The 230,686-nt window shown below is 74.6% G+C and carries 191 protein-coding genes, 1 tRNA gene and 5 pseudogenes (2 of these 197 cut by a window edge); 128 read left to right on the top strand and 69 right to left on the bottom strand.

All coding sequences use genetic code 11. The annotated features are described in order from the left end of the window. Both FKM96_RS06090 and FKM96_RS06085 read left to right on the top strand, forming a co-directional pair. A protein-coding gene (locus FKM96_RS06090) for a LytTR family DNA-binding domain-containing protein (RefSeq protein WP_210417376.1) crosses the window boundary here: on the top strand, nucleotides 1–105 show its 3' portion. It extends 609 nt beyond the left edge of the window; only the last 105 of its 714 coding nucleotides appear in the window; its start codon lies off the left edge, out of view; its stop codon occupies nucleotides 103–105. 2 nt (nucleotides 106–107) lie between these two features. Continuing rightward, nucleotides 108–1,442: an ATP-binding protein gene (locus FKM96_RS06085; protein WP_147794477.1), complete on the top strand. Its 1,335-nt coding sequence runs from the start codon at nucleotides 108–110 to the stop codon at nucleotides 1,440–1,442. Between the two features lie 22 nt (nucleotides 1,443–1,464). Here FKM96_RS06085 and FKM96_RS06080 read toward each other — a convergent pair whose 3' ends face one another. Continuing rightward, entirely contained in the window at nucleotides 1,465–2,649 is a 1,185-nt protein-coding gene (locus tag FKM96_RS06080; protein WP_147794476.1) for a UDP-galactopyranose mutase, read from the bottom strand. Between the two features lie 478 nt (nucleotides 2,650–3,127). On the opposite strand from FKM96_RS06080, the gene FKM96_RS06075 reads away from it, so the two are divergent. The 6 genes from FKM96_RS06075 to FKM96_RS06050 all read left to right on the top strand — a co-directional run bounded on the left by FKM96_RS06075 (nucleotide 3,128) and on the right by FKM96_RS06050 (nucleotide 13,424). Next, nucleotides 3,128–5,524: a glycoside hydrolase family 3 N-terminal domain-containing protein gene (locus FKM96_RS06075; protein ID WP_147794475.1), complete on the top strand. Its 2,397-nt coding sequence runs from the start codon at nucleotides 3,128–3,130 to the stop codon at nucleotides 5,522–5,524. A gap of 121 nt (nucleotides 5,525–5,645) precedes the next feature. Further along, complete coding sequence (locus FKM96_RS06070) at nucleotides 5,646–6,071, top strand: hypothetical protein (protein ID WP_147794474.1); 426 nt, start codon at nucleotides 5,646–5,648, stop codon at nucleotides 6,069–6,071. A 164-nt stretch (nucleotides 6,072–6,235) separates the two neighbouring features. Further along, nucleotides 6,236–9,229, top strand: coding sequence for a glycoside hydrolase family 3 C-terminal domain-containing protein (locus FKM96_RS06065; protein WP_246855227.1), 2,994 nt, complete (start codon nucleotides 6,236–6,238; stop codon nucleotides 9,227–9,229). Nucleotides 9,230–9,341: 112 nt separating this feature from the next. Then, on the top strand, nucleotides 9,342–11,744 hold the full coding sequence (locus FKM96_RS06060) for a glycoside hydrolase family 3 C-terminal domain-containing protein (RefSeq protein ID WP_147794473.1): 2,403 nt from the start codon (nucleotides 9,342–9,344) through the stop codon (nucleotides 11,742–11,744). A gap of 25 nt (nucleotides 11,745–11,769) precedes the next feature. Further along, entirely contained in the window at nucleotides 11,770–12,408 is a 639-nt protein-coding gene (locus FKM96_RS06055) for a hypothetical protein (RefSeq protein ID WP_147794472.1), read from the top strand. Further along, the gene (locus tag FKM96_RS06050; RefSeq protein ID WP_147794471.1) at nucleotides 12,405–13,424 is read left to right on the top strand and encodes a glycosyltransferase family 2 protein; all 1,020 of its coding nucleotides are present in this window, start codon (nucleotides 12,405–12,407) and stop codon (nucleotides 13,422–13,424) included. The genes FKM96_RS06055 and FKM96_RS06050 overlap by 4 nt, the downstream gene beginning before the upstream one ends. A gap of 7 nt (nucleotides 13,425–13,431) precedes the next feature. Here the strand turns inward: FKM96_RS06050 and FKM96_RS06045 are convergent, their stop codons facing one another. Then, entirely contained in the window at nucleotides 13,432–14,196 is a 765-nt protein-coding gene (locus FKM96_RS06045) for a phosphoribosyltransferase (protein WP_147794470.1), read from the bottom strand. Between the two features lie 154 nt (nucleotides 14,197–14,350). Beyond that, entirely contained in the window at nucleotides 14,351–15,127 is a 777-nt protein-coding gene (locus FKM96_RS06040; RefSeq protein ID WP_147794469.1) for an SDR family NAD(P)-dependent oxidoreductase, read from the bottom strand. Between the two features lie 156 nt (nucleotides 15,128–15,283). Between FKM96_RS06040 and FKM96_RS06035 the strand changes: the two genes are divergently transcribed. Next, entirely contained in the window at nucleotides 15,284–16,390 is a 1,107-nt protein-coding gene (locus FKM96_RS06035; RefSeq protein WP_168216890.1) for a GntR family transcriptional regulator, read from the top strand. Nucleotides 16,391–16,413: 23 nt separating this feature from the next. Here FKM96_RS06035 and FKM96_RS06030 read toward each other — a convergent pair whose 3' ends face one another. The 10 genes from FKM96_RS06030 to FKM96_RS05985 form a co-directional block, all read right to left on the bottom strand. Next, a complete protein-coding gene (locus tag FKM96_RS06030; protein ID WP_246855226.1) occupies nucleotides 16,414–17,337 on the bottom strand; it encodes a glycoside hydrolase family 76 protein in 924 nt (307 codons plus the stop codon). Further along, a complete protein-coding gene (locus tag FKM96_RS06025; RefSeq protein ID WP_147794466.1) occupies nucleotides 17,312–17,512 on the bottom strand; it encodes a hypothetical protein in 201 nt (66 codons plus the stop codon). Before FKM96_RS06025 ends, FKM96_RS06030 begins: the two co-directional genes overlap by 26 nt. A gap of 93 nt (nucleotides 17,513–17,605) precedes the next feature. Next, nucleotides 17,606–18,862 (bottom strand): ABC transporter substrate-binding protein, encoded by a 1,257-nt coding sequence (locus FKM96_RS06020; protein WP_147794465.1) that lies wholly within the window; start codon nucleotides 18,860–18,862, stop codon nucleotides 17,606–17,608. A 62-nt stretch (nucleotides 18,863–18,924) separates the two neighbouring features. Beyond that, nucleotides 18,925–19,860, bottom strand: coding sequence for a carbohydrate ABC transporter permease (locus FKM96_RS06015; RefSeq protein WP_147794464.1), 936 nt, complete (start codon nucleotides 19,858–19,860; stop codon nucleotides 18,925–18,927). Further along, nucleotides 19,857–20,786, bottom strand: coding sequence for a carbohydrate ABC transporter permease (locus FKM96_RS06010; protein ID WP_246855225.1), 930 nt, complete (start codon nucleotides 20,784–20,786; stop codon nucleotides 19,857–19,859). The genes FKM96_RS06015 and FKM96_RS06010 overlap by 4 nt, the downstream gene beginning before the upstream one ends. A 59-nt stretch (nucleotides 20,787–20,845) precedes the next feature. Further along, on the bottom strand, nucleotides 20,846–22,189 hold the full coding sequence (locus tag FKM96_RS06005) for a glycoside hydrolase family 125 protein (protein WP_147794463.1): 1,344 nt from the start codon (nucleotides 22,187–22,189) through the stop codon (nucleotides 20,846–20,848). A 393-nt stretch (nucleotides 22,190–22,582) separates the two neighbouring features. Continuing rightward, entirely contained in the window at nucleotides 22,583–22,912 is a 330-nt protein-coding gene (locus tag FKM96_RS06000) for a hypothetical protein (protein ID WP_147794462.1), read from the bottom strand. Continuing rightward, nucleotides 22,893–23,534, bottom strand: coding sequence for a signal peptidase I (locus tag FKM96_RS05995; protein WP_147794461.1), 642 nt, complete (start codon nucleotides 23,532–23,534; stop codon nucleotides 22,893–22,895). Before FKM96_RS05995 ends, FKM96_RS06000 begins: the two co-directional genes overlap by 20 nt. Nucleotides 23,535–23,651: 117 nt before the next feature. Continuing rightward, complete coding sequence (locus FKM96_RS05990; protein WP_147794460.1) at nucleotides 23,652–24,275, bottom strand: hypothetical protein; 624 nt, start codon at nucleotides 24,273–24,275, stop codon at nucleotides 23,652–23,654. Between the two features lie 101 nt (nucleotides 24,276–24,376). Then, nucleotides 24,377–26,389, bottom strand: a complete 2,013-nt coding sequence (locus FKM96_RS05985) for a bifunctional diguanylate cyclase/phosphodiesterase (RefSeq protein WP_246855224.1) — start codon at nucleotides 26,387–26,389, stop codon at nucleotides 24,377–24,379. A 226-nt stretch (nucleotides 26,390–26,615) separates the two neighbouring features. Here FKM96_RS05985 and FKM96_RS05980 point away from each other — a divergent pair, with 226 nt between their 5' ends. The 4 genes from FKM96_RS05980 to FKM96_RS05965 all read left to right on the top strand — a co-directional run bounded on the left by FKM96_RS05980 (nucleotide 26,616) and on the right by FKM96_RS05965 (nucleotide 30,610). After that, entirely contained in the window at nucleotides 26,616–27,290 is a 675-nt protein-coding gene (locus tag FKM96_RS05980; RefSeq protein WP_147794459.1) for a PilZ domain-containing protein, read from the top strand. Between the two features lie 77 nt (nucleotides 27,291–27,367). Continuing rightward, a complete protein-coding gene (locus FKM96_RS05975) occupies nucleotides 27,368–29,065 on the top strand; it encodes a DEAD/DEAH box helicase (RefSeq protein WP_147794458.1) in 1,698 nt (565 codons plus the stop codon). Between the two features lie 170 nt (nucleotides 29,066–29,235). Further along, complete coding sequence (gene msrB / locus FKM96_RS05970) at nucleotides 29,236–29,643, top strand: peptide-methionine (R)-S-oxide reductase MsrB (protein WP_147794457.1); 408 nt, start codon at nucleotides 29,236–29,238, stop codon at nucleotides 29,641–29,643. Between the two features lie 70 nt (nucleotides 29,644–29,713). Further along, nucleotides 29,714–30,610, top strand: coding sequence for an NERD domain-containing protein (locus FKM96_RS05965; protein WP_147794456.1), 897 nt, complete (start codon nucleotides 29,714–29,716; stop codon nucleotides 30,608–30,610). 29 nt (nucleotides 30,611–30,639) lie between these two features. Here FKM96_RS05965 and FKM96_RS05960 read toward each other — a convergent pair whose 3' ends face one another. From FKM96_RS05960 to FKM96_RS05945, 4 genes are all read right to left on the bottom strand, one after another. Beyond that, nucleotides 30,640–31,107 (bottom strand): MarR family winged helix-turn-helix transcriptional regulator, encoded by a 468-nt coding sequence (locus FKM96_RS05960; protein WP_210417375.1) that lies wholly within the window; start codon nucleotides 31,105–31,107, stop codon nucleotides 30,640–30,642. A 38-nt stretch (nucleotides 31,108–31,145) separates the two neighbouring features. Further along, entirely contained in the window at nucleotides 31,146–32,837 is a 1,692-nt protein-coding gene (locus FKM96_RS05955) for an MFS transporter (protein ID WP_147794455.1), read from the bottom strand. Nucleotides 32,838–32,968: 131 nt separating this feature from the next. Beyond that, nucleotides 32,969–33,496, bottom strand: a complete 528-nt coding sequence (locus tag FKM96_RS05950; RefSeq protein WP_147794454.1) for a MarR family winged helix-turn-helix transcriptional regulator — start codon at nucleotides 33,494–33,496, stop codon at nucleotides 32,969–32,971. A gap of 228 nt (nucleotides 33,497–33,724) precedes the next feature. Further along, entirely contained in the window at nucleotides 33,725–35,566 is a 1,842-nt protein-coding gene (locus FKM96_RS05945) for a gamma-glutamyltransferase family protein (protein ID WP_210417428.1), read from the bottom strand. A gap of 224 nt (nucleotides 35,567–35,790) precedes the next feature. Here FKM96_RS05945 and FKM96_RS05940 point away from each other — a divergent pair, with 224 nt between their 5' ends. Then, complete coding sequence (locus tag FKM96_RS05940) at nucleotides 35,791–36,630, top strand: LLM class flavin-dependent oxidoreductase (protein ID WP_147794452.1); 840 nt, start codon at nucleotides 35,791–35,793, stop codon at nucleotides 36,628–36,630. An 11-nt stretch (nucleotides 36,631–36,641) separates the two neighbouring features. Here the strand turns inward: FKM96_RS05940 and FKM96_RS05935 are convergent, their stop codons facing one another. The 3 genes from FKM96_RS05935 to FKM96_RS05925 all read right to left on the bottom strand — a co-directional run bounded on the left by FKM96_RS05935 (nucleotide 36,642) and on the right by FKM96_RS05925 (nucleotide 39,343). Continuing rightward, nucleotides 36,642–37,220 (bottom strand): YdeI family protein, encoded by a 579-nt coding sequence (locus FKM96_RS05935; protein WP_147794451.1) that lies wholly within the window; start codon nucleotides 37,218–37,220, stop codon nucleotides 36,642–36,644. A gap of 32 nt (nucleotides 37,221–37,252) precedes the next feature. Next, the gene (locus FKM96_RS05930) at nucleotides 37,253–38,776 is read right to left on the bottom strand and encodes an APC family permease (RefSeq protein WP_246855223.1); all 1,524 of its coding nucleotides are present in this window, start codon (nucleotides 38,774–38,776) and stop codon (nucleotides 37,253–37,255) included. A gap of 102 nt (nucleotides 38,777–38,878) precedes the next feature. Then, entirely contained in the window at nucleotides 38,879–39,343 is a 465-nt protein-coding gene (locus FKM96_RS05925) for a tRNA (cytidine(34)-2'-O)-methyltransferase (protein ID WP_147794450.1), read from the bottom strand. 126 nt (nucleotides 39,344–39,469) lie between these two features. Between FKM96_RS05925 and mgrA the strand changes: the two genes are divergently transcribed. Together mgrA and FKM96_RS05915 are read left to right on the top strand one after the other, a co-directional pair. After that, nucleotides 39,470–40,510: an L-glyceraldehyde 3-phosphate reductase gene (gene mgrA, locus FKM96_RS05920; protein ID WP_147794449.1), complete on the top strand. Its 1,041-nt coding sequence runs from the start codon at nucleotides 39,470–39,472 to the stop codon at nucleotides 40,508–40,510. Then, a complete protein-coding gene (locus FKM96_RS05915; RefSeq protein ID WP_147794448.1) occupies nucleotides 40,507–41,373 on the top strand; it encodes an alpha/beta fold hydrolase in 867 nt (288 codons plus the stop codon). The genes mgrA and FKM96_RS05915 overlap by 4 nt, the downstream gene beginning before the upstream one ends. Before the next feature lie 243 nt (nucleotides 41,374–41,616). Here FKM96_RS05915 and FKM96_RS05910 read toward each other — a convergent pair whose 3' ends face one another. Continuing rightward, nucleotides 41,617–42,573, bottom strand: coding sequence for an AEC family transporter (locus FKM96_RS05910; protein WP_147794447.1), 957 nt, complete (start codon nucleotides 42,571–42,573; stop codon nucleotides 41,617–41,619). 110 nt (nucleotides 42,574–42,683) lie between these two features. After that, nucleotides 42,684–44,752 (bottom strand): annotated as a pseudogene (gene recQ / locus FKM96_RS05905) (DNA helicase RecQ); the annotation flags it as partial. Nucleotides 44,753–45,454: 702 nt separating this feature from the next. On the opposite strand from recQ, the gene mgtE reads away from it, so the two are divergent. The 4 genes and pseudogenes from mgtE to FKM96_RS05885 all read left to right on the top strand — a co-directional run bounded on the left by mgtE (nucleotide 45,455) and on the right by FKM96_RS05885 (nucleotide 49,786). Next, nucleotides 45,455–46,861: a magnesium transporter gene (gene mgtE, locus FKM96_RS05900; protein WP_147794446.1), complete on the top strand. Its 1,407-nt coding sequence runs from the start codon at nucleotides 45,455–45,457 to the stop codon at nucleotides 46,859–46,861. 60 nt (nucleotides 46,862–46,921) lie between these two features. Continuing rightward, entirely contained in the window at nucleotides 46,922–47,731 is an 810-nt protein-coding gene (locus FKM96_RS05895; RefSeq protein ID WP_147794445.1) for an IclR family transcriptional regulator, read from the top strand. Nucleotides 47,732–47,991: 260 nt separating this feature from the next. Further along, complete coding sequence (gene eda / locus FKM96_RS05890) at nucleotides 47,992–48,630, top strand: bifunctional 4-hydroxy-2-oxoglutarate aldolase/2-dehydro-3-deoxy-phosphogluconate aldolase (protein WP_147794444.1); 639 nt, start codon at nucleotides 47,992–47,994, stop codon at nucleotides 48,628–48,630. A 54-nt stretch (nucleotides 48,631–48,684) separates the two neighbouring features. Further along, nucleotides 48,685–49,786: pseudogene (locus FKM96_RS05885) on the top strand (sugar kinase). A gap of 123 nt (nucleotides 49,787–49,909) precedes the next feature. Here the strand turns inward: FKM96_RS05885 and glpK are convergent. From glpK to FKM96_RS05870, 3 genes are all read right to left on the bottom strand, one after another. Continuing rightward, nucleotides 49,910–51,430, bottom strand: a complete 1,521-nt coding sequence (gene glpK / locus FKM96_RS05880; protein ID WP_147794443.1) for a glycerol kinase GlpK — start codon at nucleotides 51,428–51,430, stop codon at nucleotides 49,910–49,912. Between the two features lie 179 nt (nucleotides 51,431–51,609). Then, the gene (locus FKM96_RS05875; RefSeq protein WP_246855342.1) at nucleotides 51,610–52,329 is read right to left on the bottom strand and encodes an MIP/aquaporin family protein; all 720 of its coding nucleotides are present in this window, start codon (nucleotides 52,327–52,329) and stop codon (nucleotides 51,610–51,612) included. Nucleotides 52,330–52,457: 128 nt separating this feature from the next. Further along, nucleotides 52,458–54,275 carry a glycerol-3-phosphate dehydrogenase/oxidase gene (locus FKM96_RS05870; protein WP_147794442.1) on the bottom strand — a complete coding sequence of 606 codons (1,818 nt, stop codon included), beginning with the start codon at nucleotides 54,273–54,275 and terminating at the stop codon, nucleotides 52,458–52,460. A 190-nt stretch (nucleotides 54,276–54,465) separates the two neighbouring features. On the opposite strand from FKM96_RS05870, the gene FKM96_RS05865 reads away from it, so the two are divergent. The 3 genes from FKM96_RS05865 to FKM96_RS05855 all read left to right on the top strand — a co-directional run bounded on the left by FKM96_RS05865 (nucleotide 54,466) and on the right by FKM96_RS05855 (nucleotide 56,867). Then, a complete protein-coding gene (locus FKM96_RS05865) occupies nucleotides 54,466–55,494 on the top strand; it encodes a sugar-binding transcriptional regulator (protein WP_147794441.1) in 1,029 nt (342 codons plus the stop codon). A 25-nt stretch (nucleotides 55,495–55,519) separates the two neighbouring features. Beyond that, entirely contained in the window at nucleotides 55,520–56,236 is a 717-nt protein-coding gene (locus FKM96_RS05860; protein WP_147794440.1) for a TetR/AcrR family transcriptional regulator, read from the top strand. A gap of 82 nt (nucleotides 56,237–56,318) precedes the next feature. Next, nucleotides 56,319–56,867: an amino-acid N-acetyltransferase gene (locus tag FKM96_RS05855; RefSeq protein ID WP_147794439.1), complete on the top strand. Its 549-nt coding sequence runs from the start codon at nucleotides 56,319–56,321 to the stop codon at nucleotides 56,865–56,867. Here FKM96_RS05855 and FKM96_RS05850 read toward each other — a convergent pair. After that, on the bottom strand, nucleotides 56,864–57,826 hold the full coding sequence (locus tag FKM96_RS05850; protein WP_147794438.1) for an A/G-specific adenine glycosylase: 963 nt from the start codon (nucleotides 57,824–57,826) through the stop codon (nucleotides 56,864–56,866). The genes FKM96_RS05855 and FKM96_RS05850 overlap by 4 nt on opposite strands. Nucleotides 57,827–58,042: 216 nt before the next feature. Between FKM96_RS05850 and FKM96_RS05845 the strand changes: the two genes are divergently transcribed. Further along, nucleotides 58,043–58,636 (top strand): hypothetical protein, encoded by a 594-nt coding sequence (locus tag FKM96_RS05845; protein WP_147794437.1) that lies wholly within the window; start codon nucleotides 58,043–58,045, stop codon nucleotides 58,634–58,636. A gap of 36 nt (nucleotides 58,637–58,672) precedes the next feature. On the opposite strand, the gene disA is transcribed toward FKM96_RS05845, so the two are convergent. Continuing rightward, nucleotides 58,673–59,749 (bottom strand): DNA integrity scanning diadenylate cyclase DisA, encoded by a 1,077-nt coding sequence (disA, locus tag FKM96_RS05840; protein ID WP_147794436.1) that lies wholly within the window; start codon nucleotides 59,747–59,749, stop codon nucleotides 58,673–58,675. Nucleotides 59,750–59,867: 118 nt separating this feature from the next. On the opposite strand from disA, the gene radA reads away from it, so the two are divergent. The 6 genes and pseudogenes from radA (at nucleotide 59,868) to FKM96_RS05810 (ending at nucleotide 67,180) form a co-directional block, all read left to right on the top strand. Next, nucleotides 59,868–61,283 carry a DNA repair protein RadA gene (radA, locus tag FKM96_RS05835; protein ID WP_246855222.1) on the top strand — a complete coding sequence of 472 codons (1,416 nt, stop codon included), beginning with the start codon at nucleotides 59,868–59,870 and terminating at the stop codon, nucleotides 61,281–61,283. A 60-nt stretch (nucleotides 61,284–61,343) separates the two neighbouring features. Then, nucleotides 61,344–62,003 (top strand): TetR/AcrR family transcriptional regulator, encoded by a 660-nt coding sequence (locus FKM96_RS05830; RefSeq protein ID WP_168216889.1) that lies wholly within the window; start codon nucleotides 61,344–61,346, stop codon nucleotides 62,001–62,003. Continuing rightward, nucleotides 62,000–62,930, top strand: a pseudogene (locus FKM96_RS05825) (ATP-binding cassette domain-containing protein). Before FKM96_RS05830 ends, FKM96_RS05825 begins: the two are co-directional and overlap by 4 nt. 291 nt (nucleotides 62,931–63,221) lie before the next feature. After that, the gene (locus FKM96_RS05820) at nucleotides 63,222–64,577 is read left to right on the top strand and encodes an ABC transporter permease (protein WP_246855221.1); all 1,356 of its coding nucleotides are present in this window, start codon (nucleotides 63,222–63,224) and stop codon (nucleotides 64,575–64,577) included. 124 nt (nucleotides 64,578–64,701) lie between these two features. Continuing rightward, nucleotides 64,702–65,886 (top strand): hypothetical protein, encoded by a 1,185-nt coding sequence (locus FKM96_RS05815; RefSeq protein ID WP_147794433.1) that lies wholly within the window; start codon nucleotides 64,702–64,704, stop codon nucleotides 65,884–65,886. A gap of 358 nt (nucleotides 65,887–66,244) precedes the next feature. Then, complete coding sequence (locus tag FKM96_RS05810; RefSeq protein WP_147794432.1) at nucleotides 66,245–67,180, top strand: aldo/keto reductase; 936 nt, start codon at nucleotides 66,245–66,247, stop codon at nucleotides 67,178–67,180. 120 nt (nucleotides 67,181–67,300) lie between these two features. Here the strand turns inward: FKM96_RS05810 and FKM96_RS05805 are convergent, their stop codons facing one another. The 3 genes from FKM96_RS05805 to FKM96_RS05795 form a co-directional block, all read right to left on the bottom strand. Next, a complete protein-coding gene (locus tag FKM96_RS05805) occupies nucleotides 67,301–68,986 on the bottom strand; it encodes a cell wall metabolism sensor histidine kinase WalK (protein ID WP_210417374.1) in 1,686 nt (561 codons plus the stop codon). After that, the gene (locus FKM96_RS05800; protein ID WP_147794431.1) at nucleotides 68,983–69,717 is read right to left on the bottom strand and encodes a response regulator transcription factor; all 735 of its coding nucleotides are present in this window, start codon (nucleotides 69,715–69,717) and stop codon (nucleotides 68,983–68,985) included. Before FKM96_RS05800 ends, FKM96_RS05805 begins: the two co-directional genes overlap by 4 nt. 89 nt (nucleotides 69,718–69,806) lie before the next feature. Next, nucleotides 69,807–70,184, bottom strand: a complete 378-nt coding sequence (locus FKM96_RS05795) for a VOC family protein (RefSeq protein WP_147794430.1) — start codon at nucleotides 70,182–70,184, stop codon at nucleotides 69,807–69,809. Between the two features lie 202 nt (nucleotides 70,185–70,386). Between FKM96_RS05795 and FKM96_RS05790 the strand changes: the two genes are divergently transcribed. Beyond that, nucleotides 70,387–71,412: a phosphatase PAP2 family protein gene (locus FKM96_RS05790; RefSeq protein ID WP_147794429.1), complete on the top strand. Its 1,026-nt coding sequence runs from the start codon at nucleotides 70,387–70,389 to the stop codon at nucleotides 71,410–71,412. An 84-nt stretch (nucleotides 71,413–71,496) separates the two neighbouring features. Next, the gene (topA, locus tag FKM96_RS05785; RefSeq protein ID WP_147794428.1) at nucleotides 71,497–74,286 is read left to right on the top strand and encodes a type I DNA topoisomerase; all 2,790 of its coding nucleotides are present in this window, start codon (nucleotides 71,497–71,499) and stop codon (nucleotides 74,284–74,286) included. Nucleotides 74,287–74,292: 6 nt separating this feature from the next. On the opposite strand, the gene FKM96_RS05780 is transcribed toward topA, so the two are convergent. Beyond that, on the bottom strand, nucleotides 74,293–75,642 hold the full coding sequence (locus tag FKM96_RS05780) for an alpha-amylase family protein (RefSeq protein ID WP_147794427.1): 1,350 nt from the start codon (nucleotides 75,640–75,642) through the stop codon (nucleotides 74,293–74,295). Between the two features lie 102 nt (nucleotides 75,643–75,744). Beyond that, nucleotides 75,745–76,455, bottom strand: a complete 711-nt coding sequence (locus FKM96_RS05775; RefSeq protein WP_147794426.1) for a response regulator — start codon at nucleotides 76,453–76,455, stop codon at nucleotides 75,745–75,747. Nucleotides 76,456–76,686: 231 nt separating this feature from the next. On the opposite strand from FKM96_RS05775, the gene FKM96_RS05770 reads away from it, so the two are divergent. From FKM96_RS05770 to frdD, 6 genes are all read left to right on the top strand, one after another. Continuing rightward, on the top strand, nucleotides 76,687–78,210 hold the full coding sequence (locus tag FKM96_RS05770) for an anion permease (protein WP_147794425.1): 1,524 nt from the start codon (nucleotides 76,687–76,689) through the stop codon (nucleotides 78,208–78,210). A gap of 76 nt (nucleotides 78,211–78,286) precedes the next feature. Continuing rightward, nucleotides 78,287–79,705, top strand: a complete 1,419-nt coding sequence (locus FKM96_RS05765; protein ID WP_147794424.1) for an aspartate ammonia-lyase — start codon at nucleotides 78,287–78,289, stop codon at nucleotides 79,703–79,705. After that, nucleotides 79,705–81,483, top strand: a complete 1,779-nt coding sequence (gene frdA, locus FKM96_RS05760) for a fumarate reductase (quinol) flavoprotein subunit (RefSeq protein ID WP_147794423.1) — start codon at nucleotides 79,705–79,707, stop codon at nucleotides 81,481–81,483. The genes FKM96_RS05765 and frdA overlap by 1 nt, the downstream gene beginning before the upstream one ends. Then, nucleotides 81,480–82,241 (top strand): succinate dehydrogenase iron-sulfur subunit, encoded by a 762-nt coding sequence (gene sdhB / locus FKM96_RS05755; protein WP_371300498.1) that lies wholly within the window; start codon nucleotides 81,480–81,482, stop codon nucleotides 82,239–82,241. Before frdA ends, sdhB begins: the two co-directional genes overlap by 4 nt. Continuing rightward, nucleotides 82,238–82,678 carry a hypothetical protein gene (locus FKM96_RS05750; protein WP_168216888.1) on the top strand — a complete coding sequence of 147 codons (441 nt, stop codon included), beginning with the start codon at nucleotides 82,238–82,240 and terminating at the stop codon, nucleotides 82,676–82,678. Before sdhB ends, FKM96_RS05750 begins: the two co-directional genes overlap by 4 nt. Further along, nucleotides 82,678–83,037: a fumarate reductase subunit FrdD gene (gene frdD, locus FKM96_RS05745; RefSeq protein ID WP_147794421.1), complete on the top strand. Its 360-nt coding sequence runs from the start codon at nucleotides 82,678–82,680 to the stop codon at nucleotides 83,035–83,037. Before FKM96_RS05750 ends, frdD begins: the two co-directional genes overlap by 1 nt. A gap of 42 nt (nucleotides 83,038–83,079) precedes the next feature. On the opposite strand, the gene FKM96_RS05740 is transcribed toward frdD, so the two are convergent. Next, on the bottom strand, nucleotides 83,080–84,237 hold the full coding sequence (locus FKM96_RS05740) for a glycerol dehydrogenase (protein WP_246855220.1): 1,158 nt from the start codon (nucleotides 84,235–84,237) through the stop codon (nucleotides 83,080–83,082). Nucleotides 84,238–84,380: 143 nt separating this feature from the next. Between FKM96_RS05740 and FKM96_RS05735 the strand changes: the two genes are divergently transcribed. The 6 genes from FKM96_RS05735 (at nucleotide 84,381) to FKM96_RS05710 (ending at nucleotide 89,680) form a co-directional block, all read left to right on the top strand. After that, complete coding sequence (locus tag FKM96_RS05735) at nucleotides 84,381–85,385, top strand: Gfo/Idh/MocA family protein (RefSeq protein ID WP_147794419.1); 1,005 nt, start codon at nucleotides 84,381–84,383, stop codon at nucleotides 85,383–85,385. A gap of 46 nt (nucleotides 85,386–85,431) precedes the next feature. Further along, a complete protein-coding gene (tmk, locus tag FKM96_RS05730; protein ID WP_246855219.1) occupies nucleotides 85,432–86,115 on the top strand; it encodes a dTMP kinase in 684 nt (227 codons plus the stop codon). After that, nucleotides 86,112–87,248, top strand: a complete 1,137-nt coding sequence (locus FKM96_RS05725) for a DNA polymerase III subunit delta' (RefSeq protein WP_147794418.1) — start codon at nucleotides 86,112–86,114, stop codon at nucleotides 87,246–87,248. Before tmk ends, FKM96_RS05725 begins: the two co-directional genes overlap by 4 nt. Before the next feature lie 35 nt (nucleotides 87,249–87,283). Next, nucleotides 87,284–88,837, top strand: a complete 1,554-nt coding sequence (locus tag FKM96_RS05720; RefSeq protein ID WP_246855218.1) for an alpha/beta hydrolase — start codon at nucleotides 87,284–87,286, stop codon at nucleotides 88,835–88,837. 114 nt (nucleotides 88,838–88,951) lie between these two features. Beyond that, nucleotides 88,952–89,024: transfer RNA gene (locus FKM96_RS05715), tRNA-Thr, on the top strand. A 452-nt stretch (nucleotides 89,025–89,476) separates the two neighbouring features. Beyond that, complete coding sequence (locus FKM96_RS05710; protein WP_147796946.1) at nucleotides 89,477–89,680, top strand: cold-shock protein; 204 nt, start codon at nucleotides 89,477–89,479, stop codon at nucleotides 89,678–89,680. Nucleotides 89,681–89,743: 63 nt separating this feature from the next. Here FKM96_RS05710 and FKM96_RS05705 read toward each other — a convergent pair whose 3' ends face one another. Then, nucleotides 89,744–90,835 carry an acyl-CoA desaturase gene (locus FKM96_RS05705; RefSeq protein ID WP_147794417.1) on the bottom strand — a complete coding sequence of 364 codons (1,092 nt, stop codon included), beginning with the start codon at nucleotides 90,833–90,835 and terminating at the stop codon, nucleotides 89,744–89,746. Nucleotides 90,836–91,001: 166 nt separating this feature from the next. On the opposite strand from FKM96_RS05705, the gene FKM96_RS05700 reads away from it, so the two are divergent. The 3 genes from FKM96_RS05700 (at nucleotide 91,002) to FKM96_RS05690 (ending at nucleotide 94,088) form a co-directional block, all read left to right on the top strand. After that, complete coding sequence (locus tag FKM96_RS05700; RefSeq protein WP_147794416.1) at nucleotides 91,002–91,391, top strand: VOC family protein; 390 nt, start codon at nucleotides 91,002–91,004, stop codon at nucleotides 91,389–91,391. Between the two features lie 55 nt (nucleotides 91,392–91,446). After that, complete coding sequence (locus FKM96_RS05695) at nucleotides 91,447–91,746, top strand: hypothetical protein (RefSeq protein WP_147794415.1); 300 nt, start codon at nucleotides 91,447–91,449, stop codon at nucleotides 91,744–91,746. A 227-nt stretch (nucleotides 91,747–91,973) separates the two neighbouring features. Continuing rightward, nucleotides 91,974–94,088: a hypothetical protein gene (locus FKM96_RS05690; protein WP_147794414.1), complete on the top strand. Its 2,115-nt coding sequence runs from the start codon at nucleotides 91,974–91,976 to the stop codon at nucleotides 94,086–94,088. 29 nt (nucleotides 94,089–94,117) lie between these two features. Here FKM96_RS05690 and FKM96_RS05685 read toward each other — a convergent pair whose 3' ends face one another. From FKM96_RS05685 to FKM96_RS05630, 12 genes are all read right to left on the bottom strand, one after another. Further along, nucleotides 94,118–95,077 carry a hypothetical protein gene (locus tag FKM96_RS05685; protein WP_147794413.1) on the bottom strand — a complete coding sequence of 320 codons (960 nt, stop codon included), beginning with the start codon at nucleotides 95,075–95,077 and terminating at the stop codon, nucleotides 94,118–94,120. Further along, nucleotides 95,074–95,769: a DUF4190 domain-containing protein gene (locus tag FKM96_RS05680; protein WP_147794412.1), complete on the bottom strand. Its 696-nt coding sequence runs from the start codon at nucleotides 95,767–95,769 to the stop codon at nucleotides 95,074–95,076. Before FKM96_RS05680 ends, FKM96_RS05685 begins: the two co-directional genes overlap by 4 nt. Nucleotides 95,770–96,101: 332 nt before the next feature. Continuing rightward, a complete protein-coding gene (locus FKM96_RS05675) occupies nucleotides 96,102–96,881 on the bottom strand; it encodes a hypothetical protein (RefSeq protein WP_147794411.1) in 780 nt (259 codons plus the stop codon). 101 nt (nucleotides 96,882–96,982) lie between these two features. After that, complete coding sequence (locus FKM96_RS05670; RefSeq protein ID WP_147794410.1) at nucleotides 96,983–97,681, bottom strand: hypothetical protein; 699 nt, start codon at nucleotides 97,679–97,681, stop codon at nucleotides 96,983–96,985. After that, nucleotides 97,678–98,373 (bottom strand): hypothetical protein, encoded by a 696-nt coding sequence (locus tag FKM96_RS05665; RefSeq protein ID WP_147794409.1) that lies wholly within the window; start codon nucleotides 98,371–98,373, stop codon nucleotides 97,678–97,680. The genes FKM96_RS05670 and FKM96_RS05665 overlap by 4 nt, the downstream gene beginning before the upstream one ends. Further along, a complete protein-coding gene (locus tag FKM96_RS05660) occupies nucleotides 98,336–99,193 on the bottom strand; it encodes a hypothetical protein (RefSeq protein ID WP_147794408.1) in 858 nt (285 codons plus the stop codon). Before FKM96_RS05660 ends, FKM96_RS05665 begins: the two co-directional genes overlap by 38 nt. Before the next feature lie 21 nt (nucleotides 99,194–99,214). Further along, nucleotides 99,215–101,326, bottom strand: a complete 2,112-nt coding sequence (locus tag FKM96_RS20550; RefSeq protein WP_168216887.1) for a hypothetical protein — start codon at nucleotides 101,324–101,326, stop codon at nucleotides 99,215–99,217. A gap of 296 nt (nucleotides 101,327–101,622) precedes the next feature. After that, complete coding sequence (locus tag FKM96_RS05650; protein ID WP_147794407.1) at nucleotides 101,623–102,333, bottom strand: hypothetical protein; 711 nt, start codon at nucleotides 102,331–102,333, stop codon at nucleotides 101,623–101,625. A gap of 40 nt (nucleotides 102,334–102,373) precedes the next feature. Further along, nucleotides 102,374–104,560 carry a hypothetical protein gene (locus FKM96_RS05645; protein WP_147794406.1) on the bottom strand — a complete coding sequence of 729 codons (2,187 nt, stop codon included), beginning with the start codon at nucleotides 104,558–104,560 and terminating at the stop codon, nucleotides 102,374–102,376. Between the two features lie 5 nt (nucleotides 104,561–104,565). Beyond that, complete coding sequence (locus tag FKM96_RS05640) at nucleotides 104,566–104,838, bottom strand: hypothetical protein (RefSeq protein ID WP_147794405.1); 273 nt, start codon at nucleotides 104,836–104,838, stop codon at nucleotides 104,566–104,568. 45 nt (nucleotides 104,839–104,883) lie between these two features. Next, on the bottom strand, nucleotides 104,884–109,260 hold the full coding sequence (locus FKM96_RS05635) for an FtsK/SpoIIIE domain-containing protein (RefSeq protein WP_147794404.1): 4,377 nt from the start codon (nucleotides 109,258–109,260) through the stop codon (nucleotides 104,884–104,886). A gap of 111 nt (nucleotides 109,261–109,371) precedes the next feature. Continuing rightward, nucleotides 109,372–109,668 carry a WXG100 family type VII secretion target gene (locus tag FKM96_RS05630; protein WP_147794403.1) on the bottom strand — a complete coding sequence of 99 codons (297 nt, stop codon included), beginning with the start codon at nucleotides 109,666–109,668 and terminating at the stop codon, nucleotides 109,372–109,374. A gap of 1,640 nt (nucleotides 109,669–111,308) precedes the next feature. On the opposite strand from FKM96_RS05630, the gene FKM96_RS05625 reads away from it, so the two are divergent. The 3 genes from FKM96_RS05625 to FKM96_RS05620 are packed head-to-tail and all read left to right on the top strand — an operon-like array spanning nucleotide 111,309 to nucleotide 116,478. Then, on the top strand, nucleotides 111,309–113,123 hold the full coding sequence (locus FKM96_RS05625) for a hypothetical protein (RefSeq protein ID WP_147794402.1): 1,815 nt from the start codon (nucleotides 111,309–111,311) through the stop codon (nucleotides 113,121–113,123). Continuing rightward, entirely contained in the window at nucleotides 113,120–114,412 is a 1,293-nt protein-coding gene (locus FKM96_RS20545) for an ABC transporter substrate-binding protein (protein ID WP_168216886.1), read from the top strand. Before FKM96_RS05625 ends, FKM96_RS20545 begins: the two co-directional genes overlap by 4 nt. Continuing rightward, nucleotides 114,409–116,478, top strand: a complete 2,070-nt coding sequence (locus FKM96_RS05620; protein ID WP_168216885.1) for a serine/threonine-protein kinase — start codon at nucleotides 114,409–114,411, stop codon at nucleotides 116,476–116,478. Before FKM96_RS20545 ends, FKM96_RS05620 begins: the two co-directional genes overlap by 4 nt. A gap of 12 nt (nucleotides 116,479–116,490) precedes the next feature. Here the strand turns inward: FKM96_RS05620 and FKM96_RS05615 are convergent, their stop codons facing one another. From FKM96_RS05615 to FKM96_RS05605, 3 genes are read right to left on the bottom strand one after another with little or no spacing between them, the layout of a single operon-like run. Then, nucleotides 116,491–117,483, bottom strand: coding sequence for an NAD(P)-dependent oxidoreductase (locus FKM96_RS05615; protein ID WP_147794400.1), 993 nt, complete (start codon nucleotides 117,481–117,483; stop codon nucleotides 116,491–116,493). Beyond that, nucleotides 117,480–120,173, bottom strand: coding sequence for an alpha/beta fold hydrolase (locus FKM96_RS05610; protein ID WP_147794399.1), 2,694 nt, complete (start codon nucleotides 120,171–120,173; stop codon nucleotides 117,480–117,482). Before FKM96_RS05610 ends, FKM96_RS05615 begins: the two co-directional genes overlap by 4 nt. Then, nucleotides 120,170–121,192 (bottom strand): 3-oxoacyl-ACP synthase III, encoded by a 1,023-nt coding sequence (locus tag FKM96_RS05605; RefSeq protein ID WP_210417373.1) that lies wholly within the window; start codon nucleotides 121,190–121,192, stop codon nucleotides 120,170–120,172. Before FKM96_RS05605 ends, FKM96_RS05610 begins: the two co-directional genes overlap by 4 nt. A 275-nt stretch (nucleotides 121,193–121,467) precedes the next feature. Between FKM96_RS05605 and FKM96_RS05600 the strand changes: the two genes are divergently transcribed. Further along, on the top strand, nucleotides 121,468–122,301 hold the full coding sequence (locus FKM96_RS05600) for a sulfurtransferase (RefSeq protein ID WP_147794397.1): 834 nt from the start codon (nucleotides 121,468–121,470) through the stop codon (nucleotides 122,299–122,301). 13 nt (nucleotides 122,302–122,314) lie between these two features. Here the strand turns inward: FKM96_RS05600 and FKM96_RS05595 are convergent, their stop codons facing one another. From FKM96_RS05595 to tkt, 4 genes are all read right to left on the bottom strand, one after another. Continuing rightward, nucleotides 122,315–123,031 (bottom strand): DUF5701 family protein, encoded by a 717-nt coding sequence (locus FKM96_RS05595; protein WP_210417372.1) that lies wholly within the window; start codon nucleotides 123,029–123,031, stop codon nucleotides 122,315–122,317. Nucleotides 123,032–123,105: 74 nt separating this feature from the next. Next, nucleotides 123,106–124,215: a non-homologous end-joining DNA ligase gene (gene ligD / locus FKM96_RS05590; protein WP_147794396.1), complete on the bottom strand. Its 1,110-nt coding sequence runs from the start codon at nucleotides 124,213–124,215 to the stop codon at nucleotides 123,106–123,108. Between the two features lie 70 nt (nucleotides 124,216–124,285). Next, nucleotides 124,286–124,720: a class Ib ribonucleoside-diphosphate reductase assembly flavoprotein NrdI gene (gene nrdI, locus FKM96_RS05585; RefSeq protein ID WP_147796945.1), complete on the bottom strand. Its 435-nt coding sequence runs from the start codon at nucleotides 124,718–124,720 to the stop codon at nucleotides 124,286–124,288. Nucleotides 124,721–124,964: 244 nt separating this feature from the next. After that, nucleotides 124,965–127,130, bottom strand: a complete 2,166-nt coding sequence (gene tkt / locus FKM96_RS05580; RefSeq protein WP_147794395.1) for a transketolase — start codon at nucleotides 127,128–127,130, stop codon at nucleotides 124,965–124,967. A 294-nt stretch (nucleotides 127,131–127,424) separates the two neighbouring features. Between tkt and FKM96_RS05575 the strand changes: the two genes are divergently transcribed. Further along, nucleotides 127,425–130,016, top strand: coding sequence for a phosphoenolpyruvate carboxylase (locus FKM96_RS05575; RefSeq protein ID WP_147796944.1), 2,592 nt, complete (start codon nucleotides 127,425–127,427; stop codon nucleotides 130,014–130,016). A gap of 72 nt (nucleotides 130,017–130,088) precedes the next feature. Here the strand turns inward: FKM96_RS05575 and FKM96_RS05570 are convergent, their stop codons facing one another. The 4 genes from FKM96_RS05570 to FKM96_RS05555 form a co-directional block, all read right to left on the bottom strand. Continuing rightward, on the bottom strand, nucleotides 130,089–131,297 hold the full coding sequence (locus tag FKM96_RS05570) for a cobalamin-independent methionine synthase II family protein (protein ID WP_147794394.1): 1,209 nt from the start codon (nucleotides 131,295–131,297) through the stop codon (nucleotides 130,089–130,091). 124 nt (nucleotides 131,298–131,421) lie between these two features. After that, nucleotides 131,422–133,110, bottom strand: coding sequence for a long-chain-fatty-acid--CoA ligase (locus FKM96_RS05565; protein ID WP_147794393.1), 1,689 nt, complete (start codon nucleotides 133,108–133,110; stop codon nucleotides 131,422–131,424). An 18-nt stretch (nucleotides 133,111–133,128) separates the two neighbouring features. Continuing rightward, nucleotides 133,129–133,815 carry an alpha/beta fold hydrolase gene (locus FKM96_RS05560; RefSeq protein WP_217614462.1) on the bottom strand — a complete coding sequence of 229 codons (687 nt, stop codon included), beginning with the start codon at nucleotides 133,813–133,815 and terminating at the stop codon, nucleotides 133,129–133,131. A 172-nt stretch (nucleotides 133,816–133,987) separates the two neighbouring features. Continuing rightward, nucleotides 133,988–136,981, bottom strand: a complete 2,994-nt coding sequence (locus tag FKM96_RS05555; protein WP_371300497.1) for an AAA family ATPase — start codon at nucleotides 136,979–136,981, stop codon at nucleotides 133,988–133,990. Nucleotides 136,982–137,365: 384 nt separating this feature from the next. Between FKM96_RS05555 and FKM96_RS05550 the strand changes: the two genes are divergently transcribed. Together FKM96_RS05550 and FKM96_RS05545 are read left to right on the top strand one after the other, a co-directional pair. Further along, nucleotides 137,366–138,085, top strand: coding sequence for an HAD family phosphatase (locus FKM96_RS05550; RefSeq protein ID WP_147794392.1), 720 nt, complete (start codon nucleotides 137,366–137,368; stop codon nucleotides 138,083–138,085). Nucleotides 138,086–138,242: 157 nt separating this feature from the next. Beyond that, nucleotides 138,243–138,671, top strand: a complete 429-nt coding sequence (locus FKM96_RS05545) for a PspC domain-containing protein (RefSeq protein ID WP_147794391.1) — start codon at nucleotides 138,243–138,245, stop codon at nucleotides 138,669–138,671. A gap of 10 nt (nucleotides 138,672–138,681) precedes the next feature. Here FKM96_RS05545 and FKM96_RS05540 read toward each other — a convergent pair whose 3' ends face one another. Further along, nucleotides 138,682–139,503, bottom strand: coding sequence for an amino acid deaminase (locus FKM96_RS05540; RefSeq protein WP_147794390.1), 822 nt, complete (start codon nucleotides 139,501–139,503; stop codon nucleotides 138,682–138,684). Between the two features lie 689 nt (nucleotides 139,504–140,192). Here FKM96_RS05540 and FKM96_RS21005 point away from each other — a divergent pair. The 6 genes from FKM96_RS21005 to FKM96_RS05505 all read left to right on the top strand — a co-directional run bounded on the left by FKM96_RS21005 (nucleotide 140,193) and on the right by FKM96_RS05505 (nucleotide 144,893). Further along, a complete protein-coding gene (locus tag FKM96_RS21005; RefSeq protein ID WP_210417371.1) occupies nucleotides 140,193–140,513 on the top strand; it encodes a hypothetical protein in 321 nt (106 codons plus the stop codon). Nucleotides 140,514–140,515: 2 nt separating this feature from the next. Continuing rightward, entirely contained in the window at nucleotides 140,516–141,490 is a 975-nt protein-coding gene (gene phnD, locus FKM96_RS05530; protein WP_371300496.1) for a phosphate/phosphite/phosphonate ABC transporter substrate-binding protein, read from the top strand. 80 nt (nucleotides 141,491–141,570) lie between these two features. Further along, entirely contained in the window at nucleotides 141,571–142,326 is a 756-nt protein-coding gene (gene phnC, locus FKM96_RS05525) for a phosphonate ABC transporter ATP-binding protein (protein WP_147796941.1), read from the top strand. Next, nucleotides 142,323–143,162 carry a phosphonate ABC transporter, permease protein PhnE gene (gene phnE, locus FKM96_RS05515; protein WP_371300495.1) on the top strand — a complete coding sequence of 280 codons (840 nt, stop codon included), beginning with the start codon at nucleotides 142,323–142,325 and terminating at the stop codon, nucleotides 143,160–143,162. Before phnC ends, phnE (FKM96_RS05515) begins: the two co-directional genes overlap by 4 nt. After that, nucleotides 143,159–144,049 (top strand): phosphonate ABC transporter, permease protein PhnE, encoded by an 891-nt coding sequence (phnE, locus tag FKM96_RS05510; RefSeq protein ID WP_210417370.1) that lies wholly within the window; start codon nucleotides 143,159–143,161, stop codon nucleotides 144,047–144,049. Before phnE (FKM96_RS05515) ends, phnE (FKM96_RS05510) begins: the two co-directional genes overlap by 4 nt. Then, nucleotides 144,033–144,893, top strand: coding sequence for a MurR/RpiR family transcriptional regulator (locus FKM96_RS05505; protein ID WP_246855217.1), 861 nt, complete (start codon nucleotides 144,033–144,035; stop codon nucleotides 144,891–144,893). The genes phnE (FKM96_RS05510) and FKM96_RS05505 overlap by 17 nt, the downstream gene beginning before the upstream one ends. Nucleotides 144,894–144,989: 96 nt before the next feature. On the opposite strand, the gene FKM96_RS05500 is transcribed toward FKM96_RS05505, so the two are convergent. The 5 genes and pseudogenes from FKM96_RS05500 to FKM96_RS21315 form a co-directional block, all read right to left on the bottom strand. After that, on the bottom strand, nucleotides 144,990–145,235 hold the full coding sequence (locus FKM96_RS05500; RefSeq protein WP_147794388.1) for a hypothetical protein: 246 nt from the start codon (nucleotides 145,233–145,235) through the stop codon (nucleotides 144,990–144,992). 99 nt (nucleotides 145,236–145,334) lie between these two features. Then, nucleotides 145,335–146,651, bottom strand: coding sequence for an HNH endonuclease signature motif containing protein (locus tag FKM96_RS05495; RefSeq protein ID WP_246855339.1), 1,317 nt, complete (start codon nucleotides 146,649–146,651; stop codon nucleotides 145,335–145,337). Nucleotides 146,652–147,450: 799 nt separating this feature from the next. After that, a complete protein-coding gene (locus tag FKM96_RS21320; protein WP_246855216.1) occupies nucleotides 147,451–148,317 on the bottom strand; it encodes an MFS transporter in 867 nt (288 codons plus the stop codon). A 193-nt stretch (nucleotides 148,318–148,510) separates the two neighbouring features. After that, nucleotides 148,511–148,669, bottom strand: a pseudogene (locus FKM96_RS21810) (MFS transporter); the annotation flags it as partial. Continuing rightward, entirely contained in the window at nucleotides 148,600–149,064 is a 465-nt protein-coding gene (locus FKM96_RS21315; protein WP_256375952.1) for an MFS transporter, read from the bottom strand. The gene FKM96_RS21315 and the pseudogene FKM96_RS21810, both read right to left, overlap by 70 nt. 180 nt (nucleotides 149,065–149,244) lie before the next feature. Between FKM96_RS21315 and FKM96_RS05480 the strand changes: the two genes are divergently transcribed. Then, on the top strand, nucleotides 149,245–149,691 hold the full coding sequence (locus FKM96_RS05480; RefSeq protein ID WP_246855215.1) for an ATP-binding protein: 447 nt from the start codon (nucleotides 149,245–149,247) through the stop codon (nucleotides 149,689–149,691). Nucleotides 149,692–149,754: 63 nt separating this feature from the next. On the opposite strand, the gene FKM96_RS05475 is transcribed toward FKM96_RS05480, so the two are convergent. Continuing rightward, complete coding sequence (locus FKM96_RS05475; RefSeq protein WP_147794385.1) at nucleotides 149,755–150,534, bottom strand: endonuclease/exonuclease/phosphatase family protein; 780 nt, start codon at nucleotides 150,532–150,534, stop codon at nucleotides 149,755–149,757. Nucleotides 150,535–150,593: 59 nt separating this feature from the next. Between FKM96_RS05475 and FKM96_RS05470 the strand changes: the two genes are divergently transcribed. The 4 genes from FKM96_RS05470 (at nucleotide 150,594) to FKM96_RS05455 (ending at nucleotide 154,228) form a co-directional block, all read left to right on the top strand. Further along, a complete protein-coding gene (locus tag FKM96_RS05470; RefSeq protein ID WP_147794384.1) occupies nucleotides 150,594–151,223 on the top strand; it encodes a nucleotidyltransferase family protein in 630 nt (209 codons plus the stop codon). 108 nt (nucleotides 151,224–151,331) lie between these two features. Further along, on the top strand, nucleotides 151,332–151,928 hold the full coding sequence (locus FKM96_RS05465) for a sigma-70 family RNA polymerase sigma factor (RefSeq protein WP_147794383.1): 597 nt from the start codon (nucleotides 151,332–151,334) through the stop codon (nucleotides 151,926–151,928). 124 nt (nucleotides 151,929–152,052) lie between these two features. After that, nucleotides 152,053–153,519, top strand: coding sequence for a hypothetical protein (locus tag FKM96_RS05460; RefSeq protein ID WP_147794382.1), 1,467 nt, complete (start codon nucleotides 152,053–152,055; stop codon nucleotides 153,517–153,519). A 169-nt stretch (nucleotides 153,520–153,688) separates the two neighbouring features. Then, entirely contained in the window at nucleotides 153,689–154,228 is a 540-nt protein-coding gene (locus tag FKM96_RS05455) for a hypothetical protein (RefSeq protein ID WP_147794381.1), read from the top strand. Nucleotides 154,229–154,305: 77 nt separating this feature from the next. Here FKM96_RS05455 and FKM96_RS05450 read toward each other — a convergent pair whose 3' ends face one another. Further along, on the bottom strand, nucleotides 154,306–155,205 hold the full coding sequence (locus tag FKM96_RS05450) for a glycosyltransferase family A protein (protein ID WP_147794380.1): 900 nt from the start codon (nucleotides 155,203–155,205) through the stop codon (nucleotides 154,306–154,308). Between the two features lie 186 nt (nucleotides 155,206–155,391). Between FKM96_RS05450 and FKM96_RS05445 the strand changes: the two genes are divergently transcribed. From FKM96_RS05445 to FKM96_RS05420, 6 genes are all read left to right on the top strand, one after another. Continuing rightward, on the top strand, nucleotides 155,392–157,410 hold the full coding sequence (locus tag FKM96_RS05445) for a beta-galactosidase (RefSeq protein ID WP_147794379.1): 2,019 nt from the start codon (nucleotides 155,392–155,394) through the stop codon (nucleotides 157,408–157,410). A 160-nt stretch (nucleotides 157,411–157,570) separates the two neighbouring features. Further along, nucleotides 157,571–158,815 (top strand): maltose ABC transporter substrate-binding protein, encoded by a 1,245-nt coding sequence (locus FKM96_RS05440; RefSeq protein WP_147794378.1) that lies wholly within the window; start codon nucleotides 157,571–157,573, stop codon nucleotides 158,813–158,815. A 113-nt stretch (nucleotides 158,816–158,928) separates the two neighbouring features. Continuing rightward, nucleotides 158,929–160,572, top strand: a complete 1,644-nt coding sequence (locus tag FKM96_RS05435; RefSeq protein WP_147794377.1) for an ABC transporter permease subunit — start codon at nucleotides 158,929–158,931, stop codon at nucleotides 160,570–160,572. Between the two features lies 1 nt (nucleotide 160,573). Further along, the gene (locus FKM96_RS05430; protein WP_147794376.1) at nucleotides 160,574–161,482 is read left to right on the top strand and encodes a sugar ABC transporter permease; all 909 of its coding nucleotides are present in this window, start codon (nucleotides 160,574–160,576) and stop codon (nucleotides 161,480–161,482) included. A 22-nt stretch (nucleotides 161,483–161,504) separates the two neighbouring features. Then, nucleotides 161,505–162,518 carry a LacI family DNA-binding transcriptional regulator gene (locus FKM96_RS05425; protein ID WP_147794375.1) on the top strand — a complete coding sequence of 338 codons (1,014 nt, stop codon included), beginning with the start codon at nucleotides 161,505–161,507 and terminating at the stop codon, nucleotides 162,516–162,518. Between the two features lie 27 nt (nucleotides 162,519–162,545). After that, nucleotides 162,546–163,550: a 5'-3' exonuclease gene (locus tag FKM96_RS05420; RefSeq protein WP_246855214.1), complete on the top strand. Its 1,005-nt coding sequence runs from the start codon at nucleotides 162,546–162,548 to the stop codon at nucleotides 163,548–163,550. 357 nt (nucleotides 163,551–163,907) lie between these two features. On the opposite strand, the gene FKM96_RS05415 is transcribed toward FKM96_RS05420, so the two are convergent. Beyond that, nucleotides 163,908–168,104, bottom strand: coding sequence for a S8 family serine peptidase (locus tag FKM96_RS05415; protein ID WP_147794374.1), 4,197 nt, complete (start codon nucleotides 168,102–168,104; stop codon nucleotides 163,908–163,910). 574 nt (nucleotides 168,105–168,678) lie between these two features. Between FKM96_RS05415 and FKM96_RS05410 the strand changes: the two genes are divergently transcribed. The 48 genes and pseudogenes from FKM96_RS05410 (at nucleotide 168,679) to FKM96_RS05175 (ending at nucleotide 219,639) form a co-directional block, all read left to right on the top strand. Beyond that, on the top strand, nucleotides 168,679–170,343 hold the full coding sequence (locus FKM96_RS05410) for a D-alanyl-D-alanine carboxypeptidase family protein (RefSeq protein WP_147794373.1): 1,665 nt from the start codon (nucleotides 168,679–168,681) through the stop codon (nucleotides 170,341–170,343). Nucleotides 170,344–170,441: 98 nt separating this feature from the next. Beyond that, on the top strand, nucleotides 170,442–170,882 hold the full coding sequence (locus tag FKM96_RS05405; RefSeq protein WP_147794372.1) for an OsmC family protein: 441 nt from the start codon (nucleotides 170,442–170,444) through the stop codon (nucleotides 170,880–170,882). Nucleotides 170,883–171,011: 129 nt separating this feature from the next. After that, nucleotides 171,012–173,966: an FAD-binding and (Fe-S)-binding domain-containing protein gene (locus FKM96_RS05400; protein WP_147794371.1), complete on the top strand. Its 2,955-nt coding sequence runs from the start codon at nucleotides 171,012–171,014 to the stop codon at nucleotides 173,964–173,966. 276 nt (nucleotides 173,967–174,242) lie between these two features. Then, the gene (gene rplJ / locus FKM96_RS05395) at nucleotides 174,243–174,773 is read left to right on the top strand and encodes a 50S ribosomal protein L10 (RefSeq protein WP_147794370.1); all 531 of its coding nucleotides are present in this window, start codon (nucleotides 174,243–174,245) and stop codon (nucleotides 174,771–174,773) included. A gap of 81 nt (nucleotides 174,774–174,854) precedes the next feature. Then, nucleotides 174,855–175,247 (top strand): 50S ribosomal protein L7/L12, encoded by a 393-nt coding sequence (rplL, locus tag FKM96_RS05390; RefSeq protein WP_147794369.1) that lies wholly within the window; start codon nucleotides 174,855–174,857, stop codon nucleotides 175,245–175,247. Nucleotides 175,248–175,753: 506 nt separating this feature from the next. Next, nucleotides 175,754–179,260 (top strand): DNA-directed RNA polymerase subunit beta, encoded by a 3,507-nt coding sequence (gene rpoB, locus FKM96_RS05385; RefSeq protein ID WP_147794368.1) that lies wholly within the window; start codon nucleotides 175,754–175,756, stop codon nucleotides 179,258–179,260. A gap of 121 nt (nucleotides 179,261–179,381) precedes the next feature. Then, nucleotides 179,382–183,251 carry a DNA-directed RNA polymerase subunit beta' gene (locus FKM96_RS05380; RefSeq protein WP_147794367.1) on the top strand — a complete coding sequence of 1,290 codons (3,870 nt, stop codon included), beginning with the start codon at nucleotides 179,382–179,384 and terminating at the stop codon, nucleotides 183,249–183,251. A 442-nt stretch (nucleotides 183,252–183,693) separates the two neighbouring features. Continuing rightward, entirely contained in the window at nucleotides 183,694–184,062 is a 369-nt protein-coding gene (rpsL, locus tag FKM96_RS05375; RefSeq protein WP_147794366.1) for a 30S ribosomal protein S12, read from the top strand. Nucleotides 184,063–184,066: 4 nt separating this feature from the next. After that, the gene (gene rpsG / locus FKM96_RS05370) at nucleotides 184,067–184,537 is read left to right on the top strand and encodes a 30S ribosomal protein S7 (RefSeq protein WP_122147699.1); all 471 of its coding nucleotides are present in this window, start codon (nucleotides 184,067–184,069) and stop codon (nucleotides 184,535–184,537) included. Nucleotides 184,538–184,579: 42 nt separating this feature from the next. Beyond that, nucleotides 184,580–186,697 carry an elongation factor G gene (gene fusA, locus FKM96_RS05365; protein ID WP_147794365.1) on the top strand — a complete coding sequence of 706 codons (2,118 nt, stop codon included), beginning with the start codon at nucleotides 184,580–184,582 and terminating at the stop codon, nucleotides 186,695–186,697. Between the two features lie 122 nt (nucleotides 186,698–186,819). Continuing rightward, a complete protein-coding gene (gene tuf, locus FKM96_RS05360) occupies nucleotides 186,820–188,010 on the top strand; it encodes an elongation factor Tu (protein ID WP_147794364.1) in 1,191 nt (396 codons plus the stop codon). Between the two features lie 186 nt (nucleotides 188,011–188,196). Then, the gene (locus tag FKM96_RS05355) at nucleotides 188,197–189,822 is read left to right on the top strand and encodes a methyl-accepting chemotaxis protein (protein WP_210417369.1); all 1,626 of its coding nucleotides are present in this window, start codon (nucleotides 188,197–188,199) and stop codon (nucleotides 189,820–189,822) included. A gap of 222 nt (nucleotides 189,823–190,044) precedes the next feature. Next, complete coding sequence (locus FKM96_RS20540) at nucleotides 190,045–190,998, top strand: hypothetical protein (RefSeq protein ID WP_168216884.1); 954 nt, start codon at nucleotides 190,045–190,047, stop codon at nucleotides 190,996–190,998. A gap of 553 nt (nucleotides 190,999–191,551) precedes the next feature. Further along, complete coding sequence (gene rpsJ, locus FKM96_RS05340) at nucleotides 191,552–191,860, top strand: 30S ribosomal protein S10 (RefSeq protein ID WP_122147693.1); 309 nt, start codon at nucleotides 191,552–191,554, stop codon at nucleotides 191,858–191,860. 21 nt (nucleotides 191,861–191,881) lie between these two features. Continuing rightward, nucleotides 191,882–192,541 carry a 50S ribosomal protein L3 gene (rplC, locus tag FKM96_RS05335; protein ID WP_147794361.1) on the top strand — a complete coding sequence of 220 codons (660 nt, stop codon included), beginning with the start codon at nucleotides 191,882–191,884 and terminating at the stop codon, nucleotides 192,539–192,541. 5 nt (nucleotides 192,542–192,546) lie between these two features. Beyond that, nucleotides 192,547–193,239 carry a 50S ribosomal protein L4 gene (gene rplD, locus FKM96_RS05330; RefSeq protein WP_147796935.1) on the top strand — a complete coding sequence of 231 codons (693 nt, stop codon included), beginning with the start codon at nucleotides 192,547–192,549 and terminating at the stop codon, nucleotides 193,237–193,239. Continuing rightward, entirely contained in the window at nucleotides 193,236–193,538 is a 303-nt protein-coding gene (gene rplW / locus FKM96_RS05325; RefSeq protein ID WP_147794360.1) for a 50S ribosomal protein L23, read from the top strand. Before rplD ends, rplW begins: the two co-directional genes overlap by 4 nt. A 33-nt stretch (nucleotides 193,539–193,571) precedes the next feature. Beyond that, nucleotides 193,572–194,408 carry a 50S ribosomal protein L2 gene (gene rplB / locus FKM96_RS05320; protein WP_147794359.1) on the top strand — a complete coding sequence of 279 codons (837 nt, stop codon included), beginning with the start codon at nucleotides 193,572–193,574 and terminating at the stop codon, nucleotides 194,406–194,408. Nucleotides 194,409–194,424: 16 nt separating this feature from the next. Next, complete coding sequence (rpsS, locus tag FKM96_RS05315; RefSeq protein WP_147794358.1) at nucleotides 194,425–194,706, top strand: 30S ribosomal protein S19; 282 nt, start codon at nucleotides 194,425–194,427, stop codon at nucleotides 194,704–194,706. Between the two features lie 55 nt (nucleotides 194,707–194,761). Further along, nucleotides 194,762–195,127: a 50S ribosomal protein L22 gene (gene rplV / locus FKM96_RS05310; RefSeq protein ID WP_147794357.1), complete on the top strand. Its 366-nt coding sequence runs from the start codon at nucleotides 194,762–194,764 to the stop codon at nucleotides 195,125–195,127. Nucleotides 195,128–195,129: 2 nt separating this feature from the next. Then, nucleotides 195,130–195,969, top strand: coding sequence for a 30S ribosomal protein S3 (rpsC, locus tag FKM96_RS05305; RefSeq protein WP_147794356.1), 840 nt, complete (start codon nucleotides 195,130–195,132; stop codon nucleotides 195,967–195,969). Between the two features lie 3 nt (nucleotides 195,970–195,972). Then, on the top strand, nucleotides 195,973–196,389 hold the full coding sequence (gene rplP / locus FKM96_RS05300; protein ID WP_122147685.1) for a 50S ribosomal protein L16: 417 nt from the start codon (nucleotides 195,973–195,975) through the stop codon (nucleotides 196,387–196,389). After that, complete coding sequence (gene rpmC, locus FKM96_RS05295) at nucleotides 196,389–196,628, top strand: 50S ribosomal protein L29 (RefSeq protein ID WP_109130752.1); 240 nt, start codon at nucleotides 196,389–196,391, stop codon at nucleotides 196,626–196,628. The genes rplP and rpmC overlap by 1 nt, the downstream gene beginning before the upstream one ends. A 7-nt stretch (nucleotides 196,629–196,635) precedes the next feature. Next, on the top strand, nucleotides 196,636–196,929 hold the full coding sequence (rpsQ, locus tag FKM96_RS05290) for a 30S ribosomal protein S17 (RefSeq protein ID WP_147794355.1): 294 nt from the start codon (nucleotides 196,636–196,638) through the stop codon (nucleotides 196,927–196,929). A 79-nt stretch (nucleotides 196,930–197,008) separates the two neighbouring features. After that, nucleotides 197,009–197,377 (top strand): 50S ribosomal protein L14, encoded by a 369-nt coding sequence (gene rplN / locus FKM96_RS05285; RefSeq protein ID WP_146838605.1) that lies wholly within the window; start codon nucleotides 197,009–197,011, stop codon nucleotides 197,375–197,377. A gap of 1 nt (nucleotide 197,378) precedes the next feature. Then, the gene (rplX, locus tag FKM96_RS05280; protein WP_147794354.1) at nucleotides 197,379–197,726 is read left to right on the top strand and encodes a 50S ribosomal protein L24; all 348 of its coding nucleotides are present in this window, start codon (nucleotides 197,379–197,381) and stop codon (nucleotides 197,724–197,726) included. Further along, nucleotides 197,726–198,307, top strand: coding sequence for a 50S ribosomal protein L5 (gene rplE / locus FKM96_RS05275; protein ID WP_147794353.1), 582 nt, complete (start codon nucleotides 197,726–197,728; stop codon nucleotides 198,305–198,307). The genes rplX and rplE overlap by 1 nt, the downstream gene beginning before the upstream one ends. A gap of 1 nt (nucleotide 198,308) precedes the next feature. After that, entirely contained in the window at nucleotides 198,309–198,494 is a 186-nt protein-coding gene (locus FKM96_RS05270) for a type Z 30S ribosomal protein S14 (protein ID WP_122147680.1), read from the top strand. An 82-nt stretch (nucleotides 198,495–198,576) separates the two neighbouring features. After that, on the top strand, nucleotides 198,577–198,975 hold the full coding sequence (gene rpsH, locus FKM96_RS05265; protein ID WP_147794352.1) for a 30S ribosomal protein S8: 399 nt from the start codon (nucleotides 198,577–198,579) through the stop codon (nucleotides 198,973–198,975). A 25-nt stretch (nucleotides 198,976–199,000) separates the two neighbouring features. Next, nucleotides 199,001–199,540, top strand: a complete 540-nt coding sequence (rplF, locus tag FKM96_RS05260) for a 50S ribosomal protein L6 (RefSeq protein WP_147794351.1) — start codon at nucleotides 199,001–199,003, stop codon at nucleotides 199,538–199,540. Nucleotides 199,541–199,543: 3 nt separating this feature from the next. Continuing rightward, on the top strand, nucleotides 199,544–199,915 hold the full coding sequence (rplR, locus tag FKM96_RS05255; RefSeq protein ID WP_147794350.1) for a 50S ribosomal protein L18: 372 nt from the start codon (nucleotides 199,544–199,546) through the stop codon (nucleotides 199,913–199,915). Nucleotides 199,916–199,952: 37 nt separating this feature from the next. Then, nucleotides 199,953–200,597 (top strand): 30S ribosomal protein S5, encoded by a 645-nt coding sequence (gene rpsE / locus FKM96_RS05250; RefSeq protein WP_147794349.1) that lies wholly within the window; start codon nucleotides 199,953–199,955, stop codon nucleotides 200,595–200,597. Then, nucleotides 200,597–200,779, top strand: coding sequence for a 50S ribosomal protein L30 (gene rpmD / locus FKM96_RS05245; protein ID WP_146838591.1), 183 nt, complete (start codon nucleotides 200,597–200,599; stop codon nucleotides 200,777–200,779). Before rpsE ends, rpmD begins: the two co-directional genes overlap by 1 nt. A gap of 2 nt (nucleotides 200,780–200,781) precedes the next feature. Next, a complete protein-coding gene (gene rplO, locus FKM96_RS05240) occupies nucleotides 200,782–201,477 on the top strand; it encodes a 50S ribosomal protein L15 (protein WP_147794348.1) in 696 nt (231 codons plus the stop codon). A gap of 261 nt (nucleotides 201,478–201,738) precedes the next feature. Further along, complete coding sequence (gene secY / locus FKM96_RS05235) at nucleotides 201,739–203,034, top strand: preprotein translocase subunit SecY (protein WP_147794347.1); 1,296 nt, start codon at nucleotides 201,739–201,741, stop codon at nucleotides 203,032–203,034. Beyond that, a complete protein-coding gene (locus tag FKM96_RS05230) occupies nucleotides 203,031–203,627 on the top strand; it encodes an adenylate kinase (protein WP_147794346.1) in 597 nt (198 codons plus the stop codon). Before secY ends, FKM96_RS05230 begins: the two co-directional genes overlap by 4 nt. A 14-nt stretch (nucleotides 203,628–203,641) precedes the next feature. Beyond that, nucleotides 203,642–204,496 (top strand): type I methionyl aminopeptidase, encoded by an 855-nt coding sequence (map, locus tag FKM96_RS05225; protein WP_147794345.1) that lies wholly within the window; start codon nucleotides 203,642–203,644, stop codon nucleotides 204,494–204,496. Between the two features lie 283 nt (nucleotides 204,497–204,779). Then, a complete protein-coding gene (locus tag FKM96_RS21890; RefSeq protein ID WP_147794344.1) occupies nucleotides 204,780–210,893 on the top strand; it encodes a hypothetical protein in 6,114 nt (2,037 codons plus the stop codon). Continuing rightward, nucleotides 210,821–210,973, top strand: a pseudogene (locus FKM96_RS22140) (hypothetical protein); the annotation flags it as partial. The gene FKM96_RS21890 and the pseudogene FKM96_RS22140, both read left to right, overlap by 73 nt. Nucleotides 210,974–211,097: 124 nt before the next feature. Beyond that, nucleotides 211,098–213,440, top strand: a complete 2,343-nt coding sequence (locus FKM96_RS05215; RefSeq protein ID WP_147794343.1) for an SdrD B-like domain-containing protein — start codon at nucleotides 211,098–211,100, stop codon at nucleotides 213,438–213,440. A 366-nt stretch (nucleotides 213,441–213,806) separates the two neighbouring features. Further along, on the top strand, nucleotides 213,807–214,028 hold the full coding sequence (infA, locus tag FKM96_RS05210; protein ID WP_146838576.1) for a translation initiation factor IF-1: 222 nt from the start codon (nucleotides 213,807–213,809) through the stop codon (nucleotides 214,026–214,028). Between the two features lie 74 nt (nucleotides 214,029–214,102). Then, nucleotides 214,103–214,216 (top strand): 50S ribosomal protein L36, encoded by a 114-nt coding sequence (rpmJ, locus tag FKM96_RS05205; RefSeq protein ID WP_013117849.1) that lies wholly within the window; start codon nucleotides 214,103–214,105, stop codon nucleotides 214,214–214,216. Nucleotides 214,217–214,417: 201 nt separating this feature from the next. Further along, nucleotides 214,418–214,798, top strand: coding sequence for a 30S ribosomal protein S13 (rpsM, locus tag FKM96_RS05200; RefSeq protein WP_147794342.1), 381 nt, complete (start codon nucleotides 214,418–214,420; stop codon nucleotides 214,796–214,798). A gap of 93 nt (nucleotides 214,799–214,891) precedes the next feature. Further along, nucleotides 214,892–215,293 carry a 30S ribosomal protein S11 gene (gene rpsK / locus FKM96_RS05195; RefSeq protein WP_147794341.1) on the top strand — a complete coding sequence of 134 codons (402 nt, stop codon included), beginning with the start codon at nucleotides 214,892–214,894 and terminating at the stop codon, nucleotides 215,291–215,293. A gap of 145 nt (nucleotides 215,294–215,438) precedes the next feature. Beyond that, complete coding sequence (locus FKM96_RS05190; RefSeq protein WP_147794340.1) at nucleotides 215,439–216,449, top strand: DNA-directed RNA polymerase subunit alpha; 1,011 nt, start codon at nucleotides 215,439–215,441, stop codon at nucleotides 216,447–216,449. Between the two features lie 68 nt (nucleotides 216,450–216,517). After that, nucleotides 216,518–217,054, top strand: coding sequence for a 50S ribosomal protein L17 (gene rplQ, locus FKM96_RS05185; protein ID WP_147794339.1), 537 nt, complete (start codon nucleotides 216,518–216,520; stop codon nucleotides 217,052–217,054). A gap of 134 nt (nucleotides 217,055–217,188) precedes the next feature. Then, on the top strand, nucleotides 217,189–217,929 hold the full coding sequence (locus FKM96_RS05180; protein WP_147794338.1) for an alpha/beta fold hydrolase: 741 nt from the start codon (nucleotides 217,189–217,191) through the stop codon (nucleotides 217,927–217,929). 72 nt (nucleotides 217,930–218,001) lie between these two features. Further along, nucleotides 218,002–219,639, top strand: coding sequence for an HNH endonuclease signature motif containing protein (locus FKM96_RS05175; RefSeq protein ID WP_147794337.1), 1,638 nt, complete (start codon nucleotides 218,002–218,004; stop codon nucleotides 219,637–219,639). Nucleotides 219,640–219,762: 123 nt separating this feature from the next. Here FKM96_RS05175 and FKM96_RS05170 read toward each other — a convergent pair whose 3' ends face one another. Next, nucleotides 219,763–220,779 (bottom strand): YafY family protein, encoded by a 1,017-nt coding sequence (locus tag FKM96_RS05170; protein ID WP_147794336.1) that lies wholly within the window; start codon nucleotides 220,777–220,779, stop codon nucleotides 219,763–219,765. Between the two features lie 107 nt (nucleotides 220,780–220,886). Between FKM96_RS05170 and FKM96_RS05165 the strand changes: the two genes are divergently transcribed. Next, a complete protein-coding gene (locus FKM96_RS05165) occupies nucleotides 220,887–221,318 on the top strand; it encodes a VOC family protein (RefSeq protein ID WP_147794335.1) in 432 nt (143 codons plus the stop codon). 25 nt (nucleotides 221,319–221,343) lie between these two features. Here the strand turns inward: FKM96_RS05165 and FKM96_RS05160 are convergent, their stop codons facing one another. Then, nucleotides 221,344–222,117: an ROK family protein gene (locus FKM96_RS05160; RefSeq protein WP_147794334.1), complete on the bottom strand. Its 774-nt coding sequence runs from the start codon at nucleotides 222,115–222,117 to the stop codon at nucleotides 221,344–221,346. A gap of 43 nt (nucleotides 222,118–222,160) precedes the next feature. Here FKM96_RS05160 and FKM96_RS05155 point away from each other — a divergent pair, with 43 nt between their 5' ends. Continuing rightward, on the top strand, nucleotides 222,161–223,534 hold the full coding sequence (locus FKM96_RS05155) for an ADP-ribosylglycohydrolase family protein (protein ID WP_246855213.1): 1,374 nt from the start codon (nucleotides 222,161–222,163) through the stop codon (nucleotides 223,532–223,534). Continuing rightward, nucleotides 223,531–224,514, top strand: coding sequence for a tRNA pseudouridine(38-40) synthase TruA (gene truA, locus FKM96_RS05150; protein WP_147794333.1), 984 nt, complete (start codon nucleotides 223,531–223,533; stop codon nucleotides 224,512–224,514). The genes FKM96_RS05155 and truA overlap by 4 nt, the downstream gene beginning before the upstream one ends. A 74-nt stretch (nucleotides 224,515–224,588) precedes the next feature. Here truA and FKM96_RS05145 read toward each other — a convergent pair whose 3' ends face one another. Continuing rightward, nucleotides 224,589–225,008 (bottom strand): DUF5709 domain-containing protein, encoded by a 420-nt coding sequence (locus tag FKM96_RS05145; RefSeq protein ID WP_147794332.1) that lies wholly within the window; start codon nucleotides 225,006–225,008, stop codon nucleotides 224,589–224,591. An 88-nt stretch (nucleotides 225,009–225,096) separates the two neighbouring features. Here FKM96_RS05145 and FKM96_RS05140 point away from each other — a divergent pair, with 88 nt between their 5' ends. The 6 genes from FKM96_RS05140 to FKM96_RS05115 form a co-directional block, all read left to right on the top strand. Next, entirely contained in the window at nucleotides 225,097–226,791 is a 1,695-nt protein-coding gene (locus tag FKM96_RS05140) for an ABC-F family ATP-binding cassette domain-containing protein (protein ID WP_147794331.1), read from the top strand. Between the two features lie 231 nt (nucleotides 226,792–227,022). Next, entirely contained in the window at nucleotides 227,023–227,469 is a 447-nt protein-coding gene (gene rplM / locus FKM96_RS05135) for a 50S ribosomal protein L13 (RefSeq protein WP_147794330.1), read from the top strand. 35 nt (nucleotides 227,470–227,504) lie between these two features. Then, on the top strand, nucleotides 227,505–227,993 hold the full coding sequence (gene rpsI / locus FKM96_RS05130; protein ID WP_147794329.1) for a 30S ribosomal protein S9: 489 nt from the start codon (nucleotides 227,505–227,507) through the stop codon (nucleotides 227,991–227,993). 149 nt (nucleotides 227,994–228,142) lie between these two features. Then, a complete protein-coding gene (gene glmM / locus FKM96_RS05125; protein ID WP_147794328.1) occupies nucleotides 228,143–229,492 on the top strand; it encodes a phosphoglucosamine mutase in 1,350 nt (449 codons plus the stop codon). An 8-nt stretch (nucleotides 229,493–229,500) separates the two neighbouring features. Then, entirely contained in the window at nucleotides 229,501–230,208 is a 708-nt protein-coding gene (locus FKM96_RS05120; RefSeq protein WP_147794327.1) for a peptide deformylase, read from the top strand. A gap of 366 nt (nucleotides 230,209–230,574) precedes the next feature. After that, a protein-coding gene (locus FKM96_RS05115) for a DedA family protein (protein WP_246855212.1) crosses the window boundary here: on the top strand, nucleotides 230,575–230,686 show its 5' portion. 782 nt of this gene lie beyond the right edge of the window; only the first 112 of its 894 coding nucleotides appear in the window; its start codon is at nucleotides 230,575–230,577; its stop codon lies off the right edge, out of view.

Below are 230,686 nucleotides of genomic sequence, written 5' to 3'. Positions count from 1 at the left end.
AGCAGCGCGCTGATGGTCGGCGGGCACGACCTCCTGATCAGCCGCCCGCGGAAGAAGGCGTTCCTCGCGGCGCTCACCGACTACCTCGGGGCGCGGCACGCGTGATCATGGAGACGCTCCCGGACATCCCGCGGGTCCTCACGGGCATCGCGGAGTGGGCGGCGTGCCTGCTGTACGTCCTGCTGCGCCGCCAGCGGCTCCCGGTCCGCCGCCTCGTGCTCGTCGCCGCGGCCGCGCTCGGGGTGCTGGTCGCGGTCCAGGAGCTCGCGGACCGGCTGCCGCTCGCGCTGTGGTCGCTCGGCATGGCCGCCGCGGTGGCGGCGATGTACACGTTCATCGTCACGGCCGCGCGGGTGTCGGCGCGGGACGCGGGGTACTTCGCCGCCCGCGCGCTGGTGCTCGCCGAGCTGGTCGCGGCGCTGCACTGGCAGATGCACTGCTTCTTCTTCCTGCCCGAGGGCCGGCCCGGGGTCGCCTGGCAGGTGGCGTTCGGCGTGGTCATGTACGTCGCGTCGTTCGTGCTGGTGTACCTGATCGAGACCCGGCACTTCCGCCCCGCCCAGCCGCTCGAGGTGTCGTTCGGCGAGCTGGCGTCGGCGGTGGCGATCGCGCTGGTGACGTTCTTCATGAGCAACATCAGCTTCCTCAACGCGAACACGCCGTTCAGCGGCCGGCTGGGGCTGGAGATCTTCTACATCCGCACGCTGGTGGACCTGTGCGGGTTCGTCGCGCTGTACGCGCAGCAGGGCCAGCGGCTCCAGCTCCGGGCCCGCGCCGACGTCAAGGCCGTCGACGAGATGCTCCGCCGGCAGCACGAGCAGTACCTGCAGTCGAAGCGCAGCATCGAGGTCGTCGACCGGAAGTACCACGACCTCAAGCACCAGATCGCGGTCCTCCGCGCGGAGAGCGACGAGGGCAAGCGGGCGTCCTACCTGGACGACCTGGAGGCCAGCGTGTCCGGGTACGCCGCGCAGGCGCGCACCGGCAACGGGGTGCTCGACGTCATCCTCACGTCCAAGAGCCTGGAGTGCGCCGAGAAGGGCGTCGACCTCACGTACGTCGCGGACGGCGCGACGATCGACTTCATGTCGGCGATGGACGTCTCCGCGGTGTTCGGCAACGCCCTGGACAACGCGATCGACGCGGTGATGGCGGTGCCGGAGCCGGAGAAGCGGCTGATCAAGGTCGCGCTGTACGCCACGGGCGGCTTCGTGCTGGCGACGTTCGAGAACTACTTCTCGGGGACGCTGCGGACCGAGGACGGCGCCATCGTGACCCGGCGGGCCGACCGCGACCGGCACGGGTACGGGCTGAAGTCGATCCGGCACACGGCGGAGAAGTACGGCGGCTCGATGACCGTGAGCGCGGACGACAGCTGGTTCGCGCTGCGGATCCTGCTGCCGGTCCCGGCGAGCAGCCGCCCGGACGCGCTCGCGCGCTGACGCGCCGAGGGGGCCGCCGGGCTCAGCCCAGCGCCACCCGCGCCGCCAGCGCCGGCGCCGACCGCTCCAGCACGGCCCCGCTCGTCCACAGCGACAGCGCCGACGCGATCGCCATGTGCATGTCCAGGTACAGGTACGACCCGAGCCGACCGCCGAAGTGCACGTCGGGCTCGTCCTCCGCGAGCGCGCGGTAGGCGCGCAGCCGCTCCCGGTCCTGCGGGGTGGCGACGGGGTAGTACGGCTCGTCGCCGGGCAGGGCGAACCGGGACCGCTCGCGCATGATCACGGTGCGGTCCTGCGCGTGCCGGTCCTCGCGCTCCGGGTGGTAGTGCCGGAACTCGTGCACCCGGGTGTGCGGGACGTCGAGGTCGGCGTAGTTCATGACGCTGGTGCCCTGGAAGTCGCGGACGGGCAGCACCTCGGTCTCCAGGTCGAGCGTGCGCCAGCCGAGCGGTCCGGCGTGCTCGTCGAAGTACCGGTCGACCGGGCCGGTGTAGACCACGGGCACCTGACCGCGGACGGCGGCCCGGCTGAACGGCTGCGCCGCGTCGAAGAAGTCGGTGCCGAGCCGGACGTCGATCCGCGGGTGCGCGGCCATCGCCTCGAACCACGGGCCGTAGCCGCGGGCGGGCAGCCCCTCGTGGGTGTCGGCGAAGTACCGGTTCTCGTAGGTGTACCGGACGGGGAGCCGCGCGATCACCGACGCCGGCAGCTCCCGCGGGTCGGTCTGCCACTGCTTCGCGGTGTAGTCCCGGATGAACGCCTCGTACAGCGGCCGTCCGATCAGGGAGATCGCCTTGTCCTCGAGGTTCGTGGGCTCGCCGCCCCGCAGGCCCTCCGCCGCCTGCTCGGCGACCAGCGCCCGCGCCGCCTCGGGGCCCATCGCCGTGCCGAAGAACTGGTTGAGCGTGCCGAGGTTGATGGGCAGCGGGTACACCGTGCCGGCGTGCGTCGAGTAGACCCGGTGCCGGTAGCCGGTGAACGCGGTGAACCGCCGGACGTAGTCCCAGACCCGCTCGTTCGACGTGTGGAAGATGTGCGACCCGTACCGGTGCACCTCGATGCCGGTCTCCGCGTCGACGCTGCTCCAGGCGTTCCCGCCCAGGTGGTCGCGCCGGTCGATGACGGTGACCGACAGGCCGGCCTCGGCCGCGCGCTCGGCGACCGTCAGGCCGAACAGCCCGGCGCCGACGACGAGCAGGTCCATGCGGGTTCCTCGGGAGGACGGGGCCGCCGGGGCGGCCGGGTGGCGGGGCGAGCGCCCCGAGTGTATGGCGCCCGCGACGGCCCCGTGGCGACGGCCGACGAGCCGTGCAGGTTGTGCGCCCAGAACGACAGTTCGTGCACGTGACGGGGTCGTGGCGATCCCGCCCGGGCCGCCCCGGCACCCGGCCGACGCCCGCCCGCCGCCCCGGATGCACCCCGTCCCGAGACCGCTCCGTGATCCCCCTGTGACCTTGCCGACCGTTTGTGCTCCCGAACCGACAGTCTTTCGACGCCCCGGTCCCCGGGCCCCGCCGCGCTGGTCGACTGGGGCCCGCGACCGCAGGACGAGGACGTCGAGTCACGGGTCGCGATCGGTTCTCCAGGTGCGCTGTGGCGCGCACACGGGACGCCGGCACCGCCCGACGAGGGCGCGGCGCCGGCGGCGCGCGAGCAGAGCCGCGAGATGACAAGGAAGGTCGATGAAGACAACCATCACGGTGCGACGGCGCAACGGCGGGTACGTCAAGGGTGCGGCGGCGGTGGCGGGTCTCGCCCTGTTCGCCCTCACGGCGTGCTCCCCCTCCTCGTCGGACGAGGACACCCAGGCGGGCGACTCCTTCACCACCCGGGAGGTGACCGACGGCAAGACCGAGTTCGTCGTCGTCACGAACCCGGGCGACGGACCCGTGCTGTCCTACGGCAAGGACAGCGGCGTCGAGCTCCTCACCGAGGAGATCGACGGCAAGGAGTACGCCTTCAAGGACATGAACGGCAACGGCGAGCTCGACGTCTGGGAGGACTGGCGCGAGGCGTCGGAGGACCGCGCGGCGGACCTGGCGCAGCACCTGTCCAAGGAGCAGATCGCCGGTCTCATGCTGTTCAGCTCGCACGAGCGCTCCCCCGCGGACGGCCTGACCGACGCCCAGAAGGAGTACATGTCGGAGTCGCGGCTCCGGAACGTGCTCAACGCGGGCCCGAACGACGTCGAGGCCAACGTCACCTGGTCGAACCAGCTCCAGGAGTACGCCGAGGAGCTGGCCACCGAGGACGAGCCGTACGTGCCCGTGAACTTCTCCTCCGACCCGCGCTCGACGGCGGAGTCCGGCGGCAACTACAACGCGTCCGGCGACATCTCGCGCTGGCCGTCCCACCTGGGCCTGGCCGCGACGTTCGACACCGAGACGATGACGACCTTCGCCGAGGCGGTCTCCGCGGAGTACCGCGCGCTGGGCATCGGCACCGCGCTCAGCCCGCAGATCGACCTGGCGACCGACCCGCGCTGGCTGCGCGTCGACGGCACGTTCGGCGAGAACGTCGAGCTGGCGTCCGCCATGGCGACGGCCTACGTCGACGGCTTCCAGACGACGCCGGGCGAGGACGGCTGGGGCGACGAGTCGGTCAACGCGATGATCAAGCACTGGGCCGGCGACGGCCCGGGCGAGGGCGGCCGCGAGTCGCACACCGAGGCCGGCAAGTACGGCGTCTACCCGGGCGACAACTTCGACGCGCACGCCGAGGTGTTCCTGGGCGCGATGGACGCGGCCGCGGTGATGACCGCGTACTCCATCGCCCTGGACGGCGAGGGCCAGCCGCTCGGCGGCGGTGACCGCATGGGCAGCGCGTACGACTCGTACCGCACCGGCCTGCTGCGGGAGAACTTCACCGGCGTGGTCGTGACCGACTGGGCCGTGACCGCGGGCGGCAGCACCGACCCCGACGCGATGATCGGCACCTCCTGGGGCGCCGACGACATGACCGTCGAGGACCGGCACTACGCGATCCTGAAGAACGGCGTCGACATGTTCGGCGGCAACAACGCGGTCGAGCCCGTGCTCGCGGCGTACGACATGTGGCAGGCGGACTTCGAGGCCGGCGAGAACGACGTCGACGCGCAGACCCGCTTCGAGGAGTCGGGCACCCGGATCCTGAACATGCTGTTCCAGCCGGGCCTGTACGAGAGCGCCTACCTGGACCTGGACGAGTCGACGGAGGTCGTCGCGAGCCAGGACAAGATGGACGCCGGCTACCAGGCGCAGCTCGACTCGGTCGTGATGCTGAAGAACGACGCCGACACCATCGCCGCCGCCGAGGCGGGCGACTGGGCCGACAAGACCGTGTACATCCCGCGCAACTTCGACACCGGCCAGGCCGGCCTGTTCGGCCCGGGCGAGTACTCCGAGGGCCCCGGCCTGACGGTCGAGATCGCGGAGGACTACTTCGCGAAGGTCGTCACGGACGAGGCCGTCGAGGACGCGGACGGCAAGGTCACGAGCTACACCGCCCCCGACCTGTCCGACGTGGACCTCGTGCTGGTCGGCATGGACAGCCCGAGCTCGGGCGCCGTGTTCGCCAACTCCGGCCACGACGAGACCACCGGTGAGTGGTACCCGCTCTCGCTGCAGTACCGCCCGTACACCGCGGACGGCGAGAACGTCCGGAAGGTCTCGATCTCCGGCGACCTCCTGGCCGACGGCACGCAGGAGAACCGGTCCTACTTCGGCAACACCTCGCGCACGTCGAACGAGTCGGACCTCGACGCGTTCGAGCGCGCCGTGGCCGCCGTCGAGGCGTCCGGCAAGGACATCCCGGTCATCACCGTCCTCAAGGCGAAGAACCCGACCGTCCCGGCCGAGTTCGAGGCGAAGTCCGACGCGATCCTCGTCGGCTTCGGGGTCAGCGACCAGGCGCTCATCGAGACCGCGATCGGCCTCAACGAGCCCCAGGGCCGCCTGCCGATCGGCTTCCCGGCCTCCATGGACGCGGTCGAGAAGCAGCTGGAGGACGTCCAGGAGGACACCGAGCCGTACGTCGACGCGGCCGGCAACTCCTACCTGTTCGGCTTCGGCCTGAACTACGCGGGCCCGATCGAGGGCTGACGCACCCACCGCCTGCGCGGGCGGCCGGCAGCACGCCGGCCGCCCGCGCAGGCGGCCCCGCCGTCAGGCGGACCCGGTCGCGGGGTGGGCCCGCGGCCAGCACCCACCAAGGAGCACAGAAGTGAAGCGCAACAAGGCCCTGACCTCCGCCCTCGGCGTCGTGGTCGCCCTCACCGGCGTCTTCGGCCTCACCGCCTGCGGCAGCGACGACGGCGGCAGCAGCAGCAGCAACGACTCGTCCTCGGGCGAGCAGGCGGCGTCCGAGTCGGACATCGCGGAGGACCTGGAGAACGCCCGCACCGCCGTCGCCGACGCGCTGGCCGAGGACGACTCCTGGGCCCAGATCATGCTCGCGAGCGACGTCTCGGCGCCGACCGTCAAGTACGGCCTGCTCGTGGTGCCCTACACCTTCTCGGAGGCGGCGTCCCGCATCCAGGGGACCGTCAACATCGACGACGGCAAGTACACGATCGACGGGGACTCGGCCGAGACCGGCCAGACCTGGCAGATCGACCAGGACGGCACCATCACCGAGGTGACGGAGTAGCCGTCCGACCGCCCGCCCGGCCGGCCCCGTCGCGGGGCCGGCCGGGCGGGGCACGCGGCGCGTGACAGTCCGTGCCGCGAAACCGACTGATCGTGCTGCCGCGCCGGACGGCCCCGATCGGCACACCTAGCCTGATCGCCGGTCAGCACTCGAGGAGGAATGCAGTGAACGCCAGGGCGAAGAACGCCGATCGCGCGAAGAGGCCGATGTCGAACAAGAAGTACCTGTGGATCTGGGTGCCGGTGCTCTCGCTGGTCACCGTGATCGCGGTGGTCGCGAACGTCGCGCTCGTCGTCGCCGGCGGCTGGGTCGCCTCCCAGTTCGGCTCGGGCACGTACGAGTTCACGAACGCCGAGGAGTCGGCCGACTGGGACACCGAGTACTACAGCGCGGACTTCGACAGCATCGACGAGGTCGACGCCGCCGCGAAGGAGCTCGTCGAGGAGATCTCCGGCGCGGGCATCGTCCTGGCGAAGAACGAGGGCGCCGCGCTGCCCCTGGCGGCCGGGTCCAGCGTGACCATGCTCGGCCGCGCGGCCGCGGACCCCGTGTTCGGCGGCTCCGGCTCCGGCTCGGTGGACACCAACTCGGCCGTGAACGCGCGCCAGGGCCTGGAGAACGCCGGCTTCACCGTGAACGACGCCGTGTACGGCGCGATCGAGGCGTACGCCGCCGAGAACCCGCGCGGCTTCATCGAGATGGACCGCCCGGACATCTCGACCTACTCCATCGGCGAGATGCCGGTCGACGGCTACGAGGCGCAGTCCTCGTCCTTCGCCGAGTACTCCGACGCCGCGGTCGTCTACATCGGCCGCCCCGGCGGCGAGGGCGGCGACCTGACCCGCGACATGTCCGACTGGGACGACAACGCGGAGCCGGGCCAGCACCAGCTCGAGCTCAACAAGGACGAGAAGGACCTCATCGAGCTCGCCAAGGCGAGCTTCGACACGGTCGTGGTCGTCGTGAACTCCTCGACCACCATCGAGATGGGCGACCTGCAGGCGGACACCGGGGTCGACGCGATCCTGCTCGCCGGCTCCCCGGGCGCCACCGGCCTGAACGCCGTCGGCAGCATCCTGTCGGGCGACGTCAACCCGTCCGGGCGCACCTCGGACCTGTGGGCCGCGGACTTCACCGCCGACCCGACCTTCGTGAACTTCGGCGGGTTCCTCTACGACAACCTGTCGGTGTCGTACCCCGTCTCCGCGGTCGAGACCGCCACGTCGAACGCGACGGTCACCGACGAGGCGCCGTTCGTGAACTACGCCGAGGGCATCTACTTCGGCTACCGGTACTACGAGACCGCCGCGGCCGAGGGCTTCCTCGACTACGACGAGGCCGTCGTCTACCCGTTCGGCTACGGCCTGTCGTACACCGACTTCGCCTGGACCGTCACCGGCACCCAGGCCGGCGAGGTGGACGGCACCATCGCCGTGACCGTCGACGTCACCAACACCGGGACCGTCGCGGGCAAGGACGTCGTCGAGCTCTACTACACCGCCCCGTACACCCCGGGCGGCATCGAGAAGTCCGAGGTCGTCCTCGGCGACTTCGCCAAGACCGGCGTCATCGAGCCCGGCGCGAGCGAGTCCGTGACCCTGGAGCTCCCGGTCGAGGACATGGCGTCCTACGACTACGCGGACGCCGCCGCCTACGTGCTCGAGGCCGGGGACTACGCGATCTCGGTCCGCACCGACTCGCACACCGTCGCCGCCGGCACCGAGCCGATCACCTACACCGTCGACTCCGACGTCGTGTACTCCGGCGAGAACCACCGCTCCACCGACCTCGCCGAGGTCACCAACCAGTTCGACGACGTCTCGGCGCAGTTCAGCACCGAGCCCGAGGACGGCAAGATCCTGGCGATGTCCCGCGCGGACTTCGCCGGCACCTTCCCGACCGCGCCGACCGGTGACCAGCTGGTCGCGAGCGACGCCGTCGCCGAGGGCTTCGCCGCCTGGGACACCGAGGGCGAGGCGGACGCCTTCGACGGCGACATGCCCACGACCGGCGCGAGCACCGACCTGTCGCTCATCGACATGCGCGGTCTGGCGAAGGACGACCCGCAGTGGGACGAGCTCCTCGACTCGCTGAGCGTCGGCGACATGACCGACATGCTGCTCAACGGCGCGTACCAGACCGCCGCCATCGGCTCGATCGGCAAGCCGCAGACCACCGAGCCCGACGGCCCGGCCGGCTTCTCCTCCTTCATCAACTCGTCGATCAACGGCGTGGCCTACCCGTCCGAGTTCCTCATCGCGCAGACGTGGGACGTGGACCTGGGCCGCGCGATGGGCGAGATGCTCGGCAACGAGGCGATGTTCAAGGACATCAACGGCTGGTACGCCCCGGCGGCCAACCTGCACCGCTCGCCGTTCGCGGGCCGCAACTTCGAGTACTACTCGGAGGACCCGTTCCTGTCCGGCCTGATGATGACCTCGGTCGCCAACGGCGCGGCGGAGAAGGGCGTCTACACCACGCTCAAGCACTTCGCGCTGAACGACCAGGAGACCAACCGGGTCAACAACGGCATCGCCACCTGGGCGACCGAGCAGACGATCCGCGAGATCTACCTCAAGCCGTTCGAGATGGCCGTCAAGAACATCTCGATGGAGGTCCCGTACCTGGCCGACGACGAGGGCACGATCGAGACGACCACGGTCGGCTCCACCGCGATCATGAGCTCGTTCAACCGCATCGGCGCCACCTGGGCCGGCGGCTCCGAGGCGCTCATGACGGACGTCCTGCGCGGGGAGTGGGGCTTCGAGGGCTTCGCCATCTCGGACTTCAACCTCTACCCGTACATGAACCCGAACCAGAGCATCAGCGCCGGCACCGACCTGACGCTCACCTTCCAGCCGTCGAAGTCGTTCGGGGACACCTCCTCGGCCAAGGCGGTCACGGACATCCGCGAGGCGACCCACAACATCCTGTTCACGGTCGCGAACTCCAACGCGGTGAACGGGCTGGCGCCGGGGGCCACGGTCTCCTACACCCCGCCCACCTGGGTCTACATCCAGATCGGCGCGTCGATCCTGGTCGGCCTGCTCGTCGTGGCCGGGGCCCTGATGGTGACCCGGCGCGTCGTCCGGCACCGGAAGGCGACCGAGCCGGCGGCGCCCCAGGGCGACGCCGAGCCGGTCTCCGCGGGGCACTGACCCGCTGAGCCGCCCCGCCGGGCCGGCAGTGCCCACCACTGCCGGCCCGGCGGCCGGGGCCCTCGCCCCGGCCCCTGAACCACCGCCACCGCGCACGACAGCCGAGGACGTCATGATCGAGAACCTGACCCTGCTGGAGAAGGCCGCCCTGCTGACCGGCAAGACGGTCTGGGAGACCCACGACCTGCCGCGGCACGGGGTGCGCTCGATCTGGCTGGCGGACGGCCCGCACGGCGTGCGCAAGCAGACCGGCGCCGCGGATCACCTCGGCATCGCGGAGTCGCAGCCGGCGACCTGCTTCCCGACGGCCGCGGCGGTGGCGAACACCTGGGACCCCGAGCTGGCCGAGGAGGTCGGCCGGGCGCTGGGTGCGGAGGCCGCCGCCCAGGACGTCGACGTGCTGCTCGGCCCGGGCCTGAACATCAAGCGGTCCCCGCTGGGCGGGCGGAACTTCGAGTACTTCTCCGAGGACCCGCTGCTGGCCGGGCGGATGGCCGCCGGGTACGTGCGCGGCATCCAGTCCGCCGGGGTGGCGGCCTGTCCCAAGCACTACGCGGCGAACTCCCAGGAGCTGCGCCGGATGGCGTCGGACTCCGTGGTCGACGAGCGGACGCTGCGGGAGATCTACCTGACCGCGTTCGGCATCGTCGTCGAGACCGCGCAGCCGCGGACGATCATGTCGTCCTACAACCTCGTGAACGGCACCTACGCCCACGAGGATCCGTTCCTGCTGCAGACGGTGCTGCGGGACGAGTGGCGCTTCGACGGGGCGGTGATCTCCGACTGGGGCGGGTCGAACGACGTCGTCGCCGCGGCCGCCGCGGGCGGCACGCTCGAGATGCCGGCGGCCGGGCTGGACTCCGCGCGGCAGCTCGTCGCCGCGGTGCGCGACGGCCGGCTCGCCGAGGCCGACCTGGACGCGCGGGCCGCCGAGGTGCTGCGCCTGGTGGCCGAGGCCCGCGAGCCGGGGACGGCCGCGCCGGTCGACGAGGTCGCGCACCACGCGCTGGCCCGCCGGGTGGCGGCGCGGGCTGCGGTGCTGCTGAAGAACGAGGACGCGATCCTGCCGCTCGCCGCCGGGACCCGGGTCGCCGTGATCGGCGACTTCGCCCGCACCCCGCGCTACCAGGGCGCCGGCTCCTCGGCCGTGAACCCGACCCGCCTGGACTCGGTCCTCGACGTGATCGGCGACTCGGGGCTGGAGATGACGTCGTTCGCGGCCGGGTTCCGGCGCAACGGCACCCCCGACGCCGCGCTGCGCGCCGAGGCCGTCGAGGCGGCCCGGGGCGCCGACGTCGCCCTGCTGTTCCTCGGCCTGGACGAGATCGCCGAGTCCGAGGGCCTGGACCGGTCGACCCTCATGCTGCACGCGGCGCAGACCGAGCTGCTCGAGGCCGTGCACGCCGCGAACCCGCGCACCGTCGTGGTGCTGGCCGCCGGTGGCGTCGTCGAGATGCCGTGGCTCGGCTCCGCGCAGGCGCTGGTGCACGGCTACCTGTCCGGCCAGGCCGGCGCGGGCGCGCTGCTCGACGTGCTGACCGGCGCCGCGAACCCGGCCGGGCGGCTCGCCGAGACCGTGCCGGTGCGGCTGTCGGACACCCCGACCGCGGACACGTTCCCGGGGCAGCAGCGGACCGCGGAGTACCGCGAGGGCCTGTTCGTCGGCTACCGGTACTACACGACCGCCGGGGTGCCGGTGACGTTCCCGTTCGGGTTCGGGCTGTCGTACACCTCGTTCGCGTACTCCGGTCTGACCGCGACGGCCGACGCGGCCACCGTGACCGTGACCAACACGGGCGCCGTCGCCGGCTCGGACGTGGTCCAGGTCTACGTGCGGCGCGAGACGCCGGGCGTGCACCGGCCGGACCGCACGCTCGCCGGGTTCGCCCGGGTCGAGCTCGCCCCGGGGGAGTCGACCACCGTGACCGTCCCCCTGGGGGACGCGGCGTTCCGGCACTTCGACGTCGGGACCGGGTCCTGGCAGGTCGAGCGCGGCACCTGGACCGTGCTCGCCGGCGCGAACGTCGCCGACCTGTCCGAGAAGGCCACCGTCGAGGTGGCAGGCACCGTGCCGCCGGTGGCGGAGGACGCGGTCCCGGTCCGGTACCGCACCGGGGACGTCCGGCACGTGCCCGACGCCGACTTCGCGGCGCTGCTCGGCCGCCCGATCCCGGCGGCCGCCTGGTCCGGGCCGCTCGGCGTGAACGACGCGCTCGGCCGGATGCAGACCGCGCGCAGCCCGCTCGCGCGCCTGGCGTACCGCGTGCTCGCGCTGCTCCGCGACCGTGCCGACCGCAAGGGCAAGCCGGACCTGAACATCCTGTTCCTGCTCAACATGCCGTTCCGGGCCATCGGGAAGATGACCAACGGCATGGTCAGCGCCGAGATGGTGGACGGGATCGTCCGCATCGTCAACGGCCACTTCTTCGCCGGCGCCGGCGCCACGATCCGCGGGTTCCTCCGCAACCGCCGCGCCAACCGCGAGACCGCGCGCCAGCTGCGCGGCGACGCCTGACCTCCTGGAAGAGAGACCCGCTCGTATGTTCACCCGTCTCAAGGACGCCTGGGGCCGGTTCGCCACCAAGCGGCCGGGCGTCGCCCAGTTCGTCGTGTTCTTCGTGCTGAGCAACGGCATCACCGTGCTGCAGCTCGCGCTCATGCCGCTCATCAAGTGGCTGTTCGGCATGACGTCGCTGGTCGACACCTCGTTCCAGGTCTGGCCGATCGGCTCCAACCCGGACGGCTCGCAGTACTTCGTCTTCGACTACGCCGAGGGTGCGCTCCCGGGCGGCGGTGGCGGCCTGGCATACTTCCTGGCCGTGCAGATCACCCTGCTGATCGCCCAGGTCATCAACTTCTTCGCCCAGCGCAGCATCACGTTCAAGTCCAACTCGTCGGTCGCCAAGGCCGCGACCTGGTACGCCATCGCGTACGTGATCATCACGATCGCCGCGGCCGCGCTGCAGGGCCTGTACAAGGCGCCGATCTACGACCTGTTCATCGACACCTGGGGCCTCGGCGGCACCGGCGAGACGCTGGCCGACTTCGTCACGATGATCATCAACGCGGCGATCTCGTTCTGGGTGTTCTTCCCGATCTTCAAGGTCATCTTCAAGCAGGTCCCCGAGGACGCGGCCCCGGCCGCCGCCGCGGACGCCACGGAGGTGCGCTCGGCGTGAGCACCCCCGTCCTGACCGTCGTCGTCCCCGCGTACAACGCGGAGCCGTACCTGGCGCGCGCCCTCGACTCCCTCGTGGGGGCCGACGGCGTCGAGGTGCTGGTCGTCGACGACGGCTCGACGGACGGGACCGCGGCGCTCGCCCGCACCTACGAGGCCGCGCACCCCGGCACCGTGCGGCTGATCTCGAAGCCGAACGGCGGCCACGGGTCCGCGATCAACGCCGGCCTGGCCGAGGCGCGCGGCGCGTACCTCAAGGTCGTGGACGCGGACGACTGGGTGGACGGCCCGGCGCTCGCCTCGGTGCTGGCCACCCTGCGCGGGTTCCTCGACGCCGGCCGGCCGGTCGACCTGCTGGTGTCGAACTTCGTGTACGAGAAGGTCGGCAAGCGCACCAAGACCGTCGTGCGCTACCAGGGCGCGCTGCCCGCGGGGCGGGTGCTGCACTGGGGGCAGACCCGGCGGTTCGCCAAGCGGCAGTACCTGATGATGCACGCGCTGACCTACCGGACCGCCGTGCTGCGCGAGGCGGGCCTGGTGCTGCCCGAGCACACCTTCTACGTCGACAACCTGTACGCCCTGGTGCCTCTCGCGCACGTCTCGACGCTGTACTACCTGGACGTCGACCTGTACCGGTACTTCATCGGGCGCTCGGACCAGTCGGTGCAGGAGGCGGTGATGATCCGGCGCATCGACCAGCAGCTGCGGGTCAACCGGCTCATGCTCGAGCACCTGTCGCGGGTGCGGGTCGCCGACCGGCGGCTGCGGGCCTACCGGCTGCACTACGTCGAGATCATCTGCGCCGTGTCGTCCATCCTGCTGATCCGCGCCGGGACCCGCGGGCACCTCGCGGAGAAGGACCGGCTGTGGGCCGAGCTGCGTGCGCAGGACCCGTGGCTGTACCGCAAGGTGCGCTGGTCGGTGCTCGGGCAGATCTCCAACCTGCCCGGTCCCGCGGGGCGCCGGGTGTCGGTGCTCGCGTACCGGGTGGCGCAACGGGCCATCGGGTTCAGCTGACTCCCACCTAGGCCGGCCGCGCCGCGCGGGCCGCCCGCAGCAGGCCCGCCACCTCGTCGTCGCGCGGCGGTGCGAAGTCCGCGTACTCCAGCCCCACCGCCTGGAACCGCGCGGGCGACCGGAGGCACACCAGCTCGTCGGCCTCGGCGGCCAGCACGGCGGCCGTGTCGGGCGGGCACACCGGCAGCGCCACGACGACCCGCCCCGCGCCGCCCCGGCGCAGCGCGGCCACCGCCGCGCGGACCGTCGACCCGGTCGCCGCCCCGTCGTCGACCACGACCACCGCCCGCCCCGCGACGGGCAGCGCGAGCAGGTCGCGTCGGAAGGCCGCCTCGCGCCGCCGCAGCTCGACGAGCTCCGCCGCGCGCACCGCGTCGAGCACCGCCGCCGGCACCCGGGCCGCGCGCAGCACCGGCTCGTGCCGCACCTCCACCACCTCGCCGCCCAGCCCGGCGAGCGCGCCCATCGCGAGCTCCGGCTGCCGCGGCAGGCCGAGCTTGCGCACCACCAGCACGTCGAGCGGCGCGCCGAGCGCCTCGGCGACCGGGACGGCGACGGGCACGCCGCCGCGGGGGACCGCGAGCACGACGACGCCCGGCCGGGCGGGCGCGGACGCGGCGGAGGTGGACGCGGGAGGAGCGGAGGCGGACACGGGCGGTCGCGGCGTCGACGCGCGGGACTCGGTGTCGGACGGGGGCCTCGCGGAGGCCGCGAGCCGCCCCGCGAGCGCGGCGCCCGCCTGCGCCCGGTCCGCGAACGGTTCCCGACCCATGGTGCCCCCGACGCTACGCGCCCCGGGGTCCCGGTGCGCCTGCGGCCCCGCGCCCCGGCGCCTCGACCGGTGAGGTCGTCACATCCTGGTGAGGTCGTCACTCATGAGTGACGACCTCACGAGCTCGTGACGACCTCATGCGCTCGTGACGACCTCAGCGCTGCATGACCGAGCCGCACGTCAGGTCGAGGATCGCGCCGGTGACGGCCCCCGCACGGTCCGACGCCGCGAACGCCGCCGCGTCCGCCACCTGCTGCAGCGTCGGCATCCGGTCGAGCGCGGTGCCCTCGGTCATGAACCGCTCGGCCTCGCGGACCGCCGGGGTCCGCTCGCCCCACGTCTCCGGCAGGGCGTCGGGCCGCAGGCACACCACCCGGACCCCGTGCCGGCCGACCTCGCCGGCGAGCGAGCGGGTCAGCTCCTCGACCGCCGCACACGCCACCCCGAACCCGCCGGTCGCGTGGAACCGCCGGTCCCGGCCCGCCAGCGCCGCCGCCGAGGTGGACAACGTGAGGATCACCCCCGAGCCCGCCTCCGTCATCCGGCGCGCCGCGGCGGTGGCGGTGCAGAACTGCGAGCGCAGGCCGGTCATCGCGGGCAGCAGGAAGTCGTCGACCGGCATCTCGCGCAGCGGCGTCCCCTGGAGGTCGCCGCGCAGGCTGGTCGCGTTCAGGCTGACGTCCAGCCGGCCGTGCTCGGCGACCACGGCGCCGACGTGCGCGTCCACCGCCTCGGGGTCGGCCGCGTCCACGACGGCGACCTCGACGTGCCCGCCGGCGCGCCGCACGTCGTCGGCGACCGCGTCCAGCGGGTCGCGCCGGCGGCCCACGAGCACCACGTGCGCGCCCTCCCGTGCGAACGTCCGGGCGGCCGCGCCGCCGACCGCGCCGGCCGCCCCGTAGACGACCGCGATCCTGTCCTCGAGCAGCATGCCCACCCCCGGTCCGTCGGGCGGGGCCGCTCCGTCGCGTCCCCGCTGCGTGCCAGTCTCCCGCGCCCGCACCACGCCGCGCGGCGCGTTGGGGCACGCGCGGCGGCACGCGCCGATAGATTGAATATGATCGAACGACATCGACGGAGGTCACGCGTGGTGCTCTACCGGCAGGTCTACGACGCCTTGCGCGACCGCATCGCGGACGGCACCTACGCCGTCGGCGACCGGCTCCCCTCCGAGGCCGAGCTGTCCCAGGAGTACTCGGTCAGCGCGATCACGGTGAAGCGGGCCCTGGACCTGCTGCGCGCGGACGGCCTGATCGTGCGGCGCCCGCGGCTCGGGACGTTCGTGACCAGCGCGGAGCCGCAGACCTCGCGGGCGCCGGGCTCCGCGCCCGCCCGGCCGTTGATCGGCTGCGTGGTCACGAACTTCGACGACACGTTCGGCAGCCGCGTGCTCGAGGGCCTGCTGGCGGGCGCCGGGACCGACGACCACCTCGTGCTCAAGCGGTCGTCCGGCGACGTCGAGCGGGAGGACGCGAGCATCCGGTCGCTGCTCGACGCGGGTGTCTCGGGCCTCGTGCTGCAGCCGTCGTCGTCCGAGTACATCCCCCCCGCCGCGCTCGAGCTGGTGACCCGCCGGTTCCCCCTGGTGATCCTCGACCGCGTGTACGACGGCATCCCGGTGTCGTCGGTGCGGTCGGACAACCTCGCGGGAGCGATCGCGGCGACGGCGCACCTGTTCGAGCTCGGGCACACGAGCGTGGGGTTCGTCAGCGCCGCCAGCCACGTCTCCACGAGCGAGGAGCGCCGCAACGGCTGGGTGCACGCGCACGCGGCGTTCCACCGGACGCTCGACGACACCGCGGAGCTGCGGGCCATCGGCTCGACCGTGCCCGGCAGCACGGTGACCAAGGAGGAGGACGTCGAGCGGCTGGTCGACTTCGTCCGTGCCCACCCGCACGTCACTGGCTACCTCGCGGCGGAGTACAACATCGCGCTGCTGCTCCGGGAGGCGTGCCGCCGGCTCGGCCTGCGCGTGCCGGAGGACGTGTCGGTGGTGTGCTTCGACCACCCGGACGCGGCGTTCGACGACGGACTGTTCCGGTTCACCCACGTCCGGCAGCAGCAGGCCGCGCTGGGCGACCGGGCGATCGACGGGGTGCGCCGGCAGCGGGCCGACCGGAGCGCCGTGGAGAAGGTGCTGCTCCCGACGGAGCTGGTCGTCGGGTCGTCGACCGCGCCCCCGCCCGCGGGCTGACCCGTCGGGCGGGGGCACGGCGCTCACCCCTCGGCCGCGGCGACCCGCTCCCGGGCCGGGTACCCCGCCTCGATCCGGCAGCGCTGCTCCACGGCCATGATCGCGCTGAGCAGGGTCGAGTACGGGATCGGGCCGCTGGTCGGCCGGCTCCAGTCGTTGCCCGGTCGCAGCCGGCCGTCGTGCAGCCCGTGCGCCACGAGTGCGTCGGTGCCGGCGCGGACGAACGCCTCGAGCGCCGACCGGTCGTCCCCCGGGGGCAGCACGGCCAGCAGGGTGCCGAGGTACCGGTAGAACACGCCCTTGAACAGCCCCTCGTCCCCGCCGTCACCCTCGTCCCGGAACACGGTGCCGTCGCTGAGCTCGGTGATCGCTGTGCGCGCGGTCCGCACGGCCCGCGCGAGCGCCGACGGGTCGCCGGTCGTGCGCCCCTGCTCGACCAGGGCGCCGATGTAGAGCCCCTGGTTGTAGGTGAAGCGCCACTGGACGTCGACCCGCCCGTCGCCCTCGCGGTTGACGCCGTCCTCGACGAACCCGTCGGGCCCGACCAGCGTCCGCTCCAGCCAGCCGAGCGCGCGCTCCGCGTAGGAGCGGAACGCGCGCGACCCGGGGTCGTCGACCGCGCGCTCCAGGCGCAGGGACAGGATGACGAGCGGGCCGTTCGCCGGGGTGTTCTTGTACGCGAGCTGCTGCTTGCGCCACGCGAGGCTCGGGCCCTGCTCGTCGTTCCAGCCGTGCTCGACGACGTGGTCCCAGATCGCGACGGCGTCGGCGAGCGGGCGCGGGTCGCCGTCGGCCTCGTGCAGCCGCAGCAGCGCGAGCGCGAACCACAGCATGTCGTCGAAGTAGTCGTTGAACAGCGAGCCGCCGTTGCGCTCGACGATGTTGTCGACGGTCTCCCGCGCGCGGTCGAGCCAGCGCGGGTCACCGGTGCGCTCCCAGGCGTCCACCCGCACGTCGACGACGTGGGCGAGCCACCAGTAGTTGAAGGTCGCCGGCTGGCCGGTGCCCGGCGGGGTGGCTGTTGTGCAGGTGCTGCGGCCAGGGCGCGCCGAAGAAGTGGTCCAGGCTGTCCTGGGCCAGGTCGGCGACCCGACCCCAGTCGCGGTCGTCGGTGGTGGTCATCGGTGGTTCCCCGTTCTCCGAGTGGTGCGGTGCGGTGCCCGGCCCGCGCCGCCGAGGAGGCGACGCGGGCCGGGTGCGGATGCGGCTGGCGGCTCAGCGCGCCGCGGCGAGCAGCGCGTCGCCCTGCTCCTGGGCCTGCTGCAGCGCCTGCTCGGCGGACAGCTCGCCGGCCATGAACTGCTCGAGGGCGGGCACCAGCGCCTTGCCCTCGACGTCCGAGAAGCCCTCGACGTTCGGCCGGACCTGGGCGTAGTCCATGGTGCGGATGTACGCCGCGTATCTCGGGTCCTCGGTGAAGTAGGGGTCGTTCGCGGCCTCGACGTTCGCCGGGATCCAGCCCGAGATCTCGCCGAACGCGACGCCGTTCTCCGGCTGGGTCGTCCACCAGCGCATGAACTCCCAGGCGCCCTCGGGGTTCTTCGCGCCCTCCGGGATCACCAGCCCGAAGCCGCCCATGTACGCGCCGGGGCCGGCGGGGCCCGTCGGCGGCTCGACGACCGAGTAGGAGAGGCCGTCGACCTGGTCCAGCGTGGCGAGCGCCCAGGGGCCGTCGAGCTTCATCGCGACGGTGCTCTCGGCGAACGGGTCGGTGCCGTCGCCGAACCCGAGCTCGTACACGCCCTCGTCCATCAGGTCCTGCCAGAGGGCGAGCACCTCCAGCCCCTCGGGGCTGTTGAACGCCGTCTCGGTCTCGTCCTCGTTCAGCAACGAGCCGCCGGCCTGGGTGAGGAACATGTTGAACAGGCCGGGGTCGCTGAGGTCGAAGCCGGCGCGCTCGAGCGTGCCGCCGTCCCGCTGGGTCAGCGCCACCGCGGCCGTGCGCAGCTCGTCCCAGGTGGTCGGCGCGGTGACGCCGGCCTCGTCGAGCGCCGTCTGGTTGACCAGCAGCGACCGGTTGTCGACCAGCAGCGGCAGGCCGTACAGCGCGCCGTCGACCTCCATCTCGCCCAGCGCGGGTGCGTAGAACGCGTCCAGGTCGACGTCGTCCGCGGCGACCATGTCGTCGATCGGCGCCAGGGCGCCCTTCGGGGCGTACAGCGACGTCTGGTACCGGTCCCAGAGCACGACGTCCGGCACGGCGCCGCCGGCGAGGGCGGTCAGCAGCTTCTCCTCGACGAGGCCCTGGGACACGTACTCGACCTCGTAGTCGTCCTGCGAGGCGTTGAACGCGGCGGCCTGCTCCTCGAGCTGGGCGACCTGGTCGCCGGACCAGGAACCCCAGAACACGACGGGCTCGGGGCCGTCGCCGGAGCCGGTCCCGCCGCCGTCGCCGCCGCCGCTGCCGCAGGCGGTGACGGTGAGCAGGGACGCGAGCGCCAGGGCGACGCCGGTGGTGGTAGATCTCCTCATCGAGCTCTCCTCAGGGATGGGTCGGGGCGTGCGGGGGTCAGGGAGGTGGGAGGGGGAGGGTGTCACTTGCTGCCGACGTGGGCGACGCCCTCGATGATCCAGCGCTGCGCGACGAGGAAGACCAGGAGCACGGGCAGGCTGGCGACGACCGTCCCGGCCATCAGCGGGCCGAACGCGGTCTCGTAGTCGTTGACGAACGACGACAGCCCGACCTGGACGGTCATCATCGACGGGTCGTTCAGCACGATCAGCGGCCACAGGAAGTTGTTCCAGCCGGCCTGGAACGACAGGATCCCCAGCACGGCCAGACCGGCGCGGGCCAGCGGGAAGTACACCTGCACGAAGATGCGGAACTCGCTCGCGCCGTCGATGCGCGCGGCCTCGCCGAGCTCGTCCGGCAGCGTCTCGAAGAACTGCTTCATGAAGAACACCGCGAACGCCCCGGCCGCGCCGGGCACGATCACCGCGGCGTAGGTGTTGAGCAGGCCGAGCCCGCCCTGGCCGAGCAGGTCGTTGCCGCCCGCCAGCGGGAAGTGCCGCAGGATCAGGAACGTCGGGATCATCGTCACGATGCCCGGGATCATCAGCGACGACAGGAACAGCGCGAAGACCCCGGCGCGGCCCCGGAACCGGAGCTTGGCGAGCGCGTAGCCGCCGAGCCCGCCGAAGAACACGTTCGTGACGGCCCCGCCGATCCCGAGGACCAGGGAGTTGACGAAGTACCGGCCGAACGGCACGTCCTGGAACACCCGCGCGAAGTTGGCGAGCGTCGGGTTGTCGGGGATCAGCGACAGCGCGCCGGACAGGATCTCGGTGGCCGGCTTGAACGCCGTGGCCAGGGTCCAGACCAGCGGCGCGACCATGACGACCGCCAGGACCGTGACGGCGACGTACCAGACCGCGGCCCCGAGGCGCCGACGGCGGGAGCGCGGCCGCGGGCGGGTGGACGGCGGGGTCGGCGCGGCGGCGGGGGCCGGGCGCTCGGCGACGGCGGTCATCGGGCGGCCACCGTGCTCGGCACCGCGGCGGGCACGCGCCGTCTGCGGACGCGGCCGCTGTCGCCCGGCCGGTTCAGCCGCGCGTTGACCAGCGAGAACACCAGGATGATGAGGAACAGCACGAACGACAGCGCCGAGGCGTAGCCCATCTCCAGCGAGCCGAAGCCCTTGTTGTAGATGTAGTAGACCATCGTCACCGTCGAGTTCCCGGGCCCGCCCTTCGTGAGGACGTAGGCCTGGTCGAACACCTGGAACGCCCCGATGATCAGCAGCGTCGAGACGAGGAACGTGGTGCGCGTGAGCGACGGCAGCGTCACGTACCGGAACTGCTGCCACAGGTTCGCGCCGTCCAGGCGGGCCGCCTCGTAGAGGTCGCCGGGCACCCCCTGCAGGCCGCCCAGGAAGATGATCATGTTCGTGCCGAACCCGGCCCACACGCTCATCAGGACGATCGCGGTCATCGCCCACTGGGAGTCGTAGAGCCAGCGCGGGCCGTCGATGCCGAACCAGCCGAGAGCGACGTTGAGCAGACCCTTCTGCGGGTTGAGCAGCCAGTACCAGATGGTCGCGGTGGCGACCGTGGACGAGACCACCGGGATGTAGAACAGGGTCCGGAACAGCCGGACGGCCCGGTACGAGCGGTTCAGCAGCAGCGCGGTCCCCAGGGCGACGACGAGCCCGAGCGGCACGTACATCAGCGTGTACCGGGCGGTGTTCCGCAGCGCCGTCCAGAAGAACGCGTCGTCCCAGATGCGCGCGTAGTTCTCCCAGCCGACCCAGGTGGTGTCGCCGATGATCGCGTAGTCGGTGAGGCTGATGACCGCCGCCATGCCCATCGGCAGCAGCATGAAGACCACGAACAGCGCCAGTGGCACGGCGAGGAACCACCAGCCGGCGCGGCGCATCTGCCGCGCCGTGGCGCTCACCGGCCGCTGCGCGGGTGCGCGGCGCGGCGCCCGGGCCGGCGCCGTGGCCACCGCCCCGGTCACGACGCGCTCCCGGCCACGGCGCGCGGGGCGGGCGTGGGGCGGGCGGCGGTGCGCAGCCCGGCGACCTCCAGCACGAGCTCGCAGAACATCGCGTCGGCCCAGGAGAACCACTCGCGCGTGAACCGGGTCGGGTCGTCCTTGTGGAACGACTCGTGCGTCGACCCGGTGCCGGCGTCCGTGGCCAGCAGCGTGTCCAGCAGCCGCGCGCGCTCGGCGTCGTCGGTGCTGGTGAGGCCCTCGAGCGCGAGCGCGATCGGCCAGATGTGGTCCGGCGGGGTGTGCGGGCTGCCGAGCCCGCGCGCCGCGGTCCCCACGAGATACGTGGGGTTGTCCGGGCTGAGCACGAACGCCCGGGTGGCCAGGTACAGCGGGTCCTCCGGGGAGCACCACCCGAGGTAGGGCAGCGACAGCAGGCTGGGGACGTTCGCGTCGTCCATCAGCAGCGCGCCGCCCAGCCCGTCGACCTCGTACGCGTAGATCGCGCCGTGTCCCGCGACCTCGACGACGCCGTGCTCGGCGATGCCGCGCTCCAGCTCGGCGCGCAGCACGCGGGCCTCGGCGGCGAGGTCGTGGTCGCCGAGGACGTGGTCGGCCGCGTCGGCGACGTCCGCCAGCACGACGGACGCGAACGCGTTCCCCGGGACGAGGTACCCGTACCGGCAGGCGTCGTCGCTCGGGCGGAACCCGGACCAGGACATCCCGGTGACCGCGGTCGGCGTCCCTCGCCCGTCGCGGACCAGGGTGTCCGACGGCGGGCAGTCGTCCCGCTCGAACCGGTAGGGCGAGCGGGCCTCGTGGTCCTGCTCGGTGCGCCACAGCGCGATCGTCGCCCGGGCGGCGGCGCGGTACCGCTCGTCGAGGTGGTCGGTGCGGCCGGTCACCCGCCGGATGTCCGCGGCGAGGTGCAGCGGCGCGCAGAGCGAGTCGATCTCGTACTTGCGCTCCCACACCCACGGCGACTGCTGCGTGCGGTCGCCCGCGTGCCCGGCGCCGGTCGGGCCGGCGTTGAACGCGTTCGCGTACGGGTCCCGGGCGACCTGGTCCAGCTGCCGCCGGTTCACCGCGACCAGCAGGTCGGCGACCTCGGCGTGATCGCCCGCGACGTGCAGGTAGGGCGCGAGCTGGGCGCTCGAGTCCCGCAGCCACATCGCCGGGATGTCCCCGGTGACCACGAACGCCGTGCCGTCGGGCTGGGGCTGCACCGTGCGGCGCAGCGTGTCGCCGTAGGCGGCCTCGAACCGCTGCGCCGTGGTCGCGTCGGTGCGCTCCCGGACGGCGGTGCCGACCTCGCGGACGAGGTCCTCGATCCATCGAGCCACGTGCTCCTCCGTCTTCGTCATCGAAACCGCCGCACCGTCGCGACGGGAGTGAGCATGTTGAATATAAGTGACGGGGACCCAGCGGCGCAACGGTGCTTCCGCGCGTGGTGGTGGGCGCCGGTCGCGTCCTGTGGTGCGCCCGTGGGCGACGTGGAGGGTCGATTCTGCCTTGACCGGATGCGACAATGCATTCAATATATGTAAGACGTCGGGACGAGCACGCGCGTCACAGGACCGCCGTCGACCAGAAGCGACGGCACCGACCTGGGCCTCGACCGCCGGGTGGTGCCGCTCGAGCCCGAGTCGCCGCCGCGTCCGTGCCCATGCACGGTCGCCGAGATGCCAACTCTCGGCTGCGTGGTGCGTTCCGCGCTCAGCCGAGAGTTGCCATCTCGGCGACGGTGCGCACGCGCATCAGGGGAGCGGGGTCGGCTCGTCCAGGGTGGCGGTCGGGGCGTCCGTCGGGGCCGGCGTCGCGCCGTCCGTCGGGGTGATCGTGATCGTGATGGTCACCGTGGCGGTCGAGCCGAACTGCGCCGACGCAAAACCCGCCGCCGGGCCGATGAGCGCGGCGCCGACCAGGAGCGTCGCGAGGACCAGCCGGCCCCAGCGGCCGAGCAGCGGCGCCTCGCCCGCGTCCGGCGTCGAGCCCGCAGCGCCCGCAGTGCCCGCCGCGCCCGCCGCGCCACCGGTCGCCTCCTGCGCCCCCGCCGCGGGGCGCCGGTCAGCCGAGGAGGAGCGCATCGTCGTGCCGCTCGCGCGCGGACGGTCGGCGTTCGCCGGCGGCGCGCCGCGCGCGCCGGTCGTCGAGCAGGGACAGCACCTCGAGCGTGGCCAGCGCCGCGAGCGGCGGCACCAGCATCACGGCCCGCCCCTGCGCCGAGCCCGCCCAGTCGAGCACCCAGCCCCAGCGCGGGTAGACGTCGAGGATGATGCCGCGGACCTGGCTCAGCGGGGTGGCGTTGGGGTCGGGCTCGGCGTTGGCGTCGCCCTTCGTGTAGATGTACGGCCGGGTCAGGGCGTCGCCGGTCTCGGGGTCGTAGGCCTGGACCATGCGGCCGCTGGCCGCGTCCTGCTGGAGGACGGGCAGGTTGCGCAGGGCGACGATCCGGTGCGTCACGAGCTGGTCGCCGCCGGCGGGCCAGAACGTCGCGACCTGGCCGACGCGCAGCTGCGACGGGTCGTCGATCCGGCGCATGACCACGGCGTCGCCGGCGTCGAACGACCCCTGCTCGGGGCCGGACATCGAGCCGGACGTGACGATGAGCAGGCGCTGGCCGTTGGCCTGGAACCACAGCGGGACCGCGAGCGAGGTGGCGTAGGCGAGGCCGCAGACGGCGATGACGGTCCACAGGGCCGTGCGCACCGCGCGGCGGCCCCTCGTCCGGGGGGTGGCGTGCCGCGGTCGCTCCGGGTGGGGTGCCCGGCGCTCGACCGCGGGGGCCGGCCTCCTGCTCATCTGCGTCTCAGCGCCTCCGGCGGGTCAGGACGTGCGGTGCGGGTCGTCGGCCTGCTCGGCGAGGAAGGTCAGCGTGAGATCGGCACGCTTCTCCTGGAACTCGTTCCCGAGGTCCAGCGGGATCGAGACGCGGATGCACAGGTCCTCCGCCTGTGCAGAGATCAGCGGACGCTCCGTCACGACGAGGTCGGTCGCGGAGCCCGACAGGCCGTCGGCGGGCTCGCTGATCGGGGCGACGCCGGCGACGCCGTCCGCGTCGCACGACGGCACGCCGGCGAACACGGCGAGGGAGAGGGCGCCCGCGAGCCCGCTCTCGTCGCTCGTCGCGGCGTACTGCACGCGGTAGTCCAGCGCGAGAGAGCCCGCGTTGGTGACGGTCACCGGGCTGAAGATCTCGTCACCGGGCGCCAGGTTGCCGGGCGGCAGCGTGAACGCGGCGTCCTCGCCGGCCTCGATGTCGACGGAACCGGTGATGATGCCGGAGCGCCCGGCGTCGTCGTTGTCCGTGAAGATCGCGGAGGTCACCAGGGAGGTCATGCCGAGCGCGGCCATGCCGAGGATCCCGACGGTCGCGACCAGGCGGCGGCGCCGCGCCGGGTCCCGCCGCGGCGGCGGGGGCGTGATCATCTCGCGGAGCAGCTCGTCCATCCGGGTGGTCATCCTCACGGGTGATCGGAACGGGTGTTACCAGGGCCTATCGGACGAATGGTGACGCACCTTGAGGCGTTCTGCCCGTTTCTGGAGTGAAGTCACGTGACGGCGTGTCGCGCGGCGGGGTCACGCGGCAGGTCCTCGGGCCGCAGCCGGTCCGGCGCGACCGCGGGGGAGTAGAGGTAGCCCTGGGCCTGGTCGACCGTCAGCCGGCGCAGCAGCTCGGCGGTGGTGGTGTCCTCGACGCCCTCGGCGACCACCTGGAGCCCGAACGAGTGCGCCAGGTCGACCATCGCCTTGACGATGACCTCGGAGCCCTCGCCGCCGCGGGTGGTGAGGTCGGCGACGAACAGCCGGTCGATCTTCAGGCCGTGGACGGGCAGGTCGCGCAGCTGGGAGATCGACGTGTTGCCGATGCCGAAGTCGTCGATCGAGACCCGGACGCCGGTGTCGCCCAGCCGCTGCAGCACGGGGACGACGCGCGACGGGTCGCTGACCAGGGCGGTCTCGGTGATCTCGGCCTCGAGCAGCTCCGGCGGGACGTCGTGCCGGGCGAGCAGGTCCTCGATGACCTCGACGACCGCGTGCGAGGTGACGTCGTGCGCGGACAGGTTCACGGCGACCGGCACGGGGTCCCCCTGGGTGCGCCAGGCGGCGAGCTGGGCGACCGCGACGCGCAGGGCGTACCGGGTGAGGTCGTGGATGAGGCCGGACTGCTCGGCGAGCGGCACGAACAGGTCGGGCGGCAGCATCCCGCGGGTGGGGTGCCGCCAGCGCATGAGCGCCTCCAGCCCGACCGTGCGGCCGGTGCGCAGGTCGATCTTCGGCTGGTAGTGCAGCTCCAGCTCGTCGTCGACGCCGAGCGCGCGGTGCAGGTCGCCGAGCAGGACCAGGCGGGCGGGGGAGGAGTCGTCCTCCTCCGGCGAGTACACGGACACCCCGAGCCGGTGCGTCTTGGCGGTGTACATGGCGACGTCGGCCATCCGCATGAGCGACGAGGCGTCGTCGGCGTGGTCGGGCAGGCAGGCCACGCCGATCGAGGTGTCGACGTGCAGGGCGAGGTCGCCGAGCATGAACGGCGGCACGAACAGCTGGCGCACCCGGCGGGCGGCGGCGTCCGCGTCGGCGACCGAGCGGACGTCGGTGAGCACGATGGCGAACTCGTCCCCGCCGAGCCGCGCCACCATGTCGTGCTCGCGCAGCGCGCCCCGCAGCCGCTGGGCGACCTGCTCGAGCAGCTCGTCGCCGCGGTCGTGGCCGAGCGAGTCGTTGATGTCCTTGAACCGGTCGACGTCGAGCAGCGCCAGCCCGACCGTCGTCCCGGCGGCCTCGGCGTCGGCGATCGACCGCTCGAGCTTGTCGCCCAGCATCCGGCGGTTCGGCAGCCCGGTGAGCGAGTCGATCAGCGCCAGCCGGGCGTTCTCCAGGGCGGAGGACTGCAGCCGGCGCGACGCGTTCCACACGGTGCGGAACAGCAGCACCCACAGCAGCGCCAGCCCGCCGACGACGACGAGGGTCACGGTGCGGGTCGCGCTGGTGACCGCGTCGGTCGTGCCCTGGTAGTCGAGCATCACCTCGGCCGCGCCGACCACGACGCCGTCGTGCCGCACGGGGACGTACACGTCGAGCAGCGTCGACTCCGAGCCGCCGAACTCCTCGCCCCGGACCTCGGTGACGACCCGCGCGTCGGGCTCGCGCTGCCGGACCGCGGCGTCGAGCCGCTCGCCGTCGGGGAACCCGGTGGCGTCGGCCTGCGAGTCGTACAGCAGCGTCGAGTCCACGGTCCACAGCCGCAGCCGGCGCAGCTCGCGGAAGCCGGCGACCTGCTCCGAGACGGCGGTGGCCTGCTCGGGCGCGAGCACGCCGACGGTGAACGCCTCCTCGGGCACGGACGACGAGGCGTACGACTCGATGCTGCGGGCCAGGGCGATCCCGTCACGCTGGGCCTGCTCGCGCATGACGTTGCCGGTGACCCACACGAGCGCGGCGCCGAGCGCGAGCATGGCGACGACACTGACGACGGCGAAGTACCGGGTCAGGGGCCAGCGCCGGGTCGGGGTAGCCAGCTCAGCCTCGAATGCTCGGAGGGTCGGGCCGGCGCGGGTCCGCACCGGTCTCGGGCCGAGGGTAAGGGCCCGTTGCCGGAAATGGCGAGAAGATCCTCGTTGTGGCGGTACGTCGGATTTGCCCGAGGGTGCCGGGCGGGTGCGCCCGCAGCGGGTGAGAAGCTGTCGCGACACGGATCCCCACCCGTTCGGAGCACGTGCGCGCGTCCTGCCTCGGGGTAACGTCGCCCCGCCCACGCCCTGATCACCCCCCTCGGACGGATCTGCCTGCATGCACGAGCTCGCGCTCTGCTCGGTCGAGCACGACGGCCACGCCGTCCTCAGCGGCTACGTCCGCACCTTCGAGGACGGCGTGCTCTGGGCGGGCTTCGAGGGGATCGTGCGCGGGGTCGCCGAGGGCGACGTCTACCTGCTCCGGGTGCTCGACGACGCGCGCGGCGAGTGCGTGTACCAGGGCGAGGTCGCGCGCATCACGGCGGACACGGTCGCGTTCGTCGGGGTCGAGCTGCTGTCGACGCTGCAGAAGCGCGCGGTCGCGCGGGTGGCGGTGCACGTCGAGGTGCAGGGCTTCGCGCGGCTCGCGGCGGTGCGGGAGGAGCACGAGCACGGCCACGAGCACGGGGCGGGCCCCGCGGCGGAGGCCGTGGAGGTCGACGGCGAGGCGGAAGAGGTCCCGTTCGTCTTCACCGTCCTCGACGTCTCCGCGCACGGGATGCGTATGATGAGCCAGACCGAGCTGCCCCTGGGCAGCGAGGTGAGGTTCGTCTTCCCCGAGCTGTCCGCCGCGTTCTGGCTGCAGGCGGTCGTCGTCCGTGCCCAGCCCTCGCGCTCCGGGACGCACTACGGCTGCCGGTTCGTGGAGACCTCCGACCGGGAGACGGACGAGCTGTTCTCCTACGTCCTGCGCACGCAGGGCGCCCTGCGCCGCCAGCAGAAGCTCGCCTGACCGAGCCGCCGGCGCCGGTCGCCGCCCCGCGCGCAGCGGCCGCGGACCCCCGACCACCGCCGGAAAGGCGCCCCTTCATGCCTCGCTTCACCGACCTCGGTGTGCCCGCCGCTCTCGCGCAGTCCCTCGCGCAGCGCGGGATCACCGAGCCGTTCCCCATCCAGACCGCCACGCTGCCCGACACGCTCGCCGGGCGCGACGTGCTCGGCCGCGGCCGCACCGGCTCCGGCAAGACGATCGCGTTCTCGCTGCCGGTCGTGACGCGCCTCGCGGACTCGAAGTCCCAGCGCGCCAAGGCCCGCCCGCGCGCGCTGATCCTCGCGCCGACCCGCGAGCTCGCCACCCAGATCCACGCCACCATCGAGCCGCTCGCGGCCACGGCCCGCCTGTCGTCGACCACCGTGTTCGGCGGCGTCGCGCAGAGCCGCCAGGTCAGCGCGCTGAACGGCGGCATCGACATCCTCGTCGCCTGCCCCGGCCGGCTCGAGGACCTCATCAAGCAGGGCCTGTGCTCGCTCGACGCGGTGGAGATCACCGTGCTCGACGAGGCGGACCACATGGCCGACCTCGGGTTCCTGCCGGTCGTGAAGCGGCTGCTCGACAAGACCCCGCGCGGCGGTCAGCGTTTGCTGTTCTCGGCGACGCTCGACAACGGGGTCGACACCCTCGTCAAGCGGTACCTCGACAAGCCGACGACGCACTCGGTCGACCCCGAGGTCGCGCCGGTGTCGACCATGACGCACCACGTGCTCGCGGTCGCGGACGCCGACGCGAAGAAGGAGGTCGTCCGCGAGCTCGCCTCCGGCACCGGCCGCCGCGTGCTGTTCACGCGCACCAAGCACCAGGCCAAGAAGCTCGCGAAGCAGCTCACCCAGGACGGCATCCCCGCGGTCGACCTCCAGGGCAACCTCGGTCAGGGCGCCCGCGAGCGGAACCTCGCGGCGTTCACCTCGGGCGAGGTCAAGGTCCTGGTCGCGACGGACATCGCGGCGCGCGGCATCCACGTCGACGACGTCGAGCTCGTCGTGCACGTCGACCCGCCGGCCGAGCACAAGGCGTATCTGCACCGCTCCGGCCGCACCGCCCGCGCGGGCTCCGGCGGCGACGTCGTCACCGTGATGCTGCCCGAGCAGGCCGGCGACGTCCGCGACCTCACCCGCAAGGCGAAGATCACCGCGACCCCGCAGCGCGTCGCGCCGGGGTCGCCCGTGGTCGCGGCGCTCGTCGGCGAGGTGGCGGCGCACGTCGCGCCGGCGCCGGTCGCGGCGCCCGCGCAGCCGTCCCGGTCGCGGGGCGGCTCGGGTGGCCGGGGGACGTCGGGCGCCGCGGCGTCCGGCGGTGCCGGCGCGTCGGGCGGCCGCGGTCGTCGCGGCGGCGGCGCGGGCTCGCGCCCGGCCGCCGCGGGCTCGCGCCCGGCCGAGGGCGGGCAGCGCTCCGGCCGCGGTGCGGGCGCCCCGGCCGGCGGTGCGCGCCCGGCGCGCCAGGGCGGGGGCTCCTCCGCGCCGGCGTCCGGCGGCCGCGGCCGGTCCGACCGCGGGCGCAGCGTCCCGGTGCTCGGCGGCTCGATGGTCGCGTGGACCTCGGGCGGCGACGCGCCGTCCACCGGCTCGTACGGCGGCCGGGGCGGTGCCCCCGCGGGCGCGCGCTCGGGCGGCGCGGGCCGGTCGCGCGGCGCCGGCCAGGCCGGCGGCGCGGGTGCGGGTGCGGAGGGTCAGGGCGGCGCCCGTCGCCGCCGCGGCGGCCGCGGCCGCTCGGGCGGCGGCGCGCAGCAGTAGCCGCCGCCGCGACCTACGGCACCTCCGCCCGCGACCGGCCTCCGGTCGCGGGCGGTCGCGCGTCCGGGCACCGTGGTGGAACACCGCGCCCCGCATCCGTGTTCTGCTGCCGGCGGACCAGCCCCGGCCGCACCGGGCGGGGCGTCCGCGCCGGCGAGAGGAGCACCGCGATGGCGGACAAGACCTACGAGGTCACCAAGGACGAGTCGCAGTGGCGGGTCGAGCTGGACCCCGCCGAGTTCCAGGTGCTGCGCCTGGCCGGGACCGAGCGCCCGTGGACCGGCAAGCTGCTCGACGAGGAGCGCGAGGGCGTGTACCGCTGTCGCGCCTGCGGCAACGAGCTGTTCCGGTCCGAGACCAAGTTCGACTCCCACTGCGGGTGGCCGAGCTTCTTCTCCCCGCTGGCGGGCGACAAGGTCGACCTGATCGAGGACCGCAGCCTGGGCATGGTGCGCACGGAGGTGCGCTGCGCGAAGTGCGGGTCGCACCTCGGGCACGTGTTCGACGACGCGCCGCAGACGCCGACGGGTGACCGCTACTGCATGAACTCGGTGAGTCTGACCTTCGACCCGAAGTAGGCTGCCCCCCGTGTGGGGGAGGGGAGCGCCGATGCTTCAGGGAAAGCGGTCTGCTGCCGATATCCCGGAGGTGGAACAGGCCCTGATCGTCCGCCGGTGGCGCCGCTACGGCGCCGACCGGCTGTACGTCACGGCCGAGACCGGCGCGCCCCTCGGCAGCGTCGACCTCGCCACCGGCCAGGTGGCCGTGGAGGCCGACGCTGCCGCCCTCGAGGGCGAGGGCCTGGAGCAGGCCGTGCGCGGCGCCGCGCAGGCCTACCTGCGCGCCGACGTGCCCGAGCTGGTCGTCCCGACCGCCGACGTGCTCCCGGAGGACGAGCCGCAGCCGGAGCCGGAGCCGCGTCCCCGGGGCCGGCGCGCCCGCCGGGACGCGTGCGAGGAGGCCCCGGCCGACGACACCGCGGACGCCCCGGCGCGCCGCGGCCGGCACCGCGCCGACGACCTCGTGAGCCCGCGCCCCGACGCCGAGCCGCGGGGCGCCCGCGAGAGCCTCTGCGACCGCCTGGACCGGCTGATGCTGGACGGGTGGCACGTGCTGCACGACGTCCCCGTCGGCCGGCAGGGCTCGGTGGTCGCCCACCTGCTGATCGGCCCGCCCGGGGCGTTCGCCGTCGCCGAGCGGCCCGCCGCCGCGTCCGGGCCGGAGCGGCTGGTGCTGGACTCCCGGCACCTGTCCGCGGACGGTCGCGGCGTCGCCGACCTGCGCGACGTGCGGCTGACGGCCGCCCGCGCGGGCTCGCTGCTGCGTGCCGCCGTCGGGTCGCCGGTCGCCGTGCGGGGCGTGCTGGTCGTGCACGGCACCGTCGAGGTGCTGGCCCCGTCGCCCTACGACGCGCTGGTGCTGCCGGACGCGGACGTGCCGGACGTGTTCGCCGCGATGCCGGTGCGCTGGTCGCCGGGGCGGGTGGACGCGGTCGCGGCGATCGCCCGGCGCCGGAGCACCTGGGCGCTCAGCCGCGCGGTCTGAGGCCTCCGCGCCGTCGCGGGGGCGCGCCGTCAGGACCTCGGCTGCTCCCGCGGCGGCGTCGCCGCCAGCGACTCGTTCAGCCGGTGGAGCTGGTCCGCCAGCAGCCCCTGGTCCTCGGCCGCCCACGTCCCCAGCGCGGCGGACAGGTAGGCCCGCCGCGCGACCCGCGCCGCGTCCACCCGGCGCGCGCCCTCGGCCGTCACGCGGATGAGCTGCCCGCGCGAGTCGTCGGGGTCGGGCCGGCGCTCGATGAGCCCGAGCTGCTCCAGTCGCCCGAGCTGCCGCGACATCGTGCCGCGGCCGACGCCGATGTGCTCGGCGAGCTCGCTGGCCCGGACGTCGGGTTCCCGCTCGATGCGCACCAGCAGCGGGTACGCCGAGGGCTCGAGGTCGGGGTGCACCTCGCGGGCGAGGCGCTCGGCCGAGGCGCGCGCACGGCGGAGCAGCAGCCCGAGCTCGGACTCGATGCGCGCGACGGGGTCGGTCGGGGTGTCCACCGACCCATTGTGGACGACGCGAGGCGGACCCGCGGTGGTCAGGCCCGGTGGGCCGGGGTGCCCTGCTGGGCGTCCGTCAGCTCGGCCTCGGCCTGCAGGCCGACCGCCTGCTGGGCGCCGGGGGTGCCGGCCTCGGCCAGGACGGCCTCGCCGGTCTGCTCCTGGTCGAGCAGCTGCTCGACGCCGGACCGGCGGCCGAGCGGCACCTCCTTGAGGAACAGCACGGCGATCAGGGCGACGACGCCCAGCGGGACCGCGATGAGGAACAGGTCCGCGATGCCGTGGCCGTAGGACGACTCGACGATCGTCTTGACCGGCTCCGGCAGCGTGGAGACGTCCGGCACCGAGGTGGTGCCGCCGCCGAGCGCGGCGGGGTCGATGCCCGCGGACACCAGGCCGTCGGTGAGGTAGCCGGTGATCCGGTTGCCGAGCACCGCGCCGAGGGCCGAGACGCCGATCGCGCCGCCGAGGGTGCGGAAGAACGCCACGGTCGCCGTGCCGGAGCCGGTCTCGGAGACGTCCAGGATGTTCTGCACCGCGAGGACCAGGTTCTGCATCAGCATGCCGACGCCGGCGCCCATGATGAACATGAACAGGCCGACCAGGACGAAGCTGGTGTCGTACCGGATGGTGCCCATCAGGGCCAGGCCGCCGGTCAGCAGCACGCCGCCCGCGATCATGAAGCCCTTGTAGCGGCCGTACTTGGTGATGAACCGACCGGCGATCGTCGACGACAGGAACAGGCCGAGGATCATCGGGATCGTCAGCAGGCCGGACTGCGTCGGGGTCTTGCCGCGCGCCACCTGCATGTACTGGCTGAGGAACACCGAGGTGCCGAACATCGCCACGCCGACCGCGACCGAGGCGATGACGGACAGGACGACGGTGCGGTTCTTGAACAGGTGCATCGGGATGATCGGGTCCGCGACCTTGTTCTCGACCAGGACGGCGATCGCCAGCACCGCGAGGGCGCCGATCACCATGACGCCGGTCTGCCACGACAGCCAGTCGAACTTGTCGCCGGCGAAGGTGACCCAGAGCAGCAGCGAGGCGATGCCCACGGAGATGAGCGCGGCGCCCCAGTAGTCGATCCGCACGACCTTGCGGGCCATCTGCGGCAGGTGCAGCGTGCGCTGCAGCACGATGATCGCGGCGACCGCGAACGGCAGCCCGACGAAGAAGTTCCAGTGCCAGGACAGGCTGTCGGTGATGACGCCGCCGAGCAGCGGGCCGCCGACCATGCCGATGCCCATGATGCCGCCCATGAGGCCCATGTACCGGCCGCGCTCGCGGGGGCTGAGGATGTCGGCCATCAGGACCGTGGCGAGGGCGGTGAGGCCGCCGGCGCCGATGCCCTGCAGGGCGCGCATGCTGATGAGGAAGCCGACGGTCTGCGAGAAGCCGGCCGCCGCGGACGACAGCACGGAGATGACCAGCGCGATCTGGATGAGGAGCTTGCGGTTCACCAGGTCGGCGAGCTTGCCCCAGATCGGGGTGGTGATCGTGGTGGTGAGGAGGGTCGCGGTGACGACCCAGGTGTAGGACGACTGCGACCCCTTGAGGTCGCTGACGATCTTCGGCAGGGAGCTCGACACGACGCTCGTGGCCAGGATGGACACGAACATGCCGAGCAGGATGCCGGAGAGGGCCTCCATCACCTGCCGGTGGTTCATCGCGGGCGCGGGCCCGCGGTCGACGGTCGGGCTCTCGGCCCGGGTGGTGCTGCTCATGCGTGAACTCTGCTTTCGCCCTGGGATGCGGTGCCCGGCGCCGTCGGCGGACGTGGTGGTGGTGCGGCGCGGCCGGTGCGGTCGCGTGCTGCGGGGGCCGGTGCGCGCGGCTGCGCACCGACCGGGGTGGGTCAGGTCGCCGCGGCGGCGAGCGCCGGCGCGCGGGGGTCGTCGGCCGGGGTGCCCGTCGGGGCCGGGTCTGCGGCGGGGCGCGTGCCGAACTCGGCCATCGTGTCCGCGATCCGCTCGAGGACCGCGGACGCCTCGGCCAGCTCGGCGGGCGTCCAGGCGCTGAACGCCTCGGCGGCCCGCGCGTCCATCGCGACCTTGGTGTCGGCCGTGAACGCCCTGCCGCGCTCGGTGAGCCGGACCGTGCGGACGCGGCGGTCGGTGCCCGGCGCGTCCGGGGTGCTGCGCTCGGCGTAGCCCGACTCGACCAGCTGGCTGGCCTGCCGGCTCGCGACCGAGATGTCGACGTGCAGGTGCTGCGCCACGTCGCCGATGCCCAGCTCGCCGACCTTGTCCAGCAGCCAGAGCAGGCTGAGGGCGGCGCGAGGGCAGTCGAGGTCGCGCGCCAGCTCGGTGCCGACCTCGCGCTGCACGCGCTGCAGACGCGCGATCGCGTCGATGAGCACGCGGTAGGCGGGGGTGCTGGGCACGGCGGGGACCTCTTTCATTGGTTGCAGCAGGCAAACTATCACAACGGTTGCGCTGGGCAACTTGTTCCCCGGGTGATGTGAGGGTGATCACCGGCGTCGCCGGCACGTCCTCCCGGCGGCCCCGACAGTGGAACGTCGTGACCGACACGCCGACGGCGTGTCCGTCACGACGTTCCACTGTCGGCGGCAGCGGCGTGGCGTCCGGGATGGAACGGCGGGTGAGAGAGGTCAGCGGCCCGCGGCGTAGCCCTGCATGCCGCGCGGGTTGGCGCCGGCGTGCAGCAGGCCGTCCGGCCGGACGCCCGCCGCGCTGACGCGGCCGAGGCTCCACGGCCCCGCGTCCCGCACCACGTGCCCGCGACGGCCCAGCTCCGCGAGCACGTCGGCCCCGAGCCGCGACTCCGCCTCGACGCCCCGCCGCGTGCTCGTGCGCGGGTGGAACGACGACGGCACGTGCGTGGAGTGCCACCCCGGGGCGTCGATCGCCGCCTGCAGGTCCAGCCCGCCGATCAGGTGGTGCAGCAGGAACGGGATCGTCCACTGGTCCTGCTGGTCGCCGCCGGGGGTGCCGAACGCGAACCCGCCGCCGTCGCGGAGCACGAGGCCCGGGCTCAGCGTCGTCCGCGGCCGGCGGCCCGGCGCGAGCGAGGACGGCAGCCCGGGCTCGAGCCAGAACATCTGCGCGCGGGTCGGCAGCCCGAACCCGAGGCCGGGCACGACCGGCGAGCTCTGCAGCCAGCCGCCCGACGGGGTCGCCGACACCATGTTCCCCCAGCGGTCGACGACGTCAACGTGGCAGGTGTCGCCCCGGGTCTCCCCGGACGGGCGGACGTCGAGCGCGGGCCCGTCGACGGCGGCCGCGTCCACCGGCGCCTCCGCCGGACCCCGCGTCGGCTCGCCGGTCCCCAGCGCCGGCCCGCCCGCGGAATCCTCGTACCGCCCGGGCCACACCGGGGCGCCGTCCGCGCCGGTGGACGGCGCCCCGAACAGCGCGGCCAGCCGAGGCGCGCGGCCGGCCGGCGACCCGGGCCGCACCCCGTCCGACGCCGCCGGCCCGACCAGCCGCGCCCGCTCCGCCGCGTACGACCGCGACAGCAGCGCGTCGATCGGCACGTCGCCGTCCGCCGGGTCGCCGTACCAGGCCTCCCGGTCCGCGAACGCCAGGTGCGTCACCTCGAGCGCGGTGTGCACCAGCTCCGCCGACCCGAGGTCCGCGTCGGCGACGCCGAGCTCCTCGAGCATCCGCAGCTGCTGCAGCAGGACCGGTCCCTGACCCCAGGCCGCGGTCTTGTGCACCTGCACGCCCGCGAAGTCGACGGCGACGGTCGGCTCCTCGGTGGCCCGCCAGGCCGCGAGGTCGTCGGCCGTCAGGAGCCCCGCGTGCGCCGAGCCGGAGGAGTCGAGGACCGGCTCCCGCACGAACGCGGCCATCGCCTCCGCCACGAACCCCTCGTAGAACGCCCGCCGCGCCGCCTCGATCTGCGCCAGCCGGTCCCCGCCCGCGGCGCGCGCCTCGGCGAGCACCCGCTCGTAGGTGTCCGCGAGCGCCGGGTTCCGGAACCGGGCGCCCGCCTCGGGCGCGGCGCCGCCGGGCAGGTACACCTCGGCGGACGTCGGCCAGTGCTCGGCGAACAGCCGCTCGACGGTCCGGATCGTGCGCACCGCCGCGGGCACGAGCGGGTAGCCGTCGCGGGCGTAGCCGATCGCGGGGGAGAGGACGTCGGCGAGCGGCAGGGTGCCGTACCGCGCCAGCAGGTCGAGCCACGCGCCGAACGCGCCCGGGACGACCGCCGCGAGGTGCCCGGTGCCCGGGACGACGTCGAGCCCCTCGTCGGTGTACGCCTCGATCGTCGCCGCCGCGGGCGCCGTGCCCTGGCCGCAGACGACGAACGTGTGCCCGTCCCCGGCCCGGTGCCCGATGATCGGCGCGTCGCCGCCCGGGCCGTTCAGGTGCGGCTCGACCACCTGCAGCGTGAAACCGGCCGCCGCGGCCGCGTCGAACGCGTTGCCGCCCCGCTCGAGGACGGACTGCCCGACGGCGCTGGCGAGCCAGTGCGTCGAGGCGACCATGCCGTGCGTGCCGACGAGCTCGGGGCGGGTGGTGAACACGGGCGGCTCCAGGTGGCGCGGGCGGGCGGGGCACCGTCACGGTACGTCGGCCCCGCGCCGACGCGCCGCCGGGCCGGGAGGAGGCCGTGTCGGAGGTCGTCGGTACCGTGGCGCACGCAGCACCACGGTCGGCGGACGGGTGGGCACGTGGGGGCACGTGCGGGCACGGCGGCGAGGAGGACGCGATGAGGTTCGGCATCGTCGAGACGTTCGGCACGGTCGACCAGCTGGTCGGCCTGGCGGCCGAGGCGGAGGGCGCGGGCTGGGACGGCTACTTCACGTGGGACGGGGTCGACATCGGGGTCGACGGCGACGTGTGGGACCCGTGGGCGGTGCTCGCGGCCGCCGCCGTCCGCACCGAGCGGATCACGCTGGGCGCGCTGGTGTTCGCGCTGCCGCGGCGCCGGCCGTGGGTCGTCGCGCGGCAGGCGCTGACCGTCGACCACCTCTCGGGCGGCCGCCTCGTGATCCCCGCGGGCCTGGGCGTGCCAATCGACCGCGCGTTCGCGGGCGTCGAGGGCGAGCTCACGAGCACGCGCGAGCGCGCCGAGCTGCTCGACGACCACCTCGCGATCCTCGACCTGGCGTTCCGCGGGGAGACGTTCTCCTACCAGGGCACGCACCACCGGGTCACCGACCTGCGGTTCCGGCCGCGGCCGGTGCAGCGCCCCCGCGTGCCGATCTGGGTCGTCGGCGCCTACCCCAGCGAGCGGTCCATGGGGCGGGCGGTGCGGTACGACGGCCTGGTCCCGCAGCTGCGCGGCGACCGCGCGATGGACGAGCTCGGCCCGGCGGAGGTCGCCGAGATCGCCGCGTGGGTGCGCGAGCACCGGGCCCCCGACGCCGGCCCCTACGAGATCGTCCTGCAGGGCGTCCTGCCCGAGGACCCGGCCGAGGCGCAGGACCGGGCCGCGGCGCTCGCCGAGGCGGGTGCGACCTGGTTCGTCGAGTCGCGCTGGGAGGGGCCCGGCTCGACGTACGAGGCGCTCGCGGAGCGCGTGCGCCAGGGCGTCCCGCGAGGGTGACCCGGGCGGCGTCACCGCCTCGCCGGCACGCCCTCCGCCGCCCGCGCCGCCACCTCGGCCACCCGCGCCGCCCGCGTCTCGGGGCGCCGGGCGTCGACCAGCCACCGCAGCATCACCTTGCGGGTGCTCGCCGGGAACCCGTCCCAGTGCGGCCGCGCCCCCGGCAGAGCCTCGAGCGCGGCCGCGAGGTCCGGCGGGACGACCAGGTCCTCGACGTCGTCGAGCAGCGTCCACGAGCCGTCGGCACGCGCGGCGGCGACCACGGCCGCGCCGGCCGGCCCCATCCGCCCGGCCGCCTCCAGCCGCGCCACCCGCTCCTTGCTCAGCCGGGACCAGCCGCTCCCGCGTCGCCGGGGCGCGAACCACTGCCGGGTGCTGTCCGCGTCGGGCGCCCAGGCCTGGCCGTCGATCCAGCCGACCGCCAGCGCCTCCGCGACCATCTCCTCGTAGCCGAAGGTCGGCCGCCCGGACGCCGGCTTCCAGCGGACCAGCCACACGCCGTCCGAGGTGGCGTGGTGCTCCGCGAGCCACGCCCGCCAGTCCTCGACGGACTCGGCGTGGAACCGCGGCCGGTCGGCGAGCGACGCCATCGTGCCGGTCCTCGCGTCCGCGCGTGCCGGGGTCAGTGCCCGCCGGCGGGGGCGGGCAGGTCGTCGGCGGGGTCGGGCGCCTCGCCCCTGCCGACCCGCGAGTGCCGGTACGAGTACACGGCGTAGATCGCGAGGCCGACGGCCAGCCAGGCCGCGAACCGGACCCAGGTGAGCACCGTCAGGTTGGTCATCAGCCACAGGCAGGCGACGCCGGCCAGGATCGGCAGCACCGGCGACCACGGCACGCGGAACCCGCGCTCCAGGTCGGGGCGGGTGCGGCGCAGGATCGGGATGCCGAAGCTCACCAGCACGAACGCCGACAGGGTGCCGATGTTGATCATCTCCTCGAGGCGCTCGACCTCGGAGAGGCCGGCGATGAGGGCGACGATGATGCCGACGCCGACCTGCAGCCGGATCGGGGTCTTGTACTTGTGCGAGGTGCGCGAGATGCCGCGGGGGAGCAGGCCGTCGCGGCTCATCGCGAACACGATCCGCGTGAGGCCGAGCAGCAGCACCATGATCACGGACGTCAACCCGATGAGGATGCCGATCGAGATCACCTTGCCCGCCCAGTCCGCGCCGACCAGGACGAACGCGGTGGTCAGCGAGGGCGAGTCGGACGCGGCGAGCTCGGTGTACGACACCATGCCGGTGACCACGACGGTGACCAGGATGTAGAGCACGGTGACGATGGCCAGACCGCCGAGGACGCCGCGGGGCACGGCGCGCTGCGGGTTCTTGGTCTCCTCGGCCGTGGTCGCCACGACGTCGAAGCCGATGAACGCGAAGAACACCAGCGCCGCGCCGGACAGGATGCCCATGACGCCGTACTGCGACGGGTCGAAGCCGGACAGGAAGCCGAACAGCGGCTGCTCCAGGCCGGACGCCGACTCCGCGGGCTGCGACGGCGGGATGAACGGCGAGTAGTTCTCGGCGCGCACGTAGAAGAATCCGGCGACGATGACGAACAGCGTGATCGCGACCTTGATGATCGTGAAGATGCTGTTCACGCGGGTGCTGAGCTTGGTGCCGACGGCGAGCAGCGCGGTGAACACCGCGACGACCAGCACGGGGCCCCAGTCGAGGTCGACCGGGCCCAGCTCCAGCGTCGTCAGCACGTCGATGCCGAACAGCCCGAACGCGTCCGAGAGGTACACGCCCCAGAACTTCGCGATCACGGCGGCGGCCAGCAGCATCTCGAGGATGAGGTCCCAGCCGATGATCCACGCGACGAGCTCGCCCGCGGTGGCGTAGGAGAACGTGTACGCCGACCCGGCGACGGGCAGCGTCGACGCGAACTCGGCGTAGCACATGATCGCCAGCGCGCAGACGACCGAGGCGATGAGGAACGAGATGATCACGCCGGGCCCGGCGTAGTTCGCCGCGGCGGTCGCGCCGACGGAGAAGATGCCCGCGCCGACGGCGACGGCGACGCCGAGGACCGCGAGGTCCCAGGCCGTGAGCGAGCGCTTGAGGGACCGTTCCGGGTCCTCGACCGACGCCAGCGAGTCCTCCACGGACTTCCGGCGCAGCACGCTGCGGTTGCTGATGGCCACGGGGACTCCCTCGGACGACGGCACGACGACGCGCGAGCATGCCGAAGCCTGTGCCTCCTCGCACGGCGGGGTCCGGTGGGTGAGACCGGATCGGGCGACCCGTCAGATCCCGCCCGGGAAGCCTAGTTGCCGCCAGGCCTCGTAGACAGCCGTGGATGCGGCGTTCGTGAGGTTGAGGGACCGGCGGCCGGGCTGCATCGGGATGCGCAGCAGGTCGGTGACCGCCGGGTGCTCCAGCGCCTCGGGCGGCAGGCCGGTCGGCTCGGGGCCGAACATCAGCACGTCCCCGTCCCGGTACGCGACGTCGGTGTACCGGCGCTCGGTGTGCGTGGTGAACGCGAACACGCGGGACCCGGCGAGGGCGGCCGTGCAGGCGTCCAGGTCGGGGTGCACGACGACGTGCGCGAGGTCGTGGTAGTCCAGCCCGGCGCGCTTCAGCCGGGGCTCGTCCATGACGAAGCCGAGCGGCTCCACCAGGTGCAGCGTCGCCCCGGTGGCGGCGGCCAGCCGGATGGCGTTGCCGGTGTTGCCGGGGATGCGGGGCTCGAAGAACACGACGTGCAGCACGCCGGTGATCCTCTCACCGGCCGGGCGGGGGTTCGACGCCCGGCGCCCCGACCTGCGTGGACGTCGGCGGCGGGGGCTAGCGTGGGGCTGGTGGGGCGAGCGCCCCGCTCCCCCGAGAGGACGACGATGCCGACGATGCCTGTCTACCGTGCCGCCGACGACCGGTACGACGCGATGCCCTACCGCCGCACCGGGCGCAGCGGGCTCGACCTGCCCGCCCTGTCGCTGGGCCTGTGGCACAACTTCGGCGACGTCAACCCGCTGGAGACGCAGCGCGCGGTCCTCCGCCGGGCGTTCGACCTCGGCATCACGCACTTCGACCTCGCGAACAACTACGGCCCGCCGTACGGCTCGGCGGAGGAGAACTTCGGCCGGCACCTGGTGCAGGACCTCGGCCCGTACCGTGACGAGCTCGTCATCTCGTCCAAGGCCGGCTACGACATGTGGCCCGGCCCGTACGGCGACGGCGGCTCCCGCAAGTACCTGCTGTCCTCGCTCGACCAGTCGCTGCGCCGGCTCGGCCTGGACTACGTCGACGTCTTCTACTCGCACCGGCCGGACCCGTCCGTCCCGCTCGAGGAGACGATGGGCGCGCTGCACACGGCGGTGACCAGCGGCAAGGCGCTGTACGCGGGAATCTCGAACTACTCCCCGTCGGCCACCCGCGAGGCCGCGCGGATCCTCGGCGACCTCGGCACCCCGCTGCTCATCCACCAGCCGTCGTACTCGATGTTCAACCGGCACGTCGAGCAGGTCGCCGAGGGGGAGACGGAGTCGCTGCTGGACGCGGTCGGCGACCTCGGCATCGGGATGATCGTGTTCTCGCCGCTCGCGCAGGGGCTGCTCACCGGCCGGTACCTGTCGGGCGACGTGCCGGCGGACTCGCGCGCCGCGACCAGCCGGTTCCTGTCGCCCGAGCAGATCGGCGACACCTACCTGGCGCGCGCGCGGGCGCTGAACGCGATCGCCGAGGCGCGGGGGCAGTCGCTCGCGCAGCTCGCGCTGTCCTGGGTGCTGCGCGACCAGAGGGTCACGTCGGCGCTCATCGGGGCGTCGTCGGTGGCCCAGCTCGAGGACAACGTCGCCGCCCTCCGGGCCGAGCCGCTGACGGCCGAGGAGATCGCGGCGATCGAGCCGCACGCCGTCGACGGGACCGCCCGCCGGTGAGCGCACGGCCGGTGCCGGTCGTGCTGCTGCACGGGCTCACCGACGCGTCGACGTGCTGGCCGACCGTCCTGCCGCGGTACGCGGGCGACGGCCGGGCGGTCGTCGCGCTGGACGCCCGCGGCCACGGCGGCACGCCGCTGCCGGACGAGCCGTTCACGGTCGCCGCGCTCGCGGCCGACGCCGCCGAGGCGCTGCGGGCGCTCGACCTCGGGCCGGCGCTCGTCGTCGGGCACTCGATGGGCGGGGTGACGGCGGAGGAGCTGGCGCTCGCTGCGCCCGAGCTCGTGGCGGGCCTGGTGCTCGAGGACCCGGCGTGGCGGACCGCGGAGGCCGACGGCGTGGACGCGCCCGGAGCGGACGGGTCGGTGGTCGGGGTCGCCGGTGCCGCGGGCGACGCCGCCGGGCCAGATGGAGCGCAGGACGCGGCGCGCGACGGCGGTGCGGCGGGCGGCGTCCCGGACTGGCTCGCCCCGGCGATCGCCGCCGTCCAGGGCCGCTCCGTCGAGCAGATCGCCGCGCGCGGCCGGCTCGACAACCCGCGGTGGTCCGAGGAGGAGGTCCTCGGCTGGGCCGAGGCGAAGGCGCGGGTCGACCCGCGGCTCGCCGAGGTCCCGCACGACTGGCTCGGCCGGGACTGGGTCGAGGCGCTCGCGGACGTCCGGGTGCCGGTCACGCTGCTGACCGCGGGTCCGGGGCTGGGGGTCGTCACGGACCGTCAGGCGGCGCGGGCGGCGGAGCTGCTCGGCGACCGGCTGACCCACGTCGCGTTCCCGGACGCGGGGCACAACATCCGCCGCGAGGCCCCGGACGGGTACCTGGCGGCCCTGGACGCCGCGGTCGCCCGCGCCGACGCCGCTCGCTGACCCGCGCTGGCCCGGGGCCGCCGCGTCGGCCGCGGGACCGCCCGAGCCGACGCGGCGGCCCCGGGCCGTCCCGCGCCGCCCGAACCGCTCCCGCGCTCCCGCGGTCCTATCTGGGAGCAGCGCTGGCGCCGAGGTCGGTGGTTCGGGCCGAGATCGGTGGTTGCAGCCACCGATCTCGCGCGGAACCACCGACCTCGCGACGACCCGCCGGTCCTCAGTGAGTCGCGGGCACCAGCCGCGCGGTCAGCCCAGGACCGCCGCGATCACCAGGAGCGACGGCACCGCCAGGACCGTCGTCACCAGGCCCGCGTCCCGGGCGAGCGAGGTGCCCTGCCGGTACTGGATCGCGTACACCAGCACGTTCTGCGCCGTCGGGAGCGCCGACACCACCGCCACCGCCAGCAGCGCGTCGCCGCGCAGGCCCAGCAGCGTCCCCAGCCCGATCGCGAGCGCCGGGTGCACGACGGCCCGCAGCACGGCGACCAGCGCGACGTCGCCCCGGGGCGCCTGCTCGCCGCCGACCCGCGGGACCGCGAGCGACATCCCGAACGTCAGCAGCGCGAGCGGCGGGGCCGCCGCGCCCAGCAGCTCGAGCGGCTGGAACACCACGGCCGGCAGCGAGAACGGCAGCGCGGCCAGCGCGATGCCGGTGAGCGTGCCGATGATCACCGGGTTCCGCAGCGTGCGCCGGAGCACGGAGCGCAGCGTCCCCAGCGCCCCGGCGGGCGCGGTCCCGGCGACCACCCCGTCGCGGGCCCGGCGCCGGGCGTCGAGCACCACCATCGCGATGGGCCCGAGCACGAGCTGCTGGTAGAGCGTCGGCGGCACCACGGACACCACGCTGCCGAGCAGGTACGCGGTCAGCGGGATGCCGATGTTCCCGGCGTTGACGTAGGACGAGGCCAGCACGCCGACGACCACGTCCCCGGACGACCGCCGCCGGACCAGCCCGAGCACCGCCGCCGCGACCAGCGCCACGACCGTCGTCGTCGCGAACGTGACCAGCGCCGACCGCGACAGGAGCAGCCCGAGGTCCGCCCGGCCGATCGTCTCGATCAGCAGCGCGGGCGTGGCGACCGTGAACGCGGTGGCGGCGAGGACCCGCTGGGCGTTCTCGCCGAGCACTCCGGTGCGGCCGACGAACCAGCCCGCTGCGACGACGACCGCGATCGTGCCCAGCGCCGAGAGGACGGCCAGCATCAGGCGTCGGCGCCTCCGCCCGGCCCGCCCGTGGCCCGGTCGTCGTCGTCCGCGAACAGCCCGACGGACGCCGCGTCGCGCGCGACCTCCTCCGCCGTCGGGGGCTCACGGCCCTCCAGCGTCGCGATGACGCCGGGTCCGTACCTCTCGAGCTTGGCCGCGCCGACGCCGCCGATCCGGGACAGCGCGTCCAGGTCCGCGGGCCGGGCGGTCGCGATCTCGCGCAGGGTCGCGTCGTGGAACACGACGTACGCGGGCACGCCCTGCTCCTTCGCCGCCGTGGCCCGCCGCCAGGTGCGCAGCCGCTGGAACACCGCCGCCGCGTCGTCGCCGAGCTCGGCGGCCGCCTGCGCCGCCGCGGCCGCGCGCCCGCGCCCGACCCCGCGCCGGAGCCCGACCGGGACCGCGACCGCGTCGTGCGCGTCTCCTCCCGGAGCGGCACCGGGCGGTCGCCGCGCAGCACCTCGGCGCTCGCCGGGGTCAGCCGGAGCGTCCCGTAGCCGTCCGCGTCGACCGCGAGCAGGCCCTGCGCGAGGAGCTGCCGCACGACGCCGCGCCACTGCGCGTCGGACAGGTCGGCGCCGAGGCCGAAGGTCGACAGCTCGGTGTGGCCGAGCTGCTCGATCCGCGAGGTGCGCTTGCCGAGCAGGATGTCGACGAGGTGCCCGGCGCCGTAGTGCTGGTTCCGCTCGCGCTCCAGCCGCACGACGGTCGACAGCAGCTTCTGCGCGGGGACGGTGCCGTCCCAGGTGGTCGGGGGCGACAGGCAGGTGTCGCAGTTGCCGCACGGCTCCGCGTCCTGGCCGAAGTACGCGAGCAGCTGCACCCGGCGGCAGGTGACCGTCTCGCACAGCGCGAGCATCGCGTCCAGGTGCGCGGACAGCCGCCGGCGGTGCTGGGCGTCGCCCTCGGAGGTGTCGATCATCCGCCGCTGCTGCACGACGTCCTGCAGGCCGTAGGCGAGCCACGCGGTCGACGGCAGGCCGTCGCGGCCGGCGCGGCCCGTCTCCTGGTAGTAGCCCTCGACGGACTTCGGCAGGTCGAGGTGTGCGACGAACCGCACGTCCGGCTTGTCGATGCCCATGCCGAACGCGATGGTCGCGACCATGACGAGGCCGTCCTCGCGCAGGAACCGGGACTGGTTCCGGGCGCGGACCTGGCGGTCGAGGCCCGCGTGGTACGGCAGCGCGGGCACGCCCTGGGACGACAGGAACTCGGCGGTCTGCTCGACGGAGTTCCGCGACAGGCAGTAGACGATCCCGGAGTCGCCGGCGTGCTCGGACCGGATGAGGTCGAGCAGCTGCTGGCGCGGGCTCGCCTTGGGCGCGATGCGGTACTGGATGTTCGGGCGGTCGAACGACGCGACGAACTGCCGGGCGTCGGTCAGCTCGAGCCGCTCGGCGATCTCGGTGCGGGTGGCGGCCGTGGCGGTCGCGGTCAGGGCGATCCGGGGGACGCCGGGCCAGCGCTCGTGCAGCACCGACAGGCCCAGGTAGTCCGGGCGGAAGTCGTGGCCCCACTGGGACACGCAGTGCGCCTCGTCGATCGCGAACAGGCTGATCGCCGCCCGGTCGAGCAGCGCCATGGTCTCGGGCACCCGGAGCCGCTCGGGCGCCAGGTAGAGCAGGTCGAGCTCGCCCTCCAGCAGCGCGCGCTCCACGTCCCGGCGCTGGCCCAGGTCCTGCGTCGAGTTGAGGAAGCCGGCCCGCACGCCGAGCGCGGACAGGGCGTCGACCTGGTCCTGCATGAGCGCGATCAGCGGGGACACCACCACGCCGGTCCCGGCCCGGACGAGGGCCGGCACCTGGTAGCAGAGCGACTTGCCGCCGCCGGTCGGCATGAGCACGAGGGCGTCGCCGCCGCCGACCACGGTGTCGATGATGTCCGCCTGCTCGCCGCGGAACGCGTCGTAGCCCCAGACCTCCTGCAGCACCTCGAGCGGCGCGCGGCCGGTGGTCGCGTCGTGCGCGGGGTGCGCGACCGGGCGGGCCGCGGCGGGGTCGCCGTGCGCGGCGGCCGAGCGGTCGTCGGGGCGCGGAGCGGTGCCTCCGGAGCGGGCCGGTCCCCCGGCGGGCGCGGACCCGCGCGCGGCGTGCCCGGGGTCGTACGGCGGCTCCTCGGCCGGGTCGTACGGCGGCTCGTCCGGCAGCGGCCACTCGTCGTCCCATGCCTGCGTCACGCCGTCCACCCTAGCGGCGGGCACCGACCCTCCCCGCCCGTCGTCCACAGCCCCGGGGAGCACGCCGGGACCACCTCCCGGCCGTCCTCGCGGCCCACCGGGCGACCTCGGTCACACGGGGTTGGCACCGCACCGGACCGGGTCTAGGGTGCCTGCGGGGCCGACCGGCCCGACCCGCACGACGGCGAGGAGGTGGACGCGATGGACGACACCGCGAGTAGTCGGCATCCGTCGACGCCCGTCGTGCTGCGCACGCAGGCCTGAGCCGCCCCCCGGGGGTCGGCAGGGGTCCGCGTTCGGAGGCCCGGCCCGGCGTCGGCGGAGCACCGGCGCCGCCCACCGCGGCGCCCCCCGCGCCGCCGACCGCGGCGCACCGAACCCGTCACCGCCCCGCGCCGTGACGTCCCGCCCGCCCGACGTCCGACCGCCCGGCCGCTCCCCGCGCCGGACCGGCCCCACGTCGGCAGGCACCCGCCGACCGCGCCCGCCGTGGTCGCGACCGACCGTGCCGTGCCGCCCCCGGCGCGCGCCGCCTCGCCCCGAGGCGACCCGCGCCGCCGACGGTGCCGCACCCCGGCCTCGCGACCGCCCGGTCCCGCCCGGTCCGTGCGCCGCCCGGCGTGCGTCCCGGCCGGGCGTGCGCGGCCGCGCCCGGGTGCCACCGGGACGCCCCGCCGCGGCCGCCCCACGAAGGAGCGCGCCATGACCCGCCACGCCCCCGTCCTCGCCCGCCGCCCCGACGGCCGCGAGCAGACGCCGCTCGACCTGCACGACGTCGTCGCCGTCGGCACCCGCCGCGCCGTCGAGGTCTGGCTGGAGCAGACCCCCGACCCCCGGCACCGCGCCGACCAGCTCGCCGACCTGTCCGACGCGCAGGTCCGCGCGCTCGTCGGCCTGCTCGACCCCGCGACCGCCGACGACCTGCTCGGCACCCTCGACCCGCACGCCGCGGCCGAGGTGCTGCACGTGGTCCCGGCCCAGGTGGCCGCCGGGCTGGTCGACAGCCTCGACCCCGACGAGGCCGCCGAGCTGCTCCGCGCCCTGCCCGACGGCGAGCGCGCCGCGGTGCTCGGCGCGATGCGCGTCGTGCGGTCCGCCGTCGTGCGCGGGCTGCTGGCCTGGCCCGACGACTCGGCCGCCGCCCGGATGAACCCCGAGGTCGCGACGGTCCGCCCGACGATGACGGTCCGCGAGGCCGTCGACGCGCTGCGCGCCCAGCCCGAGGCCACCGCCGACAGCGCCGAGGTCTGGGTGACCAGCGACCCCGCGGCCGTGGCCGGCCCCGCGCTGCTCGGCGTGGTGTCGTTCCGGGACCTGGTGCTGGCCGCGCCGGAGCTGCTGATCGCCGACCTCATGCGCGAGGACGTCGTGACCGTCGAGCCGACCGCCGACCAGGAGCGCGCCGCGCGGCTGCTCCAGGACCACCACCTCGCGGTGCTCCCGGTGGTCGCCGACGGGCAGCTGCTCGGCGTGCTCACCGGTGACGACGTCGCGGACATCGTCGAGGAGGAGGCGACCGAGGACGCCGTGCGCCAGGGCGGTGCCGCGCCGATGGACGTGCCGTACCTGCGGGCGTCGCCGCTGCTGCTCTGGCGCAAGCGGATCGTCTGGCTGCTGGTGCTGTTCGTGACCGCGACGATCACCAGCAGCGTCCTGCAGCACTACGAGGACGAGCTCGAGACCGTCATCGCGCTGACGCTGTTCGTGCCGCTGCTGATCGGCGCCGGCGGCAACGCGGGCACCCAGATCACCGCCACCGTCATCCGGGCGATGGCCACGGGCAGCGTGCGGCTGCGGGACGCGGGCCGGGTGGTCCGCAAGGAGGTGACCGCCGGGTTCCTGGCGGCCGCCACGATCGCGGTGGTCGGCTGGGTGCGGGCCTGGACCCTCGGGGTCGGCGGTGAGGTCGCGCTGACCGTCGCCGTCGCCGCCGGGGCGATCATCCTGTGGGCCTCGATGATCGCGTCGCTGCTGCCCCTGCTGCTGCGCAAGGTCGGGCTGGACCCGGCCGTCGGCTCGGGGCCGCTGATCACGACGCTGGTCGACGGCACCGGGCTGGTCATCTACTTCACGGTGGCGCGGTGGTTCATCACGGCGCTCGGGGGGTGACCCGGCCCGGGCCCGGCCGGGCGGCGCGGGTCCGCCCGCGCCGCCCGTAGGGTGGGCGCCGTGGCGGAGGAGACGACGAGCGGCGCGGGCGCGCAGGGCACCGCGGCAGCCGCCGCGTCGCCGGTCGAGAGCGTCGACCGCGCCCTCCGGACGCTCGAGGCCGTCGCCGCCGCGGGCCCGGCCGGTGCGAGCCTCGCGGACCTGTCCGCGGCCCTGGGCGTGCACAAGACGACCGTGCACCGCTCGCTCGCCGCGCTCCGGCACCGCGACTACGTCGCGCAGGACCCGGCGAGCGGGCGGTACGGCCTCGGGCCGGCGGCGCTCGGGCTCGCCGACCGGTACTTCGCGGAGGACGACCTGCCCGCCCGGCTGCACGGGGCCCTGGTCGCGCTCTGCGCCGCCACGGACGAGCTCGTGCACCTGGGCGTCCTGAGCGGGGCCCAGGTGGTCTACCTCGACAAGGTCGAGCCCGAGCGGCCCGTGCGGGTGTGGTCCGCCGTCGGCCGGCGGAACTGGGCGGCGACGACCGCGCTCGGCCGGGCGATGCTGGCGTTCGGCGACACCCCGGCGGCGGCGCTCGACGGGTACGTCGGGGCCGTGCAGCCCGCGGGCCGGGTCGACGTCGCACACGTCGCCGAGGAGCTGGCGGCCGCCCGTCGCCGCGGCTACGCCGTCGAGGTCGAGGAGAACGAGCCCGGCATCGCCTGCCTGGGCGTGCCGCTGCTGCGCGGGTCCCGGCCGGTCGCGGCCCTGAGCGTCACGGCCCCGGCGGACCGGATGACCGCCGATCGCCGGGCCGAGGTGCACGCGCGCGTCCGCGCGGTCGTGCCGCCGCTGCTCCCGCCGGGCCTGGCGCTGCCCCCGGCCTGAGCGCCCGCCGCCGGCGGTCGCTGCCGGCCGCTCGCCGCGACGGGGTTCGGTGGGTCCAGCCGAGTTCGGCGCCTCGGGCCACCGAATTGGGCGGAGACCACCGAACGCGGCAGAGCCACCGGCCTCGGCGGGCACCGCTCTCGCCCGCCTGCCCTCCGCGCCACCCGGCGTTGCCGCCGCGCGGCCGCGTGTGCCACGATCGGTGCGCACAGCGCAGCGCGCGTTGCGCCCAGCGGAACGCGAGAACGAAGGAGTTCGACATGGCGGACGTGCTCGACCGGCTCGCGGCGCACCGGCTGGTGCCCGTGGTGGTCCTCGACGAGGCCCGCGACGCCGGCCCGCTCGCGGACGCGCTCGTCGCCGGCGGCCTCCCGGTCGCCGAGGTCACGTTCCGCACCGCCGCCGCGTCGGACGCCATCCGCGCCATCGCCGACCGGGGCGGGGACGTGCTGGTCGGCGCGGGCACGGTCGTGACGCCCGCACAGGTCGACGACGCCGTGGCCGCGGGGGCGCAGTACCTCGTCTCGCCGGGCACCTCCCGCGCGGTCGTCGAGCGCGCCCAGGAGCACGGCGTCCCGGTGCTGCCCGGCGCGGTGACCGCCACGGAGGTGCAGGCCGCGCTCGAGCTCGGCCTCGGCACCGTGAAGTTCTTCCCGGCCGGCACCTCGGGCGGCAGCGCGGCGATCGCGGCGCTCGCAGCCCCGTTCGGCGGCGTGCGGTTCGTGCCGACGGGCGGTGTCGGCCCCGGCAATCTCGACCAGTACCTGGCGCTGCCGTGCGTCGCCGCGGTCGGCGGCTCCTGGATGGTGCCGCGCGACCGGGTGCGCGCCGGCGACCTCGCCGGGGTGCGGACGCTCGTCGCCGACGCCGTCGCGCTCGCCACCCGCCTGCGCCCCTGACCGCCCGGCCCCCGCCCGCTCGCCCCCGCCCTCTCGCCCCGAAGGAGCGCACCCATGCCCCTGCCGATCCGCCCCGCCGCCGAGTGCCGCTACGACGCCGTCTCCCTCGGCGAGGTGATGCTCCGCCTCGACCCGGGCGAGGGCCGCATCCGCACGGCCCGGCAGTTCCGCGCGTGGGAGGGCGGCGGCGAGTACAACGTCGCCCGCGGCCTGCGGCGGGCGTTCGGCCTGCGCACCGCGGTCGTGACCGCGCTCGCGGACAACGAGGTCGGCCGCCTGGTCGAGGACCTGATCCTGCAGGGCGGGGTCGACACGTCGTTCCTGCGCTGGCTGCCGTACGACGGCATCGGCCGCGACGTCCGCAACGGCCTGAACTTCACCGAGCGGGGGTTCGGGGTGCGCGGCGCCGTGGGCGTCAGCGACCGCGGGCACACGGCCGCGTCGCAGCTCGCGCCGGACGACGTCGACTGGGACCACCTGTTCGGGCACCTCGGGGTCCGGTGGCTGCACACCGGGCGGCATCTACGCCGCGCTGTCCGAGACCGCCGCCGAGACCGTGGTCGCCGCCGTCACCGCCGCGCAGCGGTACGGGACCGTCGTGTCCTACGACCTCAACTACCGCCCCAGCCTGTGGCGCGCGACGGGCGGGACGGCCCGGGCGCAGGAGGTCAACCGCGAGATCGCCCGGCACGTCGACGTGATGATCGGGAACGAGGAGGACTTCACGGCGGCCCTCGGCTTCGAGGTCGAGGGGGTCGACGAGCAGATCTCCGAGATCGAGGTCGACTCGTTCGCCGCGATGATCGACCGGGTCGCCGCGGAGTTCGGCAACTTCCGGGTCATCGCCACCACGCTCCGCACGGTCCGCAGCGCCACGGTCAACGACTGGGGCGCCATCGCCTGGTCGCGGGACGAGGGCCTGGTGCGGGCCACGCACCGACCGGGTCTGGAGATCCTCGACCGGGTGGGCGGCGGGGACTCGTTCGCGTCGGGGCTCGCCGCGGGCCTGCTCGACGGGCAGCCGCTCGCCACCGCTGTCGAGTGGGGCGCCGCGCACGGCGCGCTCGCGATGACCACCCCGGGCGACACGACGATGGCCTCGAAGGCCGAGGTGCTCAAGCTCGCCGGCGGCGGCTCGGCCCGCGTCGACCGCTGACCCGCCGCGGGCAGCCCGCGCACGGGAACGGCCCCGTCCCCCTCGTCGCGAGGGGGACGGGGCCGTCCCGGTCCGTGCGGTCCCGCGGCTGCCGGTGCCGGCAGCCGCGGGGGAGGCGCGGCGTCAGCGCACGTCGTCGTCGACCCAGTCGAGGGTCTTCTGCACGGCCTTCTTCCACAGCCGGTACTGCCGGTCGCGCTCGTCCGACTCCAGGTCGGGGGTCCAGCGCGCACCCTCGGCCCAGTTGTCGCGCACGTCCTGCTCGCCGTTCCAGAACCCGACGGCGATGCCCGCGGCGTACGCGGCGCCGAGCGCGGTCGTCTCGGCGACCTTCGGCCGGATGACCGGCACGTCGAGGATGTCGGCCTGGAACTGCATGAGCAGGTTGTTGGCGGTCATGCCGCCGTCCACCTTGAGCTCGGTCAGGTCGACGCCGGAGTCCGCGTTCATCGCGTCGAGCACCTCGCGGGTCTGGAAGGCGGTGGCCTCCAGCGCCGCGCGGGCGATGTGGTTGCGGTTGACGTACCGGGTGAGGCCGACGAGGGCGCCGCGCGCGTCCGAGCGCCAGTACGGGGCGAACAGGCCGGAGAACGCCGGCACGAAGTACGCGCCGCCGTTGTCGTCGACCTTGCTGGCCAGGTACTCGATGTCCGGGGCGTCGGTGAACATGCCCAGGTTGTCGCGCAGCCACTGCACCAGGGAGCCGGTGACCGCGATCGAGCCCTCGAGCGCGTAGACCTGCGGGGCGTCGCCGATCTTGTAGGCGACGGTGGTGAGCAGGCCGTTCTTCGACTGGACGGGCTCGGTGCCGGTGTTCAGCAGCATGAAGTTGCCGGTGCCGTAGGTGTTCTTGGCCGTGCCGACCTCGAAGCACGCCTGGCCGAAGGTCGCCGCCTGCTGGTCGCCGAGGATGCCGGCGATCGGCACGCCCGGGACGAAGCCGCCCTTGCGGCCGTGGCCGTAGACCTCGGAGGAGGACCGGATCTCCGGGAGCATGGAGAGCGGCACGCCCATCTCCGCCGCGATCTCCTCGTTCCAGGTGAGCGAGTCGACGTTCATCAGCATCGTGCGGGACGCGTTGGTGACGTCCGTGACGTGCACGCCGCCGTCGACGCCGCCCGTCATGTTCCACAGCACCCAGGAGTCGGTGTTGCCGAACGCGAGCTCGCCGCGCTCCGCCTTCTCGCGGGCGCCCTCGACGTTGTCGAGGATCCAGCGGATCTTCGGGCCGGAGAAGTACGTGGCGAGCGGCAGGCCGACGCGCTCCTTGTAGCGCTCGGCGCCGCCGCCGAGGGCCGCGAGGTCGTCGCAGATCTTCTGGGTGCGGGTGTCCTGCCAGACGATCGCGTTGTAGACGGGCTGCCCGGTGGTCCGGTCCCAGACCACCGCGGTCTCGCGCTGGTTGGTGATGCCGACGGCGACGATGTCGGAGTAGGTCTTGTTCGCCCGGGAGAGGGCGACGCTGACGACCTCGCGGGTGTTGGTCCAGATCTCGTTGGGGTCGTGCTCGACCCAGCCGGCCTTGGGGAAGATCTGCTGGTGCTCGGTCTGGCCGACGGACACGATCTGGCCGCCGTGGTCGAAGATGATCGCCCGCGTCGAGGTGGTGCCCTGGTCGATCGCCATCACGTACTGCTCGGACATGGTGCTTCCTTCGCGTCGGTCTGACCCCGCCCGGGGGCGGGTGGCGGCACCGCGGGGGCGGCGCTGCCGGGGAACGGTGCGGCCTCCGGGCCGCGACGAGCGGGGCCGCGACGAGGGGCGTCGCGGCGGAGGGGACGCCCGCCCGCGCGGCGGGCGGGCGTCCGCTCAGGGCGGGACGGTCAGGCGACCCAGCCGATGGACATGGCCAGGAGGCCGCCGAGGATGCCGCCGACCGCGGGGCCGAGCACCGGCACCCAGGCGTACGACCAGTCGGACGAGCCCTTGCCGCGGATCGGGAGCAGGGCGTGCGCGATGCGCGGGCCGAGGTCACGGGCCGGGTTGATGGCGTACCCCGTGGGGCCACCGAGGCTGGCGCCGATCGCGACCACGACGAGCGCGACGCCGAGCGGGCCGATCTGGGCGGGGGTGTTGCCGCTGATGACCACCCAGAACACCAGGACGAACGTGGCGACGACCTCGGTGAGGAAGTTCCAGCCGTAGGAGCGCAGCTCCGGGCCGGTCGAGAACACCGCGAGCTTGATGCCGGGGTCGGCGTCCTGGTCGAAGTGCTTCTTGTAGGTGAGGTAGGCCAGGGCCGCACCGACGGCGGCGCCGGCGAACTGCGCCGCGATGTACAGGAAGCCGTTGGCGGCGTTCACCTCGATGCCCGGGGCGAACTCGTCCTTGCCGGCCGCCCAGATGCCCAGCGTCACCGCGGGGTTGAGGTGCGCGCCGGACTTGAAGGCCACGTAGACGGCGGTGAACACGCCGAGGCCCCACCCGAAGTTGATCAGCAGCCAGCCGCCGCCGAAACCCTTCGTCTTCGGGAGGATCACGTTGGCGACGACACCCGCACCCAGGAGGAGCAGGGTGGCGGTGCCGAGGAACTCGGAGAGCATCGCTTCTCCGATCGAGATGGACTCCACGGTCGACCTCTTTCTTGACGGACGTCGTTGTCTCGCAGGGTCCCGCCCGGTCGAGGACCGACCGGGCGGGGCGCGGCCGGGGGACCGCTAGGTGGTACTGATCATGTCCCTGCCGGACCGGCAGTGGCAGGGGTGTGGGGCGACGAACCCGGCTTGGTGCCGGGCCGGACCGGGTCGGCGTCGAGCGGCAGGAGCGGCGCGAGGTCCTCCGCGGCGTCGCGCGCGGCCTGCGCGGCGGCGTCGTCCGTCTTCTCCGCGGCGGCCTGCTCGGCGGCGGCGCGCTGCCGGTAGGCGTCGATCTCCCGGGCCCGGGTGGCGTCGTCCCAGCCGAGCCGCGGCGCGATGATGTCCGCGATCGCGTCCAGCGCGCTCACGCCCTTGTCCGCCACCTCGTAGTTGAGGCGCGTGCGGTGCATGAGCACGTCGTCGAGGTGCAGGGCGCCCTCGTGCGTGACGGCGTAGGCGATCTCCGCACCGATGTACGCGGCCGCGCCGGGGACCGGCTGCCCGAGGGACGGGTCCTCGTCCACCATCTCGAGCAGCTCGCCGAGCAGGGAGCCGTAGCGGTGCAGCAGGTGGTCCATGCGGCCCCGGTCCCAGCCGTACCGGCTGCCGATGTCACGGGCCTGGCGCTGCAGGACCTCGAGGCCCTCGGCGCCGACCAGCGGGATCTTGTGCGTGATCGACGGCAGCGTGGTGGCGCGGGAGCCGATCGCGAAGTCGACCGCGTCCTTGGCCATCACGCGGTAGGTGGTGAGCTTGCCGCCCGCGATGACCGTCAGGCCCGGGGTCGGCGAGGCCACGGTGTGCTCGCGGGACACCTTGGCGGACGAGGTGCCCTCCTTGGTGCCCGGCTGCAGCAGCGGGCGCAGGCCGGCCCAGGTGCCGATGACGTCCTCGCGGGTGATCGGCCGGGACAGCACCGCGTTGGCGTGGTCGATGACGTAGTCGATGTCCTCGCTGGTGGCGACGGGGTGCACGAGGTCCTGCTCGTACGGGGTGTCGGTGGTGCCGATCACCCAGTAGCGGGACCACGGGATCACGAACAGCACCGACTTCTCGGTCTGCAGGATGAGGCCGACGTTGCCGGCGATGCGGTCGCGCGGCACGACGATGTGGATGCCCTTGGAGGCGAGGACCCGCAGGCCGCCCTCGGTGCCCGCGAGCGACTCGGTCTGCTCGGTCCACACGCCCGTGGCGTTGATGACGTGCCGCGCGCGGACGGTCAGGCGCTCGCCGGTCTCGAGGTCGACGAGCTCGGCGCCGGTGACCGCGCCGCCCGAGGTGGTCGTGAGGCCCACGACCTGGGTGCGGGACGCCGCGTGCGCGCCGTAGGACGCGGCGGTGCGGATCAGGGTCGAGACCAGGCGGGCGTCGTCGACGTTCGCGTCCCAGTACTGGATGGCGCCGACCGCGGCGTCGTGGCGCAGGTCCGGGAACTTGCGCTCGAGGCCCTTGCGGGTGACGTGCTGGTGCAGCGGCATCGCGCGCTTGCGGCCGTTGACGCTGGCCAGCGTGTCGTACAGGGCGATGCCGGCGCCGACGTACGCGCGCTCCCAGACCCGGTTCTCCAGCGGGTAGAGGAACGGCACGGGCTTGACCAGGTGCGGGGCCAGGTCGCTGATGAGCAGGTCGCGCTCGGTGAGGGCCTCGCGCACGAGGTGGAAGTCGAGCATCTGCAGGTAGCGCAGGCCGCCGTGCACGAGCTTGCTCGACCGGCTGGAGGTGCCGGACGCCCAGTCCTGGGCGTCGATCACGGCGGTCGACAGGCCGCGGGTGACGGCGTCGAGCGCGATGCCCGCACCCGTGACGCCGCCGCCGATCACGAGGACGTCGAGCTCGGGCCCGCCCTCCGTGGTGGCCTTCAGTGCGGCCAGCGCGTCGTCACGCAGGCGGGGGGTCAGTGCTGCGGTCCTCATGTCAGCTCCATCGCGGTCTTGCCTCCCGGCCGTCGGTGCCCTGGCCGCGGGCGCTCGTGGCCCCGCAGACTGGGACCTCGGTCCTGTCTGTTCGCTATCGTCGTCACGTCGCGAACAGACGCGCAACCGCAGTGCACGAATGTGCAGGGACCGAGGTCCCAGCACGCACCCGACGAGGAGGTCGCGGACGATGACCGACCGGGAGCAGGACGTGCTGCGCGCCGCGTCCATGTACTACCTGCAGGACGTCAAGATGGACGTCATCGCGCGGCACCTGCACACCTCGCGGTCGACCGTCTCCCGGCTCCTGAAGCGGGCGCGGGAGACGGGCCTCGTCGAGATCACCCTCCGGCCGTCCAGCACCCGGGCGCCGAGCCTCGGCCGGTCCATCTCCGCCGCCTTCGGCATCGACACCTACGTCGTGCCCGTCCCCGACTCCGGGGAGCCCGCCGACACCCTCGACCAGGTGGCCCGCGCGACCGCGCGCCTGCTGGCCTCGTGGTTCGACTCCGACATGATCCTCGGCGTCGCCTGGGGGACCACGCTGGCGGCCGTGTCGCGGCGGCTGCCGCCCAAGGCGACGCACGGCAGCGTCGTGGTCCAGCTGAACGGCGCGGCCAACACCCGGACGTCCGGCATCGAGTACGCCAGCGACCTGATCGCGTCGTTCGGCAGCGCGTTCGGCGCGACCGTGCACCACTTCCCGGTGCCGGCGTTCTTCGACTACCCGGAGACCAAGCAGGCGATGTGGCGCGAGCGGTCCGTGCGCCGCGTGCTGGACGAGCAGGCCCGGGCCGACATCGCGCTGTTCTCGGTCGGCTCGGTCACCGGGTCGGTGCCGAGCCACGTGTACTCCGCCGGGTACCTGGACGACGACGACGTCGAGCTGCTGCACGAGCAGTCGGTCGTCGGCGACGTGTGCACGGTGTTCCTGCGGGCGGACGGGTCGTGGCAGGACGTGCCGCTGAACGCGCGCGCCACCGGGCCGTCGCCCGAGCAGCTCCGGCGCATCCCGAGGCGGCTGTGCGCGGTGGCGGGGGACAACAAGGCGGTGCCGCTGCTCGCCGCGCTGCGGGCGGGCACGATGACCGACCTGGTGGTCGACGAGCGGACGGCGGCCCGGCTGCTGGAGCTCGCTCGGGCCGGGTCGGGGGTGCGGTCGCGAGCCGGGGCCGGGGGAGCGGCCGGCGGGGCGGGTGCGCGCGCAACATCCCGGTGACGCGCGGCTGCTACCGTCCGCGCGCATGACGGCCCCCACCCCCGACGCGGCGCGTCCCGCCGCCCGGCCCGGGCGTCCGCGCGCCGCGGACTCCCGCGACACCCGGGGCGACGTGCTCGCCGCGGCGGCGGCCCTGTTCAGCAGCGTCGGGTACACGGCCACCTCGACCTACGCGATCGCCGAGCGCGCCGGGGTGAAGCAGGCGTCGATCTACCACCACTTCCGCGGCAAGGACGTCCTGCTGCGGACCCTGCTGCTCGACACCGTGCGCCCGTCCCTCGACCTGGCCGACGAGCTGCTGGACGCCCCGGGCGACCCGGCGGCCCGGCTCTGGGCGCTGTGCGACGCCGACGCCCGCTGGCTCGCTCACGGGCCGGTGAACATCGGCGGGCTCATGCAGCTGCCCGAGGTGGAGGGCGAGGCCTTCGCGGAGTTCCACGAGGAGCGGTCACGGCTGCGCGCGCGGTACGACGCGCTGGTCGCCGCCGTCCTCGGGCGGCCCGAGTCCGGGCGGCCGGCGGAGGCGACGCTCGTGTTCGGGCTGGTCGAGACCGTGATCACGGCCCGGCGCTCCGGCGGCCAGGCCGGGGCCCGGGACGTGGCACCGCTCGTCGGCGACGCCGCGCTGCGGGTGCTCGGGCTCGACGAGCCGGCGGTGCGCCGCGCGCGTGCGCAGGCCGCGGAGCTCGGCCCGGGAGCGCCGGACCTGCCCGGCGGCTCGGGTGCCGCCGCGGCGGGCTGACCGTGGGCGTGGACCCGGCGGGCCGACCACCGACGCGGACCGGCGCGGGCGCCCGAGCCGGTGCGCGTCGTAGGTTGGGGGCGTGACCGACCCCGCCGCGCCGTCGACCCCCGCCACCCCGCCCGACCAGCCCGGCTACCGGGTCCGACCCGCGCGCCCGGCCGACGTCCGCGGCATCCGCGACCTGGTGCAGCCGTACGCGGACGAGCGGATCCTGCTCGCCAAGGAGCTGGTCGGCTACTACGAGGCGATCCAGGAGTTCCAGGTCGCCGAGGCGCCGGACGGCACGCTCATCGGCTGCGGCGCCCTGCACGTCATGTGGCAGGACCTCGCGGAGATCCGGACCCTCGCCGTCGCGCGCGCGTGGCGAGGGCGCGGCGTGGGCCACGCGCTGCTGGAGGGGCTGACCGGGCGGGGCCGGGAGCTCGGGCTGAGCCGGCTGTTCTGCCTCACCTTCGAGGTGGACTTCTTCGCCGCGCACGGCTGGGGCACGATCGCCGGCCCCGCGGTGCCGCCCGAGGTGTACGCCGAGCTGCTGCGGTCCCACGACGACGGGGTCGCGGAGTTCCTCGACCTGGCCCGCGTGAAGCCGAACACCCTGGGCAACACCCGGATGATCGTCGACCTCTAGGCCCCCGCGGGGAGGCGGTAGCGCGGGCGCTCCGGGTCCTCGCCCGGGACCCGCTCGACCAGGCCGTCGACCAGCAGCCCGGCGAGGCAGCGGTCCCGCTGGACGTCGTCGGGCCAGACCGCCGCGACCGCCTCGGCCGGCGCCGGCTCCAGCGCCTCGCGCAGCAGCGCCATGATCCGCCCGCGCACCTGCCGGTCGGTGCCCGCCCACTTCTGCGTGCGGCGCCGGAGGGCGTGCGCGTCGTCGGGCTTGCCGGCCAGGCGCCACGCGCACCGGTCGGCCACGGGGCACGCCTCGCACCGCGGCGCCCGGGCGGTGCACACCAGCGCGCCGAGCTCCATCGAGGCGGCCGCCCAGCGCGCGGCGCCGTCGTCGTCGGCGGGGACGAACGCCTCCGCCAGCCGCCGCTCCCCGACGGCCAGTGCCGGGGCCGGCAGCGCGGCGCCCTCGGCCACCCGCGCGAGCACCCGGCGCACGTTGGTGTCGAGCACGACGGACCGCAGCCCGAACGCGAACGCCCGCACCGCCGCAGCCGTGTAGGACCCGATGCCGGGCAGCGCGAGCAGGGCGTCCTCGTCGGACGGCACCACGCCGCCGTGCTGCTCGACGACCGCCTGCGCGCACTCCTGCAGCCGCAGCGCGCGCCGGGGGTAGCCGAGCCGGTCCCAGGCGCGCAGCACGTCGGCCGGGCTCGCGGCGGCGAGGTCGGCGGGCGTGGGCCAGCGGGTGGTCCACGCGCGCCACGCGGGCTCGACGCGGACGACCGGCGTCTGCTGCAGCATCACCTCGCTGACCAGCACGCCCCACGGGGTCCGGTCGGGGTGCCGCCAGGGGAGGTCGCGGGCGTGCGCGCCGAACCAGTCGACGACGTCCGCGCGGATCCCGTCGGCGAGCGCGGGGTCGACGGGGGCGTCGGCGCGCGCGGCGTCGGCGGCGGAGGTCGGCAGCACGCCGCACATCCTCACCCGGCCCGGCCGCGCGCGCCGAATCGCCCGGCCCGCGCCGCGCCCGCGACGTCCCCACCCGGTTCTCGCGTCGCCACCCGGTCGATCGGGTGATCACGCGAGGATCGGGTGGGGACCGGCGCCTGCGGCCCGCGTGTCCCCCCGGAGGTCACCGGGGGTGGGGCCTCGCCGCGTTAGCGTGGGCGGCAGATCGAGCGGAGGGACCGGGACATGGGCGTGCTGCGGCCGGAGGGCTCGCTGCCCGCGCGCGTGTACTGGATCCGGCGGGCCGTGGTCGTGCTGGTGCTCGTGCTGGTCGTGGTGCTCGCCGTGTTCGGCGTGCGGGCGCTGCTCGGCGGCGGGGGTGGCGACGACGCCGCCGCGCCCACCGACGGTGCGACCACGCCGACCCCCACCGAGGAGGAGTCGACCGCCGGCACGCCCGCGTGCGAGCCGGGCGCGATCGGCCTCGAGATGACCGCCGACGCGACGACCTACCCGGCGGGCCAGCTGCCGACCTTCACGATCCGCATCACCAACACCGGCAGCACGCCCTGCCTGCTCGACGCCGGCGACGCGCAGCGCCAGGTGCTCATCACCTCGGGCAGCGACCGCATCTGGGCGAGCACCGACTGCGCCACGGGGGAGACCCTGCAGCTGCTGCTCGCGCCCGACCAGGCCGACGAGCGCCCGGTGCAGTGGGACCGCACCCGCTCCGTCGAGGGCTGCGCGCCGGATCAGCCGGAGGCGCAGCCGGGGACCTACCAGGCCGTGCTCGCGCTCGGCGGGGTCAGCACCCAGCCGGTGGTGTTCGGGCTGGAGTGACCCGCGGGGCGACCCGCCGGTCCGACGTGGCGCCGGTCAGACGTAGCGCTCGAGGATGCTCGACTCCGCGAGCCGGGACAGGCCCTCGCGCACCGCGCGGGCGCGCTGCTCGCCCACGCCGTCCACCGCCATGAGGTCGTCGATGTTGGCGGCCAGCAGCTTCTGCAGGCCGCTGAAGTGCCCGACGAGCCGGTCGACGATCGCCGCGGGCAGGCGCGGGACCTTGGAGAGCAGCCGGTAGCCGCGCGGGCCGGTCGCGGCGTCCAGCATCTCGACGCCCGACGGCAGGCCGAGCTCGCGCGCGATGAGCGCGAGGTCGAGCAGCTCGGTCGAGTCGAGCGCGGACAGCGAGGCGGCGATCGCGTCCCCGTCCCGGCGGGACGCGTCGAGGTAGTCGCGGATCACCAGCTCGCTGTCGGAGCCGATGCCGCCGGTGAGCTCGTCGAGCTGCAGGGACAGCAGGCGGCCGTCGGTGCCGAGCTCGACCACGTAGCCCGCGATCTCCTCGGAGATGCGGCGCACCATCTCCTGGCGCTGCACGACCACGCACACGTCGCGGACGGTGACGAGGTCCTCGATCTCGAGCGCCGACAGCGTGCCGCTGACCTCGTCGAGCCGGGCCTTGTACCGCTCGAGCGTCGCGAGCGCCTGGTTGGCGCGGGACATGATCGCGTCGGCGTTCTCCAGCACGTGCCGCTGCTCGCCGACGTACAGGGCGATGATCCGCATCGACGCGGACACCGAGATGACCGGCAGGCCGGTCTGCTTGGCGACGCGCTCGGCCGTGCGGTGCCGGGTGCCGGACTCGGACGTCGAGATGGTCGGGTCCGGGAGCAGCTGCACGGCGGCGCGCAGGATGCGGCGCGAGGCCGGGTCCATGACGATCGCGCCGTCCATCTTCGCGAGCTCGCGGAGCCGGGTGGCGGAGAACTCGACGTCGAGCTCGAACCCGCCGGAGCAGATGCTCTCGACCGTCGCGTCGTGCCCGAGCACGATGAGCGCGCCGGTGCGGCCGCGCAGGATGCGCTCCAGGCCGTCGCGCAGCTCGGTGCCGGGCGCGACCGCGGCGAGCGTGTGCCGCAGCAGGTCGTCGGGCGGCGTGGTGGTGGGCACGGCGCGATCCTACGGGCCGCCGGGGACACGCCGCGTGCGGTGCGCGCGGCGTGGACGTCGCGATTCGGTCACGGTGCGGCGCCGGAGGCTGTCGGTGGCGGCCGTTAGCGTGACGGCCGTGTCGACCACCACCTCCTCCCGGACCGCCCGGCCCGCCTTCCGCTGCACCGAGTGCGGCTGGACGACGTCCAAGTGGGTGGGCCGGTGCGGCGAGTGCCAGACCTGGGGCTCGGTGTCGGAGGACACGGGTCCGGGCGGGGCGGCGCCGCGGACGGCGGTCATGGTGCCGCTGCGCGGGGCGGCCCGGCCGATCGCGGAGATCGACGTCGAGGCGGCCCGCGCGCTGCCCACCGGCGTGGGGGAGCTCGACCGGGTGCTGGGCGGCGGCCTCGTCCCGGGCGCCGTCGTGCTGCTCGCGGGGGAGCCGGGGGTCGGCAAGTCGACGCTGCTGCTCGACGTCGCCAGCCGCGCCGCGACCGGCGGCCGCACCGTGCTCTACGTGACCGGCGAGGAGTCCGCGGGCCAGGTGCGGCTGCGCGCCGAGCGGATCGGGGCGCTGGCGGACACGCTGCTGCTGACGGCCGAGACCGACCTCGGCACGATCCTCGGGCACCTGGCGCAGACGGAGCCCGACCTGCTGGTGCTCGACTCGGTGCAGACGGTCGCGTCGTCGGCCGTCGAGGGGTCGCCGGGCGGCGTGGCCCAGGTGCGCGAGGTCGCCGCCGCGCTGATCTCCGCCGCCAAGGAGCGCGCGCTGCCGGTGCTGCTGGTCGGGCACGTCACCAAGGACGGGTCGGTCGCGGGACCCCGCACGCTGGAGCACCTCGTCGACGTGGTGTGCCAGTTCGAGGGCGACCGGCACTCCCGGCTGCGGCTGCTGCGCGCGACCAAGAACCGGTTCGGCCCGACCGACGAGGTCGGGTGCTTCGACCTCACCGAGACGGGCATCGTCGGGCTCGCCGACCCGTCGGGGCTGTTCGTCTCGCACGAGCGGCACCACGTCCCGGGCACCTGCGTGACCGTGACGCTCGAGGGCCGGCGCCCGCTGGCCACCGAGGTGCAGGCGCTCGTCGCGCCGTCGATGCTGAGCAACCCCCGCCGGACGACGAGCGGCGTCGACGGCAGCCGGCTCGCGATGGTGCTCGCGGTGCTGCAGCGGCGCGCGGGCCTCAAGGTCGGGGACCAGGACGTGTACGTGTCGACGGTCGGCGGCGCCCGCGTCGTCGAGCCCGCGGCGGACCTGGCGCTCGCGCTCGCGACCGTCAGCAGCCGGGAGAACGTGGCGCTGCCGCCGCGACTGGTCGCGATCGGCGAGGTCGGGCTCGCGGGGGAGATCCGCCCGGTGACCGGGACGGCGCGCCGGCTCGCGGAGGCGGCGCGGCTCGGGTTCACGCACGCGGTGGTGCCGGCCGGGTCGCTGGAGAAGGGCCAGGGGCCGGAGGGTATGCGGGTCGCGCAGGCGGCCGACCTCGGCGAGGCGGTGCGGCTCACCCGCGCCGACACCGCCCGGGTGCAGGCGCGCGCCGAGGGCTGACGCCACCGGGTCGATGCGCCCCCTTGCCGCCGGGCTGAACACGCGTTTAGTCTGCTGAACGTGCGTTCAGCGACGACCGACGACGACCTGACCGCCCGCGCCCGGATCCGGGACGCGGCGCTGCTGCGGTTCGCCCGCGACGGCTTCGGCGCCGGCCTGCGCGCCGTCGCCGCCGACGCGGGCGTGAGCCCGGCGCTGGTCATCCACCACTTCGGCTCCAAGGACGGCCTCCGGGCCGCCTGCGACGCGTACGTCCTGGACCGCATCCGGTCGCAGAAGGAGGCGTCGCTCACCACCGAGACGCCCCGCGAGTCGATGGCGCACCTGGCCGACCTCACGCAGTACGGGCCGGTGTTCGGCTACGTCGTCCGCAGCCTCGCGGCCGGCGGCGCGCTCGCGTCCCGGTTCGTCGAGGACATGGTCGCCGCGACCGAGGACTACCTGGCGCTCGGGGTCGCGGCGGGCACCGTGAGCCCGTCGGTCGACCCGGCGGGGCGGGCCCGCTACCTGGTCGCCCAGAGCGTCGGGCTGCTGCAGCTCGCGCTCATCGACGCCGAGGCGGGCCGCGCGCCGTCGCCGACGCTCGAACCCGTCGCCGCGTTCACCGCGCTGTCCCGCTGGGCGGTCGTCCCGGCGATGGAGATGCTGACCGAGCCGCTGCTCACCGACCACGACCTGCTGGCGGCGGCGATCGACGAGCTCGCCCGGGAGGAACCATGACCAGCCACCCGACCACCGCCGCCGCCGCCGTCGAGGTCCGCGGCCTCGTCAAGGCGTTCGGCCGCCGACGGGCGCTCGACGGGCTCGACCTGACCGTGCGCGCGGGGGAGGTGCACGGGTTCCTCGGCCCGAACGGCGCCGGCAAGTCGACGACCATCCGGGTGCTGCTCGGCATGCTGCGCGCCGACGCGGGCGAGGCCCGGGTGCTCGGCGCCGACCCGTGGCGGGACGCCGTCGCCCTGCACCACCACCTGGCGTACGTGCCGGGGGAGGTCGACCTGTGGCCCAACCTGACCGGCGGCGAGGCGATCGACCTGCTCGGGCGGCTGCGCGGCGGGCTCGACCCGCGGCGGCGCGACGACCTCGTCGGGCGGTTCGAGCTCGACCCCACCGTGCGGGTGCGCGCGTACTCCAAGGGCAACCGGCAGAAGGTCGCGCTGGTCGCCGCGCTCGCGGCCGACGTCCCGCTGCTGGTCCTCGACGAGCCGACGAGCGGTCTGGACCCGCTGATGGAGGCGGAGTTCCAGCGGTGCATCCGCGAGGCCGCCGGGGACGGGCGCACGGTGCTGCTGTCCAGCCACATCCTCGCGGAGGTGGAGGCGCTCTGCGAGCGGGTCACGATCATCCGCGCCGGCCGCGCGGTGCGGTCGGGGACGCTCGACGAGCTCCGCGGGCTGACCCGGACCGCGGTCGTCGTCTCGCTGCAGGACCCCGACGCCGCGCTCGCCGCACTGCAGGGTGCGCCGGGCGTGCACGACCCCGCACGCGTCGACGGGCACGTCCGGCTCGACGTCGACGCCGAGGCGCTGGACGACGTGCTGGCGCTGCTGCCCGCGGTTCGGGGTCCGGGGCGTCACCGCGCACCCGCCGACGCTCGAGGACCTGTTCCTCCGGGAGTACGGCGAGACCGTCGGGAGCCCGCGGTGACCGCCGTGGCCACGCCCGCCGCCCGCCCCGCGGCACCGGCGTCCCGGGGTGCGACGGACCGCTGGGCCGGCACCGGGGCGCTGGTCCGGGTGGCGCTGCGGGTCGAGCGGGTGCGGCTGCCCGTGTGGCTGGTCGCCGTCGCCGGGCTGACCGCCGTGTCCGCGTCGTCGGAGGCGGACCTGTTCCCGACGCCCGAGTCCCGCGCCGCGCGCGCCGAGCTCATGCGATCGCCCGCGGCGACGGCCCTCGGCGGTCCGGGGGTACGGCCTCGACGACTACACGATCGGCGCGATGGTCGCGAACGAGCTCGGCGCCTGGGTCGCGCTCGCGCTCGCGATCATGTCGGTGCTGCTCGTGGTGCGGCACCTGCGCGGGGCCGAGGAGTCGGGGCTCCTCGAGGTGGTCCGGTCGACGCCGGTGGGGCGGGACGCGCCGGTGCTCGCGGCGGTCGTCGTCGTGACGCTCGCTGACCTCGCGATCGGGCTCGCGCTCGCCGCCGCGCTGGTCGGCACGGGCCTGCCGGCCGCCGGGGCGCTGGCCTTCGGGCTCGGCTGCGGTCTGGTCGGTCTCACGTTCGGCGCGACCGCCGCGGTGGCCGCCCAGCTCGTCACGCACGCCCGGACGGCCTCGATGCTGGGGACGGCGGCGATCGGCGCGGGGTTCGTGCTGCGCGCCGTGGGGGACGTCCGCGCCCCGGAGAGCGGCAGCGTGCTGAGCTGGCTGTCCCCGTTCGGCTGGTCGCAGGCCACGCGCGCCTGGGTCGACGAGCGCTGGTGGCCGCTCGCGCTGCCGGTGCTCGCCTCCGCCGCCGTGTTCGGGGTCGCGGCGCTGCTGGCGGAGCGGCGCGACCTCGGCGACGGCCTGCTGCCCGAGCGCCCCGGCCGTGCGCACGCCTCACCGCGCCTCACGGGGGTCGCGGCCGTGACGCTGCGCCGGCTCGCCGGGGCGCTCGCGGGCTGGGCCGTCGGGGTGGCCGCGATCTGCGGGCTCGTCGGGGTGCTGGCCCGCGAGGTCGTGCAGTTCATCGAGGACGAGCCCGCCCTCGGGGCGTTCTTCGGCCAGGGGTCGGCCGCGGCGGCGGACGCGGCGCTGGCCCGGTACCTGCTCGTGGCGGTGGCGCTGGCCGCCGCGGCGGGCGTCCAGGGCGTCGGGGCGGTGCGCGCGGAGGAGGCGGCGGGCCGCGCCGCGCACGTGCTCGCGGGGTCGGTGGGCCGCGCGCGGTGGCTCGGCGCGCAGCTCGCGGTCGTGCTCGGCGCGGTGACGGCCATGGTGCTGCTCGGCGGGCTGGTCATGGGCCTGACGGCGGCGAGCACCCTCGACGACCCCGCGCTGGTGCCCCGGCTGCTCGGCGCGGCACTCGCGCAGGTGCCCGCGCTGATGGCGGTGACCGGCGCGGCGGTGCTCGTCCTGGGGGTCGGGCCGCGCGCGTTCGGGCTGGCGTGGGCGTACCTCGGCTACGTCGCGCTCACCGCGATGCTCGGCGGGGTGCTCCCGGACGGCAGCGACGTCGCGTCCCCGCTCCGGTACACGCCGGGGATGCCCGCCGAGCCGATGGACTGGCCCGCGGTGCTCGTCCTCACGGCGGTCGCCGTCGCGCTGGTCGGCGGGGGCGTCGTCGCGTTCCGGCGGCGGGACCTGCTCGCCTGAGGGGCGCACGCCCGCCCGCGCCGGTCCGCCAGGAGCCGCCGCCCGGCCGCTAGGCTGCCGCGGGACCTCCGGGCCGGCGCGCTGACGCGGCCGCGCCCGACCGGAAGGCGGCAGGAGTTCGTGCATGAGTGACACCGACGGGCGCTTCGCGCGCCGGGAGACCGGCACGCCGGCGGCGGGCGTCGGGCGGTTCGGCGACGACCGGCCGCGGTGGCCGAGCCTGCGCGGCGACGACGGTGCGGAGGCCGGGGCGGGTGCCTCGGCGGGTGCGACGACGGCCGCGGGTGCGACGACCCCGTCGGCTCCGGTGGCGCCCGCCGCCCCCGCCTCTCCTGCCGCCGCGTGGACCCCCGCCGGCCCGCCCGCCGACCCGGCCCCCGGCGACGTCCCGCCGCCGCCCACCCGGCGCAGCCGGCGGTTCGCCGCCGCGGACGACGCCGCCCCGTCGCAGCCGGTCGACCCCGCCGAGCGGACCGCGGCCCTCGCCCGTGCGGACGCCGCGCTCCAGGCCGGCGAGGCCCAGGCCCGCACCGCGGCCCTGGCGCGCGCGGACGCGGCGCTGCACGCCGCGGGAGCGGGCGACACGACGGACGCGGGTCCAGGCGGCGACGACCCGGACGGGCCCGACGCCACGACGCCCGCCCGCGGCCGGCGCCGGTGGGTCGTCGTCGGTGCGGTCGCCGCCGCGGTGCTCGTGCTCGGCGGCGCGGGTGCGGCCTGGTTCCTCACCCGCGACGACGCCGGCGGCACGGCTGCCGCGCCGCCGGACGTGGTGCTGCCGTCGCCCACCGCCTCGGTCGCCCCGGCGGCCCGCGCCGCGACCACGGCGTTCGCGGGCGCGCTGCCGACCACGCTGCTGCAGTACGCGCTGGCGTCCTCCGCCGACGACGAGGCCTGGCTCGCCCAGGGCGCCGTCGAGGCCTACGCCGAGACGTACACCGACGGGGCCGACGGCACCGTCAGCGTGCAGGCCGGGCAGTGGGAGACGCCCGAGGAGGCCGCCACGGCGCTCGCGGCGGTCGCGGCGACGCTCCCGGCGGCGGACGCGGCGGACGCGGCGGACGCGGCGGACGCGGCGAGCGGCGAGGCCACCGACGGCGCCTCCGCCGACCCGACCGCGGCCGCCGCCGGCCCCGCCGTGCTGCTGCAGGGCGAGGTCCTCGTCGGCGGTGCACCCACCGGCACGGTCACGGTCGTCGACGCGGGGGACGGCACCGGCGTCGCGGCGTGGAGCAACGGCACCACGGTGTTCGTCGTCCGGGGACCGGCCGCCGACATCCGCAACCTGTACGCCGCCTACCCCCTCTGAGCTGCCTTCGCGCGCCCGCCGAGCGCAGCCGACACGTCGAGCGAGTAGTCGGCGACTGCTCGCTCGACGCGTCGGTTGCCCCGTCGCCACGGAGCCCCGGTCCGCGGAGCCTTGGCAGCTGGCAGCTGGCAGCTGGCAGCTCGCAGCTCGCAGCTCGCAGCCACGCATCGCGCGCGCCCACCCCCCGGCGCGCCGGTGGGGCGTCCGGCGGGCGGTCCCGCCGGGCGCCGGCGCGGCGCGTGGGGTAGACCGGAGGTCGGCGGCCCGACGGCGCGACCGCCCCACGCCCGCCGCCACCCCGCGGCGCGCCCCGCAGGCGCCGTGCCCCCTGGCCGGCGCCGCCCGACCGAGGAGGACCATGGCACGCATCGGCACCACCGACCTGGACGTCCTGCCGCTGAACCTGGGCGGCAACGTGTTCGGCTGGACCGCGGACGAGCAGGCCTCGTTCGCCGTCCTGGACGCGTTCGCCGAGGCCGGGGGCAGCTTCGTCGACACCGCGGACGTCTACTCCGAGTGGGGCGACGGCCACGAGGGCGGCGAGTCCGAGGCGACGATCGGGCGCTGGATGGCCGCGCGCGGCAACCGCACGGACGTCGTGGTCGCGACGAAGGTCGGCAAGCTCAGCACCCGCCGCGGCACCTCCCGGGCGGTGGTCCGGGCCGCGATCGACGACTCGCTGAAGCGGCTCGGCACGGACTACGTCGACCTCTACTACGCGCACGAGGACGACCAGGACACCCCGCTGGAGGAGACCGTCGCCGCACTCGGCGAGGTGGTCGCCGACGGCAAGGCCCGGTACGTCGCGGCGTCGAACTTCTCGCCCGAGCGGCTGGCCGAGGCGCTGCGGATCGCCGACGACCTCGGGGTCGCCCGGTTCGTCGCGCTGCAGCCGCACTACAACCTGGTGCACCGCGGCGCCTACGAGGGCCCGCTGCAGGAGCTCGCCGTCCGCGAGGGCCTCGGCGTGCTGCCGTACTCCTCGCTGGCGAGCGGCTTCCTCACCGGCAAGTACCGCGACGGGTCGCCCGCCGTGGACAGCCCCCGCGCCGGATCGGCCGGGCGCTACCTGGACGACCGCGGCCGCCGGGTGCTGGCCGCCCTCGACGCGGTCGCCGCCGCGCACGGCACCTCGGTCACCGCCGTGAGCCTGGCGTGGCTGCGGGTGCAGCCCGGCGTCGTCGCGCCGATCGCGAGCGCGCGCTCGGTCGAGCAGCTGCCCGACCTGCTCGCCGGCGCGACGCTGGAGCTCGCGGACGGCGAGATCACCGCGCTGTCGGACGCCTCCGCCTGACGAGGGCGCCGACCACCTCCGCGACCGAGGGATCCACCCGCACCGGCACGCCCGGGTGTGCCCGTGCGGGTGGATCCCTCCGGACGGCGGGGCGAGGGGCGCCGGCCGGCCGCGCGCGCCTCAGTCCACCGCCGGGGTCCCCGCGGTTCCCGCGGGCAGCGCGTCCGGCGCGGTCGCGAGCGGCAGGCGCACCGTGAACGTGGTCGCCCCGGGGGTGCCGTCGACGCCGATCGTGCCGCCGTGCGCCGTGACCACCGCCTGCACGATCGCCAGCCCGAGGCCCGTGGACCCCGCGGCGCGGTTCCGGGACGCGTCGCCGCGGGCGAACCGCTCGAACAGCCGTGACCGCAGCGGCTCCGCGATGCCGGGTCCGTCGTCCCGGACCCGCAGCACCGCGCGGTCGCCCTCCCGCGCGACGGCCACCACCACGGTCGTGCCGACCGGGGTGTGCACGCGCGCGTTCGACAGCAGGTTGACCAGGACCTGCCGGAGCCGGTGCTCGTCGCCGACCACCAGCGCGGGCTCCGCCCCGTCGTCCTCCGCCCCGTCCTCCTCCGCTCCGTCGTCCTCCGCCCCGTCCTCCTCCGCTCCGTCGGGTCCGGCGTCCCCGCCCTGCAGCGCGCCGAGGTCGAGCCGCCAGGCGTGGTCCGGGCCCGCCGCGTGCGCGTCGGCGACCGCGTCGACGGCGAGCGCGGCCAGGTCGACCTCCTCGAGGTCGAGGTCCCGCCCGGCGTCCAGCCGCGCGAGCAGCAGCATGTCCTCGACCAGCGTGGTCATCCGGCGGGCCTCCGACTCGACGCGGCCCATCGCGCGCACGACGTCGTCGGGCAGGTCACCGGGCAGCCGCTGCACGAGCTCGGCGTAGCCGCGGATCGAGGCCAGCGGGGTGCGCAGCTCGTGGCTGGCGTCGGCGACGAACCGGCGCACCTGCGTCTCGGACTCGTGCCGGGCGGTGAGCGCGGACTCGACGTGGCCGAGCATCCGGTTGAGCGCCGACCCCACCTGCCCGACCTCCGTGCCCGGGTCGGTGTCCTCGTCCGGCACCCGCTCCCGGATGTCGACCTCCCCGCGGGACAGCGGCATCTCGGACACCCGGGTCGCGGTCGCGGCGACCCGGTCCAGGGGGCGCAGCTCCCGGCGCACCAGCACGGTGGCGATCGCGGCGGCGACCAGCAGACCGAGCACGGCGACGACGACCTCGACCACGACGTAGTCGTCGACGGTCGACGTGATCCCCGCCAGCGGGACGGCGGTGACCGAGGTGCTGCCGTTGTCGGACTCGACGGCGATCGCGCGGTAGCTGCCCAGGTCCGGGAGCTCCACCGTGCCGGGGTCCTGGCCCGGCTCGACCGCGAGCAGCACGGCCAGCTGCTCGTCGGTCAGGCCCTGCACGTCGCCGGAGGCGTCCAGGTAGCCGGCGACCGGCGTGCCGTCCGCGGTCTCGAACACGCTCACCGTGCCGACGTCCTGGCCCGGCAGCCCGAACGCGGGCGGGATGCTGCCGCCGCCCTGCTGCCCGTCGCCGGCCTGCGACCCGTCTCCCGACCCGTCGTCGGCCCCCGCCGTCGGCGCCCCCGACGGCAGCTGACCGGGCACCGCCCCGCGGTCGAGCCGGTCGGGCGCGGCCGCGGCCCGGCGGCTCGCGTCCTCCAGCCGCTGGTCGACCTGCGTCATCAGCGAGCTGCGCAGCGCGAGGGTCGACACCAGGCCCATGACGGCGGCGACGGTCGCCAGCAGCGCGACGACGACCGCCACCAGCCGCCGGCGCAGCGTCCACCGGGACCGCGCGGGCCGGGCGGCCCTCACGCCGCGGGCTTGAGCACGTACCCGACGCCGCGCAGGGTGTGCAGCATCGGCGTCCGGCCCTTGTCGATCTTCCGGCGCAGGTAGGAGACGTACAGCTCGACGATGTTGGCCTGGCCGCCGAAGTCGTACTGCCAGACGCGGTCGAGGATCTGCGCCTTCGACAGCACGCGCTTGGGGTTGCGCATGAAGTAGCGGAGCAGCTCGAACTCGGTCGCGGTCAGCCGGATGTCGTCGCCGCCGCGGCTGACCTCGTGCGCGTCCTCGTCCATCCGCAGGTCGCCGACGACCAGCACGGCCTCCTCGCGCTCCGAGACGGCGCCGGCGCGGCGCAGCAGGGCGCGCAGCCGGGCGACGACCTCCTCCAGGCTGAACGGCTTGGTGACGTAGTCGTCGCCGCCCGCGGTCAGGCCGGCGATCCGGTCCTCGACGGCGTCCTTCGCGGTGAGGAACAGCACCGGGACGTGCGGGTGGGTGGCGCGGATGCGGCGCAGCACCTCCAGGCCCGACAGGTCGGGGAGCATCACGTCGAGCAGGATCACGTCCGGCTCGAGGGACCGGGCCTGCTTGATGGCGGCCTGGCCCGTGAGGGCGTGCTCGACCTGCCAGCCCTCGTACCGGAGCGCGGTGGAGAGCAGCTCGGCCAGGGTGGCCTCGTCGTCGACGACGAGGGCCCGCACCGGCTGGCCGTCCGGGCGGGTGAGGGCGTCGCGCTGGAGCGTGGAGGTGGTCATGGCACGAGCATGGGCGCGCGACCTGGGGCGCCCCTGACGTCGACCTGTGGGAACCCTGTGAGCCGCTCAGGTGCGCGCCGGCTGGCCGGTCAGTCGCGCTCGATCACGGACAGCACGTTCCCCGACGGGTCGGTGAACCAGGCGATGAGGGGGCCGCCGCCCCGGAAGACGCCGTCCTCGTCGGTCTGCGTCGGCGCGCCCTCGTACCGCTCGAACCGCACGCCGCGGCCGCGCAGCTCCGCCACGGCGGCCGGGACGTCGGCGACCGGGAAGTTCAGCACGGTGAACGAGGCGGGGACGTGCGCCTCGCCCTTGGGGTAGAGCAGCACGTCCCGGCCCGCGAGGTGCAGGAGCAGCATCCCGTCGCGCTCCTCGGCGTCGAGGCCGAGCACGTCGGCGTAGAAGGCGCGGGCAGCGGGCACGTCCGCCACCGAGTAGCCGCTGAAGGACTCGCTGAGGTCGAGCATGACGGACTCCCTCGTCGTCGTGGGCCCGGGCGGCGGGTGCGCGGCCGCGTGCGGGCCGGGTGCGCCCAGCGTGCACCCGGGACGGGGCCCCCGGGAAGATGCCGGCCCCGCCCGCGCACGCCCCTCGCCGACTCGGTGGAGGATTCGTGTGCGGCCCCGGCGCCGCCCGGACCGCGGCGACCCGCTCGCCTACCGTGGTGCCATGCCCCGCCCGACCTCCGCCCCGGCGACCCCCTGGCGTGCCCCCGAGGCCGCCGACGGGGGTCCGGGCCGCGTCGACCCGCCGGTCCGCTGGCGCACCCCCGCCGGCACCGCACGCCGGGTCGCGTCGGCCCTGCTGGTGGCGCTGGTCGCCGTCGCGGGCATCGGCGTGACGTGGCGGGTGTTCGTCGGCACCGAGCACGGGCAGGCGGTCGACCAGGCGTCGCTCGACGGCGCCCACATCGGCCAGAACCGGCTCTGGGAGGTCGCCGAGCCGGTGCTGGACGTGGTCTCGGTCGGCTTCATCGCGGCGGCGATCGTCGCGTGCGCGGTGATCGCGTTCGTCCGGCGCCGCTGGGGCCTCGCGCTGGTCGCCGCGGGTGTGCTGGCCGGGGCGAACGTCTCGACCCGCGTCCTCAAGCACTGGGTGCTCGACCGGCCGGACCTCGGCTACGGCCCCGACTTCAACACGCTCCCCAGCGGGCACACGACGGCGGCGGCCTCGGTCGCCGCGGCGGTGCTGCTCGTCGTGCCGCCCCGCGCCCGGCCCTGGGCCGCGGTGCTCGGCGGCGCCTACGCGGGGGCCACGGGCGTCAGCACGCTCGTCGGCCAGTGGCACCGGCCGTCGGACGTCGTGGCGGGCCTGCTGGTCGTGCTGGCGTGGGGCGCGCTCGCGTGCGCGGTGCTGGCGCTCGGCGTCGACACCGCCACCGACCGCCGCCCGCCGACGGCCGCCCTGCGCACCGTCCCGCGCGCCGGCCGGCCCGCCCGTGGGGACGGTCCCGGCACCGCCGTGGCGGCCTGGCTGCTCGCCGCGGTGACGGCCCTCGCCGGGGGCGCCGCCGCGGTCGCGCTGCGCCGCACCTGGCTGTCCGACGACCCGGTCGGGTCCACAGCCGCGCTGCTGACGTCGTACGGTGGCGGGGCGCTGGGCATCGTCGCGGTCGCGGCCGCGTCGTCCGGCGCGCTGCTGGTGCTGCGCCGGTCCGCCACCTCGGGGTCGGACCGGGTGGGACCGACGTCGTAGAGTTCCCCCGCACCGGCGGTGGCATGCTGTCGCCGCCCGCACGCCCGGCACCACGGGTCGGCAGTCCGAAGGAAGCAGGAGCGCATGTCCGCAGGTCGCAAGCTGGTCATCGTGGAGTCGCCCGCCAAGGCGCGCACGATCGCCGGGTACCTCGGCGACGGCTTCGACGTCGAGGCCAGCGTCGGTCACATCCGTGACCTGCCGCAGCCCAGCGAGCTGCCCGCGGAGATGAAGAAGGGCCCGTTCGGCAAGTTCGCGGTCGACGTCGACAACGGCTTCGCGCCGTACTACGTCGTCGACTCGGACAAGAAGAAGAAGGTCACGGAGCTCAAGCGGCTGCTGAAGGACGCCGACGAGCTCTACCTCGCCACCGACGAGGACCGCGAGGGCGAGGCCATCGCGTGGCACCTGCTCCAGGAGCTCAAGCCCAAGGTGCCGGTCAAGCGGATGGTGTTCCACGAGATCACCCGCGAGGCCATCACCCGCGCGCTGGAGAACACCCGCGAGCTCGACGACCGCCTGGTGGACGCGCAGGAGACCCGGCGCATCCTCGACCGGCTGTACGGCTACGAGGTCAGCCCGGTCCTGTGGCGCAAGGTCCGGCAGGGCCTGTCCGCCGGCCGCGTGCAGTCCGTGGCGACCCGCCTGGTGGTCGAGCGCGAGCGCGAGCGCATGGCGTTCCGCGCCGCCGACTACTGGGACCTGACCGCGACGTTCGCGGTGGCCGACGCCGACGAGCCGTCGTTCGGCGCCCGCCTGGTGCAGCTCGGCGAGCGGCGCGTGGCCGCGGGCCGCGACTTCGGCGACGACGGCGTGCTCAAGGGCTCCGGCGCGTCCCGCCCGGTGCACCTGGACGAGGGCGCCGCGCAGGCCTGGGTGTCCGCGCTGGACGGCGCCGGCTACGCGGTGCGCTCGCTGGAGACCAAGCCGTACACCCGCCGCCCGGCGGCGCCGTTCACGACGTCGACGCTGCAGCAGGAGGCCAGCCGCAAGCTGCGCATGTCCTCCCGGCAGACGATGCGCACCGCGCAGACGCTGTACGAGAACGGCTACATCACCTACATGCGGACCGACTCGCCCAACCTGAGCACGCAGGCGATCGACGCCGCGCGCCGCCAGGCGTCGGAGCTCTACGGCGCGGACCACGTCCCCGACGCCCCGCGCGTCTACGCGTCCAAGAGCAAGGGCGCGCAGGAGGCGCACGAGGCGATCCGCCCCGCCGGTGACAACTTCCGCACCCCCGCCCAGGTGGCGCGCGAGCTGTCCGGCGACCAGTTCCGGCTGTACGAGCTCATCTGGAAGCGCACCGTCGCCTCGCAGATGGCCGACGCCCGCGGCTCGACCGCCTCGGTCCGGATCGCCGCGACGGTGCCCGCCCCGGAGCTGCCCGCCGGCAGCACCGCGGCCGACGCCACGACCGCCGGAGCGCCGACCGACGCGCTGTTCGCCGCGTCCGGCACCGTCATCACGTTCCGCGGCTTCCTCGCCGCGTACGAGGAGGGCCGGGACGTCGACCGGTACGCCTCCGACGCCGAGGGCAAGGCCGCCGAGGGCGCCAAGGAGACCCGGCTGCCGCAGATGGCCGAGGGCGACCCGGTCACGGAGTCGGACCTCACGGCCGACGGCCACCGCACGTCCCCGCCGCCGCGGTTCACCGAGGCGAGCCTGGTCAAGGCGCTCGAGGAGCGCGGCATCGGCCGCCCGTCGACCTACGCAGCGACGATCTCGGTCATCCAGGACCGCGGCTACGTGACCAGCCGCGGCCAGGCGCTGGTGCCGAGCTGGCTCGCGTTCGCCGTGACCCGGCTGCTCGAGGAGAACTTCGACCGGCTCGTCGACTACGACTTCACCGCCTCGATGGAGGAGGACCTCGACGCAATCGCCGCGGGGCAGAAGGACCGCGTCGACTGGCTGACCCGGTTCTACTTCGGCTCCGCGGCGGCCGAGGGCCCGGATGGCGACGGCCTGCGCGAGCTCGTCGCGAACCTCGGCGAGATCGACGCCCGCGAGGTCAACTCGATCGAGATCGGCGACGGGATCACGCTGCGCGTCGGCCGGTACGGGCCGTACATCGAGGAGTCCGGCGGCGAGCCCGGCCCGGACGGCAACCCGCGCCGCGCGTCGGTGCCGGACGACCTGGCGCCCGACGAGCTGACGGCCGAGAAGGCCCGCGAGCTGCTGGAGACCCAGCCCGAGGGCGACCTCGTGCTCGGCACCGACCCGACGACGGGCACGACGATCGTCGCGAAGAACGGGCGGTACGGGCCCTACGTCACGGAGCTGCTGCCGGAGCCCGAGCTCGACCCGGGCCTGTCGGCGGCGGCGAAGAAGCGCGCGCTCGCGGCGGCGCCCAAGCCGCGCACCGGCTCGCTGCTGAAGTCGCAGTCGCTGCAGACGATCACGCTCGACGAGGCGCTGCAGCTGCTCAGCCTGCCGCGCGTCGTGGGCACGGACCCGGAGACCGGCGCCGAGATCACCGCGCAGAACGGCCGCTACGGCCCGTACCTCAAGAAGGGCACGGACTCCCGCACGCTGCCGTCGGAGGAGGCGATCTTCACCACGACGCTGGAGGAGGCGCTGGCGATCTACGCGCAGCCCAAGCGGGGCCGCGGGGCGACCGCGACGCCGCCGCTGCGCGAGCTCGGCGAGGACCCGACGTCGGGCAAGCCGATCGTGGTGAAGGACGGCCGGTTCGGCGCGTACGTCACCGACGGCGAGACCAACCGGACCCTGCCGCGGGACACGACGCCCGAGTCGATCACCCGCGAGCAGGCCGTCGAGCTGCTGGCGGAGAAGCGCGCGTCGTCGCCCAAGAAGAAGCCGGCTGCCAAGAAGGCCGCGGCGCCCCGCAAGAAGGCGGCCGCCAAGAAGTAGGGGTCCTCAGACCTCGAGCACGACCCAGCCGGGCCCCGGGACGTCCACGGACGAGCCGGGGCCCGGTCGCGTCCCGGGCGAGACGGCCGGATCGGCGTGCGCCGCCACCGAGGCCCCGGCCGGCACCCCGAGCGCCCACGGCCCGGCGTCCAGGTTGAGCGCCACCAGCAGCGCGGTGCCGGAGCCGTCGGACGCCCGCGCCTCGTAGGCCAGCCGGGTGTTCGTCACCTCGACCACCCGGGTGCGGGCGGTGTGCAGCCACGGGTGCCGCCGCCGCAGCCCGAGCAGGGCGGCGTGCCGGTCGTGCGTGGCCCGGCCGTCCGGAGCGACGTCGGGGCCGGCGAGGTCGGCCGGCGTCGGCGGGTACGGCGGGCGGACCTCGTCGTCGCCGCCCGCGCGGTCCTCCTTGACCCCGCGGTAGGCCTGCTCGTCGCCGTAGTAGACGGCCGGGGTGCCGCCGACCGTGGCGAGCACGGCCAGCGCGAGGCCCGCGAGCGTCGCGTCGCCGACCCGGCTGGTGATCCGGGTGACGTCGTGGTTGCCGACGAACGTGTACGGCACGAAGTGGTCGAGGAACCCGTCGTGCCGGCCGAGCGTCCACACGAGCTCGTGGAAGTTGCGCTCGGCGATCGACGACCAGGTCGCCTTCCACAGCTCGTACTGGGTGACCGCGTCCAGGCCGGACTCCGCGACGAACGCCGGGTAGTCGCCGTGGATCACCTCGCCCATCAGGTAGGCGTCCGGGTGCGCGGCGCGCACCCGCTCGGTCACCCGCGCCCAGAACGCCGTCGGCACGGCGTACGCCGCGTCCAGCCGCCACCCGTCCGCGCCCGCGTCGAGCCAGTGCGTCATGACGTCGGCGACCAGGTCGACGACCCGCGGCTCGTCGTGGTCCAGCGTGACGAGCGAGCGGTGCCCCTCGAAGCAGTCCCAGTCGGGGCCGTCGTCGGTCCAGCGGATCCGGAACAGGTCGGCCTCGGCGGAGCCGGGGCCGGCGGCCAGCGCGGCGCGGAACAGCGGGTGCTGGTCGCCGACGTGGTTGAACACCCCGTCCAGCAGCACCCGCACGCCGCGGTCGCGGGCCGCCGCGAGCAGCCGGTCCAGGTCCGCGCGGTCGCCCAGCCGCGGGTCGACCCGGTAGTGGTCGACGGTGTCGTAGCCGTGCGTGCCCGACGCGAACACCGGGCCGAGCGCCAGGCCGTTGAGGCCGAGGTCGACCAGGTAGTCGAGCCAGCGCTCGACGTGCCCGAGCCGGTGGGTCACCGGGGCGCCGGGGTCGAGGGCGCGCTCGGCGCCCGTGAACCCCAGCGGGTAGACGTGCCACCACATCGCGTGCTGCACCCACGGCGCGGCCATCGGCGTCCTCCCTCGTCAGCGGCTCCCCGCGACCCTCGCAGGTCCCGGCCGGTCTGTCACACGGGAGCGGCCCGTCCTCGACCACGGTGCCGCCGAGCGAGGTCACCAGGCGACGTAGCGCAGCGGCGGCCGTCCCGAGCCGCCGTACCGCGGCGCGCGCCGGCACGCGCCCCGGTCGGCCAGGTGCTCCAGGTAGCGGCGCGCTGTGACCCGGGCCAGCCCGGTCGCCGCGGCCGCCTCGTCGGCCGTGAGGCCGCCGGCCGCGGCGCGCAGCGCGGTGCGCACCCGGTCGAGCGAGTCCGGCGCGAGGCCCTTCGGCAGGTGCTCGTGCGCCGAGGGGCGCAGCGTCGCGAGGAGCGCGTCCACCTCGCGCTGGTCGACGACGACGGCCGGGCGGGCCGTCACGGCGGCGCGGTACGCGGCGTACCCGCAGAGCCGCTCGCGCAGGGCCGCGAACCGCAACGGCGTCACCAGGTAGTGGACCGCGCCGAACCGCACGGCCGCGCGCACCGCGGCCCGGTCGCGGACCGCGGTGGCCACCAGCACGTCCGGGGCGCCGCGCAGGTGGTGCAGCGCCCGGCACACGTCCAGCCCCGGCCGGCCGGGCAGCGCGAGGTCGAGCAGGACGAGGTCCACCCCGCCGCGCACGGCCCGGGCGAGCGCGGCGTCGCCGTCGCCCGCCGTGCCGACGGCGCGGAAGCCGGGGACCCGGTCCACCAGCCGGACGTGCTCGCGCGCGGTGCCGGGGCGGCCGTGGGCGACGAGCACGCGCAGGTCGTCACCGGGGGCGGAGGGGCGGTCGGCGGACGGCATGCTCCCCAGTCTCGGAGCGTCGCGGCACCCACCCGCGGGCGCTGAGTGGTCGGCGCCGGACGGCTGAGGGGTGCGCGCTCGGGGACCGTTCGGCGACCACAACGACCACAACGCCCGGTTCGCCCCGGTCTGCCACCTCCCCGGGGGTCGCGGGGCCACCAGCCTCGGGGACGCCCGGCCCCGGGGCACCACCGCCCGGGGCGACCGTCCCGCCACCGGAGGCCCCCGCGCATGGACCAGGACACCACCGGGCCCGGACCGGGCGCCTCGGCCACCCCCGCACCCGCCCCTGAGCCCGCCCCCGAGCGCGGCGCAGAGCCGGCCCCCGCGGCCCCGGCCGCGCAGCGCCTGCGGCCCGTGCCGCTCGTCCGGATGGCGATCCCGCTCGTCGTCGGCGTCGTCCTGTGGTTCGTGCCGCCGCCGGAGGGCGTGGACGCGCCCGCCTGGCACATGTTCGCGATCTTCGTCGCGACCATCGTCGGCGTCATCGCCCGACCGCTGCCCATGGGTGCGGTGACGATCGTCGGCCTGGTGGCCACGGTCGTCACCGGCGTCCTCGAGCCGGCCGAGGCGCTGTCCGGCTTCTCGAACACCACGATCTGGCTGATCGTCGTCGCGTTCTTCATCTCGCGCGGCGTCATCAAGACCGGGCTCGGCGCCCGGCTCGCGCTGTTCTTCGTGTCGCGGCTGGGCCGCAGCCCTCTCGGCCTCGCGTACGGCCTCGCGGCCACGGACCTGGTGCTCGCCCCGGCCACCCCGTCGAACACCGCGCGCGCCGGCGGCATCATCCAGCCGATCGTCCGGTCGATCGCGTCGTCCTACGGCAGCGAGCCCGGGCCGACCTCCCGCCGGATCGGCTCCTACCTGACCAGCACGGCGTTCCACGTGAACGCCGTGACCTCGGCGATGTTCCTCACCGCGATGGCCGGCAACCCGCTGGCGGCGCAGCTCGCCGGCGACCAGGGCGTCGACCTCTCCTGGGGCACCTGGGCGCTGGCGGCGATCGTCCCCGGTCTCGTCGCGCTGGTCGTCGTCCCGCTCGTGGTGCGCGCCGTCGACCCGCCCGAGGTGCGCCGGACCCCCGAGGCCGCCGAGCGCGCGCGCACGGCGCTGCGCGCGCTCGGGCCGCTGTCCGCGGGGGAGAAGGTGATGACGGGCACGATCGTCGGCCTGCTCCTGCTGTGGACGCTCGGCGACGCGCTGCTCGACCTGTCGGCGACCACGACCGCCCTGATCGGCCTGGTCGTGCTCCTGCTCACCGGGGTGCTGACCTGGGACGACGTGAAGTCCGAGACCCAGGCCTGGGACACGCTGGTCTGGTTCGCGGTGCTGGTGATGATGGCGACCCAGCTCAACGCCCTCGGCCTCATCCCGTGGCTCAGCGGGGAGATGGCCGCCCTGGTCGGCGACATGGGCTGGCAGCAGGCGTTCGTGCTGCTGACCCTCGTCTACTTCGCCACCCACTACCTGTTCGCGTCCAACACGGCGCACATCTCCGCGATGTACGCGGCGTTCCTCGCGACCGCGATCATGGCCGGCGCGCCGCCGGTGTTCGCCGCCCTGGTCCTCGGCTTCATCTCCAGCCTGTTCGCCTCGCTCACGCACTACTCGTGCGGCCCGGCCCCGGTGCTGTTCGGCTCCGGCTACGTCCCGGTCGTGCGGTGGTGGCGCACCGGCGGGGTGGTCGCCGTCGTGAACATCGCCGTCTGGATGGGCGTCGGCGGCCTCTGGATGAAGGCGATCGGCCTGTGGTGACGACCGCGCACGACCGCGCCCCTCGCGCGGCCCGACCCCCGCACGCCCCCACCCCGCCCGGACCGAGGAGAGCCCGATGACCGAGACCCCGACCGAGATCCCCGCCGGCTACCGGCTGGAGCACGACACGATGGGCGACGTCCTCGTGCCCGCGGACGCGTGCTACCGGGCGCAGACCCAGCGCGCGGTGCAGAACTTCGCGATCTCCGGCACCCGGCTGCACCCCCGGCACGTGGCGGCGCTCGCGGAGATCAAGCGGGCCGCGGCCCTGGCGAACGCCGAGCTCGGCGTGCTGCCCGGTGACGTGGCGGCCGCGATCGCCGCCGCGGCGGAGGAGGTGGCGGCCGGGCGGTGGGCGGACCAGTTCCCGGTCGACGTGTTCCAGACCGGCTCCGGCACCTCGTCCAACATGAACGTGAACGAGGTGCTCGCCACCCTGGCGACCGAGCGGCTCGGCCGACCGGTGCACCCGAACGACCACGTCAACGCCTCGCAGTCGTCCAACGACGTGTTCCCCGCGTCGATCCACGTCGCCGCCGCGCAGGCGGTGCTGAGCGACCTGCTCCCGGCGCTCGGCCACCTCGCGGAGACGCTGGAGGTCCGGGCGGCCGAGCACGCCGACGTGGTCAAGGCCGGGCGCACGCACCTCATGGACGCCACGCCGGTGACGCTGGGCCAGGAGCTCGGCGGGTACGCCGCGCAGATCCGGCTGGGCGTCGAGCGGGTGGTCGCGGCGCTGCCCCGGCTCGCCGAGCTGCCGCTGGGCGGCACCGCCGTCGGCACCGGGATCAACACCCCGCCCGGGTTCCCGCAGCGCGTCATCGCGCTGGTGGCGGACCACACCGGCCTGCCCCTCACCGAGGCCCGGAACCACTTCGAGGCGCAGGGCGCGCAGGACGCGCTGGTCGAGACGTCCGGTGCCCTGCGCACGGTCGCGGTGTCGCTGGTGAAGATCTGCAACGACCTGCGCTGGATGGGCTCGGGCCCTCGCACCGGCCTCGCCGAGATCGCCCTGCCGGACCTGCAGCCCGGCTCGTCGATCATGCCCGGCAAGGTGAACCCGGTGATCCCCGAGGCGGTGCTCATGGTCGCCGCCCAGGTGATCGGGAACGACGCCGCGGTCGCGTTCGCCGGCACGACCGGGACGTTCGAGCTCAACGTCATGCTGCCGGTGATGGCGCGCAACCTGCTGGAGTCGGTCGAGCTGCTCGCGACCGGCGCGACGCACCTGGCGGACAAGTGCGTCGCGGGGTTCGTCGCGGACCGCGAGCGGTGCCGGCAGCTCGCCGAGTCGTCGCCGTCGGTGGTCACCCCGCTGAACCGGCTGATCGGCTACGAGGCCGCGGCCGCGGTGGTCAAGCACGCGGTGGCGCACGACCTGACGATCCGCGAGGCGGTGCTCGGGCTCGGGCACGTCGACGAGGGCCGGCTCACCGTCGAGCAGCTCGACGAGGCCCTCGACGTGCTGGCGATGACCTCCCCGGCGGCGCGCTGATGCAGGCGGTCCGGACGGACGTCGCGGTCGTCGGGGGCGGGGGCGCGGGGCTCCGCGCCGCCGTCGCCGTCGCGGAGGCGCACCCCGAGCTCGACGTCACCGTGCTGTCGAAGGTGTACCCGATGCGCTCGCACACCGTCGCGGCCGAGGGCGGGGCGGCGGGCGTGGTCGGCGCCGACGACTCGCTGGAGCAGCACTTCGCGGACACCGTCTCCGGCGGCGACTGGCTCTGCGACCAGGACGTCGTGCAGTACTTCGTCGAGCACGCGGCGCACGAGATGTACCGGCTGGAGCGGTGGGGCTGCCCGTGGAGCCGCACCGACGCCGGCGCCGTCGCCGTCCGGCGGTTCGGGGGGATGAGCCGGCCGCGCACCTGGTTCGCCGCGGACAAGACCGGGTTCCACGTGCTGCACACCCTGTTCCAGACGTCGCTGCAGCACCCGTCGATCGCGCGGATGGACGAGTGCCTGGCCCTCGAGCTGGTGGTCCGGGACGGCCGGGTCGCGGGCGTGCTCGCCTACGACCAGCGCGAGGGCTACCCGGTCCTGGTGGAGGCCGGCGCCGTCGTCATGGCCACCGGCGGTGCGGGGCGGCTGTACGCGCAGAACACCAACGGCGCGATCGTCACGGGCGACGGCATGGCGATGGCCTACCGGGCCGGGGCGCCGCTGCGGGACCTGGAGTTCGTGCAGTACCACCCGACCGGTCTGCCCGGCTCCGGCATCCTCATCACCGAGGGCTGCCGCGGCGAGGGCGGCACCCTGCTCAACGCCGAGGGCCGCCGGTACCTGCAGGACTACGGGCTCGGCCCGGAGACCCCGGTGGGGAAGCCCGAGAACAAGCACATGGAGCTCGGCCCGCGCGACCGGCTCTCCCAGGCGTTCTGGCACGAGCAGCAGGCGGGCCGGACGATCCCGACGCCCCGCGGCGACGCCGTGCACCTCGACCTGCGGCACCTCGGGCGCGCGCACCTGCGCGAGCGGCTGCCCCTGATCTGCGAGCTCACCGAGCAGTACCTCGGCATCGACCCGGCGACGACGCCCGTCCCGGTCTGCCCGAGCGTGCACTACTCCATGGGCGGCATCGAGACGGACGTGACGACCGCGACGCCGCTGCCCGGGCTGTTCGCCGTGGGGGAGTGCGCGTCCTCCGGCCTGCACGGCGCCAACCGGCTCGGGTCGAACTCGCTCGCCGAGCTGGTGGTGCTCGGCCGGGTGGCGGGGGAGCGCGCCGCGGCGTTCGCCCTGGCCGAGCCGACCCCGGCCGACCCGCGGGTGCGCCGGGACGCCGCCGACGCCGCGGCGCGGCACCTGTCCCTGATGGGCCGGGGCTCCGAGCCGCAGGTCGAGATCCGCGAGGAGCTCGGCCGGGCGATGGACGACGGCGTCGGCATCTTCCGCACCCGCGCGGGCATGGAGCGCACCGCGGCCACCGTCCGGGAGCTCCGGCACCGGTACGCCGAGGTGCGCGTGGTCGACACCTGCCCCGTCTACAACACCGACTGGGCCGCCGCGGTCGAGCTCGGCGCGATGCTCGACGTCGCGGAGGCGCTGGTGCCCTCCGCGCTGGCCCGCGAGGAGTCCCGCGGGTCGCACCAGCGGCTCGACGGGTTCGGCGAGCGCGACGACGAGCGGTTCCTCGCGCACACCCGCGCGTGGTGGACGCCCGACGGGCCGCGCCTGGAGCACACGCCGGTGACGATCACGACCTCGCCGCCCGCGACACGCGCGTACGGCGCCGCGGGTGCGGCCGCGACGGCCGAGGGGGCGGACCGGTGAGCGGCGAGGTGCTGGGCACGATCACCCTGCGCGTGCAGCGCTACCGCCCCGACGCGGACGAGGCGCCGCACCTGGTCGACTACGAGGTGCCGTGGGGCCAGGACACCTCGGTGCTCGACGCGCTCACCTGGGTCAAGGACCACCTCGACCCGACGCTCGCGTTCCGCTGGTCCTGCCGGATGGCCATCTGCGGGTCGTGCGGGTTCGTGCTCAACGGCACCCCGCGGCTCGGCTGCGAGCACTTCGTCCGGGACTACGCCCCGGGGCCGCTGGTCGTGGAGCCGCTCGCGAACCTGGCGGTCGAGCGGGACCTCGTCGTCGACCTCGAGCCGTTCCTCGCGTCGCTGGAGCGGGCCCGGCCGTGGCTGGTGCCGGACCCGGAGGACCCGCCCGGGGAAGCCGGCAACCGGCAGACGCCGGAGCAGATGCTGGCGTATCACGACTACGCGATGTGCATCGACTGCCTGCTCTGCTACGCCGCCTGCCCGCAGGTCGCGCTCGTGCCGGACTTCCTCGGGCCCGCCGCGATCACGGCGGCCGTCCGGTACGACAAGGACTCCCGGGACCACGGCTCCGACGGCCGGCTGCCCGCGCTCGACCGCGAGGACGGGCTGTGGGCGTGCACGTTCGTCGGGGCGTGCTCGACGGCGTGCCCCAAGGGCGTCGACCCCGCGGCGGCGATCCAGCAGGCCAAGGCGGCTACGGCGGCGGCGTGGGCGGCGGAGTTCCTGCTGCCGCGGCGCGGGGGCCGGCCGTGACCGCCCGTGAGCCGGCCTCGCCGCCCACGCCCGGCCCCGCCGTCCGTTCCGCGCGGCGCCCGCACCGCCCGTCCGTCCGCCGGACGTGGTTCCTGGCCACCGGCGAGTACCGGGCGTACGCGCTGCGCGAGGCGTCCAGCGTCGTCGTCGGGCTGTTCGTGGTCGACCTCGTGATCGGCCTGGTGTCCGCGCACCGCGGGGTCGACGCGTTCACCCGGTGGGTCGAGCTGCAGACGCGGCCTCCCGTCGTGGTGCTCACCGTCGTCGCCGTGGTGATGGCGGTGGTGCACGCGACGACCTGGTTCCAGGCGACCCCGGCGGTCGTCCGGGTGCGGCGCGGCCGCCGGCACCTGCACCGGCGCTGGGTGGTGCTCGCGCACTACGTCCTGCTCGCGGCGTTCGCCGTGGTCGTCGTGCTCTGGCTCGGGAGGTCCTGATGCGTCGCTGGGAGGGGCGGACGAACGAGCCGCTGCTCTGGGCCCTGTTCGGCGGTGGCGGGATGCTCGCCGTGTGCACGGTGCCGGTGCTGGTCGTGGTGTTCGGGCTGCTGGTGCCGTTCGGGGTGTTCGGCGAGCCCGCCGAGGTCCACGCCGCCGTGGCCGGGTTCGTCACCCACCCGCTCGGGGCGCTCGCGATCAGCCTCACGCTCGGTCTGGTGCTGTGGCACTGCTGCCACCGGACCTGGCACGCGCTGCGCGACCTCGGGCTGCACCCGCCGGAGGTGGTGCGCGCCGGGATCTACGGCGTCGCGCTGCTGACGCCGGCGATCACCTACGCGCTCTGCCTCGCGGCCTGACGCCGGGGACGTCCCGGGGATGCCGGGGCGCCCCGGGCCGCGTCAGTGCGCGACGTGCGGCACCGGCTCCGGCAGGCCCGCGTCGGCCCGGACCCGGCGCGAGAAGCCCTCGATCGACCGCAGCGCGTCCACCAGGTCCGGCACCCGGACCGTGAACGGCATCGCGTGGATCGTCTCGCCCTCCGCGGTCGCCGCCTCGGCCACCCGGGTCAGGTCGTCCACGTCGCCGGGCGTCAGCCCGACCTCGGTCAGCGTGTTCGGCAGGCCGACCCGCGTGGTGAACTCCACGAACTCCCGGATCTCCTCGACCGGCGCGCCCTCGAGCACCAGCTGGGTCACCGAGCCGATGTTGACCTTCTGCCCGTGGGTCAGCCCGTGCGTCTGGGGCGCCGCGGTGAGGCCGTTGTGGATCGCGTGCGCGGCGGCGAGGCCGCCCGACTCGAACCCCAGCCCGGACAGCAGCGTGTTGGCCTCGACGACCTTCTCCACGGACGGGGTCACCAGGTGGTCGCGCACCGCGTCGATCGCGGGCAGCGCGTGCTCCCAGAGGATGTCCCAGGACAGCCGGGCGAGCGCGGTCCCGGTCGCGGTCGGCAGCCCGCCGGCCATCGTCGTGCCGTCGCCGCGGGCCACCGCCCGGGCCTCGATCCAGGTGGCGAGCGCGTCGCCGACCCCCGCGACGAGGAACTTCACCGGGGCGTTCACGACCAGCCGGGTGTCGACGAGCACCAGGTCCGGGTTGTGCGGGAAGAACCGGTACTCCTCGAAGCCGCCCTCGTCGTCGTAGATCACCGAGAGCGCCGAGCAGGGCGCGTCCGTCGAGGCGACGGTCGGCACCGACACCCAGCGCGTCCCCGCGAGGTGGCCGGCGGCCTTCACCGCGTCGATGACCGAGCCACCGCCCACGCCCACCACCACGTCGGCGCCGAGCTCCTTCGCGCGGTCCGCGATCGTCTCGACCGCCTGCGCCGTGGCGTACACGCCGAACCCGTCGCGGGTCAGCGGCAGCCCGGCCGCGTCGAAGGACCGGGTCACGGCGTCGCCGACGAACGACCAGACGGTGTCGTCGGCGACGACGAGCGGGGTGCGGCCGATCGGCGTCACCAGCTCCCCGAGCCGTTCGATCGCGCCCGGGCCCTGGGCGTACCGGGCGGGGCTGATGAGGGTGCGGACGGGCGGGTGCTCCTGGGTCGCGGACACGGCTCCTCCTCCTGGGGTCGCGTCGGCGCCGGGCCCGTCGGTCGCGGTCGTCTCCGGCCGCCGACACCTCCACCGTACGGACCACCGGCGCCGGTCCGCCACCGGCATGGGCGCTGGTCGGGGGCGCGCAGTAGGGTCGCGGCATGGCACTCACCGAGGACCCGCGCACCGCACCGTCGATCCGCTGGGGCGTCCTCGGCGCGGGGGGCATCGCCGCCGCCTTCGCCGAGGCGGTGCGGAGCAGCACCCGCGCCCCGATCGTCGCCGTCGGGTCGCGCGACCGCACCCGGTCCGAGCGGTTCGCCACCGCGCACGGCATCCCCACCACGCACGTCGGGTACCGGGACCTCGTCGAGGACCCGCAGGTCGACGCCGTCTACGTCGCCACCCCGCACTCCGAGCACCGGGAGCACGCCCTGCTCGCGATCGCCGCGGGCAAGCACGTGCTGGTGGAGAAGGCCTTCACCCGCAACGCCGCGGAGGCCGAGGAGGTGTTCGCGGCCGCGCGCGCCGCCGGGGTGTTCGTCATGGAGGCGATGTGGACGCGGTTCCTGCCGCACGTCGCCGCCGTGCACCAGGTGATCGAGTCCGGGGAGATCGGCGAGATCGTCTCCGTGCACGCCGACCACGGCCAGTACTTCCCGTTCGACCCGGCGCACCGGCTCTACGACCCGTCGCTCGCGGGCGGCGCGCTGCTCGACCTCGGCGTGTACCCGGTGGCGTTCGCGCAGGACTTCCTCGGCGTGCCCACCCAGGTCCGCGCGGTCGGCGCGCTGACCGAGTCGGGCGTCGACGGGCAGCTCGCGATCGTGCTGAGCTACGGCGACCGGACGCAGGCGGCGCTCACCACGACGCTGTGGGCGAAGACCCCGACGACGGCCGCGATCTCCGGCACCGAGGGCAGCATCACGATCGAGGGGTCGTTCTACGCGCCGACGTCGTTCCGGGTGAGCCGGCGCGACGGCCGGTCGTGGACGTTCGACCAGCCGGTGCAGCACGGGCTGCAGTACGAGGCGGCCGAGGTCGCGCGGCGCGTCGCCGAGGGCGCGACCGAGAGCCCGCGGATGACCTGGGCGGACACGCTCGGCGTGCTGCGGACGATGGACGAGGTCCGGGCGCAGGTCGGGGTCGTCTACCCCGGCGAGTGACCCGCGGGGCCCCGGGGTGTCGGCGGGGGTGGATACCCTGGCGCGCGTGACGCTGCCCCACCCGCCGACGCCCGCGCCCCTCCCGACCGTGCCCGGCGGCCTGTTCGTGTCGTTCGAGGGCGGCGACGGCGCCGGGAAGTCCACCCAGTCCCGGCTGCTCGGCGACTGGCTGACGGGGCTCGGCCTCACGGTCGTGCTGACCCGCGAGCCCGGCGGCACGGAGCTCGGCCGGGTGCTGCGCCGCGAGGTGCTGCACGGGGGGCATGTCGACCCGCGCACCGAGGCCCTCCTGTACGCCGCCGACCGCGCGCACCACGTCGCGTCGCTGGTCCGGCCGGCGCTCGCGGCCGGGTCGGTCGTCGTGACGGACCGGTACCTCGACTCGTCCGTGGCGTACCAGGGCACCGGGCGCGACCTCGGCGCGCAGGAGGTCGAGGACCTGTCCCTCTGGGCCACCGGCGGGCTGCTGCCCGCGCTCACGGTGCTGCTCGACCTCGACCCCGCGGCGGGGCTGGGCCGGCTGTCCGCGCGCCCCGACCAGCCGGACCGGCTGGAGAGCGCGGGCGACGACTTCCACCGCCGCACGCGGGAGGCGTTCCTGGGGCGGGCCGCCGCGGACCCGGGCCGGTGGCTGGTGCTGGACGCCGCGCGCCCGGTCGAGGAGATCGCCGCCGACGTGCGGGCGCGGGTGGCGGCGCTCCTGGGTCTCGCCGCGGGCGGCGCGCGATGACGACCGTGTGGGACGACGTCGTCGGCCAGGAGCCGGCGGTCGCCACGCTGCGGGAGGCCGTGGCCGACCCGTCGAAGATGACGCACGCCTGGCTGCTCACCGGCCCCCCGGGGTCCGGCCGGTCCAACGCCGCGCGGGCGTTCGCCGCGGCGCTCCAGGACCCGTCCGGCGACCCGCGGAGCCCCGGGTGCGCCACCGTGCTCGCCGGCACGCACCCCGACGTGACGTTCGTGTCGACCGAGGGCGTCGTGATCCGCGTGGACACCGTGCGGCCGCTGGTCGAGCTGGCGCAGCGCGCGCCCTCCCAGGGCCGGTGGCGGGTCATCGTGGTCGAGGACGCGGACCGGCTCAACGAGACCTCGGGCAACGTGCTGCTCAAGGCCATCGAGGAGCCGCCGCCGCGCACCGTCTGGCTGCTGTGCGCCCCGAGCCCCCAGGACGTGCTCGTCACCCTGCGGTCGCGCAGCCGGTCGGTGGCGCTCCGGGTGCCGCCGGTCGAGGCCGTCGCGGACCTGCTGGTGCGCCGGGACGGCATCGACCCCGGTGTCGCCCTGGTGGCGGCCCGCGCGGCGCAGTCGCACGTGGGCGTCGCCCGCCGGCTCGCCCGGGACCCGGAGGCGCGCGCCCGCCGGTCCACCGTGCTGCGGATCGCCCCGCGGCTGCGCGGCGTCGGGGACGCGGTGCTGGCGGCGGCCGAGCTGGTGGAGACCGCGCAGGCGGACGCGAAGGCCGCCACGGAGGAGCGTGACGCGGCCGAGCGGCAGCAGCTGCTGCACTCGCTCGGCGCGGAGGGCCTCACGACGATCCCGCCGGCCCTGCGGGGGCAGGTCAAGCAGCTCGAGGACGAGCAGAAGCGGCGCGCCACCCGCGCGCAGCGCGACGTGCTCGACCGGGCCATGGTCGACCTGCTGTCGTTCTACCGGGACGTGCTGGTGCTCCAGCTCGGCGCCGACGTGCACCTGGTCAACGCCGAGCACGAGGAGGCGGCGCGCTCGATCGCGGAGTCGTCGACGCCCGAGCAGACCGTCCGCCGGATGGACGCCGTGGGGGAGGCCCGCACCCGGCTGGAGGGCAACGTCGCGCCGCTCCTGGCGGTCGAGGCCATGCTCATCGCGCTGCGCCCGCAGGCCTGACCTCCGGCGGGTCGGCGGGCCGTTACCGTGGTCCGGTGACTCCCGCCTCGAGAGCCCTCAGCCGACCTGTGCCCGCGACCCGCCGCCGCGGGCTCGCGCGCGCCGCCGCCCTCGTCGCGGTCGCCGCCCTCGCGCTGGCGGGCTGCACGGCCCCGAAGGAGCAGACCGAGGTCACGACCGCGCCGACCGCGGCCGACGTCCGGGGCCTCGACGCGATCTACGCGCAGGAGCTCGACTGGCAGGCCTGCGGCGAGCTGGAGTGCGCCACGCTGGTCGTGCCGCTCGACTACGCCGACCCCGACGGCGACACCATCGAGATCGCCGTCAGCCGGCACCCGGCCGCCGGCGACCGGCTGGGGTCGCTGCTGATCAACCCGGGCGGCCCGGGCTCGTCCGGCATCGACGCGCTGTCGTCGATCGCGCTGCCGCGGTTCGGCCAGGAGGTCGTCGAGCGCTACGACCTGATCGGCTTCGACCCGCGCGGCGTGGCGTCGTCCACCCCCGTGACCTGCGTCGACGGCCCGGCGATGGACGAGATCGTCTCGACCGACTTCGACTTCGGGACTGACGAGGGCATCCAGGCGGCCGAAGACGCGTACGGCGCGTTCGGCGCGGCGTGCCTGGAGAACACCGGCCCGGTGCTGGAGCACGTGGACACGGTGTCCGCCGCCAAGGACATGGACGTGCTGCGGGCGGTCCTCGGCGACGAGACGCTGAACTACGTCGGCTACTCCTACGGCACCCAGCTCGGCGCGACCTACGCGGCGCTGTTCCCGCAGCAGGTCGGGCGCCTGGTGCTCGACGGCGCCCTCGACCCGACGCTGTCCTCGCAGGAGCTCTCCGAGGGCCAGGCGCAGGGCTTCGAGAACGCGCTGCGCGCCTACGTCGCCGACTGCCAGGCCGGCGCGGACTGCCCGCTCACCGGCTCCGTCGACGACGGCCTCGCCCAGGTCCGCTCGGTCCTCGACCGGGCGCGGAAGTCCCCGCTGCCGACCGGCACCTCGCGCCCGCTGACCGGCGCGCTCGCGTTCAGCGGCATCGCGCTCCCGCTGTACGACGAGAGCTCCTGGAGCTACCTCACGATGGGCCTGGACGCGGCGCTGTCCGGCGACGGCTCGATCCTGCTCCAGCTCGCCGACCTGTACTACGACCGGAACGCCGACGGCACGTACTCCTCGAACTCGACCCAGGCGTTCTGGGCCATCGGCTGCGCCGACGACCGCGGCACCACCGACGTCGCCGAGATGCGCGCCCAGGCGGCCGCGATCGAGGAGGTCGCGCCGACCGTCGGGTACTTCTTCGGCTACGGCGGCGTGATCTGCGCGCAGTGGCCCGTGCCCGAGGCGGGCGGCCTGGACGACTACTCCGCGGCCGGCGCCGCGCCGATCGTCGTCGTCGGCACGACCAACGACCCGGCGACGCCGTACGCCTGGGCCGAGAGCCTGGCCGGCACGCTCGACTCCGGGCACCTGCTCACGTACGAGGGCGAGGGGCACACCGCCTACGGCCGGTCGAACGCCTGCATCGCCGACGCCGTCGACGCGTACCTGCTCGAGGGGACCGTGCCCGCCGACGGCACCCGCTGCTGACCGCGGGCGGGCCCGCCGAGGCCCGTCTCCGGCGGGGTGACGCGACTCGCTTTGGTCGAGGCGCCGTCCGCCAGGTACAGTGTCCGTGCTCGTCCGCCGGATCGGTGGGCGCGCGCCGCCTTAGCTCAGTCGGCAGAGCGTCTCACTCGTAATGAGAAGGTCAAGAGTTCGATTCTCTTAGGCGGCTCAGCTGGAGGCCCGGGATTCCTCGCGGATTCCCGGGCCTCTTGCAGCAGTCCGGACGGCACCCACCCGGTGCCGTCGCCCCCACCCTCCGCCGACGTCGTGCGGAGTGAGAGCAGTCGTCAGATCATCACCCTCAGTACCCGCACCACCACCCCCGCCGACACCGCGCCCGTCCAGTGGCGCCAGGCGGACGAGAACCTCTGGGCCGCCACCGCCGCCGGCGAGTACGCCGGCCTCATCGCCCGCGAGCCCGACGGCCACCACGTCAGCGACCACCTGTCGCGCCCCGTGGCCGTGACCCCGACCTGGGACCAGGCCGTCGCCGCGCTCGCCGCGGCCCGCCGTCCCGCCGCGCCCGCACGCTGCGTGCGCACCCACCACCGTCCGCGCCCCTCGGGGCGCGGCACCAGGATCCGCGTCCGCGGTTCCGGTCCTCGAACGAGAGAAGACATCATGACCACCGGCACCGTGAAGTGGTTCAACGCCGAGAAGGGCTTCGGCTTCATCGCTCCCGCCGAGGGCGGCCCGGACGTGTTCGCGCACTACAGCGCGATCGCCTCCTCCGGCTACCGCTCCCTCGAGGAGAACCAGCAGGTCGAGTTCGACGTCACCGAGGGCCCGAAGGGCCCGCAGGCGGCGAACATCCGCCCGCTCTGAGCTGACGCGCGAACGCCGGCCGCCCCCCTCGGGGACGGCCGGCGTTCTGCTGCTCCGGGTCGCTCAGACCTGGCGGAAGCGCTGCACCATCGGGCAGTCGAACGGGTTGCGGGCCGCGAGCCCGACGTCGTTCAGGTACCGCACCACGATCGCGTAGGACCGCAGCAGGGTCGTCTCCGTGTACGGCACCCCGTTGCGGAGGCAGTGCTCGCGCACCAGCAGCCGGGCCCGGGCCAGGTGCGGGCGCGGCATGCTCGGGAACAGGTGGTGCTCCACCTGGTAGTTCAGCCCGCCCATGAGCGTGCTCATCGCGTGCCCGCCGGTGATGTTCCGGGACGTCAGCACCTGCTTGGACAGGAAGTCCAGCCGGCTGCCCTCGGGGATCATCGCCATGCCCTTGTGGTTCGGGGCGAACGACGCCCCCATGTAGACGCCGAACACCGCGAGCTGCACGCCGAGGAACGCGAAGCCGATCCCGAGCCCCAGGAACCACAGCACCGCGGCCGTGTAGACGCTCAGCCGCACGACGAGCATCGTCAGCTCCAGCGTCCGGGCCCGGGACCGCTCCTGCGCGAGCAGGCTGCGGAACGCCGTCACGTGCAGGTTGAGGCCCTCCAGCGTCAGCAGCGGGAAGAACGCCCAGCCCTGCACCCGGGTCAGCGCCGCCATCACCCGGCTCTGCTTCGCGGCGTCCGCGTGCAGGAACACGATGGTGTCCGGCGCGATGTCCGGGTCCTTGCCCACGTGGTTCGGGTTCGCGTGGTGCCGCGAGTGCTTGGTCATCCACCACGAGTGGCTGATGCCGACGACGCCGTTCGCCAGGATCCGGCCCAGGCGGTCGTTCGCCGGGCCCGACGCCAGCACCTGCCGGTGCGACGCCTCGTGCGCGACGAACGCGAACTGCGTCAGCACGATCCCCAGACCGCCCGCGATCAGCAGCTGGAACCAGGACCGGCCCAGCAGCACCGAGCCCGCGACGAGCGCCGCCAGGGCGACGCCCAGGCCGACCAGCAGCAGGACGTAGAAGCCCGGCGTGCGGTTCAGCAGGCCTGCGTCGCGGATCTGGCGGGAGAGCTCCTGGTAGGAGCCGGTCGACGCGGCCTGGTTCGGCCGGGCGGGGGCCGCCGGCGCGGCGGCGGGTGCGGGGGGTGTCACGAAGCGCGCTCCGAACGTGGGGGGTGGTCGACTTCCCAGCCGCGGGCGTGAGCGCGGACGCTCGTCGTTCGGATGCGTTCCACGCTACGTGACCGCGCGCGGGAGCACCCGGGGGCTGTCCCCCCGAACGCGGGTGGATGTCGTGGAGGCACGGTAGGAAGGCGGTATGGAACCGCGGATCAGCGTGGTGACGCTCGGCGTCACGGACCTCGACCGGCAGTGCGCGTTCTACGAGGCGATGGGGTGGCCCGCACCACGCCGGCCCGACGGGGAGGTGGCGTTCTTCCAGGCGGGCGGGATGGTGCTCGCGCTGTGGACCGGCGTCGAGGGGCGCGGGGCGCCGGGGCTCGAGCTCGCGTACAACGTGCGGGCGGCCGCGGAGGTCGCGCCGGTGCTCGACGCGGCGGCGGCGGCGGGCGGGTCCGTCGTGCGGCCGGCGGCCCTCGCGGAGTGGGGCGGGACCTCCGGGGCGTTCGCCGACCCCGAGGGGTACGTGTGGGAGGTCGCGCACAACCCGGAGTGGCCGATCGGGGAGGACGGGTCGGTCACGATGTGAGGCCCGGCGGGCGGCGGCTCCGGCGTCGCGGTGTGCCGCCGGTACGCTCGCGGCCGTGCCGTCGTACCGCGTGACCCTGGGCGTCGGGCTGCTGCTCCCCGGCGTCGACCCCGCCACCCTGCTGCCCGCCGCGGCGGACGCCGCCCGGGCGCTGACGAAGGTCGAGGCGCAGGACGTCGCCGTGGTCGCGGGGGAGGCGCGGGTGGTCGTGCGGTACCTCGCGGGGGACGACGGGTCGGCGGCGCGGATCGGGCGGCGGGTGGCGGCCCGGGCGCGGGAGCTGGCGGAGGTGCGGCGGGCCGACGTGGCGCGGCGGTCGGGGCCGCGCTGGGTGGCGGTGCGCGGGATGGGGTGAGTACGGACCTCCGTCCCATCTCCCGCCTGCGGCCGGTTCTAGCGTGGAGCGCAGTTCGCGTCAGCCGCGCGTTCGTGCAGGTGCAAGGACGACCTGCGCCGCGGTCCTGCCGTCGATCGCCGTGAGCGCGTCCATGATGTCGCCGCGCCCGAGCTGGAGCCCTCGTGACGATCGACAGCGCCGGCAGCTCGGGTCGCGGAGCGGACCCGGGATGCGCCGGGACTGCCGTGCCACCCGGTGCCGTCGCATCCGCCGAGAACGCCCCGGGCCTGCTCGAGCTGCGGCGTCCGCGGCTGTCGCCCCGTCTGTTCGCGGCGATCGCGGTCCCGTACGGCGTGCTGGGGCTGCTCGCGGCCTGGGCCTCGTACTCGCTGCACGCTCGGGTCGGCTCGGTGATCCGCGACGGCGAGCTGATCCCGGTCGGCGCGGACGCTCGCCTCTGGCAGCTGGTCGCCGCGCTGCTCGAGCTGGTGCCCTGGACGCTCGCCGCGCCGTGGGCGCTCGTCGCAGGGATCGGGGTGTGCGCCGCGGAGGGCGCTCGGAGGCGCGTGACCGTGCGTGCGGCCTGGTGGTGGGCTCTGCGTCGACCGCTCGCGGTTCTGCGGGTCACCGGCGTGCTCCTCGTCGGGCTCGTGGGCGCCACGGTCGCGCTGGGCGCAGTGGTGCTGGTGTTCCCCCCGTTCCCGGACGCCCTGGCACTCGTCCTGGGTGGAAGCGTCCTGCTCACCCTCAACGGCCCGTACGCACGGCTGTCGAACCGGTGCGTCGAGCGGGTCCTGACTTTCAGAGGTCAGGACGCGGTCCGACGGGCGGCCGCGCTGCGCGAGGTGCAGGGGCGCCCGCTGGGCCTCGTGCTGAAGCTCGTCGTGGCGGCCGCAGTCCTGCAGGCACTGGTCCGGATGGCGCACCCGGAGTGGTTCGGCTGGCTCGGGGAGCTGGTCGTCGCGTTCGCGATGGTCGCCGCAGCCTGCCTTCTGGTCGTCGCCGCGGTCGGTGACGTGCTGGCCGACTTCGAAGACGGGCAGCCGGTGGCGCTGCCCACCCTCTCCCGACGACCCGCGGTCGTCCCTGAGGACGCGATCGCCGCGATCGCTGCCGTCGCTCTCCTGGTCGGGGTGGTCGCACCGCGGGTCCTCGTCGCGATGAACACGTCGGACCTCGTCGGGGTGCGCACCGTCGAGTCGCCCGGGTTGCTGAAGAACCGTGCCGACCTGGTGGTGCTGGGCGACCGGGTGGTGCTGGACCGGAGTCAGGCCTGGTTCGACCGCAGAGCCGTCTCGTGCACGGATCGCGAATGCTGGGCCGAGCCCGAGGTGGGGCATGACGCCCCGGTCGCCGGGACGGCCTCCGAGGGCGGCGCGTCGGTGTGGAGCGCGGAGTGGACCGTCGGCCCGGGCCGGACGGTCTGGACGGGCGAGGACGTGCCCGTGCGGCTCGAGCTCACGCAGTCCGGGACAGGCGGCGCCGACTGGACCGGGCGCGCGCGGGTCGACACCGTGCAGGTCCTGCACGAGACCACGCTGTTCGGCGTGGTCTCCGACCGCGTGGACGAGCACGCGGTCCACCTCGGGTGGGGTGACGACGGTCTCGTGCCCGCCGTGGCGACGGCGCCGTCGGGTGTGGTCGCCGTCGCGACGGCTCCCGACCGGGTGGGTGTCCCCCGAGAGCTCATGATCTGGACCTGCGTGAGCGCCGACGAGAGGAGCCGCGCCCCGTCCTGCCGCCTCGCGTCCGGGCAGGTGCACGCGCTGATCCCGGGCGGAGGGCGCCTCGACCTCGCGGCGGCGGACGACGGCACCGCCTACGCCGCGGCAGTCCTCGCCGGCACCGACGTCGTGCTCTACGTCGCGGACGACGGCGTCCTGACGGAGCGGCGGATCGGCCTCCTCGGAGTCGATGCGACCGACGGCGCGGGTCCGTCGTCGGTAGCCGTCGTCGTCGATCCGCGGGGAACCACGTGGGTGCTGTACCGGCTGAGCCACGAGGCGGAGGCCACTCTCGTCCGGTGTGCGAGCCGCACCTGCGAGACGTGGGACTCGATCCCCGTCCCGGGGGTACCGCTGGCGCAGGGGGCTCTTGCCGTCGACGACACCGGGCGTCCGATGGTGGTGACGTCGGACCCGGACGACGGCGTGCTGCGCCTGCTCTCCTGCCTCGACCACGCGTGCTCGGAGTCGGAGTCGGTGTCGCTGACGGCGGGTCGCCCCGTTCCCGGCGATGGGCTGGCGGCCCCCTCGCTGGCGGTCGCCGACGGCCGGCCGGTGATCCTGTCTCCTGGTGACGGGCTCGACAGCCCTGGCGCCCTTCTCCGGTGCGAGGAAGCGCGGTGCGGTGCGGCGTGAGGGCCGATCGAACCACTGGGCGCTCGCGCTCAGGGGCGCCCTCGTCGCACGCGCTCAGGGGCCAGGTCTGGTTCGGCCCGGAGCACGCCGTCGGACCACAGCACCACGACCTCGTCGTCGAGCCGCCGCAGCTCGGGCGTGCCCGCCTCCGTCGCGACCGCGTCGTGCATGGCGTTCCAGAGCGCCGCGGGCGCGGCGTGACCCGCAGCGACCGCCCAGTCCCGATCGCCGAACCAGTACGCCACGCGGTCGTCCGCGAGCAGCCAGTCCAGGGCGTCCGTGCCGTGCTCCCCGAGGTGCCGGAGCGCGAGATCGGCGGGGTCGACGACCAGCATGCCGAACCCGTCGTGCGCGAGTCCCGGCAACGTCGAGGCCATCGGGCTGCTCGGTGCGCCCGACGGCCCGATGCTGTCCAGCATGGTGAACAGCTGGTCGTGCGTCTGCTCCCACTCGTGGAGCGCGTCGCCGACGGCGGTCGCCAGCCGCAGGTCGACCCGCGCGCCGGCGGGGTCGACGACCAGGTACGCGACGGCCGTGGCGGCGTTCACGCCCTCGAGCAGGCCTGCCGCGATCCGCGAGGTCGTCGCGTCGTCCCAGGCGGTCGACGCCTCTGCCGCCGCCGCCCGGACCTGACGCTGCGCTCCCGCCACCGCCGCGCCGTGCTCCGGCTGCGCGGCACCGACCATGTCGAGCGCGACGAGCAGGTCCGTCAGACCGGAGCCGTCGAGCGCGGCGAGGGCCGCGGCCTGCTCGGCCGGGTCGCCGGCCAGATCGGTGAGCAGCAGGCTGACCGCCGCGACGTCCTCGGCGCTCGCGGAGCGCGGCGCGAGGCACGCGCGCGGCCGTGAGGTCGGCGTGCGAGCAGGCGGCCCCTGCTGTCCCGCCCGCCGTCGCTGTGCATGCGGGCAGGACCGGCAGCAGCACGCCAAGCACGAGCGCGACGCCGGCCGCTGCGCGCCGCCGCGTGCGGCCGGCGACGACCGCCTCATCCCCCATCCGGGAGGTATGACCGGACCCGGGCGCACGCCGCGTCGTCACCGTCGTCGCACGCCAGGGAGTCCGCGACGGCCGCCGCGTACTCGTCGTCGTCGAGGTCGAACGCGAGCCACATCCCCTCGTAGAAGCTCTGCCAGTAGCTGCCCTCGTACGCGCCCGGATCGATGTCGAGCGTCTCGGCGAGCTCGGCCAGGTCGTCGAGGTAGCTGGTCTCCGGCGCGAACTCGCCCAGCCACGCACCGGATCCGCGGTCCTCCTCGGGGTCGAGCGCGTCGGTCCCGGGCGCCGCGGTCGTCGGGCCTGCTGATCCGGCCTCCGCACCGCGCTCCGTCGCGACCGACCAGGGCGCCAGGCTCCCGGTGACGACCAGGACCACACCCCACGCCACGGACAGCACGACGGCGGTCCACGCCTGCCCGCGTCCGGCCCCGCCTAGGCGACGGGCATCGCGCAGCCCGAGCACCGCGAGGACGAGTCCGGGCAGCGCGGCGCCGCAGGCGCCGAGGACGACGGCCAGCAGGGCCAGCACGTTCCGAGGACGGGTCGCGGGCGGCGTCGGCGGCACCGCGTACGGGTCGTGCGGCGGGGGCAGCGGTCCTCCGGCCGGCGGTGGTCCGGCGGGCACGGGCGGCGGACCGGGTGCCGGCGGCGGCGTCGGCTCGGCGGGGTGCTGCGGGGTGGTCATCGGGGGCTCCTTCTCAGGTACTGGGGGTGGTCGAGGTGGCGACGTGTCGAGCTCGGTCCAGCCCGCCCACGGGAGCGGTGGTGCCGGCGGTGACGTCCGGCGCGTGGGATGTCACGCGAGGTGTTCCACCACGCACCGAGAGCGACCGCCGAAGCGGCGGCGAGGCAGGTCGCGAGGACGCGTGGAGCGTCCGGCGGCGTGCCGCGGACCGGCGGACGCCATGGAGGTGGGGGTTGTCATTGCTCGCTCGCCGTGATCTTCGCCCTGCGCGTTCGCCACTCGGTGCTCGACGGTGTCGTCAGTCACGAGCGTCGTCGTGCGGATCTCGCCGCTCAGAAGATCCACGGCTCACCGGTCTCGGGATCGATGCGGACCTCACCGGTCTTCTCGTTGATCCAGGTCCCGTCATGCATCCGCCCCTGCAGATCGGGGATCGGCACTCCGTCGGGTCCCAGGACGTCGCCGCCCCACACGTCCTGGCCGAAGGGAGGTGCAGGATCGAAGAACCCGGGTCGCACCCCGGAGAGATCGCAGGCACCGGGATTCTCGTACGACCAGCTGGCGCCGGCGTCCGTGACCCGGATGTGGCCTGAGGCGTCCCGCTCCAGGCGGTGCCACATCGGGTTGCCGCTCTTCAAAGTGAGTACGTCATCGAGCGTCATCGGTTCGGTCGAGTACCAGTGCCAATGAAGGAGTGCAGAGGGAGAGAACTCGCACGTGAACACCGTCGCTTCGTCCCCCGCGGAATCCACGCTCATCACTTTCATGAGGTTGGGGCCGGGTGCGTACTGATACTCATTGCGGCCCCCTTCGTTCCCTAGTGAGTAGGCGACGCTCCGAGCCCTCCGGGCGAGGAGCATCAGGTGGTCGTCCTCCACGAGCTCCTTCAGGGCGGGGTTGGAGAAGTCGTGCGTGTTCTGCGCCGCGACGTGGGCCGCGTCGGCCTTGTACAGGGCAGCCACCCACTCGTCCGACATGTTCGGTGCGCCGAGCGGCCAGTCGATCGCCGGGACGCCGTCGACGATCTCGTCGGGTGCCCACCTCGCCGGCTCGTCGTAGGGCGAGCACGCCGACACGAGGGCGATGCCGACGGCGGCCGCGATGCTGGGCAAGCGCGTACGAGTCCTCGATGTTGCTCTTGAAGTCGTCGAGGGCGGCACAGCGAGAGACTTCTGATGCCCGTGTGACGACATACCCCAACTGACGCTGCGGGTCATGTCTCATCTCCGGTGTAGTACCGGGTGAAACGGGGCGTGTCCTGCCAGTCGACGAAGTGTTGAGTGGTGATGGTGCCGGTGGGTTCGCACTTGCCGAGAGAAGTCGAGTCCCCCTCGAGGTACTGGTAGGTGGCGCCATGCCGGACGAGTCGGGCGCGGGAGAGGATGTGCCCGTCGACGCCGCGGAATGCGGGTTCGTGGGTGTCGACGCGGTAGCGGGTCAGTGGTTGTGCAATGGCGCAGGTGATGATGTCGACGGTTCCGTCGTCGTTGTGGATGATCTCGACGATCTCGTAGGCATACGGTCCTGCTTGTGCCACGCCGTCTCCGGGTCCCCACGTCACATCACTGCAGAACTGGCCGTCGGCGAAGAGGTCGGGGTGCAGCCACTCCTTGATCTCGGGGATGTCGCATCTCATCTGCAGACCCGCCCATGCCATGACCGCTGTCGCGGTTCGGAGGGCGCGGCCTTCAGGGGTGTCCTCGAGGGCGGTCTGGGTGACCTGCTCGGGTGTCAGCTTGCCGACGGGAGGTAGGGACGGCGCCGGTGTCGGCGTCGGCGCCGCCTGCGCCTGCGGGGTGGTGGGTTCGTGCGAGGCGTTCCACGCGGCGACCAGGGCGGCGAGGGCTAAGCCTGCACAGGCGATCGCGGCGAGGATTGGCAGCGCCCGCGGGCGGATTGTGGGTGAGTTCACTTGTTGGTCTCTTCTTCGCACGAATCTGGATGCTCCGCCGGAGTCAGCCCGCAACTGCCACTGGGGTTCGGGTTCCCGGCGGCGTTGCCGACGACGTCGTACCAGTGATTGATCGAGCTCCTCAGATTCTCTTCCGTGACGTTGTCGATCGGGACATCGATGAGAAGGTCCGCCCAGGATCCGATAAGTCGTTCCTTGCCCTCCTCGCGGTGATCGATCACGAGCTGCTTGATCTCCCGGTGCGACGAGGCGTCAGAAGCGGCCACCATGATGTCGGGAATCGAGCCCACGGCCCCTTCGATGAGTACATCGAAGACGACTTTCCCGGTGCTGGGCACGGGAATGAGTGAGAGGAACCTGTCCAGGGCTCGTGCTGCGCTCTCGACGTCGTCGGTCTTCGCCTCGGCTGCGACCTCGAACTGATGGCCCAGCGCCTCGTGCGTGAATCCGTAGAGGACTCCTGTGCCCATCCAGACGCGACTCGCGTCGTCGTAGTCCCGTGCGGATGTGACGTACGTGTGCGCGGCCTTGAGGTAGCGCTCGAGGTCTCCTGCGAATAGCTCGAGCGTGCGTGTGTCCTGTAGGGCGATCCCGAGAACACGCGCAAGCGGACCGGGATCGAGTTCGAGTGCCCTGATCGTCGCGCGGGAGCCGTCAATCAGGACAACGGTCGAGGAGCATCCGGCGATCACCAGGAACGCCAGTGCGCTTGTGCCGCGCGCTCGGAATCGTATCCGAATGGTAGTTCACCTTTCCGGGCGACATCTGATCGAGGCTCGCGGTTTCAAGTTGCTCGTTCGCGTGCTGGAGCGTGAACACCGGTGTGTCCTGCCAGTCCTCGAAGCGTTGGACGGTGACAGGGAACTTTGGTTCGCAGGATGCGGCGAAGGTGCGAGGACCGGTAGCCATCAGTTGGAACTCCGGGGAGTCGGAGTCCGGTGCCGAAGGCGCCAGCCGCCAACCCACTTGCCTGTGCCTAACCGGGCCCGCGTCGAAAGGTCGATGGGTGATCGAGTCGTAGCTGAGCTGAGGCTCACGAAGGCAGACCATGACGATCGCGGTGCCGTCCTCGTCTCGAATGACCTCAATGGGTTCGAACGCGGGCGGTCCCACCGGTCGTACGCGGTCCAGGGAATCGTCCGCGCTCGGGAGGTCCGATCGCGGGCAGAGAAGGTGCCGATCCTCGGGGCGTACCCGGTCGTGGAACTCAGGGAACTCGCAGTTCAGGTAAAGGCTCGCCCAGGTGACCGCGGCGAACGCGGCACGCAACGATCGGACCTCGGGCGTGTCCTCCAGCTCGGTGTACGTCGGGTGTTCCGGAGCGAGCTCGCCCACGGGAGGAACTGCAGTCGGAGTGGATGTCGGCTCGCCGGCGTCCGAGCGTCCGGTCTGCGGTGCGGGGAGCAGGCAAATCGCGACGAACGCCGAGATCAGCGCGAGCGCGCCGAGAAAGACGCGCTGCCCGCGACGGTGATCTCGGGTCTCACCGATCCGGGTTGTTGATGCGTTCACGGGTGCGCCGCCGATGACGCGTCAATTGGTCGCATACCCACCACTCCCAGCGGGGTTCGATGAAGCGTTCGAATCGATGTCGAACGCTTCAGCCAATTTCGCCGCGAGTTCCGCGGCGGAGGATTCGTCGATTCCGTGGTCCTCGAAGTAGACCAGAGCGATTCGCTGAAGGTCTCGACCTGCGGCCTCGCGCTGGCTTATCGATGCGTCCTGGATTTCAGCCCATGTCTTCGTCCCGTGAATCTGGTCGGCGATGGAGTCCGTCGCCACTGCCGTACCAATCTGGACCAGGTAGCCGGTGATGGAACCCCCGGTCCCGGGCATGGGAATCCACGAGAGGATCGTCTCGAACATGTCGCGTGCGGCTTGAGCTGCCGCGCTTGCGTTGCTCTCGATCCTGCTCGTCTCGCCTGCGAGCGCCCCATAAGCCAGGCCATAGAGCCGTCCCGTTCCTGTGATGACGTCGGTGCGCTGCGAAGCTGCCTGCGCAGCGGAGTCACTCAGGTAATCAGCCATGGCCCGAGCGAATGTGTCCCGGGCATCGTTATCTAGAAGGCTGACGCCGAGCACGCGGTTGAGCGCCCCTTTCGTTATGTCAAGGCCGAGCACGGTGATGATCTCGCGTCCGACAAGCGCGTCTGCAGGCGCCTGCTCGAGCGAAGATGCGTTCCTAGGGTCGAGTCGGGCGACGATCTCGGGGATGACGATTGCCAGCGAGGAGGCCAGGTGAAGAGCGGCTGGGGCCGATACGTTGTGGGCCTCGAATCCCGGGTTCCGTCCCAGTCCATTCACCGCTCGTGAAAGAAAATCGAGAGCTGTGGCCCAGTTGAGGTCGGATGCGTCGTGCGTGCGGATAGTCGGGTCGGAGATGATTGCGTTCATCAGTGCCGCTGGCCCGCCGAATCCGTCGATGGTCCACGGAATCTCCCCGCCGGCCCATGGGTGCTCGCCATACCAGTACTCGAGCGTCCGATTGAAGTTTCCGGAGGAGGCGAGGAAGGCGAGCGTGTCGGATGGGATCTGGCTCATGAGCATGAACGAGGCGTTCGCCAACGACTGCTGGTCGTGGAACTGGTCGAACGGTACGTTCTGCGGAACGGCGGTCACCGCGGCGAACCGTGTGGGGTCGATGCGGCGCATGAGCTCGAGGCCCTCGAACACGCCGAGTCCGATGTGGGGCCCGACGCCAGGAGCTGTGAGCAGGACGGAGAGCAGGACCGGTTCGGGAACCCGAAGCCAGTCGGGCAGCCCTTCGGTGCGCAGTTCCCGGACCAGGTGGAAGCCGAAACGCTGCTGGTCATCTGCGCTCCACGCCCGCGACGCCGAGGCAAAGGCGCCGGCGAGCAGGCCGACGAGGTGCGACGTGTCGTCGTTCCCGCTCACTCCCGACGCGTGGCCCATGAGCCGCAGAAGCCCGCGTGCGCCGAGCCCGTCGAAGAACGTGCCCATGAGCTCGGCGTCGTTGCTGTGCATGAGCAGGAACTGGTGGAGCAGGTCGAGGTTGCCGGTGGGGTCGCGGTCGAGCAGGTCGAGCAGCTCGTCGAGGATGTCGGTCTTGGGGATCGTGCGGCCGTTGCGGTAGGCGATGGCCTGCCAGGCGGCGGCGCCGGCACCGGGTGCGCTGTGCAGGGCGGCGGCTACGTCGTTGTCGAGTGCCTGCCGTTCGGCGCGCAGGTTGTCGAGTGCGACGGTCTGGGTCGCGATGTCGTCGGTGAGGGAGGCGACGGTGCCGCGGGCGTGGGTGATGCGCCAGGCCGCGGTGTCGTCGTCCTTGTCGTAGCGTGCGAGGGTCTTCTTGGCGGTGCTGAGGGAGCCTTCGGCGCTGGACAGAGCCGAGCGGATCTGGTCGCCGCGGGCCTGGATGTCCCTGAGGCGGGTGGCGTAGCGCACGAGCTCGTCCTTGACCCGGTCCCAGGCCGCGACGGTGAGTCGGCTGGACTCGGTGGCCGCGTCCAGGCTCGAGCAGAACGCGTTCCCGGCCTGTCCCTGCCAGGCGGTGCGCACCGTCGGGGCGAGGCTGCTGGCGGTGCTGGCGGCGCCGGCGAGGTCGGTGCAGATCCCGCGCACCTGCTCGGCGGCGCTGTCGCACACGCCGGGGACGCCGTTGTCGGGCCGGCGGCCGGTCCCGCTCACCGGAAGCTCTCCGCGACGTCGGTGTGCTCGTAGGGGTAGTCCGCGGGATGCGGCGGGGTCAGATCGCCGGGTGTCGAGGCCCGTGTCATCAGGGCCAATTTCGGCCTGGGTGTGGGAGAGGGTGACGGGTGGACGGTCGAGGAGCACCCGGCTATCACCAGGAACGCCAATGCGCTCATGGCGCACTCGCGCAGTCGTGTCCGCACGCTAGTTCACCTTTCCGGCCGCCATCTGGCCGCGGCTCGCGGTCTTGTCGCTATGGCTCATAGACAGCCATTTGCAGTCTGCGTAGGGGATTACCTCGCCGCGAGGCTCGGTGGCCGGGTCGGAGGTGTATCGTCCCGCCAATGCGGCGGGGGTGTCGAGAACGGCGCGGGCGATGTGAAGACACTCGTCCGCGGCCAGTCGACAAAGATCTGGGCGGTGACTTCGACGTCGGGGCAGGGTTCGGAGCTGGGCTGCACTTCGCGGAGGCGGTGCGTGGTGGGTTTGAGCCCGAGTGTGATCAACGCGGTGCGCTCGTCCTCGGTCAACGGCGAGAGGTCGTAGGCGATCCGGAACCTCTGGGTCGAGCCTTCGGTCTCTAACTCACCCGTGCTTCGCAGGGCGTAGCGTTGGGGCGAGTCCTCGTAGCAGGCGATCACCTCGACGTGGCCATCGTCTCGAGGAGCGATCTCGAGTGGCGTGAAACTCGCCGGGCCGATTCCGAACCGATCTCCTCCTGTGGTGAACGAGTAGTTTTCCTCGCATTTGAACCCGTCTGCGTCCACCAGTGCCTTGTACTCTTCGGTGCTGCACAGGTCGTTGAGCCACCCCCACGAGGCGACGACGAAGTCGCGGCGGAGGGAGACGATGACGTCGGTGTGCTCGTAGGGGTTGTCCGCGGGGTGCGGCGGGTTTAGTTCGCCGGGTGTCGATGCCCGTGTCACCAGGGCCACGCTCGGCCGGGGGGTGGGGGCTGGTGACGGGTCGACGGTCGAGGAGCATCCGGCGATCACCAGGAACACCAGTGCGCTTGTGCCACGCCCGCGGGGTCGATTCCGCACGCTAGTTCACCTTTCCGGCCGCCATCTGATCGCGGCTTGCGGTCTCGTCGCTATGACTCAGCGACACCGAATAGGCGCCATCGGTCTCCTCGCTGCTGAACGCGGCCGCCGCGGTGTCGTACGCTTCACTAATGTTCTTGGTGAAGTCGTCGATCGTGACTGGGCGCACCATGCGGGTGTCCGGATCCACGACGGTGTACGGCGGGTTCATTCCGGCGAGCGCGGTCTCGAGTGCACCCTTGATCCGGATTTCGAGGTCGTCTCGACCCGCCGCTTTGGGGTTGTTGCGGATCTCGAGCAACTGTTCGTCCGTCAGGATCTGCGGGATGATCTTTGCCAAGACATCTGGCGCCACAGTGGTGGCAGCGGCAACTCCGATGCCGACGCCCGCACTCGCGCCCGGGACAGGTACCAATCCGCCGACCGCGAAGATCTGGTCGAGGAGCGCCCGCGACGAGTTGCTGAGACGCGCCGCGTCCCCTGCTGCCTCGACGCTGTAGGCCGCGTACGTGAAACCCCACACGGCGCTCACCGAGCTCAGTAGGGCTCGGGCCTGATCGAGAGTCGGGGGCGTCGCGCCCGTCACGTGGGCCAGCACCGCGTCGCCGTAAGCGCGCACCTGGACCAGGAAGGCGCTCAAGGCGCTCGGATGGGTGGCGGCGACACCAAGGGCGCGAGCCAGGTTGCCGAACTTCGCATCCAGCGTCGGCCCGTTCTGCAGGAGTCCGTCGCGGAACACTTCCGCCGCTACGCCCGTAAACGTGGATCGATCCTGATCGCCGAAGATGTTGCCCGCGATCTCCGGGATGAAGGACGAGATGGCGATGGCGATGTCCAGTGCCGCCGCCGGGCTCACGTTCGAGGTGTGGTAGTCGGGACGGCCGCCCAAGTTGTCCAGAGCCGTGGAGCAGAACTCGAGGATCGCCTTCCACTGCTCGTTGCCGCCGGCGAGGTCCACGGGTTCGTTCGCGATCGCCCGGAGCAGGGCGGCGGGTCCGGTGAACCCGTCGCTCGCCCAAGGATGCCTGCCGTACCAGTAGGCCACCGCTTCCGTTGGGTCGCTCCGCGAGAAGAAGTAGTCGCGGGCTTCCCCGGGGATCTGGCTTATGAGGAGGAAGAGCGTGTTTGCCAGCGACTCGATTGTGTAGTCAGCCGCTCCCGAAGGGGCGCCCAGGGGAGCGGTGATCGCAGCGAATCTTGTGGGGTTTAGGTGACGGAGTTCGTCGAGACGCGCGAACGCGCCGAGGCCCACCTGGGGCGGCACACCCGGCGATGCCAGCAGGCGGGCGAGGAGCTCCTGGTCTGAGGTGAGGGACGACACGGTGTCGGGGTCGATCGCGTTGACGAGTGCGGCACCGAAGGCGCGCTGCTTGTCGGAGGACCACCCGGACGAGGCCGTGACGAAGCCGGTGGCGAGCAACCCGAAGATGAAGGTGGCGGTGCCGCCCGGTCCGGCTCGGCGCATGAGGTCGATCAGCCCGCGTGCGCCGAGCCCGTCGAAGAACGTGCCCATGAGCTCGGCGTCGTTGCTGTGCATGAGCAGGAACTGGTGGAGCAGGTCGAGGTTGCCGGTGGGGTCGCGGTCGAGCAGGTCGAGCAGCTCGTCGAGGATGTCGGTCTTGGGGATGGTGCGGCCGTTGCGGTAGGCGATGGCCTGCCAGGCGGCGGCGCCGGCACCGGGTGCGCTGTGCAGGGCGGCGGCTACGTCGTTGTCGAGTGCCTGCCGTTCGGCGCGCAGGTTGTCGAGTGCGACGGTCTGGGTCGCGATGTCGTCGGTGAGGGAGGCGACGGTGCCGCGGGCGTGGGTGATGCGCCAGGCCGCGGTGTCGTCGTCCTTGTCGTAGCGTGCGAGGGTCTTCTTGGCGGTGCTGAGGGAGCCTTCGGCGCTGGACAGTGCCGAGCGGATCTGGTCGCCGCGGGCCTGGATGTCCCTGAGGCGGGTGGCGTAGCGCACGAGCTCGTCCTTGACCCGGTCCCAGGCCGCGACGGTGAGTCGGCTGGACTCGGTGGCCGCGTCCAGGCTCGAGCAGAACGCGTTCCCGGCCTGTCCCTGCCAGGCGGTGCGCACGGTGGGGGCGAGGCTGCTGGCGGTGCTGGCGGCGCCGGCGAGGTCGGTGCAGATCCCGCGCACCTGCTCGGCGGCGCTGTCGCACACGCTGGGCACGCCGTTGTCGGGCCGGCGTTCCATCCCGCTCACCGGAAGCTCTCCGCCAGGGCGGCGTCGACGCAGGTCATGCTGTCGACGGCGGCGTCGAGCTGGTCGCCGAGGTTGGCCCAGGAGGTGTAGGCGTTGGCGTCCTGCTGCCGGATCATCTGGAAGGCGTGGACGAACGCCTGGATCACGTCGTCGGAGCCGCACAGCGAGATCGAGGGGATGGAACGGTCCGGCCGGATCATCGACCGGCACTCCCGGAGCTTGCGCACGGGTTCGGCCACTGCGTCGCCGCTCACAGTCAGGGTGCTCACGGTGTCGTCCTCGCTCTCGGGTCGGGTGGTGCCGGTCGTGGCTGGTCAGGGGCGTGGCAGCTGGACGGTGCGCGCGTGCCCGGTCTGGACGTACAGCCCGCGCCCGACGGGGAAGTCGGTGCGCCGCACCCGGGGGAACGACGTCCGGAACAGGGAGTCGCCGTCGGCCTGGTCGGGCTGCAGCGCGATCCCGCGCCGTTCGCTGCGGAGCTCGCCGATCAGGGGCCAGGACGACAGCCAGGTCTGGGTCTCCGACTCGGCGATCACCAGGTGCCCGTTGCGACGCGCGGAGCGGATCAGCCCGAGCAGGGCGGCGTCCACCTCGGAGTTGACGAAGTCGGCGACGCCCTCGATGACGAGGGTGCTGCCGGGCTCGTCGTCGTGCGGGACCTCGAACTCCGGCGCCAGGTCCCGGGCCATGGCCGCGATGTCCTCCATCCGGAGGGCCGTGCGGTCCCACACGTCGGCCTTGCCCGCCGCGGAGCGCCGGGGGCCCACGTAGTAGAGGGGTGCATCGGCGCGGTGGCGCCGAAGCGCGTGCGCCAGGGCGATGAGCGCGGTCGTGCGCCCGGACCCGGACATGCCGGCGACGACGAACGTCCCCGACCGGCCGAACCCCATCGGGGCGAGCGTGTCGTCGGCGATGCCCAGGACGGGTTCGCCGGCGACGTCGTCCGGCAGGGCCTCGACCGGGACGACGCTCTCGAGCCGCCGCACCCCTGGCGCCTCCGGAGCCCCGCCCGCGGCGATCTGCGCCGCCAGCGCCTCGATGTGCGTGGCCTGCTCGACGGGTGCGTCGCAGCCACCCGGAGCGGCGACCTGGATCACGTCCGTGGTGCCGGACAGCACGGCGCGGCCGGCGGGGGACTCGCCGGAGAACACGTCCTTCGGGATCCCGAGCTGCGCGGAGGCGTTCTCGTCCACCTGGCGCAGCACCAGCCGCTTGCCCACGGCGCTGGCCATGGAGGTCGGCAGGCCGCTGGGCTGCTCCACGGTCAGGGCGACGTGGATACCGACGGCTCGCCCCTCGGCGAGGACCCGCTGGAGCTGGGACACGATGGCGGCGGTGGTCGACTGGCCCTCGTAGGTGCTCCGGAACGCCACCAGGCCGTCGAGCAGCAGGTACAACCGGGGGTCGTCCCGTCCGGCGAGGTCCCGGTAGCCGGTGAGGGTGTCGGCCCGCGCGGCGGAGTAGGCGCTCGCGCGCCGCTCGACCTCCGCCACCAGCTCCGTCAGCAGCCGCTGCACCCGCTCGGTGTCCGACCCCGCGACGACCGATCCCACCTGCGGCAGCGCCTCGATCATGCCGAGCGCGCCGCCGGCGAAGTCGAGCCCGTAGATCCGCACGTGCCCGGCGGCGGTGGCCGCGGCGACGGCGATCGAGCGCAGCGCGGTGGACTTCCCGGAGCCGGAGGTGCCGTAGATCGCGAGGGACCCGTCCTCGTCCGGCCGGTACCGGAACGCCACCTGGGCCTGGTCGGCGGGCACGTCGACGAGGCCGAGGGGCAGGTCGCCGTCGGTGTGGCCCGACCCGGTGTCCAGGGTGACGATCTCCGGCAGCTCGTCGAGCCACGGCCGCCGCGGCGCCGGGATGCCCGCCTGCTCCGCGGCGCGCCGGAGCGTCGCCACGACTCGCGCGGCGTCGGTCGGCCCCTCCGCGGGCCGCTCGAGCAGCGCCTCCGGCGGCGGTGGCACGGTCCACTCCTCCCCGGGCCCGAACGCCAGCGTCTCGATGCCCACCGACACCGGCGGGGGCGCGCTGTCGGACCGCCCGCCGACGTAGCCGGTCTGGAACATCGCGAGCCGCCCGGGCCCGGTCCGCACGGCGCCGCGGCCCGGGATCCGGGGGTCGAAGTGGGCGGCCATCGGGGAGCCGAGGACGTCGCTGGAGTCGGCCTCGTCGGCCATCCGCAGGGCGATGCGCAGGTTGGTGTTGGCGCGCAGGTTGTCCTTGATGACGCCGGCGGGGCGCTGGGTCGCGAGGACGAGGTGCAGGCCGAGGGAGCGCCCGCGCTGGGCGACGTCGACGACGCCGTCGACGAACTCGGGGATCTCCTGGACGAGGGCGGCGAACTCGTCCACGACGATGACGAGGGCCGGCGGGGTGCGGGGGTCGCCGGTGCGCTCGAGCGCGAGCAGGTCCTTGGCGCCGGCCTGGGCGAGCAGGTGCTCGCGGTGCCGGAGCTCGGCGCGCAGCGAGGTGAGGGCACGCCGCACGAGGTGGCCGGCGAGGTCCGTCACCAGGCCGACGCAGTGCGGCAGCTCGACGCAGTCGGCGAACGCGGCGCCGCCCTTGTAGTCGACGAACAGGAAGGTGACCCGGTCGGGGGAGTGCGCGGCGGCCATGCCGAGGACCCACGCCTGGAGGAACTCGGACTTGCCGGCGCCGGTCGTCCCGCCGACGAGGGCGTGCGGTCCCTGGGACCGGAGGTCGAGGACGAACTCGCCGTCGGTGCCCTGCCCGACCACGCCGCGCAGGTGGGCGTCGGACGACCGCCGGGCGGGCGGCGCGGTGCGGTCGAGGACCGACCCGGTCTCGTGCCAGCGCTCCACGACGGCGCCGGCGTCCTCGGCGACCTCCGGTCCGACGATCGCGAGGTAGCCGGCGGACCGGGGCAGGTCGGACTCGTCCAGGGTGAGGGCGCCGGCGTCGGTCACGCCCGCCAGGTGCCGCCCGAGGGCCGTGGCGGTCTCGGCGTCGAGGGTCTCGGGGGCGACGTCCCACCACCGGCCGTCGGCGATCCGGCCGGCGCGCGCGCCGCGCTCGTCGGCGACCAGGACGGCCCGGCAGGAGGCCGGCAGCCTGCGCTGGGTGTCGGCGCGCCAGAGGACCACGACCCCGGCGGCGAGCCCCTCCTCGGCGATCCGCACGAGCCGCCCGCGCTCGGCCGGGGCGTCGTCCTCGACGAGCAGCACGACCCAGGGCAGCGCGGTGCCACCGCGGGGCCGGGAGCCCTCGAGGCGGTGGGCGATGAGCTCCTCGACCTGCGTGACGACGGTCGCGCACGCGGCGGGGCTGGACGCGAGGTGCGCCCCGAGCGGGGAGTGCGCCGAGTCGACGTGCGGCAGCCACGACAGCCACTCCCAGCGGGACGCGCTGGTCCGGGACGCGAGGCCCGCGACCACCACCTCGGCCGGCGAGTGCAGGCACGCGACCTGCGCGAGCAGCGCGCGGACGACGGGGACCGCGTGCTCGGGGTCCCCGGCGACGCCCAGCACACCGAGGTCGGTGAGGTCCACGGTGTGCGGGACGCCGGTGACGTCCCGCAGCTCGTGCAGCACGTCCTGGAGCTCCTGCCATAGGCCGGCGTCGGCGGAGCCGCGGGACGGCTCCTCGACCGTGGTGCGCGACGGCGCGGTGCCGGTGCCGACCCGGACCGCGAGGAACCCGGGTTCCCCGGGCCGGCTCGACCACAGCACGGGCGCGAGGCCGAGGGCGGCGCCCACCGTCTCCCGCGTCGCCGGCGCCTCCGCGAGCCGCGCCTGCCGCTCGGACTCGTGGTCCGCGCGGACCTGCGCGCGCAGCAGGTCGAGCCCGTCGTGGAAGGCGGCGGTCTCGGTGACGAGCTTCCGCTTGCCCGTGCTCCGGCCGTTCCACCAGTTGGCCGCCATCATGAGCGGGCTGAGCGCCACGAACATGAGCGACATCGGGTTGCGGGTGAAGGCGTACATCGCGGCGCCCATCACCATCGGCCCGATGAGCATCAGCGCCGGGAAGCGCGAGGGCGTCGGCGGTGTGGGCACGTCCGGCGCGGGGACCGTGCGCTCCGGGTAGCGGGCGACCAGCCGCGGCGAGCGGTTGTAGGCCATCACGGCCCCCGACGCCCCGGCGGTGTGGGTGCGGGCCTCGGGGTCGATCACGAGGACCTGGAGCTCGGTACCGCCGAGCACGAGGATGTCGTCGGGGCGCAGGACGCCGCGGGTCACGGCGCCGTCGCCGATGACGACCCCGTTGGCGGAGCCGGCGTCGACGACCTCCACGACGTCGCCGACGAGCAGCCGCGCGTGCAGGCGGGAGACCTGGGGGTCGGTGAGCCTGAGGTCGCAGTCGGGTCCGCGCCCGATCGTGGCGGTGCCCGCGGGGAGGTCGAGCTCGCGGCCGGAGTCCGGGCCGGCGACGACGACCAGGCGGACGACCGCGGGCGCCTCGGCGCCCTCCTCGCGGTGGTCCGCCGCGGCGACGGTGATGGTCGACCCCGCGCGGAAGCCCGACTCGCTGAGCGTGGTCGCGGGATCGAGCGTGCGGAGCTCGACGTCGTCGGGCCGGTGGATGCGGAGCACGCGAGGTGGGGGCGGGGCGCCGACGGGATCCGCACGGACCAGCGCGTCGGCGAGGTCGCCCGTGGTGGCCGTGGCGTCGGTGGTGATCGTCACCGGGGTCGCCGGCGCGTGCGGTCGGCGCAGGACGACGCGGGTGCGCATGGCTCCTCCGGGGACGGGACGGCGGGCGGCGGCCAGGCCGTCGAAGGCGGGCGGGCGGGGCGAGCCGGCGCCGTGCGGAGGGGTGCGGCCCCCGCACGGCGCCGGTCGCGGTCAGCCGCGCAGCCGCGCGGCGATCTCGGTGTCGGTGTCGCGCAGCACCTGCGCGGTCGTCCGCAGGTTCTGCGCGATCTCGGTCAGGTTGCTCACGGTCGTCGTGGCCGCGGTCGTGAACTGCTCGTAGCTCTGGTTGAACGCACCCGACGCCTGGTCGGTGACGAAGCCCGACGACACGAGGTTCTGGATGAACGTGCGCAGCTGCGTCAGCTGGTCGTTCAGCTGATCGCGCCCGTTCGTCAGGCGGGTGGCGGCGGCGTCCATCTCGTCGTAGCTCACGTTCAGGTTGGCCATGGGGGACTCCCTCGTCGTCGGTGGCGGGCGGGGTGCGCCGCCCGTGCTGCCGGACGCTAGCGCGCCTCTCAGTGCCGCCGGAGGAAAGTTGAGTGCCGTCGGGGAAAGTTGAGTGGCGACGGAAATCGACACGGTATCGAAATGTGGTCAGACCGGGCACCGGTGCTACCTGAGCGGATGCAGCACTCAGTGGCAGGGCGCGCCCTGAGTAGTGCGCGCCGCGGGCCACTGGGTGGTGTGCGCGCCGTCCCGGACGACGTCCCGCGCCGCTGTGACCTGGGTGTCCGCTACTGTCCACCCCGCCGGTGCGCCCGTGCCGCCCGGCCCGCCGCCCGGCCCGCCGCCGCGTCGATCGTCCGTCGAAGGAGTCCGTGTGTCCGCCGTTCCTCGTGCCCTGAATGCGTGGTCGGCTCGCCGCCGCATTGTCGTGGCCGCCGCTGCGCTCGGCATTCTCGCGCTCGTTTCGGTGCTCCTGGTCCCGCGCCATTCCGTGGCCTCTGAGCAGCACGGGTTGCAGACCATCGGCGTGCAGCTGGGGACGGACGGGGCGATCCGGGCGGTGTCCACGGCGAGCGTCGTGCGGGACGAGGCCGGGGGCATCACGGAGCTCCGCGAGGACCTGGAGCCGGCGCAGGCCGCAGCCGACCTGCCCGTGCGGGTGCAGACCGCCTGGTGGCACGACGGGACCTCGGGCACCGACCTCGCGGACCTCGACGGCAGGGCGGGGCGGTTCGTCGTGCAGGTGGCCGTCCAGGACCTCACCGCGCAGCCGACCGACGTGGCGTTCGAGACGGGCGGCGCCCGGTACCAGCAGCAGGCGCTGGTGGGCGTGCCGCTGACGGTGGTGGCGAGCGCCGTCGTGGGCGCCGGGGACCGGGTGGTCCAGGTCGACGACGGCGCGCAGGACGACCCGCGGGTGACCGACGGCGTTCTGGTGGAGACGGTCGAGGGCGCGCGCTCGGTGCAGTGGGCCGCGTTCCTCGCCGCCCCGATGCTGTCCCCGACCGCCGAGTTCACTCTGGTGGTCGAGTCGGCGGACTTCCGGGCGCCCTCCGTCGACCTGACCGTCCAGCCGGGGCTGGTGACGGACCCGTCGGTGGCCGCGCTCATCGACCGCGCGTACGGCGCGGACGGGTACGCCGCGCGGCAGGAGAGCGCCGCGATCGGGCTCGTGCAGCGGGTGGGCCGGACCCTGGCCGAGGGGCTGGACTTCGTCGACCAGGTGCACGCCGCGCTGGTGCAGGACGTGGCGCACCTCGGCGAGCGGACGTACCAGAACCTCGGGTCGAGCTCCGAGCAGGTGCTCGACCACCTCGCCCGCACGGGCGAGGAGCTCGAGGCCGTGCTGACCGACACGCGGTCCGGCCTCACCCAGGTCGGCTCCGAGACGCACCGCGGCGTCCGCGACCTGTCGCGCTCGGTCACGGACGTCCTCGGCTCGCCCGGCGTGCGCCCCGCGCTGTCGGAGACGGTCGTGGCCGGCTGCTCGGTCACGATGCCGGCGCTCGCCGAGGGCGAGGCGCGCACCGTGTCCGCCACCGTGCACCTGGCGGACGCACAGCTCCGAGCCGTCGCGGACCTGTTCGCGCGCGGGCGGGACCGCGCCCCCCGACAACTGCCGCGCGGCGTTGCACGAGCTGGTGCTGGAGACGGTGGGCGACCCCGTCGCTCTCGAGGACCCCGAGGCCGCCGCCCGCTGCGTGGCGACCCCCGAGGACCGGCGCACCGTCGCGTGCACCCTCGCGGTGGCGCGCGGCGCCCTCGCCGCGGACTTCACGCTGCTCGCGACCGCGCTCGACGACGTGCGCACCGTGGCCGACCGGCTCGACGTCGGCGCGCTGAGCGGCACGCTCGGCGGGGCGCAGGGCGTGGCCGCGTCGCTGACGACGCTGCGCGACGAGCTCGCGGCTGCGCGGGCGGGGTCCCGCTCGGTCGGCGCCGACCTCGCCGCCTGGGTGGACCGCGTCCAGGCCGCGTCGGACGACGCCCGCGCGGGCGTGGAGGCGTCGCGTGGGGCGCTGACCGGCACGGCGGCGGCCGTGGACCGGCTGCGATCGGCCAGGGACGACGTGCACCGGCTGCTGTTCGATCCTGCCGACGGCCTCGGCGCGACGCTCGACGCGCTCACCGAGCCCGGGGGAGCGCCTGCCGGCACGGGCGCGTGGTTCCTCGCGTCGCCGTACGCGGGCGCGCTCGACGACCTGGCTGCGACCCTCGGGGGCGACGGGTGCCCCGCGGGCTGGTCGGACGACCTCGGCCCCGGCTCGGAGGCAGAGGAGGTCGTCGCGGCGCTGGACCGTCTGGGCGCGGCGGACTGCGCGCTCGGCGACCTGGCGGCGGCGACCGCCGACCTCGTCACCGGCTACGCGAGCGCGGTCGCGGCGAGCGACCTGCTGACCGAGAGGGCCGCCACCGCGCGGGCTGCGCTCGACGCCGTCGAGGACGCCTTCGGCGCCCTGGACGCGGCGGTGGACGACCTGGAGGCGTCTACCGGCGCGTCCGGGCCGATGGCGCAGGCGCTGCGGGCCCTCGACGACCCCGGCTCCGGCACCGGGGCGCTCGCGGTGGTCGCGGCGGAGGTCGAGGAGGCGCGCGCGCTCGTGGCCGACGGTGGGGACCTGCTCGCGCTCGACGAGCGGGTGGCGGCCCTCGTGGAGCTGGTGAGCGGGATCTGGCCCGACGACTCGGTCCAGCCCGCGCCCGACGCTCGCGAGTGCGCCACGGTGCAGCCGTCGCCCGCGGGGCGTCCCGACGCCTCGGCGCAGGCGGTGGTGTGGCTCGCGAACCGGCTGCTCTGCCTCGAGGCCGAGCTGGCGAGCCGGCTGCGTGACCTCGACGACCGGCTGGTTGCGGTCTCGGCCGGCTCCGACGCGCGGCTCGGGCTGACCTCCGAGCGGACCCGGGACGCCGCCGACCGTGCGCACGAGCAGGTCGACCTCCTCTCCGCCGGGCTGGTCGCCGAGGTGACGGTGCAGCGGGAAGCGGCCACGGCGAGCTCGCAGGAGCTGGTCGCGGCGGCCCGGGAGCAGGTTCGGGAGGAGATGGACGCGGTCCTCGCGGGTTACGACCTGGCCAGCAGCGGGGTCCTCCAGCAGCTCACCGAGGCGATGGACCGATCGGGCGCCCAGTCGCAGTCCGTGTCGGCGTCGCTCGGCGGGGACTTCGCCGACCTCCTGGCCAACCTCGGGTCGCCCGACCCCACCAGCAGGGGCGGTCTGCTCGGCAAGCTGCACGGCGTCACGACGCAGGTCGGTGACACGGGCGGCGTGCTCGACTCGGTGCACGGCACCACGACCGCGTACGGCAACGTCCGCTCCGGCGAGCTCCGCGACCTCGACCTGCGGGCCGCCCAGTTCGCCGCGGCGGAGGAGCGGCTCACCGCGTACCGACCGTTCGCCGGCGTCGAGGAGGACCTCGAGACGGTGTTCGTGTTCCAGCTCCGGGGCGAGCGGTGACGCCGCGCCCGGTCCGCGCGGCCGCAGCCGGCGCGGTCGCGGCCCTGCTGGCGGTCCTCGGCGCGTGCACCGCCCCGGAGCCGCCGCCGGAGGTCCCGGCCGTGCGGCCCGAGCTCTCCCGCACGGCGGAGATCCCGGCAACGGTCCGCCTGGGCGTGCTGGTCCCGCCGCTGGAAGGCGCCGGGTCCGAGTTCCGGCCGCTGGTCGAGGGTGCGCAGGTCGCCGCGTACCGGTTCGGGCTCGGCGGTCACCGGGTGGAGCTGCGCGTCGCGCTGGACGACGGCACCGCGGACGGGGCGCTGCGGTCGATGCACGCCCTGCTCGCCGAGCGCGTCGCGGGGGTCGTCCTGGCCTCGCCCGGGTCGCACACGGTCGCCGCCCTGGCGGCGGCGGACGACGCGGCGACCGCCGTGGTGCTGCCGTACGGTGCCGCAGCGGGTGTCGCACCAGGCGCGTGGTCGGTCGCCCCGAGCCCCGGCGCCGTCGCGGCGCGGGTGCACGACGCGCTCGACGGGCTGGCGGCGAGCACGCCGTACCGAGTGGCGGCGGCCGACCGGCCGGACCCGGGCCCCGGCGACGCGCCCGACGACGACGTGCCGCCGGGCGCGCCGTCCCGGACGGGAACCCCCGAGGACCCGGCCGCCACCGCCGCGGAGATCGTCACGCTGCTGGACCAGCGGCTCGTCGACGCGGTCGTCGTGGACGCGCCCGCGGTCGACCAGGCCGCCCTCGTGGTCGCGCTGCAGGGCCTGCTCGGGACGAGACAGCTGCCGGTGGTGCTCACCCCGGAGGCGCTGACCCCGGTGTTCGGGGACAAGCTCGCGGCCGCGGGGACCTCGGGCGGCCGGCTGGTGGGCATCGGCACCGACACCCAGGACCACACCGCTCTCACGGGCTCGGGCGAGGGATCCCGCACCGCGGCGTTCCTGGCGGCGGTGCGGCTCGCGGCCGGCGACCCGGGGTGCCGCAACGTCTACGACGACGACGCCTGCGGGGCGGGTGTGCCGAGGGCCGACGCAGCGAGCCACGACGCCGCGCTGGCGCTCGTCCGGGCCGTCGACCGCGCGGGGTCGGACGAGCCCGCGCGGGTGCGCGAGGCGCTCGGCGGCCTGCAGCTCGGGCGGGCGGACGGGCTCGCCGGGCCGGACCTGGACTTCCGCTCGGCCCAGGCGCTCGCGGACGCCGACGTGGTGCTCCTGCAGGCCTCGACGTCCGACGCCGGGGTGCGGCCCGCCGCGCCCGACGGGTCGCGGGCCGCCCTGTCCTGGTTCGCCGGGGCCACGCCGTGACGGAACCGGCCGCCGCGGGTCGCGCCCTCGGCAGCCGGTACCGGCTCGTCGACCGGCTGGGGTCGGGCGCGTCCGGCGAGGTCTGGCGAGCCCAGGACCGCGAGACCGGTGCCGACGTGGCGGCGAAGCTCCTCTGGCCCCAGCACGCGGCCGATCCGGAGATCCTCGGGCGGTTCGTCCGGGAGCGGTCGGTGCTCCTCGGCCTGGACCACCCGCGGGTGGTCCGGGTCCGCGACTTCGTCGCCGAGGGCCGGGACCTGGCGATCGTGATGGACCTCGTCGCGGGGCCCAGCCTCGGCCGGCTGCTCCGGGAGCGGGGCACGCTGCCGCCCGCCACGGCGGTGCCGCTCGCGGTCGCGGTGCTCGACGCGCTCGACGCCGCCCACCGCCGGGGGGTGGTGCACCGGGACGTGAAGCCGGACAACGTCCTGCTGGCCCGCGCGGGCAGCCTCGCGGCGGCCGACGTCCGGCTGGCCGACTTCGGCATCGCGGGCATCGTCCAGGACGAGGCCGCGCCCGGCACCGAGCTGATCGGCACCCCCGCCTACATGCCGCCCGAGCTGGTGGAGTACGGCAGGTCCGGGCCGGCGTCGGACGTCTACGCGGTCGGCGTGCTCCTCTACGAGCTGCTCGCCGGCCGGACACCGTTCGCCGGAGAGGGCACCCACCTGACCCTCGGCATGCGGCAGGTGGAGGACGCCCCGCCGCCGCTGCCGGTGTCCGACCCGCTGCAGCGGGCGCTGGACCTTCTGCTGAGCAAGGACCCCGCCGCGCGGTCGACCGCGGCGGAGGCCGCGCACCTGCTCAGGTCTCTGCGCGAGACGGACCTCGCGGGCCCGGCGCTCGCGGTGCAGCCGACGCCGGCGTCCTGGGCGCGGAGTGCGACGGCGTTGCCGGGGAAGCGGGCCGTGGAGGCGGCGCTCCGCGGGACGTCCTCCGCGGACACCCCCGGGGCCGCAGCGAGGCCGGACCGCGCGGCCGTCGGGGCGCCTGCCGAGGCGCCCGACGACCTCGAGGCCACCTCGCTCCGCGCGGCGCGGCCGGCGCGCCCGGCTCGGCCCGTCGGTCCCGCCGAGGACGAGCGGTCGTCGGAGCCCGACGGGTCCACGATGATGCGGACGGCGGCTCCGGACCCGCGGATCGTCCCCCGGAGCGGGCCGGCGCGCCGGACGTCGAGGCGCGCCAGGGTGCTGATCGGGGTCGGTGCGGTCCTGCTGCTGGGTGGCACCGGGGCGGGGGTGTGGGCCTCCGGGGTCCTCGACCGGGAGGCGGACGCGACGGAGGTCGACGTCACCACGGCGGCGGCGCACCGCAGCGGCGACACCCTGCCGACCGGCCTCCGGATGGACCTCGACGCGTCGTGGGACGCGCGGGACCGCGTCACGCGGCTCCGGGTCTCGCTGTCGGCGGCCCCGAACGCGCCGCTCAGGGGCGACGTCCTCGTCGTCACCCCGGCGCCGGACGGCGGCTGCGCCGACGCGGCCGAGGAGGAGGGGGTGGTGCGGCCCGTCCGGGCGTCGAGCGACGGCGTCGACCTGGCGTGCGGCCAGCGGCTGCTCGACGTCGACCTCTCGGGGCCGGGGACCGCCGTCGTCGATCTCGCCCTGGACCTGGTGCCGGTGGCCGCGGACGGAGCGGTCGCCGACGACTACGGCCCGTGGTTGGAGACGGTGCAGCAGGCCACCGACGCGGCCCTGCCGGGCTTCCCCGGCGCCGCGTTCGCGCTGCAACGGGTCTCCGGCGTACGGGTCGAGCCGACCGGGGTCACTCTCACGGGTACCGCGACCCCGGTGCCGTACCGGGTGACGGCGCAGCTCGCCGGGGCAGCCGGTGCCGAGGAGATCGAGCTGTTCACCCCGGACACGAGCGACGGCATGGAGACCGAGCTCCTGCAGCAGCTCACCGGGGGTGCCGGGCTCGACGGCGTCACGGTCTCGTCGTGCCACGCCGCCCAGGTCGTCGGCATCCGCGTGCTCGCCGAGCAGCCCGACTCGTCGTGCCACGCCCGGGTCCTCGTCGGCGCCCTCGACTCGGGCGAGGCGGGGTTCGCGATCCGGATGCGCTGAGCGGCGCCCGCCTCAGCCCCGAGCGCCGCCGTAGTGCGCCGCCAGCCGCGCGAACCCCTCGTCCAGGCTCACGGCCGGCGTCCACCGCAGGTCGGCGCGCGTGGCCCGCTGGTCGAACCAGTGCGCGGTCGACAGCTGCTCCGCGAGGAACCGGGTCATCGGCGGCTCGTCCGTCCCGGGGCGCAGCCGCCAGACGGCCTCGACCAGGCCGCCCGCCGCGCGGGCGAGGCCGGCGGGGACGCGCCACGCCGGGGGCTGCACCCCGCCCGCGCGGCAGATGCCGGCGAGCAGGTCGGCGACGGTCCGCGGCTCGCCGTTGGTGAGCACGTAGGCGTTCCCGTGCACCTCGGGCGCGTCCGCCCGGTCGAGCGCCGCGACGATGCCGTCGGCCGCGTTGTCGACGTAGGTCGTGTCGATGAGCGCGGCGCCCTGGTCGAGCAGCGGCAGCCGGCCGCGGGCGGCGCGGTCGAGCACGCGCTCGACGAGCTGGGTGTCCCCGGGGCCCCAGACGAGGTGCGGGCGCACGGCCACGACGGCCGTCCCGCCCTCGCCGCCGCGGTCGCGGTCGAGCGCCAGCAGCTCGGCCGCCGCCTTCGTGCGCGCGTAGTCGCCGCGGGCGTGGGCGGGGTCCGCGGGCTCGGCGCCGACGCCGACGAGCGACGAGCCGCCGTGCGCGACCGACGGCGACGACACCTGGACGAACCGCCGGACCCCGGCGCGCTCGGCGGCGTCGAGCAGGGTGGTGGTGCCGCCGATGTTGACGGCGTCGAACTCCTCGCGGGGTCCCGCGAGCGAGACCCGGGCCGCGAGGTGCACGACCGCGTCGACGCCGTCGAGCGCCGCGGCGACGGCCGCCGGGTCGGTGACCGACCCTGCGACGTCCCGGGCCCCGGGCACCCCCGAGGGCCGGCGCTGCAGCGTGCGGACGTCGTCGCCGCGGCCGGCCAGCACGCGCGCGACGGCGCCGCCGAGCAGCCCGGACGCCCCGGTCACCAGGACGGTCACGGCGCCCCCACCGGCCCTCCGGACAGGACGCGCGCCGCCCAGGCGGCCAGCCGGGTGCGGTCGATCTTCGAGTTGTGCCGGACGTCGGTCGGCATCCGCGGCGCGACCAGGACGGCGGCGAGCGGGACCGGGGAGGCGGCGCGCGCGGCCTCCGCCAGGTCCGACGGGGCCAGGCCGGCGCGCCGGGTCGCCTCGTCGGCGGGCGGCTCGACGACGGCCACCGCCTGCTGCACGCCCGAGGGCCCGACGCCGACGACGGCCGCCCGGCGCACGCCGGCCACCCGCTCGACGTGCTGCTCCGGCCCCACCGGCGCCAGCGGGCCGTCGGCGGTGACGAGCACGTGCGCGAGCCGGCCCTCGATCCACAGCCGGCCCTCGGCGTCGAGGTGGCCGACGTCGCCGGTGCGGTGCCAGCGGCCGTCGGGCACGTCGCGCTCCGCGGCGCGGTCGGTCAGCCACAGCCGGTCGTAGTGCTGTTTGAGGTGCGGGGCGCTGATCAGCACCTCGCCGAGCACGCCCGGGGCGTCCGACGGTGCACCGGTCGCGGCCCCGTCGGCGTCGAGGGCGCTGACCAGCACCCGCCCGGGTCCGACCGGCCGTCCGACGCACACGCCCGCGTCCGGCGCGGCCGCGGCGGACCGGATGCCGTCGAGGGTGATGTCGGTGACCAGCAGGCACTCGGTCATCCCGTAGGGCGTGTGCGCCTCCGCCGCGGGCATCAGCGCGGCGGCCGACCCGAGCAGGTCGGCGCTGATCGGGGCCCCGGTGGACAGGAAGGTGCGCACCCGGGCCAGCGCGGCGCGGTCGTCGGCGTCGAGGTCGTCCGCGGTCGCGACCACGTTGAGGATCGCGGCGGGGGACAGGAACACGATGGAGCCGTCGGCGGCCCGCACCGCGTCTGCCACCGCGCGGGCGGTGAGCGTCCGGGGGGCGGACACGTCCATGTCGGGCGTCACCGACCGCGTGCCCAGCGCCGGGCCGAGCAGCGCGAACGGGGCGAAGCCCGTCACGAGGCCGGTCTCCGGCCCGACGTCGAAGTGCGTCGCCAGCACGTCCCGGAGCGCCGACAGCTGGGCGTGGGTGTAGACGACGCCCTTCGCGGGTCCGGTGGAACCGGACGTGAACAGGATCGCCGCCTCGTCGCGGGGACCGGGCTCGGCCGGCAGGACCTCGTCGCGGCCGAGGTCGGCGACGTCGAGGAGCAGGTGGGTCACGTCGAGCGCGCGCCGGGCCGCGGGGCCGAGGGGCTCGGCCGCGATCCGCACGCCGGGCCAGCCGAGCGCGCGCGCCGCGAGCAGGCCCTTCGTCTGCCCGACCACCCAGTCGGGCTGGGCGCCGCGCTGCGCGCGGGTCAGGCCGCGCGGGCCGAGGCCGGCGTCCGCGACCACCACGACCGCGCCGATCCGGAGGCAGGCGTAGACGAGGGCGGTGAGCGTCGGGCCGGGCTGCACCAGCAGGGAGACCCGGTCGCCGCGCTCGACGCCCACCCGCCGCAGGCCGGCCGCGATCCGGCGCACCTGGCGGGCGAGCAGCCGCCAGGACACGGTCCGCGGGCCGCCGTCGGCGCCCATGTCCAGCACCGCGGGGCCGGGGTCGTCGGCGCGGGCGTCGAGCCGGTCCCACAGGGGGGTCCAGGGGGCCGCCTCGTCGGGCGCCTCGTCGGCCGGCGTCGCCCGGGCCGGGGCGCCCGCGGCGGCCCTGGTGCCGTCGCCCGGCACCGCCTCCGCGAGCCAGCCGAGCAGCGGCGTCGCCCAGTCCACGTCCTCGGCGACCAGGTGCCCCGCGCCCTCGTACCGGTGCACGCGCGCCTGCGGCAGCCGGTCGACCAGGTCGTCCAGGTACCGGTCGCGGAACACCGGGTCCCGAGGGCCCCACTGGAGCAGCGCGGGGACGTCGAGCCTGGCGACGCCCGCGGCGATCCGGCGCAGCTCCGGCGCGCTCGGGTGGTCGTGGTGCCCGGGGATGTCGGCGACGAAGCCCTCGACCCCGCCGCGGTCCTCGGCGTGCCGGTAGGGGGCCCGGTACGCGTCCGCGACCTCCCGGGCCAGGGGCGGGTGCGCCAGGGCGAGCGTGGTCTCGAGGAAGGCGGGCGTGGTCGACGTCGCCAGGCGGAGCACCGGCCCGGCGGTGGCCGCGCGCAGCGGCGCCGGGATCGGCTCGCCGTCCGGGTGGGCGACCGCGGTGTTGAGCAGCGCCAGGCCGGCCAGCTGGTCGGGGTGGTCGACCGCCCAGCCCATCGCGACGACGCCGCCCCAGTCGTGCCCGAGCACCACGACCGGCCCCGTCAGCCCGAGGGCCGTCGTGAACGCGTCGAGGTCCCGGACCCGCTCGGGCAGCGTGCGGTGCCGGCCGGTGCGCGCGGAGAAGCCCATGTCGAGCTGGTCGACCGCCACGACGCGCCACGCCGGCCGGCCCGCGGCCGCCGCGTCGAGCGTCGCCGGGATCAGGGACCGCCACAGGTAGGACCACGTCGGGTTGCCGTGCACGGCGAGGACCGTGCCGACCGGCGTGATCCCGCGCGCGGCGAGCTCGGGCCCCGTGTCGAGGTGGTGCCAGGCGGGTTCGCCGGCGCCGAGCCCGGTGTCGGGGGCGCCGTCGGGGAGCGGCAGCAGCCGGCTGAACCGCGGGTCCAGGCCGGGCAGCCCGGCCGGCGGTGCGGAGGCGGGACGGACGCGGAGCGCCCCGGTCACCAGGCGAGCTCCATCATCGCGGTGTTGATGCCCGAGCCGACGCCCATGAGCAGGACCCGGTCGCCCGACCGCAGGGAGTGCTGCTCCTCGACCAGCGTGATCGGGATCGACGCGGGGCCGACGTTGCCGAGGTGCGGGAAGGTCGTGGGGACGCGCTTCCGGTTCAGGCCGACCGCCTTGACGATGGCGTCGGTGTGCACCCGGGACACCTGGTGCGTGACGTACCGGTCCATCGACGACCAGTCCCAGTCCCGCTGCGCCTCGTGCCAGGCGTCGACCACGAGCTCCAGCCCGCCCTCGAGCAGCGCCCGGGCGTCGGTGAGCATCGCGTCGGCGCTGCCCACGCACAGGTCGTGGAACCGGGTGGCCGCGCGGGTCACCCCGCCGAGGACCCGGTGCCCGCCGGGGTTCTCGTCCGTCCGGCCGAGGACGGCCGCCGCCGAGCCCGAGCCGAGCGTCAGCGTCGCGAACTCCTCCATGAACTCCTCGCGGCCGACCTCCGGCCGGAGCAGCCGCTCGACGGTGGTGCGCTGGATGTCGTCGGCGTCCTCGCCGTTCACCACGACCGCGTACCGCACCTGGCCGGACTCGATCATCGTGGCCGCCAGGCTCATGCCGTTGATGAACCCGAGGCAGGCGTTCGCCACGTCGAAGTTCACCGCGTGGCTGCCGAGCCCGAGCCCGTGGTGCAGCCGCACCGCGACGGACGGCTCCAGGTGCTTGCGGGTCACCGAGGTGTTGATCAGCAGCCCGACGTCGCCGGGGTTCACGCCTGCCTCGCGGAGCGCCTCGGCGCCCGCGGCGATCGTCGCGGTGTCGGCGTCCTCGCCCGGCCCCCAGTTGCGACGCTCCTCCACCCCCGCGACGCGCTCCAGGACCGTCCGCGGCAGCCGCAGCCGGCGCAGCGCCGACCCGAGCCGCTCGGAGATCTCGGCGGACGTGGTGATGCGGCTGGGCAGCCGGCTCGCGACGGAGAGCAGCGAGACGTTGCCGAACCGGGTGGTGGCGTTACCGGACACACGGGCTCCAGACGGGCGACAGGACGAGCGGGGCTCGCGGCGTACTGAGGGAGCCAGCATGCTGCACCCGGCTCCAGCGCGCGCCACGAAGGTCCTGGTGCGACGGAGCGGACCTCTCTGCCGGGGGTCCGGGACGGGGCACCACGGGGGGAACGAGCGCGCGATCCCGCGGGTTCCGGCCGCCGCGCGTGGTGTCGGACACGTCCCGCACCCGCCCGCCCGCCGGAAGCGCCGTCCCTGGTCGCCGGACCGCCCGCGCCCGTAGGTTGGGCGCCATGACCGACGTCCTCGTGTCCGCCGCCGACCTCGCCCGCGAGCTCGACGGGCCCACCCCGCCGCGGCTGCTCGACGTGCGCTGGGCGCTCGGCGGCCCGCCGGGGGTCGACGCGTACCGGGCCGGCCACCTGCCGGGCGCGGTGTTCGTCGACCTGGACACGGAGCTCGCCGCGCCGCCGAGCGCCGCCGAGGGCCGGCACCCGCTGCCCGACGTCGCGGACCTGCAGGCGGCGGCGCGCGGCTGGGGGCTGCGCGCCGGCGAGCCGGTCGTGGTCTACGACGACTCCGGTGCCACGTCGGCCGCGCGGGCGTGGTGGCTGCTCCGCTGGGCGGGCGTCGCGGACGTGCGGATCCTCGACGGGGGGCTGCCGGCCTGGGTCGCGGCCGGCGGGGCGCTCGACACGGGCGAGGCCGCGCCGGAGCCCGGCGACGTGACGCTGACCGGCGGCCAGCTCCCCGTGCTCGACGCCGACGGCGCCGGCCGGTGGGCCGAGGAGGGCGTGCTGCTCGACGCCCGCGCCGCCGAGCGGTTCCGCGGCGAGGTCGAGCCCGTCGACCCGCGCGCCGGGCACATCCCCGGCGCGGTGAGCGCGCCGACCGGGGACAACCTGGACGCCGACGGCCGGTTCCGCCCCGTCGACGACCTGACCGCGCGGTTCGCCGCCCTCGGGGTGGCCGAGGGCGGCGAGGTCGCGGTCTACTGCGGCTCCGGCGTCACCGCCGCGCACCAGGCGGCGGCGATCGTGCTGGCCGGGCGCACCCCGGTGCTGTACCCGGGGTCGTGGTCCCAGTGGTCGAACGACCCGGACCGCCCGGTCGCCGTCGGGGAGTGACGCCGGGCCGGCGTCAGCCCGCCGTCCGGCCGCCCGCCGACGCCGCGCCGAGCCAGGTGTGCGGGTTCCGGTCCCAGCACCAGCCGAGCTTGGGCCGGCGCTCGCTGATCCACACCGCGGGCACCCGCTGGTTCCCGGCCCGCGAGCCCATCAGCGAGAAGCACCGGTTCGGGCGCAGCATGTCCGGCCGCACCGCGACCAGCGCGATCCCCTCGGCGACGGTCAGCGGCGTGCGACCGCGGCTCCGGACGGTCGCGAGCGCGTCCTCCGGCCGGGTGTCGCAGAACTCCGTCCCCGTGTCGACGTCGAGCAGCAGGTACGGCGCCGCGGGCACGTCGAGGTCGGGCAGCGGGCGGTAGCCGGCCATCTCGTGGTCGTCGATCACGCTGACGCCCGGGCGCGTCCCGCGGCGCAGCGCCGGCACCGACGCGTTGGCCCGCGCGGTGCCGCCGTCGAGCACCAGCACGAACGGCACGTGGTCGTCGGGGTCGACGGACGACGGCCCGGCCGCGGCGCCGGCGGCGAGCGCGGCACGCAGCGGGGCGACCGCGGCGACGAGGTCGGCGGGGGACAGGCCGTGCACCGCGGCCAGGCCGAGGTCGAGCTGCGCGCGGACCTGCCGGTCGAGCTCGGCGGCCGCCGCGGCACCGGGGTCGTACGGCTCGGGCGCGCGGTCGGCGGCGGCGACGGTGGGCCAGGTGGGGTCGGGGGCGATGACGGGGACGGGCACGGGCGCTCCTCGGGGTCGTCGGTCCGGGAGGGGGTGAACGCCCGGCGCGCCCGGCGGGTTCCCGGGGCAGCGCCTCAGTCGTCCGCCGGCTCCTTCGGACGGTCGCGGTCCTTGCTCGGCTGGACCCGCTTCGGCTCGCCGGGCATCTTCGGGTACTCCGGCGGGTAGGGCAGGTCGCCGAGGTCGTGGTCCCGCTCGTCCTTCGTCGCCAGCTCCAGCAGCCCGTCGAGCGACCCCGGCGCGACGGCGTCGGTGCCCTCGGCCGGCGAGGTGCGCGCGACCAGCGGCGCGAACAGGTCGCCGACCTCCGCGAACCGGGCCGGCATCGTCGTCACGTCGAAGTCGTCCGGGTGCACGTCCGGCACCTCCTCCCAGCGCAGCGGCGCGGAGACGGTCGCGCGGCGGTTCGGGCGGACCGAGTAGGCGGAGGCGATCGTGCGGTCGCGGGCCATCTGGTTGTAGTCGACGAAGATGGTCTCGCCGCGCTCCTCCTTCCACCACTTCGTCGTGACCTGGCCGGGCAGCCGGCGCTCGAGCTCCCGGCCCAGCGCGATCGTCGCGCGGCGGCACAGCGTGAACGACCAGCGCGGCTCGATCGGCACGAAGATGTGGAGGCCGCGGCCGCCCGAGGTCTTGGGGAACCCGGTCAGCCCGTGCTCGGCGAGGATCTCTCGCACGTGGGGGGCGACCCGCGCGGCGTCGTCGAAGGTCGTGCCGGGCTGCGGGTCGAGGTCGATGCGGAGCTGGTCCGGCGCCTCGACGTCGGCGCGGGTCACCGGCCACGGGTGGAACGTCAGCGTGCCGAGGTTCGCGGCCCAGGCGACCACGGCCAGCTCGGTCGGGGTCACCTCGTCGGCGGTGCGGCCGGACGGGAACGTGATCGTCGTCGACTCGACGTAGTCCGGCGCGCCCTGCGGGACCCGCTTCTGGAAGAACGCGTCGCCCTTGTTGTCCATCCGGGTCGACAGCTTCGCGCCCTCGAACCAGCCGCGCGGCCAGCGCTCCAGCGTCGTCGGCCGGTCGCGGAGCGCGCCGAGGATGCCGTCGCCGACGCTCACGAAGTACCGGACGACGTCGATCTTGGTCAGGCCGCGGTCGGGGAAGTAGACCTTGTCGGGGTTGGAGACCCGCACGGTGCGGCCGCGCACCTCGATCTCCTCGGCGGGCACCTTCGACGGGCTCATGGAGGTCACGCTAGGGCCGACCGCCGACGGGCGCACCCACCCGGGCGAGATGAGCCCGTGCCCCGCGGTGTCAGGCGGCCGGCGCGTCCCCGCCCGCGGCGAGCGCGGCGTCCAGGTCCTCGAGGATCCGCCGGCACTCCTCGACGTCCCAGGGCGTGCCCGCGATCTCGAACTCGAACAGCACCGGCCGGCCGGACCGGGCCGCGACGTCCCGAGCCGCGTGCTGGTAGTACCGGCCGAAGTTCCGGTTCCCGCTGCCGATCACGCCGACCATGCGGCGGCGGTTCACCGCGGAGCGCAGGAACCGGCGGACCGCCTCGGGGATGGTGTCGTTGGCCTCGTTGCCCGTCTTGTACGACGGCGTGAGCAGCACCCACGGCCCGTCGGCCTCGCTGAGCCGGACGTCGCGCCGGGACAGGTCGAGCACGGGCCGGTCGAGCCGCAGCGCGAACGACCGCACGAGCCCGGAGCTCGAGGAGTAGTAGTACACCGGGGTCTGCCGCACGCTCACGCCTCCGACCCTCCCCGCACGGCGCCCGCGGCGCCGGGGACCAACGTCCCGCGCTCCCCTCGTGCGCCGCCCGCGTTGCCTGCGCCGAGATGGCAACTCTCGACTGTGTCCGGGCGCCGCGGTGCAGCCGAGAGTTGCCATCTCGGCGGGTGCTGGCCCGAGGGAAGGGGCCGGGGGACGCAGAACGGCCGGGCACCCCCCGCAGGGGTGCCCGGCCGTTCTGCGCGTGAGCGCGAGCTCAGAGCTGGTCGCCCGTGCCGCTCTCCGTCGGCGCGCTCGCGTCCGTCGCCGGGGCGCTGCCGCCGCGGGCCGCCGCGATCGACTCGTGCGCCGCCGCGACCACGGCGTCCGCCGTGATGCCGAACTCCTCGTAGAGCGTCTCGTACGCGGCCGAGGCGCCGTAGTGCTCGAGCGACACGGCGCGGCCGGCGTCGCCGAGGATCTTCCACCAGGACAGCGCGATGCCGGCCTCGACGGAGACGCGGGCCTTCACCGAGGACGGCAGGACCGACTCGCGGTAGGCCTCGTCCTGCTCGGCGAACCACTCCAGCGACGGCGCCGAGACCACGCGGGTCGGGACGCCGGCGGCCTCGAGGGTCTCGCGGGCCGCGACGGCCAGCTGCACCTCGGAGCCGGTGCCGATGAGGACGACCTCCGGCGTGCCGGTGGACGCCTCGAGCAGCACGTACGCGCCGCGGGCGACGCCCTCGGCGGACGCGAAGCCCTCCTCGCCGCGGGGGAACGTCGGGACGTTCTGCCGGGTGAGGATGAGCGCGGCGGGGCCGTCGGTGCGCTCGAGGATCGCCTTCCACGCCTGCGCCGTCTCGTTGGCGTCGGCGGGGCGGACCACCGCGAGGCCCGGGATGGCCCGGACGGCGGTGAGGTGCTCGACCGGCTGGTGGGTCGGGCCGTCCTCGCCGAGGCCGATCGAGTCGTGCGTCCACACGTAGATCGCCGGCACGCCCATGAGCGAGGCCAGGCGGACCGAGCCGCGCATGTAGTCGGAGAACGTGAAGAACGTCCCGCCGTACGGCCGGGTCAGGCCGTGCAGGGCGATGCCCGAGAGGATCGCGCCCATGCCGTGCTCGCGGATGCCGAAGTGCAGCGTGCGGCCGTACTGGTCACCCGCGAACTCGTGCGTGGAGCGCTCGGCCGGGATGAAGGACGGCTCGCCCTTCATGGTGGTGTTGTTCGAGCCGGCGAGGTCGGCGGAGCCGCCCCAGAGCTCGGGCAGCACCGGCGCGAGGGCGGAGAGCACCTCGCCGGAGGCGGCGCGGGTCGCGACGGCCTTGCCGGCGGGGAACGTCGGCAGCGCGTCGGCCCAGCCGGCCGGCAGCTTGCCGGCGCGCAGGCGCTCGAGCAGCTCGGCGCGCTCCGGGTTGGCCTCGCGCCAGGCGTCGAAGCCCTTGCTCCACTCGGCCTTGGCGGCGGCGCCGCGCTCGAGGGCCTTGCGGGTGTGCGCGATGACCTCGGGCGCCACGTCGAAGGACTTCTCGGGGTCGAAGCCGAGGACCTCCTTGAGGCCCTTCACCTCGTCGGTGCCCAGCTTGGAGCCGTGCGAGCCGTGGGTGTTCTGCTTGGTCGGCGACGGCCAGGCGATGATCGTCCGCAGGCCGATGAACGACGGGCGGTCGGTGACGGCCTTGGCGGCCTCGATCGCGGCGTGCAGCGCGTCCACGTTCTCCGTGTATTCGCCGCCCTCGGTCCAGTCGACGAACTGGACGTGCCAGCCGTAGGCCTCGTAGCGCTTGACGACGTCCTCGGTGAACGCGATCTCGGTGTCGCCCTCGATCGAGATGTGGTTGTCGTCCCAGATCGCGATGAGGTTGCCGAGCTTCTGCGTGCCGGCGATGGACGAGGCCTCGGAGGACACGCCCTCCTGCAGGTCGCCGTCCGAGCAGATCGTGTAGACGAAGTGGTCGAACGGGCTGGTGCCCGGGGCGGCCTCGGGGTCGAGCAGGCCGCGCTCGCGGCGGGCCGCCATCGCGAAGCCCACCGCGGAGGAGATGCCCTGGCCGAGCGGGCCGGTGGTGATCTCGACGCCGTCGGTGTGCTTGTACTCGGGGTGGCCGGGGGTCTTGGAGCCCCAGGTGCGCAGCGCCTCGATGTCCTCGAGCTCCAGGCCGAAGCCGGCCAGGTAGAGCTGGATGTACTGCGTCAGCGAGGAGTGGCCCGCCGACAGGATGAACCGGTCGCGGCCCAGCCAGTGCGGGTCCGCCGGGTCGTGCCGCAGCACGTTCTGGTAGAGCAGGTACGCGGCCGGGGCCAGGCTGATCGCCGTGCCGGGGTGGCCGTTGCCGACCTTCTCCACCGCGTCCGCGGCCAGGACACGCACCGTGTCGACAGCCTTGACGTCGAGCTCGGTCCAACCGACCTGCTGGGCCACAGGAGCCTTCGCGTTCACCGCACCTCATTTCCGCCCGGACCTCGGCGGCCCGGATCTTCGGGGGTTCTGCTCGCCCGGTCGCGACGGACCGGCCGCGGGCACTGCCTCCGAGCCTAGACTCCCGGGCGGTCACGCGGGACATCGGGCCCAGGGGTCCGGCCCGCGGACGAGGTAACCGACAGGCGGACACGCGTCTCGTGCGTCGGACGGTTGACCTACGCTTGACCGGTGACCGACCCCCAGCCCTCGCTCGAGGCCCGCCGCGGCCTCGCGCGCCACGAGGTCCCCGACCCGTTGCGCAACGACGTCCGGATGCTCGGCGAGTTCCTCGGCCGCGTCATCCGCGAGTCCGGCGGCGACGACCTGTTCGACGACGTGGAGCGCGTCCGCGCGCTGACCATCCGCGCGCACGACGAGCAGGACCTGTCCGCGCTCACGGAGGCGGAGGAGCTCGTCGACTCCTTCTCCATCGAGCGCGCCCAGCAGGTCGCCCGCGCCTTCACCTGCTACTTCCACCTGGCGAACCTCGCCGAGGAGCACCACCGCGTCCGCGTGCTGCGCGCCCGCGAGGCGGAGCTGCCGGCCGGCGAGCTCATGCAGGACGACTCCCTGCCCGCCGCGATCGACGCGCTGGCGGGCGAGGTCGGCCGCGACGAGGCCGTGCGCCGGCTCCAGGAGCTGGAGTTCCGCCCGGTGCTCACCGCGCACCCGACGGAGGCCCGCCGCCGCTCGGTGTCCCGGGCGATCCGGCGCATCTCCGACCTGCTGGCCGAGCGCGACGCGCTGGCCGCCGGCGGCACGTCCCGCGCGGAGAACGACCGCCGCATCCTCGAGGAGATCGACACGCTGTGGCGCACCTCGCCGCTGCGGGCGCAGAAGCCCACGGTGCTGGACGAGGTCCGCACCGTGATGAACATCTTCGACACCACGCTGTTCGACACCTTCCCGACCGTGTACCGCCGGCTGGACGACTGGCTGTCCGGCGAGGGCGCGGGTCGCCGCGAGCCGGCGGTCCGCCCGTTCGTGCGGCTCGGGTCCTGGATCGGCGGCGACCGCGACGGCAACCCCAACGTCACCGCCGAGGTGACCCGGGCCGCCGCCGCGCTGGCGAGCGAGCACGTGCTCACCGCGCTGGAGGAGTCGGCGCGGAAGATCTCGGCGAAGCTCACGCTCGACGACACCGGGACCCCGGCGAGCGCGGAGCTCACCGCGCTGTGGCACCGGCAGCGGGACCTCTCCGAGGACGCCGCGACCAAGGCCGCGGCCGAGGTGAGGCACCAGCCGCACCGCCGCGCGCTGCGCATGGTCGCGGAGCGGCTCGCCGCGACCCGCCGCCGGGACGCGGACCTGTCCTACGCCGGCCCGGAGGAGGTGCTGGCCGACCTCGACGTCGTGCAGCGCTCCCTGGAGGCCGCGGGCGCGACCCGCGTCGCGTTCGGCGACCTGCAGAAGCTCATCTGGCAGGTGCAGACCTTCGGGTTCCACCTCGCCGAGCTCGAGGTGCGCCAGCACTCGCAGGTGCACGCCGCGGCGCTCGCGGACATCGAGGCCAAGGGCCTGGACGGCGACCTGGAGCCGCGCACGGTCGAGGTCCTCGACACCTACCGCGCGATCGGCGCCGTGCAGCGCCGGTACGGCGTCGCCGCCGCCCGCCGGTACATCGTGTCGTTCACGCAGGCGCCGGAGCACCTGGCCGCGGTCTACCAGCTCGCCGAGCTGGTGTTCCCGGACCCGGCCACCCGCCCGGTGATCGACGCGATCCCGCTGTTCGAGACCTTCGCGGACCTCGAGGCCAGCGTCGACATCCTCGAGTCGATGCTCACGCTGCCCGCCGTGCAGGCGCGGCTCGCGGAGAACGGCCGGCGCGTCGAGGTCATGCTCGGCTACTCGGACTCGTCCAAGGACGTCGGCCCGGTGGCCGCGACCCTCGCGCTCGACGTGGCGCAGAGCCGGATCGCCGCATGGGCCGCGAAGCACGAGATCAGCCTCACGCTGTTCCACGGCCGCGGCGGCGCCCTCGGGCGCGGCGGCGGCCCGGCCAACCGCGCCGTGCTGGCCCAGCCCCCGGGTTCGGTCGACGGCCGGTTCAAGCTCACCGAGCAGGGCGAGGTCATCTTCGCGCGCTACGGGAACCCGACGATCGGGGCCCGGCACATCGAGCAGGTCGCCGCGGCGACCCTGCTGGCGGGTGCCCCGTCGACCGAGCAGCGGAACGCGGCCGCCACCGCGCGGTTCGCCGACCTGGCCTCCGCGCTGGACGCGTCGTCCCGCACCCGGTTCTACGAGCTGGTGCGCGCCGAGGGCTTCCCGCAGTGGTTCGCCCAGGTCACCCCGCTGGAGGAGATCGGCCTGCTGCCGATCGGCTCCCGCCCGGCGCGTCGCGGCCTGTCCGTCGAGTCGCTGGACGACCTGCGGGCGATCCCGTGGGTGTTCTCCTGGTCGCAGGCCCGGACCAACCTCGCCGGCTGGTTCGGCCTCGGCACCGCGCTGGAGTCCGTCGGCGACCTCGCCGAGCTGCAGGCCGCGTACGCCGAGTGGCCGCTGTTCAGCACGATGATCGACAACGTCGAGATGTCGCTGGCGAAGACGGACGAGCGGCTGGCCGAGCGGTACCTCGCGCTGGGCGACCGGGACGACCTGGCGCAGCTCGTGCTCGAGGAGATGGCGCTCACCCGCCGCTGGGTGCTGACGATCACCGGGTCCGACCGCATCCTGTCCCGCCGCCGGATCCTCGGCCGGGCCGTCCAGCTGCGCAGCCCCTACGTGGACGCGCTGTCGCTGCTGCAGATCCGCGCGCTGCGCGCGCTGCGGACCGGCGAGTCCGGGGACCTGGTCGAGGAGAACAAGCGGCTGCTGCTGCTGAGCGTCAACGGCGTGGCCGCCGGCCTGCAGAACACCGGCTGACCGGACCGGCCCCGCACGCGCGACGGCCCGGCCCCCCGCGAGGGGTGCCGGGCCGTCGGCGTCCCGGGGGTGTCAGGCCCAGAGGCGCTTCGTGGCGATCTGCGCGCCCTCGACCAGGGTCCCGAGCTTGGCCCACGCGATCTGCTGGTGGATGCGCCCGCCGAGGCCGCAGTCGGTCGCCGCGACGACGTTCTCCCGGCCGACGAGGCGCGCGAACCGCTCGATGCGGTCGGCGACGAGCTCGGGGTGCTCGACGACGTTGGTCGCGTGCGACACCACGCCCGGGAGGATCAGCTTGCCCTCGGGCAGCTGCACGTCCTCCCAGACCCGCCACTCGTGCTCGTGCCGGACGTTGGCGGCCTCGAACGAGTAGGCGCCCGCGTTCACCTTGAGCATCGAGCGGACGATGTCCTTCATGGGCAGGTCGGTGGTGTGCGGGCCGTGCCAGGAGCCCCAGCACAGGTGGTAGCGGATCTGGTCCTCGGGCAGCCCGCGGAGTGCGTGGTTGAGCGCCTCGACCCGGATCTCGGTGAACCGGACGTAGTCCTCGACCGTCGGCTCCGGGGTGATCTGGTCCCAGTTCTCCGCCATCGACGGGTCGTCGATCTGCAGCACCAGGCCGGCGTCGATGATCGCGACGTACTCCTCGCGCAGCGCGTCCGCGAGCGCCCAGACGTACTCCTCGTCGGTGGCGTAGTACTCGTTGTCCATCCGGGCGGCCGACGCCGGGGCGATCGAGGTGATGAAGCCCTCCCGCGCGCCGGTGGCGTCGAGCGCCGCGCGCAGGTTGGCGACGTCCTCGGCCACCGCGTCCTGGCCGGTGTACGTCACCGGGGCCACCGCGGTCGGGAACGGCTTGGGGTCGCCGCCGTGGAACACGCCGCTGGTCGGGTCGGCGTACGCCTCCTCGAACGCGGCGCGGTCGCGGCGGCGGCCGAACCCGGTCACCCTGACGTCGCCGGGGCCGGACTGCACGTCCTTGAAGATCCAGGACGCGCCGTCGCGCAGCTCCAGGCCGCCGAGCCGCTGGAACGAGTACGACCACCAGGCGCCGTAGTCGATCGCGCTGGTCATGGCCTTGCCGAACTCGCCGTCGCCGGGCACGTCGAGGCCGAGGTCGACCTGGCGGCGCACCAGGTCCGTGACGGCGTCCCGGAGCAGGCCGGCGTGGTCCCCGGCGTCCTGGCCGGCCTCGCGGGCGGCGTTGGCGGCGATCAGCTCCGGCGTGCGCGGGAGGCTGCCGGCCTGGCTCGTGAGGATGTGGTCGGTGCTGCGGATCATCGGGTCTCCCTGCTCGGGGCGGACGTGCGGGCCCATCGTCGCACCGCGTCCGGACCCGGGTGGTGCCCGTCCAGGGGTCGGGCCGCGGCTGCGCGGGCGCCGGCGCCGGTCGGGTCGCCGCTGGTCAGAGCCGCGGGAGCACCTGCTCGCGCACCTGCTTGCGCAGCACCTTGCCGAGCATCGACCGCGGCGTGTCCTCGATCGCGACCACCCGCTGCGGCACCTTGTACGCCGCGAGGTGCTCGCGGCAGTACCCGCGGAGCGCCGCCTCGTCCAGGTCGGCGCCCGGCGCCAGCTCGACCGCGGCGACCACCATCTCCCCGCCGCGCTCCAGCGGCTTGCCGATCACGGCGGCGTCGGCGACCGACGGGTGCCCGCGGAGCACGGTCTCGACCTCCGACGGGGAGACGTTGAACCCGCCGGTGATGATGAGCTCCTTCGCGCGGTCGACGATCGTGGTGAACCCGTCGGGGTCGACGGTCACGATGTCGCCGGTGCGCAGCCAGCCGCCCGGGAGCAGCGTCGCGGCCGTCTCGTCGGGGTCGTTCCAGTAGCCCGCGAACACCTGCGGGCCGTGCAGCAGCAGCTCGCCGGGCTCGCCCGCCGGGACGTCCGTCGTCGGGTCGTCCGGGTCGACGACGCGCATCCGCGTGGACGGGAACGGGACGCCGATCGTGCCGGTGCGCCGGGTCGGGTGGAACGGGTTGCCCAACGCGACGGGGGACGACTCGGTCATGCCGTAGCCCTCGACGAGCAGCCCGCCCGACATCGACTCCCACAGCTCGACGGTGGCGTCCGGGAGGTTCATCGCGCCGGAGATGCAGAACCGGCAGGACGCCAGGGACACCCCGCGCTCCTTCGCGGCCATCGCGGTGCGCTCGTAGATCGGCGGCACGGCGCAGTACACGGTCGCGGGGGACTTCTTCATGGCGTCCAGCACGAGGCCGGTGTCGAACTTCGGGAACAGCACGAGCAGCCCCTGCTTGAGCACGCCGTACGTGAGGTAGAGCGTCATGCCGAACGCGTGGAACATCGGCAGGATCGCGTAGAACACCTCCTTCCGGTACTCCGCCCCGTGCATCCACGCCTCGCCCTGCAGCGCGTTGGCGTACAGGTTGAGGTGCGTCAGCATCGCGCCCTTGGGGCGGCCGGTGGTGCCGGAGGTGTACTGGATCGCCGCCAGGTCCGTCACGGCGGGGCGGGGGTGCGCCGCGTCGAGCGGGCCGTGGGAGAGCAGGTCCTCCCACGGGATCGTGCCCGGCGCGGGCGCCGTGAGCGAGCGGCGGGTCGCGCGCAGGCTCGGCACGGGCAGTGCCAGGGCCGCGCGCTTCATCGCGGGGAACGCCCGGAGCAGGTTCACCGACACCACGTGGTCGACGCCGACGTCCGCGGGGAGCTGCTTCACCTGCTCGACGGCCTTGTCCCAGGCGATGACGACCCGCGCCCGGTGGTCCTCGAACTGGTGCCGCAGCTCGCGCGACGTGTAGAGCGGGTTGTGCTCGACGACGACGGCGCCGAGGCGGAGCACCGCGTAGAACGCCACGACGTGCTGCGGGCAGTTCGGCAGCAGCAGCGCGACGCGGTCCCGCGGCTGCACGCCCAGCCGGCGCAGGCCCTCGGCCGCGCGGTCGACCTGCGCGCCGAGCTCGGCGTACGAGGTGCGGCGGCCGAAGAACTCCAGCGCCGGCGCGTCGCCCGCCTCGGCGACGGAACGCTCGAGCATCGCCACGAGCGACTCGGTGGGCAGCTCGATGTCGGCGGGGACGCCGGGCTGGTACTGCGCGAGCCAGGGGCGGTCGTCGGTCGAGGTCATGCCGCCATTGTGGCGGGATCAGCCCAGGCGCGGGGCGGCGAACGGGACGCGCTGCGCCAGGTCGCGCAGCACGTGCAGCAGGATCCGGTTGAACGCGACCGGCGCGTGGCTGTTCACGTCGTGCCCGGCGTTCGGCACCACCCACTGCCGCGCGCCCGGGTGCGCCCCGAGGTAGCGCCGAGCGCCGAACCGCAGGGGGTCCCGCGCGCCGTTGACGAGCCACACCGGCAGCGCGAGCCGGCGCAGGTCCTGCACCGGCGTGTAGCCGTGCAGCGCGCTGAGCATGTCCGTGACCACGTGCCAGGTGCCGCCGCCGAGGCCGAGCGCGCCGACCACCCGGCGGGACGCGCGGCGGTAGGCGCCCAGCGGCTTGCCCTTCAGGTCGGTCGAGCAGCCCGCGAGCACGACGCCCGCGAGCCGGTCCTCGTGCCGCGCCGCGTAGGCGAGCGACATGTACCCGCCGAGCGACAGGCCGACCAGGAGGGGCGGCTCGGCGCAGGCGCGCACGGCGGCGTCGATGGCGTCGAGACCGCCCTCGAACGTCAGGCGCTCGTGCGCGCGGCTGCCGTGGCCGGGCAGGTCGATCGCGATCGTCGGGTGGCCGCCCTCGGTGAGCGCGCGGACCTGGTCGTCCCAGATCTTCGACGAGGTGCGGGTGCCGTGCACGAGCACGATGGGGTGCGGCTGGTTCTCAGGGGTGGACATGCGCCGTTCCGGGGGGAGGTGCGGCCGGCCGTCTGCGGCCGGTCGTCGCATCGCCGCGGCGATGGTCCTGACCGCGGGATCTGGATCCACGGTAAGCCCGGAACCTGGGATGCACCTGGGGTGCCCGGGAATCACCCGGGTGACCCGCATCACCGCGGAGCGGGCCCGCAGGTCAGACGCCGAGCAGCCCCCGGCGGTGCGCGATCGCGACCGCCTCGGCCCGTCCGCCGGCGCCCAGCTTGTCCAGCACCCGGGACATGTGGACGGAGACGGTCTTGCCGCTGATGTAGAGCCGCTCGCCGATCTGGCGGTTGCTCAGGCCCTCGGCGGCGAGCGCCAGCACCTCGGACTCCCGGCCCGTGAGGACGTCGGTGCCCCCGGCGACGACGCCCGGGACGTCGAGCCGACCGCGGCGCGCGAGGTCGGTGACGGCGGTGACCAGGGGAGCGGCGCCGATGGCCCGCGCCTCCGGGAGGGCCGCCGCGGCCGCGTCGCCCGCCGCGGCGCGGTCGCCGGCGCCGAGCAGCGCCTCCGCGAGCCGCCACCGGGTGCGCGCCAGCTCGTACCGGTAGCCGTAGTCGAACTCGGCGACGGCGGCGGCCCACGCGTCCGGGTCCGCGACGCCGAGCAGCCGGGCGTGCTCGGCGTGCGCCCGCGCCAGCCACGCGCGCCCCTCCGGCCCGAGCTGCCCGCCGCGCGGCCGGCCACGGTCGGCGGTGACGACCGCGCGGTTCAGCAGCCGCGCGCCGAGGTCGAGCCGCGGCCCGGGGTCCCGGCCCGCGAGCCGGTCGGCGGCGGCCTGGTCGGCGAGCGCGGCGATGCCGAGCGCCGACAGCCAGATGCCGCCGAGGAAGTAGTCGGACCACACGCGGCTGATCTCGTCGATGAGCTCGTGCGCGAGGGCCACGGCCTCGTCCAGGCGCCCGGCCCAGGTGAGGGCGTCGACGGCGCAGCCGCCCGCGATGAGCGTGATCATCGTGTCGTCGTGCTGGCCGTGCAGCAGGGACAGCCCGCGGTCGGCCGCGTCCGCGTCGCCCCGCGCGACGGCCGCGTACATCTGGACCCCGTCGACGGCGGACGCGGCGCGCGGCGGGCCGGGGTCGGCGGTGGGCGCCGGCGGCGTGAGGTCGCCGCGCGCGTACCGGACGATCTCGGCGAACAGCCGCAGCTCGACGCCGTACGCGCTCCAGGTCAGGCCGGACCGCGCGGCGAGCTCCAGCCCGGCCGCGGTGGTCGCGGCCGCCTCGTCCAGCCGGCCCGCGTAGTACCGGTTCGCGGCGAGGTTGTAGGTGCAGCGCAGCTCGGTGGTGGTGTCGCCGGCGTCCCGCGCGCGGTGCAGGGCCACGGTGAGCAGGTCGGCGGCGCGGTCCCGGTCGTCGACGACGAGCACGGCCAGCGAGATGAGCGCGTCGGCCTCGGCGTCCACGGCGCCCGCGGCGCGCGCCTCGTCCACCGCGGCCGCGGCCGAGACCTCGGCCTGGTCGTCCAGGTCGGAGTTGAGCGCCGCGCGGGCGTGCGTCGCGAGGGCCCACGCCCGCGCCGCGTCGGGGGTGCCGTCGAGGTCGGCGAGCGCCTCGAGCGCGCGGTCGGTCTCGCGCAGCGCCTCGTCGACCCGCTCGGCCCCGAGGAGGTGCCGGGCCAGCGTGGTGCGCAGCGCCGCGACCCGGCGTGCCCCGGCGTCGTCGCCCGCGCCGCTCGCTGGGCGGTCGACCGCCGCGACGGCCTCGCGCGCCATCGCCACCGCGCGGTCCCCGAGCCCGGCCCGCCCGCCGGCCGCCGCGGCCGCGAGCAGCACGTCGACCCGCTCCTCCCCGAGGTCCTCGGCGGCGGTGGGCACGCCCGGCCACAGCCGGAGCACGGTCTCGAGGTGCCGCAGCTCCTCCGCCGGCGCCAGCACCCGGCCGGCCTCGCGCGCCGCGTCCCGGGACGCGAGCAGGGCGAGCCGGTTGTCGTGGGAGAGCAGCGCGTGGTGCGCGCGCTCCGCGGGGGTGGCCAGCGCCGGGTCCGCCGCCGACGCCAGCAGGTAGTCCCGGTGCAGCGCGACCTGCTCGCCGGGGAGCAGGTCGGCGTACACCGCCTCCGCCAGCAGCGCGTGCCGGAACGCGATCCGGCGGTCCTCGCCGACCAGCACGTGGTGGGCGACCGCGTCCCGCAGCGCCGCGTCGAACGCCGCGTGCCGGGCCGGGTCGTCGGAGGTGCCCGCGACGACCGCCCGCAGCAGCGGCTCGGCCACCCGGCGGCCCGCGGCGGACGCCGCGCGCACCAGGCGCTGCACGTCCGGGTCGAGCGACTCGAGCCGGGCCCGGAGCACGTCGGCGAGCGTGCCCGGGAGGTCGGCGCCGGTGCCGCGCGCCTCGGTCAGCTCCTCGGCGAAGTAGGCGTTGCCCTCCGACCGGCGCTGGATGCGGCGCAGCGCGGCCTCGGGCAGGGGCTGCCCCGCGAGCCCCGTGGTGAAGGCGCGCAGCTCGTCCGGGGTGAACGGCGGCAGGTCGATCCGCTCGACCCGCGGGTGCCGGCCCAGCTCGGCCAGCACCGGCCGCAGCGGGTGCCGGCGGTGCAGGTCGTCCGCGCGGTAGGAGCCGACGAGCAGCACCGGCTCCGCGCGCAGCCGCGCCACCAGGAACCGCAGCAGGTCGCGGCTGGACGAGTCGGCCCAGTGCAGGTCCTCGAGCACCAGGACGAGCGGTCGCTCGGGCGAGCCCGCGGCGGCGAGCGCCGCGGCCACGCCGTCGAACAGCTGCAGGCGCTCGGCCTGCTCGTCGGCGCCCGTGCGGACCGGGTCCGCCGAGCCCGCGGCGCCCGACGGCAGCAGCCTGCGCAGCGCCGGGCGGGCGGCGACGACGTCGGCGACGCCGGGGCAGTCCGCGTCGACGACCTGGTGCAGCGCGTCCGCGAACGGCAGGTACGGCAGGCCGATCTCGCCCAGGTCGACGCAGTGGCTGATCACGACGGTGGCGCCGCGGGCCGTCGCGAGCCGGGCGGTGTGCGTGAGCAGCCGGGTCTTGCCGACGCCCGCGTCCGCGCCGAGCAGCACCAGGCCCGGCTCGCCGGCCCCCGCCCGCTCGACGGCCGCGAGCAGCGCCGCGACCTCCTCGTCGCGGGCGACGAAGGGCGCGCGTCCCACCGACCGGCTCATGAGGTCGATGGTGGCAGCCTCCACCGACACGCGTCCCCTCCTTCTGCCGTCGGCGGATCAGCGGCGTCCGCGCCGCCAGCGCCAGCCCAGGTCCGACCCGCGCACCGCGGCGCGGACGACCTCCTGGCGGTAGGCCACCTCGGCGTCGAGCGCCGGGCCCCAGATGGTGTCCATGTCCGTCTCCCCCGTGGTGCGTGCCCCGCCGGTCCGGCGGTGGCGTGCCGGGCCCTTCCCGGCAGGAACCACCCTGGTGCTGAGGCCCGGGGTGCCGGATCGGTCGACCGACCAGTCCGCGGGACCGGATCATGCGGCCGTGCGCCTGAGGTGCCCCTGAGGCGCACGGCCGCGGGCTGAGGCGGCACTGAGGTGGGCCTGAGGCGGCCGCCGGCGGGCGGGTCGTGCGAGGCTCGGGGCATGACGACCGCCACCACCGACCCCCGCCCCGCCCCCGCGCGCGACGTGCTCGACGAGGTGTTCGACGCCGTCCTGTTCGACATGGACGGCACGCTCATCTCGTCGACGCGCTCCGTCGAGCGGTGCTGGCTGCGGCTCGCCGGCGAGTTCGGGATGCCCACCGACGACCTGTCGCCGTTCCGGTACCACGGCGTGCCGGCGCGGGACATCCTCGACCTGCTGCTCGCCGACCGGGACGCGGCGGAGCGCGCGTCGGCCCTGGCCCGGGTGGTCGAGCTGGAGGTGTCCGACACCGAGGGCATCGAGGTGCTGCCCGGCGCGGTCGAGGCGCTCGCGGCGCTCGGCGGGTCCGGCGGCGACGCCGGCCGCGCGGCGGTGGTGACCTCCTGCGGCGCCCGCCTGGCCGCCGCGCGCATCGCGGCGGTGGCGCTGCCGGCCCCGGCGACCGTCGTCACCGCCGACGACGTCGAGCGCGGCAAGCCCGACCCGGAGCCGTACCGCGCGGGCGCCGACCGCCTCGGCGTGGACGTCCGGCGCTGCCTGGTCGTCGAGGACGCGGAGTCCGGGATCCGGTCGGGGCGCGCGGCGGGGGCGGCCGTGCTCGCGCTGCGCACGACCGAGGCCGAGGGGCCGGGCGGCGGGGCGGACCTGGTGGTCGACGACCTGTCGGCGGTCCGGTTCGAGGTGACGGGCGCGGGCGTGCGGGTGCGGCGGGCCTGACCTCCTGCGGCCTCCGGGACGCGCACGGAGCCGGTCAGGGTGCGGTTCAGGGTCCGGCCAGGGTCCGTCCCGGATGTGCCGCGCGAGCGGGACCGGCACCGTAGGGGGTGTCGCGGAGCACCGCGGCGCACGCGCAGCACGACGGGAGAGAACGACGATGACCGGCATCTACGAGTCCCTGTGGCGGAGCGGCCTGGTCCGGCCGCTGGACGGCCGGGTCCTGGGCGGTGTCTGCGCCGGCCTCGCGCGGCGGTTCGGCATCGACGCCTGGCCCATGCGGTGGCTGTTCCTGATCGTGCTGATCGTGCTGCCGGGGAGCCCGCTGCTCATCTACCCGCTGCTGTGGATCTTCATGCCGGGCGAGGACTGGGTCGCCCGGGTGCACGGGCCGAACGCGTACGCGCAGGCGTTCCCCGGCGCGCGCCCGCAGGGCTACCCGGCGCCGCAGCAGGCGCCGTACGCGCAGCCGTACCCGGGCTACGGCGAGCAGCCGCCGGCCGCGCCGACGACCCCGCCGACGACCCCGCCCACGACCCCGCCCACGACCCCGCAGCCGCCGGCCGACCCCGCCGACGGCCCGCGCTGACGGCCGGCCCTCAGGGGACCAGCACGTTGTACCGCGGGACCGGGGGGAGGGACCCGGTCTCGCGGAGCCACCGCGGGGACGCGTCGACGGGGAACGCGGTGACCGGGCGCACGCCGCCCGGCCCGACCCACCCGTAGACCAGCGCCCCGCCCCCGACGCCCTGCGCACGGACCACCACCGTGCGCAAGGCGTCGGCCGTCCCCGGGACGGCGTCGTCCCGCACCAGGAGCGCGCCGGCGCCCGGGTCGGCGAGCGCCGGCAGCACCGCGTCGGTGACCCGCTCCAGCAGCGTGCGCCCGTCGGGCCGGTGCCACGGCAGCAGGTGCCGCGGGTCGAGCCCGAGCGCGCCCGCCAGCGCGCCGCCGGTCCACCGGTCCCGCTTGAGCCCGAACGGCGTCGCGGCCGTCGAGAGCAGGTAGCCGTACACGTGCGCCAGGCCGGCGTCCGCGCCGGGGAACTCGACCGGCAGCCCGGCGCGGCGCTGCAGCCAGGCCAGCACCGGCCGGGGGACGACGGGAGCGCCGGTCAGCTCGTCGACCACCGAGGACCGCCCCCAGCGGCCGAACGTCCCGCGCTCGCGGTCGGCGTCGAGCTGCGCGGCGAGCCAGCCGACGGGGCCGCCGGGGTCCAGCGCGCCGTCCGGGTCGACGGCGGCGGTGCGAGCGGCGGCGTCCAGGGCGCGCAGGGCCCCGGCGTCGAGCGCGCGGAGCGCGACGGCGTCGAGCGGCGGGGGACCGGAGGGCGCGAGACCCGTCGCTGCGGCACCCGCGGCCGCGACACCCCTCGTCGCGGGACCGGAGGGCGCAGGGCAGGGGCGGGCGTCGCGAGGCACGGCCGCACGCTAGCCCCGGCGGAGCGCCCGGCCGCCGGTCGCGCGGCGGCACGCCCCCCGCTCCCCACGAGTGTTCACCCGCCGTTCGCCGTTGTTCACGCGGTCGTGGTCATCTCGTCCAGAACGCACCCCTAGCGTGGACGGTGCGTCCAGACGGGCGTGACCCACCGGGCGATCCGCCCCCGCACGTCAGGCGACCCGTGAGCCGTACCGACACCCTCCTCCTGCTCGACTTCGACGGCACCGTCGCCGTCGGGCACGGGCCGGTGCACGCCTACGCCCGCGCCGCGGCGTCCAGCCTCGACCCCGACGCCCGGCGGGCGTTCCTGGCCGAGGCGACCGCCGCCGTCGAGAGGGGCTCGGCGACCCCGCCCCGGCCGGTCGCACCGCCGGGAGGGCCGATGCGCGCGGCGCCTCCGCCGACGGCCTGCTGCCGCTCGACGGCTACGACCTGGTCCGCGTCCTCGCGGAGAAGCACGGCGTCGGCCCGCTCGCGCTGTCCGCCGCCTACCTCGCGAGCCGGCACGCGCTCGGCACCGACGACGCCCCGGTGTCCGCGCCGCTCGGCCTGGCCGCCGTGCTGGCCGAGGTGCGGACCGAGGCCACCGTCGTCCTCGCCACCAACGCCCCGGCCATCCGGCTCCCCGAGACACTCGCCGCGCTCGGCCTGGCCGGGCCTGCTCGACGGCGTGCTGACCGAGGTCGGCAAGCCCGCCGGCATGGCCGCCGTGCTCGACCGGCTCGGCGTCGCCCCGGCCGGCCCGGTGCGCGCGCTCAGCGTCGGCGACGTCTGGGCCAACGACCTGGCGCCCGTCGCCGCCCGCGGTCACGCGACCGCCCTCATCTCCCGGCGCCCGCCGCCGGAGGCCCGCCCCACGTGGACCGTCCCCGACCTGCCGGCGCTGTACCCGGCGCTCCGGGAGTGGGTCCGCGCGGACGGGCGCACCGCACCGTCCCAGCCCCAGCCCCAGCCCGCCCGGGTCCCCGCCCGGGTCACGACCGAAGGATGACCATGTCGAAGCACGTCCTGCCCGGCGCCGCCCTGCTGGCCGTCGCCGCGCTCGCCCTCTCGGCCTGCTCCGGCGACGCCGAGGCCACGCCGTCCGCCGGTGAGACCGCCGCCGACCCCACGTCGCTCACCCTCGCGCTGGTCCCCTCGCAGGACCAGGACGGCCTCGTCGACACCGCGAAGCCCCTGACCGACTACCTCACCGAGGAGCTCGGCATCGAGGTCACCGGCGTCGTGTCGAAGGACTACCAGGCCGCCGTCGAGGCGATGGGCGCCGACCAGGCGCAGATCGGCTTCCTGCCGTCGCTGCAGCTCTGGCAGGCCTCGGACATGTACGACGCCAGCGTCGTGCTGCAGACCGAGCGCAACGGCAACATCTCCTACCCCGCGCAGTTCATGACGAACAACCCCGACAAGTACTGCGAGGACGAGCCGGTCGAGCGCGACGGCATGCTGTTCTGCAACGGCGCCGACGCGCTGCAGGGCCCCGCGGGGCTCGACTCGATCACGAAGGTCGAGGGCGCCAAGGTCGCGCTGCTCGGCCCGGCCTCCCCGGCCGGCTACATCTACCCCGTCCTCGCGCTGCAGGAGGCCGGCCTCGACACCGACGCCGACATCGAGCAGCTGCCCGTGACGGCGAACGACGCCTCCGTGCTGGCCGTCTACAACGGCGACGCCGAGGTGGGCTTCTCGTTCTGGGACGCCCGCACGATCGTCGCCAAGGACACCCCGGACGTCGGCCAGAAGGTCGTCGTGTTCGCCCTGACCGAGGAGATCCCGAACGACGGCGTCGCGCTCGCGGCCTCGCTGTCGCCCGAGCTCCAGGACCGCATCACCACGGCGCTCGAGGACTTCTCGAACACCGAGGAGGGCTCGCAGGTGCTCACCGACATCTACTCGATCTCCAAGCTCGCCCCGGCCGACCCGGCGTCGCTCGACGTCGTCGCCCGCGCGGCGGAGAAGCTCGGCCTGCAGTGAGCGCAGGCCTCCGGGCCGTTCCGGGCACCGCTGCCGTGGCCTCGGCCGCGGCAGCGGTGCCCGCGCCGTGGCCCGTCCGGATGCGCGACGTCGTCGTGCGGTACCCGAACGGCGTGACCGCCCTCGACGGCGTCTCGCTCGACCTGGAGCCGGGGGAGATGGTGGCCGTCGTCGGCCTGTCCGGCTCCGGCAAGTCGTCGATGATCCGCACGCTCAACGGCCTGGTGCCGGTCACCTCCGGCACCGTCGAGGTCGGCGGCCACGACGTGACCGCCGCCCGCGGCAGGGCGCTGCGCGCGCTGCGCGGCGAGGTCGGCATGATCTTCCAGAGCTTCAACCTGGCCGGGCGCGCCACCGTGCTGCAGAACGTCCTGGTCGGCCGGGTCGCGCACGCGCCGACCTGGCGCACGCTGCTCGGCGCGCACACCGCGCAGGACAGGGCCGTCGCGTACGAGGCGCTCGACCGCGTCGGCATGCTCGACCGGGCCTGGCACCGCGCCGCGCACCTGTCCGGCGGGCAGCAGCAGCGCGTCGCGATCGCCCGGGCCCTGGCCCAGCAGCCGCGCGCCGTCCTCGCCGACGAGCCGGTCGCCAGCCTCGACCCGCCCACCGCGCACGGCGTGATGTCGGACCTGCGCCGGGTCAACCGCGAGCTCGGCATCACGGTCGTCGTGAACCTGCACCTGCTCGACCTCGCCCGCGAGTACGGGACGCGGCTGATCGGGCTGCGGGCCGGGCAGGTCGTCTACGACGGCCCCGCCGCCGACGCCAGCGACCGGGTGTTCGAGGACATCTACGGCCGGTCGATCCGCCCCGACGACGTGCTCGGCTCGTGAGCGCCGCCGACGTCGCCGCGCCGGCCGGGGTCCACCCCGCGCGCCCCGCCCCCGTGCCGCCCCGGCGCCCCGCCGGGCGGTGGAAGGCCGCCGCCGGCTGGGCGGGAGTGCTCGCCGTCACCGCGCTCACGCTCGCCCCCGGGATCGGCGTCGAGGTCGACCTCGGCGCGCTCGCCCGGAACTGGCGGAACGGCGCGGACAAGATCGTCGCGCTGCTCCAGCCGGACTGGTCGTTCTTCCCGCGCACCGTCGATCCACTGCTCGAGACGCTGCAGATGGCCGTCATCGCCACGGCGGTCGCCGGCGTCGTGTCGCTGCCGCTCAGCCTGTGGGCCGCCCGCACCACCAACCCGCACCCGGTCCTGCGCGGCGCCGTCCGCGGCGTGCTGAACGTCGTGCGGGCCGTGCCCGACCTGCTCTACGCGTCCGTGCTCGTCGCCATGGTCGGCGTCGGCGCGCTGCCCGGCATCCTCGCGCTCGTGCTGTTCGACGTCGGCATCGTCGTCAAGCTCGTGTCCGAGCAGCTGGAGGCCGCCGACACCGGCGCGCTCGAGGCGGCCCGCGCGGCGGGCGGCACCCAGCTCCAGGTGAACCGCTCGGTCGCGGTGCCGGACATGATGCCCGGCTTCTGGAACCAGCTGCTCTACGTCCTGGAGCTCAACGTCCGCGCGTCGTCGGTGCTCGGCCTGGTCGGCGCCGGCGGCATGGGCCTGCTCATCGACGCCGTGCGGTCGTTCTACCGGTACGACCAGCTCTCGCTCATCATCCTGGAGATCCTCGTCGTGGTGCTCGTCCTCGAGGCCGTCAGCAGCGCCGCCCGCCGGAGGCTGCTGTGACCGCCCCCGCCCCCGCCCCCGCCCCCGCCCCGGCGCCCGCGCCCGCCGCCGACCGTCGCGTCCGGGGCGCCCTGACCGGCGCCGTCGTCCCACCGCCGCGCCCGGCACGGCTCGCGCTGCGTGCGCTGTCCGCGGCCGTCGTCGTGGTCGTCGTCGCCGCGTTCTGGTCGGTCGACATCTCCTGGGGCCGGCTCGCCGACCTGCCGTCCGAGGTCGTCCGCTACCTGTGGCTCATGTTCAGCGCGCCCGACTGGTCGGCGCTGCCCGAGGCCCTGTGGCAGACCTGGCGGTCCGTCGCGATGGCCTGGCTCGGCACGGTGCTCGGCATCCTGATCGCCACGCCGCTCAGCCTGCTCGCCGCCCGGGGCCACGGACCCGCGCCCGTGCGGGGGGTGCTGCGGCTGGTGTTCGCGGTGATCCGCGCGGTGCCGGAGATCATCATCGCCATCGTCATCCTGTCGGTCACCGGCCTGACCCCGCTGACCGGCGCCCTGGCGCTCGCGGTCAACGGCGTCGGCACCCTCGGCAAGTGGGGCTACGAGGCGATCGAGGGCATCGGCCGCGGCCCCGTCGAGGCGGTCCGCGCGGCCGGCGGATCCGGCGCCCACGTGCTCCGCTGGGGCGTCTGGCCCGAGGTGCTGCCCGCGTTCGGGTCCTTCTGGCTCTACCGGTTCGAGATCAACGTCCGCTCGTCCGCCGTGCTCGGCCTCATCGGCGTCGGCGGCATCGGTGACATGCTCACCTCCTACACGCAGTACCGGCAGTGGTCGACGGTCGGCGTGCTGCTCATCGTGGTCGTGGTCGTCACGGTGGCGATCGACGCCGCGTCCGGGGCCCTGCGCCGCCGGATCATGGAGGGAGCCCGTGCCCGTGCCGTCCAGCCCTGACGTCGTCGCGCACCCCACGGTGCGGATCGCCACCGCGCTGCCCACCGTGCTCGCCAGCGAGCGCCGGGTGCTCGAGGAGGTGCTGCACCAGCCCGAGCGGGTCGTGGAGAGCACCGCCCAGGAGGTCGCCGACCGCGTCGGCGTCGGGCGGTCGACCGTCGTGCGCGCCTGCCAGGCCATCGGGTACAAGGGCTACCCGCAGCTGCGCGTGGCGCTCGCGGCCGAGCTCGCCCACCGGGACGAGGAGGTCGACTACGGGTCGAGCGCCCTCGGCCGGCTGCGGGCCGGACATCGCGGCGCTCGCGGCTGCCCTGCCCCAGGTGACGGCCGTCCTCGACGAGGACACCGTCGAGCGCGCCGTCGGGGTGCTCACCGGGTCCCGGCGCGGCTGCTCGTCCTGGCCAACGGCCTGTCCGCGCCGCTCGCCACCGACATGGCCATGCGGCTCACCGCCGTCGGGCGGCCCGCGGACTTCGTCGCCGACTCCATCGGCCAGCAGATCGCCGCGCGCGGCCTCGCGCCGGGCGACGGCTGCGTGGTGCTCAGCGGGTCCGGCGCCAGCGAGGCGACGCTCAAGGTCGCGCGGGCGGCGCGGCAGGGCGGTGCCGCCGTCGTCGCCGTGACGTCGTTCCGCGGGTCGCCGCTCGGGGAGCTCGCGGACGTGGAGCTCGTCGTCGCACCCGCCGCCACCACCTTCCAGCACGAGCTCGAGCGGACCTCGCGGATCGCGCTGGCCGTGCTCGTGGAGTCGCTGGTGGGGGTCGTGGCGGCGCGGTCCGGGGCGGTCGCGCAGACGACGCACGACCGGGTGCTCGACATCCTCAGCGACAACCTGGCGGACTGAGCCTGCACGGCGCCGGGCGCCGGGCGGCTGCGCGGCGAGGGCGCTGCGTGGCGAGGGCGCTGCGTGGCGAGGGCGCGGCGCGGTACGGCGGGAGCGTCAGCCCAGGACCTCGACCTCGACCTCCCACGCGAGGTCGTCGAGGATCTCCGCCGCGTGCGTGTTCGCGGCACGGACGGCCGTCTCCAGGTCCGGGGCCTCGCCCCGCAGGTCGAACGTCACCCGCCCGCCGGCGAACCCGTCCGGGGCGTCGTCGCGCAGCGCGCCGAGGGCATCGGCCATGCCGGCGCGGGTCTCGTCGTCGGGCACGTCGGGAACGGTGAGGTGGGCGACGTAGTCGGGCATGGGGGACATCGTGCCCGACGGCACCGACACGGGCCGTGGCTGTGACCTGTGCGGTCGACCCCTGGCGGTCCTGGCCCGAGCCACGCGCGGGCACACCGCTCAGAACGGGGGTGGCGCGTCGTAGGGGTCGGCGGTGGCGTCGTGGCACTGCCCGGTGCCCGGCCGGGTCAGGTAGCGGTGCCCGGTGGGGGTGATCCACTCGTAGAGCCCGGGTTCGATCTGCCGCAGCCGGAAGCCGCCGTCGGTCTTCAGCCGGTGGTGCCGGTGGCACAGGGGTCCCAGGTTGTCGGCGTCGGTTCCGCCCAGGGGCGCGTCGGGATCGCCACCGGGTTGAGGGTGGAATTCCTGGGTGTGGTCCAGCTCGCAGGCGCACGCCGGGGCCACGCAGCCGGGTGCGGCGCACGTCTTGTCTCGGACGCGGACGAGTTCTGCGAGGGCGGCGGGTGGTCGATATCGCTCGCGGCCGACGTCCAGGACCCGGTCGGTGAGGGGATCGGTGACGACGCGCTGCCAGACCCCGCCGATCGCCAGGGCCCTTGCCTGCACGGCGTCGATGGAGCCGTGCCCGTCGAGGTGCGCGGGCTGGTCGTCAAGGCCGAGCAGGGTGGACGCCGGGATGGTGATCCGGACCTCAGCGCCCGGACGGCCGGAGCAGCGGGTGCAGCCGCGACGCGCGGGCGCGGGTGAGGTGGCGGCGGCGCTCGGCACGAGCGAGGGTGCGGTGACCGCGACGGCGGGCGCGCTGGCTCCGGACGATGCGCCCGACGACGTGGCCTCGGACGGTGCGCTCGACGCGGTGGCGACGTGGCTGGTCCTGGTCGGGGGGTCGGTCTCCACCCCGGCGTCGATCACTGTGCCGGTGTCGATCGCCACGCCGGCGCCGGGCTCGACGTCTGTGCCGGTCTGGGCTGCCGTGTCGGTCCGGGGCGCGGTCCTGGTCGGTGCGTCGGGCGCTCCGGACGGCGAGGCAAGGCGGACCACGCCTGCGGCTGCATCGGTGGCGGTGCCGTCGAGCGGAGTGAGCGCGGCGATCGGGATCGGCTCGACCGGGCGCATGAGGACCGCGCCGTCCCGGTCGGTCATGGTCGCCCCGTTCCACGACCGTCGCGGCTCCGGCTGCACCGGCAGCCCTGGGGACAGGTGGACCTCGAACGCAGGCCCGTCCGACTCCGGGACATCGCCGACCACCAGGTCGCGCAGACCATCCGCGCGCAGCTGGTCCAGGGTCCGGTCGTCACCCAGCGCCTTGGCGGTCTTCGCGGCGTGGGTCAGGACCCCGTCGACCCGGAGCGCGTCCGCCGCGTCGAGGACCAGCCACATGGAGGCCATCCCGTCCGGCTGCGGGCGGGGGTGGGAGACCCTGCGGGTGCAGCGGGCGCGTTCGCGGCGGGCGGCGGCACCCTCGGGGTCGACCAGGGCGGATCTCCCGCGCCACTCGCTGCCGCAGTTCGGCGACGGAGCACTGATCGGCGTCCGGCAGGACCGCGTCCTCGACGGCGTGCGCGACCTGGAACGACAGGTCCGCCAACCCGGCCGTCAGGACCTGGGCCTTGGCGGCGTCGAGGTGCCCGACCTCCAACGCCTCGCGAGTCGCGCCGAGCATCCCGTCCAGCACCAGGGCCCGGTGCACGGTCTTCGACGCCGCGACCCGCGGCCACCCGAGGCGCATGGCGAGCTCGTCGCCGGCCACGCACGCCTGCGTCGGGGGCGCGCCCGCGAGCGGCGACCACTCCGGGCTCATCTCCTCCCGGGAGGCGAGCTCGGCGATCATGCCGAGGGTGCGGGCGTGCTGGTAGGACTCGATCCGGGTCTGCGCGGCGATCACCTCGACCACGATCGCCGAGGGCAGCACGCGCGCATCCAGCCCCCGCAACCACGCATCCAGCTCGGGTCCGGGCTCGCAGGACCGGATCGCCTCGATCTGCCGCTGCTCGCCCGTGCGCGGCGCCCCACCGGCCGCCACGACGGGGTCCGGGCCGAAGTCCGTCAGGCACGTCCCGTCGGGCCCGTAGACCGGCAACACGACGGCGGCGACCGGGTCGCCGTCGGGGTGTTCCTGCAGGTCAGATGCCATGGAACGACACTACCGACGCCCACCGACACGACCCCGGCGGCGGCACCTCGCCCTGGGGACGGAGCACGACCACCGCACCTGTGGACGACTCGGCGCCCGCACGACGCCCGGGCCCGAGCGCGCCACCGCCGCACCGAGCGGTCAACCGCGGGCCTCTCCGCCGACAGGCCCCGCGGGCGCGCTCGGCGGCTCCTCCGAGCCCGTGGTTCCCGCCTTCTCCGTCCGCGCCGCGTCCCCCGGCGCCGTCCCCGCCCCGTCCGCAGCCGCCGCCCCTGCCGCGTCCCCCGCCGCCGTCCCCGCCGCCTTCCCCGCTCCCGTCGACACCGGCGGCGCCACCTCCGCCGCGGACCCCGGGATCGCGATCGCCGACACCACCGCCCCCGCCGCCATGAGCCCGGCGCACGCCAGCATCGCCACGGGGTGCGCGTCGGCGAGCACGTCCGGGTCGGACAGCCCCGCGCCGACCCCCGCCACCAGGGGCAGCACCGCGACGGCGAGCAGCCCCGCGACGCGCGCGACGGCGTTGTTGGTCGCGGACGCCACCCCGGCCAGGTGGTCGGGCGCCGCGGCGAGCGCGGTGGCCGTGAGCGGCGCGACGGTGAGCACGAGGCCCAGGCCGACCAGCAGGACGCCGGGGAGCACGTCGAGCAGGTAGTGCGCGTCCCGCCCGATGCCGCCGAGCAGGACGGCCCCGGCGCCGGCGAGCAGCGGCCCGACCGTCATGGGGATCCGCGGTCCGATCCGCGCCCCGAGCGCCCCACCCTGCGCCGACAGCAGCAGCATGAGCAGGGTGACCGGCAGCGAGGCGATCCCCGCGGCCAGCGGCGACCAGCCGGTGACCACCTGGAGCGTGACCGGGAGGAAGAAGAAGATGCCGGTGAGCGCCGCGTAGACCAGCAGGGTCGCGAGGTTCACGGCGGCGAACGGCCGCCAGCGGAACAGCCGCAGCGGCAGCGCCGGGTGGTCGGAGCGCGCCTCGGCGACGAGGAACCCGGCCAGGGCGAGCACCCCCGGCCCCGCCCACGGCCAGCACCGGCCCGGTCGGTGTCCCCGCCTCGGACCACGCCGTGAGCGACCAGGTCAGGGCACCGAGCCCGATCCCCGCGAGCACGGTGCCCAGGACGTCCAGCCGCCCGGACGCCTCGGGGTCCGCGGACTCGGGGACGAACCGCACGGCGACGACGACCACCAGCGCCGCGAGCGGGATGTTGATGCCGAACACCCAGCGCCAGCCGACCTGCTCGACGATCCAGCCGCCGAGGAAGGGCGCTACCGCCCCGGCGGCCCCGCTCAGCCCCGACCACGCGCCGATGGCCTTCGCCCGGTCGCCGGCGACGAACGTGGCCTGGAGGATCGCCAGCGACCCCGGGGTGAGCAGCGCGCCGCCGACGCCCTGCAGCGCACGCGCCGCGACCAGCAGCCCCCGACGGTCGGGGCGACGGCGCAGAGCACCGAGGCGGCGGCGAACGCGACGGTGCCGATGAGGAACACGCGCCGACGGCCGAACCGGTCGCCGAGCGACCCGCCGAGCAGCAGGAGCGCCGCGAGGGTGAGCGCGTAGCCGTTCACCGTCCACTGCAGCCCGGCGGTCGTGGCGCCCAGGTCGTCGGCGATGGCGGGCAGGGCGATCCCGACGACGGTGCCGTCGAGGAAGACGAGCGCGGACCCGAGGACCGTCGCGAGCAGCGTGCCCCGGCCGGCGGGGGAACGCAGCACCAGGCCGGCGGGTGCGCGGTCCGGGGCGTCGGCGGGCACGGGACCTCCCTGCGGCTCGGGCCGTCGGTGCCACCCCCCGGAAGACCCGTCGGGCGCCCGCCGTGCCCTGCGACAGTACGACCGACGACCCCCGACGGGCACCCCCGCCGGCGGTGCGGAACCCCTACCCGGCGTGTCGTTCGGTCAGCGGACAGGCGCCGCGTCGGGCACAGTAGGCGGGTGGGTGACGTCAGGGACCTTCGTTCGGCGCCGGGTGCGCGGCGTGCTGACGCGCGCGCGGAGCACGACGAGCTGGTCCTGGACGCCCGTCGGTCGGCCCCGCGCGCGGCGCGGCACTGGATCATGCACCGGGTGGCCGCCTCGGGTGTGTCGGGGTCGGCGAACCAGGTGATCGAGCTGCTGACCGGCGAGGTGGTGGCGAACGCCGTCGTGCACGGGCCCGAGCACGGGCGCGTCCGCGTGGCCGTGCGGATCGACCACCGGGGCGTGCGCGTCGCGGTGACGGACGAGAGCCCCGCGCGCCCGCAGGTGCAGCACCCCGCGCCGACCGCGGTCAGCGGCCGCGGCATGGCGCTGGTCGAGGCGCTGTCCCGCACCTGGGGCGTCGACGAGCACGGCTCGGACGGAAAGACCGTCTGGTTCCTGGTCGACCCCGAGGCCGACTGACCCCGAGGCCGGTGGACCCCCAGCGCCTCCCGCGGCGGCGCGCCCGGGACGGGTACGCCCCGGTCAGCCCGCGCGACCCCCGCCGAGCACCAGGTCGACGACCAGCGCGCGGTGGTCCGACATCCCGGTGTCGACGGCGACCGGCTCGCTCGACGGCACGACCGGACCGTCGAGCAGCACGTGGTCGATCTGCCGGTCCGGGACCTCGACGGGGAACGTGTTCACCCGCCCGACGGACCGCCAGCCCGAGACCCGGGCCGGCATCGCGCCCTCGAGGTTGAGGTCGCCCGTGACGGCCAGCGGCCTCGGCAGGCCCCGGCACGCCCGCACGAGGTGCCGCAGCTGGACGACGTTCCACGCGGTGATGAACGTCAGGTGGGTCGCGACGACGGTGATCGGGCCGTCCGGGGTCTCGACGACCGCGGCCAGCGCCGCCCGCTGCTCGTCCTGCACCAGCGACGGGCGCCGGTTCCCGCGGTGCACCATCGGCACCCGGCGGCGGAGCGTCGGCAGGGTCAGCACCCGCCAGGCGCTGACCGGGTGCCGGCTGAGCAGCGCGATGCCGTAGGCGGCGATCGCCGGCTGGTCCTCTCCGGTGGCGGCGGTCCACGTGCCGGGGTGGCCGTGCAGCGTGGCGACGAACCGGTGCGCCTGCGCGCCCATCGCCTCCGCCGCGACGGCCGTCAGGTCGGCGCCGTGCGACCGTGGCTGGTCGCGGTCGACCTCCTGGAGCGCCAGGACCTCGGCGTCGAGCCCTCGGACGGCCGAGGCGAACCTGTCCAGGTCCACCTTGCCGTCGGTCAGGCTCCGCCCGTGCAGGATGTTGAACGTCGCGAGTCGCACGTCGGCGATTCTTCCCGTCGCCCTGCGGACGCGCGCGTCGTCGTGCAGACTCCGGGGGCATGACCTCCGACGCCGCGACCGCAGCCGCCGTGGGTGCCGAGGTGGGCCCCGGTGCCGCGGACCCGCCCGACCCGCGCACCGCGCTGCAGGACGCCCTCCGGATGGCGGCCGTCGCGCTGGAGGAGGCGGGGATCCCGTTCGCCCTGGTCGGCGGGTACGCCGCCTGGGCCCGCGGTGCGCCGGAGCCCGACCACGACGCCGACTTCGCCATCTCGGAGGAGGACGTGCCGCAGGCGCGGGCCGCGCTCGCCGCCGCCGGCCTCGACGTGCAGGACCCGCCCGAGAACTGGCTGTTCAAGGCGTTCCACCACGGGGCGCTGGTCGACATCCTGTTCCGGATGGTCGGCGAGCCGATCACGCGGGAGATGCTCGCGCGCTCGGACGTGATGGAGGTGCTGGCGGTCCGGATGCCGGTGCTCGACGCCACGGACATCATCTCGGCGAAGATGCGGGTGCTCGGGGAGCACTACTGCGACTTCACGCGGATGATCGCGATGGTCCGGGCGCTGCGCGAGCAGATCGACTGGGACCGGGTGCGGGCGGAGACCGCGGGGACCCCGTACGGGCGGGCGTTCCTGCTGCTGGTGCACGAGCTGGGCGTGTCGCCGGTGGGGCCTGCCGACCGCTGAGGCGGGGCGCGTCCGAGAGCCGGGTGCAAGAACCGGCCCCGACGCGACACAGTGGTGGCACAGGCGCGCGCCGACGCGCGCGCCTCGCCACCGACGCGAGGGGAACGCGTGCACAGCGCTCAGCAACCGGCCGCCGGGCCGGACGCCGCCGCCGGGACGGACGCCGCCGAGGGGTCGGTCGACGTCGCCGGGACGGACGCGCCCGCGCCGTCCCCCGACGCCGCGACCGGGCCGCGCGACGCGCCCTGGTTCGAGGACCTGTTCGCCCGGCACGCGACGGCCGTGCACCGGTACCTGCTGCGTCGCGGTGCGGCGGACGACGCCGAGGACCTCGCGGCGGACGTGCTGACCGTCGCCTGGCGCCGGCGCGCGGAGGTGCCCGACGGCCACGAGCTGCCGTGGCTCTACCGGACGGCGGGCTTCGTGCTCGCCAACCACCGCCGCAAGGGCCGCCCGGTGCCGGTGGAGACCGTGCCCGACGAGCCCGACCCCGACGACCCCGCGGTCCTGGCCGTGCGCGACGAGCGGGTGCGCGAGGCGCTCGCCCGGCTCAGCGCCCGGGACCGCCAGGTGCTGCTCCTCACCGCCTGGGAGGGCCTGACGGGCGACGACCTCGCGCTCGTGCTCGGGGTGTCTCGTGGCGGGGCGGACGCCGCCCTGTCCCGCGCCCGGTCGCGACTCCGGGAGGCGTGGGCGGCGGACTGACCGCCCGCGCGACCGCGCGCCCTGGGGCGCCGCCCGTGCAAGGCCCGCCGGGCCGGCGACACAGAGGGGGTGGACGCGCCCCGCGCCGCACCGGCGGAGGGCGCACGGACCCGAGGAGACCACCGTGGACGAGCACCGCGACCAGCACCCGGACCCGGCCGCCGCCGCGGCCCGGGCGGAGGACGAGGCCCTGGCCCGGCTGCACGCCGCCGACCCCGCCGCGGACGCCCACCTGGACACGGCGGCGCTGCGGGCCGAGGTCGCGCGCCGGACCGCGGCCGACGCGCCGACGTCCGCCCCCGCCCCCGACGGCGACACCGTCGTCGAGCTCGCCCCGCGCCGCCGCTCCCGGTGGCTCCAGGTCGCCGCGGTGGCCGCGGCGGCCGCCGTCGTCGCGGGTGCGGGCGGCTACGCCGTCGGTGCGACCGGCGGCGACGGGAGCACGGTCACGGCGGACGCGCCGATCACCCTGCAGGGCGCCGGCCCCGAGGCGGCGACGGCGATGTCGGGGGCCGCCGACTCCGCGGACAAGCGGATCGCGCCCTGGTTCGGCGGCCGGGCGGTGTTCACCGCCTCGGGGCTCGCCGACGACGCGGGCTCCGGCCACGCGTGGGCGTTCGACGCCGCGTCGGTGTTCTCCGCGGAGACCGCGGCGCGCGTCGCCGGCGTCCTGGGCGTCGCCGGCGACCCGGTGCAGCAGTACGGCGCGTGGACGGTCGGCCCGCAGGACGGCTCGGGCCCGACCGTGTCCCTGCAGCCCGACGGCACCGCCGGCGTGAGCTACTACGACCCGACCCGTGACCCGTGGTCGTGCACCGCGTCGGCGCCGGACCAGCCGGACGGCGCGGCGACGTCGGACGGCTCGGCGGGGACGGCGTCCGAGAGCCTCGCCGCCGGCGAGTCGTCCCCGGAGCCCGGGACCCTCGACCCGACGCTCGTCGACCCGGCGCTCCCGACGGTCGTCGGCCCGTCCTGCGAGCCGACGGGTGGCCCGGCCCCGGCGGGCGACGCCGCGACCTCGGCCGTCCGGGACCTGCTCGGCTCGCTCGGCGTCGACCCGGACGGCTACCAGTACGAGGTCGTCGACACGGGCGACGCGCGCTCGTCGTCGGTCACCGCCTACCAGGTGCTCGACGGGCAGCAGACCGGCCTGACCTGGTCGGTGACGCTGGTCGCCGACGGCGTGCAGTCGCTCTACGGGTCGCTGGCCCCGCTCGTCGACCTGGGGGAGTACCCGGTCGTCGGCGCGGCGACCGCGGTGGAGCGGCTGAACGACCCGCGGTTCGGCTCCGGCTCCGGCGGCGTCATGCCGCTGGCGCGGGCGGAGGCCACCGACGGCGCCGCGGGGGCCGACGCGTCGTCGTCGGCGTCGGCCGACCCGACGGTCCCGCCGACCGCCGCGCCCGGCTCGGCGATCCCGTGGTCGGTGCAGCAGGTCACGATCACCGGGGCCAGGCTCGGTGTCACCCAGGTGTCCGGCGCCGACGGCGCGGCCCTGCTGGTGCCCGCCTACGAGCTCTCCGACGCCGACGGCTCCACCACCTGGAGCGTCGTCGCCGTCGACGAGGGCTCGCTCGATCTCGCCGGGTGACCGGCGACGCGCCCGGCCGCGGAGGGCGGCCGGGCGCGCAGGGGGCGCTGCAGCCCTGACGCGGGCGGGGAGCCGGGAGGGACGGCTCCCCGCCCGCGGTGCGTCCGGGCGTCGGCACCCCGGACCCCCTGCGGTTGCCGACCGGCGCGGGGCACGGGACCGTCGGTGGATGGGACGACGACACGACCGCACCGTGCACCGCACCCACCACCGTGCCGGCCCGGGCCCCGTGCCCGGTGACCCGACCGTCGCGCTCGCGCTGCCCCGGCGCCGCGGGACCGCCGCCGGGCTGCTGCTGCGCAGCGCCGTGCTCGGCGTCGCCGCGGGCAGCCGGGCGTCGCTGGCGCTCGCGGCCCCGACGCTGGCCGACCCCGCGAACGGGGGGCTCAAGCGCCTGAGCGCCCGGCTGGGCGTCCTCGTCGAGCTCACCGGCGACAAGCTCCCGAGCACGCCGAGCCGGTTGAACCCGCCCGGCCCGCAGAGCCGGGCGGTGGCGGCGGCGCTCGGCGGCGTGGCGCTGGCCCGGCAGCGGGGCCGCTCGGTCGTCCTGCCGGCGGCGACGGCGGCGCTGTTCTCGGCCGCGGGCACCTGGGGCGGCGCCGCGTGGCGCGCCTGGGCGGCGCAGCGGGGGCCGGACTACCGCGGCGCGTTCGCCGAGGACGCGGTGGCGCTGACCCTGGCGACCCTGGCCGCGCACACGCGCCGCTGACTCGGGAGGCGGCCGGCGGCCTCGGCCCCTCGCGTCCGCCGAGAGGGCAACCGACGCGTCGAGCGAGCAGTCGCCGGCTACTCGTTCGACGCGTCGGGTACTCGCTCGGCGGGGGCCTCACGGGCGGCGCGGGCCGCGCGGGCCCCGTGGGCCGTCGCCACGCGCACGTGCGCGGCCATGCCGCCGTCGCCGAACGTCGGCTCCACCAGCGGCAGCGCCGGGTCCGCCGCCACCAGGGCCTCCCAGTCGCCGAGCCGGCGCACCGCGGTCGCCTCCAGCGCGACCAGCACGTCGGCCAGGTGCGCCACGTAGGCCGCGCGGTGCTTGTCGACGAGCCCCCGGAACAGCGCGAGCCGCCGGGTCATGCTCCGCACGTTCGCGGACGCGGGCGCGGTCCGGTACTCCAGCAGCGGCTCCGGCGCGATCGCGACCCGCCCGCCGCCCGCGAGCATCCCCAGGTACAGGTCCCAGTCCTCGAACCCGGTGCGCATCGCCTCGTCGTACCCGCCGGCCCGCTCCCACGCCCCGCGCCGCAGCACCGCCGAACCCGGGCAGGCGTTCCGGTGCAGAAAGTCGACCAGGTCCCCGCCGCCCGGCCGCACCGCCCCGGACGCCACACCGAACAGCGCCAGCCAGGACGACGCCGCGACCACGTCGGGGTCGGCGAGCAGCGGCGCGACGCGCGCCAGGAACGTCGTGGCCAGCCGGTCGTCGCCGTCGAGCACCAGCACCAGCGGCGCCCGCGTCGCCGCGATCCCGGCGTTCCGCGCCGCGCTCACCCCCGCGTTGTCCTGGCGGAGCACCCGGACCCCGTCGGCGCGCAACCGGTCGAGCACGGCCAGCGACGCGGCGTCCGTCGACCCGTCGTCGACCACCACGAGCTCGGCGCACGGCGCGGTCTGCGCGCGGACCGAGGCGACGGCCTCGGCGACCTGCTCGCGCTGGTCGTGGGCGGTGACGACGACGGCGACCTCCATGCCGGGCACGCTAGCGCGGCGGGCCGGGGCGATCCCGGGCGCCGCGCGCAGGGGACGTGTCGCAAGGCAGGATGCGTGGCCCGTGCACGGTCACAGTTCCGTAACAGAGGCCGGCCCGGGCTGGGCTTCGCAGCACGCACCTGCCTACTGTGACCGTGCACAGCGAGGTGAGGGAGCAGGAGCGGGATGACGGAGTTCGGCTGGCCGACGCGGGGGATCTCCTACGGCGGCGACTACAACCCGGAGCAGTGGCCGCGCCACGTCTGGGACGAGGACGTCGCGCTGATGCGCGAGGCCGGGGTCACCCTGGTGAGCGTCGGCATCTTCTCCTGGGCGCTGCTCGAGCCGCGCGAGGGGGAGTACGCCTTCGCCTGGCTCGACGACGTGCTCGACCTGCTGCACGCGAACGGCATCGCGGTCGACCTCGGCACCCCCACCGCCGCGCCCCCGGCGTGGTTCTACGCGACCTACCCGGAGGCGCGGGTCGTCACCCGGGACGGCACCGCGCTCGGCCCGGGCTCGCGCGGCATGGTCTCGCCGTCGTCGCCGGCGTACCGCGCGGCGGCGACGCGGATCGCGGGCGAGCTCGCCCGCCGGTACGCCGACCACCCCGCCGTCGTGATGTGGCACGTCCACAACGAGTACGGCGCCCCGGTCGGCGAGGACTTCTCCCCGGCGTCGGTAGCGGCGTTCCGCGACTGGCTGCGCGCGCGCTACGGCACCCTCGACGGGCTGAACGCCGCGTGGGGCACCGCATTCTGGGGCCAGGTGTACGGGGAGTGGGAGCACGTCGGCGCGCCGGCCGCGACCGCCTCCACCCCGAACCCGGCGCAGCGGCTCGACTTCGCGCGGTTCACCGACGAGCAGCTGCGCGCGTGCTTCCGCGCCGAGCGGGACGCGATCCGCGCCCACGCCGCCCAGCCGGTGACCACGAACTTCATGGCGCACCAGTCGTACAACACCGATCTGTGGCGCTGGGCCCGCGAGGTCGACGTCGTCTCCGACGACCACTACCTGTGGTCCCCGGACGAGGACGCGCACGTCGGTCTGGCGCTGTCCGCGGACCTGACCCGGTCCGTCGCGCGCGGCAAGCCGTGGATCCTCATGGAGCACTCGACGTCGGCGGTGAACTGGCAGGGCCACAACATCGCCAAGCGCCCGGGGGAGATGCACCGCAACGCGTTCACGCACCTGGGACGCGGCGCCGACGGCATCCTGTTCTTCCAGTGGCGTGCCTCCCGCTCGGGCGCGGAGAAGTTCCACTCGGCGATGCTGCCGCACGCCGGCACCGGGTCCCGGGTGTTCCGCGAGGTCGTCGAGCTGGGCGCGAAGCTCGGCCGGCTCGACGAGGTCCGCGGCTCGCGGGTGCAGGCGGACGTCGCCGTGCTCTACGACTGGGAGTCGCTCTGGGCGCAGGACCTCGAGTGGCGGCCCTCGGACGAGCTCGGGTTCCGCGAGCGGGTCCGCGCCTACTACGAGCGGCTGTGGCGGGACGGCGTGACCGTCGACTTCGCGCACCCCGAGGACGACCTGTCCGGGTACCGCCTGGTCGTCGCGCCGTCGTCGTACCTGGTGACCCAGGCGGCCGGGAAGAACCTCGCCGGCTACGTCGCCCAGGGCGGCACCCTGCTGGTGTCCTGCTTCGCGGGCGTCGTCGACGAGCACGACGCGGTGCACGAGGGCGGCTTCGGCGCGCCGCTGCGCGCCGCACTGGGCCTGACCGTCGAGGAGTTCCTGCCGGTCCGGCCGCAGCACGAGGTCGCGGTGGACATGGACGGCACGACGATCCCGACCGCGGCCTGGAGCGAGCACCTGGCGCTGGACGGTGCCGAGGTCTGCGGGACCTACCGCGGCGGCCCGGCCGACGGCCTGCCCGCGATCACCCGGCACGCGCACGGCGCCGGCGCCGGCTGGTACGTGAGCACGAAGCTGGGCGTCGACGCCCTCGCCCCCGTGCTCGCCGCGGTGTACGCGGACGCCGGGATCACGCCGCCGGGGCTGCCCGAGGGCGTCGAGGTCACGGTCCGGCGCGGCGACGCGCACGACTACGTGGTCGCGGTGAACCACCGCGACGAGCCGGTCACCCTCGCGGTGCCCGGCACCGAGCTGCTCTCCGGCACCGACGCCGGGGAGTCGTACGAGGTCGGCGCGGGCGAGGTGGCGGTGCTGCGCACCGCTGCACGCCCGCAGGGGGGTGGTCGCTGACCGCACGACCGCGGCTGCCGCCCGCCCCGCCGGACCCCTCCGGCGGCCGGGGCGGGCGGCAGCCCGTACCGCGGCGGCGCACCGAGCGCCCCCGCACCCACCACGGGTCGCGACGACGCGATCGACGCGCGAGCGGCGGCCCTCCTGGAAAGGACGACACATGCGCAGGCACTTCGCAGCCGGCGTCGCCGCAGCGGCGACCGTGGCCCTCCTCGCCGCGTGCAGCGGCGACCCCGCCCCCGCCACGACGGCCGACGGCGGCACCGCCGCGGCGGGCTCGGGTGGCGAGCTCGTGATCTGGTCGGACGCCGAGCGCGCCGAGGCGATCAAGAACGCAGCCGCGGACTTCGAGGCGGACAGCGGCGCGACCGTCACGGTCGTGCAGAAGAACTTCGAGGACCTCCGGGCCGACTTCCTCGCCCAGGTCCCGACGGGCGAGGGCCCGGACATCACCGTCGGCGCGCACGACTGGCTCGGCGAGTTCGTCGAGTCCGGTGTCGTCGACACGATCAGCCTCGGCTCGCGCGCCGACGACTTCGAGCAGGTCACGCTCGACGCCTTCACGTACGACGGCCAGCTGTACGCGCTGCCGTACGCGCAGGAGTCCGTCGCGCTGATCCAGAACACCGCGCTGGTCGGGGACACCGCCCCGCAGACGTTCGACGAGATGATCCAGATGGCGACCGACGCCGGCTTCGCCGACCGGCCGTTCATCCTCTACACGAACGGCGCCGAGGGTGACATGTACACCTCGTACGCCTTCCAGACGTCGTTCGGCGCCCCGGTGTTCGTGCAGGACGAGGACGGCTCGTACACCTCCGAGGTCGGCATGGGCGGCGACGCCGGCCTGGCCTACGCCCGGTGGATCCACGAGAACGGCTCGGCCGGCACCGGCTACTTCACCGACACCGTCGACTACGACATCGGCAACGAGCTGTTCGCGACCGGCCAGTCGCCGTTCATCATCCAGGGCCCCTGGACCATCCCCACGTACCAGGACGCGGGCGTCGAGGTCGCGGTCAGCCCGATCCCGTCGGCCGGCGGCGGCACCGCGGCGCCGTTCGTGGGCGTGCAGGGCTTCTACCTGTCGGCGCAGTCGTCGAACGCGCTGCTCGCGAACGACTTCCTCGCGAACTACGTCGCCACCGACGAGGCGCAGCAGGCGCTGTACGACGCCGACCCGCGCATCCCGGCGCTCACCGCCGTGGCCGAGCAGGTCAGCGACGACCCGGTCATCGCCGGCTTCCTCGCGTCGGCGCAGAACGGCGTGCCGATGCCGAACATCCCCGAGATGGGCGCCGTCTGGGACTTCTGGAACGCCGCGCAGATCGCGCTGATCACCGGCCAGGACCCCGACAGCACCTGGACCTCCATGGTCACCAGCGTCGAGTCCGCGATCGGCTGACCCCCCGGGTGCGGGCGGGGCGTGCGCGCCCCGCCCGCACCACCGGCACCACCCCGGGCCGCGCGCCCGCCCGCCGGGACCCGCGCCCGCCACCACCCGCACGAGGAGCAACGATGTCCGTCGGCACGAGCACCGCCGAGCACCCGCCCGGGACCCCGCCCGACCGGTCCGGCGACCCGGGCTCCCCGGAGCCCCGCGAGTCGCACGCCCGCGCGTGGCGCGGCCTCGGCTGGGGCTTCGCCGTGAAGCTCCTGCTGATGATGGTGGTCAACGCGGGCGGCCTGCTCGCGATCCTCTCGGCGTACCGGGCGGGGGCCTGGGTGGTGCTCGCCGCGCTGGTCGTGCTGCTCGCCGCGGCCGACTGGATCTACTTCGCCCGCCGCGCCCTGCCGCTGAAGTACCTGTTCCCCGGCCTGGTGTTCCTCGCCGTGTTCCAGATGTTCACGCTGCTCTACACGGGTTATGTGGCCTTCACCAACTACGGCACCGGCCACCTGGGCAGCATGCAGCAGGCCGTCGACGCCGCCCTGATCCAGGACGAGCGCCAGGTGGAGGGCTCGCCGGAGTACCCGCTCGCGGTGGTGCGGGACGGCGACGCGCTCGGGTTCGCGGTCAACGACGACGGCACCGTCCGGGTCGGAACCGCCGAGGAGCCGCTCGACGCGGTCGGCGGCGCGCAGGTCGACGACCGCGGCACGCCGGTCGCGGTGCCCGGCTGGGAGGTCGTGCCGCGGGCCCAGCTCTACTCCGACGCCGACCTGCAGGCCGAGGTCGTCGCGCTGCGCGTCCCGGTGTCCGACGACGCCGAGGACGGCTCGCTGCGCACCCGCGAGGGCTCGACCGCCGCGGTGTACACCTCGCGGCTGGTCTGGGACCCCGACGCGCAGACGATCACCAACACCGAGACCGGCGCCGTCTACAGCCCCAGCGACCGCGGGCAGTTCGTCACCGAGGACGGCGAGCGGCTGGCGGCCGGCTGGTACGTCAACGTCGGGTTCGACAACTTCGTCCGCGCCTTCACCGACGCGAGCTACGCGGGGCCGCTGCTCAAGGTGGCCGTGTGGACGTTCGCCTTCGCGATCCTCACCGTGCTCACCAGCTTCGGGCTCGGCCTGCTGTTCGCGCTGATCTACAACGACCCGCGCATCCGCGGCCGCAAGGTGCTCCGGACGCTGTTCATCCTCCCGTACGCGTTCCCGGCGTTCATGTCCGCCCTGCTGTGGCGCGGCATGCTCAACTCCGAGTTCGGCGTCGTCAACGACTGGTTCTTCTTCGGCGCGGACATCGGCTGGCTCTCCGACCCGTGGCTGGCGAAGGCCGCGATCCTCTGGGTCAACCTCTGGCTCAGCTACCCGTACTGGTTCCTGGTCACCACGGGCGCGCTGCAGGCGCTGCCGGGCGACGTCATGGAGGCCGCGCGGGTCGACGGCGCCGGGCGCTGGCGGCAGTTCCGGTCGATCACGCTGCCGATGCTGCTCGTGTCGACCGCCCCGCTCGCGATCGCGTCGTTCGCCTTCAACTTCAACAACTTCACGATCATCTACATGCTCACCGGCGGCGGACCGGCCTTCCCCGGCGCCAGCACGCCGATGGGGTCGACGGACATCCTGATCTCCGCGATCTACCAGATCTCCGGGGTCTCGGGCGGCCGGGCCGACTACGGCCTCGCCAGCGCCCTGTCCATCGTGGTGTTCGTCGTGATCGGCGTCGTCTCCGGCCTGGCGTTCCGCCGGACCCGCAAGCTCGAGGAGATCTGAGATGGCTCTCGCGAACCCCGCGCAGCGGACCGCCGCCCCGGCCGCCGGCCGCCCGACCCGCGCCCGCCGCGCGCGGTGGTGGGCGGAGATCGGCTGGAAGTACCCCGTCGGACTCGTCATCGTGTTCTACGCGGTCTTCCCGCTGGTGTACGCGCTGTCCGCGGCGCTCGACCCCTCCGGGTCGCTCGCCGGGTCGAGCTCGCTGTTCCGGACCATCGGCCTGGACAACTTCGTCGCGCTCGGCGACACCCTCTACTGGACCTGGGTCGGCAACACCCTGCTGATCGGCGGCGTCGCGTCGTTCGGCGCGGTGCTCATGGGCGCCGCCGCGGCCTACGCGTTCTCCCGGTTCCGGTTCCAGGGGCGGCGCGCCTCGCTCACCTCGCTGCTGATCATCCAGATGTTCCCGCAGACCGTGGCGTTCGTCGCCGTGTTCCTGCTGCTGATCTCGCTGGGCAACGTGATCCCCGCGCTGGGCGTCAACTCGCGGGTCGCGCTGATCTGCGTCTACCTGGGCGGCGCGCTCGGGGCCAACACGTTCCTCATGTACGGGTTCTTCAACTCCGTGCCCCGGGAGATCGACGAGGCCGCGCGCATCGACGGCGCGACCCACTCGCAGATCTACTGGCGGCTGATCATGCCGCTCGTGACGCCGATCCTCGCCGTCGTGGCGCTGCTCGCGTTCATCTCCGCGTTCGGCGACTTCATCCTGGCGCGCATCGTCCTGACGAGCGAGGAGAACTGGACGCTGGCGGTCGGGATGTACCAGTGGGTGTCCAACCAGCTGACCTCGCGGTGGGGGTTGTTCGCAGCCGGCGCGGTCGTCGGCTCGATCCCGGTGCTCGCGCTGTTCCTGTCGCTGCAGCGGTACATCGTCGGCGGCCTGTCCGCCGGCTCCGTGAAGGGCTGACGTGCCCGTAAGGTCAGGGGTCGTGGACACGACCGCGCGCCGACGCCCGACGATCCGCGACGTCGCCGCGGCCGCCGGAGTCTCCCGCGGGACCGTGTCCCGGGTGCTCAACGGCGGGCACTGGGTGTCCCCCGAGGCGCTCGCGGCGGTGCAGGAGGCCATCCGGTCCACCGGGTACTCCGCGAACCAGCACGCGCGCAGCCTCGTCACCGGCCGGTCGAACTCGGTGGCGTTCCTGCTGACCGAGCCGCAGCACCTGCTGTTCGAGGACCCGACGTTCTCGATCCTGCTGCGCGCGGCCGCCGAGGCCCTGGCCGCGCGGGAGATGCCGCTGCTGCTCATGGTCGCCGGCAGCCAGCAGGAGCGGCGGCGGCGGATCACCGACTACGTCGCGGCCGGGCACGTCGACGGCGTGCTGCTCATCTCGTCGCACCGGGGCAACCCCGTCGTCGGCGAGCTGCTGCGCCAGGGGGTCCCGACGATCGCCTGCGGCGAGCCGCTGGGGTACGAGGACCGCATCGGCTGGGTGTCCGCGGACGACGCGGGGGGCGCGCGCCGGATGACCGAGCACCTGCTGTCCCGCGGCCGGACCCGGGTCGCGACGATCACCGGGCCGATGGACACCCCGGGCGGGTTCCGGCGGCTCGCGGGGTACCGGTCCGCGCTCGGGGAGGCGTACGACGACGACCTGGTCGCGCACGGCGACTACACGCGCGCCTCCGGGCAGGCGGCCATGCGCGAGCTGCTGGAGCGCCGGCCCGACCTCGACGCCGTGTTCGTGGCCTCCGACCTCATGGCCGCGGGCGCGCTCGTCGCGCTCCGCGAGGCCGGGCGGTCCGTGCCGGGCGACGTGGCGGTCGGCGGCTTCGACGACTCCGGGCTCGCCGCGACGCTGGAGCCGGGGCTGACCACGATGCGGCAGCCGTTCGAGCGGATCGCGTCCGAGATGGTGCGGCTGCTGCTCGAGGTCGTCGAGGGGGCGGAGCCCGCCCGGATCACGCTGCCGACGTCGCTGGTGGAGCGGGCCTCGGCCTGACGCAGCCGCGCCTGCCACACTCGGGGCATGGCCGACCGTCACGCGCTGATGCTGCTCGACTCCGCGTCCCTGTACTTCCGGGCGTTCTACGGCGTCCCCGACTCGGTGAAGGCACCCGACGGCACGCCGGTGAACGCGGTGCGCGGCCTGCTCGACATGATCGCCCGGCTGGTCACCGACCACCGGCCCGACCGGCTCGTCGCCTGCTGGGACGAGGACTGGCGACCGGCGTTCCGGGTCGCGGCCATCCCGTCGTACAAGGCGCACCGCGCGGTCGGCGGGGCCGAGGCCGCGGCGGCCGCGTCGTCCGACGGCGTGGCGGTGGCCGAGGAGGTCCCGGACGCGCTGGCGCCGCAGGTGCCGGTCATCGCCGAGGTGCTGGCCGCCCTCGGCATCGCCCGCGCCGGCGCCGAGGGCTACGAGGCCGACGACGTGATCGGCACCCTCACCGCGCGGGAGGTCGCGCGGCCGGCGGGGGAGCGGTCGCCGGTGCTCGTCGTGACGGGCGACCGGGACCTGTTCCAGCTGGTCGACGACGAGGCGCCCGTGCGGGTGCTTTACACGATCCGGGGGATCAAGGACATCGAGGTCGTCGACGCCGCGCGGCTGCGGGAGAAGTACGCCGTGGCGTCGGGGAGCGCTTACGCCGACATGGCGGTGCTGCGCGGCGACCCGAGCGACGGCCTGCCCGGCGTGGCCGGCATCGGGGAGAAGACCGCCGCCGCGATGCTCGCGAAGTACGACGACCTGCCGGGGCTGCTCGCCGCGCGCGACGCCGGCGACCGCGGGCTGACCGCGACCCAGCGGCAGCGTCTCGTCGCGGCCGACGACTACCTGGCGGTCGCGCCCGGGGTCGTGCGCGTCGCGGCGGACGCGCCGGTCCGGCTGGCGGACGGCGCGCCGCCGGCGGGCCCGGACGCGTTCGCGCTGCCGCGCGAGCCCGTCGACGGTGCGGCCCTGGTCGACCTCACGGCCCGCTGGGGCCTGGAGTCGAGCGTCCGCCGAGTCCTGACGGCGCTCGCCGACCGCTGACGCGCGGCCCTGCGCGGTGCCCCCCGCGGCGGCGCCGTCCCCACCCGATTCTCGCGCCGCCACCCTCTCGATCGGGTGGCCACGCGAGAATCGGGTGGTCACCAGGTGCGGCCCGGACGGCCGGTGAGACCAGCGACGCGCCGGCGCCGGCGCGGCCGGGCGCGCGAGAAGGGGGTCACCGCCCCCCGGTGACCCCCTCCGCGGTGCGGCCGGCCCTGGATCCCCCCGGCCCGTCCGCACCGCCCTCCCGCGCCGGGCTGCGGCGCCCCAGGGAGCGGACGACCCCCGCGTCCGCGCCGCCGCCGCGCGCCCCGCGCGCCGACCCGCCGCGCCCGGTCCGGGCGCGGCGGGCGCGTCTCAGCGCACCTTCAGCACCCCGATCGTCAGCGTCGGCGTGTACCCGCCGTCGCCGGTGTACAGCGCGGTCACCGTGGTGGTCCGGCTGACGGCCGGCAGGGTGACCGTGGCGGAGCCCTCGGTCAGCGCGACGGTGGCGACGGGCTTGATGCCCGCCAGGACCGTCACCTTGCCGCCGGCGGCCGGGGCGCCCTCGGGCCCGGCGACCGTGATGGTCACCGCGGGCGTGGCTCCCCGGGAGACGGTCCACGACGGCGTGTCCAGGCTGATCGTCGGCACGGTCGCCAGCACCCGGTAGGAGCGCTGGGTCTGCGAGCCGTCGACGTCCGCGCTGCCCGTGTACACCGCGGTGAGGGTGTGCGACCCGGACTTCAGGTCGCGAGGCAGGGCGACCGTGGCGGTCGCCTGGTTCCCCTCGCCGGCGGTGAGCTCGCCGGTGGCCAGGACCGTGCCGCGCTCGCGGATCTCCACGGTGCCGGCCGGGACGGCGCCCTGGCCGGTGACGGTGACCGTCGCGCTGACCTCGGAGCCGTACCGGCCCGAGTTCTGCGACAGCGTGACCTTCGTGGTGGAGCCGGCCTTCTTCACGTCGACCTGCACCGCCGCCGACTCCGACCCCGCGAACGCCGCGGTGTCCGGCGTGAACACCGCCGTCAGCGCGTGCGACCCGCCGCCGAGCCGGACGGTCGCCGTGGCGGTCCCGCCGGAGACCGGGGCCGTCGCGACCTCGGTGCCGTCCGCGCGGAACGACACGGTGCCGGTGGCCTCGGCGGGGGACACGGTGGCGGTCAGCGTCAGGTCCTTGCCGACCTTCGCCGGCCCGGTGACCTTCAGCGTGGTGGTGGTCGCCACGGCCTCCGGCACGGCCACGTCGAGCACCTGGGCCCGCGTCGTCGGGTCGGCGTTGTGGCTGTGCAGCACCAGGAGCTGGTCGGCCGGGGCGGCCGTGGTGGCCGAGCGGTGCACGGTGAGCTCGGTGGCGTCGGACGCCGCGAACCACAGGGCGTCGGTCACGCCGCCGTCGAACCAGTACGGCGGGTCGAACGGGTCCACCGTGAACGGCTCGGCCGCGTCGACCCGGCCGCTCGGGTCGGCCGCGTAGTCCGAGGACGTCCAGACCGTGACGGCCGGGGTGGCGCCGGGCTCGAGGCCGAGCGCGGCGATCCCGACCGGCGCGACCAGCACCGAGTTGTCGAACACCGTGGTGTCCACGTCGCCGAACGCGCCGTTCACGCCCTGGACGTCGAGCACCTCGCCGGTGTCGTAGTCGAAGGTCGCGGCGACGGTGACGTCGGCGGCGTCGCTCAGCTTCTGCACGACGGTCTGGGCCTCGGGCGTGCCGTCCCGGTCGACGTCCCAGTCGATGACGGGGAGCACGGCCTGGCCGAGCGTCGCCCAGTCGCCGTCCACCGCGATGCCGACGCCGAGGTAGCCCTCGGCCGGGTCCCCGCCCGCGGCCGCCTGCTGCGGCGCGGTGGAGGTCCAGCCGACCCAGCGCAGGTCGCCCGAGGCCACCGCGGAGTCCGAGGTGACGAAGCCGGGCACGTCCTCGAGCTTCGGGCTGGTGGCCCCGAGGACCAGCGGCGCGACCAGCGAGGTCCAGCCGCCCGAGTCGACGCCCCGGCCCGAGAGGGTCAGCGCGGCGGTGCCGGCGCCGGCGTCCGCGAAGGACACCGGGTCGGCGGTCAGCTCGGAGACGAGCCGCGGCGCGGCCTGCACCGGCACCCGGAGCTCGGCGTCGCCCGAGGTCAGGACGAGCCGGCCGGACAGCGACGCCACGTACTCGCGCGGCACGCCGCCCTGGGTGGTCGCCTGCGTCGGGTCGATCTCCCGCTCCAGGGACGCCGGGTCGGCGGTGAGGGTCAGCGTGACCAGCCCCTGCTGGCCGGCGGGCACCGTCAGCGTCGCGGGGGAGGTGGTGATCGTCGCGCCGCCGGTGGTGGTGGCCGCGGCGAAGGCGGTGTCGTAGGTGACCGCCTCGGCGCCGGTGTTCTGCACGGTGACCGTCTTCTTCAGGGTGACGGGCTCGGCGGCCACGTCCACGACGCCGAAGGTCACGGACACCTGGTCCGGGTCCTCCGAGCCGTAGGCGAGCACGGTGTCCGCGACCGCGGCGCGGGCGTCGACCCGGCCGGAGCCGACCCGCTGCGGGCCGTAGGCCGTGCCGGACTGGTTCGCCCCGGTCCACACGTCGTGCGTGGCGGTGTTCATCACCGCGGCCTTGACCTGCGCGGGCGTCCAGCCGGGCTGGGTCGCACGGACCAGCGCCGCGATGCCGGCCACGTGCGGCGAGGACATCGAGGTGCCGGACAGCGACTGCGCGTCGGCGCCGGTGCCGGAGGCCGCCGAGAAGATCAGCGTGCCGGGCGCCGCGACGTCGGGCTTGATGATGCCGAGCGAGCCGTGCGCGCCGCGGGACGAGCCCGGGTTCAGCGCGTCGCCGATCTCGTCGGACGTGACCGAGGCCGCGAGCGACGGGCCGATGTGCGCGACGACGCCGCCGGCCTGGATCGACGGGAGCAGCGCGTCCGTGGACGACGCGGTGAGCTGCGCGCCGGGGATGGTCGCGTTGCCGGAGATGCCCGCGGAGAACACGGTCGACTCCGTGCCGATCAGCACGCCGACCGCGCCGGCGGCCTCGGCGTTGTTCCACCGGGCGACGGAGCCGCAGGCGCGGGTCGCGTCGTCGTCGTCCCACCACAGGTAGACGATGTTCCCGGTGATCTCCGCCGCGCGGTCGGTCAGCGGGGTGCAGCCGTCCACGCCGTCGCCCAGGTAGACGACCGGGGCGGTGACGTCCTCGGTCCCGGCGTAGGAGATGGAGTTCTGCGCGGCCCAGGTGCCGACGGCGGCCGGGTCGGGCGCCTCGGTGACCTCGACGCCGTCGTAGGTCTGCGGGCTGCCGACGGAGTTCGCGACGGTCAGGCCGGACGCCGCGGAGCCCGGCGAGCCGCCGACGTCCGTGATGTCCGAGGAGTTGCCCGCGCTGAGCACCGCGAGGGTGCCGAGGTCGGACAGCCGGTCGATCAGCAGGTTGTCCGGGTCGTCGGACGGGGTCGCGGAGGCGCCGAGCGACAGGTTGACCACGTCGAGGTGGTCGCCGAAGTCGCCGTCGCCGTCCGGGTCGGCGGCCCAGTCGAGGGCCAGGCCGGTGAGGTCCGTGGAGCCGCCGATGTCGCCGAACACCTTGAGGGCGTAGAGGCCCGCGCCGGGCGCGGAGCCCGGGCCGACCTGCCAGTCGGACAGGTCGGTGAGCGTGGCGTAGTCGCCGGTGAAGGTCGTGCCGTCCGGCTGGACGCCGTAGCCCGCCGCGGTGCCGGCGACGTGCGTGCCGTGGCCCGAGTTGTCCGACGTGTACAGGCTGTCGATCGGGTTGTCGTCCGGCGTCGGCGTCAGCGTGGCGCCCGGGAGCTCGGAGTTCGGGTCCGCGTCGTACAGCGGTCCGGCGAAGTCGTAGCCGCCCAGGTACTTGGCCGGGTCGAACAGGCCGTCGGGGACCGGCTGCGTGCCGTCCTCGCCGTACGCCTGCTGGTAGGCCTCGACCGTGCCGGGGCCACCGAAGTCGGCGTGCGTGTAGTCCAGGCCGGTGTCGATGACGCCGATCCGCACGCCCTCGCCGGTCTGGCCGGTGTCCTGCCACACCTGCAGCGCGCGGGTGAACGCGTCCGTGGAGGAGTTGTCGGCGGTCTTGGTGGTGACCCGGTACACCGCGACGACGTCGTCGGAGGCGGCCAGGTCCCGGACCTGCGCGGCGTCGCCCGTCACGAGCGTGCCCGCGACCAGGTTCGACAGCGTCGCGATCCGCTCGGGTGCGACCGCGGCGGTGCGGGCGGCCGGGTCGGACTCGGCGGGCACGACCGCCTCGGCGACCTGCTCGACCTGCGCGGTCGCGGCCTGGACCGCGGCCGCGTCGCCGCCGTCCTCCGCGACGTCGAGGCCCGAGGGGGCGTCGAGCTGCACGAACGCGGTGACGGTGCCCTCGGCGTCGGCGAGGCCGGAGGAGACCTTGCCCTCCGTGCCGGCGAGCACGTCGTCCGACGCGACCGGGTCGCCCGCGCCGGCGGCCAGGCCGGGGTCGAGCGGGAGCGGTGGCGACGCGGCGCCGGGCCCCGCGGCGGAGGCGGCGGTGCCCCCGAGCGTGGTGGTGGCGGCCAGCGCCAGGACGGTCAACGAGGCACGGAGCGAGCGACGCGTCATGGGAATCCGTTCGTCGGGCAGGATGCAGAGGTGCACCGCGGCATGACATGGCGTCATGTGCGACGGTGACTGCGGCCTCACGCTACAAACTTCTGGGCGATTCGTCACGGTTTCGCCACACATTGGCCTTCCAGCGCTTGCACAGGCGTCGCTAGCATGGGTGATCCGGGTCACCAGGCAGCGGCATCGTCGCCGCGCCGGCTGGGTGGCACGAGGGGGCCGCCGGGGCACCAGGGGTGTGGGGATCGCGTGAAGATCGCCCGCCGGATCGTCACGGGATCTTCGCGGGTCGGTCGCCGGGCCCTTGAAGGACCCCGAGGTCCGCTGCCTAACCTCGTCGACCGTGAGTGAACGCATGCCCGCCGCGCGGAGCTCGTCCCGCGGCAGGCACGCAGCCCCGCGCGTCGAGCGCGACCCCGCGGCACCGGCCACCGCGACGACACCCACGCCCGCCTTCCCCGGGGAGGTGGGCGCGGTCGTGCCCACCGGCCGGACCGACGCACCCCAGCCCGCCCCCGCGGGCTCCGGCGCGTCGACCGCCCCGTCCCCGATCGAAGGTGCAGCACCCCCGCCCGTGACGTCCTCCCTCCACGACACCAGCGCCCCCTCCCCGACCACCGCCCCCGCCGACGGCACCCCCTCCGCCGCCGGCGCCCCGGCCGTCGCGGCGACCCGCCGGGCCCGCGGCCGCCGCGCCGCCGGGCCCGCGCAGGACGGTCCCGCCGACGCCGCGACCCCGGTCGCGGTGATCGCCGTGACCCCGGCGGCCGACCGCGCTCCCGCGGACGCCGTCCGTGCCGACGCAGCCGCCCCCGCCGACTCGGCCGACGCCGTCGCTCCCGCCGACCCCACGCCGGCCCCCGCCGACGCGCTCCCGACCCGCCGGTCGTCCGCCGCCGCCGGCCGCCGCGCCGCCGCCCCCGGCGGTCGCCGCGCCGTCGCGCCCGCTGCGGCCCGCGGCTCGCACCGCGCCGAGGGGCGCCCCTCCGTGCGCACCCCCGCCCGCGGCGTGCCGGTCGCGGCCCTCGCCCCCGCGGAGGCGCCGAACCGCGCCGAGCGCCGCCGGCACCGCCCCCCGCGCCGGTCCGCGGCCCGCATGGCGCAGGGCGCCGTCGCCGTCGGGCTGGCCCTCGGCGTCGGCGGGTTCGCGATCGCGCCGGCCGCCGTGGGCGGCGCCTCCCTCGGGGCCGCCGGAGCGGCCACCGACGCCGAGCCCACCGCGGCGCCGAGCCCGGAGGAGACCGGCGCGACGCCGTCCCCGGCGGTCGTGCAGGAGCGCGGCGCCGCCGTGGTGTCCGCGTCGAGCACCGCCCTGGCGGCCGGCAACGCCAAGGCCGACGCGATCGCCGCGTCGGTCCCGGCCGATGCCACCGCGGCCCTCGACACCGCGGTCGCCGAGCTCGACACGCTGATCGCGGCGACCCAGGCGGAGCAGCCGGCGCTGAGCGCGCTGCAGCCGGCGACCGGCACCACGCCGGCGCCGGTGCTGTCCGGCGACGTGCTCGCGCAGGCGGTGGAGCAGGCCGGCTCCTCGGCGCTCGCCGACGCCGCTGCCGCCGACGGGGCCGTGTCCACGTCGGACGAGGACACCGCCGCGGACGGCGCGGCGGCGACCGCCTCCCCGTCGGCCCTGCCGACGGACGCCGCGGCGACGGCCGGCGCCACGGCCGACCCGGCCGAGGACGCCGACCCCACCACGGTCCGCCTCGCCGCCGCGCGCGACCGGGTCGCCACGCTGACCGCGGAGCTGCAGACGGTCACCCAGCAGACGCAGGAGGCGACCGCGGCCGCCGCTGCCGCCGCGGAGGCGGCCCGCAAGGAGGCCCAGCGGACGTCGCTCGAGGGCTACGCCAACGGCAAGATCCCGTCCTCCGCGCTGTGCGCGCTCGACTTCGCCCCGGGCCAGGAGCTGCGCTGCGACGCGGCCGAGGCGCTGGAGCAGCTGAACGTCGCCTTCACCCAGGCGTTCGGCATCCCGCTGGCGATCACCGACTCCTACCGGTCCTACGGCCAGCAGGTCGCGTGCCGGGCGCAGAAGGGCAACCTCTGCGCGACGCCGGGCACGTCGAACCACGGCGGCGGCGTCGCGATCGACCTCGGCGGGAACGCCTACTCCTTCGGCACCGACCAGCACGACTGGATGCTGGCGCACGCCGAGGAGTACGGCTGGACCCTGCCCGACTGGGCCCGCGCGACCGGTTCGAAGCCGGAGCCGTGGCACTGGGAGTACGTGGGCTGACCACCGGAGCGCGGGGTGCGTCGGCGGTCGGGGCGACCTACCGTGTGCAGCGCGGCAGCCGCCCGGCCGCCGCGCCACCACTCGTGAGGAGCCTCGACATGCCCACTCGCACCGCACGCACCGCCTGGAACGGCACCCTCAACGAGGGCGGCGGCCAGGTGGAGCTCACCAGCTCGAAGGTCGGCACCTACGACGTGTCGTTCCCGAAGCGCGCGGCCGACGAGGCCGGCGGCACCACCAGCCCCGAGGAGCTCGTCGCGGCGGCGCACTCGTCGTGCTACGCGATGCAGCTGTCCGCGCTGATCGGCGAGGCCGGCGGCACGCCCGAGTCCCTCGAGGTCTCCGCCGACGTGACGCTCAGCCCCGACCCCGCCGGCGGCTTCCGGATCAGCGGCATCGCCCTGACGGTCCGCGGCGAGGTCTCGGGCCTGGACGAGGCCGGCTTCCTCAAGGCCGCGCAGGACGCGAAGGCCACCTGCCCGGTCAGCAAGGCGCTCACCGGCACCGAGATCACGCTGGACGCCGCGCTCGAGTCCTGAGCGCCCGGCCCCGACGCCCCGTCCCGCCCCTCCGGGCGAGGCGGGGCGTCGCCGCGTCCCGGGCCGTGCGGCACGTCCGGGGCCTGGACGGGGCGCCACCCACCGCCCGGCCGGTGGAACACTGACCGCGTGCCGACCGCCACGTCCCTCCCCCCGGGCGCCGACCCCCGCACGCCGCAGGGCGCCGACGCCGCCGAGCTCGTCCGCGCGCTGCGCGCCGCCGTCGGGGGAGCGGTGGACGACTCCGCCCGCCGTCGCGCGGAGTACTCCACGGACGCGTCGAACTACCGCGTGGTGCCGTCCGTCGTCGTGTTCCCGCGCGACGTGGACGACGCGCTCGCCGCGCTCGACGTCGCCCGCGGCCTCGGCGCCCCGGTGACCTCCCGCGGCGGCGGCACGTCCGTCGCCGGCAACGCCGTCGGCACCGGCGTCGTCCTCGACTGGTCGCGGCACGTCAACCGGGTGCTCGACGTCGACCCCGAGGCCCGCACCGCGCGCGTCGAGCCCGGCGTCGTCATGGCGATGCTGCAGAAGGCGGCGGCACCGCACGGGCTGCGCTTCGGCCCGGACCCCTCGACCCAGGCCCGCGCCACCCTCGGCGGGATGATCGGCAACAACGCCTGCGGGCCCCGCGCGGTGGCCTACGGCCGGACCGCCGACAACGTGCTGGAGCTCGACGTCGTCGACGGGCGCGGCCGGCGGTTCACCGCCGCGAAGGGTCTCGACCCCGTCGACGGGCTGGACGCGCTGGTCCGCGCCGAGATGGCGACCCTGCGCACGGAGCTCGGCCGGTTCGGGCGCCAGGTGTCCGGCTACTCCCTCGAGCACCTGCTGCCGGAGAACGGGGCCGACCTGGCCAAGGCGCTCGTCGGCACCGAGGGCACCGTCGTCACCCTGCTCGGCGCGACGGTGCGCCTCGTGCCGGTGTCCGCGGCCCCGGTGCTCGTCGTGCTCGGCTACCCCGACATGGCCACGGCCGCCGACGCGGTCCCGGCCCTGCTCGCGCACCGGCCGCTCGCCATCGAGGGCATGGACGCCCGCCTCGTCGACGTCGTGCGCCGGGTCAAGGGTGCCGCGGCGGTCCCGCCGCTGCCCGAGGGCGCCGGCTGGATGATGTGCGAGGTCGGCGGCGACACGCTCGACGAGGCGCTGGAGCGGGCGCACGCGCTGGCGGCCGACGCCGGCACCCGCGCGGTCGGCGTGTTCCCGCCCGGGCCCGAGGCGGCGGCCATGTGGCGCATCCGGGAGGACGGCGCCGGCCTCGGCGGCCGGACGCCGTCGGGGGAGCAGGCCTGGCCCGGGTTCGAGGACTCCGCGGTGCCGCCCGAGCGGCTGGGCGCCTACCTGCGCGACCTCGAGGCGCTGATGGCGCGGCACGGCGTCGACGGCCTGGCGTACGGGCACTTCGGCGACGGCTGCGTGCACCTGCGGCTCGACGTCCCGATGGAGCGGTCCGGCGACCCGATGCGGGCGTTCATGACCGACGCCGCGCACCTCGTCGCGTCGCACGGCGGCTCGCTGTCCGGCGAGCACGGCGACGGGCGCGCCCGCTCCGAGCTGCTGCCGGTCATGTACTCCGAGAAGGCCATCGGCGCGTTCGAGGCGTTCAAGGCGCTGCTCGACCCGGACGACCTGCTGAACCCCGGCGTCCTCGTCCGCCCGCGCCCGCTCGACGCCGACCTGCGCCGCCCGCACGCCCGCCCGATCCCCGCGGGCCACGGCGGCTTCGCGTTCGGCCACGACCACGGCGACTTCACCACGGCGGTGCACCGGTGCGTCGGCGTCGGCAAGTGCCGCGCGGACTCGTCGGCGGCGGGCGGCTTCATGTGCCCGTCGTACCTGGCGACGAAGGACGAGAAGGACTCCACCCGCGGCCGCGCCCGCGTCCTGCAGGAGATGGCGAACGGCACCCTGGTGTCCCGCGGCTGGTCCTCGCCCGAGGTGCACGACGTCCTCGACCTGTGCCTGTCCTGCAAGGCGTGCTCCTCGGACTGCCCGGCGGGCGTCGACATGGCGCAGTACAAGGCCGAGGTGCTGCACCGCACCTACCGCGGCCGGCTGCGCCCGGTGAACCACTACGCGCTCGGCTGGCTGCCGCGGTGGACCCGGCTGGTCACCGGGGTCCCGGGGCTGGCGCGGCTGGCCAACGCCGCGCTGTCCGTCCGCCCGCTGGCGAAGGTCGTGCTGAAGCTCGGCGGCATGGACACCCGCCGGAAGATGGTGTCGTTCGCGCCGGGCCCGTTCCGCGCGCGCGTGCGCCGCGGCGAGGTCGCCGCGCGACGCGGGGCCGCGCCGACGGCCCAGGGCGCCGGGACCCTGTCGGTCACCGGCACCTCGGGCCGCCCGCCCGTGCTGCTGTGGACCGACTCGTTCAGCGACAGCCTCGCGCCGTCGGTGCCGGTCGCGGCCGTCAAGGTGCTGCGGGCCGCCGGCTACGAGGTGCTGGTCCCCGAGCACGACGCGTGCTGCGGCCTCACCTGGATCTCGACGGGGCAGCTCGACGGCGCGCGCAAGCGGCTCACCCACCTGCTCGAGGTGCTCGGGCCGTACGCGGTGAACGGCGTCCCGATCGTCGGCCTGGAGCCGTCCTGCACGGCTGTCCTGCGGTCCGACCTGCTCGACCTGCTGCCCGACGACCCGCGCGCCGTCGCGGTCGCCCGGTCCACACGGACGCTCGCCGAGCTGCTCACCGCGCCCGCGCCGATCGGGCCGGGGGAGCGGTGGCAGCTGCCGGACCTGTCGGACGTCACCGCGGTCGTGCAGCCGCACTGCCACCACCACAGCGTGATGACCTTCACCGCCGACCACACGCTGCTGACCGAGGCCGGCGCGTCGTTCTCGGAGCTCGCCGGCTGCTGCGGGCTCGCGGGCAACTTCGGCATGGAGGCCGGGCACTACGACGTGTCGGTCCAGGTGGCCGAGCGCGCGCTGCTGCCGGCGCTGCGGGCGGCGGCGCCCGGCGACGTGCTCCTGGCCGACGGGTACTCGTGCCGCACCCAGGCCGACCAGCTCGCGGACGTCCAGGGCGTGCACCTCGCGGAGCTCCTGGCGGCGCACCTGCCGGCGGCGACGGCGGAGCGGTAGGCGGCCGGCCAGCGGATTTGGGCCACGGCGTCGCGTGCCGTACTCTGGTCGCTGCCCAAGACCGCAGGTCGTCGGCTCCCGTGCTCGTCCCGCCTCCGCGGGGTGCGCCCGAGAGCCGCCCGAAGTCCCGCTCACGCGGAGGCCCGCGCAGGTGATCGAAGTTCGATGGTGGGGCGCGCGAGCGCCTCGACTGCGAGCCCCGGCGCCTGCGCCGGGGCTCTTTCCGTGCCGGGGCCGAGGACGACGCCCGGCGGCACCACCATCGGAAGGATTGCCATGGCGAGGCCGGACAAGGCAGCCGCAGTCGCCGAGCTCACGGAGCAGTTCCGTGACTCGAACGCGGCCGTGCTGACCGAGTACCGCGGGCTCACCGTCGCGCAGCTCAAGCAGCTGCGACGGTCGCTGAGCGGCAACGCGAACTACGCCGTGGTGAAGAACACGCTGACCGCGATCGCGGCCAAGGAAGCCGGCATCGAGGGGATCGCCGACGAGCTCAAGGGCCCGTCCGCCATCGCCTTCGTGACCGGTGACCCGGTCGAGGCCGCCAAGGGTCTGCGTGACTTCGCCAAGGCGAACCCCGCACTGGTCATCAAGGGTGGTGTCCTCGACGGGCGCGCCCTGACCGCTGCGGACGTCACCAAGCTCGCGGACCTCGAGTCCCGCGAGGTCCTGCTGGCCAAGGCGGCCGGTGCGATGAAGGCCAAGCTGTTCCAGACGGCTTACCTCTTCACCGCGCCCGCCTCGAAGGCCGTGCGCACCGTCGAGGCGCTGCGCGTCCAGCAGGAGACCGCCGACACCGCTGCCTGAGCCGTCCCGGCTCACGCGCTCCCCACACTGCCCCGCCCGGTCGACCTGACCGGCGAGGACCGAACGGAAGGAACCGCCATCATGGCGAAGCTCACCACCGACGAGCTCATCGAGCAGTTCAAGGGCCTCACCCTCATCGAGCTCTCCGAGTTCGTGAAGGCGTTCGAGGACGTCTTCGAGGTCACCGCCGCGGCCCCGGCCGCCGTGGCCGTCGCCCCCGCCGCCGGCGGTGCCGGTGCCGAGGCCGCCGCCGAGGAGGAGAAGGACGAGTTCGACGTCATCCTCGAGGCCGCCGGCGACAAGAAGATCCAGGTCATCAAGGAGGTGCGCGGCCTCACCTCGCTCGGTCTGAAGGAGGCCAAGGACCTCGTCGACGGCGCCCCGAAGCCGGTCCTGGAGAACGTCAACAAGGAGACCGCGGACAAGGCCAAGGCCGCCCTCGAGGGCGCCGGCGCCACCGTCACCCTCAAGTGACCCGCTCCGGGTGCGGCGCGCTCGCGCGCTGACACCCGGGTCGCCTCGCACGCAGGCCCGCACCCCCTCGGGGGTGCGGGCCTGCGTCGTGCCCGGGGGTGGGCGGCGCGCCCGGCCGCCCGGCCGACCCCCGGCAGCGCGAGCGAGTGAGGGACACGCCCAGCGAGCAGTCCGCGGGTACTCGCTCGACGCGTCGCGTACCCCCTCGACGCGCCGCGGAATGCCCGCGGGGGAGCGGGCGTTGCACACGCCCGGAGGCACGACGGCGTGCTCCGGCACGGACGGCCAGGCCCGCGACCAGGTGTGGCGCACGCCCCATACCACGGCGGGTGGACATGGCGCCACGTCTGTACTACGCTAGCGCTTTGCGCTGGCCTGTGCCCGCGACCCCGTATAACCCGCGCCCGACGGCATCGTAGTACGCGATGCCCGCAGGGCCTGTGGCCGGGGGGTCGCGAACCGCCGGGCCCGTCGCAGGGAACTCGATCTGCTGGGAAGGACCCCTCTTGGCTGCCTCGCGCACCTCCTCCGCAACGTCCGAAGCCATCGCGAACCGCACCATCTCCCGCCGCGTCTCGTTCGCCCGGATCGACGAGCCCCTCGAGGTCCCGGACCTCCTCGGGCTCCAGACGGAGAGCTTCGACTGGCTGCTCGGCAACGAGAAGTGGCAGGCCCGCGTCGCCGCCGCTCTCGAGAACGGCCGGCAGGACGTCCCGGAGACCGCTGGACTGGAGGAGATCTTCGAGGAGATCTCCCCCATCGAGGACTTCGGCGGCACCATGTCGCTGTCGTTCCGCGAGCACCGTTTCGAGCCGCCGAAGTACACGGCCGACGAGTGCAAGGAGAAGGACTTCACCTACGCGGCGCCGCTGTTCGTCACCGCGGAGTTCGTGAACTACACCACCGGTGAGATCAAGAGCCAGACGGTCTTCATGGGTGACTTCCCGCTCATGAGCGAGCGCGGCACCTTCATCATCAACGGCACCGAGCGCGTCGTCGTCTCCCAGCTCGTCCGCTCGCCGGGCGTGTACTTCGAGCGCGCCGCCGACAAGACGTCCGACAAGGACATCTTCTCGGTCAAGATGATCCCGAGCCGCGGTGCGTGGCTGGAGTTCGAGATCGACAAGCGCGACAACGTCGGCGTCCGCGTCGACCGCAAGCGCAAGCAGAACGCCACCGTGCTGCTCAAGGCGCTCGGCATGACCGAGTCGGAGATCCGCGAGGAGTTCGCGCAGTTCCCGGCCGTCATCGACACCCTGGAGAAGGACCACGTCCAGACCCAGGACGAGGCGCTGCTCGACCTGTACCGCAAGATCCGCCCGGGCGAGCCGCCGACCGTCGAGGCCGGCCGCGCGCTGATCGAGAACTTCTACTTCAACCCGAAGCGCTACGACCTCGCGAAGGTCGGCCGCTACAAGCTGAACAAGAAGCTCGGCATCGACGTGCCGCTCGGCGACTCGGTGCTGTCCAAGGACGACATCGTCGCCGCGATCAAGTACATGGCCGCGCTGCACGCCGACGTGGCGACCCTCCCGGGTCAGCGCAACGGCGAGGCCGTCGAGGTCCGCGTCGAGACCGACGACATCGACCACTTCGGCAACCGCCGCATCCGCGCCGTGGGCGAGCTCATCCAGAACCAGGTCCGCACCGGCCTGTCCCGGATGGAGCGCGTCGTGCGCGAGCGCATGACCACCCAGGACGTCGAGGCGATCACGCCGCAGACCCTGATCAACATCCGCCCCGTCGTGGCCTCCATCAAGGAGTTCTTCGGGACGTCCCAGCTGTCGCAGTTCATGGACCAGAACAACCCGCTCGCCGGCCTGACGCACAAGCGTCGCCTGTCCGCGCTGGGCCCGGGTGGTCTGTCCCGCGACCGCGCCGGCATGGAGGTCCGTGACGTCCACCCGTCGCACTACGGCCGCATGTGCCCGATCGAGACCCCCGAGGGCCCGAACATCGGCCTCATCGGCTCGCTCGCGACGTTCGGGCGGATCAACCCGTTCGGCTTCGTCGAGACCCCGTACCGCAAGGTCGAGTTCGGCCGCGTGACGGACGAGGTGCACTACCTCACCGCCGACGACGAGGACCGCTACGTCATCGCCCAGGCCAACGCGGCCGTGGACGCGAACGGCAAGTTCGCCGACGAGACCGTCCTGGTCCGCGTCAAGGGCGGCGACACCGAGGACGTCCCGGCCGAGACGGTCGACTACATGGACGTCTCGCCGCGCCAGATGGTGTCGGTCGCGACGGCCCTCATCCCGTTCCTCGAGCACGACGACGCCAACCGCGCGCTCATGGGCGCCAACATGCAGCGCCAGGCCGTGCCGCTGGTCCGCTCCGAGGCGCCGCTGGTCGGCACCGGCATGGAGTGGCGCGCGGCGGTCGACGCCGGCGACGTCATCGTGGCGAGCAAGCCGGGTGTGGTCACCGAGGTGTCGGCCGACCTCATCACGGTCGCCAACGACGACGCGACGACGAGCACCTACCGCGTGGCGAAGTTCCGCCGCTCGAACCAGGGCACGTCCTACAACCAGCGCGTGCTGGTCGACCAGGGCGCCCGCGTCGAGGTCGGCTCCGTGCTGGCCGACGGCCCGGCGACGGACGAGGGCGAGCTGTCCCTCGGCCGCAACCTGCTGGTCGCGTTCATGTCGTGGGAGGGCCACAACTACGAGGACGCGATCATCCTGTCGCAGCGCCTCGTGCAGGACGACGTCCTGTCCTCGATCCACATCGAGGAGCACGAGGTCGACGCCCGCGACACCAAGCTCGGCCCCGAGGAGATCACCCGGGACATCCCGAACGTCTCCGAGGACGTGCTGGCGGACCTGGACGAGCGCGGCATCATCCGCATCGGCGCCGAGGTCTCCGCGGGCGACGTGCTGGTCGGCAAGGTCACCCCGAAGGGCGAGACCGAGCTGACCCCGGAGGAGCGCCTGCTGCGCGCGATCTTCGGCGAGAAGGCCCGCGAGGTCCGCGACACGTCCCTCAAGGTGCCGCACGGCGAGTCCGGCACGGTCATCGAGGTGCGCACGTTCAACCGCGAGGACGGCGACGAGCTGCCCGCCGGCGTGAACGAGCTCGTCCGGGTGTACATCGCCCAGCGCCGCAAGATCACGGACGGCGACAAGCTCGCCGGCCGCCACGGCAACAAGGGCGTCATCTCGAAGATCCTCCCCGTCGAGGACATGCCGTTCCTCCCGGACGGCACCGCGGTGGACATCGTCCTGAACCCGATGGGTGTCCCCGGGCGCATGAACGTCGGCCAGGTGCTGGAGGTCCACCTCGGGTGGATCGCCAAGCAGGGCTGGAACGTCGAGCTGGCCGAGGGCGACCTGTCCTGGGTCGACGAGGTGCCCGACATCGCCAAGTCGTCGCAGCCGGGCGTCCCGGTCGCGACGCCGGTGTTCGACGGCGTGCCGGAGGAGACCCTGACCGGTCTGCTCGGCGCGACCCTGCCGAACCGCGACGGCGAGCGCATGGTCGGCGTGGACGGCAAGGCGCGGCTGTTCGACGGCCGCTCCGGCGAGCCGTTCCCGGACCCGGTGGCCGTGGGCTACATGTACATCCTCAAGCTGCACCACCTCGTGGACGACAAGATCCACGCCCGGTCGACCGGCCCGTACTCGATGATCACGCAGCAGCCGCTGGGTGGTAAGGCGCAGTTCGGTGGCCAGCGGTTCGGCGAGATGGAGGTGTGGGCCCTCGAGGCGTACGGCGCGGCCTACACGCTGCAGGAGCTCCTGACCATCAAGTCGGACGACATCCCGGGCCGCGTGAAGGTGTACGAGGCCATCGTCAAGGGCGAGAACATCCCCGACTCGGGCATCCCGGAGTCCTTCAAGGTGCTCCTCAAGGAGATGCAGTCCCTCTGCCTGAACGTGGAGGTGCTGTCCTCCGACGGCGTGTCGATCGACATGCGGGAGAACGACGACGAGGTGTACCGCGCCGCCGAGGAGCTGGGCATCGACCTCTCGCGCCGCCCGAACGCCGCGAGCACCGTCGACGAGATCTGACGCCGAGCGTCCGCCGGCCCCCTCACCGGGGCCGGCGGGCCGCCCGCACCCCTTGCAGCATCTCCATTCCGCCGGAACGAGGCGCCCCGCGCGCACCGGCATGCGAAGGAAGTAGGACCCCTTGCTCGACGTCAACGTCTTCGACGAGCTGCGCATCGGCCTGGCCACGGCCGACGACATCCGGACCTGGTCGCACGGCGAGGTCAAGAAGCCCGAGACCATCAACTACCGCACCCTGAAGCCGGAGAAGGACGGGCTCTTCTGCGAGAAGATCTTCGGCCCCACCCGGGACTGGGAGTGCTACTGCGGCAAGTACAAGCGCGTGCGCTTCAAGGGCATCATCTGCGAGCGCTGCGGCGTCGAGGTGACCCGTTCCAAGGTGCGTCGTGAGCGCATGGGCCACATCGAGCTGGCCGCGCCCGTCACGCACATCTGGTTCTTCAAGGGCGTGCCCTCGCGCCTCGGCTACCTGCTCGACCTCGCCCCGAAGGACCTCGAGAAGGTCATCTACTTCGCGGCGTACATGATCACGTGGGTCGACACCGACGGTCGCCAGGAGGACCTCCCGAACCTCCAGAACGAGATCGACCTGGAGCGCAAGGAGATCGCGGACCGCCGCGACAACGACATCAACACCCGCGCGTCGAAGCTCGAGGCCGACCTGGCCGAGCTCGAGGCCGAGGGTGCGAAGGCCGACGCGCGCCGCAAGGTCCGCGACTCGGCCGAGCGCGAGATGGCGCAGATCCGCAAGCGCGCGGACGCCGAGATCGAGCGCCTGGACACGATCTGGGACAAGTTCAAGAACCTCAAGGTCGCCGACCTCGAGGGCGACGAGCTGCTCTACCGCCAGCTGCAGGACCGCTACGGCAACTACTTCGAGGGCTCGATGGGCGCCGCGGCGATCCAGAAGCGCCTCGAGGCGTTCGACCTGGACGCCGAGGCCGAGAACCTGCGCGAGATCATCCGCACCGGCAAGGGCCAGCGGAAGACCCGTGCGCTCAAGCGCCTCAAGGTCGTCAACGCGTTCCTCACCACGACGAACTCGCCGACCGGCATGGTGCTGGACGCCGTCCCGGTCATCCCGCCGGACCTGCGCCCGATGGTGCAGCTCGACGGCGGCCGGTTCGCCACGTCCGACCTGAACGACCTGTACCGCCGCGTCATCAACCGGAACAACCGCCTCAAGCGGCTCCTGGACCTGGGCGCGCCGGAGATCATCGTCAACAACGAGAAGCGGATGCTCCAGGAGGCCGTGGACTCGCTGTTCGACAACGGCCGCCGCGGCCGCCCGGTCACGGGCCCCGGCAACCGCCCGCTGAAGTCGATCTCCGACATGCTCAAGGGCAAGCAGGGCCGGTTCCGCCAGAACCTGCTCGGCAAGCGCGTCGACTACTCGGGCCGTTCGGTCATCGTCGTCGGCCCGCAGCTCAAGCTGCACCAGTGCGGTCTGCCCAAGCAGATGGCGCTCGAGCTGTTCAAGCCGTTCGTGATGAAGCGCCTGGTCGACCTGAACCACGCGCAGAACATCAAGTCGGCCAAGCGCATGGTCGAGCGCGCGCGCCCGGTCGTGTGGGACGTGCTCGAGGAGGTCATCACCGAGCACCCGGTCCTGCTGAACCGTGCGCCCACGCTGCACCGCCTCGGCATCCAGGCGTTCGAGCCCCAGCTGGTCGAGGGCAAGGCGATCCACCTGCACCCGCTCGTGTGCGGCGCGTTCAACGCCGACTTCGACGGCGACCAGATGGCCGTGCACCTGCCCCTGAGCGCGGAGGCGCAGGCCGAGGCCCGCATCCTCATGCTCTCGAGCAACAACATCCTGAAGCCGTCGGACGGCCGTCCGGTGACCATGCCCTCGCAGGACATGATCATCGGCCTGTTCCACCTGACCTCCGACAAGGTGGACCCGGTCGGCGCGGGCCGGGCGTTCAGCTCGGTGTCCGAGGCGATCATGGCCTTCGACCAGGGCTCGCTGGACCTCAACGCGGTCGTCAAGATCCGCATGGAGGGCCTCGTGTTCGGCCCCGGCCAGGAGCCCGAGGGCTTCTCCGCCGACGAGCCGTTCCTGTTCGAGACCTCGCTCGGCCGGGCGCTGTTCAACGAGCTGCTGCCGGTGGACTACCCGTACGAGAACGGCGTCGTCGACAAGAAGCGCCTCTCCGTGATCGTCAACGACCTCGCGGAGCGGTACCCGAAGGTCGAGGTCGCCGCCTCGCTCGACGCCCTGAAGGAGGCCGGCTTCCGCTGGGCCACCCGCTCGGGCGTGACCATCGCGATCTCCGACGTGGCGGCGCCGACCGCCAAGCAGGAGATCCTCACCGAGCACGAGGCGCGCGCGGCGAAGGTGCAGGGCCAGTACGACAAGGGCCTCATCACCGACGACGAGCGTCGCCAGGAGCTCATCGAGATCTGGACGCAGGCCACCGACAAGGTCGCCAAGGCGATGCAGGAGAACTTCAACGCCCGCAACACCGTGTTCCGCATGGTCGGCTCGGGTGCGCGTGGTAACTGGATGCAGGTCCGTCAGATCGCCGGCATGCGCGGCCTCGTGGCGAACCCGAAGGGCGAGATCATCCCCCGCCCGATCAAGTCCAACTACCGCGAGGGCCTGTCGGTCCTGGAGTACTTCATCGCGACGCACGGCGCCCGCAAGGGTCTGGCGGACACCGCGCTGCGGACCGCCGACTCGGGCTACCTGACCCGTCGTCTGGTGGACGTCTCCCAGGACGTCATCGTCCGCGAGGAGGACTGCGGCACCGAGCGCGGCCTGACCATGCCGATCGGCGTGGCCACCGCGGACGGCTCGCTGCGCCGGCACGACAAGGTCGAGACCTCCGTCTACGCGCGGACCCTGGCCACCGCCGTCGAGATCGACGGCGAGGTCATCGGGAACTCGGGCGACGACGTCGGCGACGTCCTGCTCGACCGCCTGCTGGCGGCCGGCGTCGAGTCGCTCAAGGTCCGCTCCGTGCTGACCTGCGAGTCGCGCGTCGGCACCTGCGCGAAGTGCTACGGCCGCTCCCTGGCCACCGGCAAGCTGGTGGACATCGGCGAGGCCGTCGGCATCATCGCGGCGCAGTCCATCGGTGAGCCCGGCACGCAGCTGACGATGCGCACCTTCCACACCGGTGGTGTCGCGTCGGCCGAGGACATCACGCAGGGTCTGCCGCGTGTCCAGGAGCTCTTCGAGGCCCGCACCCCCAAGGGTGAGAGCCCCATCGCGGAGTTCTCCGGCCGCATCGCCATCGACGAGGCGGACCGGACGCGGCGCATCGTGCTGACGCCGGACGACGGCTCGGAGGAGATCGCCTACCCGATCACCAAGCGCTCGCGCCTGCTCGTGTCCGACGGCGACCACGTCGAGGTCGGCACGCAGCTGGTCCAGGGTGCGGTGGACCCGAAGAAGGTCCTGCGCATCCTCGGCCCGCGCGCCACGCAGAAGCACCTGGTGGACGAGGTCCAGGAGGTCTACAACTCCCAGGGCGTGGACATCCACGACAAGCACATCGAGGTCATCGTGCGGCAGATGCTGCGTCGCGTGACCGTGCTCGACTCGGGTGACACGGACCTGCTGCCGGGCGAGCTGGCCGAGCGCGGCCGGTTCGAGGACGCGAACCGCCGGGCGGTCGCCGAGGGCGGTCAGCCGGCCTCGGGTCGTCCGGAGCTGATGGGTATCACGAAGGCGTCGCTCGCGACGGACTCGTGGCTGTCGGCGGCGTCCTTCCAGGAGACGACCCGCGTCCTCACCGAGGCCGCGATGTCGGGCCGTTCCGACCCGCTGCTGGGCCTGAAGGAGAACGTGATCCTCGGCAAGCTGATCCCCGCCGGTACGGGCCTGCCCCGGTACCACGAGGTGTCGGTGGAGCCCACCGAGGAGGCGAAGGCCGAGCTGTACCCGTCCTTCGGCTACGACGAGATCGACTTCCCCGCCCTGGGCCTCGGCTCGGGCGAGGCGATCCCGCTCGAGGACATCGACTTCGGCGACTACCGCTGATCTCGAGCCTCACCGGTCCGAGGGGGTCCGCCGCGCTGGTCGCGGCGGGCCCCCTCGGGCGTGCGGGGGAGGGTCCGGGAACATCCGGGCCCGACCTCGTGTTGTGATCGACGTCCCACCAGCCGACCGTCACCAGGTGCTTTGACCCTGGGGTGACGGCCGAGTAACGTGGGACACCGTGCCCGCGCCGTCGGGCTCTCGCGCGCGCTCACGTGGTCACCACGTGCGTCGCCGGGTGGATCGCCCCCCACCGCACCTGCGTCCCCCTCCCGGGACCCGGTGTGCGGAGCAGGACGGGGTCGACACGCCCGGGTGCGGGGGCCGGAGCGGGACGCAAGACCTCTCGGGGTAGTCGCGCGACGGGGGACGATCCGGACCATTGCCGGCCGTCCAGGGTGACGGGTGCCGGTCAGACCAGACTCATCAACAAGACGGAGACGTAGTGCCTACGATCCAGCAGCTGGTCCGCAAGGGCCGGCAGGCGAAGACGAACAAGTCGAAGACGCCTGCCCTCAAGGGCAGCCCGCAGCGGCGCGGTGTGTGCACCCGCGTCTACACGACCACCCCCAAGAAGCCGAACTCGGCTCTGCGGAAGGTCGCGCGCGTCAAGCTCTCCTCGGGCATCGAGGTCACCGCGTACATCCCCGGTGAGGGCCACAACCTGCAGGAGCACTCGATCGTGCTCGTGCGCGGCGGTCGTGTGAAGGACCTCCCCGGTGTGCGCTACAAGATCATCCGTGGTGCTCTGGACACCCAGGGCGTGAAGAACCGTAAGCAGGCGCGCAGCCGCTACGGCGCGAAGAAGGGCTGAACCGATGCCTCGTAAGGGTCCCGCCCCCCGCCGGCCGCTGATCGTCGACCCGGTCTACGGCTCGCCGGTCGTCACGCAGCTCATCAACAAGGTCCTCCTCGACGGCAAGAAGTCCGTCGCCGAGGCCATCGTCTACGGCGCGCTCGAGGGCGTCCGCGAGAAGACCCAGGGCGACCCGGTCGTCGTGCTGAAGCGCGCGCTGGACAACGTCCGCCCGTCGCTCGAGGTCCGCTCCCGCCGCGTCGGTGGCGCCACCTACCAGGTCCCGGTCGAGGTCCGCCCCGTCCGCCAGACCACCCTCGCGCTGCGCTGGCTCACGGACTACTCGCGGGCCCGCCGCGAGAAGACCATGACCGAGCGCCTCATGAACGAGATCCTCGACGCCAGCAACGGCCTGGGCGCCGCGGTCAAGCGCCGCGAGGACATGCACAAGATGGCCGAGTCCAACAAGGCGTTCGCCCACTACCGCTGGTAATCCCAGCTGTAGCGCGGACCCCACTACCGAGGGGCTGAACCTGTGGCACTGGACGTGCTCACGGACCTGCACAAGGTCCGGAACATCGGCATCATGGCGCACATCGATGCCGGCAAGACCACGACGACCGAGCGGATCCTGTACTACACGGGCGTCAACTACAAGATCGGCGAGACCCACGACGGGGCGTCGACCACGGACTGGATGGAGCAGGAGCAGGAGCGTGGCATCACGATCACGTCCGCTGCTGTGACCGCCTTCTGGAACAAGGGCAAGTCGAACGAGACGCAGATCAACGTCATCGACACGCCCGGTCACGTGGACTTCACCGTCGAGGTGGAGCGCTCGCTGCGCGTGCTCGACGGCGCGGTCGCGGTGTTCGACGGCAAGGAGGGCGTGGAGCCCCAGTCGGAGACCGTGTGGCGCCAGGCCGACAAGTACGAGGTCCCCCGCATCTGCTTCGTCAACAAGATGGACAAGCTGGGCGCGGACTTCTACTTCACGGTCGACACCATCGTGAACCGCCTCAAGGCCAAGCCGCTGGTGCTCCAGCTGCCGATCGGCTCCGAGAACGACTTCATCGGCGTCGTCGACCTGGTCGAGATGCGCGCGCTCGTGTGGCGCGGCGAGACCGAGATGGGCGCGAAGTACGAGATCGAGGAGATCCCGGCCGACCTCCAGGAGCGGGCGGACCAGTTCCGCGCCGAGCTGCTCGAGGCCGTCGCCGAGACCGACGACGAGCTGCTCGAGAAGTTCCTGGGCGGTGAGGAGCTCACGGTCGCCGAGATCAAGGCCGGCATCCGCAAGCTCACCATCGCCGGCGACGCGTACCCGGTCCTGTGCGGCTCGGCGTTCAAGAACAAGGGCGTCCAGCCCATGCTCGACGCCGTCGTCGACTACCTCCCGTCGCCCCTCGACGTCCCGGCCATCCAGGGCCACGACGTCAAGGACCCGGAGCTCGTCATCGAGCGCCACCCGGACGCCACCGAGCCGTTCTCGGCCCTGGCGTTCAAGATCGCGGCGCACCCGTTCTTCGGCAAGCTCACCTTCATCCGGGTGTACTCGGGGAAGGTCGTGCAGGGCGCCCAGGTCATGAACTCGACCAAGGGCAAGAAGGAGCGCATCGGGAAGATCTTCCAGATGCACGCCAACAAGGAGAACCCGGTCGACGAGGCCACGGCTGGCCACATCTACGCGTTCATCGGCCTGAAGGACGTCACCACCGGTGACACCCTGTCGGACTCGAACGCGCAGGTCATCCTCGAGTCGATGACCTTCCCCGAGCCGGTCATCGACGTGGCCATCGAGCCCAAGACGAAGGCCGACCAGGAGAAGCTCTCCACGGCGATCCAGAAGCTCGCCGAGGAGGACCCGACCTTCCGCGTCCGCCTGGACGAGGAGACCGGCCAGACCGTCATCGGCGGCATGGGCGAGCTCCACCTCGACATCCTCGTCGACCGCATGCGTCGCGAGTTCAAGGTCGAGGCCAACGTCGGCAAGCCGCAGGTGGCGTACCGCGAGACGATCCGCCGCAAGGTGGAGAAGATCGACTACACCCACAAGAAGCAGACGGGTGGCTCGGGCCAGTTCGCGAAGGTCCAGATGACCTTCGAGCCGCTGGAGTCCGAGGACGGCGAGCTGTACGCGTTCGAGAACGCGGTCACCGGTGGTCGCGTCCCGCGCGAGTACATCCCGTCGGTCGACCAGGGCATCCAGAGCGCCATGCAGCTCGGCGTGCTGGCCGGCTTCCCGCTGGTCGGCATCAAGGCCACGCTGCTCGACGGTGCGGCGCACGACGTCGACTCGTCCGAGATGGCGTTCAAGATCGCCGGCTCGATGATCCTCAAGGAGGCCGTCCGCAAGGCGGACCCGGTCCTCCTCGAGCCGGTCATGGCCGTCGAGGTGCGGACGCCCGAGGACTACATGGGCGACGTCATCGGCGACATCAACTCGCGTCGCGGCATGATCCAGTCCATGGAGGACGCGACGGGCGTGAAGGTGATCCGCGCCCAGGTGCCGCTCTCCGAGATGTTCGGCTACGTCGGCGACCTGCGGTCCAAGACCCAGGGTCGTGCGGTGTACTCGATGCAGTTCGACAGCTACGCCGAGGTTCCTCGGAATGTTGCCGACGAGATCATCAAGAAGACCCGGGGCGAGTAGTCCCACAGGTCGAACCAAGAACGACCACCCAAACCGACCCGTAGGACCGCACGTCCGCGGGGGGCCGCAGTGCCCCCCGCATCGTTCGGCAATCTCTACACCAGAGTCCTGAGGAGGACCCAGTGGGCAAGGCGAAGTTCGAGCGGACCAAGCCGCACGTCAACATCGGGACCATCGGTCACGTCGACCACGGCAAGACGACGCTGACCGCTGCCATCTCGAAGGTGCTGCACGACAAGTACCCGGAGCTGAACCCCTTCACGCCGTTCGACGAGATCGACAAGGCGCCCGAGGAGAAGCAGCGCGGCATCACGATCAACATCGCGCACGTCGAGTACCAGACGGAGAAGCGTCACTACGCTCACGTCGACGCGCCGGGTCACGCCGACTACATCAAGAACATGATCACGGGTGCGGCGCAGATGGACGGCGCCATCCTCGTGGTCGCCGCCACCGACGGCCCGATGGCCCAGACGCGCGAGCACGTCCTGCTCGCCCGCCAGGTCGGCGTGCCCTACCTGCTCGTGGCGCTCAACAAGTCCGACATGGTCGACGACGAGGAGATCCTCGAGCTCGTCGAGATGGAGGTCCGCGAGCTGCTGTCGTCGCAGGGCTTCGACGGCGACAACGCGCCGGTCATCCGCGTCTCCGGCCTGAAGGCCCTCGAGGGCGACGCCCAGTGGGTCAAGTCGGTCGAGGACCTGCTGGACGCCGTGGACGAGTCCGTCCCGGAGCCCGTCCGTGACATGGACAAGCCGTTCCTCATGCCGATCGAGGACGTCTTCACGATCACCGGTCGTGGCACCGTCGTCACCGGCAAGGTCGACCGCGGCAAGCTGCAGATCAACTCCGAGGTCGAGATCGTCGGCATCCGCCCGGCGCAGAAGACCACGGTCACCGGCATCGAGATGTTCCACAAGCAGATGGACGAGGCGTGGGCCGGCGAGAACTGCGGCCTCCTGCTCCGTGGCACCAAGCGTGAGGACGTCGAGCGCGGCCAGGTCGTCGTGAAGCCGGGCTCGATCACGCCGCACACCGAGTTCGAGGGCCAGGTCTACATCCTGGCCAAGGACGAGGGCGGGCGTCACAACCCGTTCTACTCGAACTACCGTCCGCAGTTCTACTTCCGGACCACGGACGTCACCGGCGTCATCACGCTGCCCGAGGGCACCGAGATGGTCATGCCCGGCGACAACACGGAGATCTCCGTGACGCTGATCCAGCCCATCGCGATGGAGGAGGGCCTCGGCTTCGCCATCCGCGAGGGTGGCCGCACCGTCGGCTCGGGCCGCGTCACCAAGATCATCAAGTGATCTGACCCCTCCGGGGGACACCGCTCGACCGGGAGGGCCCGGGTGCTTCGGCACCCGGGCCCTTCTGCGTGCCCGGACCCCGGATGGGTGACGCTTCAACCAGTCGGCGAGAAACCGTCAGCACGGTCGGGATCGCGACGATGGGAAGGCTGCCCCGTGCAGCCAACTCCTGAGGAGCACCGTCCCGTGAGCGCCCGCCCGTCGTCCCGCCCGTCCGCCGTCCGTCGCGGCGCCGGCGGCATCGCCGCGAAGATCCTGCTGTCCGTGGCGATCATGGCCGTCGTCGCCCTCGCGACCGGCCTGCTCGCGGTCGCCCGCCTCGGGTCGCTCGACGACCAGGTGCAGCGGATCCAGGCGGAGAACGTGCAGCGACTCGACGCGCTCGTCGGTATCCAGCAGAACCTCGCGGCCACCTACAAGGGCACCATCCGGTACACCACGCCGGGGGAGACCCTCGGCTCGGACGAGGCGCTCCAGCAGACGCTCGCCGCGGAGGACGGCGTCACCGAGGCCCTGGCGCGGTACACGGCCCTCCCGGACGCCGACCCGGCGTGGCAGGAGAACGTCGACGCGTTCGAGGCCGCGTGGACCGGGTACCTCGACCTGTTCAACACCGAGGTGCTCGGGCAGCCGGCACCGGCCGGGTACACCTCGCCGACCGTCGACGAGCTCGTGGCGACGTTCAACGCGGCCGAGGCGTCGCTCGCCGAGACGGCCGACGCCCTCGGCGACTACGAGGTCACGCTGACCACCGAGGCGTCGACCGCCGCGCACACCCAGGCCGCGGAGTCCCGGGTGCTCGTGATCGTGCTGCTGCTCGCCGGCGTGGCGGGCGCCGTCGTCGTCGCGCTGCTCGTCGGCCGCAGCACGGCCCGCCGGGTCGCCCAGGTCCGGGACGTCCTCGAGGCGCTGGCCGAGGGCGACCTGGCCGAGCGCCCTGTGCCGGACGGCGCCGACGAGATCGGGCAGATGGGCCGCGCCGCCGCCCGTGCCGCGGTCAGCCTCCGCCAGACCGTGCACACGCTCGCCGAGAGCTCGGCCGCCCTCGACCGGGGCTCCGCCGCGCTGCTCGACCGGGCGCACGAGATCGCCGGCACCTCCGAGGCCACCACCGACCAGACCCGCGCCCTCGGCGTCGCGGCGAAGGACGTCTCGGCGAACGTCCTGACCGTCGCCACCGGCGCCGAGCAGATGGGCGCGGCGATCCGGGAGATCTCGCAGTCCGCGCAGGAGGCCGCTCGGGTGGCGAACCAGGCCGTGGCGTCCGCCGAGCAGACGAACGCGACCGTCGGCAAGCTCGGGGAGTCGTCCGCCGAGATCGGCAACGTCGTCAAGGTGATCACCACGATCGCCGAGCAGACCAACCTCCTCGCCCTCAACGCCACCATCGAGGCCGCCCGGGCGGGGGAGGCCGGCAAGGGGTTCGCGGTCGTCGCGTCCGAGGTCAAGGAGCTGGCCCAGGAGACCGCGCGCGCCACCGAGGACATCGCGACCCGCGTCCGCGCCATCCAGGAGGACAGCACCGAGGCCGCGGGCGCCATCGCGGGCATCGCGGAGGTCATCGCGCGGATCAACGACTACCAGGCCACGATCGCCAGCGCCGTCGAGGAGCAGAACGCCACGACGACCGAGATCAGCCGCAGCATCGCGCAGACCGCCACGGGCGCCACCCAGATCGCCGCGGGCATCGACGACGTCGAGGCCCAGGCGGCCGTCACCTCCGGCAGCGGCGAGGCCACCCGCGCCCAGGCCGAGCACCTGTCGCAGCTGGCGGGCACCCTCACGACGACGGTCACCCGCTTCCGCCTCTGACCGCGGGGGCGCGTGGCCGGCGCCGGGGTGCGCCGAGCGCGGTCGTTCCAGCCGAGCGGGGTCGTCGGATCGACCGCGCTGGGCGGGGCCTGCCGCGCTCGGCGGGAACTACCGCGCTGGGCGGCGCGACGCGATCGGCGGGAACTACCGCGCTGGGCGGCGGGACGCGATCGGCCTGGGGACGACCGCTTCCTGCGAGGGTGGGGGTGGCACGGTGGTCGCATGACCAGCACGCGTGACCGGACGGGCCCGGCGCCGCTGCTCACCCCCGCGCTCCTGCGCGCGCGAGGCGAGGACGTCGACGGGCTGGCGCGGGGCGCCCGCCAGGGCGCGCTGCACCGGGTGCGACGAGGGGTGTACTGCCCCGCCTCGTCGTGGGACGCGGCCGACGAGGCGCACCGGCACCTGCTGCGCGTGCAGGCCGCGGCGGGCGCCCTGCAGGACCCCGTCTTCTCGCACCGGTCCGCCGCGGCAGTCTGGGGCCTGCCTCTCATCGGCCCCTGGCCCCGGGACGTCGAGGTGGTCGCGCCGTCGTCGTCCGGCGGCCGGTCGGCGCCGGGCGTCCGACGGCGCACAGCTGCTCCGGTACCCACCCCGGTCCTTTCGAGGGGGCTGCCCGTCACCGACCTGAGTCGGACCGTGGTCGACCTGGCGTGCACCGAGCCGTTCGCGGCGGCGGTGGTCGCCGCCGACCACGCGCTCGGCCGCCTGGGCCTCGACCTCGACGCCGCGCGCGCGGTCCTCGCCTCCCGCGGGTCGGCGCGCGGGGTGCGGCGCGCTCGCGAGGTCCTCGCGTTCGCGGACGGTCGGTCCGAGTCACCGGGGGAGTCGCTCAGCCGGGTGCGCATGCGGGAGGTCGGCGCCCCGGTGCCGGTGCTGCAGCAGGAGCTGCGAGACGGCGAGGGGTTCGTCGCCCGGGTCGACTTCTGGTGGGCCGAGCACCGCCTCGTGGGGGAGTTCGACGGTCGGCTCAAGTACCGCGCCGACGGTCCGCGGGACAGGCGGTCCGTCGAGGAGCGGGTGTGGGCGGAGAAACGGAGGGAGGACCGCATCCGGTCACACGGGGTGCGTGTGATCCGGTGGACCTGGCAGGACGCGTTGGACCCGGACGCCATGCGCCGAGTGCTCGGTGCCGCGGGCCTGCTCCGCCTCGGGCCGGGTCGCCGAGCCCGATAGCCGGCGTCGAGAGCGGGAGCCGCCATCGAGCGCGGTAGGCCCAGTCGAGCGCGGTAGGCCCAGCCGAGCGCGGTAGGCCCGGCCGAGCGCGGTACCTTGAGCTACCGCGCTCGACCGGAGGTACCGCAGTCGCCAGCAGGGGTCGCCCGCGGCGGCGCCAGCGGAGGGCGACCGGCGACCGGCGCCCGGCGGCCCTCGCAGGGCGGCGGGGCGGGCCCGGCGGTGGCCCGGCGCGTGATCACGCGGGTGTGACGCAGGTCCGGTTGGACCTTTCGGGTCCCGGCTGGCACACTAGACAAGTTGCCCGACGACGGGGGTGTCTGCGCGCGTGCGCTCGGACGCCCCGAGGAACGGGCACGGGACGCGTGCGAGTCCAGCTCACAGCCCGGGGTCACCCGGCGTCGGACTCATCACCAAACGAACGACCTCGTCCCGGCCGGCGCGCGCCCTGCGCACCCGGACGGGACCGGCGCTGAGGAACGTCGCGAAAAGCGACACGCCCGAGCGCGGGGGTCGGACTCCAGTAGTTCGAGAGAGAGAAGCAGACGACGCCATGGCGGGACAGAAGATCCGCATCCGGCTCAAGTCCTACGACCACGAGGTCATCGACAGCTCGGCGCGCAAGATCGTCGACACGGTGAGCCGCGCTGGTGCGACGGTCGTGGGCCCGGTGCCGCTCCCGACGGAGAAGAACGTCTTCGTCGTCATCCGGTCGCCCCACAAGTACAAGGACAGCCGCGAGCACTTCGAGATGCGCACGCACAAGCGGCTCATCGACATCATCGATCCCACGCCGAAGGCGGTCGACTCGCTCATGCGTCTCGACCTGCCCGCGGACGTGAACATCGAGATCAAGCTCTGACGCTGGGAAGGAACTGATTTCATGGTTACCCAGCAGAACGCGCGCCCCGTCACGGCGGTGCTCGGCACGAAGCTCGGCATGACGCAGGTGTGGGACGACAACGGTCGTCTCGTCCCCGTCACGGTCGTCTCGGTCGGCACCAACGTCGTGACCCAGGTGCGCTCCGCTGAGGCCGACGGCTACGCCGCGGTTCAGCTGGCCTACGGCCAGGTGGACCCGCGCAAGGTCACGAAGCCGCTGAAGGGCCACTTCGAGAAGGCGGGGGTCACCCCCCGTCGGCACGTGGCCGAGATCCGGACGCCGGACGCCGCCGAGTACACGCTCGGCCAGGAGATCACCGCGGAGGCCTTCGCGGCCGGCGCGCTGGTCGACGTCATCGGCACCACCAAGGGCAAGGGCACCGCCGGTGTCATGAAGCGCCACGGGTTCTCCGGCGTGGGCGCCTCGCACGGTGCGCACCGCAACCACCGCAAGCCGGGCTCGATCGGTGGCGCCTCGACGCCGTCGCGCGTGTTCAAGGGCCTGCGGATGGCCGGTCGCATGGGCCACGCCCGCCAGACCACCCAGAACCTGACCGTCCACGCGGTCGACGCCGAGAAGGGTCTGCTGCTGCTCAAGGGCGCGGTTCCGGGCCCGAAGCGGGGCGTCGTCGTCGTGCGTACCGCCGTGAAGGGGGCATGAACCACATGTCCGAGACGCTGACCGTCGACGTGCTCGACGCCCAGGGCAAGAAGGCCGGCACGGCCGACCTGCCCGGTGAGGTGTTCGACGCGCAGACGAACGTCCCGCTGATCCACCAGGTGGTCGTCGCCCAGCTCGCCGCCGCGCGCCAGGGCACCCACGACACCAAGACCCGCGGCGAGGTCCGCGGTGGTGGCAAGAAGCCGTACAAGCAGAAGGGCACCGGCCGCGCCCGCCAGGGTTCGACCCGTGCGCCGCAGTTCGCCGGCGGTGGCACCGTCCACGGCCCGACCCCGCGCGACTACTCCCAGCGGACCCCGAAGAAGATGAAGGCCGCGGCGCTCCGCGGTGCTCTCTCGGACCGCGCCCGCGCCGGCCGCGTCCACGTCGTCACCGGCTTCGGTGTCAACGAGGCGCCGTCGACCAAGGCCGCGCTGCAGGTCCTGGACACGCTGTCCGGCCGCAAGCACGTCCTCGTGGTCGTGGAGCGCGCGGACGAGCTGGCCTGGAAGTCGCTGCGGAACGTCGAGCGGGTGCACCTGCTCGTCGCCGACCAGCTCAACACCTACGACGTGCTCGTCTCCGACGACGTCGTGTTCACCCAGGGCGCGCTCGACACGTTCCTCGCCGGTCCCGTCAAGGGCCGCGGCGCGACCGCCGTCGCGACGTCGTCCGAGGCCGAGGAGGACGCCAAGTGACCGCCGTCGCCAAGGACCCCCGCGACATCCTGATCGCGCCGGTCGTCTCCGAGAAGAGCTACGGGCTGCTCGACGAGGGCAAGTACACCTTCATCGTCGACCCGCGCGCGAACAAGACCGAGATCAAGATCGCCGTCGAGCAGGTCTTCTCGGTCAAGGTCGACTCCGTGAACACGATCAACCGCAAGGGCAAGACGCGGCGGACGAAGTCGGGCATCGGCAAGCGCAAGGACACGAAGCGCGCGATCGTCACCCTCCGCGAGGGCACGATCGACATCTTCGGCGGACCGGTCGGCTGACCGGGCCCGAGAGCAGATTGAGGACAGATCCCCATGGGAATCCGTAAGTACAAGCCGACGACGCCGGGGCGCCGCGGCGCGAGCGTCGCCGACTTCGTCGAGATCACGCGCTCCACGCCGGAGAAGTCTCTGGTCCGCCCGCTGCACAAGACCGGTGGTCGCAACTCGACCGGCCGCGTCACCATGCGGCACCAGGGTGGTGGCCACAAGCGCGCCTACCGCGTGATCGACTTCCGTCGTCACGACAAGGACGGCGTGCCGGCCAAGGTCGCGCACATCGAGTACGACCCGAACCGCACGGCGCGCATCGCGCTGCTGCACTACGCGGACGGCGAGAAGCGCTACATCATCGCGCCGAACAAGCTGAAGCAGGGCGACGTCGTCGAGAACGGCGCCGGTGCCGACATCAAGCCCGGCAACAACCTGCCGCTGCGCAACATCCCGACCGGTACCACGATCCACGCCATCGAGCTCAAGCCCGGTGGCGGCGCCAAGATCGCCCGCTCCGCGGGTGCCTCGGTGCAGCTGGTCGCGAAGGACGGGCCGTACGCGCAGCTCCGCATGCCGTCCGGCGAGATCCGCAACGTCGACCTGCGCTGCCGCGCCACGGTCGGCGAGGTGGGCAACGCCGAGCAGTCGAACATCAACTGGGGCAAGGCCGGCCGCATGCGCTGGAAGGGCAAGCGCCCCTCGGTCCGCGGTGTCGCGATGAACCCGATCGACCACCCGCACGGTGGTGGTGAGGGCAAGACGTCCGGTGGTCGTCACCCGGTGAGCCCGTGGGGCCAGCCGGAGGGCCGCACGCGTCGTCCGAACAAGCCGAGCGACAAGCTCATCGTCCGTCGCCGCCGCACCGGCAAGAAGCGCTGATAGGGAGCCGGGAGACATGCCTCGCAGCCTGAAGAAGGGGCCCTTCGTCGACGGGCACCTGCAGAAGAAGGTCGACGTTCAGAACGCCGCCGGCACCAAGAACGTCATCAAGACGTGGTCGCGTCGTTCGATGATCACCCCGGACTTCCTGGGCCACACGTTCGCGGTGCACGACGGCCGCAAGCACACGCCGGTGTTCGTGACGGAGTCGATGGTCGGGCACAAGCTCGGCGAGTTCGCCCCGACGCGCACGTTCCGCGGCCACGAGAAGGACGACCGGAAGGGCCGTCGCCGCTGACCCCCGGGTCAGCTGAGCGACTGCCCTGACGGCAGAGACAGAAGGCAGGACAGCAATGGAAGCCAAGGCGAAGGCGCGGTTCGTCCGCGTCACGCCCCAGAAGGCCCGGCGCGTCGTGGACCTCATCCGTGGCAAGCAGGCCGGCGAGGCCGTGTCGACGCTGAAGTTCGCGCCGCAGGCCGCGGGCGAGACGGTCCTCAAGGTCGTCGAGTCCGCGATCGCGAACGCCCGCGAGGGCGCCAAGCGCGCCGGTGAGCGCTTCGACGAGGGCAACCTCTACGTGGCCGAGGCGTTCGTGGACGAGGGTCCGACGCTGAAGCGGTTCCGCCCCCGGGCGCAGGGCCGCGCGAGCCAGATCCTCAAGCGCACGAGCCACATCACCGTGGTCGTCGCCGAGCGTGAGACGAAGGGAAGGGCCTGACAGTGGGACAGAAGGTCAACCCGCTCGGGTACCGCCTGGGCATCACGACCGACCACCGCTCGCGGTGGTTCGCCGACTCGACCAAGCCGGGTCAGCGGTACCGCGACTACGTCCGCGAGGACGTGCAGATCCGCAAGCTCATGAGCACGGGTCTGGAGCGCGCGGGCATCGCGAAGGTGGAGATCGAGCGCACGCGTGACCGCGTCCGCGTCGACATCCACACCGCGCGCCCGGGCATCGTCATCGGCCGCCGCGGCGCCGAGGCGGACCGCATCCGCGGTGAGCTCGAGAAGCTCACCGGCAAGCAGGTGCAGCTCAACATCCTCGAGGTCAAGAACGCCGAGATCGAGGCGCAGCTGGTCGCGCAGGGCATCGCCGAGCAGCTGGCGAGCCGCGTGTCCTTCCGTCGTGCGATGCGCAAGGGCATGCAGTCCGCGCAGCGCGCCGGCGCCAAGGGCATCCGCGTGCAGGTCTCCGGCCGCCTCGGCGGCGCGGAGATGAGCCGCACGGAGTTCTACCGCGAGGGTCGGGTGCCGCTGCACACGCTCCGCGCGAACATCGACTACGGCTTCTTCGAGGCCCGCACGACCTTCGGCCGCATCGGCGTGAAGGTCTGGGTCTACAAGGGCGACATGACCGAGCGCGACTTCGCCCGCGAGCAGGCCACGCAGGCCCCGCGTCAGTCCCGCGGCCCCCGTGGGGACCGTGGCGACCGCGGCGGCGACCGTGGCCCGCGCGGCGGCGGCCGCCGGAACGAGCGGACCGAGGCCCCCGCGGCCGAGGCCACCGCTGCTCCGGCTGCCGAGGCGACGACCGCTCCTGAGACCGGAACGGAGGCCTGAGCCGTGCTGATCCCGCGCAGGCTGAAGCACCGCAAGCAGCACCACCCGGGGCGCTCCGGCGCCGCGACCGGTGGCACCGCGATCTCGTTCGGCGAGTTCGGCATCCAGGCTCTGGAGCCGGCCTACGTCACGAACCGCCAGATCGAGGCTGCTCGTATCGCGATGACCCGCCACATCAAGCGTGGCGGCAAGGTCTGGATCAACATCTACCCGGACCGTCCGCTCACGAAGAAGCCCGCCGAGACCCGCATGGGTTCCGGTAAGGGTTCGCCGGAGTGGTGGATCGCCAACGTCAAGCCCGGCCGAGTGATGTTCGAGCTCGCCGGCGTCCCGGAGCCGCTGGCTCGCGAGGCCATGCGCCGCGCGCAGCACAAGCTCCCGATGAAGACCCGTTTCGTGGTTCGCGAGGGTGGTAACTGATGGCTATCGGCACCAAGGACCTGGCTCCCACCGAGCTGGACGCCTTCGACGACGAGCGCCTCGTGGCCGAGCTGAAGAAGGCCAAGGAGGAGCTGTTCAACCTGCGCTTCCAGTCGGCCACCGGTCAGCTCGAGAGCCACGGCCGCCTCAAGGCCGTGCGTCGCGACATCGCCCGGATCTACACGATCCTGCGCGAGCGCGAGCTCGGCATCCGGACCGCGCCCAGCGCGAGCGAGTGAGGACTCGATGAGCGAGAACACCAACGAGACCACCACCGCTACGGGGACCGCGCGTCCCTACCGCAAGACGCGGCGCGGCTACGTGGTCAGCGACAAGATGGACAAGACCGTCGTGGTCGAGGTCGAGGACCGGGTCAAGCACCCGCTCTACGGCAAGGTCATCCGGCGGACCAGCAAGGTCAAGGCGCACGACGAGGCCAGCTCGGCCGGCGTCGGTGACCTGGTCCTCATCATGGAGACCCGCCCGCTCTCCGCCACCAAGCGGTGGCGTCTGGTGGAGATCCTCGAGAAGGCGAAGTAAGGCTCGCGCCTTCTTGTCCACTATCCGTTCGGCCAGGCTCGCCGTGTGCGAGAACCGGCAGACGACAGGAGTTCGATAGATGATTCAGCAGGAGTCGCGACTTCGGGTCGCCGACAACACGGGTGCGAAGGAGATCCTCTGCATCCGCGTTCTCGGTGGTTCGGGCCGTCGCTACGCCGGTATCGGTGACGTGATCGTCGCCACCGTCAAGGACGCGATCCCGGGCGGCAACGTCAAGAAGGGCGACGTCGTCAAGGCGGTCGTCGTGCGCACCCGCAAGGAGCGCCGGCGCGTGGACGGCTCGTACATCAAGTTCGACGAGAACGCCGCGGTGATCCTCAAGAACGACGGTGAGCCCCGTGGTACGCGCATCTTCGGCCCGGTGGGCCGCGAGCTGCGCGACAAGAAGTTCATGAAGATCATCTCGCTGGCGCCGGAGGTGCTCTGACATGGCGAAGATCAAGAAGGGCGACCTCGTGGTCGTCATCTCCGGTTCCCGCAAGGACCGGGGCAAGCAGGGGCGCGTCCTCGAGGTCCTGACCGACCGCGACCGCGTGCTCGTCGAGGGCATCCACCGCATCACGAAGCACACCAAGGTCGGCCAGAGCCAGCGCGGCTCCCGCACCGGTGGCATCGAGACGGTCGAGGCCCCCATCCACATCAGCAACGTGATGCTGGTCGACCCCGAGACCAAGCGTGGTACCCGGGTCGGCTACCGCACCGAGCAGGTCGAGCGCGACGGCCGGACCCGCACCGTTCGGGTCCGCGTCGCCAAGCGCTCCGGTAAGGACATCTGATGACCGCCACCGACGAGACGACGCGCGCCTACCCGGTCCCGCGCCTGAAGGTCCGGTACAACGACGCCATCCGCACGGCGCTCCGTGAGGAGTTCTCCCACGAGAACGTGAACCAGGTCGCGCGCCTGGTGAAGGTCGTCGTGAACATGGGTGTCGGCGACGCGGCCAAGGACTCGAAGCTGATCGAGGGCGCCATCCGCGACCTCCAGCAGATCACGGGTCAGAAGCCGCAGGTCACCAAGGCCCGCAAGTCCATCGCGCAGTTCAAGCTGCGCGAGGGCATGCCGATCGGCGCGCACGTCACGCTGCGCGGCGACCGTGCCTGGGAGTTCCTGGACCGCCTGCTGTCGACCGCGCTGCCGCGCATCCGCGACTTCCGCGGGCTGTCGCCGAAGCAGTTCGACGGCCACGGCAACTACACCTTCGGTCTGACCGAGCAGTCGATGTTCCACGAGATCGACCAGGACAAGATCGACCGGGTCCGGGGCATGGACATCACGGTGGTCACCACCGCGACCACGGACGCGGAGGGCCGGGCGCTGCTCAAGCACCTGGGCTTCCCGTTCAAGGAGGAGAACTGACATGGCGAAGACCGCCCTGATCAACAAGGCCGCGGGCAAGCAGAAGTTCGCCGTGCGGGCCTACACCCGGTGCCAGCGCTGCGGGCGTCCGCACTCCGTGTACCGCAAGTTCGGCCTGTGCCGGATCTGCGTGCGGGAGATGGCCCACGCGGGCCAGCTCCCCGGTGTGACCAAGAGCAGCTGGTAAACAACGACGTCGCAGGTCCGCGGCGTGCCGCCCCCACGGGCGGCCGCCGCGGAAACCACGGCGAGGAAGGGCGATAGCCCCCATGACGATGACCGACCCGATCGCAGACTTCCTGACGCGTCTGCGCAACGCGAACTCGGCGCACCACGACACGGTGACCATCCCGTACTCGAAGCTGAAGTCGCACATCGCGGAGATCCTGCAGGCCGAGGGCTACATCTCCGGCTGGACCACCGAGGACGCCCGCGTGGGCAAGAACCTCGTGGTCGAGCTGAAGTACGGCCCGAGCCGCGAGCGTGCGCTCGCCGGCATCAAGCGCGTGTCGAAGCCCGGCCTCCGGGTGTACGCGAAGTCGACCAACCTGCCGAAGGTCCTCGGTGGCCTGGGCGTGGCGATCCTGTCCACGTCCTCCGGTCTCCTGACGGACAAGCAGGCCGCCAAGAAGGGCGTGGGTGGGGAAGTCCTCGCCTACGTCTGGTAAGTCCGAGACGGAAAGGAGCTAGCCAATGTCTCGTATCGGCAGAATCCCCGTTTCGGTCCCGGCCGGCGTGGATGTTTCCATCAACGGCGCCGTCGTGACGGTGAAGGGCCCCAAGGGCACCCTCACGCACACGGTCGCGTCGCCCATCGAGGTCGCCCGCGACGACGAGGGGGCCCTCGTGGTCACCCGTCCGAACGACGAGCGCCTCTCGCGGTCGCTGCACGGCCTCACGCGCACCCTCCTGGCGAACCTCGTCACCGGCGTCACCGCCGGCTACGAGAAGAAGCTGGAGATCGTCGGCACCGGTTACCGCGTGTCGGCCAAGGGTGACGCGCTCGAGTTCGCGCTCGGCTTCAGCCACCCGGTGTCCGTGACGCCGCCCGCCGGCATCACCTTCGCCGTCGAGTCCCCGACCAAGTTCTCGGTCTCGGGCATCGACAAGCAGCAGGTGGGCGAGGTCGCCGCGAACATCCGCAAGATCCGCAAGCCCGAGCCGTACAAGGGCAAGGGCGTGCGCTACGCGGGCGAGAACGTCCGCCGCAAGGTCGGAAAGGCTGGTAAGTGAGCCATGGCGATCACCATCATCGGTAAGGGCAAGTTCAAGGCCCGTCGCCGCCGCCACCTGCGGCTGCGCAAGAAGGTCGCCGGCACCGCCGCGCGTCCCCGCCTGGTCGTCACCCGGTCGAACCGCAACCTCGTCGCGCAGGTCGTCGACGACGCCGTGGGCCGCACCCTGGTCTCCGCCTCGACCCTCGAGGTGGACCTGCGTGCCGCCGAGGGCGACAAGACGGCCAAGGCCCGTCGCGTCGGCGAGCTGATCGCCGAGCGCGCCAAGGCGGCCGGCATCGACGCGGTGGTCTTCGACCGCGGCGGCAACAAGTACCACGGGCGTGTGGCCGCAGTGGCCGACGCCGCCCGCGAGGGCGGTCTGGCGCTGTGACGACGACCATTCCCGCATCGAAGAAGAGGATCCACTGATGGCTGCTCCTCAGCGCAGCAACACGGGCGCTCCCCAGGGCCAGGGTGGCGGTGACCGCCGCGACGGCGGTCGTCGCGACGGCCGCCGGGGCGACGCCGCCGAGAAGAGCGCGTTCCTCGAGCGCGTCGTGTCGATCAACCGCGTGGCCAAGGTCGTCAAGGGTGGTCGCCGGTTCAGCTTCACCGCCCTGGTGGTCGTCGGCGACGGCGACGGCACGGTCGGTGTCGGCTACGGCAAGGCCAAGGAGGTGCCCGCGGCGATCGCCAAGGGTGTCGAGGAGGCGAAGAAGAACTTCTTCCGCGTCCCCCGCATCCAGGGCACCATCACCCACCCCATCCAGGGTGAGGCCGCCGCCGGTGTCGTCTTCCTGCGTCCCGCGTCCCCGGGTACCGGCGTGATCGCCGGTGGTCCGGTGCGCGCGGTGCTCGAGTGCGCCGGCGTCCACGACATCCTGTCCAAGTCCCTCGGCTCCTCCAACGCCATCAACATCGTGCACGCCACGGTCGCGGCGCTGAAGGGTCTCGAGGAGCCGGCCGCCGTGGCGGCGCGCCGTGGCCTGCCGCTCGAGCACGTCGCCCCGGCGCCGCTGCTCAAGGCGCAGGCGGCGGGTCGTGCGGCCAAGACGGAGAAGGTGGGTGCCTGATGGCCCGCCTCAAGGTGACCCAGACGAAGTCCGCCATCGGCGGCAAGCAGAACCAGCGCGACACGCTGCGCACCCTGGGCCTCAAGCGGATCGGCGACGTCGTCGTCAAGGAGGACCGTCCTGAGATCCGCGGCATGGTCAAGACGGTGACGCACCTGGTCGCGGTCGAGGAGGTGGAGTGACGATGGCGGAGAAGGAGACCGAGAAGGTCGAGGAGACCGCTGCCGCGGCTCCGAAGGCCACGCGCGCCAAGAAGGCGACGGCGACCGAGTCGTCCGCCGCCGAGAAGCCGGCCCGCAAGGCCCCGGCCCGCACGACCAAGGCGAAGGCCGAGGCCGAGGCGGCTGCCGAGGAGAAGCCGGCTGCGAAGGCGAAGGCGCCCAAGGCCGCCGCCGCCAAGGCCCCCAAGGCCGAGGCGCAGGCGACCGAGGGTGCCGGCGGCACGCTCAAGGTGCACCACCTGCGTCCGGCCCCGGGTGCCAAGACCGCCAAGACCCGCGTGGGTCGTGGTGAGGCGTCCAAGGGCAAGACCGCCGGTCGCGGTACCAAGGGCACCAAGGCCCGGTACCAGGTGCCGGAGCGCTTCGAGGGCGGGCAGATGCCGCTGCACATGCGGCTGCCCAAGCTCCGCGGCTTCAAGAACCCGTTCCGGGTCGAGTACCAGGTCGTGAACCTGGACAAGCTGTCGGCGCTCTACCCCGACGGCGGCGACGTCACGGTGGCGGACCTGGTCGCGAAGGGCGCGGTCCGCAAGGGCCAGCCCGTCAAGGTGCTCGGCACCGGCGAGCTCACGGTGAAGGTGGCCGTGGCCGTCGACGCGTACTCCGGCTCGGCCAAGGAGAAGATCCTGGCCGCCGGCGGCAGCGTCGCGCAGGACTGATCCCAGACGAACGGGGTCGGCGAGGGCTCCACGCCCCGCCGGCCCCGTTCGGCTTTCCCCCGGGGGACCGGGCCCGTCGCGGCCCGTGACCCCGCCGCCGCCACGGCCGCACGGCCGTGGGGCGATGCCCACCCAGGGACGGAAGTCCGTTAGGGTTCGGCAGGGCGTCGGGCGCCGCGGTGCGCCCGACCCGACGACGGACCGGCGCGCGGCGTGCCGGACGCCTCGACGACATCCCGCTTCGGCGGAGCAGGAGGACACGTGCTCAGCGCATTCGTGCGGGCGTTCAGGACACCCGACCTGCGGCGCAAGCTGCTGTTCACCATCGGCATCATGGTGGTCTTCCGCATCGGCTCGTTCCTGCCGACGCCGGGCGTGTCCTACCCGAACGTGCAGATCTGCATCGACCAGGGCGAGTCGAACACGCTGCTCGGCCTGGTGAACCTGTTCAGCGGCGGTGCGCTGCTGCAGCTGTCGGTGTTCGCGCTCGGGATCATGCCGTACATCACCGCGAGCATCATCATCCAGCTGCTCCGCGTGGTCATCCCGCGGTTCGAGGCCCTGCACAAGGAGGGCCAGTCGGGCACCGCGAAGCTCACGCAGTACACGCGGTACCTGACCATCGGCCTGGCGGTCCTGCAGTCGACGACGGTCATCATCACGGCGCGCAACGGCCAGCTCTTCCAGGGCTGCTCCGTCGACGTGATCCCGGACGGCAGCATCGTGACGACGCTGCTCATGATCATCACGATGACCGCCGGTACCGGCCTCATCATGTGGCTGGGCGAGCTCATCACCGAGCGCGGCGTCGGCAACGGCATGTCCCTGCTCATCTTCACCTCGATCGCCGCGTCCTTCCCGGGCGCCATGTGGTCGATCGCGGGCGGCTCCGGCGGCATCGGCGCGTTCCTGGTGATCATGGCGATCATCGTCCTGGTCATCGCGCTGGTCGTCTTCGTCGAGCAGTCCCAGCGCCGCATCCCGGTGCAGTACGCCAAGCGCATGGTCGGGCGCCGCACCTACGGCGGGTCCTCCACGTACATCCCGATCAAGATCAACATGGCCGGCGTCATCCCGGTGATCTTCGCGTCGTCCCTGCTCCAGGTCCCCGCCCTGCTCGCCGGCTTCGGCGACCAGACCGCCGGCTGGAAGCAGTGGGTCGCGACCAACCTCGCCGCCACGGACGCGCCGCTGCACATCGCGCTGTACGTCCTACTGATCATCTTCTTCTGCTACTTCTACACGGCGATCACGTTCAACCCGGACGAGGTCGCGGACAACATGAAGCGGTACGGCGGGTTCATCCCCGGCATCCGCGCCGGCCGTCCCACGGCCGAGTACCTGGACTACGTGATCACCCGCATCACGGCGCCCGGGTCCCTGTACCTCGCGCTGGTCGCGCTGATCCCGACGATCGCGTTCATCGTCCTGGGCGTCGGCACGAACATCCCGTTCGGCGGCTCGTCGATCCTCATCGTCGTGGGCGTCGGCCTCGAGACGGTGAAGCAGATCCAGTCGCAGCTCGAGCAGCGCCACTACGAAGGGTTCCTCCGATGAGCCACGACTCCGGCTCCACCGCCCGCCTCGTCCTGCTCGGCCCTCCCGGGGCCGGCAAGGGCACCCAGGCCGCGCGCCTGGCCGAGCGCCTCGGCGTCCCGGCGATCTCGACCGGCGACATCTTCCGCGCCAACATCAAGGGCGGCACCGAGCTCGGCCGCACCGCGCAGGAGTACACCGCGCGCGGCGAGCTCGTCCCGGACGAGGTCACGAACGCGATGGTGCGCGACCGGCTCGCGCAGCCGGACGCCGCGCAGGGCTTCCTGCTCGACGGCTACCCCCGCAATGCGGCGCAGGTCGGCGAGCTCGACGGGATCCTGGAGGCCGACGGCCGCGCGCTGGACGCCGCGCTCGAGATCACCGCGGACGCGGACGTCGTCGTGGAGCGGCTGCTGAAGCGCGCCGAGATCGAGGGCCGCGCGGACGACACCGAGCCGGTGATCCGCCGCCGCCTGGACGTCTACGCCGAGCAGACCGCCCCCGTGTCGGGGCTGTACGCCGAGCGCGACCTGCTGGTCCGCGTGGACGGCATCGGCGAGGTCGACGAGGTCACCGAGCGGCTGCTCGCGGCCCTCGCCTCGCAGGTCGGCTGACCGGCGGGGGAGTCGTGTTCGGACGCGAGAAGATCGAGCTCAAGACGCCCGACCAGGTGCTGCTCATGCGGCGTGCCGGGCTCGTGGTCGCGGACGCCCTGGCGGCGGCCCGCGCGGCCGCGGTGCCGGGTGCCACGACCGCCGACCTGGACGCCGTCGCAGCCGCGGTGATCGCGGACGCCGGCGCCCTGCCGTCGTTCCTCGGGTACTACGACTACCCGGCGACCATCTGCGTGTCGGTCAACGACGAGGTCGTGCACGGCATCCCGTCGGGGCGCGTGCTGCAGCCGGGCGACGTGGTGTCGATCGACTGCGGCGCGATCGTCGAGGGCTGGCACGGCGACTCGGCGCTCACCCTGGTGCTGCCGGACGCCGACCCGGCCGACCAGGCGCTGGCGGACCTGACCGAGCGCTGCATGTGGGACGGCATCGCCGCGCTCGCCGGCGAGGGCGGCGGGATCGCCGACCGGCTCGCGGTCGTGGGCGACGCGGTCGAGGACGCCGTCGCCGCCGCGGACTCCTCCGTCAACGGCGGGGTGCCGTTCGGCATCGTGCAGGACTACGTCGGGCACGGCATCGGGTCCGCCATGCACCAGCCGCCGGACGTGCTGAACTACCGGTCCCGCGACCGCGGTCCGAAGCTGCGCGCCGGGATGTGCCTGGCCGTCGAGCCGATGATCACCCGGGGCGGCCACGCGACCGAGGTGCTCGACGACGACTGGACGGTCGTCACGGCCGACGGCGCCCGCGCGGCGCACTGGGAGCACTCGGTGGCCCTGCACGACGGCGGCATCTGGGTGCTCACGGCCGTCGACGGCGGCGCGGCCGAGCTGGGCGCCCGCGGCGTGACCGTCGCCCCGCTGGACTGACCGGCCGCAGCACGCTCGACGAGACCCACCTCCCCACCGCGGGACGGTGGGTCTCGCCGTCCCCCGGGGTCACCCCGGCGCCCGGCCGGGAGCCACGGGGGGGGTGAATCCGGTCCCCCGGGCGGGTGCTAGCACCCCACCCGAAAGCGGACAGACCAGGTCAGAGGGGTGCTTTCACCCCATAGCGGACTCATGACGGGTCAGGTGCCCGCCGAAGGTAGGGCGTCCCCCTCTGCGCGGCGCCTCGCCGCCGCGCACCCGCGCCTGCCCCGGGAACCCGCGCATGCCTGCCTCGCTCCGCCTCCGCCTCCGCCTGCTCCTCCGCCGACCCGCCGTCCTCGCGGTCGTCGGCGCCCTGCTGGCCCCCCTCGTGGTGGCGACCACCGCCCCCGCGGCCGTCGCCGCCGCCGACCCGGTGCTCACCGTCACCGGCTTCTCGGTGACCTCCGGCGCCACGGCCCAGGCGGCCCCGCCCGCCGACCCGGAGTTCGGGTTCGACGCGGCGTACACCGCGAGCCCCGCGGCGGGCACGGTCAGCAGCACCCTGGGCTACCGGTGCGCCGGCGACGAGTCGTCCTGCGAGCACGCGACGATGGACGTGGCGCTCGACGCGCTCCGCCTGACGCAGGCGCTCGACGTCGCCGGTCTGGGCGCGACCGTGCAGTACTGGGCCGACGCCGTCGGCGGCACCGCGACCGCGGACTACGCCGCCGCGGCCGCGTTCTCCGTGCGGTTCACCAGCACCACCTCGGACGGGCTCACCGGCCTGCAGTCGGGCGTCAGCGGGGACCTGCGCCTGTCGACCCGCCTGGTCACGCCGAACGGGGGCGGCACGCAGACCGGGACCATCACCGCCACGCCGACGGCCACGGGCGGCGTCGGCGCGTCGGGCCGGGTCCGGATCACGGGCGACTTCCCGGTGAACCTGGCGACCAGCACGCAGGTCAGCTGGTCCCGTGAGGGCTGGCTCTCGGGCGTCGAGGACGGCGCCGAGACCCCGACGAACAGCGCGACCGTCGCCGGCACCCTCACCGGCGACCCGGCCGACAGCCTCACGCTCACCTGGGGCGGCAGCAACCCCGCCTCCGCCCCCGCGGCCGGCACCGTCGGGATGCTCGCCGACCTGACCGGCCTCGCGATCACGACCTGGCCCGCCGGCGCCTCCACCGCCACCGTCACCGGGTGGACCTGGACGGGGTCGGGGAGCCTCGTGCGGGTCACGATCGGCACCGCGACGGGGGCGGACGCCGCGGCGGACCTCCTCGCCGGGCTCGACGCGACCACGCGGTCCCGCCTCACCGGCCTGCAGGTCGTGTTCGCCGCGGCGACCGGGGGCCTCGTCGCCTCCGGCTCGCCCGCCACGCTGCGGGTCGACGTGCGCGAGCACCTCAGCCAGGACGCGACGCCCGTCGCGCGGACCGGCGCCAAGGCCGACTACGTCACCGCGGGCGCCGCGACCTTCTCCGCCGCCTCCGACATGAACACGCTCACCGTGACCGGCACCGCGACCACGCGGGCCGTGCGCGGCGCGGCCACCTCCGCGACCACCACCGACACACGGGGCTTCCGGATCTACGACCCGCGCGCCTACGCGGGCTCCGCGACCGCGCTCGTCGGCCTCAGCACCCCGGTGTACGGCGGCGGCTTCGTCCGCGGCACCGCGGCCGGCACCAACTGGTCGCGCCGCGCCGTGGACGCCCTCGTCGTCGAGGTCCCGGCCACCGGCGCGCAGGTCTCGGCCACGAACGCGGCCCTGGACCCCGACCTCCCCGCCCTCGCCAACCCGTTCGGCACCGGCCTGTCCTTCGCGGGCTTCGGTGCCGCGCGCGGCACCGCCCCCGGCGCCACCGACAGCGCGGACGGCTCGGGAGTCGCGGTGCAGGGCCTCACCGGCCCCGCGCGCCTCGAGCTGACCGTGCTCGTGGGCACGACCGAGCACACCGTCGACCTCGACGCGACGGCGCCGGCCGTCCCGACCGACCCGGCGGCATTCGGCCTCGCGTCCTGGTCCGAGGTCACCGGCTTCCGCGCCACCGTGCGCGGCACCGGCGCCGCGGTCCCGATGGGCGCCTCCGTCACCCTGCCCTACCTCGCCCGCACCGCGACCTCGAGCACCGCCACGACGTACGCCGTGCACACCGTCGCGACCACCCGGCTCGGCACCGACACCTCCGCCGTGACGCCGCGCACCCAGGCGAGCGGCAACCGCCCCGTCACCGCGGCCACCGTGTCCGTCGCCGTCCCGACCGTCGACGTCGCCGGCGCCAAGTACGTCGCCGAGCCGTACGTCACCCGCACCGCGGGCGCGACCGTCAACGCCGTGCTGGAGGCGACCGCCCGTCCGCTCAGCGGGGGGAGCGGGCACCTGCCCGACACGCTGACCCTCGAGGACAGCGCCGCGTCGCGCACCGCCGCCACCGGCGGGACCACCGGCGCCGCGTGGTGGACCGCGTTCGCGCCCACCTCGGTCGACGCCACCGTGCCCGCGGGCGGGTCCGCGCAGCTGCAGTACTACACCGCCACGGACCCGCAGTGGGTCGACCACACCGGCTCCATCGCCGCCCTCGGGGACACCTCCGCCTGGCGCGGCGTCCGGGTCGTCGTCACGCGCCCCGGGGGCGGGACGTTCGCCAACGGCGACCGCGCGCGCGTCCGGATCACCTTCGCCCTCCGCTCCGGCGTCACCGCCGGCACCTGGGCGGACGACGACGGCCGCACCAACGTCGCCCAGATCACCTCGTCCGCGGCCATCGAGGGCTTCGTCGTCACCAGCGCGGTCCGCCGCGTCTCCGACACGGTGCAGATGCTCGGCGGCTCGGGGACCGGCGGCTACCCCGCGCTGGTCAAGACGATGGACAACCGCGACCGGACCGAGGGCAACGGCGACGCGACCACCGCGACGCTCACCTGGGGCACCGGCGGCGAGGACCTGTCGAGCGTGACGGTCACCGACGCGAACGGCGTCACGGGCGCGCAGCAGCACCCGGCGACGGGCGCCGCCGGCAGCTTCTACGACACCCTCGACCTGTCCGGCGTCCAGCCCATCACCTCCGGCGCCGCCGCCTCGGGCGTCTACGACCCGTACCTCGTGTTCGACCGCGTCACCGACGTGCGGGTGTTCGACGTCGTGGACGACCGCTGGGAGTCGCTGGCGACCCGCGTGTGGAACGGCTCCGCCTGGGCGGACCGCACGAACCCCGCCGCGGCCCGCTCCGACGTCGCGTTCGGCGGGGCAGCCACGCAGGGTGCGTTCCCGTACGCGGGCTCGTTCCCGGGCGTGGCCGTGCAGTCGGACAGCCTGCGGGCCCGGATCGGCGGCGTGCAGCTCGTGTACGCCGCGCGCCCGGACTCCGAGCGGCAGGCCCTCGCCGCCTCCGACTGGCGACGCGGCCTGCTCGGCACGCTCACCACGGGCGCCGTCGCGACGACGGACGCGCCCGCGCGCAAGGTCGCGCTCACCTTCGCGCTGCGGGACACCTCCCGCGCGACGGGGGAGCCGGTCAACGACGCGTACACCTACACCGGCTCCGCACCCGGCGCGGTCGAGAACTCCGGCGCCGTGACCGGGACCGCGTCGTCCGACGGCTCGGCCGTGGACCTCGGCGGCCCGGTGAACCCGGTCGGCGAGCGCACCGTGACCGTGCAGCCCGCCTCGCTCGGCGCCACCGCCACCAAGACCTGGCTCCGGGACGCCAACGGCAGCCCGCTGACCGGCAGCAGCAACCTGCACGACCTCGCGCTGCCCGTCGACCCCTCGGCCGCGCCTCCGTCGGCCTGGCCCACCGCCACCCTGACCGCGACTGCCGCCAGCGCCTCCGGGACCCGGGTCGACCAGCTCGTCCTGACCGAGCCGCAGGGCATCGACACCGCCACCTCGATCGACGCCGACGCGCCGTTCGCGGCCTTCGCGATCACCGACGTCCGCGAGCTCACCGACGCGTCCGGCCTGCCGGGCGCCTCCGCCGTCGAGGTCGTCGTGTACGAGCGGGCGGCCGACGGTGCCGTGACCCACCGGACCGTCCCGCGGGCCGAGCTGCTCGACGCGGACGAGGCCGCGCTGGCCGCCGTCGTCGGCGTGCAGGTCCGGTACACCGGCCGCATCGCCTGGACGAACCAGGCCCGCCTGGTGCTCGGCACCCGGCTCCTGCCGCACAACCGGGTCTCCGGCGACGTCCCCGAGGCGAGCGCGGTCTCCGGGCAGGGCGAGGAGGTCACCGTCGCCAACGTCGCCGAGGCCCGCGTCACCGACGCGCGCGTCTGCGCGGACGAGACCCGCGGCATGTCCCGCACCCCCACCTGCGCGCCGGGCACCGCCTCCGGCACCGCCCACGACGCCGTCACCCTCCGGGGTGCCCAGCTCGAGGCGTTCCCGACCGTGGCCGTCTCGCCCGTCGACGTGCAGCGCGACGCCGCGACGCCGGCGGTCACCAGCACGCTGTCCGTGCAGAACTTCGGCCTCACCCCGGCCGACCAGCTGCTGCTCACCGACGCGGACCCGCGGTTCTTCAACGCGGTCGGCCTCCGGACCGTCGCCGTGCAGTCCGTGCCGTCCGGGGTCGAGCGCGCCGAGCTCGAGGTCCTCGTCGCCGGAGCCGACCTCGACGTCGCCGCCGACGGCAGCTACGCCGGCGCGCTGAACTGGCAGGCCTGGGGCGCCGTGGTGCCGACGGGGACGTTCGACCTCGCCGCGCTCGCGCCGCAGCACGGCGTCCAGGCGGCGGACGTCATCGGCGTCCGCGTGCGGTTCCTCGACACCGACGGCTCGACGATCCCCGCCCCCGGCCAGGGCTACGGCCGCGTCGTGCTCGCCGGCACCCTCCGCGAGGAGCTCCGCACCGGCGGCCTGCCCAGCGCCGTCGGCGCGGACGGCTGGCGGTACCAGGGCCGGGCCGAGCTGACCGCGAACCCGGGCGAGAGCGCCCGCGGCACGATCAGCAACTCCGTGACCGCCCAGGCCCTGCGCGCCGACCTCGGCTCGCAGGCGCAGACCGCCGGACCCGTCGGCACCACCGTGCACGCGGGCGCCGCCACGATCCGGGTGCAGAAGGTCGAGCTCGACGCCGCGTCCCGGGCGCCCGGCGACCTCGTCCGGTACCGGATCGCGGTCACCAACACGGCGAGCGGCACGAACGCCGCCGACCTCACCGGCCTGGTCGTCACCGACCGCCTGCCCGAGGACGGCTCGCTGGTCTACGGCGCCGCGCCCGAGGGCCAGGCCCCGGTGGTCGTCCAGGCCGCCGGCGGCGGCGCGAACCCGCTCGGCGACCCCGACGTCGCCGAGCGCGACGGCCTCCTCACCGTGACCTTCCCGGCCGACAGCCGGCTCGCGCCCGGCGCCGGCGTGGAGGTCCTGGTCTGGCTCCGCATCGCGACCGACCTGTCGACGACGTCCATCGTGAACACGGCCACCGCCGCGTCCGCGACCCGCCCCGTGCAGGCCGCGCCCACCGGCAACGACGGCGGCACCGCCTGCGCGCCGGGCAGCTACGACGCGGCCACCGCGTCCTGCCTCGCCCGCGCCGGCGCCGTCACCATCGGCGGTGCGAACGTCTACGTCTCCGAGGAGTGGGTCCGCGACGCCGCCGGCAGCCAGGGCGCCGTCCGCACCACCCCGGCGCGCGCCGGCCAGACCGCCGACTGCGCCCCGCGGGGCACCGGCGCCGACGACCGCGACTGGTACCGGTTCCCGTGCTCCGCCGTGACCACGGCCGGCTCGACGACGCAGTGGCAGGTGCAGGTCACCAGCCGCGCCACCATCGCGACCGACCGGCTCGAGATGATCTCCATGCTCCCGACCACGGGCGACTACCCGGCGATGGACGGCACCGCGTCCGGCAGCCGCGGCAGCCAGTGGCGGCCCGTCTGGGACGGCGTCGTGCCGACCCTCGTGACCGCCGCGGGCCTCCCGGCGGGCGCCACCGTCGCCGTCTACACCACCACGGCCGACTACCGGCAGGGCGGCGTCGCCGCCAGCCCCGCGTTCGACCCGGTGCCCTCGACGTGGTCCGCCACCGCGCTGACCCCGGGCCAGCAGGTGCCGGCGGCCCAGGCCGCGCGCGTGACCGGCCTGAAGTTCGTCGTGCGCTTCGCCTCCGCCGACCGGTTCTCCTCCGGCGAGTCCGTCCGCGTCCAGTGGGCGATGCGCACCCCCCGCTGTCCGGGGCGCGCGCCGCCGCCGACACCTGGAGCTCCTTCGCCTTCCGCGTGCCGGCCGACGACGCCGCCGGGCGGCCGTCCGACGTCACGTCCGTCCCGCTCAAGGCCGGCGCCCGGTTCGCCCTCGCCGCCGTCGGGGCCGACCCGCTGGTCGCCGTCGGCGACCGGGTGTGGCTCGACGCCGACCGCGACGGCCGGCAGTCCGCCGACACCGCGGCCGAGCCCGGCGTGCCCGGCGTGACCGTCGACGTGCTCGCCGTCTCCGGCGGCAGCACGACGTACGTCGCCTCCGCGGAGACCGACGCGGACGGCGAGTGGCTGGTCGACGGCCTGCCCGCGGGGACCTACGACCTCGCGTACACCCTGCCCGGCGCCCTCGCCGCGCAGTACCGGTACACCGGGGGTCGGCGCGGGCCTCGACGACACCGTCGACTCCGACGCCGTCGTGGACCCAGCCGCGCCGGCCACCGCCGTCGACGCGGGCGTGGTGCTCGGCGCCGGCGGCAGCGAGACCACCGCCGTCGGGTCCATGCCGCAGGCCTGGCAGGACGCCCACCTGGACCTCGTCGCGACCCAGGTCGACGTCTCGCACGACGCGGGCCTGCAGTGGCGGCCGCTGGCCGTCGGCGACCGCGTGTGGTTCGACGCCGACCGCGACGGCCGCCAGGGCGCCGGCGAGGCCGCCGTCGAGGGCGCGACCGCGCGCCTGCTCGGCAGCGGCGACGCCGTCCTGGCGACGACCGTCACCGGCGCGGACGGCTCGTACGTCTTCGACGCGCTCGACCCGGGCACCTACCGGGTCGAGGTCGAGCTGCCCGACGCCCTCGCCGCGCGGTGGACCTTCACGTCCGCACTCGTGGGCGACCCCGCGGGCGACTCGTCCGTGATCGCCGCGACGGCGCGCGTCGGCCGGACCGCGGCGTTCACCCTGGCGCCCGGGGCGTCCCTCGCGGCGGTCTCCGACCTGGCCGGCGACCCGGTCTGGGCCGGCGTCGACGCCGACTACGCGGACCCGACCCAGGACGCCGGCCTCGCCGAGCTGCCCGTGCGCGTCGGCGACCGCGTGTGGGTCGACGTCGACGGCGACGGCGTGCAGGACGCCGGCGAGCCCGGCCTGCCCGGCGTGGTGCTCACGCTCGCGGACGCCGCGGGCGACCCGGTCACCGACCTCGCCGGCGCGCCCGTCGGCCCGGCCACCACCGACGCCGACGGGGCGTACGCCTTCACCGGCCTGCTGCCCGGCTCGTACACCGTGACGGTCGGCGCGGCCGCCTCCGCCGCCGTGCTCGCGCCGTACGTGCCGACCGCCACCGGGGCGGGGGACCCCGCGACCGACTCCGCCGCGGGCTCCGCGTCCACGGCCGCCCCGCTCGTGGGCGGCGAGGCCGACGACACCCTGGACTTCGGGTTCCGACCCCTGTGGGCGCTCGGCGACCGGGTGTGGCTCGACACCGACCGCGACGGCGTCCAGGACGCCGGCGAGCCGTCCTTCCCCGGCGTCACCGTCCGGCTGCTCGACGCGTCCGACGCCGAGGTCGCCCGGACGGCGACCGACGCGGACGGGCGCTGGCGGTTCGACCTGCTCGAGCCGGGCACGTACCGCGTCGAGCTCGAGCTCGACGCGTCCGACGCGGCCCGCTACACCTGGACGACCCCGCGCTCCCCGGCCGCCCCGCGCGCCGACGCCGACTCGGACGTCGAGGAGACCACCCCCGGCGTCGCCCGCACCCCGGCGATCACCGTGGGGCCGGGCACCCCGGGCGTGCGCCCCGCCACCGCCGCGGACGGCCTCACCGCCGCGTTCGTGGACGACACGTGGGACGCGGGCCTCGTCGAGCGCCCCGTGTCCGTCGGCGACCTCCTCTGGTTCGACGAGGACCTCGACGGCCTGCAGGGCGGCGGCGAGCCGGGCGTCCCCGGCGTCGTCGTCGAGCTGCGGACCGCCGACGGGCGTCCGGTCACCGACGCCTCCGGCGCGGCCGTGGGACCGGTGACCACCGACGCCGACGGTGCCTACGCCTTCGACGGCCTGCTGCCGGGCGAGTACATCGTGCGGATCGACCGGATCGCCTCCGCCGACGCGCTGGCCGGCTACGCCCCGACCGTCGCGGGCGCCGGCGCCGACCGGGCGCTCGACTCGTCCACCTGGACGGCGACCTCCCAGGTCCTCGTCGGCGGGGAGTCCGACACGACGCTCGACTTCGGCCTCGTCCTCGCGGACGACGTGCAGCTCGCGCTGCGCAAGGTCCCCGTCGCGCGGACCGCGGACAGCATCACGTGGGACGTCACCGTGATGTCCACCGGCACCCAGGACGCCTACGCCGGCTTCACCGTCGTCGACGCCCTGCCCGGGTCGCTGGCCTTCCGGTCGGCCTCCGGCACCGGGTTCGCGTGCGTGGCCGTCGACCGGGTCGTGACCTGCGACCACGACGGCTCGCTGCCGGCGGGGGAGTCCGCCACCGTGCGGATCGTCACCGGTCTGACCGCCGCGGGCGCCGACGTCACCAACACGGCGACCGTGGACGTCGACGGGCGCGGCTACCGGTTCGAGGTGCTCGCCGCCGAGGACGTGGCGTGGAGCGAGCCCGTCGAGCGCACCGGCGGCGCGACCGTCACCGCGCCCGGCGGCGACCTCGCCACCACCGGCTCCGACGCCGCGTGGCCGCTCGTCGCGGCCGGCGTGCTGCTCGCGCTCGGCGCGGCGCTGATCGCGCTCGCGCAGGGCCGGCGCCCGGTGCGCGGGGTGCGGGTGGCGTCCCCGGGGCGGCGGAACCGGCACCGGGCCTGACGAGGGCCCGGGACGGCGGAGCCGGCACCGGGACCGACGAGGGCGGCGAGGCGCCCGTGGCGCGCGGGAAGAACCCGCGCGCCACGGGCGTTGACCCCGTCGTGCCCGGCACCGGCGCGTCCGCTTGACGGACCGCACCGCGTTTCTCGGACGCCGCCGGATGGCGTATGATCGTCCGTTGGGTGTGCGCCCTCGCGCTGTCGCACGTCCCGCCCGAGCCGACCGCACCGCGGTCGCGCGCGTGCGGGCCGGTCGCCGGACGTCAGGACCAGGGCACGTCCACCACGTCCGCACCGGACCCGTCGGCACCGCCGGGGGGAGACGACGGCGTGGACCGGCAGTTCAGGACAAGAGTTAGCGGAGGACATGGCGAAGAAGGACGGTGTCATCGAGATCGAGGGCAGCGTGATCGAGGCTCTCCCCAACGCGATGTTCCGCGTGGAGCTCACCAACGGTCACAAGGTGCTCGCCCACATCTCGGGCAAGATGCGCCAGCACTACATCCGGATCCTCCCCGAGGACCGGGTGGTGGTCGAGCTGAGCCCGTACGACCTGTCCCGCGGGCGCATCGTCTACCGCTACAAGTAACCGACCGAACGAGCATCGCCGTCGGCCTGCGTCCCGCGAGGGACCACGGCGCATCGGCGGCGGAGGAACAGGCCATGAAGGTCAAGCCCAGCGTCAAGAAGATCTGCGACAAGTGCAAGGTGATCCGCCGGCACGGTCGCGTCCAGGTGATCTGCGAGAACCTGCGCCACAAGCAGCGCCAGGGCTGAACGCCCTGCCGCTCGGGACGCACCTGAGCAGCACCGCCGCCGGATCCTGACGGACCGGCACCAGCGCATCGCCGAACCGGCAGCGCACCCGCCACGGCGGGTCGCCACCGGTGAACCCCCGGCTCGGAGGCCGGGGCCCGCAGACCCGCGGGAGGACGGTGCGGCAGACCTCCGATCGAAGTCCAAGGAGCCGAAAGGCACATGGCACGTCTTGTCGGCGTCGACCTCCCCCGCGAGAAGCGGCTCGAGATCGCGCTCACCTACATCTACGGCGTCGGCCGTACCCGCGCCCAGCAGACCCTGGCCGCGACCGGCATCAGCCCGGACACCCGCGTCAAGGACCTGGACGACTCCCAGCTCGTCACCCTCCGTGACTACCTCGAGGGCAACTTCAAGCTCGAGGGCGACCTCCGCCGTGAGGTCGCCGCGGACATCCGCCGCAAGGTCGAGATCGGCAGCTACGAGGGCCTGCGTCACCGCCGCGGCCTCCCGGTGCGCGGTCAGCGCACCAAGACCAACGCGCGCACCCGCAAGGGCCCGAAGCGCACCGTCGCCGGCAAGAAGAAGGCCGGCCGGAAGTAACCCGCCCGCGGCCCGCCGGGCCTGTCCACGGACAGCCGCCCGCGCCGCGACGGGGCACCGACCTCACGACCAGCAGCGAGAGAGAACGAGCACATGCCTCCCAAGACCCGCAGTTCCGTGCGCAAGCCGCGCCGCAAGGAGAAGAAGAACGTCTCCCACGGCCAGGCGCACATCAAGAGCACCTTCAACAACACGATCATCTCGATCACGGACCCCAGCGGCGCCGTGATCTCCTGGGCGTCGGGCGGCGACGTGGGCTTCAAGGGCTCGCGCAAGTCGACCCCGTACGCCGCGGGCATGGCCGCCGAGGCCGCCGCGCGCAAGGCCGCCGAGCACGGCATGAAGAAGGTCGACGTCTTCGTCAAGGGCCCGGGCTCCGGTCGCGAGACCGCGATCCGCTCCCTGACCGCGGCCGGCCTCGAGGTCGGCTCGATCCAGGACGTGACGCCGCAGGCCCACAACGGCTGCCGTCCGCCGAAGCGCCGCCGCGTCTGACCCGTAGCCGGGCCGCCACGGGCGGGGGAGCGATCCCCCGCCCGCGGCGGTGCCGGCCGGTCGCGCGGGTGGACCGAGACCCGCGCCGCCCAGCGAGTACCTGCGCTGCGTCATATGGCGGACGCACGCTGAGAGGAACCCCGAAGTGCTCATCGCACAGCGCCCCACCCTGACCGAAGAGGTCATCTCGGAGTACCGCTCGCGGTTCTCCATCGAGCCGCTCGAGCCCGGCTTCGGCTACACGCTCGGCAACTCCCTGCGCCGGACCCTGCTGTCGTCCATCCCGGGCGCGGCCGTGACGAGCATCCGGATCGACGGCGTGCTGCACGAGTTCAGCACGGTGCCGGGCGTCAAGGAGGACGTCACCGAGATCATCCTCAACATCAAGAACCTCGTCGTCTCCTCGGAGAACGACGAGCCGGTCGTGATGTACCTGCGCAAGCAGGGTGCGGGTGACGTGACCGCGGCGGACATCGTGCCGCCGGCCGGCGTGGAGGTCCACAACACGGACCTGCACCTCGCCACGCTGAACGAGAAGGGCAAGCTCGAGATCGAGCTGACCGTCGAGCGCGGCCGTGGCTACGTGTCGGCCAACCAGAACAAGTCGTTCGAGGCCGAGATCGGCCGCATCCCGGTCGACTCGATCTACTCGCCGGTGCTCAAGGTGACCTACAAGGTCGAGGCGACCCGTGTCGAGCAGCGCACCGACTTCGACAAGCTCGTCGTCGACGTCGAGACCAAGCCGGCGATCAGCCCGCGCGACGCCCTGGCGTCCGCCGGCAAGACGCTGGTGGAGCTGTTCGGCCTCGCCCGCGAGCTGAACGTCGAGGCCGAGGGCATCGAGATCGGCCCGTCGCCGACCGACGCGGCCCTGGCCGCCGACCTGGCGCTGCCGATCGAGGACCTGCAGCTGACCATCCGGTCGTACAACTGCCTCAAGCGCGAGGGCATCCACACCGTGGGCGAGCTCGTGGCGCGTTCCGAGGCCGACCTGCTCGACATCCGCAACTTCGGTGCGAAGTCGATCACCGAGGTCAAGGAGAAGCTGGCCGAGCTCAACCTGTCCCTCAAGGACAGCCCGCTCGACTTCGACCCCACCGCCGCCGCGTACTACGACGGCGACGAGGGCGACTTCACCGAGGACGAGCAGTACTGATGCCGGGGAGGCGGGCACGCGCACGAGCGTGACCCGCCGGCCCATCACTGGAACCAAGGAGTAACGACATGCCTACGCCCACCAAGGGTCCCCGGCTCGGTGGCGGCCCGGCGCACGAGCGGCTGATCCTGGCCAACCTGGCCACCTCGCTGTTCGAGCACAAGCGCATCACGACGACCGAGGCCAAGGCCAAGCGCCTGCGCCCGCTCGCCGAGCGCCTGGTGACGTTCGCCAAGCGCGGCGACCTGCACGCCCGCCGCCGCGTCCTCACCGTCGTCCGCGACAAGTCGGTCGTCCACGAGCTCTTCGTGGAGATCGCCCCGCAGATGGCCGAGCGCCAGGGTGGCTACACCCGCATCACGAAGATCGGCCCCCGCAAGGGTGACAACGCGCCGATGGCCGTGATCGAGCTCGTGCTCGAGCCCGTCTCCCCGAAGCAGGCCGTCGTCCGCGAGGCGACCAAGGCCGCGCAGAAGGCGGCGCCGAAGGCCGAGGAGGCCCCGGCGGAGGAGACCCCCGCCGAGGAGACCACGGTCGAGGAGACCGCGACCGACGCCCCCGAGGCCGAGGCCGCCGACACCAAGGACGAGGCCGACAAGGCCTGACCTGACGTCAGCACCGGGAGGGCCCGGGTCGCGCGAGCAGACGCTCGCGGGGCCCGGGCCCTCCCGTGTGCCGCGACGGGCCGGTTCGAGCCGGGTCGGGTGCTGCCGCGGACGGCATGGGTAGCGTGGCGGGCATGACGGTCCCCGTGGTGCTCGTGCACGGGCTGCGCACGTCGCGCACGATGTGGCGCGCCCAGGTCGAGGCGCTGCGGGCGTACGGGGTCCGGTCGCTCGCCGTCGACCTGCCGGGCCACGGGGAGCGGCGGGGGGAGCGGTTCACGCTCGACGGGGCGGTCTCCGCCGTCGCCGACGGGGTGGACGCCGTCGGCGGGCGCGCGCTCGTCGTCGGGTTGTCGCTCGGCGGGTACGTCGGGATCACGCACGCGGCGCGGCGGCCGGACCAGGTGGCGGGGCTCGTCGCGGCCGCGTGCTCGACCCGGCCGCTCGTGGCGCTCGTCGACGGGTGGGCCCTGCTCGCCCGGGGGATCGCGCGACTGCCGGACGCGGGCGCGGGGCTGAACCAGGGGATGGTCGAGCGGGTGCTGTCGCCGTCCGCGGCGGCGGACGTCGCCGCGGGCGGGTTCGCGCTCGACGTGATGGACGACGTGCTGCGCGCCATGCGGGCCGCGACGCCCGTCGAGGACCTCGCGCGGGTCGAGGCGCCGGTGTGGCTGGTGAACGGGCGGTACGACCACTTCCGGGGCGAGGAGCGCCGGTTCCTGCGCGCCTGCCGGGACGGGCGGCTCGTCGTCGTGCCGGGGGCGACGCATCTGGTGTCGCTGACGGCGCCCGTCGGGTTCACGCGGGCGGTGCTGGGGGCCGTGGACGCGGTGTCGGCGCTCGGTGAGCGGGTGCCGAGTCGTCCACAGGCGTGAGGCCGTGCCGTCGTCCCCAGGACGGTCCGGGTGGGGCGGTGGCGGGGCGGTGTCGGTTCGTAGCGTGGCTGTATGCCTGATGACCCGCTGGGGCGTATCGCGCCCGACCCCGACGACCGTGGCCGTGGTGCTGCGGTGGTCGCGGGTGCGCCGGCTGCGGGTGAGGGGCTCGGTGAGCGGTTGGACGCGATGGCGGCGGGTCCGGGGTTGCTGGCGGAGCTGGAGGCCCTCGACCTGGGGGCGTTGCCGTCGTTCGAGCTGCCCGAGGTGGTCGTGCAGGCCCGGCGGGTCGCGGCGCGTGCGCACGCCCTCGAGGCCGCCGCCGCGGCGGCGCTGGCCCGGCACCCGGACCTGCGGCACCCGGACCTGGCGGCGGTGTGCCGGTCGCTGCCCGAGGGCACCGCGTTCGTGCACGCCGACCTGGCCGCGGCCGACCTGTCCGCGCGGCTGCTGGTGTCCCCGGGCGAGGCCAAGCTGCTGATCCGTGAGGGCCGCGCCTACGCCGGTGCCCTGGCGGACACCGGTGCCGCCCTGGCCGACGGGCGGATCGAACCGGCCAAGGCGCGCGCGATCGTGCAGGGCGCCGGGGACGAGCCCGCGCACGTCGCGGCCGCGGTCGAGGCCGAGGTCCTGCCGCGGGTCGCGGGCCGGTCGGTCAAGCAGGTCCGTGCCGACGTCGCCCGGGCGTTGAACCGGGTCGACCCCGACGGGGCCGCCGACCGGCACCGCACCGCCCGCGCCGCGCGGACCGTGTCCCGGCCGCGGATCCTGCAGGACGGCATGGCTGGGCTGTGGGCCGTGCTGCCCGCGGCGGACGCCGTGCGGCTCGACGGGATGCTGGACGCCCTGGCCCGCCGGTCCCGGCACGCCGGCGACCCGCGGACCCTGGACCAGCTGCGCGCGGACGAGCTCCTGGACCGGGTCCTCGGACGCACGGCGCACCCGGCCGCGGCCGGCGGCACCGTGGCGCCCTCGCACCGCGACGGCGCCCACGAGCACCACGACGCCTTCGGGCTGGTCGCCGGCTCCGACGCGGAGCCCGCACAGGCGGAGGCTGCCGCGCCGGCGGGTGTCGCGCCCACGCGGGCGGAGGTCGCGCCCGCGCCGGCGGACCTCGTGGCCGCCCGCCCTCGGGACGGCCGCGAGGCCGGCCCGCGGACCGTGGTCCACCTGACGATGTCCCTGGGCACGCTGCTCGGCGCCGACGACGCACCCGGTGACCTCGCCGGGTACGGCCCGATCGACGCCCAGCAGGCCCGGGCGATGGCCCTGGACCTCGGATCGACCTGGCAGCGCGTCGTGACCGACCCGCTGTCCGGGACCGTCCTGGACGTCGGACGCACCACCTATCGGCCGCCGGCCGCCCTGGCCGACCACGTCCGGCACCGCGACAAGTACTGCACCGCACCCGGCTGCCCCGTGCCCGCCACCCGCTGCGACCTCGACCACACCCGCGCCTACCACCCACCCGCCGACGGCACACCAACCCGACCGCTGGGCACCACCTGCGCCCACAACCTCGGGCCGCTGTGCCGCACCCACCACCGGCTCAAGACCGCCGGCATCCTGCGCGTCCACCAACCCACCGCCGGCGAGTTCATCTGGCGCACCCCGACCGGCCACGCCTTCCGCGTCAGACCCGGCACCGACGAACCCACCCTCCACCTCGGCGCACCGCCACACCCGCCGGACCCACCGCTGCCCTTCTGAGCGGGGCGTACCCGGTGTGCAGTCCGGGGGAGGTGTCGTGGACATCGCACCGGTGGTCGCGTCGGCGTGGGTCGGTGCCGCGCCGACGTCAGCGTCGTTCGAGGAGCACGACCGTGCAGGAGATCAGCCAGGCGTCCCCGGGCGGTCCGAGGTCGCGGCGACCCGGGCGAACCGGTCGGCCAGCACGGCGCAGGCGCCGGCGAGCTCCGGCGGCTCGACCTGGAGCACCGCGACGTCGAACCGCGCGACGGCCGCGGCCAGCGCGACCCACGACCACGACCCCAGCGTGACGCGGCACCGCCCTCCGCCCACGTCCTCGACGACCCCGTCCGTCACGAACGGCGCGACGTCCGAGGCATCGGCGGCGAGGACGACCGTCCCACGGCACGGCCAGGCGCCGTCCATCGTGGCAGCGCCGCGGAACCGCGCGGCGACGAAGGCCTCGACGTCCCCACCCGGGAGCTCCCGCGGGTCGAACCGTGCCCCGCCGGGCGTGCGCGGTCGGAGGCGGTCGGCTCGGAACACCCGCCAGTCGCCGACGTCGAGATCCCAGGCGACGAGGTACCAGCGGCCGGCCCGCGCGACGACGTGGTGCGGCTCGACGCGCCGGGTCGGCGCGTCGGCGTCGGGAGTCGCGCCGGCGCCGGCCCCTGCCTGCGCCGGGCGGACGTACCCGAACCGCAGCACCTCCCGCGCCCGCACGGCCGCGCCGATCGTGGTGAGGACAGCCGGGTCCACCACCGGGGAACCCGGTCCCGCGACGACGGTGACCGGCACGGCGTCGACCCGGTGCGCGAGCCGCGAGGGAAGGACCTGCCGCACGGTCCGGAGCGCGCGTTCGGCCGCCTCCCCGATGCCCGCCCCCGAGGCGGCAGCGGCGCGCAGCGCGAGGGTCAGGGCGACGGCCTGCTCGTCGTCGAACAGCAGCGGGGGGAGGCGGGCGCCCGCGTCGAGACGGTAGCCGCCCTCGCGCCCGCGGGTGCTGGTGATCGGGTAGCCGAGCTCGCGCAGCCGGTCGACGTCACGCCGCACGGTGCGGTCGGTCACGTCGAGCCTGTCGGCGAGCAGGGCGGCGGGCCAGTCGCGGCGGGTCTGCAGCAGCGACAGCAGGGCGAGCAGCCGGGGCGCGGTCGTGGGCACGTCGCCAGTGTGCCCACGTCTTCCGGACACGACTTGTCCGGATGGGCCGTGAGAGTGGGCACGCACCGGTCGACCGGCCGGTGCACCCCCTCGACCGAGGAGCCACCATGGCCGTCACGACCACGACCCACCTGAACTTCCGAGGCGACGCCCGCGCCGCGCTGGAGCACTACCGGGAGGTGTTCGGCGGGTCGCTGAACATCGCCACGTACGCCGACGCGGGCGCCATCGTGGATCCTGCGGAGGCGGACCATGTGATCTGGGGCGAGGTCCGGGCGGCGGACGGGTTCCACGTGATGGCGTTCGACGTCCCGGGCTCGCGCCCCTGGGATCCGGGCACGGACGCGTTCTACGTGTCGGTGCGCGGGGAATCGACGGAGGAGATCGCCGCGCTCTGGGAGCGCCTCGCGGAGCACGCGGCGGGGGCCGCGGTGGTGGTCCCGCTGGGGCCGTCCGGCTGGGCACCGCTGTACGGGATGGTGCGGGACCGCTTCGGGGTCACCTGGGTGCTCGACGTCGCGGTGCCGTACGCGGGCTAGGCGGACGAGGCGCAGCCGGGTGCGGTCAGGCGTCGCCGCCCAGCTGCCAGGCCCGCACGCCGCCGACGATGCCCGCCTGGTTCGGCACGACGACGACGTCGTCGCCGAGCCGGGCGAGCACCTGCGGGGTGATCTGCCGGGAGTTCCCGCCGCCGAGGTAGAGCCGGTCCCACAGGACGACGGGCCGCAGGCCCTCGACGACCTGGCGGACGCGGCGGGACCACAGGCCGTCGCCGAGCCGGGCGCGCTGGATCTGCCCGATGTACTCGTCGTAGGTGGTCAGCCGGCGCACGGGGGCGTGGGACCACTCGAGGTGCGGGGCGAGCCGGCCGCCGTCGAACAGGGCGGAGCCGAGCCCCGTGCCCAGCGTCAGGACGAGCTCGACCCCCGTACCGGAGACGACGCCCGCACCGTGCACCTCGGCGTCGTTGAGGACGAGGGCGGGGACGCCGAGGCGCTGGGAGACGGCGGCGCGGATGTCGCAGCCGGACCAGGCCTCGACGAGCTCGGGGTCGACGCGGGTGTGCGGCCCGGACCGGGTGACGTAGTGCGGGGTGGCCACGACGACGCCGTGCCGGATCATGCCGGGCATGCCGACGGTGGCCCGCTGGAACGGCGGGAGCCGGTCGGCGATGTCGGCGATGGTGTCGACGAGCCGCGAGGGCGGCAGGGGGTACGGGGTGGGCACGCGGACGGCCGGGGCGTGCAGGGTGCCCGAGGTGTCGAGGACGGAGGCCTTGATGCCGCCGCCCCCGCAGTCGACGGCGAGGGTGTACGGGGCGGGGTCGGGCGTGGGCACCGGACCACGGTAGAGCAGGCACCCGGCCCGTACCCTCGGGGGCGTGCCCGACCAGTCCCTGCGCCCGACCGCCGCCGAGACGGAGCCCGCGACGGCCCCCGGCCCCCGCCCTCTCGACCGCGGCGTGCTCGACCGCGCCTCCGGCGTGCTGCTCGCCCAGGCGGCGGGCGACGCGCTCGGGGTGCCGTACGAGTTCACGGCGCCTCCGGCGCCCGGGGAGCTGCCGGAGATGCGGGGCGGCGGGCTCGGCCCGTACGCACCGGGCGAGTGGAGCGACGACACGCAGATGTCGGTCGTGGTGGCTCGGGTGGCGGCGCGCGGAGGCGGGCTGCGCACGGAGGAGGAGCTGGACGAGGTCGCCGCGGGGTTCGAGGGCTGGCGGACGGGTGGCGCGAGCGACGTCGGGACGCAGACGGCGGCGGTGCTCGCGGGTGCGGGTCGGCGCACGGGCCGGCCGGCCGCCCGGCTGCGGGCGGCGGCCGCGGAGCTGCACGCGGCGACGGGGCGCACGGCGGGCAACGGCGCGCTGATGCGGACGGGTGTGGTGGGCCTGGTGGCGCTGGACGACCGCGACGCGACGGCCGCGGCGGCGCGCGCGGTCGCCGAGCTGACCCACCCGGACCCGCTGGCGGGCGACTCGTGCGTGCTGTGGTCGGAGGCGGTGCGGCTGGCGGTCGGGGAGCGGCGCCTGGACGTGCACGCCGGGCTGGACCTGCTGCCGCCGGAGCGCCGCGACGTGTGGCGGAGCTGGCTGGACGACGCGGCGTCGCCGCGTCCTGCGGCGGACCTGCGCGCGAACGGGTTCACCGTGACCGCGCTCCAGGCGGCGTGGCACGCGGTGGTCCGGTCGCTGCCACCCCTGCCCGAAGGGGTGGAGGTGCCCGGGAGCGTGCACCTGCCGCTGGCGCTGGCCGCGGCGGTGCGGATCGGCGGCGACACGGACACGGTCGCCGCGATCGCCGGGGCGCTGCTGGGGGCGCGGTACGGCGGCGGTGCGGTGCCGAGGGTGTGGGCGCGTGCGGTGCACGGCTGGCCCGGGCTCGCGGGGCGACGCCTGGGCGCGCTCGGCAGGGCGACGGCGCAGGGCGGACCCGGGGTGCCGGGGACGCCCGGGGACCAGGTCTGCCCGCTGTGCGGGACGCGCGAGCCGTTCTTCGAGCGGTACGCGGGCCACGTGTGCGCCTGGTGCGCCGGGTGGGTGACGGACGCCGCGGGCCGGCCGGTGGGTCTGTACAACGAGTCGTTCACCGGCGGGTACACCGCGCAGTACGAGGACGGGACGACCGCCTCGCCGGAGGTGCTCGCGGGCGAGGTGCGGATCGACGGGCGTCGGCTGCGCGCGGCGGAGGCGCGGTTCGGCGGGATCGTGGTGCAGCTCCCCGTCGACGAGGCCCCGGACGCGGTGGTGGTCCCGTGACCTCGCCGACCCCGCCGGCCACCCCCGACGCGCCCGTCCCCGCCCCCGCCCCCGTCCGCGTCCGCGTCGACCTTGCGTACGACGGCACGGACTTCGCCGGCTGGGCCCGCCAGCCGGGCCTGCGCACGGTGCAGGGCGTGGTCGAGGACGCCCTGGCGCTGGTGCTGCGCTCGGAGCACCGCGGGGACGCGCCGCCGCGGGTGACGGTCGCCGGGCGCACGGACGCGGGCGTGCACGCGCGGGGCCAGGTGCTGCACGTGGACGTCCCGGCGGGCGCGTGGGCCGCGGTGCCCGGGCGGTCGGACCGGACGCCGGAGGAGTCGCTGCTGACCCGGCTGGGCGGGGTGCTGCCGCCGGACGTGGTCGCCACGGCGGTACGGATCGCCCCCGAGGGGTTCGACGCGCGGTTCTCGGCCGTGGCTCGGCGGTACGTCTACCGCGTCTGCGACGACCCGGCGCTGCGCGACCCGCTGCGCCGCGCGCACGTGCTGTGGACCCGGCGCCCGCTCGACGTCGAGGCGATGCACGAGGCGGCGGCCCGGGTGCTGGGCCGGCACGACTTCGCGGCGTACTGCAAGCCGCGGCCCGGGGCGACGACGATCCGCACGCTCGACGAGCTGACCTGGGAGCGGCCCGCGGACGGGCCGGACGCCGGGCTGGTGGTGGCGACGGTGCGCGCGGACGCGTTCTGCCACTCGATGGTGCGGGCGCTGGTGGGCGCGAGCCTGGCGGTGGGGGAGGGCCGGCGGCCGGTGGACTGGCCGGCGGAGCTGCTGGTCGGCGGGCGGCGCGACCCGGGCAGCGCGGTGGTCGCGGCGCACGGGCTGACGCTGGAGGAGGTCGTGTACCCGCCGGACGCGGAGCTGGCCGTGCGCCAGCTCCGGACGCGGGCGATGCGCTCGGCGGACGACGTGCACGCCGCCCCCGCCACCCGGGCCGGCGCCCCCGCGACCGGTCCGGTGGATCCCGCGGAGGAGTGACGCGGACGGCGGACGCCGGTGCCCCCGCACCCGTGCCCGCCGCCCGCCCTCACCCGCCGGGAGGAGGCGTGGAGTCAGTCCTCCTCGTCGACGATGTGGACGGCGGCCTCCTCGGCGCTCGCCGCGCCGCCGTCGACGCCCGCGTCCAGCGCGAACTGGTCGTTGCCGCCGGCCTCCACGGCGTCGTCGTCCTCGAGCAGCCGGCCGGCGCGGTCGGGCTCGCGGGACGGGTCGGGCGCGCGGTCGGGGTCGTCCCAGACGTCGGGCTCCTCCTGGGCGACGCGCTGGTCGAGGGTCTCGCCGCGGGACTCCTCCCAGGCGGTCTCGCCGAAATGGCTCGAGGCGGGGCGCGGGCGCTCGGGCGGGCTGTAGCCCTCGTCCAGCAGGTCGTCGACGCCGCGTCCGACCAGCGTGTCCTCGGCGGGGAGCTGGTCCGCGTCGCCCTCGGCGCCGGTGGCGGCGTCGGTGCTCGTGGCAGGGGTGTTCTCGCTCATGCGTCGAGCCTGGCACCGCACCTCCCGCCCTGCCACCGCACGGATATCGGGTTGGGAGCTCGGCCGGACACCTGGGACGATCGGCGCCATGGGTCATCTCGAGGTGCACGACGTGCGCTACGTGCTCCCCGACGGCCGTCCGCTGCTCGGGGGTGTCGACCTGCGGGTCGGCGAGGGGCAGCGCACCGCGCTGGTGGGTCCGAACGGCGCGGGGAAGTCGACGCTGCTGCGGATCGTGGCGGGCGACGAGCAGCCGCACGACGGCGCGGTGGTCCGCACGGGCGGGCTCGGCGTGATGCGGCAGGACGTGGGGCGCATCGCGGACGACCGCTCGGTGCGCGACCTGCTGGCGTCGCTGGCGACGGGCGCGATCGGCGCGGCTGCGGCGGAGCTGACCGCCTCGGAGCTGCACATGATGGAGGTCGACGACGAGCCGTCGCAGATGCGGTACGCGCAGGCGCTCGCGGACTGGGCGGACGTCGGCGGCTACGAGGTCGAGGCGGACTGGGACCGGGTGACGGACGCGGTGCTGTCGGTCCCGTTCGACCGGGCGCAGCACCGGGGCGTGCGGACGCTGTCGGGCGGGGAGCAGAAGCGGCTGGTGCTGGAGGCGCTGCTGCGCGGCCCGCAGGAGGTCCTGCTGCTCGACGAGCCGGACAACGCGCTCGACGTCCCCACGAAGCGCTGGCTGGAGCGGCGGCTGCTCGACAGCCCGAAGACGGTGCTGCTGGTGAGCCACGACCGCGAGCTGCTGTCCCGGGTGCCGACGCACGTCGCGACTCTGGAGCCCGCGCGGGCCGGCGCGACGGTCTGGGTCCACGGCGGCACGTTCACGACGTACACCGAGGCGCGGGAGGCGCGGCGGGAGCGGCTGGCCGAGCTGGCGCGCCGGTGGGACGAGGAGCACCAGAAGCTCGTGACGCTGGTGAACACGCTGAAGACCAAGGCGGCGTTCAACGACGGGCTGGCGTCGCGGTACTCCGCGGCGCAGACGCGGCTGCGCAAGTTCGAGGAGGCCGGGCCGCCGGAGGTCGTCTCCCACGACCAGCACGTGCGGGTGCGGCTGCGCGGCGGGCGGACCGCCAAGCGCGCGGTCGTCGCCGAGCGTCTCGAGCTGACGGGCCTGATGAAGCCGTTCGACCTCGAGGTGTGGTTCGGCGAGCGCGTGGCCGTCCTCGGGTCGAACGGGTCGGGCAAGTCGCACTTCCTGCGGCTGCTGGCCGCGGGTGGGAGCGACCCCCAGCCCGAGCAGGCACCGGCCGAGGGGGAGCTGCCGATCGACCCCGTCACGCACACGGGTGTCGCCCGGCTCGGGTCCCGCGTGGTGCCCGGGTTCTTCGCGCAGAACCGGCAGCACGCGCAGGACGCGGCGTTCGCCGGGCGCACGCTGCTGGAGATCCTGCACCGCGGGGAGGGTCGCCGGCCGGGCATGGGCCGGGAGCCCGCGAGCAAGGCGCTGGACCGCTACGAGCTCGTGGCGTCGGCGGAGCAGCGGTACGAGACGCTGTCGGGCGGGCAGCAGGCGCGGTTCCACATCCTGCTGCTGGAGCTCGGGGGAGCGACGCTGCTGCTGCTCGACGAGCCCACGGACAACCTGGACCTGCACTCGGCGGAGGCGCTGGAGGCGGGGCTCGCGGCGTTCGAGGGCACGGTGCTGGCGGTGACGCACGACCGCTGGTTCGCCCGGGGGTTCGACCGGTTCCTCGTGTTCGGCGAGGACGGGGCGGTCGTGGAGACCCCGGAGCCGGTGTGGGACGCGGGCCGGGTGACCCGGTCGCGCTGAGGTGGGGAGCGCGGTGCGCTGAGCAGGGCGGCCGGTCGGTGACCGACGTCGCTTTGACCGCCCCCCGGACCGGCGGCTACCCTGGTGAGTCGTTGTGCGTCCGTCGGTGTCGACCCTGGTGCGTTCCCACTCACCGGTCCACGGACGACGCACCGACGGTACTCATCGGCTGACCCCGGCTTCTACGGGATTGCCGTGGACACAGTCAGAGACATAGAGAAGGCAACGACCGTGCGCACGTACACCCCGAAGCCCGGCGACGTCCAGCGGAACTGGTACGTCATCGACGCGACCGATGTCGTCCTGGGCCGCCTCGCCACCCACGTCGCCACGCTGCTGCGCGGCAAGCACAAGGCGACCTTCGCCCCGCACGTGGACGGCGGCGACTTCGTCATCGTCATCAACGCGGACAAGGTCGCGCTGACCGGCAACAAGCGCGAGACCAAGCTCGCCTACCGCCACTCGGGCTTCCCGGGTGGTCTGCGGGCGACCACGTACACCGACCTGCTCGACAAGCACCCCGAGCGTGCGGTCGAGAAGGCCGTGCGTGGCATGCTCCCGAAGACCTCGCTGGCCCGCCAGCAGCTCTCGAAGCTGAAGGTCTACCGCGGTGCCGAGCACCCGCACGCCGCCCAGCAGCCGAAGCCCTTCGAGATCACCCAGGTCGCGCAGGGCTGACGCCCTCGAGCACACCGGAACAGGACGCGAAACACATGGCCGAGACCACGGTCGACATCGACCTCGAGGGCGGCGAGACGCCCAGCAGCTACACCTCCGAGACCGCGGCCCCCGCGGGCCGGGGCCAGAGCCTCACGGCTCCCGGCCAGGCCCTGGGCCGCCGCAAGGAGGCGATCGCCCGCGTGCGCCTGGTGCCCGGCACCGGCCAGTGGAAGATCAACGGCCGCACCCTCGAGGACTACTTCCCGAACAAGGTGCACCAGCAGCTCGTGAACTCCCCGCTGAAGCTGGTGGAGGTCGAGGGCCGCTTCGACGTCATCGCCCGCATCAGCGGCGGCGGCGTGACCGGCCAGGCCGGCGCCCTGCGCCTGGGCATCGCCCGCGCGCTGAACGAGATCGACGCCGAGCACAACCGCCCGGCCCTGAAGAAGGCCGGCTTCCTGACCCGCGACCCGCGCGTCGTGGAGCGGAAGAAGGCCGGTCTCAAGAAGGCCCGCAAGGCCCCGCAGTACTCCAAGCGCTGATCCACCGATCAGCGACCGCGGCCGGTGGTCCCGAGGTTCCGTCCTCGGGGCCACCGGCCGTTCCGGTGCCCGGGCCCGGCGCGGTGACGCGCGGGGCTGGCACGATGCAGGGGGCCGCACCGGCGGCCCCGACGACGAGGGGGTCCTCGATGGCACGACTGTTCGGCACCGACGGGGTGCGTGGCCTGGCGAACCGGGACGTGACCGCCGAGCTGGCGCTCGACCTGTCCGTGGCGGCCGCGCACGTGCTCGGCCAGCGTGGCGAGTTCGCCGGCCACCGGCCGCGCGCCGTGGTCGGCCGTGACCCGCGCGCCTCGGGCGAGTTCCTGTCCGCCGCCGTGGCCGCGGGCCTGGCGAGCGCGGGCGTGGACGTGCTGAACGTCGGCGTGCTGCCGACGCCCGCCATCGCGCACCTGACCGGCGCGCTGGACGTCGACCTCGGCGTCGTGCTGTCGGCCTCGCACAACCCCATGCCGGACAACGGCATCAAGTTCCTGGCCCGCGGCGGCCACAAGCTCGACGACGAGCTCGAGGACGCCATCGAGCAGCGCCTGCGAGGCGCGTGGGAGCGCCCGGTCGGCGCGGCCGTCGGCCGGATCCGCTCGGACACGGGTCGCGCGGGGGAGCAGTACATCGAGCACCTGGTGTCGACGCTCGGGCACGACCTCGCGGGCCTGCGGGTGGCGGTCGACTGCGCGAACGGCGCGGCGTCCGAGGTCGGTCCCGCGGCGCTCCGCGAGGCCGGCGCCGACGTGGTGGTCATCAACGCGTCGCCCGACGGCCGCAACATCAACGAGGCGTGCGGATCGACGCATCCCGAGCAGCTGCAGGCCGCGGTCGTGGCCTCGGGCGCGGACCTCGGGGTGGCGTTCGACGGGGACGCCGACCGCTGCCTCGCGGTGGACCACACCGGCGCGCTGGTGGACGGCGACCAGATCATGGGCGTGCTGGCGCTCGACCTGCGCGAGCGGGGGGTCCTCGCGCACGACACCCTCGTCGTCACCGTGATGAGCAACCTCGGTCTGCGCCTCGCGATGCAGGCGGCGGGCGTCCGCACGGTCGAGACCGGCGTGGGCGACCGCTACGTGCTCGAGGCCATGCGCGCGCACGGCTACAACCTCGGCGGCGAGCAGTCCGGCCACGTGATCCTCGCGGACCACGCGACCACGGGCGACGGCACGCTCACGGCGCTGCAGCTCGCGTCCCGCGTCGCGGCGACGGGTCAGAAGCTCAGCGAGCTGGCCGCCGTGGTGCGCCGGCTGCCGCAGACGCTCGTCAACGTCCCGGGTGTCGACAAGGACCGCGCGGGCTCGGACGAGCACGTCGCCGCCGCCGTCGGCGCTGCGCAGACGTCGCTCGGGTCGACCGGCCGCGTGCTGCTGCGCCCCTCGGGCACCGAGCCCCTGGTCCGGGTCATGGTCGAGGCCGCGACGCAGGACGACGCCGACCGGGTCGCCTCGCAGCTGGCCGACGTCGTGCGCGACCGCCTGGCCCTCTGAGCCGCGCGGTGACGACGAGCGGGGCGGGAGCCGGGGAGGCCCCGCAGGCGACCTGGCCCGCCGCCGTCGTGCGCGAGCACGTGCTGCGGCTGCTCGACGCCGGTGCGGCGGACCCGTCGGGCACCGTGCCGATCGTCCAGGCCGGGCACCCCGCGCTGCGGATGCGCGCGGTGCCGTTCGACGGCCAGGTCGGCGACGACGAGCTCGCGGCGCTGGTCGCGCTCATGCGCCGGACGATGCACGCGGCGCCGGGCGTCGGCCTCGCCGCGCCGCAGATCGGCCTGCCGCTGGCGCTGGCGGTGCTCGCGGACCCCGGCGCGGGCGAGACGGAGACCGGCCGGGTGCGCGAGCGTCCCGCCCTGCCGTTCCGCGTGCTGGTGAACCCGGCGTACGGGTCGGTCCCGGGCGAGGAGCCCGAGCGGGTGTCCTTCTACGAGGGCTGCCTGAGCGTGGTCGGCTACCAGGCGGTGGTGCCGCGGCTGCGCCGGCTGCGTCTCACCGGGCAGGACGAGACGGGCGCCGCGCTGGACGAGGTGGTGCAGGGCTGGCCCGCCCGCATCGTGCAGCACGAGACGGACCACCTGAACGGCACGCTGTACCTGGACCGGGCGCACCCGCGGTCGCTGTCGGCGACGGACGAGCTCGGCGCGCACTGGGCGACGGAGCCCCGCCCGGCCGAGGCGGCGCGCACGCTCGGCTTCCCGCTCGACGGCTGAGGCCCCCGCCGCGCGGCCCCGGGCGCTGCTCCGGCGGCGGCCCCGTCGGCCCCGCCCGCCCGGCCCCCGGCACGGACCGCAGCGTTCACCGGGACGTCACCGAATCCCCGTGACCCGTGTCGGACCTCCGTGGTGCACTGGGCGCACGGGGTCGTCCGAGGGGGTGGCGCCGCTCCGCCGGGAGGCGGACCCGGGTCGGCGGCACGTCGTCCCGGGGGCCGATGCCCGGTGCGACCGTCCCGGTCAGGATGGGGGGAGGACCAGGGTGGACTCGGGGGAGTCCCCCATGTCACGGCCGGCGACGCGCGCCTAGCGTGGACGACGGCCGACCCGCCCGAGGGCAGCCGTCGAACGACCCGGGAGCTGATGAACGTGCTGCAGGACTGGATCAGCGCCATCGAGGGCTGGGTGCCGATGCTGGCGGACTCGGTGTGGGTGTTCCCGGCGCTGTTCCTGTTCGCTACGATCGACGGCTTCT

The organism is Cellulomonas sp. Y8 (genome assembly GCF_008033115.1).
In the GTDB taxonomy this organism is placed as follows: domain Bacteria; phylum Actinomycetota; class Actinomycetes; order Actinomycetales; family Cellulomonadaceae; genus Cellulomonas.
This window is presented reverse-complemented; position numbering and strand designations above follow the sequence as displayed.

Bases quoted from the DNA above. Each gene is read 5' to 3' on its own strand.
- FKM96_RS06085 (WP_147794477.1), top strand. From the start codon at position 108: ATGGAGACGCTCCCGGACATCCCGCGGGTCCTCACGGGCATCGCGGAG.
- FKM96_RS06080 (WP_147794476.1), bottom strand. From the start codon at position 2,649: ATGGACCTGCTCGTCGTCGGCGCCGGGCTGTTCGGCCTGACGGTCGCC.
- FKM96_RS06075 (WP_147794475.1), top strand. From the start codon at position 3,128: ATGAAGACAACCATCACGGTGCGACGGCGCAACGGCGGGTACGTCAAG.
- FKM96_RS06060 (WP_147794473.1), top strand. From the start codon at position 9,342: ATGATCGAGAACCTGACCCTGCTGGAGAAGGCCGCCCTGCTGACCGGC.
- FKM96_RS06055 (WP_147794472.1), top strand. From the start codon at position 11,770: ATGTTCACCCGTCTCAAGGACGCCTGGGGCCGGTTCGCCACCAAGCGG.
- FKM96_RS06045 (WP_147794470.1), bottom strand. From the start codon at position 14,196: ATGGGTCGGGAACCGTTCGCGGACCGGGCGCAGGCGGGCGCCGCGCTC.
- FKM96_RS06040 (WP_147794469.1), bottom strand. From the start codon at position 15,127: ATGCTGCTCGAGGACAGGATCGCGGTCGTCTACGGGGCGGCCGGCGCG.
- FKM96_RS06025 (WP_147794466.1), bottom strand. From the start codon at position 17,512: ATGACCACCACCGACGACCGCGACTGGGGTCGGGTCGCCGACCTGGCC.
- FKM96_RS06020 (WP_147794465.1), bottom strand. From the start codon at position 18,862: ATGAGGAGATCTACCACCACCGGCGTCGCCCTGGCGCTCGCGTCCCTG.
- FKM96_RS06015 (WP_147794464.1), bottom strand. From the start codon at position 19,860: ATGACCGCCGTCGCCGAGCGCCCGGCCCCCGCCGCCGCGCCGACCCCG.
- FKM96_RS06005 (WP_147794463.1), bottom strand. From the start codon at position 22,189: ATGACGAAGACGGAGGAGCACGTGGCTCGATGGATCGAGGACCTCGTC.
- FKM96_RS06000 (WP_147794462.1), bottom strand. From the start codon at position 22,912: ATGCGCTCCTCCTCGGCTGACCGGCGCCCCGCGGCGGGGGCGCAGGAG.
- FKM96_RS05990 (WP_147794460.1), bottom strand. From the start codon at position 24,275: ATGGACGAGCTGCTCCGCGAGATGATCACGCCCCCGCCGCCGCGGCGG.
- FKM96_RS05980 (WP_147794459.1), top strand. From the start codon at position 26,616: ATGCACGAGCTCGCGCTCTGCTCGGTCGAGCACGACGGCCACGCCGTC.
- FKM96_RS05975 (WP_147794458.1), top strand. From the start codon at position 27,368: ATGCCTCGCTTCACCGACCTCGGTGTGCCCGCCGCTCTCGCGCAGTCC.
- msrB (WP_147794457.1), top strand. From the start codon at position 29,236: ATGGCGGACAAGACCTACGAGGTCACCAAGGACGAGTCGCAGTGGCGG.
- FKM96_RS05955 (WP_147794455.1), bottom strand. From the start codon at position 32,837: ATGAGCAGCACCACCCGGGCCGAGAGCCCGACCGTCGACCGCGGGCCC.
- FKM96_RS05945 (WP_210417428.1), bottom strand. From the start codon at position 35,566: ATGGTCGCCTCGACGCACTGGCTCGCCAGCGCCGTCGGGCAGTCCGTC.
- FKM96_RS05940 (WP_147794452.1), top strand. From the start codon at position 35,791: ATGAGGTTCGGCATCGTCGAGACGTTCGGCACGGTCGACCAGCTGGTC.
- FKM96_RS05935 (WP_147794451.1), bottom strand. From the start codon at position 37,220: ATGGCGTCGCTCGCCGACCGGCCGCGGTTCCACGCCGAGTCCGTCGAG.
- mgrA (WP_147794449.1), top strand. From the start codon at position 39,470: ATGCCGACGATGCCTGTCTACCGTGCCGCCGACGACCGGTACGACGCG.
- FKM96_RS05910 (WP_147794447.1), bottom strand. From the start codon at position 42,573: ATGCTGGCCGTCCTCTCGGCGCTGGGCACGATCGCGGTCGTCGTCGCA.
- mgtE (WP_147794446.1), top strand. From the start codon at position 45,455: ATGACCCGCCACGCCCCCGTCCTCGCCCGCCGCCCCGACGGCCGCGAG.
- eda (WP_147794444.1), top strand. From the start codon at position 47,992: ATGGCGGACGTGCTCGACCGGCTCGCGGCGCACCGGCTGGTGCCCGTG.
- glpK (WP_147794443.1), bottom strand. From the start codon at position 51,430: ATGTCCGAGCAGTACGTGATGGCGATCGACCAGGGCACCACCTCGACG.
- FKM96_RS05875 (WP_246855342.1), bottom strand. From the start codon at position 52,329: ATGCTCTCCGAGTTCCTCGGCACCGCCACCCTGCTCCTCCTGGGTGCG.
- FKM96_RS05870 (WP_147794442.1), bottom strand. From the start codon at position 54,275: ATGAGGACCGCAGCACTGACCCCCCGCCTGCGTGACGACGCGCTGGCC.
- FKM96_RS05865 (WP_147794441.1), top strand. From the start codon at position 54,466: ATGACCGACCGGGAGCAGGACGTGCTGCGCGCCGCGTCCATGTACTAC.
- FKM96_RS05860 (WP_147794440.1), top strand. From the start codon at position 55,520: ATGACGGCCCCCACCCCCGACGCGGCGCGTCCCGCCGCCCGGCCCGGG.
- FKM96_RS05850 (WP_147794438.1), bottom strand. From the start codon at position 57,826: ATGTGCGGCGTGCTGCCGACCTCCGCCGCCGACGCCGCGCGCGCCGAC.
- FKM96_RS05845 (WP_147794437.1), top strand. From the start codon at position 58,043: ATGGGCGTGCTGCGGCCGGAGGGCTCGCTGCCCGCGCGCGTGTACTGG.
- FKM96_RS05820 (WP_246855221.1), top strand. From the start codon at position 63,222: ATGGTCGCGAACGAGCTCGGCGCCTGGGTCGCGCTCGCGCTCGCGATC.
- FKM96_RS05815 (WP_147794433.1), top strand. From the start codon at position 64,702: ATGAGTGACACCGACGGGCGCTTCGCGCGCCGGGAGACCGGCACGCCG.
- FKM96_RS05810 (WP_147794432.1), top strand. From the start codon at position 66,245: ATGGCACGCATCGGCACCACCGACCTGGACGTCCTGCCGCTGAACCTG.
- FKM96_RS05800 (WP_147794431.1), bottom strand. From the start codon at position 69,717: ATGACCACCTCCACGCTCCAGCGCGACGCCCTCACCCGCCCGGACGGC.
- FKM96_RS05795 (WP_147794430.1), bottom strand. From the start codon at position 70,184: ATGCTCGACCTCAGCGAGTCCTTCAGCGGCTACTCGGTGGCGGACGTG.
- FKM96_RS05790 (WP_147794429.1), top strand. From the start codon at position 70,387: ATGCCCCGCCCGACCTCCGCCCCGGCGACCCCCTGGCGTGCCCCCGAG.
- topA (WP_147794428.1), top strand. From the start codon at position 71,497: ATGTCCGCAGGTCGCAAGCTGGTCATCGTGGAGTCGCCCGCCAAGGCG.
- FKM96_RS05780 (WP_147794427.1), bottom strand. From the start codon at position 75,642: ATGGCCGCGCCGTGGGTGCAGCACGCGATGTGGTGGCACGTCTACCCG.
- FKM96_RS05775 (WP_147794426.1), bottom strand. From the start codon at position 76,455: ATGCCGTCCGCCGACCGCCCCTCCGCCCCCGGTGACGACCTGCGCGTG.
- FKM96_RS05770 (WP_147794425.1), top strand. From the start codon at position 76,687: ATGGACCAGGACACCACCGGGCCCGGACCGGGCGCCTCGGCCACCCCC.
- FKM96_RS05765 (WP_147794424.1), top strand. From the start codon at position 78,287: ATGACCGAGACCCCGACCGAGATCCCCGCCGGCTACCGGCTGGAGCAC.
- frdA (WP_147794423.1), top strand. From the start codon at position 79,705: ATGCAGGCGGTCCGGACGGACGTCGCGGTCGTCGGGGGCGGGGGCGCG.
- frdD (WP_147794421.1), top strand. From the start codon at position 82,678: ATGCGTCGCTGGGAGGGGCGGACGAACGAGCCGCTGCTCTGGGCCCTG.
- FKM96_RS05735 (WP_147794419.1), top strand. From the start codon at position 84,381: ATGGCACTCACCGAGGACCCGCGCACCGCACCGTCGATCCGCTGGGGC.
- FKM96_RS05725 (WP_147794418.1), top strand. From the start codon at position 86,112: ATGACGACCGTGTGGGACGACGTCGTCGGCCAGGAGCCGGCGGTCGCC.
- FKM96_RS05710 (WP_147796946.1), top strand. From the start codon at position 89,477: ATGACCACCGGCACCGTGAAGTGGTTCAACGCCGAGAAGGGCTTCGGC.
- FKM96_RS05700 (WP_147794416.1), top strand. From the start codon at position 91,002: ATGGAACCGCGGATCAGCGTGGTGACGCTCGGCGTCACGGACCTCGAC.
- FKM96_RS05685 (WP_147794413.1), bottom strand. From the start codon at position 95,077: ATGAGGCGGTCGTCGCCGGCCGCACGCGGCGGCGCGCAGCGGCCGGCG.
- FKM96_RS05680 (WP_147794412.1), bottom strand. From the start codon at position 95,769: ATGACCACCCCGCAGCACCCCGCCGAGCCGACGCCGCCGCCGGCACCC.
- FKM96_RS05645 (WP_147794406.1), bottom strand. From the start codon at position 104,560: ATGGAACGCCGGCCCGACAACGGCGTGCCCAGCGTGTGCGACAGCGCC.
- FKM96_RS05635 (WP_147794404.1), bottom strand. From the start codon at position 109,260: ATGCGCACCCGCGTCGTCCTGCGCCGACCGCACGCGCCGGCGACCCCG.
- FKM96_RS05630 (WP_147794403.1), bottom strand. From the start codon at position 109,668: ATGGCCAACCTGAACGTGAGCTACGACGAGATGGACGCCGCCGCCACC.
- FKM96_RS05600 (WP_147794397.1), top strand. From the start codon at position 121,468: ATGACCGACGTCCTCGTGTCCGCCGCCGACCTCGCCCGCGAGCTCGAC.
- ligD (WP_147794396.1), bottom strand. From the start codon at position 124,215: ATGAGCCCGTCGAAGGTGCCCGCCGAGGAGATCGAGGTGCGCGGCCGC.
- FKM96_RS05575 (WP_147796944.1), top strand. From the start codon at position 127,425: ATGCTCGGCGAGTTCCTCGGCCGCGTCATCCGCGAGTCCGGCGGCGAC.
- FKM96_RS05570 (WP_147794394.1), bottom strand. From the start codon at position 131,297: ATGATCCGCAGCACCGACCACATCCTCACGAGCCAGGCCGGCAGCCTC.
- FKM96_RS05565 (WP_147794393.1), bottom strand. From the start codon at position 133,110: ATGACCTCGACCGACGACCGCCCCTGGCTCGCGCAGTACCAGCCCGGC.
- FKM96_RS05560 (WP_217614462.1), bottom strand. From the start codon at position 133,815: ATGTCCACCCCTGAGAACCAGCCGCACCCCATCGTGCTCGTGCACGGC.
- FKM96_RS05550 (WP_147794392.1), top strand. From the start codon at position 137,366: ATGACGACCGCCACCACCGACCCCCGCCCCGCCCCCGCGCGCGACGTG.
- FKM96_RS05545 (WP_147794391.1), top strand. From the start codon at position 138,243: ATGACCGGCATCTACGAGTCCCTGTGGCGGAGCGGCCTGGTCCGGCCG.
- phnD (WP_371300496.1), top strand. From the start codon at position 140,516: ATGTCGAAGCACGTCCTGCCCGGCGCCGCCCTGCTGGCCGTCGCCGCG.
- phnC (WP_147796941.1), top strand. From the start codon at position 141,571: ATGCGCGACGTCGTCGTGCGGTACCCGAACGGCGTGACCGCCCTCGAC.
- FKM96_RS05500 (WP_147794388.1), bottom strand. From the start codon at position 145,235: ATGCCCGACTACGTCGCCCACCTCACCGTTCCCGACGTGCCCGACGAC.
- FKM96_RS05470 (WP_147794384.1), top strand. From the start codon at position 150,594: ATGACCTCCGACGCCGCGACCGCAGCCGCCGTGGGTGCCGAGGTGGGC.
- FKM96_RS05455 (WP_147794381.1), top strand. From the start codon at position 153,689: ATGGGACGACGACACGACCGCACCGTGCACCGCACCCACCACCGTGCC.
- FKM96_RS05450 (WP_147794380.1), bottom strand. From the start codon at position 155,205: ATGGAGGTCGCCGTCGTCGTCACCGCCCACGACCAGCGCGAGCAGGTC.
- FKM96_RS05445 (WP_147794379.1), top strand. From the start codon at position 155,392: ATGACGGAGTTCGGCTGGCCGACGCGGGGGATCTCCTACGGCGGCGAC.
- FKM96_RS05440 (WP_147794378.1), top strand. From the start codon at position 157,571: ATGCGCAGGCACTTCGCAGCCGGCGTCGCCGCAGCGGCGACCGTGGCC.
- FKM96_RS05435 (WP_147794377.1), top strand. From the start codon at position 158,929: ATGTCCGTCGGCACGAGCACCGCCGAGCACCCGCCCGGGACCCCGCCC.
- FKM96_RS05430 (WP_147794376.1), top strand. From the start codon at position 160,574: ATGGCTCTCGCGAACCCCGCGCAGCGGACCGCCGCCCCGGCCGCCGGC.
- FKM96_RS05420 (WP_246855214.1), top strand. From the start codon at position 162,546: ATGGCCGACCGTCACGCGCTGATGCTGCTCGACTCCGCGTCCCTGTAC.
- FKM96_RS05415 (WP_147794374.1), bottom strand. From the start codon at position 168,104: ATGACGCGTCGCTCGCTCCGTGCCTCGTTGACCGTCCTGGCGCTGGCC.
- FKM96_RS05405 (WP_147794372.1), top strand. From the start codon at position 170,442: ATGCCCACTCGCACCGCACGCACCGCCTGGAACGGCACCCTCAACGAG.
- rplJ (WP_147794370.1), top strand. From the start codon at position 174,243: ATGGCGAGGCCGGACAAGGCAGCCGCAGTCGCCGAGCTCACGGAGCAG.
- rplL (WP_147794369.1), top strand. From the start codon at position 174,855: ATGGCGAAGCTCACCACCGACGAGCTCATCGAGCAGTTCAAGGGCCTC.
- rpsG (WP_122147699.1), top strand. From the start codon at position 184,067: ATGCCTCGTAAGGGTCCCGCCCCCCGCCGGCCGCTGATCGTCGACCCG.
- FKM96_RS20540 (WP_168216884.1), top strand. From the start codon at position 190,045: ATGACCAGCACGCGTGACCGGACGGGCCCGGCGCCGCTGCTCACCCCC.
- rpsJ (WP_122147693.1), top strand. From the start codon at position 191,552: ATGGCGGGACAGAAGATCCGCATCCGGCTCAAGTCCTACGACCACGAG.
- rplC (WP_147794361.1), top strand. From the start codon at position 191,882: ATGGTTACCCAGCAGAACGCGCGCCCCGTCACGGCGGTGCTCGGCACG.
- rplD (WP_147796935.1), top strand. From the start codon at position 192,547: ATGTCCGAGACGCTGACCGTCGACGTGCTCGACGCCCAGGGCAAGAAG.
- rplB (WP_147794359.1), top strand. From the start codon at position 193,572: ATGGGAATCCGTAAGTACAAGCCGACGACGCCGGGGCGCCGCGGCGCG.
- rpsS (WP_147794358.1), top strand. From the start codon at position 194,425: ATGCCTCGCAGCCTGAAGAAGGGGCCCTTCGTCGACGGGCACCTGCAG.
- rplV (WP_147794357.1), top strand. From the start codon at position 194,762: ATGGAAGCCAAGGCGAAGGCGCGGTTCGTCCGCGTCACGCCCCAGAAG.
- rpmC (WP_109130752.1), top strand. From the start codon at position 196,389: ATGGCTATCGGCACCAAGGACCTGGCTCCCACCGAGCTGGACGCCTTC.
- rpsQ (WP_147794355.1), top strand. From the start codon at position 196,636: ATGAGCGAGAACACCAACGAGACCACCACCGCTACGGGGACCGCGCGT.
- rplN (WP_146838605.1), top strand. From the start codon at position 197,009: ATGATTCAGCAGGAGTCGCGACTTCGGGTCGCCGACAACACGGGTGCG.
- rplX (WP_147794354.1), top strand. From the start codon at position 197,379: ATGGCGAAGATCAAGAAGGGCGACCTCGTGGTCGTCATCTCCGGTTCC.
- rplE (WP_147794353.1), top strand. From the start codon at position 197,726: ATGACCGCCACCGACGAGACGACGCGCGCCTACCCGGTCCCGCGCCTG.
- FKM96_RS05270 (WP_122147680.1), top strand. From the start codon at position 198,309: ATGGCGAAGACCGCCCTGATCAACAAGGCCGCGGGCAAGCAGAAGTTC.
- rpsH (WP_147794352.1), top strand. From the start codon at position 198,577: ATGACGATGACCGACCCGATCGCAGACTTCCTGACGCGTCTGCGCAAC.
- rplF (WP_147794351.1), top strand. From the start codon at position 199,001: ATGTCTCGTATCGGCAGAATCCCCGTTTCGGTCCCGGCCGGCGTGGAT.
- rplR (WP_147794350.1), top strand. From the start codon at position 199,544: ATGGCGATCACCATCATCGGTAAGGGCAAGTTCAAGGCCCGTCGCCGC.
- rpsE (WP_147794349.1), top strand. From the start codon at position 199,953: ATGGCTGCTCCTCAGCGCAGCAACACGGGCGCTCCCCAGGGCCAGGGT.
- rpmD (WP_146838591.1), top strand. From the start codon at position 200,597: ATGGCCCGCCTCAAGGTGACCCAGACGAAGTCCGCCATCGGCGGCAAG.
- rplO (WP_147794348.1), top strand. From the start codon at position 200,782: ATGGCGGAGAAGGAGACCGAGAAGGTCGAGGAGACCGCTGCCGCGGCT.
- FKM96_RS05230 (WP_147794346.1), top strand. From the start codon at position 203,031: ATGAGCCACGACTCCGGCTCCACCGCCCGCCTCGTCCTGCTCGGCCCT.
- FKM96_RS21890 (WP_147794344.1), top strand. From the start codon at position 204,780: ATGCCTGCCTCGCTCCGCCTCCGCCTCCGCCTGCTCCTCCGCCGACCC.
- infA (WP_146838576.1), top strand. From the start codon at position 213,807: ATGGCGAAGAAGGACGGTGTCATCGAGATCGAGGGCAGCGTGATCGAG.
- rpmJ (WP_013117849.1), top strand. From the start codon at position 214,103: ATGAAGGTCAAGCCCAGCGTCAAGAAGATCTGCGACAAGTGCAAGGTG.
- rpsM (WP_147794342.1), top strand. From the start codon at position 214,418: ATGGCACGTCTTGTCGGCGTCGACCTCCCCCGCGAGAAGCGGCTCGAG.
- rpsK (WP_147794341.1), top strand. From the start codon at position 214,892: ATGCCTCCCAAGACCCGCAGTTCCGTGCGCAAGCCGCGCCGCAAGGAG.
- rplQ (WP_147794339.1), top strand. From the start codon at position 216,518: ATGCCTACGCCCACCAAGGGTCCCCGGCTCGGTGGCGGCCCGGCGCAC.
- FKM96_RS05180 (WP_147794338.1), top strand. From the start codon at position 217,189: ATGACGGTCCCCGTGGTGCTCGTGCACGGGCTGCGCACGTCGCGCACG.
- FKM96_RS05175 (WP_147794337.1), top strand. From the start codon at position 218,002: ATGCCTGATGACCCGCTGGGGCGTATCGCGCCCGACCCCGACGACCGT.
- FKM96_RS05165 (WP_147794335.1), top strand. From the start codon at position 220,887: ATGGCCGTCACGACCACGACCCACCTGAACTTCCGAGGCGACGCCCGC.
- FKM96_RS05145 (WP_147794332.1), bottom strand. From the start codon at position 225,008: ATGAGCGAGAACACCCCTGCCACGAGCACCGACGCCGCCACCGGCGCC.
- FKM96_RS05140 (WP_147794331.1), top strand. From the start codon at position 225,097: ATGGGTCATCTCGAGGTGCACGACGTGCGCTACGTGCTCCCCGACGGC.
- rpsI (WP_147794329.1), top strand. From the start codon at position 227,505: ATGGCCGAGACCACGGTCGACATCGACCTCGAGGGCGGCGAGACGCCC.
- glmM (WP_147794328.1), top strand. From the start codon at position 228,143: ATGGCACGACTGTTCGGCACCGACGGGGTGCGTGGCCTGGCGAACCGG.